This window comes from Microcoleus sp. bin38.metabat.b11b12b14.051 (genome assembly GCF_013299165.1).
In the GTDB taxonomy this organism is placed as follows: Bacteria; Cyanobacteriota; Cyanobacteriia; order Cyanobacteriales; family Microcoleaceae; genus Microcoleus.
Genome location: NZ_JAAFKD010000004.1, coordinates 57,672 through 288,357 on the forward strand (window position 1 = coordinate 57,672; position 230,686 = coordinate 288,357).

Here is a 230,686-nt window from a genome sequence, read left to right on the forward strand (position 1 = left end):
GTTTGCCAGAAATCTATATATATAGGTAAAATTTATTTGGTTGGTCACGCTCATTTAGACTTAGCTTGGTTGTGGCCGGTACCGGAAACTTGGGAAGCAGCAGAGCGAACTTTTGAGTCGGTATTGAAATTGCAATCTGAGTTTCCCGATTTGATTTTTTGTCATTCAACTCCGGCGCTTTATGCTTGGATGGAAGAGCACCGCCCGGATTTATTTGCTGCGATTCAGAAACAGGTAGCTGCGGGTTGTTGGGAAGTTGTTGGCGGGATGTGGGTTGAACCGGATTTAAACTTGATTTCGGCTGAGTCGATGGTGCGACAAGTTTTTTACGGACAGCGTTATGCGAAAGAAAAGTTTGGGGAATTGATGCGGGTGGCTTGGCTACCGGATACTTTTGGTTTTGGATGGCAATTACCCCAGATTTTGCGGCAAGGTGGAGTTGATTATTTTGTGACGCAAAAGTTGCGCTGGAATGATACGACGGAATTTCCCTACGGTGCCTTTGGCTGGGAAGGGTTGGACGGTACTACAATATTTAGCATGATGTCTGGTGCGATCGGCGAAAGTGTAGAATCTGTAAAAATGGCAAGTTACGCTTTTGATTGGCAAGTTAAAACTAATTTACTGGATGCTCTTTGGTTGCCGGGAGTTGGCGACCACGGCGGCGGCCCGACTCGCGATATGCTAGAGGTGGCGAAACGCTGGAAATTGTCGCCTTTTTTCCCGAAGTTGCATTTTGCTAAAGCAGTTGATTATCTATCTTTGATTGAAAGTCAGTTTTTGTCACCAGTGGCGGATTCCCAGTCTCAATCCTCTATTTCGCAACCGCCAACTCAGGAAAATTTACATATTACTGAAGTCGCCGAAAATTTGTCGTCAGATATCGCTAAGGAAGGTGGCGCCGAAAATTCGACAACTTTACCCGCAAGTCAAACGACATCGCCCGAATACGGGGAAAGTTTTCAACTTGGGAAGACAGCCGATAATTTGGTGGCGTCAGGCGGTAATTTTTCCGGCGAAATGTCGGAATTAAAGCCTGAATACCTTGATTTGCCAGCAGAGATTCACAACGAAAAATCTCAACTACCAAATTCTCCCCATCTCCCTCTCCCTCACGCCCCTATTCTCCCGATTTGGAAAGACGAACTTTATTTAGAGTTCCATCGAGGCTGCTACACGACTCGCGCCGACCAAAAACGCCAAAACCGCCGCTGTGAAGAATTGCTTTATCAAGCGGAATTGCTGTCTGCGATCGCCACAATTTGCACTGGTGCGGTTTATCCTCGATCCGAGCTAGAATCAGCTTGGAAACAAATTTTGTTTAACCAGTTTCACGATATTTTGCCCGGTTCTGCGATCGCCCAGGTCTACACTGATGCTAATCTAGCCTTTGCCGAGGTCGATCACGCTTGTCGCCACATCCTGCTACAATCTTTAGATGCCATCGCAGCTCGAATTTCTCTGCCTGCTCCACCGCAGCCGGACGCTCAACCGATTTTTGTTTTCAATACTCTCAATTGGTCGCGATCGCAGGTTGTCGCCGTACCGCTTCCCGATTCCTCCTCGGCTTGGCAAATTTACGATTTGTGCCCACACCGCCTGACTTCACAGATTCTCGCGGGCGATCGAGAGTCATTGCCCTTTACAATTTTATTCTCTGCCAGTGACATCCCGGCGATCGGCTACCGCGTGTTTTGGCTCTGTCGGGAAGTTCAAACTGTCGATCGTCCGCCTGTAAGCTCAGCCACGGAAAAAAACACAGAGTTATCAAAACTTACATACGGTATAGCACAAAAAAACACGCCTTGTCAAGAAACGCATTTTGTAGCCCCAGAAATCATCTTAGAAAATGAACTTATTCGGGCAATAGTAGACGCAGAAACTGGCAACTTATCCAGCATTTGGGATAAAGTAAATCAACGAGAAGTCCTGAATGCAGCCGGAGGCAATCAACTGCAAGCCTTTCAAGACAGCGGCCAATATTGGGATGCTTGGAACATCGATCCGAATTATCAACAACATCCATTACCCGCGCCGCTACTCAAAGAAATTTCTTGGGTAGAGCGGGGAGAAGTGCGACAGAGTTTGCGCGTGGTTGTGCAAATTGGTAAATCGGAGTTTCGCCAATATTATACAGTAGAGAAAGGTTCGCCGCTGCTGAAAATTAAGACAGTTGCAGATTGGCAAGAAACTCACGTATTAGTAAAAACAGCCTTCGGATTAAATGTAGAAGCAGATTTTGCAACGTGCGAAATTCCCGGCGGCGCGATCGCGCGATCGACAAAACCGCAGACACCCGCCGAAAAAGCCAAATGGGAAGTACCGATTTTGCGCTGGACAGATATCAGCAATGACGGTTTTGGAGTGAGTTTGCTTAACGATTGCAAATACGGCTGCGACATTCAACCGAATCAAATTAGGCTGACTTTGCTCCGGGGTTCGACTTGGCCCGATGAAGCGGCCGATCGAGGAGTCAGCGAATTTACTTGTGCAGTCTATCCTCACGCTGGAAATTGGCAGGATGCCGGCACAGTTCGGCGCGGGTACGAGTTGAATTTGCCACTGTTGGTAAAGGTACTGCCGAAGTTGGGGGAAAATCAAAATCCGACTCTACCCGCAGTTGGCAAGTTCCTAGATTTAGCAGCCCAAAATCTAGTGTTGATGGCATTTAAACAGTCGGAAGACAATCCGAATGTGTGGATTTTGCGCTGTGGTGAATCCGAGGGGAAAGAAGCCGTGCTAGAGTTGGATAGCGATTTGGGATTACAGATTTCCGAGTCAGTGGATTTGCTAGAAAGACCTGCAAATTTGTCTGAAAAGTTGCTTCAAGGGCGAGGTTTTAAAATAGAACCTTGGAAAATAGCCAGTTTTGCTGTTGTAATGAACCGCGAAGGCGCTAAGGACGCGAAGGAAGAGGGGAAGGGAATAACGGATAATTTCAAAATCTAAGGTAATGCCGATCGCCTTTTCGTACAGCCAAAAATAGCAAATTACCAAAGTAATGCCCGTCAGCGGCAGCCCGAACCGCAAATGTTCGTTAAAAGTTAAATTATAGCCGATTTTGCTGCAACTTCGGCGACAATTAAATTAGCCACAGAACCTAACAAAGTTAGATGACCCGCCATGGTGGAACCCGCCGCTAACATCAACCAAGCCGAGGTATCTGTTTTGACAATGAGTGATTGCAGAACTAATACTGCCGGCACGTTAGAAATCAAGTTAGACAGAATTACTGTTACTCCCAACAAACTCAGCGGTGTATTTGTAAAATTAGTTAGAGAGTCTAACAAACCCAGTTGTTGAGTTGCCTTAGTCACGACAAACAAGCCCGCAAACATTATTAGCAAATTCCCATCCACTCCTTGCAAAATGCGATCGGACTTGACGCGCCTGGTAATTAACAATATACTGGCAGCTATCCAGGCAAATTCTACTCGATGTGCTCGAACTAAAAAAGCTAGTAACAGTCCTGCTGTTACCAATAAAGTTTTTGTCAGTAAAGGCTTGAACAAGCGATACCTGACTTGGGGAACTTCTGGCAAAGATTGGTAAGAAAGCACTTCTGGATAAAGCAACCACAGCGAAGCTACTTGTACCAGCAAACAAATTAAAGCTATTGGTGCGAGAGAGCGGCAAAATTATCAATAACTAATTCCGGAAAAATGACCGACAAGAATATTTTGTGGGTTGCCGCTCACAGTTGCTACCGAACCTAAATTAGTACCTCCAGCTAAGGCCAGAAGATAAGGGATAGGATTCAGAGACAAAGAGCGAGTCAGAGTTAGGGTTAAAGGAGCGAGTAAAATGGCGGTGGTGTCGTTGAGAAAAAATGCCGAGAGAATGCCACTGCCAAAAGTAACGGCTACCAAAATCCCGAAGGGAGAACGAGTGCAGCGAGTTAAAACTTCCAAAGCCAGTTGAAAAAAAACCGGATGCTCCCAAAGCCGAATTAACTACGATCATTCCCAACAAAAAAACGATCGTACTAGGGTCGATCGCCCGCCAAGCAGTTTTCAGGTCGAGCATCCCCAAAGCCACGGCAAAAGCTGACCCAACAATTGCGATAGCAGCCCGGTTCATCCGCAGCCCCGGCAAATACCCCAAGCCGAAACCCAAGTAGCTCGTTCCCAACACTAGATATTGAAGTGTTATCATAGATAATTAAAACCCTTGGTTGCCCGTTTTTCCACGGTCGAAAATCCTCAAAGTCCAGGCGCGGTAATTGCAGCTCAACCTGCGGCCACCGCAACTAGCGAGAAATATTGCTGGCAAACAATCTACTAACTACAAACAAACAAACACAGGGGTTGCATTGGCAAGTAAAAATCAGCGCGCTGGACAAGTTATAATTTTGTTACAAGTTGTAACTTTTTTAAACAACAGTTTAATTTAGTTTGAGAACAAAGTTAAATTCCAGAAAGTAAAACTAATTATAGTCGAGTTAATCTAAACGTGTTTGCTAAAAAAAGTAATTCAAGCAACCCAGAAACGAACAATTCTCGCTTGACAGGCACGGGCGGCGAACTCGCCGCTACCAAAGTTTCCTGCAGGCCAGAAGTTGAAAAGGATTGGTATCGAAATCTGTACGAAAATTTTCCGGGCATTTACTTCGTTGTAGATGCTTTGGGAAGAGTTTTTTCGCTGAATCAATTCGGCGAGGCTCGTCTCGGCTACAGGTCCCAAGAATTAATGTGTCATTCAATTTTTAACATATTTTACTGCCAAGAGCAAGGGAAAATGCAGGCAGAATTTGCGAGATTGGGACATCCCAAAAATGGTAAGTCAACTCCACAAGTTGCGTGTTGGGAAGGCCGCTTGACTTGCAAAGATGGCCGAATTGTTTGGGTGAAAGCAACCGCGCGGGTCTGGGCGACTGCGGACTGGAAAATAGAGGAAAATAGCGATTCAGTTGGCAATTTCCAACGACCGGCTGTACTGTTGGTCTGCGAAGAAATTAAACCGACTGCGCCAGTAGCAGCCCCGCCCCAGCAAAGGCGAAAGGGAAGGAGTCCAGTTTGGGCGATCGCCAAATTAGCCAAAAGTCAAATTAAAGAACGCAACAATATAGAACAATTCATCCGCGAAGTAACAGAAACTGCTATCAGTATTGTCAACTGCGATCGAGCCAGCATTTGGCTCTACGGCGAAGACAAAACGCAGCTTCACTGCATCGACCTCTACGAACACAATACTAAGTTACATTCCGTACAAATCATCATTACAGCAGCCGACTGTCCCGCGTATTTTCAAGCCTTGAATTCTGCCACCCCGATCGCGACGGTGGCGGCCGAAAATGACCCGAGAACCCGAGAACTTGCCGGCCTTTATTTTGCAGGTCGAGGCACGACTTCCCTGTTAAACGTACCGATTGTACTGGCTGGTCAAAGGTTGGGAATAGTCAGCGCCGAACGTCACGGTGCCACCCGCGAGTGGACAGAAGAAGAACATGAATTTACCCAAATATTAGCAGAATTTGTCTCGTCAAGTTTGTCAGCTAGCGAAAGTTTAAAATTAGAAGCAATGCGGCGAGAACAGCAGCAAAACTTGCTCAGTCAATACTACGATCAACTAGAAGAAAGAGTACAAAGACGCACCGCAGAACTCAAAAAAACTAACACTAAACTGGAACAAGAAATAATCAAAAGAAAGCAAGCAGAAGCAGAAATGCGCCGCCAGCAGCAAGAACAGCAAATTATCTTTGATTCCCTGCCGGCAATGATTTGGTACAAAGATACGGACAGCCGCCTGCTGCGGATCAATCAAGCCGCCGCTGCATCGAGAGGTTTGCCGCCTGCTCAATTAGAAGGAAAATCTTTTTATGAAATCTATCCAGACGAAGCAGAGCAATATTATTTAGAAGATTTAGAAGTAATCAAGTCCGGTGTTGCCAAACTGGGAAAAGTCGAACTGCTGCCAACAGCTTCTGGTCAAAAATGCTGGGTGCGTACAGATAAAATACCTTACCGCGACGAAACAGGTAAAGTAGCTGGCGTCATCATGTTTGCGGTAGATATTACCGATCTAGTTAAAGTAGAAAAAGAATTGCGAGAATATCGCGATCGCCTGTCGGAAAAAGTCGAGAAACGCACTGCCATGTACAGACAGGCAATGGCGGCTTTGTACTCGGCAAACACGCAACTGCAACAGCTAATTAACAACAGCTATTCTGAGGAAAATGGCAGCAGCACAGCAGCAGCACGCCTGCTGGAATCTGAAGCTTATTTTGAAGCAGTTGCCGTGGCAGACCGCGACACAATTTTGAGCGTCAGCAGCGCATTTGCCGAGCTGTTCGGTTACGAACCCGGAGAAATGGCGGGAATGAGCTTGCTAGAACTACTGTCGCCGAAATCTTACAAACAGGGGCCGCAAATGATTTCTGCACCCAGCAATACAGTCTGCGAAACGATTTTTCTCAGGCGGGACGGAACTGCTTTTCCCGCTGACGTTCGCAGCAAATTTGCAGTTTGGGAAGGTCGTTTGGTGCAGGTAAAAGCAGTGCGGAATCTCACGGAACGCAAATTAATCGCCGCAGAATTAGAACGATCGCGCTCTTTGCTGGACGCTATCCTAGAAGCCACAGCCGACGGCATTCTCGCCGTGAGTACGGCGGGAGAACTGATTAGTTTTAACGAAAAGTTAGTTCAAATGTGGGGGATTCATGAAGAAGTTAGAACTTCAATGGATAGAACGGTGCGGCTGACATTTCTCACCAAGCAAGTTAAAGATCCGAGGGCATTTTTGCAGAGAGTTAAAGAAATTTATAACGATGCGGAGTCAAACGGCTGCGATATTCTCGATTTTAAAGACGGCCGGACTTTTGAGCGCTACACGCAGCCGATTCGAGTCGGACAAAATATTATTGGCAGGGTGTGGCGCTTCCGCGATATTACTTCTCGCGAAAAGGTGACGGCAATGTTGGGAGATTCTCAACGGCGCTTTCGGGCGATTTTTGATTCTTCTTTCCAATTTGTTAGCCTCCTGAAACCGGACGGCACTCTGCTGGAAGCTAACCAAACTTCTCTGGATTTCGCCGGAATTAAGCTGCGGGATGTGGCAAATCGCCCGTTTTGGCAGGGGCCTTGGTGGGGAGTTTCTCAGGAAGTTCGGGAACAGTTGCAAGAGGCGATTTCTCGATCGGCAAAAGGTGAATTAGTTCGCTATGAAGTGGAATTTAAAGGCGCGCACCGCACGGCAACTATTGATTTTTCTCTCAAGCCGGTGGCTGATGAAACTGGTAAAATTGTCTTGTTGCTGCCCGAAGGTCGAGATATTACTGAAAGCAAGCAGGTGCAAGTAGCCCTGCGCCAGCAAGTTGAGCGGGAACGCCTGATTGCCCAGATTCAATCTCGCATCCGTTCTTCTCTGGATATCAAAGATATTCTCAATACTACAGTAGCGGAAGTACGGGAGTTTTTGGCAACGGATCGCGTGATTATTTTCCGCTTCCGACCGGATTGGAACGGCGATGTTGTGGTGGAGTCGGTGGCGGAGGGGTGGATGCCGCTGATGGGTATGGCAATTGAGGATTGTTGTTTTGCTAATACTTATATCGGACAGTATTTGAAGGGTAGAATTCGATCGGTGGAAGACATTCACGCTTCTAATTTTGCCGAGTGCCACATCAATTTTTTGGCCGAGTGTCAGGTGAAAGCAAATTTGGTGGTACCCATCGTGCAGCAGGGAATCGAAAACCGCAACGGCAATCCTACTTGTCAAGTGCCGAAGCTGTGGGGTTTGCTGATTGCCCACCACTGTTCTGCACCCCGCGAGTGGCAGCAGTTTGACATGGATTTGCTCAGTCAGTTGGCTACTCAGGTGGCGATCGCGATCGAGCAATCTTTACTTTACCAGCAGCTAGCTGCTGCCAACCTGCGGTTGGACGGGTTGGCGAATTTAGACAGTCTGACTCAGCTAGCTAACCGCCGCCGATTTGACGAGGTGATCAATCGGGAATGGGAACACTCAAGCAGTACCGAACCGCTATCTTTGATCCTGTGCGACATTGACTGTTTTAAACTTTACAACGACAATTACGGCCACCAAGCCGGGGATGCTTGCTTGCAGCGAGTGGCGCGGGCGATCGGCGAAAGTTGCACGAACGTACCCTCAGAACGCCTTTATTTAGCCGCTAGGTACGGCGGTGAGGAATTTGCGGTAATTTTGCCAAATACGGATATCGCGACCGCACAGGCGATCGCCGAGGTAATCCGCCAGCGTGTCAAAGCTTTGGCAATTCCCCACCTCAAGTCTGTTGTCACCGATTGCGTGACTCTCAGCATGGGGGTAGCGATGATTTCGGAAAATCAAAATTCCCCCAAGATGTTGATTGAAGCTGCGGATAAGGCGCTGTATCGGGCTAAGTCTGGCGGGCGCGATCGGGTTGTCAGTTGACCTGGGACAGTTGACATTTGTAGGGTGTGTCGCGATCGACAATCTCTAAATGCGAGTGAAAATCTCATAGATCCGCACCTTGCACATTGAATGAACGAAACAAACCCAACAATTGTTATGTAGCAACATTTTTTCTAAACGGTATTACTAAAAAAACGATCGCCCTCACCGGCATAAGGTCAGTGCGATCGCGATACTATGAATCAGCATTTATCTATCAGACTCCCTGCGGAGTTTTTACGCATTTTTACAGAAGTTGTTACAAAACTTTACTATTGGGTAAAAATATCTCTTTTTTTTGAACCGCAGAGGCCGCAGAGGACGCAGAGGAAGAGAAGAAAGAGAGGAGTTGGCAACTGTTGAGGGATTGCTATAGCAGCAATGCCCCATGCCCCATGCCCAATGCCCAATGCCCAATGCCCAATGCCCAATGCCCAATGCCCACCTATTTAGCTAATAGTTTTTGAAACACCTCATACATATCCTGGGCTAACTGTTTAGGATTCCACAAAGGCGCGAGATGTTCGGGCTGCTTCGACTTAATCAAATGCTGTTTCACCGCATTTCTCAAACCAGCATCGCGCCCAAATTTAACTCCCCACTCTGTGTATTCCTCCCAACTCCAAGCCGCACCCATGTCCAAATTTGCACTTTTGAGAAAAGCGTAACCCATCCGCGAAAGATATTGGTCGCCGGATCTCGTTACCACTGGCAAATTCGCCCACAAAGCCTCTAAATTGTGAGTCCCGCCGTTGTAAGGATAGGAATCTAAAAGCACGTCAGCTACGTAATAAATCGCCCGGTGTTCTTCTTCGCTTCTGGTTTGTCCGATAAACTTGATTCGCTCAAAGTCTACTCCCTGAATGGCGCATTCTTCACGGTATGTGCTGTGAATTATATCTGGATCGCCTTGACCTTTACGAATCAACAAACTATCTGGTACCTGCTTTAGTATTCTAACTTGAGCTTGTACCATTTCTGGATTAGTTTTTCTTCCTGGAGCAACGCACAAATAAGTCATTTGATTCAAGCCAATTCCGAGAGCATTTCTGATTCCTTCTCGATTCACGGGAATGCTTTGCAGTTCGCCAATTGCTACCGAACAACTAGGCAATCTGACTAACTGTTCTAAGTAATTTTTTTCGACACCGGGCGGGTGAGTGTGTTCGTCGCACAGAAAGTAATGATTCTCGGAGATGTATGGCGCGTCGAAGCCCAGCCAAGAAACGCAAATTCCCGCCGGATATTGGTACAGCACTTCGACGTTTGTCGGGACTGTCATTGAGTCTAAGTCGATTAAAACATCTAAGTCGTCTTCTACTACTTCGGCGAGGATTTCGCCGCCGTCAGCAAATCCGTTGGGATATTTTTTCGGCCAGTAAAACTTGCCTGCCATTTCTTCAAACCGCTGTGTAACTTCATCTCGGTTGAGTTTACCTGTCACGTAAAGGTGAACGTGCGGAGTAATGCGGCTTAATTCGCGAATTAAAGCTTCGCTGCACCAGCCTACTGAGTGGCGGCGGAAGTGTTTGGAAAGGAAGCCGATTTTTAGAGGCTGTTGTTTGGTGAGGGAATTTGCTGATTTGATTTTGTTGGGCTTATAGCGCTGCGGGACGGCTTTTTTGTAGTATTCTTTGGCAATTAGTCGGTAAAAACTGGCATTTTTATCGCGGTTGTCTCGCAGGTGGGAAACTGCAAACAGGAAGATTTCGTAGAGCAGTTTTAGTTCGATAACGCTAAAGGTTTCAACCTTTTCGTAGCAGAGTTTTTCGATTTCTTCTAGTTTCTCAATTGCCTGTTTGCTGACGCCTGATTGCAGGTACGAAAAGACGTAGGCTGTGGCTGACATGACTGGGGCATTGTCGCCGCAGAATTCGCAGTATTTGTCGGCTACGTTGCGCGCTCCTGCTAGGTTTGTGGAGTGGCTGAGCAAGTCGCACAGTTGTTGGTGGGCTTCGCTGAATTTGGGGTTGCATTCGATCGCCTTTTCAAAATAGGCGATCGCCTCCAAGGGCTTATCTTGTTTCTGAATGTGTCCCATGCGGCAGTAAACCTCGGCCCAATCCGGTTTTAATGCCAAAGCTTGCTGATAGCTGGCTAATGCTTCTTCCAGCCGCCCCTGCATGGAAAAACAACTGCCGAGGTTAGCATGAACTTCGGGCCAATCTGGCTTAATTTTGAGAGTATTTTGGTAATTAGCAATCGCTTCTTCGTACTTGCATTGCTGTAAAAAAGAATTGCCTAAGTTGAAGTGCAGCACTTCTAATTCTGGCTTTAAGGCTACAGCTTGCTGGTAAGCAGCGATGGCTGCGTCGAGATTGCCTTGTTGCGATCGCGCGCTGCCGATGTTAGCATAAGCTTCTGCCCAATCTGGTTTAATGGCGATCGCCTTGGAGTAGCTGTCAATGGCTTCGTCGCGCTTGCCTTGACCAAACAGTCGGTTTCCTAGATTAAAGTGGAAGTCTGCGCCGACAAGTTGCGGGTTGAGTTCGGATGTTCTTTGAAAACAGGCGATCGCAGCTTCGACATTGCCGTGTTTGTGATATACTTTGCCTAAATTCCAGTGAGCGCCCGCTAAATCGGGACTGAGGGCGATGGCTTCTTGGTAATGGGCGATCGCCTCTGCCAAACGCCCCATTTTGAAATACATACTGCCGATATTGGCGCGCACTTCCGCAAAATTCGGCTGCAATTCTAAGGCTTGAGAATAAGAGCGAATTGCAGCTTCAAGTTTGCCTCCCGCTTGTAAAGCATTACCTAAAGTTACGTAAGCGTGGATGAAATCAGGTCGAATTTTTAGCGCTTGGTGGCACGCTGCGATCGCCTCTTGAATTTTACCTTTAACTAAAAAATTTTCTGCCAGTTTTTTGTACTGTTGTACTTCTTGAAAATTAGCAACTTGTGTGCTATCAGGAACATTCAGCGAGGTAACTTGTTCGGAAACTTCGGCGGGGTTGGTAAACGCAGTATTTAAATTCTCAGGGGTGCCTACTGGCGGCAAATTGAGGCTCGAAGGCTGCAAGCCATAGCCTTCATCTTTGTTGACAGATACTGGTTTTTCCTCGTCAAATTCTGTTTCTAATTCCAGAAATTTGCTATCGGTAGTTGGCTGCTGTTGTTGGGCGATTAAACTCGATAATTGCTCAGCAGCGCTAGCATCTCCCGGTTGCAGTTGCAGCACTTTTTGACAGCAAGCAATTGCTGCGTCTAACTTTCCTTGCTGCTGCAAAACGCTGGCTAGCATCAAATGAACAGAGCACAAACGGGGATTAATAGCAACAGCTTTTTGGTAATAATTTACCGCCTGTGCCAATTGCCCTAGCTTGTAATACATACTGCCGAGATTGGCGCTTGCTTCGGCAAATTGCGGGTTAATTTGTAAAGCTTGCGAATAAACTTTAATTGCCATTTCCAGCTTGTCTTGAGCGTGCAGGGCATTACCCGCTGTCAAGTAAGCGGCAGCAAAATTCGGTTGAAATTTTATCGCGAGATTGCATTGGGCGATCGCGCGATCGAATTCTCCTTGCACAACATAAACTTCCGCCAATTTTTGATTAATTTCCGCATCTTTGGGATTGAACTCTAAAGCTTTTTGATAATTCTCGATCGCGCGATCGAGATTTCCTGCATCTTTCAGACGATTTCCCTTGACAAAATATGTTTGAGCTGATTCTAAATCCACCAAAAATTCTGCAACCATTTGCTCTGCCACTCTTACAGGTTTTACACTAATACTATTCAGCCATTGTACCCACTCTCGGGAATGCACAGACTAAGTACACCCTCGATTCATATATTCTACCTGCTGTCTCAGATGATTTTCAGCAGTTGCGCCGCCCGCACCCGTACACTCTTTTAAAACTGCGACTGTCGCCTCGACAAACCGCCTTGTATATCCCTCCCAATCCGGTTTACCCGCACGCTGCCAATTAGTTATCGATGCCAAATTTTCCATTCCTGACATTGCAACTAGACGCGCAAATCCGGCAGTTGTTTCCGGCAAAGCTGCCAATTCACTCGTCACAATCCGGCAACCGCTGGCCATCGCTTCCATCACGGCAATCGATGACGTTTCCAAATAAGTATTGGGGTAAGCTAAAACCGCCACTGAACGCAGTTGCCGGACGAGTTCGGGCTGCGGTACGGAACCGATGTACTCGATGCCTGCTATTGCCTGACACTGTTCGTAAAGTTCGCCTAAAAAAAGCTGGTTATCATTATCCTCTATTTGGTGTACTTTCATGCTGGAAAATACTTTCAATCTGGTTCCCGGGACAGCTTGACGAATTTGGGGAAAAACTTTTAATAAAATATCTAGTCCGCGAAAGCGAGTGCTGGTGTAAGCGATAATTGGCGGTTGAGCTTTTTGCGATCGGATAGAAATATTATCGGGGAAGATGTTAGCAAAACCAGGTGCAATCGCATTTCTTAAAACACAACTGCGATTTAAATCAATTCCAAAACGAGCGTAAAATTGCTGGCGCTGCCAGTCGCTGACAAAAACAAAAGCATCGACAGCATTAATTTCTCGCTTATTCTTAAAATTCTCAAGAAATATAAAGCCGGGTTCGTTATGAATCCACAAAATTAACTTTGTCTGTTGGCCCAAAAGTGGCTTGACTTCCAGCACTTTACAGACCATATTCACTATAACCAAAAAATCGAGCGATCGCAGTAATTCTAAATTAGCATTATCCCCCACCCGCAGCCGACAATCAACACCGCGCCACATCCCCGGTTCGGAAGTATTGTTGAGTAGAAATACCTCATTTCCCTGGGCTACCAACGCCTCAGCTAAATAACAAATAGCCGATTGAGTGCCACCCAAAGGTTCGCGGTAAGGAGTTTCAATATTGTAATCCCAAGTATAGGTATCGAGAAATCCGATTTTCATTGTGGCAATTATCCGCCGATTTGCGAACTGTATTTTTTATTTAACCGCAGAGGGCGCAGAGGACACAGAGAAGAAAGAGAGAAGTTCCCACTTGAAATAATTTGCGAGTTCCCTCTCTTCTGGTTCTTCTTCCTCTCTGCGTTCTCTGCGTTCTCTGCGGTTAAATAAATCCATAATAAATGGTATAATCTTAAAGCTATTGAGGAATACCGAACATGACCACAGAACAAGACCCCGTAAAATTGATGAAACAGCAAGTCGGCTTTGCTGCTGCCGATCGCGTAAAATCAGGTATGATTGTCGGACTCGGCACGGGGTCAACTACAGCTTATACTATTCAAGCATTGGGCGATCGCATAAAATCAGGCGAACTCAAAGATATCAAAGGAGTCCCGACATCCTTTCAATCAGAAGTATTAGCCAAACAGTACGGAGTACCGCTGACAACCCTCGATGAAATTGACAGAATTGACGTAGCGATTGACGGCGCTGACGAAGTAGATCCGCACCTCAACTTAATTAAAGGTGGTGGCGCTGCCCACACCCGCGAAAAAGTTGTCGATTGTCTGGCTGCTCAATTTATTGTAGTAGTTGACAGTTCCAAAATGGTAGATAAGTTGGGTTCGACTTTTCGCGTCCCCATCGAAGTGATACCGATGGCAATTGCCCCCGTTACCCGCGCCATTGAAAAATTAGGTGGCAAACCAGAACTCCGCATGGGAATCAGAAAAGCAGGCCCAGTAATTACCGACCAAGGTAATATGGTAATCGACGTTCAATTTGATAACCTTGACAATCCTGCGGAATTAGAACAAACTCTGAATAACATTCCCGGCGTGTTAGAAAATGGCTTGTTTGTCAACTGTACAGATTTAGTTTTAGTCGGCGAAATTCAAGACGGCAAACCAGTAGTCCGCGAGATTTATAAATAGTCAGAACTTACTCACAGGTTGTCAAAAACTCTTTGTGGAACAGGCATCTTGCCTGTTCTTGTAAAAACGAATATAGCGTTTTTACAAGAAGTTAGCTTCGGAAAAATGTTAACTTGTATGGTGAGTCTCTCAACTGTCAACTGTCAACTGTCAACTGTCAACTGTTTATGATGCAATATCGCAGATTCGGCCGCACAGAATTATCCATGCCCGTCTTTTCCTGCGGCGGCATGAGATATCACCACAAATGGCAAGACGTGCCAGCAAATGAAATTCCACCAGGCAATCAACAAAATCTAGAAGCAACGATTCGTTACTCGATCGAATGCGGCATCAATCACATAGAAACTGCGCGCGGCTACGGCACTTCTGAGATGCAGTTGGGCTGGATTTTGCCGCAATTTCCGCGCGAAAAGTTGATAGTGCAAACAAAAGTTTGCCCTCAAGCTAACTCCGAGGCGTTTCGCGAAGAGTTTGATAAATCATTGGCTTATTTGCAACTAGAATATGTCGATTTGTTTTCCCTACACGGCATTAATACATGGGAATTGCTAGAAGATTCTATGCGCCCGGGCGGCTGCTTGGATGTGGCGAAAAAGTTGCAAGCAGAAGGCAAAGTTAGATTTATTGGTTTTTCCACTCACGGCCCTACAGATGTGATTGTTAAAACCATTAAAACCAATCAATTTGATTATCTGAACTTGCACTGGTATTACATCAATCAAATTAATTGGCCGGCCATTGAAGCTGCTAAACGTCACGACATGGGCGTTTTTGTTATCAGTCCTTCCGACAAAGGCGGTCAACTTTACAACCCGCCACAAAAATTGGTGGATTTGTGCTATCCGCTGAGTCCGATGGTGTTTAATGATTTGTTTTGTTTGTCGCACCCGCAAGTACATACTTTGAGTTTGGGTGCAGCAAAGCCTGAAGATTTTAACGAGCATCTGCAAGCTGTAGAATTGTTAGATAAAGCCGATGAATTGTTGCCGCCGATATTAGCAAGGTTAGAAAATGCAGCAATTGAAAAATTAGGAGCAGATTGGTTTAAAACTTGGGACTTCGGTTTGCCAACAATCGAAAATACTCCCGGAGAGGTTAACATTCGAGTGATTTTGTGGCTGTGGAATTTGGCGAATGCTTACGATATGATCGACTATTGCAAGATGCGCTACAACCTCTTAGGTAACGCCAGCCACTGGTTTCCGGGCAAAAAAGCCGTGAAGCGCAGCTATCCCGTAGGGAATCGCCTCGATGAATTAGACTTGCGCCGCTGTCTCGCCCACAGCCCCCATGCTGCTAAAATTCCTGGTATTCTGCAAAAAGCCGATCGACTTTTTGGAGGCGAAGCCGTGCAACGCTTGTCCCAAGAATAATGGAAAAAACCCGGTTTCGACAGAGAAACCGGGTTGATTAACCGGAACACGTGAGATTTACTCACCAGCACCTAATTAGCCTATACTTGAAAGACTGTCACAACCATCGCCCATCCGTCTCATCCATTCGGGCGATTGAACTTTTTTTCCAAACTCGCTCCCATTTTGCTTTAAGCTGAGATAAAACAGTTAATAATTTACCGTCATCACAGGGGATTTAAGCCCCCACCTTTAGGTGAATTTTTTTTAGTCTGGGGCTTAAATCCCCAGCCTAAAAAAATCACTGTCAACTGTCAACCCCTCGACTTCGCTCGGGGCAAGCTGTCAACTGTCAACTGTTAATTAGGTTCTTTTATGACTCTTAAACGTCGAGATTTCTTGTATATGCTAACGGCCAGCGTCGGAGCTATTACCGCAGGTGCTTGCCAAGCGTCAGGAAATAATGTAGTACAAGCAAGTCCATCCCCAGGAAGCCCAAAAGTAGCTCAAACTCCCGGGCCTTTTACACTGCCTCCTCTGCCTTACGAATACAACGCTTTAGAACCGCACATCGACGCGCGGACAATGCAATTTCACCACGACAAACACCACGCCGCCTACGTTAAAAACCTCAACGATGCTGTCAATAAATACCCGAATCTCAAAAACGTAACTGTTGAAAATATGCTCAAAGATTTGAGCAAAGTGCCGGAAGATATTCGCACAACTGTACGCAATAACGGTGGCGGACACCTCAATCACAGTATGTTTTGGGAAATCATGAGTCCCAAGGGCGGCGGCGAACCCACAGGGGCAATTGCCACAGCAATTAAGCAAAGTTTTGGTAGTGTTGAAGATTTTAAAGCCAAGTTTAATGAGGCTGGTACTAAGCGTTTTGGCAGTGGTTGGGTGTGGCTGGTTCGCAATAAAGCCGGCAAACTTGAGATTACAACTACTGGCAATCAAGACAGTCCTTTCAGTGATGGCAACTATCCAATTATGGGCAATGATGTTTGGGAACACGCTTATTATCTCAAATACCAAAACCTCCGCGCTGACTACTTAAAAGCTTGGTGGAATGTGGTTAATTGGCCGGAAATTAACAAACGCTACGAAAAGGCGATCGGCTAGTTTAACAAAGATAAGACAGCGGTTAAAATAACCGCCATCTTATCTGCAAACGACTCTAGCTAGCGAAGGGGACGCTCAAATTGCTGTACATTTTTCCGCAAGTAAACGCAGTGGCGCGCCCCCTGACTCGTCGGGGTAGTGAATGATTCGACTGACTCAAGCGTACCGCCCAAACGCTCGATCGCACTTTGCAACTCTGTTTCTTCCTCCACCGTCCAATTCCCTCGGTAAAGTACGGCTAAACCGTCATTTTTGAGCAAAGGTAGCGCGTATTTAGCACACATAGAAGCTGCCCCAACTGCTCTGAGAAGGGCTAAATCGTAAGCTTGTTTGTGTGGCAACTGCCGCGCAATTTCATCGGATCTGCCCAGCAAAGTCGCAGCATTTTCTATGCCCAAAGATGGTACAACCGTGTCCAGGAAAGTGATTTTCTTGCGAGTTGAATCTAGGAGAGTGACTGATAGATGCGGTAGGGCGATCGCGATCGGCAACCCCGGAAAACCCCCACCAGTCCCGATATCGATCGCCTTCAACACCGATTTAGCGGGCAATTCGACATTTTCAGCCAAATTGTGATGAGGTGGCAGCATTCTAGCAATTCCCCGCAGAGAATCCCACAAATGTTTTTCCCAAAACTCAACAGGTTCAGTAATGCGAGTTAAATTCAAGGAACGATTGCCCTCAACAACTAACTCATAAAGCCGCTGAAATTGTTGCTGCTGCGACTCATCCGGCTGCCAATTCAGCGTTTCCTGCCACAATTCATTCATCTGGGGCAACATAATAATTTCGGTCTGGTTCATATTCTAATAACTATCGAAAGAACTAATGACTAATAAATGCTGTTCGATCGCGGGGACAGCACTAATGACAAATGACCACCCTTCGGCTTCGCTCTTCGGGCCAGATGACCAATGCCCTATGCCCCATGCCCTATGCCCCATGCCCCATGCCCCATGCCCAATGACCAATGACCAATGACTACTGACTCACACAACTAGCTTCCTTAGCCTCTAACTTCGCGCGATCGACCTCCTGCAAATCCCCGTGATCCAACGTCCAAAACTTATCAGCAACGCTCAACAAATCGCTAGCATCGTGAGTAACAATCAATAAAGTCCAGTGACTTTTTAACTTACCCAGCAAGCTGACTAACTGGCGGCGCATCGACCAATCCAAACCCGCCGTCGGTTCATCCAAAAGCAACAAATGCGGCTGCCGAATTAACTGCACCGCCAGCGCTACTCGGCGCTGTTGTCCGCCACTCAAAGCGTGGGGGGAAGCGTGCAGCGGCAAATGTCCGAGTCCCACTTCTGCCATCGCTGAGTTAATTTGTTCTTGTCCTAATTCTGGATGTCCCAACCGCAATTCTTCTAAAATAGTGCCTCCGCAAAAATGCCTTTCAGGAAACTGGAACACTAAACCTCCTAACTGTTGCAAGTGTTCCGGTGTTAATTCTTGCTCTCGCCAGCGGATGTCACCGCTAGTTTTTTCTGCTAAACCTGCTAATATTTCTAAGAGCGTACTTTTACCTGAACCGCTGCGCCCGACAATCAGCCCCATTTGCTGCGATGGCAGTTCTAAGTTAATCTTTTTAAGAATGGCATTGGGACAGGCTGTTGGATGATAGACTAAGTTTTTTAGATACAGCATTAATGCAATTGGTAATTGGGAATGGGTAATTGGGAATTGGGAATTGTGTATCCCTCAGCTCCTGGTTGTGCTATTAATAGTTAAGGTTGTTTTTGGCTGGTGCCGATCGCCCACAATTATTTTACATAAATCTTTACAATGATTTCCGGTTTTTTTGAGCTTTGGTGTTTGATATTTGACCTTTTTTATGATATCATTTAATAATGGAAATGTGTTGTGTCATATATATGATGAGTCACACTCCCATTATTAAAATATACCGCAACAGCCACAAAAAATCAAGCAAATTTAACTCTTTTTTGGTCGCGGCCCGATAGTCGGAAAACGTAACTCTCTAGTTTCTAGCTTACAATATATTGCAATCAAACAATTGATTATGACGAAAAACCCTTTAGGATCGCTTGGGAAGCAAATGTTAAGTTACAAACAGACAGTACGGGCGATCGCCCTGGGAGCAAGTGCGATCGCCCTGATCACCTGCATCAACTCCGCAGTAGCGGGCGATCCCTTTCGCTCCAGTAACCAGCAGGCGATCGGGCCAAACACCGAAACAGCCTTCAAAACAATGTTTCAGCAAGGAAACTACAAACAAGCAAAAGCCCAAGTTCAACAAGCACTATCAGCCGAACCAAACGAGCCGCTAGCCTATGCAATGGCAGCCTCATTATCCTACATCGAGCAAGACTTCAACTCGATGAATACCTACGCCCAAAAAACCCGCGAAATTGGCGAAAAATTGACCAAGACTAACCCCTTGCGCGGCAACATTTACACAGCAGCAGGTCACTTTCTAGAAGGAGCAAATGCCATAGCCAAAGAAGGAACAGCCAAAGGCGCACCCCAAGCACTCAACAAACTGCGAGTCGTATTTCAATACTTAGACGCAGCAGAAAAAATAGCTCCCAACGACCCAGAACTCAACCTAATCAAAGGCTACATGGACTTAATGCTAGCCTCAAACCTACCATTTTCTAACCCCACCGATGCCATTAAACGACTCGAAGAAAAAGCCTCACCCCGCTACTTAGCCTATCGTGGCATCGCCGTAGGCTATCGAGACTTAAAAAAGTACGATCGCGCCTTAGAATTCGCCAACAAATCCCTAGCTGAAACACCCACAAACCCCGAAATATTTTATCTCAAAGCACAAGTATTATTTGCTCAAGCCAAGACTCAATCCAACAACAAAACCCTACTTGAGGAAGCCCGAAAAAACTTTGATGTGGCCTTAGCAAAACCAGACCAACTACCGCGCAGTTTAGTAGCCGAAATCTTCTTTCAGCAGTGCAAAACCCGCAACCGTCTCGACAGCAAATCTCGGGATTGTGACCCGATGCGCGATAAAATTAGAGATGCAGATGGCATCTGGGGCCCGACAGCCTTACCACAATTATAGAAATACCAAAAAACTATGCAAGTAAAGTTTCGCGAGTTTAACCCATTCGATCTCTGGATTTGGCTGAAGTTCAGCAACGTGCCTTCAAACGGTGAAAAACAGTATGTTGAAGAAGTGTTTGACTCTTGGTTTTTCTTGGGAAAACTCGGAGGATTCAATGCGGAAAATTTGCAAGTTCAAGATGAAGGCTTAGACATCAGTGACATGGATTACGATGTCAATCTAGCCGACCAAAGCATGATGGCTTTGATGCACAATATGGGAGAAATGGAGTATCAAGGTTCTTGGGCTCGCTGTTGGTTCGATTTGGGGACTAGCGACGCCATCAGTCTCGATGTTTTAATTAATGTTTTTCAGCAACTCAGCAAAGAATTTGTAACGATTGAAAAACTGATTATCGGCGGGGAGAATAAAAATTGGCCTGTGGAAAACAGTCGCAGTCGAGAGGCTTTTGTTGATAATTAGTCATTGGGCATGGGGCATGGGCCAAACAGGGCATTGGGCATTGGGCATGGGGCATGGGGCATGGGCCAAACAGGTCATTGGCCAAACAGGTCATTGGCCAAACAGGTCATTGGTCATTAGTCATTAGTCATTGGTCATTTGTCATTAGTTAGACGGAAGAATCAAGAAATAAGCAGGGGCAGCCAATTACAAATTAAAAATTACCCATTATCCATTATCCATTATCCATTACCCATTACCAGATATATACCAGTTCTCAAAAAAGTGAGGATAGCCCTATGCCCCATGCCCATAGCCCCATGCCCTATGCCCCATGCCCACCGAATGTGTCAGGTGCGGATCTATGAGATTTTCGATTAAATTTAGAAATTGTTCTTTCTTCGACGCACCCTACAAATACTGTTCGAGGATTTTGGTAAAATGGTAGAATTATGGAAAAATTACCTAAAATTCGTGTAATTGTTCTAGGATTAATTCGATCGCGCGATCGCATTTTCGTTTCCCAATTCCAAGATCCAGTAAAACAAGACACATTGTACCGATCTCTGGGCGGCGGCGTAGAATTCGGAGAACACAGTTGCGACGCTTTGCACAGAGAATTTCAAGAAGAAATTCAAGCCGAGTTAACCAATATCCAATATTTAGCTTGTTTGGAAAACATTTTTATTTTCAATGGCCAAGCCGGACACGAATTAATACAACTCTACCAGTGCGATTTTGTTGACTCCAGATTCTATGAATTGGAAAGTTTAGATTTTGTAGACGGCAACTTGAAATGTACCGCATTGTGGATGCCTGTTGACCGCTTTCGATCGGGCGAATTACGTCTAGTTCCAGAAAGCTTTCTCGACTATTACGAAGGCTGATAACTAAATCGACCCAAATCCCAACCAGCAAATACCTTAAAGGCAATTTTCACCGAAAATATTTGCAGTAGAAGCGGGTTTTACCAGGAAATACTTGCCAAAGCTAACCAGATAGATCGACCCGCCCCTTCCGCTTTCCCTAGCGAAGATTAGGTAAAATGCTGTAGAGAAAAGAGTTAATAAAACTTAGGGCTAGAGCACCCAACAAAGCACTCCAAATTCCCCAGCGCAAGCGAAACCCATCAACTAGCCAAGCCGCCAATCCAAAGATAGCAGTGTTGATAACAATCATAAACAAACCAAAAGTTATCAACAAAGCTGGGAAACTAAACATCATAAAAATCGGTCGCACCACAGCATTCAGCAATCCAAAAACCGCCGCCGAAACCATCGCCTTTTGAAACCCGTCAATGTCCACCCCGATGGGCAACTTGGAAATAATAAAAAAGCTCACAGAAGTTACCAGCCAAGCAATTGCCAGTGAAACGATATCCATCTGCTTATCTCCTTAAAAACCTAAACATTAAATCGGAACAACAACACATCCCCCTCTTGTACAACATACTCTTTTCCTTCACTGCGAAGTAAGCCTTTTTCCTTAGCCGCATTCATCGCGCCGGTAGCCACCAAATCTTCATAAGCTACAGTTTCGGCCCGGATGAAACCCCGCTCAAAATCAGAGTGAATCACCCCCGCAGCTTGCGGTGCTAACATTCCTGCGATAATCGTCCAAGCGCGAGTTTCCTTTGGCCCGCTAGTGAAATAAGTCCGCAAACCCAATAATTCGTAAGTAGCTCGAATCAAAGATTTTAAGCCACCTTCAGTCACCCCCAGAGATTCTAAGAAATCTGCTCGTTCTTCCTCTGGTAGTTCTACCAATTCTGACTCGACTTGCGCCGAAACTATGACAACCTTAGCATTTTCTTTGGCTGCTATTTCCCGGACTTGTTCGACATAGCTATTTCCGGTTCCCAAATCGTCTTCTGATACGTTCGCCGCATAGATAATCGGCTTGTTTGTTAATAATTCTAAACCTTTAACTAATTCTGCTTCTTCGTCAGTTAAACTCGATTGGCGTACTGGTTTTTCGGCATTCAAAACCACAACTAACTTTTCAAGCACGTTCACTTCTGCTTGAGCTTCCTTGTTGTTGCGGGCTTGTTTGCGAGTGCGATCGAGTCTGCGTTCAATTTGAGCCAAATCTGCTAAAATCAGTTCGAGATTGATAATGTCAATATCTCGCTGGGGATCGACAGAACCCGAAACGTGAATGATATCATCATTGTCAAAACAGCGGACAACGTGGACGATCGCATCTACAGCCCGAATGTGAGACAAAAACTGATTTCCCAGCCCTTCGCCCTGACTCGCACCCTTCACCAAACCTGCAATATCGACAAACTCCATCCGCGTCGGCACAGTTTGCACAGAATTGGAAATATTGCTCAGCACCTTCAACCGTTCGTCGGGTACTGCCACGATACCCGTATTTGGCTCGATCGTACAAAAAGGAAAATTAGCAGCAGTCGCCTTGGCATTAGCCACCAAAGCATTAAACAGAGTAGATTTGCCAACATTAGGCAGTCCGACAATTCCGGCGGTAAGCATAGCTATTTAGAAATATCACTGTTTCAAAATATCATAAGTATCCGCAATATATCGGACAAGCTGCCCAAATTTCAAGCCTGTGCTCGCCTAAATGTCTAACTTTAGGTAGATGGCTTAACGGTTCACAAGTGGCTACACAAAAAAGCGATCGCCCGAAACCTGTCCCTGTCCCTTATTTATCCACAAATTGGGGACTTGCCAGAAACTCGGTTTGGGCGATCGACCTTACAAATTCTGTTAAACTTCACTGCGGGCTACTTTCCCCACATAGTGCAACTGTAGGGAAGATCCAAACTCATATCCAGTCACTCATCCCCAATCTAAAATCCAAAATCCCAAATCTAAAATATTATTAGATTGGTTCAGGGATTGTCTGAGGAATAGGCCCCGGAACTGTTTGAGGAATCGGAGAAGGTACAGTTTCCGGCACCGGTTCAGGAATTGGCTGCGGAATTGGTGCAGGAACCGGTTCCGGTACGGGGCCAGGAATCGGTTCCGGTACCAGCCCAGGGCCCGGCACCGGTGGCGATGCAGGAATCTCCGGCAATCCCGGTTCAGTACCGGGAATTTGCGGGCCTGGAAACGGACTAGGGTTAGGAAAAATCATGTTAGTTTTGTGCTCAGCTAATAGGGATGTTTCAAAAACAATTGGCCGCCAATTCCAGCTATCTTTTAAAACAAAAACAACCGATTTGTGGTATTGGTTAATTAGAGTTGACAGACTTGAAAAACACCTTAAATTTATCTGCGTCTATCTGCGTCTATCTGCGTCTATCTGCCTTCATCTGCGGTTGAACTCTCAATCAAACATTTATGAAGCATTCTATTATATTAAAATCAAAATAGCGCCTGACACATCTATCTAAATAGCGATAATTTACTGTTACGTCTGCCTGAAATTATGCCTTAAGCATTAAGCTAAATATCACAGTGCAGGGCGCATCAATACCAAAGAAACCGGGTTTTTATCGAAATTAAAGGTGTAGATGCAGTATTTTCGCAAAAAAACCCGGTTTCTCACCACTCGCGCGTAAATCGCAGATCAAATACAGCAATCAAGATCGATCGTGTCACAAGCCAACTCTCAACAACAAACTCCTCTATTAGATGCCCTGCGCGATCGCACAAATCACCATCACGCACCATTCTACGCCCCCGGACACAAACGCGGACAAGGAATCTCTCAACAGCTAGTTGACTTATTCGGTGCCGCCGTATTTCGTTCCGATTTGCCGGAATTGCCGGAATTAGACAATCTCTTCAATCCAGAAGGTGCAATTGCTCAAGCTCAAGAGTTAGCAGCCCAAGCATTTGGAGCAGACTCAACTCGCTTTTTAGCCAACGGTTCGACTTGCGGAATTATCGCCGCCATTGTCGCGACTTGCGGCACAGGCGATAAAATTATCTTGCCTCGAAATATCCACTCATCGGCAATTTCCGGCTTAATTTTATCCGGCGCAATGCCGATTTTTGTTGATCCAGAGTACGATCGCACTTGGGATATTGCCAACAGCATCACCCCAGAAGCCACAGCAGCAGCCTTAGAACAACATCCCGACGCGAAAGCAGTAATGGTCGTCTACCCAACCTATCACGGCGTTTGTGGGGATTTGCGGGCGATCGCCAAAATTACCAATCAATACAACATACCCTTATTAGTAGACGAAGCCCACGGCGCGCACTTTAACTTCCACCCCAACTTGCCAGAACCGGCTCTATCAGCAGGGGCAGATTTAACAGTACAATCAATCCACAAAACCCTCGGTGCCATGACTCAAGCATCGATGTTGCATCTCAAGGGCGATCGTCTAGATATCCAAAAACTCGATCGAGCATTGCAGCTAGTACAATCCACCAGTCCCAGCTACTTATTATTAGCATCATTAGACGCCGCCCGCCAACAAATCGCCCTCCAAGGCAAGGAGTTAATGGCGCAAACTTTACATTTAGCAGAAAAAGCGCGATCGCACATTAGTCAAATTCCCGGCTTATCAGTTTTAGAACCATTAAATACGCCCGGTTTTGTAGCATTAGACAGAACAAGGTTAACAGTAAAAGTATCCGATTTAGGAATTACAGGATTTGCGGCTGATGAAATTTTACACTCCGAACTCGGAGTCACCGCAGAATTACCAATGCCGCAACATCTGACATTTATTATCAGTTTGGGAAATACAGAAACAGATATTGATAATCTCATTCAAGCTTGTACTCTTTTAAAAGTCACATCTGACACAATTGTCAATAAGTCTTTTATGGGCGGGCAAGATGCCCACCCCACAATCAAATTCACTCTTTGTGGAACAGGCATCTTGCCTGTTCTTGAAAATGGTGCAACATCTCACTTAGATGGAAGAAGTCAGAAAGAAGACGAGATTCTCTCCTTGCCCCGATTTTCCACTCCCCCACTCTCCCCCCGCGAGGCCTTCTTTTCCGCAGCGGAAACCGTAGCAATAGACAAAGCGGTCGATCGACTCAGCGCCGATATCATCTGTCCTTATCCCCCAGGAATACCTGTTTTGATGCCCGGTGAAATCATTACGCCACAAGCCCTTGACTACCTGCAACATATCATTGCAGCCGGGGGCAAAATCACAGGTTGCAGCGATCCCCGCCTCCAAACTCTCAGGGTTGTGCGACAGTAAATATTAAGACTTGAGGAAATACGGAGAATTTCTACTTCTGCCTGACTTCCAACTTCGATCTTGCTTCAATCTAAAATCTCAAATCTCAAATCTCAAATAAAACTATGCTTTGGCCCTACGTCACTCCTGGTATCCCAGACGATTTATTTGAACGTTTACCGGGAATTCCCATGAGTAAGCGAGAAGTCCGACTGCTGTTACTGTCCCACCTGCGGCTGCAAGCAGATTCAGTGGTGTGGGACATCGGTGCAGGTACTGGTACGATCGCCGTAGAGACAGGTTTGCTGTGTCCCAAAGGTCGGATTATCGCCGTAGAAAGGGACGAAGAAGTCGCAAGCTTGATTCGCCGAAATTGCGATCGATTCGATCTCAAAAACGTAGAAGTTATAGAAGGTAGCGCCCCAGAATGCCTCGAAAACCTCCCCGAACCCCCCCACCGAGTCTGCATCGAAGGAGGGCGCCCCATTAAAATGATTCTCAAGGAAGTCTGGCGGTACTTGCGGCCCAAAGGTAGAGTTGTCGCCACAGCATCGAATTTAGAGAATCTTTACGCGCTTTCCGAAAGCTTCGCCGAGTTGCAAGTTCGCAACATCGAGGTAGTCCAGTCCGCCGTCAACCGCTTGGAGACTCGGGGCCTGAGTCAAATCTTTGCCGCCGTCAATCCCATCTTTATTCTCAGCGGCGAAAAGCTCGATTAGTCATGGGGCATTGGGCATTGGGCATTGGGCATGGGGCATGGGGCATTGGGCATTGGGCATTGGGATTGGGCATTGGTCATTAGTCATTAGACTTAGATAGTGCCACACCCCATCAAAGATCCTCGTCTGGGCTTGAAGTATTTGGATGACTCAGAACTCAATACTAAATGTAATTCTTAACCTTTTTTACGTTCGCTTAACGTTCATACTTAGAATAAGGTCGATCGTAGCTGGAGCGATCGCCCGAGTTGAAATTTTGGAGCGCCAGTTGGGGATGCGGTTGGCTGTGCAAGCGAGAAACCCGTACCTTAACAATCCTTGCATCCGAAATCTCAAATAGACTGACCCGTACCCAAAACCACAATTTTAGACTAAGAGTTCAACCTCCCAGATTCATCTGCCCTTGTGAATCTAAAATCTAAAATCTAAAATCTAAAATCGACTGACCCGCCGTCTGCTGTGAGAATTCATTTTATGCCTTGGTCTCGTATCCTGAGTGGAATAGTTGCGATCGTCCTTGCTTTAGGAATGATTATTATGGGGGGATGGTACTTCACCCTGGGCTTTGGCGTCATCGTCTACCTAGGTCAATTGGAATATTTTCAATTAGCCCGGGCTAAAGGCATTGCACCCGCTGCCAAAACTACCTTAGTTGTCAGTCAAGGCTTGCTGATTACTGCCGCCTTAGCACCGCAACTCGTAGACGCCATGTTCCCCCTCGCCGGAACATTAATCTGTTTCTACCTGTTGTTCCAACCTAAATTATCGACGATCGCCGATATTGCCTCCTCAATTTTAGGATTGTTCTACGGCGGTTATTTGCCCAGCTATTGGGTACGGCTGCGAGTCGGCCTCGATCCAGCCAATCTGGCTACAACCCAATTTTCGCAATTAGTAGCAAGCAACGCGCCCGTTAATATTTACTCGTCCCAGTCTTGGACAAGTTCCAGCAACATATCTCTAGGATTTACTTCGCTGCTGCTGGCTTTCCTCTGCATCTGGGCTGCGGACATTGGCGCTTATTTTGTCGGCAAATTCTTCGGCCGCACTAGCCTCTCCCACATCAGCCCCAAAAAAACCGTTGAAGGTGCCGTATTTGGAGTTTGCGGCAGCATCGCCGTGGCCGTCGCCGGGTCTTGGTATTTACAATGGCCGGGTTGGCCCTATAGTGGCGCTGCTTTTGGTCTGTTGATTGGCGTTGCTAGCTTGTTGGGAGATTTAACTGAGTCGATGATGAAACGAGACGCCGGTGTTAAGGATTCGGGACAGTTGATCCCCGGTCACGGCGGCATTCTCGATCGCACGGACAGTTATGTTTTTACCGCACCCTTAGTCTACTATTTTGTGACTTTGCTATTGCCCGCGATCGAGTCTTTCTTTTGACAAGCGCGATCGAATTGGAGGAGTTCCGGCTAAGGCAAAACTCTAATTGAGCCCCGACAAACAATCTCCCCCAGACTCAAAATTAACTCCTCAATCTCGACTTCCGGCCCGAAATCAATTTGAAAATCATTGAAATCACTGCTCTTTAATTCTCGATCGATTTCGATTTCCGGTGCTTGAAACATCAATTCGCGACCGCTGGAAATCCGCAAACCAGTCCGCAATACCAAAGGAATTTGCGTACCGCCAGCGCGCAAAATACTCGCCGAAAGTGTCAACTTTCCCTGTTCAATTTTTATCTGCGAATTTTGCAACTTTAGCGACTTTTCGCTATCAGCCAGCGGCAGCATTGGCAGCAAAAATTCACTCAAAGCATCAGCCAGCAAAGGCGCTTTCAGCGACGCATTCAAATCGGCTTGACTGAGCCTCAAAACGCCTGCCACGGGAACCGATTCGAGCAGGCGCAGCGGTTTGCCTTTGAGAGCTTGACCGAGGTTAATGCGAATGCCGCAGCCCTCTATGGCAACTTCTGTTAAGTGTAATCCTTTATACACAGCACCGCGAGCGGCGGCCGTTACTTTGGGGATAGTACCGCTGAAAATTTGTCGATCGCTCCCCTCAATTTTCACCTTCAACTCGTCAACTTGCTGAACTTGCGATCGCAGCAACAACTGCACCGCCGGAGACAGCACCGAACTCGCGATCCGGCTGCCTGGGTTCGGCGGCGGTGTCCCCCCGTCCTCGTCAAGATTGGCACTCCCAGAAGAGCTGGCAGTGCTAGCTATATTGTCAAATAACACAGAGTTGCGATCGACAGTCATAAACAATTTGAAAATTACAAACCTTAATATTCAAACACAGAAATTTAACCAAGGATCTCTCCTAAGTTGGCCAGTTGTGCGATCCCGAGGTCAATTTCGCGATCGAGCGTATAAAATTAACCACCAGTACCGGTTTTATGGTAGTGTTGGTTCATGGTCGGGTCAGACCAACACATCTCAAACCAGCAACAAACCAACGGTGCAGGCAATAGCCTGCCGCGAGTATTTTCCTCGTAGTTTTTGCACAACATTCAGGGTTATGGCATAACGACAATCTTCACCAGGCGCAACGCCCTGTAACGATTGGTTAGCAAGCATTAGAATTTATTCCCAACCAGGAATTGAACATTGGCAGCATCGGTTAATCCATTAACCGTGTCGTATTTCCTCCCCCCACCGCTCTTTGTTGGCGGTTTCCACACTCCCGTCATGTCTGATGAAAGGCTGCAAAAAATCCTCGCCCAGTGGGGCATTGCTTCTCGCCGTCTAGCAGAACAGATGATTTTAGCTGGACGAGTCCGAATTAATGGCAATATTGCTCTTTTAGGGCAAAAAGCAAATCCCGATCGCGATCTCATCGAAGTCGATGGCATCCCAGTCAAACCAACGGATCGACCCGCTTGTGTCTATCTGTTGCTCAACAAACCCGCAGGTGTAGTTTCTACTTGCAGCGATCCCAGAGCTCGCTCGAAGGTTCTTGACTTCCTGCCGCCCAAATTGCGATCTGGTCAAGGCATCCACCCCGTAGGACGCTTAGATGCAGATTCCACAGGCGCACTCTTGCTCACCAATGATGGTAAGCTGACATTTTGTTTGACCCATCCGCGTCACTCGATCGCCAAAACTTATCAAGTTTGGGTGCTCGGCGATCCCCCGGAACCGGTACTGCAAGCGTGGCGTCAGGGCATTATCTTGTCCGGTAGAAAAACATTGCCCGCGAAAGTTAGAGTTCTTTCTCGTACCGGAGACCAAACTCTGTTAGAAGTAATTCTATCAGAAGGGAGAAACCGACAGATTCGGCGCACCGCCGAACAGTTGGGATATCCCGTGGTGCGCCTGCACCGCACAGCCATTGGCCCGATTGAATTGCAGCCGCCAGCGAGGCCAATATTGCCACCAGGCTGCTACCGACCCCTAGAAGATTCAGAAATTATTTTTTTATGGAATCTAGTCAACCTAACATCAATAAGCGTGCCAGTGAATCCCCAAAAGCACAGCATATGACAAAGAATTTATTGTTTTTATTCTTCAACAAAACTAAGCAGAAACTGCATTCCCAAGAGCCAGAATCACCTGAGAAAAAATTAGCTGAAATTGGCTCTAAACTCCGAGAGTACCGGGAACAGCAGTCGATTTCTTTGGACAAAGTAGCTGTGGTAACAATGATTCGGCGGAATCTGCTGCAAGCCATTGAAGACGGTAAACTCGACCAACTCCCCGAACCAGTCTACACTCAGGGTTTGATTAAACGGTACGCCGAAGCAATGGGTTTGGACGGAGCTCAGTTTGCTGACTTTTTCCCGCTCGAACCGCCAACGCGATCGTCCGCCAAGCTATCCGGGCTAAATCTGCCTCAGTTGCGGCCGATGCACCTTTATCTTTTTTACACATTTCTAATTATTTGTTCAGTCAATGCCTTATCTCAGTTAATGGGCGGTTCTGTGACTGCAAAAAACGGTGCAGGAACCAAAGAACTAGCGCTTCAGCAACAAGAACAAGCTCGTTTAATTGCTGAGGGGTCGAGCGCCTCAAAAAATCAGAAACCAGATAGCTACACCGCTGTGGAAGCAGCAAGAAGCGGTGAAAATGCAGGTAAATTTGGTAATAAACCAGTAATGGTTAACGTCACTTTTAAAGCCGAATCCTGGATGCAGATTGAAGTCGATGGTAAAACAGAGTTTGAGGGAACTTTACCTTCAGGAACTGTCCGCACCTGGCAAGCCGAAAAGCAATTGGTAGTTGTAGCTGGCAACGCGGGCGGGGTGATGGTTGCTGTTAATAACGGACAACCCGAACAGCTCGGAGCCCCGGGAGTCGCCAAAGAAGTTGTTTTTAAAGCAGACGAAATCAAGCCGACCGCCAAGCCCAAATAATGAAGGTTAATTGGTAATGGGCGATCGGTAATCGGTAATCGCTGACAGTGCACAGCTTTTAATTACAATGTCTGTCTTGACTGACTGATTACCTATTACCCATTACCCATTACCGATTTTTGTTCAATTTTTTTGAGGTGTGCGCCCGCAAATGTAAGTCATTGTTTTGAGCCGATCGCGCACATCCCAATTCAAAGCTTCCCGGCGATAGCGCCAGCCCCAATTTCCGTCTGCTTTCCCCGGAAAATTCATCCGCGCGTCGGTATCCAAACCCAACAAATCTTGATAGGGAACAATTGCCAAATTAGCAATAGAAAACCAACCCATGCGGATTAAAGACCAGTGAATGCCTTGGGGTTCGATGCAGCCCAAATAACGCAAAACCTCATCTCTTTCGTAGTTTTGCAGTTGATTGAACCAGCCAACAGTCGTGTCGTTGTCGTGAGTGCCCGTGTAAACTACGCAGTTACGAACATAATTGAAAGGCAAAAAAGGATCGCCTGGCCCAGCGCCGAAAGCAAACTGCAAAATCTTCATTCCCGGAAACTCGAACCGATCGCGCAAAGCTTCCACTTCCGGAGTAATTACCCCCAAATCTTCAGCAATAATCGGCAAGTTGCCGAACTTCTCGTTAATAACCTCAAACAAAGCCGTTCCCGGCGCATTAATCCACTCTCCATCGATCGCAGTTTCCTGCCCGCGCTTCACCGCCCAGTAAGCATCAAATCCTCTAAAGTGGTCGATCCGAGTCACGTCTACATAAGCGAAAATCGCCTCAAAACGCTGCACCCACCACTGAAAATTAGTTGCTTCCAAAGCCTCCCAATTGTATACGGGATTGCCCCACAATTGACCTGTGGAACTGAAGTAATCCGGGGGAACACCTGCCATTAAAGCTGGTTCTCCACTTGCTTCGTCCAAGCAAAATAACTCAGGATGCGACCACACATCAGCGCTGTCGTGAGCTACATAAATCGGAATGTCGCCAATAATTTTAATCTCGCGCAGATTCGCATAGCGTTTCAATTCTGTCCACTGACGGAAAAACTCGAACTGGACGTATTTGTAGTAATAAATCTCAGTATGTAGCTGCTGCCGCCATTTTTCTAGCGCCTCGGGTTGGCGTCGGGCAATTTCTGGTTCCCAAGTGTGCCAGCTACTGCCGTTGAAGCTGTCTTTTAGTGCCATAAATAAGGCATAATCTTCCAGCCAACTGGCTTTGCTGTCACAAAAAGCTGAGTATTCTCTTTGCTGCACCGGCGATGCTTTGGCTTTGAAGTTTTCGCAGGCTTTTTTAAGCAGGGGTATTTTATGAGCGATCGCGCGATCGAATTCTACTGTATCGAGGGGAAATTCCGGCGAACGATCTAAATCTTCATCGCTGAGCAATTGCTCGTCCCGCAGGATTTCCGGACTCAGCAGCAGCGGGTTTCCTGCCATTGCTGAATAGCAAGAATAAGGAGAATTGCCGTATCCTGTCGGGCCCAGCGGCAATATCTGCCAGTATTGCTGGTCGCTCTCTACTAAAAAGTCAATAAAACGATATGCTTCTATTCCCATATCCCCTACGCCAAATCGGCTGGGAAAAGATGTCGGGTGAAGTAAAATGCCGCTAGCTCGGGGAAAAAGCATAATCTATCTAAAGATATAGGAGTTAAACATTGACAATTTGACCGATGTTCCCTACAGGTTAAACTTCGCAGTTTGTAGGGCGATTGTTATGGCCAATACTTTTGCGATTGTCTCATATTTTTTGCGGAACTTGCTTGCTAAATATTTGTATCAAAATCTCATCACAAATGCCGATCGCCAAACACCGAGCTTTCCAATTAGGGACTTGCCCCACGCAGGCAATTGCCTGGATACTAAATATTTCGATCGATCGCACAATGGTTGGTGGGCAAGTTTATTTATAACTTTTCTCTAGCTGTGGCCTGATCTGCCTCCAGTCGTAAATTGCACTCTCCGGGGCAAACTCAAGGCGATCGGAGCGATCGCCCCCCGCGCACAAAGATGCCGACTGTTTTTGTATCTCCAGAAACAGTCGGCTGCGAAATTAGCGGTGAAGAGGCTGAGTTTAAGCTTGCTTGTTCAACATTTTCTGCACTTGTTTGATAGCTACAGCGCCGACGTTGTAAGCTGCCCAGCCGCCCGCTAACAAGACGGGCATCAATACTATCAGTATGCGGAAGTCAAAATCCATGAGTTATCCTCCTAAAGTTTTTTAACAAATTCTCATAATCTATTTGTATCTCATTTTGTCGCTATTCTCCTGACTCTTTAAGCAAATATTGTCGCCGCCGACCAAGTTTCTCCACAGCATCCGCCGGATACGCAGGAGGACAGCGGGCTGCTGGAATTGAGCTGATGGAAACCCGCGGGGAGGGCCAGTGGAGCCTCTGGCGACACCCATTATCCCACAATCTGTCTGGCAATCCCTTCGACGACCTGAGTTAGAGGATCGTTAGGGAAGTGGAGCGCAAACACCCCCTTGCTCGCCAGCAGCATCATCTTGTCGCTGTGGGGGAGCACCCCCGCCACTGGGATATTGTAAATACTCTCTACTTGCTGCTTCAAATCATCGAAATCCAGAGACTCTGGAGCTTTATTGATCGTCATCAAAATCTTGGGAACTTCTAATTTGCGCGCCACATCTACCGTGACAGCCGTTCCCTGAAAATCTTGCTGATCCGGACGCAGAATCAGCAGCAGGATGTCGGAAATCGTAATGCTCAGCAGAGTTTCTTCGTTGAGCCCCGGGTGGGTGTCGATAAATAGGTAGTCCAAGTCGAGAGCGTCGATCAGTTCTTGAAAGCCGTCGGTAAGCAGCCCCACGTCGTAGCCTTCGCGCAAAACTCGCGCTATCTCTCCTGCTTTAATGCTCGAAGGAATCAGGTAGAGGGTGCCGTTGGTGGCTAATTTGGGCAGCAGCGAACTCACATCGTAGGCCGTATCCGCGATCGGACACCGCCCCCACAGGTAATCGTTCAGACAGCGATCCATGTTGCTCTCGCTGAAACCGAACAGCACGTGAATCCCGGGTGATTGAATGTCTGTGTCTACAATGGCGACCCGATTTCCGCCGCGAGCAATAATAGATGCCAGGTTTGCAGTCGTGTTCGATTTGCCAGTTCCACCCCGGTAAGAGTGGACAGAAATGATTTTAGACATGATATGCGTATTGCAAAGATTGAACAATTATCTATTTAAGTCTAGTCATTGATTGACTTTGAAGTTCTGTATTAGGCCTTACTTTTATAGAGACCGATTGATGATTTATGTCCTCTCTAGGTCAAGACGCGATTGTTAACCTTTTTGTCCCAAGATAACCCGCAAGGGCTAAGCAATCTCCGCATCTATTTTTCACATCATCGTTGTACCTTCAGGAATTTCTTCACCCCAGTCTATTGCTCTATAGGTGCGAGCCTCCGGAGCAGATTCCGCAGGGTATCAATCAGACTCAATAATTGCGGAATTAATCAGAACCTAATAAAACTATATTTTACAACTAAAAGTAATTTTAACAACCTTCTTCATCTAGAGATAGATGGTACAGTAGTTTGAGCGTCCGGGCTAACAGCGTACCCAGGGAAAATACAGCCGAGTCTCAAAAAGATGAGCTATGTCTGGTAATCGGGAAAAAGGTAATGGGTAATGGGTGATTGACACGACACCATCTGCGGCACGAGCCAAGCTGTTTATTGATTGCGTTTTTCTTTTATTAGCGATTGCCTTTTTCCCCATTACCCTAAACCTCCGTGAATATGGGAGATCGAACTGCTATAAGTGATATTTTAATAGGTCGGGGTTAAGGATCGTCTCTTATCTCCTGCACCCGAGCAATAGCTTACGACACCCCAAGCCATCTCTCTATCTGTGTTACACAGTCACGAAAGAATTCATGACTGTATAATCCCCAGCCTATTGGGTCATATTTGACTGTAGTTTTTCCAACTATCAGGGCAAGAAACGGCGACAATAAATTATGATACAATGTCTGATACCGTCGAGTTTGTCTTTTATTATTCCTTGCCTCCCAAATCCTCCTTACCTGCTAAATTATCAGTCTTTTGATCTTCGATCTTTTTTTCTTGGCTCCGGCGCTGTCGCATCTGTTTTGCCTTAGCTTGCAAATCGCTGAACTCCTCATCGGGTTTAGTTTCGCTCCCGCTAGAAGTGCCGCCTGCATCGATCGCACCTGTTTTTGAGGCGTTTTCGGCAGCAGTCGCGGCGGCGCGCTGCTTCTGCTGTTTGGCTTTTTGCTGCAACTGAGCTAAGTATTCGTCTGGCTGACTTTCTGCTTGGGGAAGCTCGGGGACACTTGCAGTTATTTCTTGGGGTGGGGAAGGTGGTGGTTCAGAGGTTTCTTTTTTGCTAATTCTCAGTTTATCTTTCTTTTGCTGCAATTCCTTAAAGAAATCAGATTCGGTAATTTCTGCGACTTGCTGTTCTTTTTTGGCTTGGTCTATTTCGATTTTGAAGACTTGTTTGACTCGATCGCTAATTGCTTTCCCGTACCCAGCTTTATTAAATCTGTCTGCCGATATAATACTGCCACCAGTGAGGATTAATGCTAAGGCTGGGGCTGCCACAGGCACCCACCCTCCCAACATAAAAATCCCAAAGCCGATCGCGCAACACCCCGACAGAAGCCCTCCAAATGCCAGTACCAACTGCGCTGGGTGAGCCATCCGCGACGCCACGGCTCCTCCCACAATTGACCATCCCGAAATCCACAGAACTTCTGCCCATTCCGGCCAAAACCAAAACATCTGTCTCTGGTCTAAAACAGCACTCAAAAGTTGGCTGATTACTTGGGCGTGCGCCACAATACCCGGCATGAATTGGTTATTTTGCTGTTGCGCGCTGTAAGGAGTATAAAAGTAATCTTTAACCGTTTCTGTGGTGTAACCGATGAGAACTATTTTATCTTTAACTAAATTTGGATCTACTTTTCCTTCTAAAATATCAGTAATTGTGACTTGCTTTGCGACTTGCTGCCGCGCACGATAGTTAATTAGTATTTGATATCCCCTGACATCGGCATTGCTGTATCCTCCGTCATTATTTTCTAGTTGTTTTAATTGGGTTTTTCCCAGCCATAGAGATTGGTCTGGTGCCAGTTCAGGCAAGATTTTTTGCCCTTGCAGGTAGCGGAGTGTTAGCTGGAGGTTAAAGGAAAATAAAACCTGAGAACTGTCATTGCAAAGATGCTTGTCGGCTGAGGACGTACCCTCAATTGTCGGCGGTTTCATAAATAATAAAGCCCTGCGTAGTATGCCGCCGGGATCGACTCCAAAATCTGCAAATCCCACCCGGTTTTCTGGCATTCCTGGCGGCGGCGGAGAACCGGGATTGTTGGGGCTGCCGTCGGTGACTAAACATACCCCAATAATTCGATCGCTTTTTTGTAAAACTTTAGTTAATTCCTCGCGCCCGTCTCCTAAAGGTACGTCTCGCAGCACGTCTAAGCCAATGACTGCCGGCTGCATTTTTTCGAGTTTTTGTAAGATTTCAGCTATTTTGCGATCGGATATCGGCCACTGCTTCAGTTTCTGAATGTCTGCCTCGGTAATCCCCACAATTAGCAAGCGCGAGTCGGGCTGGGAATCGGGACGCCACCTCACCATTTGGTCGTAGGCGGTTAATTCAATTGGTTCGAGTATTCCTAGCTGTCTGCCCCCCACCAAGGATAACGTTACTGCCGTGCTAGCAATTAATACCGACCTAGCAAAGAAGAGTGATGATTTATACTTTTGACTGAATTGAGCCGCTGCCGATCGCATTTTGTTAAATATTTTAGTCATGAGCCCACCATGAAAATTTGCATCTTTTTACCAGAGAAATGGGTCTAAAGCCCCGTCCTTCCCTTGACGGCTTTTTCTTGGAGAGCGACCGTATTAACTCCCTGAGAACATCGGTTTTTGTTCTGCCTACAACTTTGCAATAAGTTTCAAGGACTTCTAGCTCCGATTCTTCTCTCCTGAAATCCAATCTTTTCTTCATGATTCTGTACAGAAAAATGCTGTATAATAGTAGCATGAAAACACTGAAGTTCAAACTTTATCAGCACAATCGAAATCGATACCTGAAGCTGCAAATCAATGCTGCTGGGGTGATCTATAACCACGCAATTGCGCTGCATAAACGGTACTATCGGATGTTCAAAAAGCATCTGAACTGCGCCAAACTTCAAGCTCATATCGCCAAGATTCGCAAGCGTAATCAGTTCTGGCAGTCTGTTGGTTCTCAGGCTGTACAGGACATTTGCCAGAGGATTGAGAAGGCGTACCAACTGTTCTTCAAGCACCACAAAAAAGGAGTTAGGCCGCCCAACTTTAAAAAAGTCAGAAAATATAAATCGTTCACGCTGAAGCAAGCAGGCTATAAATTCTTGGGTGGCAACCGTATCAAAATTGGGAGTCGAGTCTACCAGTATTGGAACAGTCGAGAGATTGAGGGAACGGTTAAGACTGTGACCATTAAACGAACTTCTTTGGGAGAGCTTTTTATGGTTGTGGTCGTTGATAGTTCTGAGTTGGTAATTGAAGTCGAGACGAGTAGAATCGCTGGCTTTGATTTTGGTTTGAAAACTTTCCTCACTTGCTCTGATGGCTCCAAGATTGAATCGCCCCAATTCCTGAAGCAGTCGATCAATGAAATCACAAAAGCCTCGCGGAAACTGTCGAGTAAAAAGAAGGGTTCTGCTAATCGAGAGCAGGCTAGAAAGCATCTCGTCCGCAAACATGAAGACGTAACTAACCGTCGCTCTGATTGGTTTTGGAAACTTGCCCATAAATTGATAGATAAGTTTGACGTGCTGTGCTTTGAAACACTGAACCTTAAGGGAATGCAGAGACTTTGGGGGCGCAAGATCAGTGATCTGGCATTCCGAGAGTTCTTGCAAATCTTGGAGTGGGTTGCTAAAAAGAAGGGCAAGCAGGTTGTCTGCATCGACCGCTGGTATCCGAGTTCTAAGACCTGTAGTTGTTGTGGTCATGTTCTTGAAAGCCTTGAGTTATCAGTTAGAGTTTGGCGCTGCCCGCGAGTGCAATTCGGTAAACGACCGAGACTCCAATGCAGCCTTAAATATTTGTGCGGTGGGGGCATCCACCGTTGAGCTAGGCGATGTAAGACAGGCTTTGCCTGCAATTGCTGTTTGAATTCAGAATCCTCGTGCGTTCACGCCGGGGAGTATGTCAAAAGCACAGCATTTGTTGCCCCTGACAGCTACCTGTGCGACACTTCCTCCATCTTAGAACACCCGGAAACTCCGATTGCTTTGTAACAAATTTTTACAGTCGGCCGCCAGCGAATGTGTATGCAATGATACTTCCAAGGTCTGCCAGGGGATTTTTGGGCCCCAGAATCACTTGCCGATCGAATTAATTAGTGTTATTGATGATATGTCAAGGTTGAAATTGTGTATCTGCGCGCTGAGACTAGCCTCTCAAAAATATTGGTCGCCAGCAGGGAGTATCTGTGTTTGCAATATTATAGTGAAAGGTACAAAAAAAATGAAACGTTTTCTACATGGAGCTACACTAGCGATCGCCATATCTGGCTTATCCGCTACCCTCGCCAGTGCACCAGGAGTGCGGGCACAATCGGAGCCGTTCTTGCTGAGTCAGAGTGTAAATTTCCGGCCTCCCAACGTCACAGCACCGGGCGGCAGACAAGGAGGGACACATCGCGGTTCCAAGCTTTGTCCGGCGGGTTTATCTGTTACTCCTTTAGTACCTCCCACTAATATCGGTTTAACTCTCACCGATTCTCCCACAATTTTTGTCTACTTACCTCAAACATCAGCAGAAATAGAGTTTACCTTGCTGACCGAAAACGAGGACAAAGTTGTCTATGAAAAAACATTTAAAGTTGAAAAAGCCGGCATTGTGGGAGTGGCAATTCCTGCTAGCAGTGACAGCAATAAATCCTTGGAAGTTGGCAAGCGATACGTGTGGTCGTTTTCCATGGTTTGCGAACCAGAAGACCGATCGGCAGATTTAGTTACTAAAGGATTCGTGCAGCGCATAGAACCCCAGGCAACTCTTAAAAGGGATTTGGTGGCACATCCTGACCCGATGACGAGGCTGGACGTTTACGCTAAAAATGGGATTTGGTACGAAACTCTCGCTACTTTAGCCCAAATGCGGCGCCAGACACCGGGAGATGCCAAGCTGAATGCGAAGTGGACGGAATTGTTGCAGTCCCAAGGACTGGAATCAGTGGCAGCTCAACCGCTGGTTGGGCCCCTTTAAAACTCGCTATTGGTTGAAGTTTTCTCTATCTTGATGTGAGGATGTGAAAACTCACAAATTTAGCCGATCGCGCCCGGAGTTAATTTAAAACTCCGGGTTAACAGTAGAGAGGCGATCGAGAACATCTCTACAAGTTGGTGAACAAACTCTTAGCTAATCAAAGTAAAAATGCCTACCGAAGATTTATTTATCTAATAAAAAAAATGAAACGTTTTATAAACCGAGTTGCACTGGCGATCGCCGTATTGGCGATCTCCGTAACTCTCCCCAGTTTGCTCCCGCCCATCCAAGCTGTACCACCACCAGTTTTGCTGAGTCAGAATGTTAATTTCAAACCTCCAGATGTCACAGCCCCCGACAACCGACAAGGGGGAACGCATCGAGGCTGTCAGTTGCAAAAAGGTTTATCGATTACTCCCTTAATACCTGAAAGCAATATTGGCTTAACGCTAACAGAGGCGCCCACATTTTTTGTCTACGTTTCTCAACCGGCGGCTCAAGTCGAGTTTGTTTTGCTAAACGAAGATGAATCTGAAGTAGTTTACGAATCTAGTTTAAAAATTGACAAAGCCGGAATTGTAGGAGTTAGCATTTCTGATAAAGACAAGACCAAAAATATTGAAGTTGGGAAGCGATATGTATGGTCGTTTGCACTAGCTTGCGATCCTCAAGAGCGCTCAGGAGATTATATTGTTAGAGGATGGATGCAGCGAATTGCACCGCAGGGAAATCTCAAAAGCGATTTAGCAAATCCCGACCCGAGAGTGAGGCTGATGGCCTATGCTAAAAATGGCATTTGGTACGAGACTCTGGCTACTCTAGCCCAAATGCGGCGAACAGCACCCGACGATGCGAGTCTCAAGGCCGAGTGGACGCAATTGTTGAAGTCCCAAAAACTAGAAGCGCTGGCAGATAAACCGCTAGTTGACTCTTTTTAATCGAGACTACAGGACTCTTGAGGTATGTGAGGTACACAGAAGAGGGACATGGCAATGTCGTGTCCCGTAAGGACTCTGGAATGTACCGAATAAATCTGCAATCTGCTGTATTCACCCAAATCTAAAATCTAAAATCTAAAATCTAAAATCGATTGATGATTAATAATTTTCCAACAATTCTCGCCCTAGATTTTGACGGTGTGATTTGTGACGGACTAATCGAATATTTCCAAACAGCTTGGCGTGCCTACTGCCAAATCTGGAAACCAGTCGAAACAGTGCCCGATCCAGATTTAGCCTTGAGTTTCTACCGAGTGCGCCCAGCCATCGAAACCGGTTGGGAAATGCCCCTGTTGATTCGCGCCCTGCTGACAGGAATTACGGAAGAACAAATTTTGCAAGATTGGCCGAATATTGTCCCGCAGTTATTGACCGAAAATAATTTGAAAGCCCAGTCTGTCGGCGCGATGTTAGACGGGCTGCGCGATAATTGGATTGCTGAGGATTTAGCTGGGTGGCTGTCTTTGCACCGCTTTTATCCCGGAGTAGCCGATCGCCTGCGGTGTTTGCAAGAAGACAGTGCGGTGAAAGTCGCGATCGTCACCACCAAGGAAGGACGTTTTGTGCGAGAACTATTGCAGCTAGCGGGCGTACAAATGCCGTCGGAGTTGATTTTTGGCAAGGAATACAATAAGCCGAAACACCAAATTTTGCGGGAGTTTTTGGCAGCATCTGGCAAAGATACGACTATTTGGTTTGTGGAAGATCGGTTAAAAACTTTGCTCTCAGTGAAGCAGCAGCCGGATTTATCTCAGGTGAAGTTGTTTTTGGCTGATTGGGGTTACAATACTTTGGCTGAACGGGAATCTGTGGCCCAAAATCCACCCGTTCAATTGCTTTCTCTGTCGCAGTTTGCCGGAGATTTTGCCGATTGGTTGCCTGACGAATGTTAATGTTAGACTTGTTTGCAGGTAGGACTTTTTTGGGTTTTCACAATAAAAAACACTCAATATTTTTCATTTTTTTGTTGACTTTTTTACTCGTTTACTCGTTACTTTCGCTGTGCCTGGTAACGCAGATCGGGAGGAAGAGCCTCCAAATTCTGTGCCCAGGCAGAGCCTCTGGGCATGGGTTCCAAGGCAGAGCCTTGAAACCAGTTAAATAGGTTCGTAGTGAGGACTTTAGTCCTTTGCTTTTTGCGGACTAAAGTCCTCACTACGAACCTCTCTAAGAAGATATTATCAATCTGCACCTTCCTCACTTGAGAATTGCTATATTGACACTTAAAACCAATGCTCGATTTAACTAAAGCAGCCAAGGCAATGCAGGGGATGAGCCAACATTTGAATGTGGAGGCTTTAGCCGCTCGCCAGCGTTTGCTAGTCGCTCAAAATTTGCTGGAAACAGCGGCGGTAGACCAGGAAAATTTGGTAGAATTGCAAGAGAGTTGGAACGATCGCACTTTATTCAATGCAGCTACGCCGATCGAGCCATTGTCCGATCGCACTTACATCACCGCACCGCCCGCCGCCCACACAGTCTTCGCCACAGACGGATCGCAAATTTCGCCCAGCCATCACGAAATCGCCTACTGTTACTTAATCAACGTCGGCATTGTCATGCTGCACTACGGGCAAAGCCGCCATCCTCTATTAGACAGCGTACCCGAAGTTTTCTACAAACCCGAAGACTTGTATGCTTCGCGGCAGTGGGGAATTAGAACCGAAGAGTGGATGGGATACAAGCGCGCCGTTTCCGAAGCCATCGCCCTCGCAGAAATGGGCTGCAATTGGGCAAAAGCTAATGACAATCAACTGCCGGCGCCAACTTTAGCAATGGTAGATGGTTCCCTGATTTATTGGTTTTTGGAACAGTTACCTAGCGAAGCGCGCGATCGAATTTTGCAGCCAATTTTAGAAGCTTGGGACAAATTGCGTGTTGCCAAAATTCCCCTATTAGGATACTTAAGCGCTTCTCGCAGCACCGAAAGCTTATCTTTTTTGCGGTTTCAAGCTTGCACCCACGAAGTACCAGACTGCATGACAAACTGTCCCAACGTCGGATTTTCCGCCACCAGTGCTTTCGATGACAAAGCACCTTGTCAAGAATTTGAACCTTTGCGAGATGCCGTCTTGTGGGCCACAATCCTGCTACCCGGACAAAGAAGCCCGTTGTGGAAATCCCACGCTCGAATTTTAGATTTATACGGTGTCAATCCCATCTATTTTTGTTACGTTCATGTGGGTACAGAAATTGCTAGAATAGAAGTGCCGGAATGGGTAGCACAAGATCGGACACAGCTAGATTTAGCATTAGGAATGATGCTGGCTCAAGTACACAAAGGCGGTGGTTATCCCGTGACGCTAGCAGAAGCCCACAACCAAGCAGTTGTCACCGGGGGCGATCGAAGTAGCTTTTTCGCTTTGTTAGAGCAGCAAATGATTAAAGCAGGTTTAAAAAATGTCGGTATTTCTAACAAGGAAACCCGGAAACGCGGCAGTATTGCTTGAATTAAAAATTAGAGTTAAAAATGTTATATGCCAATAGAGTTAATCATCTTAATTGCTTCCTTACTGGTATCTTGGTTAGTATTTAATTGGGCATTTAAAGTATTGAAAGCCAGCGTTGGTACAGCACTTTCTATAGCAGCAATTGTTCTGGCGATGCAGTTATTATTTGGTATCGGGCCAAGTCAACTTTTTCAACACATAACTCACTTGCCACAAACCCTTGGAAAAATAATTTTTGGCAAATGATTCGATTTTAGATTTTAGATTTTAGATTTTAGATTTGTTATCGCATCTAAAATCTAAAACCAAAAATCTGCCAAGTTTAGGAAAAAATATTCCCTCTGTCAACTGTCAACTGTCAACTGTCAACCCCTCGACTCCGCTCGGGGATCTTCTGTCAACTGTCAACTTCCCAGCATTTGCAGCTTGTACAAACTGGCATACAAACCTTCTTACTGCAACAATAATATTGGTTCGTAGTGAGGACTTTAGTCCGCATCAAGAAGGACTAAAGTCCTCACTACGAACCCTTTTGATTAAAGAAGGACTAAAGTCCTCACTACGAACCCTTTTGATTAAAGAAGGACTAAAGTCCTCACTACGAACCCTTTTGATTAAAGAAGGACTAAAGTCCTCACTACGAACGCTTTTCATTGCTGTCTAACTGCCGAGCATTTGCAGCTTGTACAAACTGGCATACAAACCTTCTAGTTGCAACAACTCTTCATGGCTACCAGATTCTATTAATTGCCCGCGTTTGAGCACCAAAATGCGATCGACATTTCGGATAGTCGAGAGCCTGTGAGCAATGATTATCGCCGTTCTGTCCACCATCAAACGCTCCAAAGCCTCTTGAATCAAAGCTTCCGTCCCCACATCCAAACTAGCAGTTGCCTCGTCTAGAACTAAAATACTCGGGTTGCGAATAGCCGCGCGAGCAAACGCTAACAACTGCTTTTGTCCCCCCGAAAGATTGGTTCCCCTCTCCCGCAATTGCGTGTCATAACCTTGAGGTAACTCTTCAATTAAACGAGCAACATTCGTCTTTTCTGCTGCTGCTTGAATTTCCTCCATCGAGTAACTTTCACCCAGGCTAATATTGCTCTTCACATCACCAGCAAATAGAAAGCCATCTTGAATAATCACCCCTACGTGTCTTCGCAATTCCGCTTGAGGTAAATCGCGAATATCCACATGATTAACCAAAATCCTGCCTCGCGTGGGCTCGTAAAGGCGGCACAGGAGACGGATAATCGAACTTTTGCCCGCACCCGTAGGGCCGACTAATGCGACTTTTTCGCCCGATTTGATGGTAAAATTGAGGTCTTGCAACACATATTCATTCTCTTTGTACGCAAACCACACATTGTCAAATTGGATTTCTCCGGATGCGGCTTGCTTTGATTCAGCATGAACAACTAGCGATTTTTGATTGTTAGCTGATAGGCGATATTCAGAACTTACAGGAGTTTGATTATCCTCTACCAATTCTTCCTCATCTGAAGATAAATTATAGGCAAAAGCCTCTGGATGACCTGCAATCAGCAGCGGTGAATAATATCCGCTTCTTCCTTCTTCCCTCTTCTTAACATCCGTTACATCCGCTACATCCCGCACATTGCTCGCTGCCGAACTTTCTTCCTTCTCCCCGCTAGTTGGATCTTTAATTTCGATCGGTTCGTTGAGAATATCGCTAATCCGTTCGATGGCAGTAAATCCTGCTTGAATTGCCGTAAATTTCTCCGCAAATTGCCGCAGCGGATCGAAGAGACGCTGAGCAAATAAAATAAAGGCCGACAGAGTACCAAAGTTAATCGTACCTTGCAGAACTTTTTGACCGCCCAGCCACAAAACGGCTGCAATTGCCACTAAAGCAATCCATTCTAAGGTTGCAGATACCGCTGAGTCGTAAAAGATAGTTTTATCAACGGCTTTAATGTAGCGTTTGTTGGTGACGCTAAACAATTCTGAGTTGAATCTTTCGCGGCGGAATAGCTGCACAACGCCGATACCAGTCAGGTTTTCTTGCAGTTGGGCGTTAAGATCGGAAAGTTCTTCTCTGGTAGTGTAATTTGCGAGCCGATATTGGTATTGGAAATAAATTATCAGGGCGGTAATTGGTATCATCATCGTTACCAACATTAAAGCTAATTGCCACTGCATGGTAAACATGAAAATAGCAATTACTAAAATTGAAAATAAATCGCTGACAATTCCGATCGCCCCGCCGGAAAAAACTTCCCCCAAAGCTTCTACATCGCTGGTGAGGCGCGTCATCAATTTACCGACAGGAGTGCGATCGAAAAATCTGACTGCTAGGGATGTGACGTGGGCGAACAAATCATTTCTAATATCAGTAGTAATAATTTGCCCTACTTTGGTGACTAAATATCCTTGAACTGATTGCAGTGCCAATCTAAATGTTATAGTTAGCATCAGCAAAATGGCTAAAACATTTAATGCAGTAGATAAAGGCAATCCTCGCAAGAATTCATAGGTAGGTTCCGCTCGAATTACCGAAATAGCCTGTCCGATGAGAATCGGTTGAATTGCTCCTGAGACTGCTAGGGGTACTAATAGTGCGATCGAAATCATCAGCAAGCGTTTGCTGCGCGTTGCGTAAGATGCCAACCTCAGGAATAACCGCCAGTCTGTATCGCGGCGGGGTTGGTTTTTGGTGTCTGCTACTGATGAGGAAATGGTCATTCGATTTTAGATTTTAGATTTTAGATTTTAGATTGCAGAAGCGATTTGGCTGCTAAATTTCGGGGTTTTTGCTCGGGATAGTCAGATTTTTTTGTTCCGCAGCTTGTAGGACTGGCTTTCCAAGTTCGATCGCTCTTTGAGCAAAAAAGCTGTAAAATATCTCCAAGTAATAATTGTAGCAAATGCAGTCAATTAAATTATGGAATCCTTTACTACAGCTCTAGCAAATTCTTTATCCCGACAGATAGAAACGCCCCGATTGTATCTGAGACAATTTACGCCAGAGGATTTAGATGAGCTGTACCGCATCTACAGCGATGCCGAAGTTATGAAGTATGTGAGCGAAGGCGTCAGAAATAGAGAAGAGACAGCAGCAGATTTATTTCAGATAATCGCAGATTGGGAAAAACACGCTTTCGGTTTGTGGGCTGTTGTCAATAAAGAAAATAACCAATTGATTGGCGACGGGGGGCTTCGCTTTTTAGGCAAAACACCTGATGTAGAAGTCGGTTATGTGTTAGCAAAAGCGTATTGGGGGAAAGGTTTAGCATCGGAAGTTGCAGCGGCTAGCCTCAAGTATGGATTTGAAGCATTGAAACTAGAAAAAATTGTGGCTGTGGCGGATACCGACAACATCGCGTCGCGGCGGGTAATGGAAAAAGTGGGGATGAGATACCAGCATAACCTCGATGATTGCGATCGAGTATATTATTCAATTTCGCGAAAAATCTACCAGTCAAAAGTAGCTGAGTTGAGTTGAGTAAGGAAATTCAACCAAATCTTGGGGAGCCATACTTACCCAAAATGGTATCATAATGTCGCGCTGTTAATTATATATATTAAAAATGCAAGAAATAGAAACACCCAGATTGTATCTGAGACAATTTACGCCAGACGATTTAGATGAGCTGTACCGCATCTACAGCGATGCGGAAACAATGAAATACCTCAGAGGAGTTAGAACTAGAGAAGCAACAGAGAGCGCCATTCATGCCATGCTCAAACGTTGGGAAGAAAACAACTTCGGAATGTGGGCTGTAGTACATAAGATAGATCGTAAAATGATTGGTCGCTGCGGACTGGCTTTTCTGGACAAGACACCGGAAGTTGAGCTTGGCTATGCACTGGATAAAGTTTATTGGAATCAAGGATTGGCGACTGAAGCATCTTTTGCTAGTCTAAACTATGGATTTAAAATATTAAAATTGGAGAGAATAGTTGCGATCGCCCGCCCGGAAAATATCGCCTCCCAGCGGGTGATCCAGAAAGTGGGCATGAAATATGAAAAAAATGCTCATTATTACGAAACTGATGTAGTGTATTATTCTATTTCGCAAGAATGTTACCAGTCCCGAGTATCTTCGTAGGGTGCGTTTCGATCGCACTTTACGACATTTCAACGACTGATATCATAAGTTGACAGTGTTGTCAGCAGACACCTACGAAGTCCTTTGTAATTGCTTGTTAACTTTGATAATCTTCTTGTCAAAATACTCTTGTCTGTGTCCCAATCTTTTCGCGACTTCCAATCCCTTTTGATAGGCTGCCAAAGCTTTGTCGTAAGCCTTCATTTCCTGGTAAACTTGACCTAGATTGTCGTAAGCACTCATCAATCCGTACCAATTGTAAGCCCGTTCTTCTAACAGCAACTGCATTTGATAAATCCGCACAGTCGGCTCCCACTGCTTTTGCGATCGATAAAGCAATGCTAATTTCTCCAAAGCTTCGCTGGCTTGGGCGTACTGTTGAATCGGAACTGCTAAATTGTAGGCTTCCTGGTAGTATTGAGCTGCTAAGTTGATTTGACCGATCGTTTGGTAATCGGTGGCGATCGCCATTTTGAGCGGCGGTATCGCAGCCGGATTTTGCAAATTTACATACACCGCCGCCAGTCTTTCCCGGGCTGCGATCGCCTTGAGGGGCTGTTTCGACTGCTGGTAAACGTAGGCCAACTGTCTCAAAGCATCCACCTCCGTCGGAGGAGTAACAGGCTGCGGCGGCGCGCCGTTTCCCGCCGTTACAGCAGAATTTGGTACAGCAGAATTAGCCGCAAATACAGCGCGGTTTTCCTGAATTAAAGTTGCCAATTCCTCATACACAGGAGCCGCTTTATCATAACTGAGCCAATTGATGTGAATCAGGGCGATCGCCTTTAAAGTCTGACCCTGAGCCAATATATCTTGACTTTGGCGCGCATTATCGAGAATTTGTTGGTAAACTTCTACAGTCGGGCCTTTAGCGCGCACCTGCTGAAACGCCGCAGCCAAAGCCGGGAGCAACTCAGCATTCACCGATACTTCTGATTTGACTTGTTTTTGAATTGCTTGCAACCGTTTAGTAATAAGCTGAAGTTCGAGGTTTTTATTGCTACTCCAAGCCACACTTCCCACCCGACTCAAAGCAGCAATTTCCGCCGCCGGGCCAAGATACCTCCGCAGCCGCAATTCTCGGAACCAAATATCAAAAGCACCAGCCCCGTCTCCAGCTTGCAGTTTAGCGGCTGCTTCTAAGCTTAACTGTTGCAGCGCCGCTGTCAGTTCGTCCCGCTGAGTATTGCTCAAAGATTCAGTAGCGGGCTTTAGGGGATCGGGTGTGGTAATTTCTAGAGGATTAGGAGAAAATTGATCGAGGGGTTGGGGTGGTGGATTAGTTTGGGCGCTAGCAATAGAACCAGTACACAGCCACAAAAAAAGCAAGCACCCAAATGGCACAGAATTTCTCATAAAAGAAATATAATTGCCGCGATTCGGCAGCCCTGCACGAAACATCAAGTTTTGCATATTTACAAAACGGTATAAATTATGTCACAAAGATGGCACAAAAGCCAACTGTTCAACAAGATAGACAAAATAAAAGTTACCGCACTGAGCAATTATTCACAGTTAAAGGCGTTGGGCGATTCTCTTCGTTGGCGTAGCCCCCGTAGGGGCGGGCTTCGCCAACGCCTTTTGCGCTTATTCAGTTTAGCTCTAATTTTGCTAACTGTATGCACAGCTTGCGCTGCTCCTCCCGCCATTGCTAGAGACCGCTCTTTTCCTGAAATTTCCTTAGACTTTTTAGGCGAGTACGAATTGCCAAAAATCAACTTTGAAGGAGCACCAGTCGGCGGCTTGTCAGGAATCACCTACGATCCAAAAGGTATTAGCGGCGTCACTTCCAAAGCTTATCGTTTTTACGCCCTTTCCGACGACAAAAGCGAAAACGGAGAAGCCAGATTTTACAGTCTCAGACTCGACCTCACATCTAGCGATCCAGCAAATATTCGCTTGAAAAAAGTGGCCGTTGAAGGCGTTACTTCCCTGAAAAAAGCAGACGGTGAAACCTTCCCTTGGGATTCCATCAATCCCGAAGGCATCGCATTGTCTCCACGGAATTCCGTATTTGTCGCCAGCGAAGGTAGCCCTCCTTTTGTCGGCGAATTTGACCTCACCACCGGGAAATTGCGAGGAAACTTACCAATACCCAAGCGCTACATTCCCGATATTAACGATGAACAACAGCAACAAGGAGTTCAGGACAATTTAGGTTTTGAATCCTTAAGCATTGACCCAGAAACCTTTAGTCCGGGTGGTCTCGATCCGTTTCGGTTGTTTACAGCGACAGCGGCGCCGTTAATTCAAGATTTAGACCCGGAACAGGCAAGCAAACTCCGTCTTTTACATTATATTATCGTCGATAAAACACCGCAATTAGTCTCAGAAAATCTTTACAAGCTAGACCAAGTTCCGATGAGTGTTTTGAACGGATTAACAGAATTGGTAACTGTCGGCGGCGGTCAATTTTTGAGTTTGGAGCGTTCTTTTGGGCTGTCGGGATACAGCGCTAGGATTTATCAAGTAGCGGTTGGGGCGGCGACTGATACTTCGAGAATCCAGAGTTTTAAAGGGCAAATGGCAATGGTCGAACCTGTGAGGAAAAAGTTGCTGATTGATATGAGCGAACTCGGAATTGGGCTGTACAATTTGGAGGGGATGACTCTCGGGCCTCTGTTACCGGATGGCAGTCAAAGTGTGATTTTGGTGAGTGACGATAATTTTGAGGAAGCTCAAAAAACTCAGTTTCTTTTGTTTAGCTTGAAAGGGAAAATTTAGGAGAAGGTTTGTAGTGAGGACTTTAGTCCTCTGACGGATGCGGACTAAAGTCCTCACTACAAACTTTTTGCGTATGCTTGGAATTGGTCAATAAATTGGTTGTCAAATTCTTTTGTTTAGCTTAAAAGGTAAAATTTAGGATAATGATGTTTGGTTTGTAGTGAGGACTTTAGTCCTAATTTATGGATGCGGACTAAAGTCCTCACTACAAACCTTTTGCGTATTCCTGAAATTAGTCAAAAAATCGGTTGTCAAATTCTTTTGTTTAGCTTAAAAGGTAAAATTTAGGATAATGATGTTTGGTTTGTAGTGAGGACTTTAGTCCTAATTTATGGATGCGGACTAAAGTCCTCACTACAAACCTTTTGCGTATTCCTGAAATTAGTCAAAAAATCGGTTGTCAAATTCTTTTGTTTAGCTTAAAAGGTAAAATTTAGGATAATGATGTTTGGTTTGTAGTGAGGACTTTAGTCCTAATTTATGGATGCGGACTAAAGTCCTCACTACAAACCTTTTGCGTATTCCTGGAATTGGTCAATAAATCGGTTGTCAAATTCTTTTGTTTAGCTTGAAAGGTAAAATTTAGGATAATGATGTTTGGTTTGTAGTGAGGACTTTAGTCCTAATTTATGGATGCGGACTAAAGTCCTCACTACAAACCTTTTGCGTATTCCTGGAATTAGTTTAAAAATTGGTTGCGGAACTTCTTCTATATGTTTGCACGCCACGGTTTGAAATTACCAGATATCGAACTTTCTTATCTAGAATGGAACTCACAAACAAGGATAGAAAATGTTCCGCGTTTGCTGCTGTTGCACGGTTTAGCTGATAGTGCGGTTGTCTGGACTGGTTTGGGCAATTACTTGTCCAATCGCTATCATGTTGTAGCGCCAGATATGCGCGGCCACGGAGAGAGCAGCAAACCGGAAACGGGTTATACTTTTGCTAGGTCGATCGCAGATTTGGAAGCTTTGATGGCACACCTTAACTGGCCAGATGCCCACATTGTCGGACATTCTTGGACAGGAAAACTAGCATTGATCTGGGCGCGACAGAATGTCGATCGCCTTTCGAGTATGATTTTAGTAGACCCCATCTTCATCACCAAGCTGCCCGCTGTGATGAAACTCACGCTACCAATTGTTTACCGCAAGTTAGACTGTCTCAAATGTATGGGCCCGTTTGTGGCTTTAGCCCAAGCCGAAGCAGCAGCTAAACAATCGGGAGAATACGCGGGTTGGAGCCAAATGCAGCAAATGATATTTCAAAACCACATCGAACAAAAGTCAGACGGAAGTTGGGGAAGTAAATTTACGATTCCCGCCAGAAATCAGATTTTTGCCCAAGTGATGGAAGTTGCCGGTTTAACGGAAAATATTGATATTCCGACTTTGTTCGTACAGCCGGAAACAGGCGTAAATCGCATGGATTGGCAAATGCAGCCCTACAAAACATACTTGCAAAATCTGACAATTGTCAAAGTACCGGGGAATCACTGGTGTTTTTTGACTCAACCGCAAACTTTCAATCAAACTGTGGCAGAATTTTTAGATAGCCGTTCATAGTGAGGACTTCAGTCCTCTTAAGACTTGCACAAAGGATTCGCATTCGTTACTACCCAGAATGAATTTAGAAATTATCGCACATCGAGGATTTTCGGCGATCGCCCCTGAGAACACTTTAGCAGCTTTTTCCAGGGCGATCGCCCGTGGAGCCAATTCGATCGAATTTGACATCCAACTATCCGCCGACAGCGTGCCCGTAATTTTCCACGACGCCACCCTGGAGAGAATCACCGGAGTTTCGGGTAAAGTCAGGGAAACAAGCCTGTCTCAATTGCAGACACTCAATGCTGGTAAATGGTTTGGCGATGAATTTTCAGCCGAAAAAATCCCTACCCTCACAGAAGCCTTAGCTATCCTCAAGAATGTTGACAAATTTCTCTACTTTGATGTCAAGCCGCACTGCGAATGGTCGGATGCAGAAGTTGCGGATTTTGTCAAGACTTTGCGAGGTGCAGGAATTCAAGAAAAATGCGTTATTACCTCGTTTAGCGAGAAATTTTTGGCACAAGTGCGGCGGTTAGATGGCGATTTGGCGATCGGACACATTGTTGCTAATCTAGAAGCATATAAAACTCAATTGTCTCAAGCCATTACCCATCGCGATAACTTGATTAGCAGCCTCTATCGTGTTTTATTGGAAAACCCCGCACTAATTCAAGAAACCCGCAATCAAGGAGTTGACATTGTGGCGTGGACGGTGGACGATCCAGCAGATATGCAAAAGTTGATTGATTTAGGTATTACTCGAATTGTCACTAATTGTTTGATAGGATAGTTTTAACCGCAGATTAACGCAGATTAACGCAGATAATAGATGAATTACTTTCGCCAAAACATCCATGAAATGTCTGGTTATGTGCCGGGAGAACAGCCACCGATAGGCACAAAAATTATTAAATTAAATTCTAACGAAAATCCCTATCCGCCTTCTCCGAAAGCCTTAAAGGTGCTTCAGGAAATCGACCCTGAAATGCTGCGGCGCTATCCAGATCCAACTGGCAAAAGTTTCCGCATCGCCGCTAGTAAAGCTTTGGGAGTTCCTGACGATTGGATTGCGGTAGGTAACGGCAGCGACGATTTATTAAACTTGATAGTTCGCGCTGTGGGGGAAGCTGGTAAACCGATTGTTTGTCCCGCACCTACCTATGTATTGTACCGAACTCTGGCAGAAATTCAAGATGCAGAATTTGTCGAAGTTCCCTATCCAGACGACTACAAGTTACCCGTTGATTTGCTAATAGCAGCTAGAGGTGCTGTGACATTTGTAGCTTCGCCAAACAGTCCGTCGGGAACCGCCATATCTGTTGCCGATTTGGAGCAATTAGCTCAAAATTTATCTGGTATTCTGGTCATTGATGAAGCTTATGTAGATTTCGCAGAAAATAATGCTTTGGAGTTGACACAAAAGTATAGTAATGTTATAGTTTTGAGGACGCTTTCCAAAGGCTATTCGTTAGCAGGATTGAGGTTAGGTTTTGCCATAGCAAATCCGTTCCTGCTGGCGGAATTAAATAAAATTAAAGACAGTTATAATGTGGATGCTGTAGCGTATGCGGTGGCGGCGGGGGCGATCGCAGATCCAGACCACAAAACAGCCAACGCCGAAAAAATCAAGGCTTCCAGAGCCAAACTAGCCGTTGTATTCAAGGAATTAGGCTTTGAAGTTTGGCCATCGCAAACCAACTTTTTGTTAGTTAGGCCGCCCAACGGCGATGCAGAAAGGATTTATCAAATACTGAAAGAACGGGGAATATTGATTCGATACTTCAATCAACCGCGATTAGAAGACAAATTGCGGATTAGTGTAGGTACAGAAGAACAAAATCAAATATTAGTTACAATTTTGAAAGAAATCCTCTAAATAACCCAGCAATATATACAGGTTCGTAGTGAGGACTTCAGTCCGCATCCATCCGAAGATTCAACCCCCAAAAATTAAACAGGTTCGATCGTTCGGACTTCAGTCCGCATCCATCCCATAACTCGAATTCCTCACGATAAACCATTTGATTACGGATAATTATTAGGATTGTCGATCGCCAAACCAGCCGACTGAGCAATATTCAGCAATCGATTATCCGCCGAAACAAAAATTAGTTAAGTTTCTGGCATTGATCTTAAAACAGATTGAACCCGCAAAGCAGATGCCAATTGTACAGCATCATAAGCCCGCAGTGGATATTGAACAATCAGTTCACCCGCCCTTTCAACCAGTGCCTCATCAACTTCAATAACTCTATACCGACTATTGAATTCAGAGCGAAACTTTTGAATAAGTGCAGCAACTTCCGCAGCATTTATACCGCCTTCACGCTGTCTTCGTGCAAAAGCACTAAGAACTTCCACCCAGGTGATGCGCACGAGAAGCAGCGAATTACCCGTCTGGGAATCCGTGAGAGTCTTGATCCAAGGGCTGCCAATTTCAACCACATATCTTTTGATGAGAGCGCTGCTATCCAAAAAATAAATGTTTACCACGGCCCGCGATCCTCGATAATCATTTCAGACAGAGGCTTGCCCGATTTTGCCCCTAACTTTTTAGCCAATTCATACACATCATCATCAGTTACAGCCTCGACATTCTGGGGAGTGTTAGGTAGTGGAGTCACCAATCCTCGATCGACTAAAAACTGGATTGCCAATTCTGCCTGCTTTTTTGGATCGTCAGCCCAGAGTTGAATCTGCACAGTTTCCCCATCTTGGAAAGACACAGAAGTTAAAGGACGAAAAACCCCGTTTTCGTAGATAGCAGTAATAGTTTCTGGCATAATTGGCCTCTTAATTAAATGCTTAGACTTATTGTACTTCTTTTATAGTCTTCAGTAGGGTGCGTCAGTTACGATTATTTACGATACAAACAAACAATCTCACGACTGACGCACCTCACAACAAATGGTGCGTCAGAATCATACTTTCCGCGCTGATTTGAAATTTTAAAACTGACGCACCCTACCACTTGAAGTAGGGTGCGTCAGTTACGATTATTTTTGCGACAAACAAACAATCTCACGACTGACGCACCGGGAACAAATGGTGCGTCAGAATTATACTTTCGACGCTGATGCGATAACCTCAAAACTGACGCACCCTACCACTAAAATCGTCTTACTTCGTTGCCACCACAGCCAAATTCCAAGCCAACCGCTTCATCAAAGGCAACTTCTTCAAAAACCCATCCAACCCTTCTAATCGAGAATATTCCGGTTTCAATCTCTCTTCTTCAAGAATAATCTTCTTCCAATAACGCTCATCATTCGGATGCACTTTTTCAATCAAATAAAAGCGTAAAAAAATCCACAGCGACGTTATCCAAAACGTATCGTAAGCCGTCTCCGAAAACAAAGACTCGACGAACTTGACAATATTAATATCCAAAGGAGTTTCATCCTCAGTCCGCACCTCAGTCGCCATCCGGCGGTAAACATTAATCACCGGATTGTGCTTCATCGGGTCCCAAAAACAAGCTTTGCCACCGGGTTTCAACACGCGCTGCATTTCGCGAATTGCCTTCTCTGGTTCCGGCAAATGGTGCAGCAAATTAGAAGCGTAAACAATATCGAAACTGTTGTCGGGGAAATCTAGTGCCATTGCATTGACAGTGCAACCTTCTATGGTAACGCCGTTTTTTTCTGCCAATTTCAGCGCCACATCTACCATGCCCTGAGAATAGTCTGCTGCCACGCAATGAGCGCCTTTTTTAGCAAAATAAACGCTGTTTTCTCCGGCGCCACAGCCTAAGTCTAACAGCCGTTTGCCCGTGATATCGCCCATTTGTTTGAGGATAAATCTATTTTCTGGGGCGGTGCAAGCTTCAAAGTAATCGTTAACTCGAATGCCGTCAACGTCGATTGTGGATGCCCAAGCATCATGGAATTCTCGCTCTTTTTTTAAGGTTTCTTCTTGCATTTTATTGACTATTTGTTGTGTATTCGATTGACGGGGATTAGTTGTAACTTATTCGTATCTTCTCAAGATGAATCTTTTTATCAGTCATAAAGCTCCGAATAAAATTCTGACTCTAATTTAACCAGAGGTTCTAACTCTGGTAGCTTCCACTTTCTTGTGTCAGATAACATTGATTGATTAACTCGCTGTAAACAACCTTTTAAAATTGCTACAAATTCTTCGGTTTTCAATTCTTTGTTGCCAAGATCGTAATTGCTATTTTTAGTTTCTGGCGCGCAGTCGTATTCTTTGATAGCTAACTGTAGTTGTTTGTAAATAGGATCGCTCGGTTGAATGGGTCTCCTTGGAGTGGGAGTGGGTTGATGACTGCGAGTTGACTGTATTACAGAAAGTTCAGCCGCAAATTCTTCTTGCAGTTTTTGTAAAGGTTCTAAGTCTTCCCTTTTGATAGTTTGTGTTTTTTGATCTGTCGTCCGTATAATCTTACTAAGTTCAGATAAACAATCGAATAAAGCCCTTGCAAATTTGTAGCGTGTTATCTCTATGTCATGTGTAATAAAATAAGTTGGTAAGAGACTTGTTTGAGAAAGGCAGTTGAATTTTGCCGCCACGAGTTTTAAGCTTAGGTAAGCCCAGTCAGTAGGTTTGACTATTGGATTGGGCTCAGTTATCGTCACAGTCTGTCCAGCAGGTTGAGGTTCGCTCTGAGCCTTAGCAGCATCTGGCGCTCCAACTAAACCGTAACTCAAAATTGCTGCGATCGACAACAATAAATGTACCCAAAATTTACCCATTTTCCCTCATCTCCCGGTACTTTTACAGCAGTAGGGCGAGCAAAGCCCGCCCTACAAATCAACTGAAAACTGGTAAAGAATTGGAAATTTAAGATTGAGCTACTGTTGCTACTTTCGATGTCTTACCAGCAGTATATTCTTGCTGCAATGACACATACAGCCGATTTAAGGCGCTGATGTATGCTTCTGCGGAGGCTACAATAATGTCGGTATTTGCCGAGTGCCCAGAAAATACTTTGCCTTCGTGACGCAAGCGAATTGTCACTTCGCCGATCGCATCTATGCCTCCTGTCACCGATTGTACCGAAAACTCGATCAACTCATTCGGTACATTTACCACGCGGTTAATCGCCCTGTAAATCGCATCTACAGGCCCAGTACCGATCGCAGCATCGCTCAATTCTTCCCCTGCCGGATTCCGCACGGTGACGGTGGCTGTCGGCCGCGATTTGTCGCCACAGGAAACCTGTACCAATTCTAACCGGAACAGTTCCGGTGCTTGGTGGACTTCATTATTGGCGATCGCCTCCAAATCCCAATCGGTAATCTCTTTTTTCTTGTCAGCTAAATCCTTAAACTTGACAAAAGCCTTATTTAGCTCATCATCAGCCATTTCAAAACCCAACTCTTTCAAGCGAGTTTGAAAAGCATGGCGGCCGGATAATTTACCCAAGATGATTTGATTTTCGGTTAAGCCGATCGACTCAGCGTCCATAATCTCGTATGTCCGCTTATTTTTCAGCACTCCGTCTTGATGAATTCCCGACTCGTGGGCGAAAGCATTAGCGCCGACAATCGCCTTATTTGGCTGCACCAACATCCCCGTTAAATTGGAAACCAAGCGCGATGTTTTGTAAATTTGGCGCGAGTCAATATTTGTCAGCGGTTCGTCAGAATCCGCAGATCGGCCCAAGAACGGATTATAATATTGACGCCGGACGTAAAGCGCCATTACCAACTCTTCCAAAGCGGCATTTCCCGCCCGTTCGCCAATGCCGTTAATCGTGCATTCCAACTGTCTGGCGCCATTTTTCACAGCTTCCAAAAAGTTAGCAACGGCCAATCCTAAATCATTGTGACCGTGAACCGAAATAATTGCGCGATCGATATTCGGCACATTTTCCTTAATTCCCCGAATCAAATCGCCATACTCGCTGGGAGTCGTGTAGCCCACAGTATCGGGAATATTAACAGTAGTTGCACCGGCGGCGATCGCCCGTTCCAGAACCTGATACAAAAACTCCGGTTCCGAACGACAAGCATCTTCGGGCGAAAACTCCACATCATCCACAAAAGACTTAGCGTAGGCCACCATTTCGGGCACAATTTCCAGAATCTCAGCCCGAGTCTTTTTCAGCTTATATTGCAAGTGAATGTCTGATGTCGCTAGAAACGTATGAATTCGCGCATTTACGGCTGGTTTCAGAGCTTCCGCTGCTGTTTTAATATCTTGTTGTCTCGCCCTTGCCAAACCGCAAATTGTCGGCCCATCTTCCGTGCCAACCGATCGGGCTATTTTTTGAACAGCTTCAAAATCTCCCGTGCTGGTAAAAGGGAAACCCGCTTCAATCACATCCACGCCCAATCTCGCTAACTGACGGGCGATAGTCAGTTTTTCATCCACATTCAGAGATGCACCCGGAGATTGTTCTCCGTCCCGCAAAGTCGTATCGAAAATAATAATCCGGTCTTGACTTGGTTGAGTTTTCATAGCTCTACAAAAGTATTTTCCTGATTTTTACTTGTCCGTTTTTCTGGGTACGCGAGCTCCCAGTGAGTCCATCTATTTTAGATTTTAGATTTTAGATTTTAGATTTTAGATTTAGTTCACAGATTCATCTAGGAGTTTGAACTTTGGTCTAAAATTTTTCGCTGCTCGCGACAGGAGTCGGAAACTTGTATCTGTATTTTGGGCGATCGCACCAGTCTTCTGTTTCGCGCCCATAACCCATAACCGATAACTAATGACTAATGACTAATGAAATAGGAACGCTTCCCTGTCAACTGTCAACTGTCAACTGTCAACCCCTCGACTCCGCGGGCGGGCTCTTCTGTCAACTGTCAACTCTTCGACTCCCCTCGACTTCGCGGGCGGGCAAGTCGCGAGCGCGCAAGCTGTCAACCCCTCGACTCCGCGGGCGGGCTCTTCTGTCAACTGACAACTGACAACTGACAACTGACTAATAATCCATTTTCTCGATATGTTCCCGAATTTCATTTAGGTCTATATACCTATCAGTAGCATTTCGCAATTCTCTAGCAATCATTCCTTCGGTGGATACCACAGTAATGTGAGTATTTTTCGATCGCAGTAGCTCTATAGCCCTCTCAAAATCGCCATCCCCGCTAAATAGCACAACTTGGTCGTACTGATCTACCGTATTAAACATATCAACCACAATTTCTATGTCTAAATTAGCCTTTTGAGAATATCTGCCGGAAGCATCATCGTAATATTCCTTAAGAATCTTAGTGCGAACCGTATAACCCAGGCTGATCAAAGCATCTCGAAATCCCCTTTGATCTTGGGGGTCTTTCAAACCCGTATACCAGAAAGCATTGATCAAGATGACATTTGGCTGCGAAGTTTTGAAATATTCGAGCACCCTGCGTGGATCAAAAAACCAGCCGTTCTTTTGTTGAGCGTAGAACATATTGTTCCCGTCCACAAAAATAGAAAGGCGGTTCATTAAGTTTGTCATAGAACTTAGACCTAATAATTGTAGAAAGAAGTTAATCTAAATATCACATTTTAGCAATATGGAGCTAACTGAGGCAATAGATTAAACTTCAGAAAACTCCATCCCCCCAGTATTTCATATTTTTGCCTCTACCGCCAGAGGGCTCTTTTAGGGGTGCTTGGATTCGATCGACCAACCTTCAAAAACCCGACTCTCAGTAACTCGGTAGAGGCTGTGGTTTGAACCTCCCCAGGGCTAAAGCGACGGGGATTCGGGCCCACCCAAAAGGGCGACAGTGGGACATTCAAATATCCCTCTAGACCCTCAAGCTTGTGGCTATTGGGCTTACTTTTTATTTGTTTGTTTTCCGAGTCCATCACTCTTGCCAGATAGGTACGCTCCTCAACCTGCCTTTATTTGCCCTTTAAGTATTCTGGGTTAGCGTGCCAGATATCTCGGTTGCCGGGATTTCTCCGCACTAGGTTGATTCAACACGTAGATGGTTATTCTTACTCACCTCTGGATTTTACCACTGTGGCTGAAGCCGCGCACTCGCTCCAAGGCGACTGAAGTCGCTAATCGGCTAGACCCCAGCCTTAAAAGGACGGGGCTTGCGCCTCGTTTTTCGGTCAAGCTTAATGGGGATCGAAACTACCACGCCAACCACCCTATCGCCCAGCAAGCATACCGAATCGGATTGCAGTATCTTTTTCTCCCCTAATTTCACAGCGCTAGAGCCTAAACTCAAGCCTTTTTGCTTTCCAGGGCCCAGCGAGCTAGCTCTGTCCGGTTGTGCAGACCTGTTTTGCCCAGCATATTGCTAACGTGGCTCTCTATAGTGCGCTGGCTGACATTCATCACGTCTGCGATCTGGCGGTTTGCCATACCCTGCGCTAGCAACTGTACCACCTTTAACTCAGTGGGAGTCAATTCGACATTGCGGCGCGCCTTAATTTTCGGGCCGCTCTCAATACCTGGATTTGAGTGACGAATCAAGCGGGACGCTGCTTTCAGAGAAGATTCTACTTGGGCTACCAGTTCTTCGGGTTCAAAAGGTTTAACTATATAAACATCAGCTCCAGTGCTCAACCCTTTTACTCGATCGGAACTTTGACCTTTGGCGGACAAGAAAAGAACCGGAATCCAACTCGTGCGCGGGTCTTCCCTGATGTGTTTGACTAAAGTGTACCCGTCCATTTCCGGCATCATCACATCACAGATGATCAAATCGGGGACTTCTTGTTCGAGTTTTTCTAGAGCGTGTCTGCCGTTTTCTGCTGTGATGACGTTGTAGCCCCGAAACTCTAAGTAATCCTTGACTAGCAAGATCAAGTTCGGGTCGTCGTCAACCAGCATCAGCCGTTTTTGCTCTCCTGAATTATTGTCCTTCATGTTTCTTCCCGCTAGAGTATCCCGCACAATTCCTTGTTTTTCACTCCTGTTTTTTCCGTCAGTCCAGTGTCAGCCCGGTTGGTTGGGAGTTGAGGACGGCGGTGGGGTGAAGGGATGGCGGTGAGGGGAAAGCGGGGCGGGTGTTACCGCTTCCCAACCAGTGTTCGATGCCCGTTTGTGAATGTCTTGCGACCTGGAACGGAGCCAAAACCTGTAATGGACGATCGCCTGTCACGATCGGCCTTGATTGATGGAAGACTCACGCTCCCGAGCCCAAGTTAAATATTTAATCTCGATCGGTTCAATTGCAAGTTGATGCCCCGGTTTTAAATGATACTTCTGATATAGAGAAATTTAAGCAGGCTCCCTACTTACGTATTTAACTATTTCTAGTGTAGTTTGGCAAACTGCCGGATGTCTGCTACTGAGAAACTTTTCGGTAAACTCTCGCCAGATCGCGATCGAACTGCTTCGATACACCTCCTAAAAAAAACACACAGCGACAAGCAAGACTACCAGAAACAGGCAGGAGAGTACAGTTGTTCGATCGAACCACAGGTGCGATCGCCCAACGCGCTCACGCTCTCTACTTTACCGTCTTAAACCTAACACCTTACTTATCCTGCTGTGCTTTTTCACCGCGCTATAGTTAAATATCTGCTTTCGCCTCAGCAGGCTCCGGCAAAGGATGAGTTAAAAAAGCGTATTCTTCAACCACCTCCTGGCCGATCAGATGTTCTTGAATAATTCTCTCGATGACGGGGGGCGTAACATCGCGGTACCACACTCCGTCTGGGTAGACTACCATAATAGGGCCCGACGCGCACACTCGCAGGCAGTTAGCTTTAGTCCGAAAAATGCAAGTTGGCCGATCGGCTTTTGGCTTGTCCAACCCCAATTCTTGCAAGCGTTTTTTTAAGTAATTCCAAGCCACCAGACTGCTTTCTCGATCGCAACACTTGGGCACGGTTTGGTCGGCACAGATAAAAATATGTCGCTCGATTCGATCTATTCCCAGGCTTTGAACGCAAGCGCTCAAGCCTTGGCTGCAAGATTCATCGTTGTTATTTTCAGATTTATTTTCAAACATTTTATTCATTCGTTAACAATAATTAATTAGCGATCGAAACTCATCACCCCTCTCCCCCTCTCCCCCTCTCTCCCAATCTCTCCCAATCTCTCCCAATCTCCCCCTATCTCCCCTAATCTCCTCCAATCTCCCAACTGTCAACTGTCAACTGTCAACTGTCAACTGTTGAACCCTCATCCTCGGTTCGGGAACCCGTACAGACAGATAAGTTGCGATCGCCCCTTACTAAAGCTAAATTAGCACTCAGGAGTCGAGAGTGCTAATATGTCAGTGTAAGCAGTCAGCCGTTGCTTTCATCGCGACCACTGACGGCTAACTGACTAGGATCTGTAATCTGGAGATTTATTTATGGCAGCAGTATCACTGAGTGTTTCTACCGTTAAACCGCTAGGCGAGCGCGTGTTCGTAAAAGTAAGCGCTAGCGAAGAAAAAACCGCCGGCGGCATCCTTCTACCCGACACAGCTAAGGAAAAGCCCCAAGTAGGTGAAGTCGCGGCCGTGGGCCCCGGCAAGCGCAACGACGACGGCAAGCGCGTTGAAATGGAAGTCAAAGTCGGCGACAAAGTTCTCTACTCGAAGTATGCCGGTACCGACATCAAACTCGGCACCGATGAATACGTCTTGTTAGCCGAAAAAGATATTCTGGCGATCGTCAACTAATTAATCATTAGTCATTAGTCATTAGTCATCAGTCATTAGTTCGATCGCGAGCAACGCAAAAAAACTAATGACAAAGGACAAATGACCGCCATCCCTCCCCAATCAAAAATCTCAAACCCTCTCATCCCCAAAAACTATGGCTAAGCGCATCATCTATAACGAAAATGCACGTCGCGCCCTCGAACGCGGTATGGACATTCTCGCCGAAGCAGTCGCCGTTACCCTCGGCCCCAAAGGACGCAACGTCGTTCTCGAAAAGAAATTCGGAGCTCCTCAAATCGTCAATGACGGCGTAACCATCGCCAAAGAAATCGAACTTGAAGACCACGTAGAAAATACAGGCGTTGCCTTGATCCGTCAAGCCGCCTCCAAAACCAACGACGCAGCAGGCGACGGCACCACAACAGCTACCGTTTTGGCTCACGCCATGGTCAAAGAAGGCCTGCGGAACGTAGCAGCCGGCGCCAATGCGATCGCCCTCAAGCGCGGTGTAGACAAAGCAACCGGCTTTTTGGTCGAAAAAATTGCCGAACACGCCAAACAAGTAGAAGATTCTAAATCCATCGCTCAAGTAGGCTCCATCTCTGCCGGTAACGACGATGAAGTCGGCCAAATGATTGCTAACGCAATGGACAAAGTGGGCAAGGAAGGCGTAATTTCCCTAGAAGAAGGGAAGTCTATGACCACCGAACTCGAAATCACCGAAGGGATGCGCTTCGACAAAGGCTACATTTCTCCCTACTTCGTCACTGACACCGAACGGATGGAAGCGATTCTAGAAGAACCCTTCATCTTGTTGACAGACAAGAAAATCGGCTTGGTACAAGACTTAGTACCAGTGCTCGAACAAGTAGCTCGTTCCGGCCGCCCGCTGTTGATCATTGCAGAAGACATTGAGAAAGAAGCTCTAGCTACTCTCGTTGTCAACAAACTGCGCGGTGTGTTGAACGTGACTGCTGTAAAAGCACCTGGTTTTGGCGATCGACGCAAAGCCATGTTAGAAGATATCGCCGTATTGACCGGCGGTCAACTAATCACCGAAGACGCCGGCTTGAAACTCGAAAACACCAAGCTCGACATGATCGGCAAAGCCCGCCGCATCACCATCACCAAAGACAGCACCACAATTGTTGCCGAAGGTAACGAAGTCGCCGTTAAGTCCCGCTGCGAACAAATTCGCCGTCAAATGGACGAAACCGAATCTTCCTACGACAAAGAAAAACTGCAAGAACGTTTGGCCAAATTGGCTGGCGGCGTCGCAGTCATCAAAGTCGGCGCAGCTACCGAAACCGAAATGAAGGATCGCAAACTGCGTCTTGAAGATGCCATCAACGCCACCAAAGCTGCTGTCGAAGAAGGCATTGTCCCCGGCGGCGGTACAACTTTGGCTCACCTGACTCCTCAATTGGAAGAGTGGGCGAACGCCAATCTCAAGGGCGAAGAATTGACCGGTGCTTTGATTGTGGCACGGGCTCTGGCTGCTCCTCTGAAGCGGATTGCTGAAAACGCTGGTTTGAATGGCGCTGTGATTGCTGAGCGCGTCAAAGAAAAGCCGTTCAACGTTGGTTTCAACGCAGCGACAAATGAGTTTGTCGATATGTTTGAAGCTGGTATCGTTGACCCTGCAAAGGTAACTCGTTCTGCTCTGCAAAATGCTGCATCTATTGCCGGCATGGTGCTGACAACCGAGTGTATCGTCGTTGACAAGCCTGAACCCAAAGAAGGCGCTGCTGCTGGCGGCGGCGGCATGGGCGGCGGCGACTTCGATTATTAATCGATAGTCGATCGTTCTTGTGGGGCGGGCTTTAGGGCCCGCCCTGTTATTTTGGTAACGGTTCTTAGCATAGGCATAACTTTAACAGCGAGATTAACTAAACGCTCAATCTATACCCCTCCATTCCTTTTATTCAAAACGCGGTCATACCCAAGGGCCTAATACTGCGTTGATGTTAAAACTCGCGAGGAATGTTAATATGGCTAAAACAACTGTTTCCTTTTATCGACAGGGGAATGCTAGCTCACCTAGAATGGATCATGTCAGACCCAATAAAGATATTACCGTTTATGAACAGCAAGGTGAATTATGGGTTAAGCTTAATTTAGAAGCAGAAAGCTTGCCAGGAGGAATGTCTCGATCGGAAGGAATATCAACTTTTGAGACTCCAGGCTCAGGAAAAAATTGGTGGAGATTAGACCTCGGCAGTGAGATTCCACCAGAACTGGAATTAGTGAATGACCGTGCCGGTCATTGGTTATTCCAGCCAAGCAGACCCATGCTTCTAGAGCAATACAAAAAGGCACTTCAACTTATAGGGACATTGTTCAAACTAGAATAAGTTGGTAGTAGGTTGGGTTTCGCTAGGGAAACCCAACCTACTAATATAATTAATACTACCTGGGATTATTTTTTAGATCGTGTTACCTGAATTATTAAAAAAATCGTCTGGGTTTTGGGCGTTTTTAGTTAAAGTTGGGCGAGTAAGTATTTATTTATTGGTGGCAAGGTAACTAACATGAATCTATCATTTAAAGATTTAAGGTTTATTATAGAAGCCATTGAGCATCAAATCAATGCCTATCAAGAACGTCTGCAAGTCATTGAAGATGTAGATGAGGATGAAGATGAGGCTGCCGATCTAGGCAACGATATTAAGTTTTTAGAGCTTCTATGCAGAGACATAACAAAAACTTTAGATCAGAACAGTTCAGTCAGGCATTTAAGTTCTCATGACAATCTTTCGCTAGATGCGAATGATACATCTTCCGAAAATTCAAAAGACTTATCTTTTCAAGCATTAGTGAAATTATCACTCAAATTATCAGTGAGTGAGCGATTGTTCCTGATAGATGCAATTACCGCATCTGTGCGTCAGGAATTGACAATGAGCCAATAATTATCCGAATTATTAAGAGGTCAGGCCAATGTCAACCACCATCACAATTAGCCCCAGTGAAATTCGGCAGATATTTCAGCCCCGCACGCCCAGCGCTTCACGGTTGTGGGAACTGGCTCAAAAAGCAAACACTTTAGCTGTAATAATTGAAAGTCCTTGGGAAAAAATTCCTGATGAAACGCGAGAATTACTTAAAACATTTGCCTATACTCTAATTGAACCGCCTCAAGGAATTACTGTGCTGAAATTTTTTGAGGGTTTGTTGGACGATTCACGCCCTTTTTTCGGTAGCAGCGATTTGACTTTAGCTGATTGCGTTGCTGGAACTGTTGTGCCTTCGATGTCTTGGGTTGGTGTTCACGCGAGAGGGTTATCCTAAAATTAAAGCTTGGTGCGATCGACTCCTAGCCCGTCCCTCATGGCAGCAAACCCAAGTAACCGAGGCAGAAATGGCAGCTTTCGCATCAAGGAGACAAAAATTTCTCGCACAAGCTGAAGTCTCATGAATAAATCTACTCTGGCTCGATCGCTCTTTTTTCTAGCTGTGTTCGCCTGCATCCAAATTCCGATTGTAGCACTGGCGCAGCCTGCAAGTCGATCGGGCTACGAAACAATTAACGCCAAGCAGTTCATTGCCGATCGCAAAATCAACGTTTCCAACCCCAAAGATATCGCAGCCAAACTCTTTAGCCGCGACACAGAATCTGAAGGTCGAAAAAGCGACCAAATTTCAGTCGAATATCCCACGCGAGACACCGCCGTAATTGTTCAAACGGTCATCGGTTTAGCTGACGATTCTGTGGCCGGAATGCGACATCGCATCGAGCTAAAACTCACGCAAAATAAATGGGAAATTGTCTGGATTGGCCGACAATCGCAATGTCAACCAAATCGCGGACACCAAAATTGGGCAAGCGGGCGCTGTGTGTAAAATTAGGTTTGTAGTGAGGACTTTAGTCCTTCTTAAATGCGGACTAAAGTCCTCACTACGAACCACATTTGATAGCACAACCATATCAAGGAACGCGGGAACAAGCACTAGCTTCAAATTCTGGCGTAGCCTCGGCCCCTCCACAGCCTCTTGGGCGGGGCGGGCGATCGTACTGTATTTAATTGGTTTGTAGTAAGGACTTTAGTCATAATTGACTTAAAGCCGATTGAGAGGACTGAAGTTCTCACTACAAACCGATCAAACTTCTTAGTTTACTTGCACATGATCAAGTTTCCAGCCGAGATGAATCCGGGTACAGGGGCTGAAATCTCAACCCAATTGCGGTCTTCTCCATTCTTGTCTTTCACTAACTGGAAATTCGGCACAAGCGTCACTTGACCGTTAGCCGGTACGCCACCTTTAACCGCAGCAGTCTTTGAAGGCTCCGCGCGGATGGCTAGACCCTTCGGCGCTACGCGAGGTTCTACTTGGCGGCACAGGCTTACAGGGCCTGTTGCAGGCGCTGGCGCTGGTGCTGGCGCTGGTGCTGGTGCTGGTGTCGGTGCTGGTGCTGGTGCTGGTGTCGGTGCTGGTGTCGGTGCTGGTGTCGGTGCTGGTGTCGGTGCTGGTGCCGGTGTCGGTGCTGGTGCCGGTGCTGGTGCCGGTGCTGGTGTCGGTGCTGGTGCCGGTGTCGGTGCAGGACTTGGACGCGGCGTCGGTGCCGGTGTCGGTGCAGGTGCAGGTGCTGGTGCAGGTGCTGGTGCAGGTGCTGGTGCTGGTGCTGGTGCTGGACTTGGGGAAGGAGCTTGACTAATTGTGCACGAACCTAAATTAGCCTCGTTGTTGGGGTATCCGGTAGCTACATACCCCTTTACGGGAGCGGTAATTTGAATCCAGAGGCGGCCGTCGGAGGCTTTAACAGAAGTAGCGCCTTGGAACAGCGTTACCTGAGTATTCATTGCTACACCGCCAACTCTAGGGGATTTGGGGTCTGGGTTCTGGCGAACCGTCAAACCTTCTTTGGGAGTGACTTTGCGGCAAAGGGTGTCAGCCTGGGCTATTTGAAAGGTGGCGCTATCTTCAAAGGAAATATTTTCAGCATCCTGACTGGTAGTGGATGTTGGTGGGGTGGCAACACCGATCGCAGTCGCCTGCAAACTTCCGGCTACGATCGCGATCGCGCCCAGCAATGCAGCGGGTTTGTTCCAGCTACTCAAATTTTTCATCCGTTCAACTCCTCAATCTAATCAAAACCATTATCTTTATTGCAGGTCAATATAGCAAAAAAATTGATTTGTCTTCCAGAAAATTCTGTAATTAACACAATACTGCGCGTAAGTCAATTTTTGTTTTATAAATTAATATTTTAGAGATTTAAGCGCGGAAAAATTAAGCTGCTGCGCCATTGATTCAGTTGACGGTTGACAGAAGAGCAAAGTTGAAGGGATGAGGGCTAGCTCTACCTGGAACCAAGAGGATTGGACTCATCAATAGTCTGATTTTAATTTCTCGCTTACAGGGATTCGCTTGGTTCCAATTCTTTCTAGTAAATTGTTCGTTATCCTAGAGCGGGGGAAGCCGAGAGTCGGAGAGTCTAGAGTCAAACATCAAGAGTTTCAATCTTGCCAGAGGCGATCGCACCTTAATTAAAATTACCCCAAAGAGCGCAAATTGCTAGCATTAATTGAATTCCCCTAATCGCGGCTGCGGAGTCAATTGTTGAACCGCCAATAACAAATCTAAAATAAAGTGTTGAATCCCAAAATCTCGGCTGTGGAGTCAAATCTAAAATTTAAAATCGTTCGACTGAGCTAAGTCGAACTCTAAAATATAAAATAGACTCGCTTTCCTTGCTTCAATCTATCAAAAGACGGATTTTTTATCAGAAGTCGTGACTGGATAAGCTCTATCTAGAGAATGGTTTAGCCGATCGCCCAAATCGAGTAGAAATAGGATGTAATCTCTCATATTGTATTCTATGAAACTGAATTATTTTACCAAACGGCTTTCGACTGTCGGGCGCTATCTAGCTGCAACTGTGCTTTGCGTGTCAGCGATGGCCTTTGTGTGGCAGGGTGCGTTTTTCTCGAACACCGCAGCAATAGCCTCTCCTGCTGTAAGCTCGATCGCAGCAGCAGATTTGGGAGATAAAGTTCAAGACAAAGCCAGCACAGATGCGGGACGAGCCAAGAATTTCATCCGAGATACAGAAGAGAAGGTGAAGGAAACAGCTAAGAAAAATGCTGCTAAAGTCGATCGAGCATCAGAAGATGGTAGTGTAGTAGAGCGCAAAGCCAAGAAAGATGCAGCCACGATCGAGAAAAGAGCAGAGGAAGATTCAGCTCGCACTCAGAAAGCAGTAGATAACACAAAGAATGCTGTAGAGCGCGCTGTTGACGGCATCAAGGATGCCTTTAGCAAGTAGACAAGAAATCAGATCGAGTTCCCTCGCTCCACCACCAAAAAACAGGTTCGTAGTAAGGACTTTAGTCCTTCTTAGAGGTTCGTAGTGAGGACTTTAGTCCTTCTTAGAGGTTCGTAGTAAGGACTTTAGTCCTTCTTAGAGGTTCGTAGTGAGGACTTTAGTCCTTCTTAGAGGTTCGTAGTGAAGACTTTAGTCCTTCTTAGAGGTTCGTAGTAAGGACTTTAGTCCTTCTTAAAGGTTCGTAGTAAGGACTTTAGTCCTTCTTAAAGGTTCGTAGTAAGGACTTTAGTCCTTCTTAGAGGTTCGTAGTAAGGACTTTAGTCCTTCTTAGAGGTTCGTAGTAAGGACTTTAGTCCTTCTTTCTTGCGGACTGAAGTCCTCACTACAAACCAATAAGATCGTTCAGTTGGCAGATGATACTCTGGTTTTTTCGCCTAATCTGAACGATCGCAAATGATTATACTGAGCCAAATTGACAGCAAGCCACAGACTAATCGTAAAACAGATCGCCAAGAATTACTTAAAACTGTCGCAAAAAGCGCAAATCGCTAGCATAAACCCGGCGAATATCGTCAATTTCATAAAGTACCATAGCGAACCGCTCCACCCCAAAACCCGCCGCAAACCCAGTATACTTTTCGGGATCTAAACCGACTCCTTGAAGAACATTCGGATCGACAGCGCCGCAGCCCAAAACTTCCAGCCATTTACCGTTCCACTGCAAATCAACTTCAGCAGAAGGTTCTGTAAACGGAAAGTAACTCGTGCGGAAACGAATCGGCAAATCTTGCCCGAACATTTGGCGCAAAAACTCTTTAATTGTACCTTTCAAGTCAGTAAATGTCAGATTTTCACCAATTGCCAAAAGTTCAATTTGATGGAAAACTGCCGCGTGAGTAGCATCAACAGTATCGCGGCGGTAAACGCGGCCCGGAGACACAATCCGAATCGGCGGTTTGTGCTCTTCCATGTAGCGAATTTGCACCGATGATGTCTGAGTCCGCAGCAAGTCGCCACCGGGCAGATAAAATGTATCTTGCATATCCCGCGCCGGGTGGTCGGGCGGAGTGTTGAGCGCCTCGAAGTTGTAATAATCGGTTTCCATTTCCGGGCCGTTGGCGACGGTGTAGCCGAGACCGACAAAGATATCCAGAGCGCGGTCTATGACGGCGTTTAAGGGGTGAATTCTGCCTTGGGGGCGAAAAATCCCCGGCATGGTAACATCAAGGGTTTCTGAGGCTAATTTGACTTTAATTTGAGCGGTTTGGAGGGCGGCGCGCTTGTCTTCTAAGTCGGCTTGTAGGGCTTCTTTTACAGTATTGGCGATCGCGCCTACTTTCGGCCGCTGATCTGCCGAAAGTTTGCCCATCATGCCTAAAATTTGAGAGAGTTGACCTTTTTTGCCGAGGTAGCCGACGCGCAACTGTTCGAGTTGTTCGAGGGTATTCGCAGTTGCGATCGCACTTTTGGACTCTTGGCCCAGGCTTTCTAGTTGAGTTTCAATGTCGCTTAGTTGGACAGTCATCTTGATTTTAGATTTTAGATTTTAGATTTTAGATTGATGGCAGTTTTGGGCCAAGTTGAGTTTAGCGCAATTTTGGTATGACTGAATGGTAGATTTTAGAACGAACAGGGGAGGAGCGACGCTGCGGGCGATCGTTCAACACACTTGGGTTAGGTGTGGTCATTGCGAGGAACGAAGCAATCGCAGCATCTATTTGTGACAAGGTTATACTCCCAGGAATCTCCGATCGTAATTTGTATTGGAGGCGATCGTTGCTACTGCTTGTACCGAGAGCATTTTTGCGATCGATCGGGCGATCGTCAAATTCGATAACACACGCTCATCAAGATTCCGGCTAAAATAATGAACTGCATTTATATCCCAGCTTTTCCAAATTCTGCCAATTCATCAACTCAATAGTTTCCAACTCCGCCAAACTCAACTCATCTTTCCAAGCATTAATTCCCTTAATTCCCACCGGCTCTAAAGTATTCGGATGCCACATTATTTGACTGGGCGGAACTAAACCTTCAGCAGCATTCTTGTGATAAAATTCCAGCATCGACTCCTGAAAATCTACTCCCAACCACTTGCAAATTTTAGCCAACTGTACTGACGGCTCCCTCACCAAATCTTCGTAATAAACCAAATAAAACTGCTCCCACTTTTGATGATACTTTTCAATAATTTTCACAACTTGATTCCACTGGTGCGTCAGTTCTTCTACCGTTTTTAGCCCCGGCCACACTTCGCCCCTTTCCTGTTTTTTTGCTACTAATTTTTTGACAGAATTGTAACAATCCCGAAAATCTCGCACAATCAGAATCACCTTAACTCCCGGAAAATATCTCCTGATTTTCCCTAATTGATAAATGTGAAAAGGATTCTTGTCTCCCCAAATCGAAGCTGTCGGATCGAACTGCTGGCGGTAAGTTTGATAAACTGTATAAACTGCTTGAACGTAACTCAACTGCTGGTTGTTTGTCAAGTTATTTAATAAAAGCTCTCGGTCAAAATTCCACTCCCCAAATCGGTGAAAATTGTTATTGTAAAGGTCATTTAAAAAATCTTCGATTTGAGGTCTTAAGTCGCTGACAGTGCCGTATTTCGACTCCAGGGCGACAAAGAAAAGACTTTCAGGGGGAATGCAGATATCTGAATGCGCTGTGAGCATTAAGCGCAGGAGAGTTGTCCCCGAACGTTCGGCGCCGATGATAAAAATTGGACTTGATGCGGTTGATGGGCTGCTGGGTGAATTTGAGCGATCGCCCAAAAATCTGATATTATCAATTTTGCGATCGACTTGCTTGGGACGCAAGCGAAATTGACCGACCAACTCCACTCCCAACTCCAATTTATCGTCAAGTTTGCGACGGACGAGCGCCTGTTCGACAGCCGCATGGCATAATAATATCTGCTCGACCCGATGCTGGCGAGAAATATTTTGCTGGTGGATGCGATAATAGTAAAGCGGTTTGTTGAGTTTTCTAATTTCAGTAACTTCGCTCAGCCGCAAGCACAATTCATAATCCGCAGCACTGGCAAATTCTAGGTCAATACCACCGCAACTATTGTAAACCGAACGGCGAATCAGGCGGAAGTGAAAAACCATCGGATCTACTAACAGTTGTTCTGGGGAATAGGGGATTTTGCACAGTTCACCTTCACCGCTAACGCAGTCGTTTTCGTCTATCAGTAAATAGTTGGTGTAAACAAGTCCAACTTGAGGATTTGCATCTAAAATAGAGACTGTTTCTGCGATTGCTTTCGGGGCGAGCAAATCGTCACTATCCACACAGCCGAAGTAGGGAAATGCAGTTTCTCTAATGGCAGCTTTTAGGGAATAGCTGAACCCTCGGTGTTCGGCGGCGAGGACTTTGATTCTGGAGTCGAGTTTGGCGTAGCTGCGGGCTATATTGAGAGAGCTATCTGTGGAACCATCGTCCCAAATCAAGAATTCAAAGTTGGGATAGGTTTGAGCGAGAACGCTTTCTATGGCCGCCCTGAGGTAGCGTTCTCGGTTGTAGACAATCATCACAATAGAAATGGGAGTCATGTATCAATACGCTTGGGTTAACGCTTTCTTGTCATTGCGAACGTCCGCGTGAAGCAATCGCAGTAACCGTAGGGTGCGGATAGGTTGAAAATCCCTAAATTAGACAGGCAATCTCTTTCTCGACGCACCTGAAAAACTAACAAAACAAACTTAATATTTCTAGTTTAGCAACAATTTTAATAAATGGTATTATTTCTTAGTCCGCGTCCGGCGGACATTGTATGTATAGTTGCGGTTTCAACCGCCGAATCGAATATTTAACTTATTTTTTTATTCTGGCGTTTGTACAGAAAAAATCGACTAACGATATCTACTTCTAATTCAAATCTCTCGCTCAACCCCCGTCTTTCCAGCGCTTGTGCAATAGCTGACTGAGATTCAAGAATTTGGTCTAGTTGCTGTTGAACTGTATGCTGGGAATGTTGGCGGTAGTAGTAAAGGGGTTTGTTGAGGTGATAGAATTGGGTAACTTCGGATAGTCGCAAACAGAAATCGTAATCTTCAGCGCGGTTGTATTCGGAATTAATGCCGCCTATTTGATGATATAATTCGTGGCGAAACAGGCGAAAGTGAAAGGTCATGAAGTCTACTAACAGCCTGTCTGGAGAGTAGGGTATTTGGCTGCGGTGTCCCAGTTTTTTTACTTGAGTTTTTTCATTAATCATTAGATAGTCGGTGTAGACTGCGCCAATTTCTGGCTGTGCGTCTAATACGGCTGCGGTTTCTTGGAGGGCGGTGGGTGCGAGCAAGTCGTCGCTATCCAGCCAGCCGATGTATGTTCCTTTGCAGATTGTGTGAGCGGTTTTGAGGGCGATTCCTCGGCCTTGGTGGGGGGCGGCGATTACTTGAATTCGCGTGTCTTGCTGTGCGTATTTGCGGGCGATGGTGAGGCTAGAGTCGATCGAGCCGTCGTCCCAAATTATCAGTTCAAAGTTGGGGTAGGTTTGGGCGAGAACGCTTTCTATGGCGGCGCTGAGGTATTGTTCTCGGTTGTAGGTGGTGGTAATAATGGAGATTGGGGAGGTCATTGGGGATTTCTAAGCCGTCGGGCGATCGCACTTTCGGTAAACAGCTTTGATGTTTTTGGGTTAAATCTGATGTTAGCAGAGGTTGGAAGGAATGGATTGTGCGATCGGGCGCTTTGGATGAGAAGCAATGGGCGATCGTAACTGAAAGCTTCATTCGGCTGATTACTATTAGAATTGTTAGCAGCAGTCAACTGATTGTTTTTGTCATAGGTGTAATTAGTTACCCCCATCTACATCAGTAATCCTCAGCCGTCACATTCTCTCTAATAGTCTAGTCTCCTCCTCCAACAACTTTTCAGCGACTTCAGCCCCATATACATGGGTTAACAACGTTGGCAACCATTTATTTCGAGTGATATCGGGGGGATTCACATCACAATCTACCAGAAGTAATCGCAAACGCTCAAAAAAACCATACACCTGCTTGTCTAAATCCGGGACAGATCCTCGAATCTCTTCGATAAACTCTGGAGGCCCACCCAGCAATCCAAAACGTTCATGCGATCTCATCAATCCCCACTTACCTTGGGATGAATAGATAACACTATCTAACTCATAAGGATTTATATCCAATCTCGGCCCAATTAGCTGATCTTCTTCTGTTCCAGCGTAGCCCTCAAGAAACTCTGATAATGGGATATAACAGTGAGCGGGTCCATACTCTGGGCATCCTATCGATATTAGTGAGATATAGCAGCCAGTATCACCTAAATTTACTGCTGCGTTAATGAGTGCTTGAATTATTAGAAGGTCATTTTCATCTTCACAAGGATAGATAATTGTGCGTCCTATCACCTGTGATGAGAAAGGTTCGTTAAAGGGATTGTCGTTCACAAAAATTTTCCGAAGGAAAGGCTCTGCCTCTAAATGAAATTCATCTTTAGTGAGGGTGTGCATATGAGTAGTTTTGTGTTTGAAAGTATCAAATCCCACAAAGTTTATTTTATTACTGCCTTTGTCGCAACCACCTGCCTATCCCATCGCCCACCTTTTGTATTAGCTCAGGTATAATTGGAAATTGAATCGGGCGATCGCACTTTCGGTAAACAGCTTTGATGTTTTTGGGTTAAATCTGATGTTAGCAGAGGTTGGAAGGAATGAATTGTGCGATCGGGCTTAATCATATCTCGCTCAAGGGCGATCGGTTGCAGCGCCAGCGAAAAAACAAATCCTTGACAAGTCATATTTTCACCCAATATCGCTCCACCTTACTCAATATTAATAGGCGGTGGAACTCCCCAAAGTTTGACAGTAGTGTCTTTACTTCCGCTAGCAAGTGTTTGCCCGTCTGGACTGAAAGCAACAGTATAAACACAGCCCTTATGATCGATTTGACCATAACCATCAAAATAAGTAATGCCTGATATTTTCTCTAAGTCCCACAAACTGATGAGATAATTAACATCACCACCTCCGCCTGCCAAAGTTGTCCAATCTGGACTAACTGTAGCCGATACAATTTCTACCTCGGTTGACATAGTGCGGATAAGTTTCCCAGTTTCGGGATGCCAAAATTTGACACTTTTGTCTTGCTCGTGAACGCTAGCAAGCATTTGTCCTGAAGGATGAAAACGCACGGCAAATACTAGACCACAATTAGCCTCTAAAGTGCGAATTTCTGTTCCAGATTCCAAATCCCATAACTTAATAGAAGTATCAGCACTAGCACTAGCTAAGGTTTTCCCATCGGGGCTAATAGCAACGCTTAAGACAGTGTGATTGTGACCGATAAGAGTATGTATTACCTCATAAGTATTGAGATCCCAAACTATAATAGTGCTGTCGGCAGCACCGCTAGCTAAGCGTGTACCGTCTGGACTAATTGCAAGGCAAAGTACAGAACAAGTATGACCTGTGAGGGTGTGGATAACTTGACTCGTGCTCAGATTCCAAATTTTAATGGTATTATCAGCACTACCACTAAGCAAGGTTTTTCCGTCTGGACTTGCGATCAATGAAACCACCGCATCTGTATGTTCTGTAAGAGTGCAAATTTCTTGTCCAGTATTCAAGTCCCAGATTTTGATAGTGCGATCGGCTCCGCCACTAGCTAGAGTTTGTCCATCGGGAGTAAAAGCAATAGCATAAACTGAATCTGAGTGACCTCTGAATGTTTTTATATAACGAAATAAAGCATAGGAATTGTTGTTTTGAATGGCTTTTAGTATGATTTCTCTATCTTCTTCCTCCCGTTCCCGCTCTCGATCCCTATCGAAATAATTCCAGATATACTCTGAAGGTAAATGCAAATGTCTAAAATCTTCGCTAATTCTATTTTCCCACATAGATAAGATATGATCAAAAGGTCTGGAAGTTTCTATGAATTCGTCTGAGTCAGAAGTTTCTAAAAATTCTGACGAGCCTGAAGTTTCTATGATTGTATATGAGTCGTAGGAAATATTAGCTCTTTCTTGAATATTTGCCAATGATATTATATCTATTTCTTTATCACTCTTCGAGAGACAAGTAAAGGTATGGACTAGACAGGAAGGGTCTGGACAAATGGATATAGGTAAAATTTTATAAGATTTTGTTCCCAGGCAAAAATTGCACACAAATTCCCAAAAATCGCGACCCACATGGTAAATTCCTCCATCAAATTCAGGGCAATGCACCCAGTAGATATCGCAGCTATAGTCAGACTCACTATAAGTTTTAAGATCGAAAATGGCTATGTATGTCCCGCCATCCTCCCCAAACACAAAAGCCCCTTTAAGTAAATCTGCTATTGATTCTAGATTCATATTTTTTTCAAGTTCTTCTAAGGAATACCAGAGACGATTTGTAATTTCATATTGAATAGTTTCCAGCGGAAATTGATGAAAGTAATGAGAGCGTATAGGGCTGTAAATAATAATAAATTCGCCGAACCTTCCGCTTCCAAAAACTTGAGAAAGTTTTTTATAATCTTTGGGTAATTTAATATTGTTTGTTGTTTCAAATTGCAGCATCTCTTCTTCAGTTAAGCACTCTCCTTGCTCATCAAATACTTCTAGATGTGCCAGTAACGATTGCCATTTTTGCATAATGCCCTCCAAATCTTGCTTGAAATTAATTTGTTAACTTGAACTCGATGAAAGAAGGGGCAGATAGGATGTACTGAGTTTCCTCTAACTAAGGTGAAATCTCAAATTCACCTATGGTCTAACTATCGAACCCGTGTGTTATCACTGGAAGCTTTAACCTATGACTAGGAGGAAGAAACTCGGCTGGATTTGGGATATTGGGTAGAGTAAAGCTAGCTTCCGATGGAAAAAATGTTGCCTTTGCCGTTAATGAAGTAGGTCTAATTCTTGGAGTAGTAGGTTGCTGATATTTCAGAGAGACTTGATAAAAAAGAGTCAGTTCCGTTAAGCATTTAACGCGATTCATTTTTGTGAGCGTTGTATCTACCAGTGATTCAAATTGAAACCAGGGACTATTATAATTAGAGTTTACCCATGCGTTCTGAGCAAACACATTATTCAGTGAACCCTTACCACCCAATAAACCTGATACAATATGTCCTTGATGATCGTCCGTCAAGATGCCCAATACGCTTGGGCGATTTTTGGGATTTGCATCTGTCCCTGTTCTACTTCCAGAATATTCTATAACAGCTAGGGTTTCATCACTTGTTATGGATACATTAGACGGGTTTTTGTCAACATCTTTTTTAACATCCTTGATATCGTTGGCTGTTTTACTTTCAGTGCCGACATTATACCTGATCTTTCGTACCTGATCTATTACTTTCCCCGAAAGACCAAAGGGATCTGTTGAATCAATAGGACTATTTTTCACATACCGATAAAGATTAGCATCCCCCCCATCAAACCCAACAGAATCCTCCCCAATAAACCTCCCAACACCCGCATCATAATACCGACTCCGATAATAACTCAACCCAGTCTCAGAATCCAACTCCCGCCCCGTAAACCCATACCGACTCCCAAACGCAGCATTACTCTGAGACACAACCTGACCAAACGAACCATAAACAACATGATTCGCCACACTCCCGCTATTATTCACCCAATCCTTCACCGTCCCCAACTGGTCACTCAAAGCCCACAAAACACTTCCATTTGCACTCTCCTGCGCCAAAATCTGGTCAACCCCAGTCCCATAAAAATACCGCTTATCCAAAACAGGCTGATTTGACCCCGAAGCTGTAAAATCAAACAGCACATTATCCCTATCATAAACAAACCGAGTCTCAGCATTCCCCACCTTCTTACTAATCCGACGGTTCATCGCATCATACTTAAACCCAACATTCTGAGTAACATTTCCCGCCGCACTCTGATCAACAACCCCAGCCAAACGATTGCGATAATCCCACTGATACTCAGTCACATTATTACTCGCAATCTCAGTCCTCTTAATCAAATTCCCTTCATCATCGTAAGCATAATTGTACTTACCATTCGACTGCAAACGGTTATTACTTCCCGTCTGATATCCCGAACTATTCCGATTCCCATTCGCATCGTAACTAAAACTTTCATTCGGATTGTTGGCGTTAGAATGGTTAGCAACAGTCAACTGATTGTTCTTGTCATAGGTGTAATTAGTTACCCCATCTGCATCAGTAATCTTAGTAATCCGATTCGCATTATCGTAATTGAAGCCATAAGAAACCCCGCTACCGTGACTCAGAACATCCAAACGATTCTTAGCATCATAAGTGTAAGTAGTTCCCCTCACCAACTGACTGCCACTTAAATCAGAATACCGATTCACAGACTTGATTTGACCGATATTATCATAACCAAAATTCACCCGCTTCGATGCCACACCATTACCGCTTTGAGTAACTTGGCTAACCCTGTTTAAATTGTCGTAAGTATAAGCAGTAGTTCCCTTCGCTGCACCGTTAATCGTATCGCTGACAGACAGCAGATTGTCTCCGCTATCGTAGGTGTAATTCAACAACACATTCGGTACACCAGGAGTTCCTGTATTGTCAACTCCTATTTTCCGTCCTTTTAAGTCATAACTAAACTGGTAAGTCGAATCAGGGTCTTTGACAGATGTTAGCTGATTTGCCGCATCATAAGTCGAAGTAATGCTGCGAATAGGATTGCCAGTATCGTTCAGCCAATTTTCCGCTGTTTCCCGATTTAGGGCATCGTAAGTAAAGGAACGAACGCGGTTATTGCGGTCACTAACCTTAGTGCGGTTGTTGGCTTTATCGTATTCAAAGGAACGAGTTTTATTGAGTTGATTGGTTTCTGTTTTTAACCGATTTCTGCCATCGTAAGCGAAACTTGTCTTATTTTGCAATGGGTCGGTAATTGATAAAACATTGCTAACTTTATCATAGGAGGTGGTGGTGGTTCCAGATGGAGTCAAAGCATCAGTGATTTTGGTTTGACGATTTCTGGCATTATAAACAAATTGAGTCTTGTTATTATTCCCGTCAATTTCAGCAGTAACGTTCCCAACCTTATCGTACTCAGTCTTGCTCGTACTGGCAACAGTCGATGTTGCCCCCTCAATCACAGTATTTCGTCTTCCCAACTCATCATACTTGTACTCAGTCCGATTACTATTCGCATCAACTTGAGCCTTTAATTGATTAGCAGCATCGTACTCAAACCGAGTAACTTTCTCACTAGGATCAACCTCCCGGATTAACCGACCCCGCGCATCATAAACTTTGTTAGTACGATTCCCCTTAGCATCCAAAGTCGCCGTTTGATTGTTATCCGCATCATACCGCATCTTCTCCACAGTACCATCAGGATTCACCGTCTCAACCAAGCGATTCCGAGCGTCATATCGATACTCAGTCCTCCGAAGCAACGGGTCAAGCATCCACACCTGATTCCCATTCTTATCATACCCATAACTCGTCACCGGAGAACTCAGCGGCCCGCTACCATCCGGGTCAGGTGCAATCTGTTTTACCAGATGATTCATCACATCATACTGAGACTCAGTTCGGTTGCCATTTTCATCAATCACCGCCGTCTGATTCCCATCACCATCATACTCAAAAGTTTGTGATGCCTCATCTGCTGTTCCAGGAGCAAAAATTGTCTTTTTCAAGCGATTCATCGCATCGTATTCGGACTCAGTGCGGATGTTATTTTCATCAATTACCGCCTTTTGATTACCCGCAGTATCGTATTCAAATTGTTGCACCGCTTCATCAGGAGTTCCCTTAGCAACAGTGATTTTAATTAACTGGTCTCGAGCGTTATAATCGTAATCCGTCACCCGTCCGTTGGGGTCAGTTTCAGTGTCGATGAGATGCTTGTTGGTGTAGGTATAGCTAGTAACCACATCATCACTGCCGCCAACAGCACCTACCACCTGCGTCATCTTTCGCCGACTGCCAGTAATCGGGTCTATTTCGTAAAGAGTTTGGCGGCCTAATTCGTCAGTTTCACTTGTTACTTGGTTGAACACTGAATCGTAAGTATAACTACGCTTGCCAGTACCACCTACCTGTTGGTTTCTCACAGTATTATTGAGACTGACAGAAATGCCGTTATAGCTACTCAAGACCATATCTAAGTCACCATCTGAGTCAAGGTCTTCTAATCCCACCGATGGTTGGTCTGTAGTACCAGCACCATTGCTATTATCAGTTGGACTTGCTAATATACCGCTGCCATTATTTAACATGACACTCTCAAAACCGTAACCGCTGCCGGAAACAACCACATCTAAATCGCCATCTAAATCCAAATCCCCTATCGCTACAGATTTAGGTTCGATATTAGATCTAAGTGGGTAATTAATTGCTGCATTGAAAGAACCATTGCTATTACCCAATAATACAGATGCTACCGATTGGTTTCCGCTATCTCTACCAGCCGTAACGATATCATTTATGCCATCTTTATTGATATCTTCTACAGCTACGCTTCTCACCTGAGAAACAACCGTGAAATTACTTTGAGCAGCAAAAGTGCCATTCCCATTACCCAACAATACTGACACCCTGCCAAGGGAATCATTAGTTCCATAGGGACTTGCAGTAATAATGTCTAAGTTGCCATCCTTATTTATATCCTTCAAAATTACAGCTTCTGGTCGAGAATTTAGCGGTAGATCTGTTCGGGAAAAAGAGCCGCTGCTGTTACCCAAAAGCACTGATATATTGCTGTCAGAAGAATTTGCTGTAACGATATCGTTCCTGCCATCCTTATTGATATCTCCCACAGCTACGGATGCTGCCCCATAACCTACTGCGTAATTAGTTTGAGCAGCAAAATTACCATTGCCATCGCCCAGTAATACTGATACTGTACCGCTAGAGGGATTCGTCCCCCCATAAGGACTGGCAGTAACAATATCGTTTTTACCGTCGCCATTGACATCCCCTACAGCTACAGAGTTTGAATTGTTTGCTGCGGGGGAATCTTTTTTCGGAGCCAATGTACCGTCGCCATTTCCGAGTAGCACTGATACATTATTAGCATAACCATTGGCAGTAACAATATCGGGATTTATATCACCATTTATATCTTTGATTATTGCTGCATTAGTATATGACCCAGCTTGATAGTAAGTTTTAGCACCAAATAACTGGCCGTTGTTATTTGGGGGTGTTTGAGGTGTACCGGAAAGGGAATCTGAAATGCTTTTGACATTCCCTTTAGCATCGTACTCGTAAGAAGTAGTATTGCCCCGCCCGTCGGTTCTTTTCGTCACCAACAAATTCGGATTCCGCTCAAACGAAGGCTTCAATCCCCCACCATCTTTTGCCGAAACAACTTGTCCGGTTTGGTCGAGAATCTGAGTAACTACTCCACCGCTACCGTCAGCATAACTCGCTTCTACTGCCCCTAAAGGTTTAGCTACAGGTGCATTTAAAGGATTAGTTGTATCCTGTTCCCGATAAAGTCCTTGTACCTGTACTGGTGCCACCTGCAACTGCGAACCGTCCTTGCGAATTCCCCCGATCGCCCTACCTGCAAAGTCGTATAATGTTTGTTCGGAAAATCCCCGCTTGTCTACTTCTTTTGTGATGTGCCGCTGCGCGTCATAGCTAAACGTCCGCGCTGTGGTATCGGGGTCAACTATCTTTTGCAAGTTGCCTGCTGTGTCGTATTCTAACTTGGTCAACCGTCCTGCTGGGTCTTCTATTTGACTGACTTTACCGCTGGCATAGGTCAATTTGGTAATCAACCCAGCTACGTCGATGATTTGGGACAATTCATTTGATGAATTGTAATTATATTTGGTTTCGTTGCCGTTGGTTTCTTTGACTGAAATCAGGCGTTTGCTGGTATTGAAACTGTAAACAGTCTTGTCAGTTAACGTGCGACGAAATGTGCCGTCTGCTAGTTTCTCGAATTTGGAGAAATCTCCTGGAGGAGATACGTACCCTCCCCCTGCTACTGTGGATTTGTCGAATACCAATTCGCTGCCGTCACCGTCAATCAATAATAATGAAGAGTCGGAATTTTCTACTAATTCTTGCCATCCAGCAATCCCCCAACCGCTGCCGAAGGGACTGTTGATTGTGTTGACTGAAATGAATTTGTCTTTGGTATCGGTTGATGAACCTGCAAATATACTGCCTGTAAATCGGCGGATGCCGCTGTTAATTGTATAGTCGTACTGACCGGAAGGTAAGGCACTCATATCGACTTGCAATGCTGCGTCAATTGTACCTCCTGCTTGAGGCATTGACCAGAAGTGTTCGCCTCCTGTCAAACTGTATTGAGTGCCGGAATATCCGGGTATTTGATATTTGAATTTGCCTGCATCTACGGTGAGTTTGGCAACTAATTTTTGGGCTGTATCGGCGGGGGCGTTGTTGTAGCCGAAGTGGACTATTGGTCTGGGGTCTGCCCTGAGTGAGTCGTAGGTTAGGGTTAGGCTGCGGCTTTCTCCCATTGATTGGTAGGGTATGAGGTTGTGAGTTTCTATTACTGCCCCGGAGTGCATTTCTACTTCAGAAGTTAAGCCTCCTTTTGCTTTGCATTCGTTGCATTTGTCTTTGGGGTTGCGGGGGTCTTGACTGGGGTCTTTGGGTGCTGGTGCGGGTGGGGCGAAGAAGTGCCAACTACTGTTGCGGATGCCTCCTGATATGGTTTCGATGGTGGTGCTGTCGGTGCTGACTTTGCCGACTCCTACGTTGTCGAAGAAGCCTGTGGTGGGGTTAATTGACCACAAGTCCATTGTGGTGCCTGGTGCGTATCCGGCGCGGTTGGGCAAGGAGAGGGGTGCTGGGGTGGTAAATACCATGTCTCCTGGCTGGATGGTGACTACTAAGTCGGTGTGCAGGTTGGGCGGTAGGGCGGCGGGGGTTAGTTCTGTGGGGACTTGGGTGATGCTGAGGTTTTCGGTGTAGGGGTTGCCGTCGCTGTCTTTGAGGGTACCTGCTTTGACGAATACTGATGCTTTGGGTATGGCTGCTGTGGTGACTGTGGTGTCGGCTGTTGGGTTGATGGTTTTGCTGTTGGCGGTGTCGATCGGCGGCAGGTATATCGGACGGGTGATAACATTGTTGACGTTGGTGTATGCTTCGTGTCCCAATAACAGCGGCAGTTTTTCGGCTATGTAGGGATAGTTGTCTTCTCCTGTGATGCCGTCGCCGAAAATTTGCAGGGTGTTTGGCGGTACTATTTCGGGAATTCCTAACGCTGCTAAGTAGGGAAATTCTAATCGCTTAATTTCAAATGAACCGTCGGCTGCTGTTACTACGCGGATGTCGCCGAGTCCTACTAAAACTCCTGCTAGGGGTTCAGTATTGGTGTTTTTGATGACTCCTGAAATGCGGGTGCGGCCGACTGTTGATGGGGTGACGTTGACTGTGACTGGTTTTGTGGTTTCTAATTCTCCGTCGCTGGCTACTACTGTGAAGTTGTAGGTTCCTATTTCTTCGGGGGTGGGGGCAATTTCTAGGGTGCCGTTGCCGGAAATTTTGCCCGTGGGTAGCGGAGTAGAGGATTTGATGGTAAAGCTGATGGGGTCGCTGTCGGGGTCGGTTGCGCTGAGGGGCAGTTTGAAGGTTTCTCCGACTTTGACCTCGATGGTTTGAATTGTAGCTAAGTTTGGGGCTTGATTTGCCCCGCCGGCAAGGGCGGTAGCAATGAGGGAAAATTTCTCAAAGTTGGGATTGTTGATGGTTATTTCTACGGAGTCGGAAATCGCTCCGGCATCCAATCCTCCTGCGGGAATTGCACCGCGCAAGTTGATGTAGGGTTTGCCGTTGCTGTCGGTGCCGTCGGGGTTTTGCAGGGTTACGGATGTTGGTAAGTCGGGGAAAATTACTGCTATGTTGCGCGAGACGGGGCTGCCTGTGTTTTGTACCTGTACTGATGCTTTGTAGTTGCCGGTGGCTGGGTCTAACTGTACTTGAGAGAAGTTTACTTTTAAATCGGGGGCTGCTGTCAGGTTGCTGGTATTGAGACTGCCGCTGCTGCTGGTTTTGTTTGGCGCTGCTACAAAAATCGGGCTGGCGGTACCTTCTTCATCGATGGTGTTGGTGAGGTTTTTGATTTCTACGGTGCTGCCGGTGTCGGTGTCGCTGTCGGTTAATCTGAACAGCAGATTACCGCTGCTGCTGTTTGTCAAACTGGTTAAATCGATTTCTACGGTGTCGCCGCTGTAGCGCACTCGTCCGGGTATGAATTCGGCTTTGCTGCCGGCTAGGGAAAATAGCGGTGTTCCGGGGCTTCCTCCGTCGAGTAGGGTTTGGTTGGGGTTGTTTGGGGAAACTAGGTAAATCTGAAATAAGTCTTCTATTGCTGATGTTGTGTCTGTTTTGTCGAAGTCGGCTTTGAGCTGGAACCGCAGGGTGCGACTGCCTTTGGTTTGTCCTAATTGCACGGGCACTACGGCTTGGACGAGTTTGCTGTTGCGTTCGGCCAAAAGTACGGTGTTTGTTGATGTTGCTGCCCAACCTGTGGTTTCTGGGGGGACGATGGTGAAGTTGTTGGTGACTTGGAAGTTGATGTTTTGAGATGTTTGGTTGCCGGCGATATCTGTTGCTTGGATGACGGCGGTGTGGCTGCCGGTGGTTAGCGGCGAACTCGGAGGTGGGGAGTCAAACTTGCCACTGGTTTCTGGGGTGATGGTGTTGGGGCTACTGCCATCAACTGAGGATTGCAGATTGGACAGATTTGTCGTGATGTCGGTTGTGGTACCGATAAGTCGGACTGTACTGCTGTGGTTGCCTCCGGGAATTGGGGTCAGCAGGGTGGTTTGGGGTGCGGCGGTGTCGAGGGTGAAGTCGAGGCTGAAGGTGTCGGATGTGTTGCCGTTGTCGTCGGTGGCGATGAGGCGCAGGGTATGATTGCCATCTGTCAGAGGGTTGCGGCGGATGGTTTCGAGTTGGGTGCGGCCGAGAGTGAAACAGTTGCAGCTATTGATGAGGGAGGTGATGTCGGTGAATTCGCTGGCGGGGGTGTCGTCGAATCCGGCGCGGAAGCTGGTTATGCTGCTGTTGTCAAAGGCGATCGTACCGCCGATCGCCGGATCTGATCTGATACGATCGCCATTAGATATTCCTGTATCGTTGGTTAAGTTGGCTCCAATAACAGGCGGTGTCGCATCGTTGGGAAGTTGGCTGCTGGCGCGACTCGCTGGTATTGCTAATTTTTCGCCTGTTAAGATGTCGCTGCTTGCTGCTTCTGAGGGTAATGTATTTGTGGCTGGGCTTAAGAATTGCGATCTTAAAAGTTGTGCAAAACTATTGCTAACTTCCTTGTTTTCTGGGCTAAATATATTGACGATAGATGCTTGTAAAACGGGGGGGGGGTAATGCTGTTGAAAGTGTCGGCAGTGCTTGATTTTAATAAGGTATGAGATGTTAATCGATTAATTGCCGTGAATTCCGAATTGAGCTCGAATGGGTTTGTGGGAGGCAATAAAAGGTTAGGAAAATATTTCATGTTTTCTTATTTTTGTTATTATACAAAATGGCTATCAAAAATTGAACTGACTTATAATAATCAGCAGTATGTCATTGTTAGTCGATTGTTGTGTGAACCTGCAATATCTCTTAACAAACCCAGCAGTAAGTCGATCGCCCTTACAGAATGACAATCAACTTAAAAAACTTGTTATACAGGAGTTAACGGGACTTAAATATTTTGCGATCGCCCGATCGGAATCTAGTTTAAGATTGTTATCAGGCCTCTAAAAATTTTAATGAAACTTTTAATTAGCAACGACGACGGCATCTTTGCCCAAGGCATCCGCAGCCTCGCCAACGCTCTCGCCGCTGCTGGCCACGAGGTGAGCGTAGTTTGTCCCGACAGAGAGCGCTCCGCTACCGGACACGGCCTCACCCTGCACCAACCCATCCGTGCGGAAATTGTCGAATCTATTTTTGACCCCGCAGTCAAAGCTTGGGCTTGTTCGGGGACTCCCGCCGACTGCGTAAAATTAGCTTTGTGGGCTTTAGTTGACAAACCGCCGGATTTTGTACTTGCTGGTGTCAACCACGGGCCGAATTTGGGCACGGATATCATCTGTTCGGGGACGGTTTCGGCTGCAATGGAAGGTCTCATGGAAGGCATTCCCAGCATTGCTTTCAGCCTCGCTAGCTATACTTCGCAGGAATTTGGGCCGGCGGTGGATTTCGCTGTGAGCTTGCTGTCGCAGTTGGAAAAACAGCCAACGCCCAAGCCGATGTTGTTGAATGTCAACATACCAGCAGTCTCACAAGCTGAAATTACCGGAGTGGCGATCGCCCGTCAAGGCATTCGCCGCTATTTCGACATATTTCAAAAGCGCACCGATCCGCGCGGCAAAACTTATTATTGGCTAGCTGGGGAATTGTTAGAAGATGTAGAAGAAATGCCCGATCCGTCAGTGTCGCATGATATTCCTACAGATGTACAGGCTATTGCCGACAACAAGATAACCGTTACTCCGCTGCAATACAATCTCACCTGTACTCCAGACTTGCACTCGTTGGGGGATTGGCAATTTCAAGGTTTTCCCAAACAGTGAGATCCGATCGACCCGATTAGAGCGGTAAACTAAGAATTAAGGATAAAGTGCTTCTTCAAGCATATGCCCTAGGCGTTAACGCAGGCTCACTATTGGTTGTTGGTTTTTTACTCAAGAAAAGCAGTTGTCAGTAACTCAGCCCTTTAGGGACTGAGCTTGTAAGAGAAATCGAGCAAGCTGTACTGACCAGACCCCTCGATCGCGAGGAGCCGTTATTTAGGTCACGACACTCCTTGAATGCGACGCCAGTTTTTCGCTCTGTCATCTGCAATTAAACAGTTTTAAAGTCACTGAAACAGTGTTGCAGGTCTAACAAGCCTTTATAACCAGGTCGAGGCCAACATTACCCCGCAAGGGAGAAAGGAGACCACAAGATCTCCATTGGAGGGGCAACCATACCCCTCCAACCCCGCAAGGGGGTTCACGGGGACTAAAGTCCCCCGGGTCGTTTCCCTCTCGGGACTAAAGTCGCGGAGTTTCCCACTTACCGTATTTCTTTTTATGAACGCTCCCACCTATAACACTCATTCTGTCACTTGCCCGATTTGCAACCGTTCCAGCATCGTGGGCCCAGTCGGAATGGTCAGCGGACTATTCACCTGTCCCCACTGCCATTCTCATATGGTAATTAGCTGGAGCGGTCATTTTGTCCGCGATCCTTTTACTCTCAAACAACTGACGGTGGGAAAGATGCTCAGGCGCGAGAGCAGGCCCTTAGCTCGCCTCCAGCGCGACTTTGGGCTGGGCAAGCATTTCCCGCTGCTGGCGATTTTGGGAAGTGTGGTATTTTTGGGATGCGCGATCGCCGCTACAGAACAATCGCTGCCCCGGCAGAATTCATTTCAAGGATTTTTAGAGTGGGTGAGCGCCCCTGGTAGTTCCCCAGATGCCTCGCGTTAACAATTCTCAACATAAATTGTGACAGATATTCCGTGCAAATATCTATTCCTTTAGGTAGAGATAACCATATAACACTTAGGTGCTCGAATTCCAGGAAACCTGGTTTTTAGGGATTGGGTGGCTGTAACGAATAACGAATTATGTTCTCGGAAAACCGAGTTTCTGAGTCCCCGTGCGTCAGTCCTAGCAGTCTGAGCCGAGACTAATTCTCAAAAGTAGCAAGATTTTTGAGAAGCCGTTTCGGCTTGGGATTTAATCGGCCCCAATCCAAGTCTAATTGACAAACTCAGCAATTTTGCTAACTGCGGCTGCCAAAATTTCTGGCGGCTCAACTAAGGCAAATCGCACGTAGCCTTCTCCTGATTTCCCGAAACCGGCGCCGGGGGAAGCTGCGACTCCTGTACTCTGTACTAGCTGAGTGCAAAATTTCACGGAATCCGAGGCCCAAGGTGCTGGTAGTTTCGCCCAGACGTACATGGTGGCGGGGGGTACGGGTACTTCCCAGCCGATCGCGCTAAGCGCATTTACAAAGGCATCTCGTCGTTTTCTGAAGGTTTGTACACTGCTGGTGACGGTATCTTGGGGGCCGGTTAATGCCGAGATCCCTCCGTTCAAAATCCCTAGATATTGGTTGAAGTCTACTGCTGCTTTGACTTGTCGCAGGGCTGCAATTAGTTCGGGATTGCCGATCGCATATCCGACTCGAAAACCTCCCATGCTGTAGGATTTGGATAGGGTGAAAAACTCGATCGCCACACTCTTATCTCGATCCGCCTGAAAAATCGACGGCGCCATCAATTTGCGGTTTTCCTCGATATCGGAGGAGGAGGACGGGCCAGGGGGCACCGCCCCTACGGCATCGTCAAACACCAAATCCACATAGGGGAAATCGTGCACTAAAACGAGATCGTGTTGGCGACAAAAAGTCACTGCTTTCTCAAAAAATGCCAGCGGGGCGATCGCAGTTGTAGGATTGTGAGGATAGCTCAAAACCATCATCTTCGACTGAGCCAAGATAGGCATCGGAATATCTTCAAATACTGGCAAAAACAGATTTTCTGCTAATAGTGGCATCGGGTAAATTTGACCGCCAGCCAAATAGACACCGCCCGCGTGGGAAGGATAGCCCGGATCGAGCAGCAAGGCAAAATCTCCGGGGTTTAGCACTGCTAAAGGCATATGGGCCGTGCCTTCTTGGGAACCAATTAACGGTAGGACTTCTGTGGCTGGATTGACTGCAATCCCGAATTTTTTCTCGTACCAGGAAGCTGCTGCTTCCCGGAAAGAGCGGGTGCCGTTAAACAGCAAATAGCCGTGGGTGCTGGAGTCGGATAGCGATCGGGCGATCGCATCTGTAATGTGAGCGGCAGCGGGCAAATCGGAAGAACCTAGAGACAAATCGATCACATTCTGTCCGGCGGCTCTTGCTAAACTTTTCGCCCGATCCATATCGGCAAATACGTTAAATTGCAGGGGTTCTAAACGGTTGGCAAATTTCATATTTTTTGTGGCTTTTGAGGATATTAATCAATCATTTTAAATTGATTAGAACTGATTATTTTTGATAGGTTTTTTAGAGATTTTTTTTAACCACAGAGAGCGCAGAGGGCGCAGAGTAAGAGAGAGATGTTGGGGAAATATGGGATTTATATAGTTGTGAGTTGGGAGTTAGAAACTCCCGAATCCTTTGCAAACTTTATAAGTGACTTTCTAGCAAACCGATCAATTTTTCTTTGTTAATGGCTCCTTCGTGGGAAAGGACTACTTCGCCATTTTTAAACAGTCTGAGAGCGGGGACTCCTTCTACTTTATACTGCTTGACAGTAGTAGGATTGGGGTCAATTTCCATTTTAACCACTTTGAGGTCGCTGTAGTTGGCTGCTACCCAGTCGATCGAGGGCGCGATCAGTTTGCAAGGCCCGCACCAAGATGCCCAAAAATAGGCAAGCACTGGTTGCTCTGCTTTCATGACTTCTGTTTCAAATTTTTCGTCGTTAATGACAATTACACTGTTGCTCATGGTTGTACGATGATTTTTCCTGATTATTTTTGACACTCCTCAGCTATCGAGGCGTGAGGATTCTTAATTCAGCGACTGACCTTAAAATGTTACGTTCTTTCGACAATATTCAAACTTTTTAACCGTAGAAACCTACCAATTAACGAGCTTGATTCGCAGCCACCCCAGTGGGTCTATCTCCAAAAGCGTACTAGGATATTGACCTAGAGTTTGGGTATGCCCTACCCTACTTAATAAAAAAGAAATTAATTATTTATTTTTGTTTACTGGTTTTGGAACTATTTTTTAAGTTCCTGACTGTTTTAAGAGTTTTCGTCGCTCTTTGTCCCCCAGTTTATGCCTAAAAGTGTGTCTAATGTTTCACGATGGCAAAGGAGTTTAACCTTGACTATTATATGATACTATATTAATCCGTGCGTGATTTCCGAGTTTTTGAGAAACTTTTAAGAAATTAAAGCCGTCCTAGAAAGACGGGGTTTTAGACCCATTCCTTTGATAAAGCACGGGCGGGCGTTCAACTTGCGCCAAATTAAAAGACAGGCACAAAAACTGTTACTAATTTTAAAACATTCTGTCAATTATTGACTGCAAACTCAGGAATGAGGACTAATGGCTAATTCTGTATGGCGTTTAATTCCGCTGCTGTCGGCGTCTGGTAATGTGCAGATGGCGATCGACAAATGGCTGCTAGAAAAGCATCTAGCGGGGAAAAATCCGCCAACTCTGCGATTTTACACCTGGGCACCGGCGGCGATTTCCTTGGGCTACCACCAGCAGCGCTGGCCGGAGTTTTGGCAGCAGTTGTCTTGGGAGGGAAAGCCTTTGGAGTTGGTGAGACGCCCCAGTGGCGGGCGCGCGGTGCTCCACCAAGGAGATTTAACTTATGCAGTGGTGGCGTCGGGATTTGACAGCAGCCGCTTGAAAGCTTATCACACTATTTGTGAGTTTTTGATCGAAGGTTGGCGGGCGATGGGTGTGGATTTGCACTATGGCGAAGCTAAACGGAGTTACATTCACAATCCGAATTGTTTTGGTACGGCGACGGGTGCGGATTTAGTGACTGTTGATGGCTGCAAGTTGATTGGTAGCGCGCAATTGCGGCGGGGTGATGCTATTTTGCAGCACGGTTCGATGCGTTTGCGATCGGATGTTGGTTTGTTTTCTCATGTTTTTGGTGAGCAATTAATTCCTGTCCAATTACCTCTATCTGAAAAGGGAGATGATTTGATTCCGACGGTAATTGATGCTTTGAGTGCGGCGGCTTGTCGGTGTTTTGATATTGATTTGGAGGTGCGGCCGCTTTCGGATGAGGAGTGGAAGGAGATTTGGGAATTTACCAGTAATTAAGCTGTTTTACATTGAATTTTTCGGAACAGCCAAGATGGCCGTTCCACAAGAGAATTTCTAAAATCATTCTTAGGGGCAAATCAATAAGGAATGAAAATTTAATAACTTGCACAAGTTTGTGGGGTGTCTCGCCCGCCCTCTCACAAGGGCGGGCGAGACACCCCACAATAACAATTAAAATTGTAAGTTATTTAATTTGTGATCCTAAGTATGCTGCTTTTTGGGAACAGCCAAGAGGGCCGCTCCACAAGAGATTTTTGGTATGATTATTGTGGGTGGGTGCTCTTGGCAACACGTAAAAAGTTAGATGGGAATTTGATTAAAATGCAGTAGAGTTTATGGTTGCGGCTGAATTTGGACGATCGGCTCTTTGGCAATTTCGCTCAATTTCACTGAACCGAGCAAGCTTTCCCAATCTGCCTGGATCGCTTCATTTGTCGGGAAAGTGCGGCGAGCGGCAGCTAGATTGCTCAGGGCATCTAGCCAAATCCCATTTTTAGCATAAATAAAGATTTTCTCGCGCGCATCTGCCTGCTCTAATTGACTGCGGATATCTGCACTGAGATTAACTCGCTCCACTTTACCGATCGCAAGTAGGTCTCCCGCTCTGTCTGTTGGGTTGCAAATCAGTGTAAAATTCCAAGTGTAGCTTTTGCCTGCTTCCAAGGCAGGGACATTGCTGTTAGCAGGGATACTAACCGCGATCACTCCTGATAAATTCTTCACCGCGAGAGTCTGTTGATAAATCTGCTTGCCGCTGGGATCTAGTAGGGTAAATTCGGCTGATTCGGCCTCTGTTTGAGGCAAGTAGAAAAACAATGTTGGATAGTCGGAAACAGTGCGTTCGGTTTTATTGTTACGGACTAATGCTCTGAAACTTAGCTGATCCTTGGTCAGACAGGCGCCGCGGATTGGTCTGGGGTCTGGATTGGGGACTTGGGGGGGTCGATCGATATCTTCAGCAGTCGGAGCGAAGCGCGGCCCTCCTGGTTGACTGGATGGCTTGCCGGTGCGCCCCCAGCCCGGTGGCAGATCCTGTCCCAGAGCTGCAAATTGGCAAGCGTTGAATCCTCCTATCGACAATATGGCACAAAAGGCGATCGTTTTTAGCCTAAAATTAGTCATTTTTACCCTCGGAGTTTCCTGATTTTTTAAACTTCTGTTATGTAGTTTTACGGTGGCGATATTTCTCCTCCCAAGACGCGGTACACATTAACTTTTTCCTGCCTGCCTTTTAAGGGTAAAGCTCCCCAAGATTCTACCTCAAATTTTCCTTGAAGGTGTACTAAAGTTTCTTCGGCAATCAATATCCGGCAGGTATCCTCTTGCCGATCTTTTTCACAGCTTTCGAGGCGAGCAGCGATATTGACACTATCGCCAATCACTCCATATTCTAAACGAGTTTTTCCCCCCAAACTGCCCACCATTATCGGCCCGGTAAAAATTCCGACCCGCATTTTTGCCTGCGGTAAACCGCGAGCGAGCCAATTTCGATTCATGGCTCCCAAGCCCGAACTTATAGCGAGAGCGCAAGATACGGCAAGGCGAGCATCTTCGGCTATTTCTTCGGCAGTTGTGTGGGGAATTGGTACGCCAAATACTGCCAGCATTCCATCTCCGGTAAATTTATTAATCACGCCTTGATATTTTTGTACTTCCTGGGCCATTGCTGATAAGTATTCGTTTAACCAAGGCATTACTATTTCTGGCGGCAGTTGTTCGCAAATCGTGCTAAAACCCTGCAAGTCTGTCATGAGCATTGTAGCAGTCAGTCTTTGGCCCGGCAATAGCCCCGACTCTAGGAGATGAACGCGCTCTTTCCACAAAGCATTAGCGATCGCGGGTGAAGTTTGCTGTCCTAACAGTTTCATGACAGTTTCTTGCTGCTGCTTTGACTGGTGGTACTTGTAGGTGACGATCGCTGCTGGGACGGTTACAAATTCCAGAGTCGGCGCTATTATTGGTATCCACCCTTGTTGAGCGAACAGAAAAAATGTGAATCCCCACAATATGCCGCCTAGGGCGATCGCGCTGGCCGCGAAACTGAGCGTATTTTCTAAGCGCCAAGCCAAACAGCCGCTCGCTGCTCCCCAAACAGCTATCCACAGGATTTCTTGCCATTCATCCCAAAACCAAAATAGCTTTGTGCCGTCTAAAACTGCGCTGAGAATCTGGCTAGTTGCCGTTGCGTGAATGAATACCCCTTCCATGAGACGGCGATCGCGGGGAGTAGCGCTGTAAGGAGTAGAAAAAATATCTTTGACTGTTCTGGCTGTAACCCCGATTATGACTATTTTACCCTTAACTAATGTGGGGTCTAGTTTGCCCTCCAAAACTTGAGTTAGGGTCACGGCTTTTGCGACTGTAGGAGAGCGGTAATTGAGCAATATCTGGTAGCTTCGATCGTCAATTTTCTGATAACCTCCAGAGTTGGATTGCAAAACTGGAAACAGAGTTTTTCCGATATAAATTTCTTGATTGTCTGTAAATTTTGCGTTGATATTTTGAGTCTGAAAATATTTAAAAGCTAGGCGCATGGCAAAGGAAGTATGACTTGATGTTCCATCGGACATAAACATCATTTGTCGGCGCACTGTGCCGTCTGGATCGTGGACTAAATCGTTAAATCCTATCCTGGTTGGTGGTATGTTGGGAGGTGGCTCGGCTCGATCGTCGTCAGAGTCACCGATGAACGTAATCGGGATAACTTTGGGGTTTTTCAATTGAGCGGCTAATTCTGCATTTCCCGGTTCGTAGGGGATATCGCGAATGATATCCAGACCAATAGCGACGGGTTCCAGACTGGCTATGGAGGCGATCGCGCGAGCTAAAACGCGATCGGAAAGCGGCCATCTCTTATAAGCGTGAATGTCTTTGTCTGTAATTGTGACTACCAGCAACCTCGGGTCAACACCCGGATCGGGGCGCAACTGCACCATCACGTCAAAAGCCTTTAATTCCAATGGCTGCAACCAGCCTAAATGTCGCAATCCCAAGAGAGTTCCCGTCACTACCAGCCAGGTAATAGCCAGAGGTTGCAAGTCAGCGAAGGGGAAAGAATAAGTTAAGTTTTTCCAACTCCAACGTTTGGGCCCCAATTTATGATAGTAATTCTTCAAAAAATTGGGCATAATTCTTGTTTGAATCTTCCTTTATATCTGTGGGCTGGCTTTTGTCGTGCTGTGCCCGATCGCGAGTCTGGTATAATCGAAAGCGAGCGGGTACAGCACTCGAATAAAAATAAAAACGGTTTGTAGACTGCCTAGAGATGCTCCCACCTGCTAAATCTTAGCTTCTGACTAATCCCGATTGCAAAGCGATATTTTTAATCTTCCTGTGCTGTTTTGGCGATCGCACTTAAGTGCAATCCCTGCGGATAGCTGTTTTCTTCTTTGCTGCGCTTGATGTCAGCTTCCGAAATCTTGGGTTTGAGGTATTTTGCCAGCACTTTAATCGCGTCGCCTCGATCGATCGTCCCTACGACGGCACCAATGGACGAGATGACGATGATTCGCGGGAGTTGGCGGGCTTCCATGGTGTTAATTACTTCTGCGAGGGACGCTTTTTCTGAGACTGTCGGAGTTTTGGCTAGGGGTTGCAAAATGTTGTGCAGCGTCTGAATTTGCCACTGACTGCGCTCCGTACAGCGGATATCGTCGATCGACACTAGACCCAAATCCCGCCCGTTAGACGAAGCAATGTAAAATGGAAATGGGTTGACTTCTAACAAGTAGCGATCGGCAAATTCTCGCAGACTTAAATCTGCATCGACAACTCGAAACTCGCGGCTCATCGCATCGGCTGCTTTGGTTTTGAGCAGTGCTTCTTGCAAGGAAGTAAAGCGGCTATAGGCGCTAGCATTCCGAATTGCAAACAAGCCGATCAGCGCAATCCACAAGCCACCGTACAGGCGCGCCAACAAACATATACTCAAACCGAAAGCAACGGCCAACCAACCCAAAACTTGTCCTGTTTTTGCCGCCCACCGCACCCCAGCAAATCGCGAGCCGGTGATTTTCCAAATTGCTGCTTTTAAAACTTGTCCTCCGTCCAAAGGCAGGCCGGGAATTAAGTTAAACAATCCCAAAACGAGATTGATTAGGGCTACCCTTTCGGCGATTATTGCTAGCAAACTTGCTTGGGGTAAGACTTGAGAACCCAAACCGAGGATTACAAACAGCGAGAAGCTGACGAGAGGGCCGGCAATGGCTACTTGAAAAGCTTGACCTGGAGTTTTTGATTCTGAGTCGATCGATGCAACTCCACCAAATAAGAATAGAGTAATAGAATTAACTTTAATTCCTTGGGATATCGCAGCCAAGCTGTGACCGAGTTCGTGCAAGAGCACTGAAGCAAACAGTAGCAAAGCTATGGCAAATCCCGCACTCCAAGAGAGCGTCGGCCCCCACGAGCGATAACTGCTGGCGTATTCGCGGGTTGCCAGGGCTAAAATTATAAACCACGAATAATCTATCAGTAGCGGGATGCCAAATAAAGAGCCGATTCGCCAACCTGTCTGCATGAAAGTTTCCTGGGAAAGGAGAGCAAGAAAGAGTTTCTATTATATCTTTTATAACTCTTGCCTTTCCCCGAACTCTGATTTTTACAGAACTCCGGCGTTACCCAAGCCCAAGATGACTCCAGCCCCCAGCAAGTGCCCCAAGCTGCCTGTGGCCAGCAGTTCTGGGACGCCGAAGCCTTTGAACATTCCTGGGACTGCAACGGGTAAAGCTGGGCCTTTGCCTCGGTGTTGCTTGTTGATGCCGTAGTAGCCGATCGCGATCGCCAGCAAGTTGCATATAATCATGGTCAGTCCTACCATTGGCGACCACTCAGGCGTTGACGGTGCGCCAGCTTGTACGGCTAACAGCAAAGATGAGTTAATCATGTTTTTATGATCCTAATTTCACAGATTAATTGAGTTACAAAATTATAAAAAGCATTTCGCATTAAACTAAGATTTGTTTTAATAGTTAACAATTGGTTGATATTTTGATACAAACACCGAAACGGAGGAGCCAGAGTGCGGGTTAAAATTTGCGGAATTACGAAATTAGACCAGGGAATGGCGATCGCAGCTTTGGGAGCTCAGGCTTTGGGGTTTATCTGCGTGCCGGCTTCCCCGCGCTATGTCAGCCCGCAAACCATTCGCCCGATCGCCGAACAGTTGCCACAAAATGTCGATCGCATCGGCGTATTTGCTAATACCACAATAGAAAATATCTGTCAAGTAACGACCGAATCTAATTTAAGCGGGGTGCAGTTGCACGGGGATGAAACAGCGGAATATTGCGATCGGCTGCGCGAGTTTTTGCCGGGAATTGAAATTATCAAAGCTTTGAGAGTTAAGAACTCTGAAACTTTAGCCAGCGCTGCTATTTACGGCCTTCATGTCGATACTTTGCTGTTGGATGCGTACCATCGAGAACAACTCGGCGGTACTGGCTTGACGATCGACTGGATGATGTTAGCAGAGTTTGAACCGCCGTGTCCTTGGCTGCTGGCGGGCGGTTTGACGCCGGAGAATGTTTTAAGTGCGATCGATCGCGCCCAGGGCAAAAACTTCAGCGGTGTTGACCTTTCTAGCGGTGTTGAAATAGGGCCGGGAGATAAAGATTTGACCAAAGTTGCTCAGTTGTTTGCTAACTTAACTCAACTTGCTAATCATTGGTAATTGGTAATTGGTAATATAGAACCCATTTGACATCTTTGAGTTTTTGGGTTGGGTGACGAGAAATACCGAGATTAACCCGGTTTCTGAGATTTACGCCCGGGGCAAGAAACCGGGTTTCTACGAGTTTTTGGGTTGGTCACGAGAAATACCGAGATCAACCCGGTTTCTGAGATTTACGCAGAATATATCTCAAATGGGTTCTATACATTTCGTACTTTTCATCCCATTTACTCTCTTTGTCTGCGAAGGCAGACTTCGTTTGTGTAGTTTGACCTCGAATTCGTATGACGGGCGCTTCGCCACATCCGAATTTGAGGTCAACAGGTTTCAACCGCCGATTCCGTTGAAACCGTTGCTTTTATTGTTTCTTCATTCTTCATTCTTCCTTCTTCATTCTTCCTTCCGCTAACATCAGTTTAAAAATTTTAATCATAAATTAGATTATGTTAAATTTTAGTGCGATCGCCCTGCTGGACTTACTAGCACGTCGCGTCACCCAAGCTTTCTTAACCCTTCCCGATTTCCACGATTGGGTAGTTGCAGCTATCCTGGCCCTAGCTTACACGGCGATCGCGCTTCCCATCGGTTTTTGGTCAAATTTTCTGAAATTAGACACTGTAACCTCTAGGAGTACAATTTGGGCGGTGCTGGTGGGCTGTTTGTTCAGCCCGGGACTAAGCGAAGAAATATTTTTCCGGGCGTTAATCCTGCCGCGCCCGTCGGAATATGCTTCAGAGTTAATGCTGTGGTTTTGGGGAGGCGGGAGTTTGGCGTTGTTTGTAGTTTACCACCCGCTCAACGCCCTGACTTTTTATCCAGTGGGTCGATCGACCTTTATGAATCCAGTATTTTTGCTGCTGGCTGCTGTTTTGGGAGTTGCGTGCTCCATCGCATACCTGCAAAGCGGTTCTATCTGGCCTGCGGTGGCACTTCACTGGCTGGCTGTGACCGCTTGGCTGCTGCTATTAGGCGGTTACAGGAGGCTGTATGGTTAAATTGTAAAATAGTCCAGCATCACTATATTGTCCGGAGGAGCTCAGTTGTGGAAATCATAGGAGCGATCGTAGGTTTTTTAGCAGGGATAGCAGTTGCTTACTGGTTGGTAGAAAAGCGGTTGCACAAGCAAAAGCAAGAACACTTGCAGCAAACTCGCAGAATAGCTCAGGATATAGAACTAGCTCAGATATCTCGCCAGCAACAAAGCGGCGAATATCAGCAAGGAGGACAGGAAGACAGGCTCAGACAAGCTACAGCCGAACACCAAAATTCACTCAGACAAGCTACAATCGAACACGAAAATCAGCTACAACAAGTTGCAGCTCAATACGAAAACAAGCTCCAACAAGTTCGGGCCGAGCGCGACACTCAACTCCAAGAAGTTACGGGCGCACACGAGAACCAGCTCCGACAAATCAGCCAGCAATTAGAGGTTGCTCACAATACTAGACAGCAAGAAAGCCTGCAAGCTTTGCAAGCAGAACACGAAAATCATTTAGCCACAGTTGCAGACGAGTTGCATCACAATTATCAAGGTCAGATGGAGCAACATTTGCAAAATCTGCAAAACGAACACGAAATTCGCTTGAGACAAACCGCCGAGCAATACGAGAACCGCGAAGTTGAGATGCACTTAACCATGCAGGCTTTGCAAGAGCAATACGAAAGTCAGTTGCAAGCAGCCCAAGAGCAGTTGCAAGCTCACGAAGCTCAGATGCAATCTACCATCGTGTCATTGCAACAGCAGTACGAGAGTAACGTACACCAACAAGAAGTTCCCGAGCCACAGTTAGCTCAGTTAGACGAAACAGAATTAGCACAAGATTTACCACAACCAATTTGGCAAGAAGAGTCAAGCGAGTTAAATCAAACAGAAGTTGAACAAGACTTAAATTACACAGACTTTGCCGAACCAGAATCAATTGATTTACCTCAACAAGCCGAAGTAGAACAACAGCCAGAAGTTACCAGACAAGTACCAAACTATTCGCTAGCGCAGTTGATGAGATCCGTTCAAGGTCAGGACACAGAAACTCGAAAATTTGCAGCATCTGCGTTAGGTAAATTTGCAGCAGCTAATGCTCAGAGAGCGGAAGGCCAGCGAGCAATAGAAACCCTGGGAAAATTAGCTCAAGACTCTCAGCCCGAAGTGCGGGAAGCTGCTGTTGAAGCGCTAGCAACAATCAAGTCAGAAAAAGTGATTCCGCTTTTGCAAAAAGCTTTGCGAGATCCGTATGGTGGCGTAGCAAAATTGGCAAGTGCTGCGCTGAATAATTTTAAGTTTTATCCGCGCACTCCTGCGGTTAAGCCGAAAATTATCAATGTGAAGAAACCAAATCGTTAAACAGTTTTTGCAACACGGTAGGGACACGACTATGTTGTGTCCTTAATTTTTTGTGCGGAATGTTTGAATGGGCGATCGGGCGATCGGGTTTTTGCGGCTTATCCAGATTGGGCGATCGGGCTTTCTGTTTCAATCCCTGATATGGGTTTAGGTTGTTTGCGGCTCAAATCTAAAAGCCATTTCATAAGCTCTTCCTTTCAGTTTCAATCCCTGATAGGGGTTTAGGTTGTTTGCGGCGGTCTTCCTGGTTTACATGGTATTGTTGCTCATCTTCGTTTCAATCCCTGATAGGGGTTTAGGTTGTTTGCGGCTTGGCTACTGGTATCCCTCTGGGCGCTTACGCATGTTTCAATCCCTGATAGGGGTTTAGGTTGTTTGCGGCGCGCGATCGCCACTTACGAAAAATCTATTTTTAAACTGTTTCAATCCCTGATAGGGGTTTAGGTTGTTTGCGGCAGGATCGTGGCCCCGCACCAAAGCCGCCACGCCAAAGTTTCAATCCCTGATAGGGGTTTAGGTTGTTTGCGGCCAAATTCATTCATTTGTTTTATCCAAAATTTGAGTTTCAATCCCTGATAGGGGTTTAGGTTGTTTGCGGCTCTAAACTGTTGAGGACTGCGTAGCCATGTTTGCAGTTTCAATCCCTGATAGGGGTTTAGGTTGTTTGCGGCCTTGCCGGACGATCGAACTGTTCGCGAAGCAATGGGTTTCAATCCCTGATAGGGGTTTAGGTTGTTTGCGGCTCGGCAGCTCGCAAGATTATTCGTCAGGAAAAGCTGGGCTTGTTTCAATCCCTGATAGGGGTTTAGGTTGTTTGCGGCTTCCACGTAGATAATTTTGCTAGCGATCGCTCTCGCGTTTCAATCCCTGATAGGGGTTTAGGTTGTTTGCGGCAACCATTACCGAAAGCCAACTAAAAATGTTGATTGTTTCTATCCCTGATAGGGGTTTAGGTTGTTTGCGGCTTTTCATAAATTGCAATAGGTGGTTGAATTTGCGCCGTTTCAATCCCTGATAGGGGTTTAGGTTGTTTGCGGCTTTGCCAACTTTGGCGGAACATCGCGCTTACGCATGTTTCAATCCCTGATAGGGGTTTAGGTTGTTTGCGGCAAACTTTCCCCGCCGATAGTTGGCTGTTAAATACGTTTCAATCCCTGATAGGGGTTTAGGTTGTTTGCGGCATAACAAGCCCTATGTTGAGTGCTAGTAATTGAGTTTCAATCCCTGATAGGGGTTTAGGTTGTTTGCGGCTTGGAGAATCTGCGGTGCGCGATCGGCGCATCTTGTTTCAATCCCTGATAGGGGTTTAGGTTGTTTGCGGCGTGCTTGCCGTGCCGTGCGAAGTGTTGGAACAGTCGGAGTTTCAATCCCTGATAGGGGTTTAGGTTGTTTGCGGCACTATTTCTCTTGCCGCTATACCCTTTTTATCAGAGTTTCAATCCCTGATAGGGGTTTAGGTTGTTTGCGGCTCAATCTACTCAGAAACCAATAACACGGGTTTCGTTTCAATCCCTGATAGGGGTTTAGGTTGTTTGCGGCTTCCTTGGTGAGCAGGAGTTGCGCTATTCTCTTGTTTCAATCCCTGATAGGGGTTTAGGTTGTTTGCGGCTATTGAAGTAGTGGCACAAATTAATAGTTTGAGGGTTTCAATCCCTGATAGGGGTTTAGGTTGTTTGCGGCGCATCTAGTACGTCCCTTTTATGCTGTTTGCCCGGTTTCAATCCCTGATAGGGGTTTAGGTTGTTTGCGGCCGCCTGTGTTTGAAAGGCTGACGGTATTTAGTTTTCAAGGTGCAGTTACGGGAATCGATCGCAAATCTATTATTTCAGCCACCGGCTTGTCAAGAGGCAAAAAAATAAACAGCCCTCAAAACCCTTGACAGGAAGCCTTACAGCGTTTGGGGGAATCGTTTTTTTCGGCTGAGTACCTCAAACCCATGCCGTGCAACCAATACAGCCGAAAAACTTGACCCCTCAAAAAAAAACACCTACCGGTTCCCGCAAAATCTCATAAATCAGAACCGGGCTACAAGACTCCGACTGCTGAGAGCGCCTCCGCTTCAACCTCGTTCATCTCATCGAGTTTCAGCCAAACTTGCTGCATCAACTCATCCAACCCAACTCGACTCACCGCCGAAATCATCAACACGTGAGCACCGCTGATTTCTTTCAATCGGGCGATCGCATTTCCAATTTCTTCATCTTCTCGATCGATCGCATCTACCTTATTAAAAGCCAAAATCTGCGGCCGCTCCGCCAAACCTCGCCCGTAAGCTTTCAATTCTTCCTGAATTGTGATGTAATCTGCGATCGGGTCTTCATCAGTAATATCGACTAAATGCAGCAACAACCGAGTTCGTTCGATGTGCCGCAAAAACTCGTAACCCAAACCCGCACCTTCGTGAGCCCCGGCAATTAAGCCCGGAATATCAGCAAAAACAGTACCGTCGCCGGTCGGTTTTTTGACTACGCCCAAATTCGGAATTAAAGTTGTAAACGGATAATCTGCTATTTTGGGGCGAGCCGCTGACAAAGCCGAAATTAAAGTTGATTTCCCAGCATTAGGTAAACCAATAATTCCCACTTCAGCTAACAGCTTCAATTCCAAACGCAAAAACTTATGTTCTCCTTCTTTTCCCGGCAGCGCATAATCGGGCGCGCGGTTAGAGTTAGTCAAAAAACACTTATTTCCTAAACCACCTTTGCCACCTTTAGCAACACAAAAAGTCTGTCCGGGCGTGACTAAATCTGCTAAGATTGCCTGAGTTTCTGCATCGTAAACTACTGTACCGCAGGGAACTTCGATCGTGCGATCGTCCCCAGAAGCCCCAGTCATATTTTTTGGCGCGCCCTTCTTCCCGTCTTGACCTTTAAAAATCCGGTTGTACTGAAAATCTAGCAGCGTTTGTAGGCTTTCCACCGCCACCATAAACACAGAACCGCCCCGCCCGCCGGTGCCACCGCTTGGCCCGCCCGCCGGTATATACTTTTCTCTGCGAAAAGCTACCATCCCGTCGCCACCTTTGCCGGCTGCGACTTGAACATCCGCTCGATCGATAAATTGCATAATTTAGTCAATAGTCAATAGTCAGTTGTCAATAGTCAGTTGTCATTAGTCACTTGTCATTGGTCATTAGTCAACAGTCGTTAGTTATGATACCAGAGCCAATGAGTTGTCATTGGTCATTAGTCAACAGTCAACAGTCCTTAGTTATGATACCAGATCCAAGTAAAATATTGCTCTTTTCTTTTATAACAATCGCCACAGCAGTGAGGACATAAATAACCTCATGAATAGAGCCTAGAGCCTGTAGCAGAAACGGTTTGATTTCCTTAGTCTGCAACTGTCCACTGTCCACTCTTCGACTTCGCTCAGCGCAAGCTGTCCACTGTCCACTGCTATAGAATGCTGAAGCGGGCTAAAGGCAACTTTAATCGTGAGTTACAATCGCTAAAAAAATATATTTATCGCAGCAAGTTTGCTATTAGCAGGACTTCCGCAGAAAAACTGAATAAACGGGAATCTCTCATTTTTTCTAAAAGCAGTTTTTTTGACATTTTTTGAGAGTGCGAGCTGTAGTGAACTCGCCACAGCACTACAAATGTAAAAAAGAGATGCACCCGAACAAACTGAACTTTTCTACTTTTTGCGTCTTTGACTAATTAGCAGTCATTGGTTAATAGCTGACAATCATTAATCGAAGATTTGACAATAATGACCAATCACCATCCTTCGGCTCCCTCGGGGAGAGCGGGCGGGCAAGTCGCTCGGAGGCTAAAATGACCAAGGACTCATAACCAATGACAAATGACCAATGACCAAGGACTCATAACCAATGACTAATGACAAATGACAAATGACCAATGACCAATGACCAATGACTAATGACCACTAACAATATGACGATACATCTTCGTGGCAATCATCTGCTAAATAGCACAGAGCGCGAAAGCGCATCCCCACCAATTGTTCGTACAGCGGATTAAGCTTGCACATCGGGGGAATGTGGACGATTTTGCGGCCGAATAACACGACATCTCGCTCAAACGGACACTGGGGCGGAATCATTTTACAGACAAAACGTGCAACTCTCGGATCGTGAACTTCCCACGCGTCGAGCCAGTCTTTGACAGGTTGCAGGACGTTTTTCTGGTGAGGTTGAGGTCGCCCAGATATCAGGGGTGATGCGGCATTCAAGCTTACGGCTGTTTCGGTGCTGGGGCCTTGGGGCTCGTACCTGCTGTCTTCGATGGTGTGTCGCAGAGATTCGATCGCCTCGACTTTATGACCCAAAGCCGTGCAAAACTTGTAAAGTACCTCGTCTTCGCTCAGCGAGTACGTACCGTCTGCTAAGGCTACCATGACTGCGGTTCTCAAAAAATTCTCGCCGTTGGCGGTGCCTTTTCCTAACACAGCAGCTAGTTCCTCGGCGGCAATTGGTTCAAAACCCGCCTCCAGAGATACTGGATGTAGCTCATCCTGAGTTAGGTTCGCAATCATTTTTTGCTCGTTTTCGTCGAAGTTGCCGTCTGCCCAAGCAATTGTCAGCAATCCGCGCAGCCAAGCGGTAATTTCTTCATTGGTACAGTTCGATTTCGCGTTACTCATCAGCATTTCCAGTTGGATATACCAGTCAAGTTCTAGATTGGGAGCGGGATAAATATTCCCCTCTAAATAATTTTTACTACTTTTTTGGTCGATCGATCTGTTTGTGGAAGGTTTGTGCCTGAAGATTGCTCGAAACGCTTGTAGTGGACGTGTTAAAAGCATATTTTTTTCTCAGGAGCTTCGCCAATTAGCGAGCTAATCTATGGTTTAATCCTCTCCCTCTCAAATGGCGTCTATCTGGAGGAATAGGTTCGCTTGATTGATTAATAAGTATAGTTGCACAGATTCAAGATGGCGATCGAATTTAACAGAGACGCCAGCTCATATCGACCCGATTTTTTTGCTAGAAATCACAGGTTTGCCAACGTAGGATCTAATCAGCAACTGGGTTTCTCACTGCGGGGCGATCGAACTTTGTTATGTTTACATTTTAATATATATTTTTGTAAATTTTTGTGTTACGGCGGCGTAACATTTGACCCAGAGGCGGCTTTATGGTTTTGAGATAAAAAGACTTGATGCAACTATTAGCTTTTGTAAAAGGTTCCGATTGCTGGGCTCGTCTGAAAATGAGATTATTTATAAAATAAATTACTTAAAAAGAAGTGTTCGGTTTATTGTTTGAATTATGTTGTCAGGTGCGTGACTGTGAGCCGATGTCTCGAATTGAGAGTTCCTCAACAGCGGCGCACCCACGGCCGTAGGTCTATGATTCCCTTCTTCCTTGTGTTAACTGACAACTGCTTTCCTGTCAACTGAGGGCGGGCACGGCGTTGCACCGCCCCTACCAACTGAGGGCGGGCACGGGGGCACCGCCCCTACCAACTGAGGGCGGGCACGGGGGCACCGCCCCTACCAACTGCCAACTGCCCACTGCCCACTTAGCTTCGGCGGCACAAAATCCAGCGCAGTTCCATGGGCGGGCGTCCGTTTGACATGGGGAAGACATCTCGACCGGTGGCCCAACTGGGAAACCAGGGCGTCGGCGGCCAGGCTCCTTCTGGCAAGTGATGGCGTTCGTACTCCCACACCAATTCGTCGGATATTTGGACTAAGGGTAAGCCTTCCATGGCAGCGGCGAGCTCTTGGGGTGTAAATAAGGTAGACCAGGAAAGTTGTGCGACTTGTCGCACCAGGGCATCAGGCTGGTAGTCGCCGATCGTTAAAAATGTGCTGAACAACAAGATGCCCCCGGGACAGAGGAAATCGCACATTTTGGCGAGGAACAGCCGTACTTGGTCGCTGTCTCGAAAATGCGAGATGACTTCGGCTGCAATTGCAAGCTGGTAGCGGGCGGGTTTCATCCGCATTAAGGGGTCGAGTACGTCGCCTTCTGTGACTGTTACGGGAAGGTTTTCGGCGGTGACTGCTGTTTTTAATTGTTCGGCAAAAGCTGGGGTGAGTTCGATCGCATCTACAGAATAGCCCGATCTCGCCAGCGGTAAGGTGTTGCGCCCGGTACCGGCTCCTACGTCCAATATCCGCACTCGATCGGGATTTCCCAATTTAGCAGCCGTTGCCATCACTTTTGCATCGGGATGGGGGCCGAACAGCGGAGGTTCTCTAGTGTCTACCCAGCTTTTGTACTGTTCTCCAATTGTTGATGTGCTGACAAGCACTTTGCAGGCTAAACCGGTTTGTGGCGGCTGCACTGATTCGTATTGCAGGATCAAAATCGATGCTGTTGAGGCGTGGTAGCCTTGTTCTAATTTGGTGGCTAACAGCTTGGTGAGTTCGTCTCTGCGTTCTTCTGGGAGGGGTCTGTCGAGGGTGAGAAATAGTTTTTCGATTGCTTTGATATAATGGCTGACCATTCCCGGTACGCAGGGGAAAATTAATTCTCCGCGTGCGGTGACGCGGGTATTAACTTTGTAGAGGATGGCTTGCTGGAGAATGTCGGGATTTACTACCAGCGGTAGGTATTCGGTTTTGTCGATCGTGCTTTCGGCGCCCATAGATTCCGGGAAGAAGGTTCGGCAACTGCCAATGTACGGGATTTAATGGATGAATATTGAGAATTGAGGGAAATCTGTATGATAGCTGACTGTACAATTTCCGATTGTAAAGCACCCGATTACCATGAATAAATGTGGTTTGATCGTTCGGACTTTAGTCCGCAGAAATTGATGCGGACTAAAGTCCGAACGATCAAACCTGTTTTTGGGACATGATATTTAAGCTATCGAGTGGCTGTAGCGCATTTAAATTGTGTTTTTCAAGGCGAGGTGGAAAAAGCAAATCCTCTCGCCTTCTCCCCCTCTCTCGTTTTCCTGTTAGCGATCGCAGGAGATTTATCTGGGAGCAACTTAAAGCAGGGCTTAGTTGCTGCCGGTAAAAGTAACTTCGGGAAACTTTGACTGAGCTTCAGTCATCGGGCGCCGTCTGCCTTCTTCTTGCCAGTAGTTGATAACTTCTGTAGCTTGGTTGAGGATTTCGACGCGATCGTTGTCAGCAATCCAGTGTTTGGCTTCGAGTTCGTTTTTGAGTTCTTCCCACGCATCCTTGCGCGGCCAGAAAAAGTAAGATGTCAGCGGGCTAGTTCCTTTACCGACAACTTGGTCAACGGCGAGGGCAACATTCTCTTCTAGCCAGAGAACTTTTAAGATGAACTTGGACAAGCAAACCTCCAGGGTTCCGATCGAACTTATTAAAAATTTCTACAATCGCTAAGCGTAGCACATTCTGTTCAATAATGAGTGATCGTCGATTAAAAGTTTTGTCGCGCGGCTGGGTTTGGCGCCTCGCAGAAGCTCGAAACCGATAAAATTTGCTCGATCGTCCCGGTACAAGGATAGTTAAGTTGTGAACAGAGTTATTTTAGTTTTTGACATTGACGGTGTGGTGCGGGATGTGTCCGGTTCCTACAGGCGGGCGCTGGCGGATGCGGTGGAACATTTCACGGCTGGTGCTTTTCGCCCGAATTCTGCGGATATCGACTCTCTGAAGTCTGAGGGTGTGTGGAATAATGACTGGGAAGCGTCTTTAGAGTTGGTTTGCCGTTATTTTGAGGGGATTGGGCGATCGAGAAATCAACTCGCTTTCAACTATGACGAATTAGTCGCTTTTTTCCAAAGTCGCTATCGCGGGGATAACGAGCAAAATTGGACTGGTTACATTTGTGACGAACCGTTATTGTTAAATCCAGCTTACCTAGAAAATTTAACAATTGGTGGCGTTGCTTGGGGATTTTTTAGTGGCGCGATGCGGGATGAAGCCGCCTATGTTTTGGAAGGGAAACTCGGCTTAAATTCCCCGGTATTAGTCGCGATGGAAGATGCACCGGGAAAGCCCGATCCGACGGGACTTTTTGCCACAATTGAACAGTTGGAAAAGTTGCACGGTTTACCCAAGAATTTGCCTGTGATTTATGCGGGAGATACTGTGGCGGATATTTACACGGCGGTGAAGGCGCGGGAAGTTCAACCAAATCGGGTTTGGCTGGGGGTGGGAATTTTGCCGCCTCACGTTTTGGATGATTCTGCTCGCTGCGAGGCTTATGCTGCGGCGCTGAATAAAGCAGGTGCAGCAGAGGTTTTCAGGAATGTTGAGGAGTTGACTGCTGCACGAATTGGAGAGTTAGACGGCGGTTGAAACCGCGTCTACACAAACGATGTCTGCCTCCGCAGACTCAAGAAATACGGCGGTTGAAACCACGTCTACACAAACGATGTCTGCCTCCGCAGACTCAAGAAATACGGCGGTTGAAACCGCGTCTACACAAACGATGTCTGCCTCCGCAGACTCAATAAAATAACATAATTTAAACCGTCCGATCTTCAACCTGCGGAGGCAGGTTTTGTTTTTGTAGACGCGGTTTCAACCGCCGTCTTCTTCGGATGATATTGGCATTTTTGGGGAGAATTCCTGATTGCAAAATGCCGTACAATCATCGGGATTCTGGAACTTTACCTTTTGCGATTATTTCAAGCTCAAGAATTTATCTAAAGCCCCAACTACAACTGGCGGCCAGCGACGGGTTTTTGCCACCCAGTCGAGGTCTTTGTAGCGGGAATCGAGACCGATCGCAGCTACCCAATTGCTCTCGGCTTCGCCGCGCTGTCCGGCTTCCCAAAGACAGGCGCTGAGGGCGGCTCTCATGTCGGCAAATTGAGGGTATCTGCGGACAATGTTTTTCATGTTGCGAATTGCTTCTTTGGTTTGCCCGTTTTGATAAAGTGCGAGGGCGTGGTTGGCGCGCGCAAAGGCATATTCGGGGGCTATTTCAAAGGCTTTGCTGTAGTCGGCAATTGCTGTTTTCCATTGTCCTAAACCTGCTTCGGCGTTACCTCGGTTGTTGTAAGCGGCTGGATCTTTGGGGTCTAATTCTAGCACGTGGTTGTAGTCGGCGATCGCATCTTCCCAGCGTCCTAAACCTTCTAGGGCGGTGCCACGGTTGAGGTAGGGATCGGGGGCGTTGGGAGCTAGTTCGATCGCCTTTTCGTAGTCAGCAATCGCTGGTTGTAGCTTGTTTTGGCTGACTCTCGAATTGCCTCGGTTGCTCCAAGCGGCGGCTTGTAAAGGAAATTTGTCAATAATTTCTGTCCAGAAAGTTTCGGCGGCGGGAAATTTGCCTTCGTTTGTAGCTTCAAAAGCTTTTTGAACGAGTTCTCCTAATTCTTGCTGCGGAGCGGTGATATCTGTTGGTTGTGCTTGTGCGGAGGCTGGCGCGATATTTCCCAACCAAACTAACCCGGTTACGATTAATATTGTAAAAAACGTGAAAAGTGAGCGGCTCATTTTTGTTGGCAGTTAAAACTTTACTAAGGACATTATTAACCGAAATTGCGGGCGTTGGTTGGATCTGATAAGTTAAAAGTAATTTTATGAAAAAACGTTTATTAATTTTGGGCGGAACGGGGGATGCTGTTGAACTGGCAGCCCGAGCTTCTCAACTTGCTGATGTGGAGGTGATATCTTCGCTAGCAGGGCGCACTCAACAGCCTTTGACCCCAAAAACGGGTACGGTGCGGGTTGGGGGGTTTGGTGGGGCGGCTGGGCTGGCGGAGTTTTTGCGTCGCAGCCCGATCGACTTTTTAATTGATGCGACTCATCCGTTTGCGGCGCAGATTTCAGCCAATGCTGCGGTGGCTGCGGCTGAGTGCAATGTGCCTCATTTGATGCTGGTGCGCCCACCTTGGGAGGCCGTGGAGGGCGATCGCTGGATTGAAGTCGCGGCCCACTCGGAGGCTGCAAAGGCTCTATCGGGGCAGTCTGGGCGGGTGTTTCTGACGATTGGGAGGCAGGAATTGGCTGCTTTTGCTGGTTTGGATGCTATTTGGTTTTTGATGCGGGCGATCGATCCTCCAGCACCAAATACTCCGATTCCTCAGGGTAAATTGTTATTAGCTAGGGGGCCTTTTTCATTGGAAAGCGAGCGGCAATTGTTGTTAGAATATCAGATTGATACAATTGTTAGTAAAAATAGTGGTGGCGCCGCTACCTATGCTAAAATTATCGCGGCTAGGGAACTGGGTATTCCGGTGGTGATGGTGCAGCGGCAGCCTATTCCGAATGTTGAGCGGGTTGCTGATGTAGCCGGGGCGATTTATTGGCTGATTCAGCATTTTAAGTGAAACCAGCCGCGAATATGATTTTATAACAAAAGGTTTGTAGTGAGGACTTTAGTCCTTCTTTTTTGCGGACTAAAGTCCTCACTACGAACGGATTTTTAGGTTTGTAGTGAGGACTTTAGTCCTTCTTTTTTGCGGACTAAAGTCCTCACTACGAACGGATTTTTAGGTTTGTAGTGAGGACTTTAGTCCTTCTTTTTTGCGGACTAAAGTCCTCACTACGAACGGATTTTTAGGTTTGTAGTGAGGACTTTAGTCCTTCTTTTTTGCGGACTAAAGTCCTCACTACGAACGGATTTTTAGGTTTGTAGTGAGGACTTTAGTCCTTCTTTTTTGCGGACTAAAGTCCTCACTACGAACATAATTTTAGGTTTGTAGTGAGGACTTTAGTCCTTCTTGAATGCGGACTAAAGTCCTCACTACGAACGGATTTTTAGGTTTGTAGTGAGGACTTTAGTCCTTCTTTTTTGCGGACTAAAGTCCTCACTACGAACATAATTTTAGGTTTGTAGTGAGGACTTTAGTCCTTCTTGAATGCGGACTAAAGTCCTCACTACGAACCTCTTTTAGTTATTAGTTTTGCTATTTAAGGAGTTAAGATGATTGTTCATTTCTTGTAAATATGCCTTTAAAACAGGATACTGCGAAGTTGTTAGCAGCGGATCTTTTTTCTGGCTGACAGTTGTTTCTAACGGCAAAACGCGATAATTAGTTTTATTATTCAGAGTATAGCGGTGTACCCAAGTCGGAATTGTTTTGATGCTGCTAATTTCTGTGGTTTTTTCGGGGAAGTTTTTGCGGATATTTACTTGCAAAATTACGCCTAAGTCTGTATACTCTTTGGTCTGACCGGAGATGAAGTTTCCCATGGAATAAATTGCTAGAGCTTTTCTTATTTTGCCATTCTTTCCTTTAATTTTAAATATTTTGTAGGGTTGGACGACGTGGGGATGGCTGCCGAGAATGATGTCTGCACCGGCTTTCAGGAGGTTTTCAACTAATTGTTTTTGTTGGGTGTTCGGCTGTCGCTGATATTCTTCGCCAAAATGCAGGGAAATTGCGATAATGTCTGCTCCTTTTTTTCGGGCTTGGGCGATGTCTTTGACTATTTTATTTTCGTCAATTAGCGCCACTAAATAATCTTTGCCTTTGGGTATGGGGATGCCGTTGGTGCCGTAGCTGTAGGCTAGCATGGCTAGTGATATGTTGTTTTTGGTGCTGATTAAAGTTCGATCGCCCGTAGCTTTCGATTTTGCTGTCCCTGTTGACGCAATTTGCCGATCGCCCAAATTCGCGATCGTCCTGATTACCCCTATTTCTCCCCGATCTAAAGCATGATTGTTGGCAGTTGTCAAGATATTAAATCCAGCTTTTTTCGCAGCATCCAGTAATTGAGCCGGTGCGTTAAATAGCGGATATCCCGTATATCCGCCCGCATCTTCCCCTGCTAAAGGTGTTTCCAGATTTCCGGTTACCCAATCGCCTTTTGACAGGATACTTTTGACTGGTGCGAAGAAACTGTCAAAATTGTATGTTTGCTTTTTTGCGTCGTAGCCCGAGATTGTTTGGGTACTGTGCATCATGATGTCGCCGACAGCAATTAGTTGTGCTTCTTTAATCTCAGACTTGGGTTTGGCGGGTACAGATGTTGCAATTGGCGATGGCGTCCCGCCCCGCAAGCTAGGGCTTTCTGCAAGCTTTGGGCTGGTTTTTGGGCTTTGGATGTCGCAGCTTGCGATCGCCAGCAGGACAATTACCGAGAGCCACCGACGAACATTCATGATTTATGAGAGTGATTTTTGGGCTTCTATAGTATCATAAGTAGATTAGTTACATCTAAATAAATAGAATTGTTGCCAAATTAGCAAAATATATTGAGATTATCTGCGTTTATCTGTCTTTGAATTGAGGAATTTATTGTATGACGATCGCAACTGAACGCATCACCCTTGAAGAATTTCTGAAATTGCCCGAAACCAAACCAGCCAGCGAATACATTGAGGGCGAAATTATCCAAAAACCTATGCCAAAAACCAAGCACAGCCTATTGCAATTAAGAGGCTGCAACGAAATTAATCGTGTGAGCGAAAATCCCAAGATAGCTTACGCTTTTCCCGAGTTGCGGTGTACATTTGGCGGGCGATCGATTGTTCCCGATATTGCGGTACTATTGTGGGAACAAATTCAATTTGATGAGAGCGGTGAACCGTTAGATGATGTGCTAATTGCACCCAATTGGGCGATCGAAATCCTGTCGCCACAACAAAGCTCAAATCGCGTCACTAGAAAAATTATTCACTGTCTGCAACATAATTGTCAGTTGGGGTGGCTAGTCGATCCAGAAGATCGATCGATTTTAGCATTTTTGCCCAACCAACAACCGCAATTCTGCGAAGGTAGCGATGTCGTGCGGGTACCCGAAATGATTCCCCTAAATATCACCGCCGAACAGGTGTTTAGCTGGTTGAGAATGCAATGCTGAATCAGAAGGTTCGTAGTGAGGACTTTAGTCCTCATCAAAACCGAGGACTGAAGTCCGAACGATCAAACCAATTTTCCTATTTCCGCCACCTGTCAAATTGGTCTTCCGAACAGCCATTAATAAATTGATTGTTCACCCAACCGTCAAGGATGGTAAAAGTTTCATTAGGAGCATTCCCAGAAGTTCTAGCCGCAATTTTTACCCAATTACCTTGTCTGCTGACAGCCCGAACTCCGTCTCCTCTTTTGAGTTTAGCTACAACCGGGTAGTTATTGCCGGGGCCTTTGCGAATGTTAACCTCGCCGCCTTTACCTGTGATAAACGAGCATTGAGTTTGCTTTTTTAAAGCTTCTACTTTTTCGGGTGAAAGACTTTGCTCTTTACCAAAAACTGGAAAGCTGTAAAGTGAAAAACTCAAACTTGCAAAGGCCGCTGCAATAAAAAAGGCTTTTGATTGACTAAAACTCAACATTAATTTAATCTCCTGGGGTTGGAAGGACTGAAGTCCTGATTGCGAACTAACTTTTTGGGAAGGACTGAAGTCCTTACTACGAACTGTTATTTGACGGAGGCAAACCATTCGGTAATGCCTTGGGCAATGGCAGAAGCTAACTTCTGCTGTTCTGTCGGATTCACAATCCATTCAAACTCTTCGGGATTGATCATAAATCCCAATTCCATTAAAACAGATGGAGTAACGGCAGGACGAGTCATAGCTAGGTTGTTCCAGAATACACCATAGCTCGGACGGTTCAACTTGGCAACTAAGTAATTGTGCAAAAACATTGCCAAACTGTGCGCTTGCGGGCGAAACCAGAAAGCGCCGACACCTTTAGTATTAATCGCGTCGCCGTTATCGGGCAAAGCATTGTAGTGAATTGCAATTGCGATCGCAGGTTCCTCTTTTTGAATCATTTCCACCCTCGGCGGCAAATCCAAATCGACATCTTCCACCCGCGTCATTACCACATTTGCGCCCCGATTGACCAATTCTTCTCGCACCAATTTCGACACTATTAAAGCTACTGTTTTCTCGCGGTAGCCTGTGGGGCCCACACCACCCGAATCCTGCGGCCCGCCGTGTCCGGGATCTAAAAGTATTTTAATTCCTGACAGCGGTTTTTCCTCAGAAATCGGCACCGCGCTGGTATTTGTCGGCGGATGTTTTAAAGACAGCACTAAAGTTGTGCCATCGTATCTCAATTTATATCCCCACTGCTGGGCAGATTTGAGATTGAAAGTGTATTGTACTTGCAGCGGCGATATTTGTTGCCACGCCAAACGCGAAATTACCGGATCATCATCGAGGCGAATAATGTCAGTTTGAGCGGTGGTATTGTACAGCGTTAAAGTGAATGTGCGTTCACCTTCTTGTACGGTGACTGGGACTGGTATTTCTAAGGGAAATAAGATTTCTGTCCAGCCGGAAACTTGACGGGATCTGGCGCTGCGAATAATCGATCGCGCAGGCACTGCATCCTTGACAATTCGCACTTCCGATGCTTTAATCCAAGCGCCGTAATCGAGCCGAATCCATTCTCCCTCGCGCCCGATAACTGTGGCGCGCGTTCCCTTCGGTAGCGGCGTCATCCGAGAGAAATCCGTGCTCGCCCCGGTTCTAGCAACACCCGGATCTGCGGTGACTTCTGCTACTTCTAACTCGGCTGGAGAGAGGATAGAAATTTTGCCAGTACCAGGCTGGCTGATAGTTTGATCGTTCATTGTCAGCTCAAACAATGGCACGCCTAAATCAACTTTTTTCCCCGACAATGAGTCTGATTCCGTCTCATTCCCCCCCGGGTTAGGGGGGGTTTTAGCGCAGCCTTGATATTGTTCCATGCTACTTTTGGCGATCGGGGAGTTTTCACCTAACAAGACAGATTTGTTGTCGGGGAGTTCGACTTGCGATCGCGCTTTTAGAGGAATATCCACCCCGGCCAATTTTACCGCGACTCGAGCATTCGCCGGGGCGATCGCCCCAAAGCAGATATATTCCCCGGGTAAACTGGCGACATCGACTTTCGGAGTCAGGGAATCTTTAGCAAAAGCCAAGCCTGCGGAGACTTCCGGCTGATTCGACTCGCGCGTTACCTTAATTTGAACTTGCTGATTTTCGTAACGCAAGCTAAACACATTTTCGCCGATTTGTAGGGGAAAAGTCGGGGCGAAATGGCCGGCGGCGGTGCGGGAAATTTGCTGGCCATTTACCGATACTTGTCCGGTGGGTGGGGCTGTACCGATGAGAAAAATGCGATCGGCGATTGTTTTGTGGTTGGCGGGGGGATAAGCGACAAACAAAGGTTGAGCGGCCACAGCTACAGAGGCGATCGCCATTATCATCCCAAACACAACTAATCCTAGAAATTTTCTCATTATCAATCGCAACTAATTGAGAGTCTGTTGGTTATTTATACTCGAACTTACGCTAAGAAACCCGGTTTCTGCGAAAATATTGGGTTGGGTAACGAGAAATATGGGAAGAAACCGGGTTTCTGAGGATTAGGCGTAAGTGCTATTTACTATACAAACCCCAGTTGATCAGGTTTGTAGGTGCAATTGGGCGATCGGCGACATAATTTTCCGCATCAAACGATTAACTTTTAATTAATTCCGAAGTCGTTCTCCACAATTGATCTAACCGATTCGCCGGCATAGTCAAATACAAAACATCCCCCGCACTCAAACAACAATTGAGCAAATCCCAACCGTGAATAGTTTGACAATTAGTTTCCACATAAAGAGGTACAAAATCAGCAGACTTAGCAGCATCTTGAATGCGGTGGCCGCAGAAAGGATGTTTTGGTGTAATCAAAGTTGCCAAGGAAACCCACAAACTGTCAGCAGTCATTCCGTTACCCAAAATTCTGCCTCCAATCGCCGCCGCCGCAAAAGCAGGAGCCGCTAATTCCGTCGGGTTCAAAACTCCTTCAAAGTCAAAAACTTGCTGCACCATCAAAGCAAAATGCGAGTCTTGATTGCGGACAATCACCGACAGTTTTGGTGCCAATCCTTTAGCAGTCAAGGCAATTTCCAGATTGGACATATCGCTGCTTGTTACCGCCAAAAGTGCAGCAGCTTGCTTAACATTAGCAGCTTCCAGAGAGGCGGGCAAACTGGCACTTCCCTTAATTACCGGAATTTGCATTGAGCGAGCCGTGTTCAGAAAGCGGCTGTTCGGATCTTGCTCGATTACCACAATATCGTAACCATTATTGTGCAGTTCTTTAGCAATTTGTATTCCCATGCCTCCGAGCCCGCAAATAATGTAATGATGGCGCTGCGGAACTCGCGCCACATCCCAATATTCGGTAAAGCGAGTTCCCAATACATAGTCGTTGAGCAGCGCGTAGCAGATGCCGATGATTCCCGCTCCAACTAACATCATCACAACTGTAAATAGTTTAATGCTGTCGGGAGCTTGTTCGGCAACTTTTTCATAGCCTCCGGCTCCGGTAATCATCCCGACTGAAAAATAGAGAGAATCGATAACTGAGATATTATCGTCAACACAAATATAGGTGACAGTAGCAACTGCAATCATTGCTAGCAGCGTGAGTACAACAATGACGGCTGCTTGGCTGTGCTGTTGAAATCGGCGCAGGTTAGTTAAGATTTTAAGGAATTTTTGAATTAAAGTTTTTTCGGGGCTGCGGATAGTCGGCTGAGTGGCTACAATTAGCCGATCGCCCTTTTCACACTGCCGCCCCGCCAGCACCGCCGATACTAAATCAGTTTTGTTAACAGCCGGGAGGTAATAAATCAACATTCGCGATCGATCGTTCCACAAATCGCTGAGTTGTCGATCGAGCCAAGGATGATCGGCATCGATATACTCTTCGTGAATAGGCCAAGTGCGATCGAACAAACGCAACTGTCCGATCGCCCGATTTCCGAGAGCAGCAAAAGTAAAAACCGGAGCAGCCAAAGCCGAAACGCTCATGGAAGCGTGTTCGGGCAAAGTGTGGTCAATTCTGTCGCCCAAGCTAGTATTGAACAATCGGTTAATGATCCGAATTTGAGGATTGAGAATCCTCGCCTGCATCAAAACTGCCAAATTCACAGCATCATCATTACCTGCAATGACTAAAGTGTGGGCTTTTTGAATGCCCGCCGCCAACAAAGTAGAAGCTGCTTGCAAATTACCGACAACCACATCAGAAGTTTCGCTGCGAATTGGGCGATCGCTAATACCAACCACAATCGCTCCTTGCTGTCTCAACAAACAAAAAATCTTGTGTCCCGTGTGGCCCAACCCGCAAACAATGATTCGAGGTTTCATAAAAAGTTATTTCCCAGCCGATTTCAAAGCTGTTCTTTGTAGTTTTACCTACCATTGTTGACTGCGGCGGCTTTGCAAAATGTAGCGAAAAACACTATCTAGGATGTTTGTGATGCAGTCTCGAAGTTTTGAAACAAGAGGGCGGCGCTGACAGTGGTATCAACTGAGTCTCGATCGGGTTCGTAGTGAGGACTTTAGTCCGCAAAAATTAAGAAGGACTAAAGTCCTCACTACAAACCTTAAGAACATGACTCAAAAAACTAAACAGTCACCCCTTCAATTTTCTCATCAGTCAACTCATACAACTCCCGCAACTGCCGCAACTTATCCGCATCCGGCTGCCAAAAACCACGCCCGTTAGCCTCCAACATTCGGTCAACAATATTGCGAAAAGCCTCAGGATTTGCCTCCCGCAACTTCTGCGCCATTTCTGCATCCAAAGCATAGGTATCAGCAGCTTGATCGTAAACCCAACTATCAGTAAAATCAGCAGTTCCGCCCCAACCGATTAAAAACGAACCGCATCGTAATCAAACAGCAAACTCCCAAAAAATACATCAGCATTCGAGAGGGCGGCGGCTACAGCTTCAGGCTCATCTGCAAGGGCGCGATCGCTAAAAACACTCACCGACAATCCCAGACACCCGGAAACAGCCAACCGGACGGCTTGGCGGTACAAATCAGCATTGAAAGATTCAAACCCTGCAATTAAGACAATCCGTTTCACAACCCAACCTCGAAATATTTGCTTATTTTAAATGATCCTAAATTAAAGTTAAAAATGACATATAGCCTTTCTCACATTAATTCGCGGATGAATATTGACCTGAAAAGCTTGCTGCTGTAAGGGTTCTAGCATAATTCAGCATACCTCATCTTTCTGAGAAACGCTATAGAGAAGAGTCGGCGATTAAAATCGCAACTACACAAACGAAGTCGGCCTCCGCGGCAGGAAGAATAACGATAAGACTCGGCGGTTGAAACCGCAACTACATAAACAAAGTCGGCCTCCGCCGACTGAAGAATAAAAGGGATATTAAAATTGGATTTGGTATGATAAACTAATCGCAGAGATTCACAAGCAAGATGCCTGTGCTACTGATAGACAAAAAAAGACAAACTTCTTTTCTTGCTCTTCCTTCGCGCTAAGAGCGCTTACGCGCCTTCGCGGTTCGTCAAAGATGTCTTACTGAAGTAACAACAGATTAAAATAATCAAAGCCATCCAAACACAGCTATATTTAAAACCGTGAATCGAGTTTCTCCTGCAATAATTATCTTAAGTCAAAACAGCCTAGCGATCGCCCAAACAATCTCCGCAGTCTTCCCAGGTTCCCAGATTTACGGTTTAGTCGATCGCACTTCCGACACAGACATCAACTTTACCAACTTCGGCGAAACCCTGCGAGAACTATTCGCCACAGAAACCCCAATCATCGCCATCTGCGCCGCCGGCATCATCATCCGCACCCTCGCCCCACTGCTGTCAGACAAACGCGCCGAACCCCCAGTCTTAGCCGTCGCCGAAGACGGAAGTGCCGTAGTACCGCTGCTGGGAGGTTTGCACGGCGTCAACGACTTGGCGAGAGAAATTGCAGCAGCCCTCGGCGTACAGCCCGCCATCACCACCACCGGAGATATCCGCTTTCGCACCGCCCTGCTGAGTCCTCCCCAAGGCTATTATCTGGCGAATCCAGAGGACGCGAAGACTTTTATTTCTAATTTGCTCGCCGGGGCGAAAGTGCGCCTAGAAGGCGCTGCAAGCTGGCTTTCCGAGAGCAATTTGCCGTTAGCGCAGCCCGCCCCTACGGGAGGCTCATCAACGGAGAGGATCGCCCCCGAAGCCCAATTCACCATCCGCGTCACCGAAAAAGCAATTGTACCAACCCCCGACTGTTTAGTTTATCATCCCCAAATAGTGACATTTGCACTGACACAGCTATCGGATATCGAGCCGGAAATAGCTATTTCTTTCGTGCAGCAAGTCTTGGAAAACGCCGATTTAGCCGCAGCTTCCGTCGCGGGATTTTTTGCTTTAAAATATGATATGGGAAATCCGACTTTAGAAGCAATCAGCGATTTTTTTCAAGTTCCAGTGCGTTTTCTGAATCTTCCCGAACTTGTGGAATTCGACACAGTTAAATTAATAGAATATAATGCAACTTTTGATGTCACTGCCGCCCAAATTGCCCTAACAGCAGCGGGTGCAAACAGTCAGTTAATTGGATACGATCGCACAAACGCATTCAGTTGCGCGATCGCACTTGCTACCGCACCGATCGATCCAAGTGCGATCGGCATTAGTCGCGGCAAACTGGCGATCGTCGGTACAGGCCCCGGAGGCGCTGCGTGGATGTCCCCGGAAGTTAAGGAAATTCTGCGCGAGGCTACCGATTGGGTGGGTTACAAGTTTTATCTCGATTTAGCCGGAACACGGAAAGAAGGACAAAATAGGCACGATTCCGACAACCGCGAAGAGATCGATCGCGCGCGTTTTGCTTTAGATTTAGCAGCATCCGGTAAATCTGTCGCCGTGGTTTCGTCGGGAGATCCGGGGATTTTTGCGATGGCTGCGGCGGTGTTTGAGGCGATCGACTTTGACAGCAAACCCGAATGGCAAGGCATCGACATTCGGGTAGCACCGGGGATTTCTGCCATGCAGGCGACCGCTGCTGCGATCGGAGCACCGCTGGGCCACGATTTTTGTGCGATTTCGCTTTCGGATATTCTCAAGCCTTGGGAGGTCATAGAACAGCGGATTTCGGCTGCTGCAAAAGCGGATTTAGTGATGGCATTCTACAATCCAATCTCGAAACAGCGGGTTTGGCAACTCGGAAGGGCGATCGAGATTTTGTTGGAAACTCGCGATGCGAAAACCCCGGTTGTATTGGGGCGAAACCTCGGCCGCCCAGGCCAATCCGTGCGCGTTTGTACGTTAGGTGAATTCCAGCCGGAAGATGCGGATATGAGAACTTTAGTGATTGTCGGTTCGAGTCAAACTCGGATTATTCCGCGCAAGTTTGGAGATATTTGGGTTTACACGCCGCGCAGATACGAGAAATAATAACAATTTGGAAAATTCATGCAATAGTATTTGTAGAGTGCGTCGCCATCGATCGTTCCCAAAAGCGACGCAACGAGAATATTTGAGGAAACAACCCGGACGTTCACTCCATCAAAAAATCATGTTATAGCAAGCATTTTTCATGTTTTGTATTATCTGCGTTAATCTGTGTTTATCTGCTTTTCATCTGCGGTCGATCGACATTGCCTTCTCAAGAAACTGTTTCACCTGTTGCCTATATGGCTTTGATAGATGATTGTCATGTCCTCCACCTTGAATAATGATTAACTGCTTAAATTTGACAGCAGCAGCTTCATATAAACGTTCTCCCATTTGTACTGGAATCTGTATATCTTCAGTACCTGTAATAATGATAACTGGCAGTTCGATCGACTTCATCTTCTCTAAAGACTCAAACCGTTGTTTAAGTAACAACTCGACTGGAAGTAGCCAATAAAACCCAAACCTCTTAGACATATCGCGCATACTGGTAAACGAACTTTGCACAACTAATGCTGCGGCTTCTGGATGTCTCGCTGCAAGATCAATTGCGATCGCCCCGCCAACTGAATGACCATAAATTACGATCTGGCTTGGTACAATTTGGCGTTCTTGAGTCAAGTAATTCCATGCGAATTGAGCATCCTCGTACACTTGAGACTCTGTAGGAAACATCCCTTGACTCCGACCAAATCCTCTGTAGTCAAACAAGAAAACCGAATACCCCAATTTATGAAACTGAAGTGCTTGACTGATATTTGCACCGATATTAACTGAGTTGTGATGAAAGTACAATATCACAGCAGCATTGGGTTGTTGAGCAGGAATCCACCACCCATGCAAATATTTTGGTTTTCCGCTTTGATTGGAAATGGAGATCCAAACGTCTTGATAGTTCAGTTGATACAGAGAAGGGGTATGTTGAAGTTGACGATTAGGGAAGAAAATAAGTCGCTGTTGTTGAAAGTAGAGCGCAACACAAACCAAACTATAGCCGATCGCAAATTTTAGTAGGAAGGGTCGCCATTGTTTCATAGCTAATTTTTTGCTGGATATCCATTATACCACAGTCTATTTTTTTACTTTGTGTATTCTGAATTCAATGCTTTTCTCAGGTAGATGAGTTGAAGGCGATCGCATTGTTTGTACTCAATCAGTATTGAAAACATCCTGCAAGTTACGATAACCGCTAATAACTCGCTATTACTTCTCTGGCTTTTTTCACCTTATCTCTAAGTTGAGCTAATACATCATCTGCATTGAGCAACTCACCGCATTGAGCCTGTTCTCGTGCTATATTGATTTTATTCCGAGTTTCTTCAACCCAAGCTAAATAGTTTGGCTTGTTGCTGCTATCGGATAAAGTAAGGTCATCGATTAATAACAGCAAGGCTGTATTAATTGCTTCTTCAAGAGATGAATATTGACCGTCCTTTACTAAAGCTTCAAGGACTTGGGTTTGATGTGGACTCAAGGTGATTTGCATTGTTACCTCTGATGCTGTAAGGGTTGCACAATACTTTTACTCTATCTCATTCTATTGTGGGATGGGCGTCCCGCCCGTCCATCGCCTGAAAAGACATGAAAAATCTTAATTCAAAGAAGCCATCCTCACCTTTACCAGAAAATCATTGAGATCAACCTTTGCATTAGGATTTGATGGTAAATGACTGGTAAAACTTGCCTCTTCTAATACATTAATTAGCCGATCGCGCTCTTGGTGATAAAATCCAATATCTGTATCCTCCAGCACCGACCTTTCCGCCCCAGCCAGCTTGCGAGCAATCAAATCGGGAATATACGGTAACTCGAACTTCTCATTAAGTTTAACCAAATTCGCCTCAACTTCCCCCGTTTGCATCAAATGAATCCCCGCCAGCAACACCCGGTAAACGTACAGCAGTGGCTTCACCCGACGCGGGCTTTCTTTCTCAAACAATCGCCATTGAGTTTGAGCAAAACCCAGATAGTGGTGGCTGTGATGTTTGGTAATGCAGTTCGAGGCGAGATGCTTTAACTCCTCGTGTTCCTCGCTAGTATAAACTACGAGTGGCGAGTACAGTTGCTCTAGCACATAGCCGTTGCGCTTCAACAACAACTCCAGAAACTTCTTAATATCGTGAGTGACTAAATCCAGTTCCATCTTCTCTCGAAATTCCGAAACTTCGATGGTTTCATCTCCCGAAATCAGTCCAATAACTTTCGGTAGCGGTAAGATATGAACTCCCCGCAAGTCGAAGTCAGAATCTGGGGAAGGAAAGCCGTATAAGTGCGATCCGCTGACAGTCGCAAACAATAGCGGATAAGGTCGATCGGAGATAATCTTGACTAATTCAGAGATGTATTCTACCATGATTTTCTATGCTATATTACGTCACATCGAACGCTAAGGTTCGTAGTGCGGACTTCAGTCCGCTCTAAGGCTGCGGACTGAAGTCCGCACTACGAACGGCACTACGAACGAACTATTCGATCGCACTTTGACGCGATTTAATCAAAAACAGATTAGCCTGCTCGTAATTAGGGCGTTCCGGTAACTTAGTATCAGCAAAAGCGCGATCGAACTCCGCGTGCAAGCTCAACCGCCAGCGATTCACCTCATCCCACGAGATTTCCTGATTGCGGATTGATAGCAATTGCGATCGAAAATCCTGCACCCGCACCGGCACAAACCCCTCCTTAAGTATCGTAATTCCTGACAGCAGCAACCGAATCAAGTGCATCGCGTGCTTCGATCGCACTTCTCCAGTATTGCGAAGGTCTTGCTCCATTTTTTTGAATTGAGACAAAACGTAGCTATTGTAAGTTTGATAAACCAATTGCGACAGAAAGATTTCGCGAATTTCCAGCAATTGGGCAGCTACAGGAGAAACAGTTTCTACCAAAGGAGTGTACAAACATTCGAGCACATTGGGATTAGCTTTCAGCGCCAAAACCAGAAACTTTTGCAGTTCCCAATAGCATTCTTGATTTTCCTGGTTTTCCAATTGTTCTGGAATGCCATAAAGCGACCAATGAAGAATTGCCGGCGGCTGGTAAATTCCGCGTCTGTCTGTATCGGATTGCTCATTATCCAAACCGTAGGCTCTCGAACCAACAATACAGCGATAAATTACAGAATCATAGAGATTGTATTCCGCGAGAAAATCTCCTCCAGATTGCAATCCTTCGCTTTGAAACTGTTTGCGGATGCTGAATTCATGTCGCCGCAGACTAACTTCTGTTCCGTCTGGGAGTTTGACTGAATAGGCGTGGGAATTGTCCGTAGGCGATTTGACAATCGCACCTACTGCGCCCTGTTTCCAAGATTGGTCTCCACCGGGGTTTTTGACCTCAATTTTGGTGACAATTTGGGTTCCTGCGGGGACGATTAAGTTGAAATTTTGAGGAATATTGGCATTTGTCACGAGGAAACCTCCTGCGGAGACACGAGCTACACTCTTATTGTAGCATATTTGTAGTACAAGTAAAGGGGGTTTGGGCGATCGCGGATTTGGCGTAGGTATGCGCTTGCTTTCCTAACAAATCGCTAAAACTATTATTAAATAAGGCTTCTATGCTTAATCGAAATTGAGTGATCTAAATCACATTCTCAGTGTGACAAAAATTATTGATTTCAAGGTAAAAAACGAGGTAAATTTATACAAATTTTAATTAATTAAAAATAAAATAATGAATACAAACATCCCACCGGGATACTTAACAGGGCTGTTAGATTTGGACGATATGACTGGGGGGATGGTACAAAAGGATCTAATCATTGTTGCCGCCAGGGTTTCAATGGGAAAAACCTGGTTTGCGATACATTTGGCTCTACAAATAGCCAAAAAATACAAACTGCCGGTAGTCTTTTTTAGTGCCGAAATGTCGAAAGAAGGGCTCACAAAGCGGATGCTGGCGATGGTGTCGGGGATAAATTCTCAAAGACTGATGTGGAACAAAATCTACGAGGAAGAATGGGAGAAGCTGGCATCCACAATCGGAGACCTATCGGGATTACCAATAATTATCGATGACACTTCGGGCCCTAGCCTAACACCAACACTAATGAGAAGCCTCCTTCGGCGCGTCGAACAAGATTACGGAAAAATCGGCTTAGTGATACTAGATAACCTCCAATTATTAGGAGAAAGAAGCGCAGTAAACCGCGATCAGGATGTGGCAGCGCTTGCAGGACAGTGCAAGGCGATTGCCAAGGATTTTGATGTGCCTTTTGTAGCACTAGCTCAGATACATCGTGGCGTCGAAAGTCGCAATGACAAGCGCCCATTGCTGTTGGATTTGAAGGAAGGTGGCGACATCGAACAATATGCAGACCTCGCTCTATGCCTGTATCGCGACGATTATTACAACCCAGACTCAATTGAAAAGGGCAAGATAGAATTAATAGTTAGAAAGCAAAAAAACGGTGCTTTAGGCACTGCAAAATACTGGTTCAGTCCCGAAAAAGGGTCATTCATAAGTATTCTAAAATAAGAAAGTTGTAGGGTGCGTCAGGGCAGAATGTGACAACAACAAACTAAGAATTTCCCGCCTGACGCACCCTACGGTTAGCTAGAGGAGGAAGATTAATGCGTTATGCTGTTGTAATTGAAAAAGGTGAAACTAGCTACGGTGCGTATGTTCCCGATTTACCTGGATGTGTAGCTGTGGCTGAAAGTTTAGAAGAGGTGAGGCATTTAATTAAAGAGGCGATCGCCTTTCATATTGAAGGACTACAAGAGGATGCTTTTCCGATTCCCGAACCTGTCTCTATTTGCGAATATGTTGAAGCTTAAGCTAAACACCAATTACTTTTTATTTTCAGTCATTTTCTCATTCTCCACTCCGATAAGCTGCAATTTCTTCGGCAATTTCTTCATCAGTTAAAGGATGATCCGCGTGTAAAGCCTGGGTTTCTTCACATAAGTTGCTAAAATTTTCAGCTAAAACTTGTCTGTGCGGATCTGGCTGATAACTATTCTTAAGTTCCCGGATCCTTTTAATTTTTTCTGCTAACAACTTTTCTTGTTCAGCTTTCAGAATTATTTGTATCATAGAGTTAGCTCTATCCCTGGGATCAGCTAAATGAGTCCCTATAAATTTTGAATGGGCGATACAGGAGTTGAATTATGCCCTTTCATTTAATTAACGATTTTACGTCGTTTCAGCCATTTTTAAACTCATCTCATAAGACCTGTTTTCGTATTTGAGTGGAAACAGAGTTCTTTGCTGTAAGCTGTACACAACAAGCAAGCTCAACATTGTAAGCTAGGTGAGTGGAAAATGAGTGGAAAATCTAAATCAGTCACTGTAAGCAACTCAGCCGATTACCTTATCGGCTACGAACGCGTACTGGACTACTTAAAGGATGCACAGAAAGATTGCCCCAAAGGGGTAGGCCTAAAAAGAGAAAGTCGAGCGAAAGGTTCTTACGTACAACTTCAGTTCAAACTGGGCGAGAAGCGGGTTATCAAAGCCTGCGGTTGCAAACTGACGATGCAGGGGATTTCTGATGCGCTAAGGAAAGCCCACCTAGTCGCAAGCGCCTTAGAATCGTTAAAGGGGGAGACAGAATTCCTCAGATGGTACGATGATGTAATTTTAGAAAGGAACGTCGTCAGCAATGACTTAATAACGTTCGGCGAGGCGATAGCCAAAGTAGAAACTGGATACTGGGACGGTTACTCAAAGAAGCGACAAAAGAGGGACAGAGAAAGTGCATCAGCACAGAATACTTGGTATCAGGTATACGGTATATTTTACAAACTGCTACCACAGCATGTAACGGTTAACCTCGCCTCGATCTTGTCGGTAGTCAATAGCAAGGAGAAAGGTAGCAAGTCATATCAGTCCTGCCTGTCCGTGATGAAAAAGCTAGCTGAAACCATTGGTGACAGTCGCTTACACGAGGAACTCAGTAAAATTGACGGGAAACAAACTATTTACCGAGATGACTTGCAATCTATATCTGTAGACGACTTTTTACGGCTACGTGAGGAAGTTATAAATATTCCGATAAATGACAAGCGATATCACTTGGAATCTCGGAAAGCGTGGCTCTGGGTGTTTTCAATGCAGGTGGTTTACGGATTGCGAGTGCATGAGGTGTTCGCTATTCAAAACATAGACAAACCCTTTAGAACAAAGGATGGTGTTAGTATCCCCGCATTAAGTGACGCTAAGAATAAAAAAATGATTGCTGTGGTGGGGGACAAGACGGCGATGGATACCACAACTAAGACAGGCTACAGACTCACCGTGCCTATGATTCCGCCTACGCATCTTAATCTGATAGAGGAATTGGAGATAAGGTCGGGGCGGATACCGGAAGTCAAAGTGGGACGTTGTAGCACTTGTCAAACAATGTCCGCCAAGTATTCAAAATCGGCTCGTGACTGCTTGGCAAGATGGAGTAAATTTACCCAGACTCACGCATTGCGCCACCTAGCCAACCTCAACGGAATGATGGGCGGAGTAAGTCTTGAGACTCGCGCCATGAGTCTAGGGCATAGTCCAATGATGAATGACACAGTGTACAAAAAGCGTCAAACCACGAATACCACTATTGACCTGTTAACGAGGTCAGACAACCAGGCTATCTCGCTAGCTTCCGCTATTAAGGTACTTAAGCAACTAGGGATTGATGATGGAAAAATTGCTTTACTAGCTAGCATCTATGGCATTAGTGTTGACCAGATTGTCGAGTCATTGTCCGACACTTAAATCACTGCCTCTCCCCCTGATTCCCAGCATACCCGCCCTAACCCGGCGGGTTTTTTATTATGTACCTTCATAAGATTGCTAGCAATCATTGCTAGTAATGGGAAACATGGGTAAGCAATCGCTATGTTGTGCGTAGACAGTCTTGTCACTTAAGGAAACAAATCTTAACATTACGGACAATCATGTCCGTTTTTTTTAACTACACTGAAAGATGAGATGAGTGGAAAATGAGTGGAAACCGTCAATTCAGGATTGAGTGATATTCCTAAATGACCTAGCCATAAGGCTTAGAAAACTATGGGCGATGCAGGATTTGAACCTGCGACATCTACCGTGTGAAGGTAGCGCGCTACCACTGTGCCAATCGCCCGCAGACAAAAATCATAACATACTGACTCCTGATTCGCAACTAAATTTTTCCCAAAAATTCAGCCGCTAGTTTCGGAGTTCAAACTCGACACAATGTGCGATCGCCCAAAAGTCGATCGCACTCATCCACATCAATCAACCACCCACCAACCCGCAGCAGGCCCAACAAACCGCACCACAATCCACCAACCCACCAACAGACTAATCCCCGCCCAACTTCCGCGAGATGTCCACTTCAGAAAATCTGCGCTTTGGGTTTTCGTGATTGGTAGCCACGGATAGATACGCTCTTCTTTACCGAATTCGTCGCCGATCGACTCTTTACGACGCTTAGCTTCACCCATAATCTTTGCTTGCTAAATTAGATTTCAATTGCATAACCAACCAAATTATAGGCCAACAGGTCATCTCAAGCCTGCGTCAACCAAGTCGTATCCAAATAATCAATCCTCGCAAACGGACTCAGCGCCGCTAAAACCTGCTGTCCATAACTGCGGTGAATCACCCTGCTGTCGAAAATCGCCACAACTCCCTGACGTTCTCGCACAGGCGCGATCGCCCGCTGCAACTCATTCAGCGCCGCCGGCAACAAATACAACCGAAACCAATCCCGCCGCTGCTCCTTATAAAAAGCCACACGCGCCGTCACCAAAGGATTTTCCAAACTTGGTAGCGGCAAAGTCGCGATCGCCAGCAAGTGAGGCGCCCTCAACTCCCCCTGATGTTCCCGCCAAAACTCCCATCCCGTCACCAAAATCGTATTCTCCCCCACCTCGGTTTTTTCCACCTGCACCCGAGAACCGAACTCAGAAGCCAAAATCGCCGCCATCCGTGCCTTCAGCGGTACATCACCCACAATCAGCACCGTTAAACCCGCCACCGACGCACTCATCAACAGCAAAGTCCGAATTTCTTCCATCAAAACTCCCTGAAATTCCGGCGTATTCGGCAACGGCAGCCAGTTCGGAATGTACAGTTGAATTAACTCATTTTGTCGATCGGGCGAAAACTTCACACTCGTCAACTCTGGCAAACCCATCATTTGCCGGAAGATCGGAGCCTTCTGTTCCACATCCACCGCGCCCCCAATCAACACTACAGGCACGGCAGACCAAATTTTGCTCAAAACCTCCGCCACCTGTATCGGCGCGCAGTACAGCGAAAATGACCCCGCAGAGCGGTTAATTTGCGCCCACCGCAGTCTGCCGTTAGTGTTCCACCGCTGCCAAAAATTGCTCCAAGCAGCCGGAATCACAGAGTTTTGCTCGATTCTTTCAAACAGCCCTTGCAAAATATTTTGCTCTGCGGTTTCCAGCAAATAGCACTCATCAGGTTTCGCCGGATGCTGAAACACAGCCCGCGTTAGCAGCACCCGCGCTTGGAGGATTGCATCGGTTTCCAAAGGCCCAGATTGCATTAAATCATTCCAATCAGCCGGTACCAAACCCGCCGTCAATTGCTGGCGCGTCCAAACTTCCAAATCATCCACACCGTCGATAATTGTCGGAATATTGCTGTGAAGTTCCGAATTTCCCGCCAAGCGAGCCGCCAGCCAAGACTGCGGATCTGCTAGGATCAATCCTCCTCCCGCGGGATTGTCGGAATAAATGTCGATCGACTTTTTAGTTTGCAGCCACTCTTGCAATCGCGGAATTTCCACCTCCTGCAAATGTTCCAGCAGCGGTGTCGGCGCCACCAAAATCACAGGAGAGGGCCACATCAAAATCGGCATCAAATAGCTGACTCGATACCGCTGTCGGTAAGCCCCAGCCGGAAGCCCAGTTTGGATCAGAGCGCTCCGCCCCAAGCGCAAAGCCCGCGCCACCAGCCGCGCCATCGTTAAATGGTGGGGCCAATGCGGCTCGGAGTGCGATCGCAAAAAGCTCAGCAGCGAGTTATGAACTTCTACCTCAATCAATCGATTTCACATTTATGATTGCTCAATCAAGATAATCAAAACTTGCCAGAAAATCAACTACTTTTTGACCCACAGGCAAACTAAATTTACTCTCCTGATTATTTCCACTGCGCCGACCAAAATTCTGATGAGACTGCACAATCAAACTCTCCTGCCCCGAACTAATTAAAATAGTTTGAGTAGGCGACTGAAAAAACTTTGTTTGCCGAGCTGCATTTAGTAAGTTTTCCAGCATTTTTTGCACATCATTTAAATTATCCATCGCTGCATTAAATGCTTGAGACAACTGCACTATCCGTTTTTTTTCCAAATTTTGATTTGCGATATTTTTGCCAACCGACACAAGATTTTTCTGAGTTTCTAAGGCGTCATTAAAAGGAATAATTGCTAAAAAAGCTGCTGGTAATAAATGCTCGTCGCTATCAAATCTAAAAGTCAGAGTAGTCCGGCGGTAGCCGACTTCTATATTGGGAGGGCGGCTCATGGCTCCGTAATGCCGAGCTATTTCGCTGTAAGCTGTTGCTAAAGTGCTGTTTGCTGAGTGGTCTAAAAGTGCATCAACTACAATTCGCACTAACCCGGGGGTATGATTTAAAAATTTTATCGCTTCAGACGGCGAATTAAATTGTTGAATCCGAGTTTGATCTCCTGTGGGACTCATGTCAATCCAGTGGCACGTAATATCATCTGCGACTATGCCAAATCTGGGAACTAAATATAGTTTTGCCCCGGTCAAAGTGGCTCCAGTAAAATCAGAACCTACCCAATCTGCGTTAATCAAATTAGTTTCCGTCAAATCAGCATGAACCAAACTAGCATTGACTAAATTGGTATTTCTTAAATCTGTGCCGTTGAGGTTAGCTCCGCTGAATTTAACATCGCTCAGATCTGCGCCGTTGAGGTTGGCTCCGCTCAAATCTGCCCATTTAAGGTTAGCTCCGCTCAAGTTTGCACCGCTGAGATTCGCCTGCTGCAAAGAAGCTTGTCTCAAATCGGCATTGCTGAAATTGACACCGTTAATTTCAGCTTTTGTCAAATCTGCCCCGTGCAAGTTAGCTCCTTGAAAGTTAGCTGATGGAGCGCAAGCACCTCTGAGGTTTGCACCGGAAAGATTAGCACCCATCAGGTTAGCTTCGGTGAGCTTTACCTCTCTTAAATCTGCTTCAGTCAAGTTAGCGCCACTAAAGTTAGTGTAGTTAAGTTCGCACCGGACTAATTCGCTTCTGATCAGGGACGATCCGATTAATTGAGCTCCAGTTAAATCGGCTCTCACTAAATTTGCTACGTTGATAGTAGCCCCGTTTAAGATTGACCGCGATAGATTGGTGCTGCTGAGTCTAGCTACGTTCAGGTTAGCTTCGCTCAGGTCAGTTTCGCTCAAGTTAGCGCCGCTGATGTTGGTGATAAATAAGCTAGCCTTTCTTAAAATTGATTTACTCAGGTTGATGCGGCTGAGATTAGCTTCATTCAGGTTAATTCCTGTAAAATCTCTGTCGCCTTCTGTGTATCTTTTTACGAGTTCAAATCGTTTGAGAAGTTCTTCCGCTTCCATTTTTTGTACCTGAATACAATGGCTATCTGCTAAGTTTTATGTTGCCTGAATATAAATGTTTTCAAATTATTTTATAGTATTTAATCGCCGACTTGATAAAAGCTTTTGACAAACTCAATCACCGTGTTTAGTGGCGGGGTTGTGAATCTTTGGGCTTTAATTGCCGGGGCGATCGAGGTTTTGTTTACTTCCGACAAATTGGTCAAGTTTCTGCCAAAGTCTGGGTGATAGTGAACCATCAAACTTTCGGCACTGGAGTTAGCCAGTACCGTTTGGGTAGGCGATTGGAAAAAAGTTGACGTGGATTCGCGATCGAGCCGCACCGGCTGAATTTTCATTTCTCCTATTTTTCTAATTGTTTTGGTGAGGCTCACGTTCAATTGCACTACGAGATTTGAGACTCTGACTCCCAGATTGTTGCCGTTTTGCGGTTGAATCATCTTAATCAGAGTAATGAGATTTTTTTGAGTAAATGCCGCGTCGCTAAACGGAGTAATGGCAACGAAAGCTGTGGGAAATAGTTGCTCGTCTTGGTCTATTCTAAATGAAATGATGGTGCGTCGCGAATTAACTTCAATGCTGGGAGGATGGCTCAAACCCGAGTATTGACGCGCAATTTGGCGGTAGGTAGCCGCCAGGACAAAGTTAGCGTCGGGATCGAGGGGTCGATCGACAATAATTTGCACTGTCGGCGGCGTAGCATTAAAAAACCGTTGAGATTCTTCAGGGGTAAAACGCTGAATGTGACTGCGATCGCCATTAGGGCTCAGATCGACCCAATCGCAGGTAATGTCATCTGCTTTGAGATTAAACCTGGACACCGCGTAAATTTTTGCCCCAGTCAGGGCCGCCCCCGTCAAATCTGCACCCACCCAATCAGCGTGAATCAAATTCGCTTGAGTCAAATCTGCGTGTACCAGAGTAGCGTTTAACAGGTTGACATTGCTCAAATTTGCCCCGTACAAGTTAGCCCCGCTCAATCTCGCTTCATCGAGGTCAGCGCCCGTCAGGTTCGCCCCGCTGAGGTCGGCCCACCGTAGGTTCGCGCCTCGCAAGTCAGCGCCGCTGAGGTTGGCTTGAGACAGATTAGCTTGTCTGAGTTCGGCATTGCAGAGGTTGACTCCTCGCAAGTCAGCTCTGCTGAGGTCGGCTCTGTGCAAGTTAGCCCGTTCCAAGTTGGCCGCCGTCAGAGAAGCGCCCCGCAGGTGAGCCCCGCTGAGGTCGGCTTGCTCTAGATTGGCTTCTCTCAGGGTTGCTTCTCTCAAATCTGCTTCGCTGAGGTTTGCGCCGCTAAGGTTTGCCCCGCTGAGGTCGGCTCGGATCAATTCGGCTCGGATCAGTGTAGCTTCGACGAGTTGGGCTTCGCTGAGGTCGGCTCGAATCAAATTAGCCACGTTCAGAATAGCGCCGCTGAGGTTAGCTTTGTTGAGATTGGCACCGCTGAGTCTAGCAACATTGAGTTTGGCTTTTCTCATGTTGGCGCCGGACAGATTGGTGCCGCTCATATTGGTGAGGCTCAAAATTGCCTCGCTGAAATTAGCCCCCTTGAGATCGATCCTGCTGAGATTGGCTTCGCACAGGAGGATGGCAGTAAAGTCTCTTTCTCCTGTGGCATATTTGGCAATGAGTTCTTCGGCGTCCATGCTTTTCACTTTCCCTGATGTGTTAGCTAGAACAAAGCTTTGTTTTGCCAACTTTTAATAGAATAAGCATTTTTGTAACTTGATGCAATATGCTCAAACATCGATATTGTGGAAGCCTTTTATAAAATCCAAAATGCTAGCGACGTTGGATTGACCAAATTTGGTGATTTCGGCTAACTTGCTAGAGGGAGAATTGTTGGCATCGTATTTTTTGACCAGGCGCTTGCCGAAGGCGGGATGGTGATAGACGCTAAGTCTTTGATCGCGGGAATTAATTAAGATCATCTGTGTAGGAATTTGAAAAAAATTGATGCTCTCGCCGATTTTGGGAAAAGAACTTGAAATCTTAATTTGGTCTACTTTGCTGATAGCTTGGTTGAGAGCTTTGCTGCATAATTGAACGTGTTTGGATTCTTTGACGTTAAGTTTGCTTGCATCCTGGGATTGAATCATTTTCATCAAAGCTATCACGTTTTTTTGAGTTGTAGCAGCGTCGTTAAAAGGAATGATGGCAACGTAAGCCGTGGCAAATAATTTATCATCGCTGTCCATTTTAAAGGCGAGTACGGTGCGCCTGGAGCTGACTTCGATCGTGGGCGGCTGACTTAAACTCGGGTATTGTTGGGAAATTTGGTAATAAGTTGCAGCTAGGGCAAAATGAGCGCCTTGGTCTAGGGGCGAGTCAATCACAATCCTAACTGTGGGCAAGGTTTCGTGAAAAAATTCTTGGGTTCCTCCGGAGTTCAACCAGCAAATTTGGCTGTGGTCGCCGTTGGGACTCAAATCGACCCATTTGCACGTCATGCCTTCGGTTTTGATGCCGAGCCGCGAAACTGCGTGGAGTTTGGCTCCGGTTAAGGTGGCTCCGGTTAAGTCGGCTCCAATCCAGTCGGCGCGGATCAGGTAGGCATTTGACAAATCCGCGTGCACTAAACTGGCATTGAGCAAGTTGGCGTGGCAGAGATCTGCTCGGCTGAGGTCGGCGCCGCTCAATTTGGCTTCGCTCAAGTCTGCCCAGCGCAGGTTGCAACCGCTGAGGATTGCCCAGCGCAAGTTGACGCCGCTGAGGTCGGCGCCGCTGAGTATGGCTTGAGTGAGGTTAGCTTGTCGCAGTTCCGTACCTCGCAAGTCGGCACCGCTGAGTTCGGCTCTGCTGAGGTCGGCGCCTTGCAGGTTGGCTTGTTCGAGGTTGGCTTCTGTCAAGCACGCGCCGCTCAGGTGAGCGCCTCGAAGGTTGGCTTGGGCGAGGTTGGCTCCTCTGAGGGTGGCTTCGGTGAGGGTGGCTCCGCTGAGGTTGGCTCCGCTGAGGTTGGCTCCGCTGAGTTCGGCTCTAATGAGCTCGGCTCTGATCAGTTTGGCTCCTGTGAGTGTGGCTCTTTTGAGGTCAACTCGCACTAGGTAGGCGACGTTGAGGTCGGCGTCTGTGAGGTTGGCGCCGCCGAGATGGGCGCCGCTGAGTCTGGCGATGTTGAGTTTGGCACCGGTGAGGTTGGCTTTACTGAGGTTAGCTCCGCTTAGGTTTGCTACACTCAGATTCGCACCTGTGAGGTTGGCTCCGCTCAAGTTAACGCCGCTGAGGTTGGCCTCAGTCAGGTTGATTCCGGCAAAGTTTCTTTCTCCGGCGGCATATTTTTTCAGGAGTTCCTCGACTGTCATGGGGGCGGCACCGTATCAAATATCCCCATTTTATTGCTAATGAATATCGGTATTGTAGGACTTGGTTTAATTGGTGGCTCGATCGCTCTGGATTTACGATCGCGCGGGTTTGATGTTTTTGGGGTTTCGAGTCGCCAGCAGACTTGCGATCGAGCCCAAGAACGCGGTGTGGTCTCTGAAGCCAGCATACACCTGTCTCTGATGGCAACAGCGGATTTGGTGTTTATTTGCACGCCCTTAGGAGCGATCGAGCCGACCGTCGAAAAATTAATCCCTCATCTTTCCCCCGATACTATCGTAACGGATGTGGGCTCCGTAAAAACACCCATAGTCCAGGCAGTGTCGGATCTGTGGCCGAATTTTGTCGGGGGACACCCGATGGCGGGGACTGCTGAAAGTGGGATTGAGGCGGCGGTAAGGGATTTGTTTGTGGGCCGTCCTTACGTGGTGACGCCGACAGCCGAGACTCCGGCGCAGTCGGTCCAGAAGGTGGAGGAAATCGCGCGGTTGTTGGGTGCGTTGGTTTACCGCTGCGGCCCTCAAGAGCACGATCGAGCTGTGGCTTGGATTTCTCATTTGCCGATCATGGCTAGCGCTACGCTGCTCGCTGCGTGCGATCGAGAGGGCGATCGAGATATTGTTAATTTAGCCCAACATTTGGCGAGTTCGGGTTTTCGCGACACCAGCCGGGTTGGCGGCGGCAATCCCGAGCTGGGAGTGATGGTGGCCAAGTACAATCGAGAGGAGTTGTGGCGATCGCTCTCTATATACCGCGACTGTCTCGACGAGTTGATGGGCGATATTGAGAGCGAAAATTGGCAAGCTCTCGAACACAAGCTGAAGCTGACTCAACAAGCGAGAAAAAATTACAATTTGTGAACCCAACATTACTTCAAACTGTCCCCGTGTCGATTATGATTGTGGACGCCTCTATATTGAGTTTCAATGTACACTTATTCTCGGCTCAAGCGGGTCTTACTGGGTGAATCTCTACCCACCAGCGCATCGGTTCACGAACGGCTAAATAACGCTACAGGACTAGCTGTTCTTGCTTCCGATGCACTTTCGTCTGTGGCCTACGCGACTCAAGAAACTCTGCTGGTACTGTTACTAGCTGGCAGCAGTAGTTTGAGTTTATCGTTGCCGATTTCAGCAATTATTGTTTTGCTGTTGGCGATCGTGGCACTTTCTTACCGACAGACAATTAAAGCGTACCCCAACGGCGGTGGTGCCTACATTGTAGCGCGAGAAAATTTGGGTATTTATCCCGGTTTAATCGCAGCAGCTTCGCTAATGATTGACTACATTCTCACCGTAACAGTGAGTATTTCTGCTGGTATTGCCGCCTTGACTTCAGCAGTTCCCTCGCTGCTGCCCTATACCGTTGAATTGTGCTTAGTTTGTATTGTCTTGATCATGTTTGCAAATCTCAGGGGACTGCGGGAATCTGGCAAGATATTTATGGTTCCCACCTATGCGTTTATCGTGGGCATTTTTATCTTGATTGGCTGCGGTTTATTCCAACAAGCAACAGGTCATGTTTTGCCAGCTTTAGAAAATATTCCAGCTAAAGAATCTTTGGGATTCTTTCTGATCGCGCGCGCCTTTGCGGCAGGCTGTACAGCCCTGACTGGAGTTGAAGCCATATCAGACGGAGTGTTGGCTTTTAAACCTCCTGAATGGAAGAATGCGCGCTTGACTTTAACTTATTTGGGAGTAATTCTGGGATTTATGTTTTTGGGCATTAGTTACTTAGCCAATATTTATCATGTGATTCCTAGAGAAGATGAAACGCTGCTTTCTGTGTTAGGAAAAGACATTTTTGGAGTTGGCATATTTTATTACTATTTGCAGGCTGCAACCCTGTTGATTTTGCTGTTGGCTGCGAATACGAGTTATGCGGATTTTCCGCGACTTTGTTATTTTTTGGCGCGGGACGGGTTTTTGCCGAGGCAGTTGTCGCTGTTGGGCGATCGACTGGTTTATTCTAATGGCATAACTCTGCTCAGTCTCTGCTCTGCTATTTTAATTATCATCTTCCGAGGCGATACCACCGCAGTAATTCCCCTGTATGCAGTTGGGGTTTTTACTTCTTTTACTCTCTCTCAATCGGGAATGGTAATTCACTGGTTTAAGGAGCGAGGTAAAGGTTGGCAAGCTAGTGCTGTGATGAACGGTATTGGTGCAGTGGCAACAACGGGAGTTTTGGCTGTAATTATTGCTACCAAATTCCTGTTGGGAGCTTGGGTTGTGGTGGTAACTATTCCGATCGTAGTCAGTCTGTTTTTAGCGATTCACCGACACTATCGGTATGTAGCGGCGCGCTTGAGCATTCAGGGCATAGAACCTATATCTTATCCTCCCCGACCTAAAGTTAAGATGGTGAAACATCCAGCAGTGGTGTTAGTCGGACAGTTGCACCGGGGAACTTTTGATGCGCTGGATTATGCTCGTTTAATTGCTGATGAGGTTGTTGCCGTTCATGTGGATATTGGTTTGACCGATCGCGCAAAACTGCAAGCGGCTTGGCAAGATTTGCAGTCTGACATTCCTTTGGAAATTCTCGAATCACCTTACCGTTCAGTCGGTGAGGCTCTGACTCACTTTTTGGCTTTGTTTGAAGAACAGCGGCCGGGAGTGTTCTTAACGCTAATTATTCCGGCTTTTGTGACTAAAAATTGGTGGGAGGGACTGCTGCACAATCAAACTGCTTTCTTTTTGAAGGCGGCTTTGCTGGCTAAAAAAAGTCGGGTTGTCACAACGGTTAGATATTATCTTTAAGCGCTCTCTAGTTAAAATTTTCGCATTTTTCACCTATCAAACCAAGTTATTTAGGACGGGATAAACCACCCGTTTTTTTTGTGTATGCTTGGTTGCTACATCTCAAATTTTTTGTAGAAACCGGGTTTGTTTGACCTCAAAATCCTGCGTGTAGTGCGCGGGATATCTGTTGAAACACCCGGTTTTTGAAGTTTCTGCGTGCAAATCCCGATGTATTAACTCTGCAAGTCCGCGGGCTAAGTGACAGGCTCTACTGAAACCGGCTTTTTAGCGCAATATCAAATCTGGAGCATTTCATTTTTGCAAAAAGCATTTTTCTTTGAGTGCTCTCCCCCGGGCGAGTATTATATGCTCGCTCAAGACAGCACTACAACAGCTTGCGCCCTAGATGCTCCCTATCAAATCCGGCTTTCAGATCGCTTGATTGTTTAGCCCGTCGCTGGCTGTGACAAGTTTGTTTCGCGTGCGGTGTCAAGTGCTGAGTTTTATTCAGGAGGTTTCGCAACCGTTTTTTTGCTGGATTCCTCGCTTAAACAACCGGCTTTATTGATGAGTAAGCAACGCCGATTTAGAATTTTTGGAGTAATAAATTTAACTATATTAGTATCAAATAAGTAAGTGTATTTACTGAGTAAATTTTTATTTAAATTTGACACTAACATAAAATTTTAGTAGTTTGATAATGCACAAGCAAAAGCTAAATTAGTGTTGAGCAAATAAATTATGGGCGATCAATTAAGCAAACTCAGTGAAGTGTCGATGGTGTCAGCCAATTTTGGCAATGGGTTGGCCTATAGAGAGATTCTTCTGGATTGGTTTAAGTTTTTAGGAGGCAAACCAGGGGAAGTTATTGTTGTGGACGGTGGCAGCGATAGCGAGACTCAAAAAGTTTACTGGGAACTTTACCAAGAAGGTTTAATTGATAAACTGCAAGTCATTGCACCCCATCATCAAGACAATGATAAGGATAGATGTTTTATTCAGGAGTATACGGCGGCAGCAATAGCTACCAAGCCGTATGTATTGTTCTTTAAAATTGACACGTTACCTTACAGAGAAGGTCACGACGGTTGGTTAGAGGAAGCGATCGACTATCTGGATCGAGATGACATTTTTGCAGTGGGCGGAGCTTTTAATCGAACTTTCAAACATTTCGATGCTTGGCCTGGGTGGTACTTCATTGAAGCTTGCACGCTGAATTTTTCTGTAATGAAGCGCAGTACCTTTGTTTCAGTGATGCAAGAATGTTTGGATGAATATATTGCTTCTGGATTTAGAGGAACACATCGGTTTGGCAGATTTTTGCTGGAAGAAGCATTTATCGTATATATGCAGGCGCACCAGCAATACACTTTGTGTAAGGTGGAAGATCCGAGCTGGACGATATTTCACACAAATGCTCGAGATGAATATTTGCAGGAGGTTCGGGATAAATATTTGGCTCGCGAAGATGTTAAAGTTTTCATGAATCCCTGCCTGACAAAAGACATGAGTCAATTTCTTTATTACGGACAGCCGCCTGTAAGAAGTAGCCGGCTGCAAAAAATACGCGCGGCTTTGGGAGAAACAAAACTCGGGGGTTATTGGCGGGAATTGAAGAAAATGCTGGTTTCCTGGAAAGCTGAGCCTAACTCTTAGTCATCTAATTCAAACGGGAGCATCTCATTTTTGCAAAAAGGATTTTTTTTACAGTACGAGCGTCCCCGCTCGCGTGCTATACATAGCACGAGAACTCTTGAAGTGCAATACAACTGCCAAACTGAGATACTCCCATTCAAACTTACAATACTCTTCAGGTATGTGAGGTACACCTGACGGTAGGGACTAAGGCTCAGCCGTGTCCCTACAGGACTCTCGAATGTACTGAATAAATCTGCAATCTGCTGTAACAAAAACAGACTGGAAATGAGCTGTATTTGGGCGCTAACAGTACCCAAATGCAGCACGCAAAAAGGTTCGCAAATCCTGTCAGCCCCGTCGCTTGAGGCAGATGTTTCGGTACGTTGACATGGTAAAAATAATGTACTATATTTGCAATAAGTAGAAAAGTTGCCTTCAACTTGTCTCTGAAAAGATTGCGGCTGCTGAACCAAAGTCTTTGACTAACTACAACATCTCTTCAATTTGTGGGGGTTGCACTGCAACCCGCAACAGACTCTGTATGCAGCAGCCAAAAAACTTGAACAGGCTTTTGCGAGCTTTGTCTCGCCAAGGTCTTGATGTGAGTTATGACGATCGAGTCTACTCGATTTGTCTCAATAGTTCTCTGAAAGAAAACTGGCAAGATGCCAGTTCCACAACAGAAAACAGTGAAAGTGTTAGTTTTACAATGGAAAACTGGCAAGATGCCAGTTCCACAACAGCAGAAAATAGTGAAAATGTTGGTGCTAGAAAAAACTGGCAAAATACCAGTTCCATAACAACAGAAAACAGTGAAAATCTCTCTGCTATAACAGCAGAAGTTTTGCTTCCTGAAGGTTTTCCGGTGGAAGCAAAGGCGCTGAAACAATTAGCAAATTTGGCGAAAGTTCGACACCCTCAAGGCGGTTGTGTTTGTCGCGCCTGCGCCACTCCAGATTTCCATCCGGGGGATGCGGGAGTGGCGATCGGCTCGATCGTCCAAACTGACAAAATGGTGATTCCGGCGGCTGTCGGTTCCGATATCAACTGCGGGATGCGCTTGCACGTTGCTGATTTGTCGATCGCACAATTTCTCAGCCAGCGCGATCGATTTGTAGAATTGATGAAAGGCGATTATTTCTTCGGTACTCGCGATGTCAGCATGACTGCAAAAACCGCCCGCGCCATGTTCCAACACGGCATCCCCGGATGGCTGGATGGTATGCTGGATCGGGCAATTGGTAGCGCAGCAAATGCGGATTTCGAGCAGTTGGCGCAAGAGTGCGATTCCCTACGGGATAGCTTCGCTTCACGCACTTTTTTAGGTGGTTCCATGAATGGCGATGTCAAATGGGCTCCCGAAGAATTAGTCCCAAATGACGGCACAGTCAGGGATGGCGGGTTGGCTACCATCGGCGGCGGCAATCATTTTGTAGAAATTCAAGTGGTGGAGGAAGTTGTCGATCGAGCTACGGCTTATACTTGGGGAATTCGATCGGGACAAATCGCTTTTATGATTCACTCAGGTTCGCGAAATGTCGGCAAATACATCGGCGGTATGTGGCGCGATCGAGCTTGCGACGCTTGGCCGAAAACCCTAAAATACCCTGAATCCGGGCTATTTCCGCTGTCTGTAGAGGCCAATCCCGAACTTGTAAGGGGCTACCTACAAGCGGAAGCAACGGCCGCCAATTACGGTTTTGTCAACCGCTTGCTGCTAGCAGAACTTCTGCGATTGCGTTTGCGGCAAGTTTTCGGGGATATCGAAGCTCCTTTAGTTTACGATTTGCCTCACAATATTACCTTAGCTGAAGGTGGCGGCTGGGTGACTCGCAAAGGTGCTTGTCCCGCACATTCCGGCCAGCCTGTAATTGTACCTGGTTCGATGGGTGCGCCGTCTTATTTGCTAGTTGGTTTGGGAAACGATCGATTTTTGCGATCGGCTTCTCACGGTGCGGGCCGGGCGCGATCGCGCTTCGATATGAGTCGCAAAGGTGTTGACAAAAGTAACGCAGCTTTGGGATTAACCGGCATAGATTGCATTACCTTGCGGGAAGAACGTAGAATCGAAGAAGCCCCGGCAGCTTACAAACCAATTCAACCAGTAATTGACGTTCAGGTGGAGGCACAAATGGTGGGAATAGTCGCTAAAATGAAGCCAGTGTTAACGTTTAAAGCCTAGGAACGGGGCATTTGAGAATTAAAAATTAAATCAGGGTAGGGTGCGCGCCGAGGCGCACCCTACTAATTGAGGGATTACGCATGGGGGGCTAGAAACCGGGTTTCTACGATTTTCTGCGTTTAGTAACGAAAATATACGCAGAAACCCGGTTTCTAAGATCAGCGTGCAAAGTCCTATAATTTTTAATTCTCTGCCCGATTTCCGATGCCCCATGCCCCATGCCCCATGCCCTATGACCGATTCTCAATTGTCACAAAATCCCTCTCAACCTGTCCATCCCCTCAAGCGGCTGCTAAAATATGGTCGTCGCTACCGGCTGAAAACTTGGCTGGCTAGTATCTGTTCATTTTTGAATAAATTCTTTGATTTAGCGCCGCCAGCATTAATCGGGATTGCTGTTGATGTGGTGGTGAAAAATCAAGATTCTATCCTGGCTCAATGGGGCATAAAAGATGTCTTTTGGCAACTGGCAATTATCACTCTTGTGAGCGCGATTGTTTGGGCCCTGGAATCTATTTTTGAATATGCCTATGATTATTTATGGCGCAATTTAGCTCAAGATATCGAGCATGATTTGCGTCTGGAAGCTTACAGCCATTTGCAGGAATTAGAACTAGCTTATTTTGAAGAGCGCAGCACGGGCGGATTGATTTCGATTCTCAATGATGATATCAATCAACTCGAACGTTTTTTGGACGGCGGCGCTAATGAGGTGATTCAGGTAAGTACCACGGTGATTGTGATTGGCGCGGCTTTTTTTGCTGCATCTCCTGGGGTGGCTGTGCTGTCAATGCTGCCGATTCCTTTGATTATTTGGGGTTCATTCGCCTTTCAAAACCGCCTTGCTCCCCTCTATGCTGATGTGCGGGAAAAGGTGAGTTTTCTGAACGGGCAACTGTCGAATAATTTGACTGGAATTACTACTATTAAAAGTTTTACTTCCGAAGATTATGAAACTGGGCGCATCGAAACCCAAAGCCAAGCTTACCGCCAAAGTAACCGACGGGCGATCGCACTTTCGGCAGCTTTCATTCCCTTGATTCGGGTGGTGATTTTCTTGGGATTCATTGCAACGCTATTTCTGGGCGGTTTGGAGGTGGTGGCGGGCAGGTTGTCGGTGGGGACTTACAGTGTTTTGGTATTTTTGACACAGAGGTTGCTGTGGCCCCTGACTCGGCTGGGTGATACTATGGATCGATACCAGCGGGCAATGGCTTCTACTAATCGGGTGATGAATTTGTTGGATACGCCGATCGCAATTCGCACTGGTGATATTCGGCTGCCGGTGAGTTCGATTAAAGGCGCGCTGGAATTTAAAAATGTTACTTTTTATTACAATCAAAGAAAGCCAATTTTACAGTATTTTTCGCTGACTCTGCCGGCGGGGAAGACTACGGCGATTGTGGGGGCGACTGGTTCGGGAAAAAGTACGCTCGTAAAATTAATTATGAGGCTGTACGAGGTACAATACGGTCAGATATATCTCGATGGTATAGAATTAAGTACCCTGAATTTAAAAGATTTGCGGAGAGCGATCGGATTGGTGAGTCAAGATGTATTCTTGTTTCACGGTACGGTAGCTGAAAATATTGCTTACGGCACTTTTGATGCCAGCGAGAGAGAGATACTAAATGCTGCTCAAATTGCCGAAGCTGACGAGTTTATCGTGCAATTGCCGGACGGTTACAACACTATTGTAGGGGAACGCGGTCAAAAATTGTCGGGGGGACAGCGGCAGCGGATTGCGATTGCGAGGGCTGTGTTGAAGAATCCGCCGATTTTGATTCTCGACGAAGCTACTTCAGCGGTGGATAACGAGACGGAGGCGGCAATTCAGCGATCGCTCGAACGAATCACCAAAAATCGGACTACAATTGCGATCGCCCACCGTCTTTCTACTGTCCGCAATGCCGATTGCATTTTTGTCATGGAACAAGGGCGAGTGGTAGAATCGGGGCAGCACGAACAACTGATCGAACATGATGGAATTTATGCGTCGCTCTGGCGCGTGCAATCTGGTATAAAATAGAAACGCAGTGCTGTTGGGTTGAATTTGGTAATTGTTAACTGTTAACTGTTAGCTGTTAGCTGTTAGCTGTTAGCTGTCAACTGTCAACTGTCAACTGTCAACTGTTAGCTGTTAGCTGTTAGCTGTTAGCTGTTAGCTGTTAGCTGTTAACTGTCAACTGTCAACTGTCAACTGTTAGCTGTTAGCTGTTAACTGTTAGCTGTTAGCTGTTAGCTGTTAACTGTCAACTGTCAACTGTCAACTGTTAGCTGTTAGCTGTTAGCTGTTAACTGTTAACTGTTAACTGTTAACTGTTAACTGTTAACTGTCAACTGTTAACTGTTAACTGTCAACTGACTGCAAAATATTAGACTATACAAGCAAAGAGAGAAAATGTTTTTATTTGAAAACCCTGATTCAGAACAAAAAAATCAAAGTAACTGGCGGCGCAAGTTAGATAAATTTGTGGCAGCCAACAAACAAGAATTAGCCGCTTTAGCTTGGGGGCTGTTTAAGCAAAGGGGAGAGGAAAATGACGATATTTTGGGCATTGATATTGCAGGAACGCCCCGTTTCGTGTACTGTAAAAAAGAGGCTGTTGAAGAGTTGAATCGTCAAGTTAAAAGTCATATTCAGGAAATTTTAGGAGTCCTAAACGCTCACAAACCAGAGAAAGAAGTGGCGATTTTGGCGATCGGCGAAGGTGAGATAAAGCTGATTTTGTTTGAAATTGACCCCGCACCACCTGATTGTTTTGAACTCGCCGCGGTGGATGTCGATACATTGATCGATCGCCTGGAACAACAAATGGCTGAATATATCAAAGCATAGCTCGTACCCATCCAGTAGTATTCGTAGGGTGTGTCGCCTGCGAAAAATACCTAAATTAAATCGACAATTTCATGGGCGACGCACCTGATACCATATTCGTAATTTAGTAGTATTTGTAGGGTGTGTCGCTCTGCGAAAAATACCTAAATTAAATCGACAATTTCACGGGCGACGCACCCTATACCATTTATACAAAATCTTCCTAAAACACAAATATTGGGGTTATTTGCTGATATATTGTGTAAGGTGCGTCGCTTTCAGATTGTCGCTCTTTTTTAGGGATTGTCTATGTATCCGCACCCTACAAACTAATTAAGTTCGTAGTGAGGACTTTAGTCCTTTGATTGATGCGGACTAAAGTCCTCACTACGAACCTATTTTGTTGTGTTATATCTCAAAATAACCAGCAATCAAAATAACCGGCGGGTGGCGAATCGTCTGTCAAAATTTCAGCTTTATCTAAATTAGGTATAATTTCAGCCCATTCTGAACCTATTTTGACCTCAAGAGCTCTGTCTATTAACGAAAACGAAAATTCATGTCCATCTTGCAAATATTTTGCTCTGGAAAGAATCTCATTTTTATCTAAAATAGGGCTGTTACTCCCAATCAAAATAGTATTAATATGCTTCCAAGGGCAGACGTATACCTGGGAAAACACACTTTGAAAAGTCTTCACCTTTTGGGCATAAAACTCATCTCTTTGCAGCAGATTTACTAGCACAACTCCGGCGCTTGACAAGTGTTTTTGGCAAAGTTCGTAAAATTCTTTGGTAGCCAGCCGGTGCGAAGAGTAACCGTTGCCACAAAACACGTCGGTCATAATTATATCATACTTAATATCTGGGCTTTGCTGTCCTAGATACTCTCTCCCATCCTGGATTGTGATGCTGAGTCCGCTGTCGAACTGCACTCCAAAACACTGTGTTGCTGCTGAAATTGCGATCGGATCTACATCCGCACATTCTATAATGGTTTCGGGCAAATAATGGTGCATAACTAACGGAATTCTGCCGCCACCAAACCCAGCTATGTAGACTCTTTGAGGCTGGTTTTGCCACACTAAACCCAACATCATCGCTTGGGTATATTCTGATACTAAATGCAGAGGATTGTTGATATCGAACACAGATTGCAATAAATCCGTATGCAAATTAAGCTTTTCTATCAAACACAGCTTAATTTGACCTTTGTCTTTTCTAACTGCAACATACTGAGATCCAGAATCTTTGCAAAAAATCAATCCGTCTGGCTGTTGTTGCACCCAAGCCAGCCTCTGTTGCATATTCGCTAAATTGATAGCTTGCCATTTTTTTTGTTCGTCAATCATACATAGGAAGGAAGAAGGAAGAAGGAAGAAGGAAGAAGGAAGAAGGAAGAAAGAATAATGTTAGTAGGGTGTGTCGCTATAAATAATCCTTAAATTAGACCGATAACCTGATAGCGACGCACCTTATACATAATATTGTATGTGGTCGTGAAAACATTTTGAGATAAATTAAGCAGACAGTACCCGCTTGTAAGCTACTAATTCCAAACCGGAAATCGAAAGTTCCATTTTTTCCCAATCTTGCTTATCACCTGTCAACTTTTCATACGCTGCTGCGGTGAGCAAAATCTCTCCCCGTTCCGCCAAATCTTCTCCCAGTTTAGCCGCTAGATTAAATTCCGATCCGTACATATCCTCTCCTTCCAGCATCAAAACATCGCCGCAGCCAATACCGATACAGAGGTAAATATCCATCTCTGGCGGCAGAGTCGTGTTGACAGCAGCCGTTTGTTTCAGAGAGTCGATTGCGGCTTCCACGGCAGATTTTACATTGGGAAATACTGCGAAAATATTGTCTGCTTCCTCCTTAATAACAGTACCGCCACATTCGGCAATTATTGGTTTGACAATTCCGTGCATCCGGTGAATCATTGCGAGAAAATGAATGATTCCATAGCGGACTGTCGTGCGCGAGAATCCAGACATATCCATTACCAATATCGTGTGTTGTTGGCGGAAAGTTGCATTTATTTTGGCATCTATTTCCGCCATTCTTTCGGGACGTTCGTTTCTTTCTTGCAGCAATTTTTCCAAGTAAGTGCGGTTATTTGTTTTCATTTTGGTTTAATTAAATTCCCAATCGCGACAAAAAGGTTGAGGGCGGCCTGCGGGATGCACCGCGCAATTGATGCCGTCCTTTCCGTAATAATAATTGCAGACTTTGCAGGGCTTAGTTTGCTCTATTTCTTTTTGCAAAATTGCCCTAATTTTTTGAATTCGGTTTCGATATTTGTTCGCATTCGAGTGACTCGGTTCAATTGACAAAGCTTGCTCGAAAGCTGCTAAGCTGGTATCGTACAATTTAATGATTTGGGCGCTGTATTTTGTCCAAGCATCGGCGCGGCTTTGATACAGTTCGATGGTATTTAAGTTTAAAATGCCGTATTCCGTCCAAGCGTCAGCCGAAGCCCGATCGAACTTAATATTGGCATTAGTCAACACTTTTCTGATGGTTGCTAAAAGTTCCCTGGGCTGCCAAGGTTTGCTAACATAGGCCTCGGCGCGATCGATCGCCCTAGAGAACAAAGCTAGCTGCTGTCCCTTCCCGGTTAAAAATATTACTGGTATGTTCCGAGTTTCGGGATTAGCCTTAATTAAACGGCAAACACCGTAACCGTCCATGCGGGGCATTACGATATCTAATAATACTAAATTTGGGCAATTTTTCTCAACTTTATCGAGTGCTTCTACACCATCTGATGCTTGAATTACATTTAATCCGCTGCATCTCAACTGATGTGAAATGCACTCGCGCTGGCTGCGGGAATCTTCCACTACTAAAACTGTGCTCATCACTCCCCACCTGGTTTCTGATGTAAACTTGTTCGCTGCTTTGAGTTGTCCGGGCTGACATTATTTTACCCAGATAGGAGGAATTTGTTATCACTGGCGAGCTAAATTTACTCAAATTGCAACAAATCTTAAACAGGGCAGCGCAGGCGATATCGATCGCCAAAATCTGCTTGCTAATCTGGCGGCAATTGTTGAAGGTTTGGGAGAAAAATATTCAGATTTTAAACCTTAATAACGCAAACTGTAGTGATGCAGGCGAAAAACCTTGTTGAATTGCAGCAGATAACCGGTTACTGTATACGTTGAAGTTCTCTCCTGACCACACATGAATAGATTGCTCCTCACTTTACTTATAAGTCCGACGCTGTTTGGCTTTCTGATGTCTTTGAGCGCGATCGCCCAAAACGCTCAAAGCATAGGCGAAACACCGGGCAAATCGGCTGATGCGCCTCGCTGCGTGCGATCGCCCCACACTCAGCGTCTCAGTTGTATGCGCCTTCCCGCGAAAACCGCTGCTAATCCCAAACAGACAATCGGCTGGCAGTCGCCGGATGGCCAGCCTGTGGCGATGATGGACTTTACGGAAGAAGAAAGCGATGCCGCCGTGGCGTTGTATGGCTGCGATTGCCCGGTTTGCATGAATTCCCTGCGCCAGTTGCGCGGTTTGCCACCGTTACAGGCGGGTTGAGGGCTCTGGGCCGAATGTTTTTTGGTAAGATCGCGATCGTTGCGAGACTTGAGATTTGCGGGACGATCGCACTTTTGCTCTACAATAATTTATGCAGATTGGCGATCGATCGACAAGCGGGCGATCGACTTTTTAACATCTCCAAAATTATCCCCAATCGAATTATAGAACAGCTCAACAAACGCGACTTTTAGCAAACGTTTTTCGGGGAATTTTTTAACCGCAGATGAACGCGGATGGACGCAGATGTTCCCAGGCGATCGCCCTACTGCTAAAATAGAATGTATAATATTAACGAAGTAAACCGCTACTCGAAATCATGTCCGCAAATACCGCGCTACCCGCAAGTCTAGCTAAAATAGTCCAGCGCTTCCAGCGACACTCCGATCCGAAACAGCGCTACGAACAACTGCTGTGGTATGCGAAGCGACTCCCAGCATTTCCCGAAAGCAATAAACAGCCTGAAAACAAAGTTTCTGGCTGCGTGTCACAAGTTTATATTACGGCAAGCTTAGCCGACGGAAAAGTTTCCTTTGAAGGCGATTCAGACGCTCAGTTAGTCAAAGGATTAGTGGGCTTGCTCGTCGAAGGTTTGAGCGGATTGACGCCCGCTGAAATAGTCAATGTTACCCCAGATTTTATTCAAGATACGGGATTGAACGTGAGCTTGACACCTTCCCGTGCTAACGGATTTTACAACATATTTCAAATGATGAGAAATAAAGCACTGGCTTGCGAAGTGAACGCGCAAGCAGAAGCAAATTAACAGGAGCAAAAGCCGTGACTCAGACTGCTAATTTAACTCAATCTAATTCTAGTAATTATTCTGCGACCGTTCAAGAATATCTCTGGAATTGGAAAGAAACACAAATCAAAGTTATTTACGAAACCCGAGGACAGGGAAACACCGTATTGTTGCTACCAGCTTTCAGTACAGTTTCCACGCGATCCGAAATGCGTCCTTTAGCAGAATTGTTAGCTGCAAATTTTCAAGTTGTGAGTGTAGATTGGCCTGGTTTCGGCGACTCCGATCGCCCGCGCACCGACTACGAACCGCAATTATACCATCAATTTCTTCAGGATTTTGTGGCATCAGTTTTTAACAGTCCTGTGGCTGTAGTTGCGGCCGGTCACGCTGCGGGTTATGCGATGCAATTAGCGCAGTCAAAGCCGAATGTTTGGTCAAAGATTGTGTTAGCTGCGCCGACTTGGCGCGGGCCTTTACCGACAATGAGCAAGCAGCAAAGCGGTTGGCACTCAGTTGTGAGAGAATTAGTACGATCGCCCTTACTAGGTCAATTCCTTTACAAACTGAACACTGCGCCGTCATTTCTGAGTTTGATGTACCGACGCCACGTCTACGCCGATCCAGCAAAAGTCACGCCCGATTTCATCCAAAATAAGTGGAAAGTCACGCAAAAACCAGGTGCGAGATTTGGTTCGGCGGCCTTTGTCACAGGTGGTTTAGATCCGGTAAAAACCCGTGAAGAATTTGTTGCCAACTTCCAAAATTTAGCAGTACCAGTGATGGTTGTAATTGCTGAGAAAGCGCCGCCAAAATCTAAGGCGGAAATGGAAGTCTTAGCGCAATTACCGGGAGTGGAATCGCGAATTATTCCTGGTTCTTTGGGCTTGCACGAAGAGTATGCCGCCGATTTGGCAAATGCCGTTAAATCTTTTCTTTAACGTTCGTAGTGTGGACTTTAGTCCGCAGCGGTCTGGTCGTAGGGTGCGTCGCTACGAACAATTCTCGCCTCAAACCAATATCTGACAAGCGACGCACCCTACCACTTTTATTTAACGGTTCGTAGTGTGGACTTTAGTCCGCAGCCGGAGAGCGGACTAAAGTCCACACTACAAACTAAATAGACTTTTATCAAGTTAGCTGGCGTAAAAATTAAGTGTTTTTTGTGCGAACATCGATTAAGTTAAAAATTGCAACTATTGCAGCAATTTTTTGGATTGTTTGCTGTGGGTTTTCCCCGCCTGCTCGTGCTGTCGCAGATTCGCAGATAGAAGGTGCGATCGACTTTCACGTGCATTCATCTCCCGATGTGATTCCCCGCAGGTTAGACGATTTTGAGGTAGCCGAGTCAGCCGCGCGATCGCACATGAAAGCAGTTGTCTTAAAAAATCACTATGCCAGCACAGCAGCACGCGCAGTTCTAGTCAACAAAATTGTACCGCAAATCCAGGTTTTCGGGGGAATTGTTCTCAATCATTCCGTAGGTGGCATAAATCCCGACGCTGTAGAAGCAATGCACCGCATCGGCGGCAAATACGGTAAAGTAGTATGGCTGCCAACCGTTGATTCCGAGCATCATTTAAAGCTTTTTGGCAAATCGGGAATCGGGATTAAAGTAGCAGAAAACGGCAAAATTTTACCAGAAACCGCAGCCGTACTCAAGATTGTAGCCCAGGAAAATTTAGTGCTGGAAACCGGGCATATTTCCCCAGCAGAAGTGATGGCCGTTGTCAGTGCAGCCAACCTCCTCAACATTAAAAACATCCTGATTACCCACGCCATGGCCGACGTACCTGGTTTGTCCCTAGAAAACATGAAAACAGCAGCCCAGATGGGAGCTTTTCTAGAACTCGCATTTGTCAACGATTTGATGGGAGAAAATGCCGCCGACAAGGGACACAGAAACTGGCATCACGTATCAATCGATCGGATGGTAGCAGCGATAAAACTCATCGGTGCCGAGCATTTTGTGCTCAGCACAGATTTGGGAAGAAAACCCGATCCTTTACCAACAGAAGGTTACAAGTTATTTGTCCAAAAATTGAAGGCAGAAGGAATTTCTCAGCACGAAATAGATTTAATGATGAAACAAAACCCAGCTAGTTTGTTAGGAATTTAGAAGAGGCATCTGGCATTAGTAATAAATTAGTAGCAACTAACTAACAAATGCCAACTGCCAACTGCCAACTGCCAACTGCCAACTGCCAACTGCCAACTGCCAACTGACCTCTTCTATTCTTGATTGTCTTTGCCGCGCACGTATCCATTATCTGCAATCCGCCAAGCACCCGCAGCATTGCCCGTTAAATCGCAATCATCCACCGTAGCAATGCTATTTCTATAAACTGCGATCGCCTCGCTGCCATTACCATTAATCCGACAGCGGCGCGCAATCAATTTTCCTCCTAATCCGACACCGATTCCCAGACTGCCGTTATCATAAATAGTGCAATCTTCCACCGTTGCTTTACCATCATCCGAAATAAAAATTCCGTTCCAGATGCCGTCATGAATTTCACAGCGGCGGAGCACAGAATCAGCCTTGGGCCCGCAAATTCCCACCACAGAATAGTCCGCAGAAGTAATATCGCTATCTTCGACAATTAACTCGCCTTTGCGAACATCTACAGCGTAAAATTTCCCCGTTGCAATCATTGTTAAACCGCGCACTAAAGCACTGTCTGATTCCATTTTGATGCAGTTAGAGTTGGTGCTTTCAACAGTGATGCTTCCCCCTGCTGTGCTGCCGATAATTTCTACATATTTGTCGAGAATTATACTTTCTCTATACAAACCGGGCTGTACGTAAATCCGCGTACCGGGAACAGCATTTTTTACCGCTTCGCTAATAGTAGTATAATTGCCTTTACCCTGTTGACAAACCACCAACTCTTTACTTTTTTCCACTCGGCGAGCAGAAGTAGCTTCTGTTTTTGGCGCTGATTCAGCTTCGACAAATTCTCGATCGCCCGCTGCGGCAAGTTGCGATGTTAGCAGCAACCTTTCTTGATGCGCCGTTTCTAACTGCTGTTGTAACTCGGATATTTGAGATTGCAGTTGATTTTGATTTTGCTCGGCTGTCTCGATTTGACTTTGCAATTGAGAATTCAGGTGCGATTCCAACTCGGAGCGAGTTTGATGCGCCGTTTCTAACTGCTGTTGTAACTCGGATATTTGAGATTGCAGTTGATTTTGATTTTGCTCGCCTGTCTCGATTTGACTTTGCAATTGAGACTGTTGAGAATTCAGGTGCGATTCTAAGTCGGAGCGAGTTTGATGCGCCGTTTCTAACTGCTGTTGTAACTCGGATATTTGAGATTGCAGTTGATTTTGATTTTGCTCGGCTGTCTCGATTTGACTTTGCAATTGAGACTGTTGAGAATTCAGATGCGATTCCAACTCGGAGCGAGTTTGATGCGCCGTTTCTAACTGCTGTTGTAACTCGGATACTTGAGATTGCAGTTGATTTTGATTTTGCTCGGCTGTCTCGATTTGGTTTTGCAATTGAGAATTCAGGTGCGATTCTAAGTCAGAGCGAGTTTGATGCGCCGTTTCTAACTGCTGTTGTAACTCGGATACTTGAGATTGCAGTTGATTTTGATTTTGCTCGGCTGTCTCGATTTGGTTTTGCAATTGAGAATTCAGGTGCGATTCTAACTCAGAGCGAGTTTGATGCGCCGTTTCTAACTGCTGTTGTAACTCGGATACTTGAGATTGCAGTTGATTTTGATTTTGCTCGGCTGTCTCGATTTGGTTTTGCAATTGAGACTGTTGAGAATTCAGGTGCGATCGCTCTTCGTTAGCAGTTGCTAAATCCGATTGCAGTTGCGATCGCTCTTCATAGACAGTTGCTAAATGCTGTTCTAACTCGGATACTTGAGATTGCAGTTGATTTTGGTTTCGCTCGGCTGTCTCGATTTGAGTTTGCAATTCCCCGAGTTGAGAATTCAGGTGCGATCGCTCTTCGTTAGCAGTTGCTAGCAGAGCCGGGAATTCTGACAACTGAGCCAGCAGTTGTTCTCGCTCTCGCAGCACTATTTCTGAGTGACTTTGCAGCTCTAATAATTGAGAATCCAACTCTAGTTTCTGCCGATTAGCAGCTTCTAACTGTGTTTCCAGCTCTAATAATTGTGGTTCTGCTTGATTTGGTTGTTGGCTAAGGGTTTCCAATTGAGAGTGGAGCACTTCTCGTTCTTGCTGCGCGCTGTCGAGTTGAGCTTGTAGGGCCGACAATTCCGAAGTAAATTGCGATCGCTCTGTTTCCACCGATTCCAGTTGAGCTTGTATGCCCCCAAGTTGAGAATGAAGCTGCTCCCGCTCTAGAATCGATCGATCGAACTTGATTTGAAGTTCCGACAACTGGTACTGTAGCTGCAATCTGCTTTGACTGACAGTTTCCAACTGACTGTCTAATTCCGACAGCAAAACGTGAAATTGAGAGCGTTCTGCATCTACTGTCCCCAACTCAGCTTGCATTTGCAGCAGTTGAGCGTTAAGTTGCGATCGCTCCTGCTGAGCAACTTCTAGCTGACTTTGAACTTCTCTTAATTCCGGTAAATTCGATTGAGCTTGTTGAGCATTTCCCAACTGAAGCTGCAACTCCTCTATGAGAGAATTAACTTGCGATCGCTCCTCGGCAATTCCTGCCAAAAAACCTTCTAATTCCGTCACTTGAGCATTTAAAGTATCTTGCTCGCGGGTCACGCTTTCCAATCGGTTTTGCAACTCCGACAGTTCAGAATTTAGCTGATTTTCATTCTGCACCTTTTCGCGCAATTCCGAATTTTTGGCATCCAACTGCGACGCCAACTTCGATATAGCCTCCTGCGAACCCTGCATCCGCACCAAATTGCGTGAATTTCGCTTGTTTAAAATTAGCCAGCAGACTAATCCACCGCCTACAAATCCTATTAATAATAGTAATGCTTCCATTGGGTTTATTTAATTGATATAAATTGAGTTGCCCTGATGCTTGCCCAAAAAAAAGGACATCCAGAAATTGCGTTCTTACTCAAAGTTACCACAACTTGCGCGCCTGCGTTCGCTGGCAGCCGCAATTTATATTTATTTACAAAAAGCAAACCGTTAACGGGTAAGGCGCCCGTTGTAGTGGTGCGAACTGAAGCAGAGAATACTTCAAAAATCTAGCTGAAGGCGCATTTTCGATTTGACTCGCCTCCCAAGAGCGATCGCGCCGGCCACAAGCTCTTGTATAGCCTTTCTCAAAAAGGTGAGGTATAGGTTTAGATTTTAGATTTTAGATTTTAGATTTTAGATTGGGGGATTGATAGATCGAGCCAGTCAATACATCATCTTTTTGATAAATGTTATAAATTCAAGTTGGGCTTCAAAAAAAAATAAAAATCTTGTGGAATCGGCTTTGAGCAGCTTTCCTTCCTAATATGCAATTTAAATGCCAAACAGCTAGTACAATCTACTTTCAATAATACAAATATAGGAAATCTCCCAACTCCGAGCGAGTAAATTATCCCGCAGCTCAAAATGTTATCAAGCCAGGAGCGAAAGCCTAATTGTCAAACACTATAACATCAGAAAATTTGATATATAGCCGAGTGTCAGATTTCTGGAATACACTTGAGTAATTAGTAATTGGTAATTGCTAATTAGTAATTTGCAATTGCTTGAGAGCGTGCCTCACTTGCTTGATAACTGCTATAGCAATCCTAAATCATTATCCAGTCCGTTCATCAGTGTAATTCTTGTAGGGGCAACCCCCCGTGGTTGCCCTCTTTAGTTGACGCTCTTGGTAGGCATTCTTGGCACTACCCCTACAAATATGTACAAATCATTTAGGATTGCTATATAGGCTGCACTAAAACATCAAGTCAAATTAACGAAGTAAATCCACAATATGAGGAATAATCTCGATATGTTGAGTCAGCAAATAATCCAACCGATCCGCCACCAAACTAAAAATTAAATCGTTATAACTCATCTCGTATTCCGCTAAACCTAAAGCTACCAAACTCGTCACATTTTCCCCGGGATATTTTAGATCCGGTTTCGGATTCGCTTCCAAAACATAAAGTTCTCCACCAGCATCACTTCTGACATCAATCCGTACCAAACTGTTCAAGCTAAACTCCCAATAAATTTGTCGAGCTAGCTCAATTAACTTTTGTTTTACTTCATTTTCCTCGGCACCCATCAACCGTCCTCGATCGGCAGTAATCGCCTTTTTGTCCATGGAAGTAAAGATGCGCTCATCCGATTCTAAAACTCGTTCCACCGTCGCAAATGCAAAGGGTTTAGGTTGTTTGTGAAAAGCGCCTCCAACATAAGTAACATAGCCACAAACAGCTACACAAAATTCTCGTCCCGGCAAATATTTTTCAATTAAAGCAGTATTGTGAGTTGCTCGGTGGACTTGGGCTACCGCCTGAGATAAACCCTCAATCTTGTCTACAAAATGAACGTGCAGCGAAGCGCGACCAGATACGGGTTTGACCACAAACGGGCCTTGATAATCTCCAAAAGCTATGGCAAACCGCGGCTGCAAATTAGGATCAAAAATTCCTTGAGAAGGATGCCAAGTCATAAACGCAGCGGTTTTAATTCCGATTGATTGCAGTTCTCGTTTAAAAGCGTGTTTGTTATCTAAAGTTGAACTGTTTAAAGGATTGTGACCGACATAAGGCATTCCCAGCATTTCCAACAAGGCGGGAGTATGACAAACAGGATTGTAGCCCTGGACGCCGCCAGTATTCAACCACACTAAATGAATATTTTGTTGTTTTAGTTGTTCGGGCAATTTCATGTCGTCAGGAATGACAAACACGTGCTGGAAGCCAATTTCTGTTAAGGCTCGGGCAATCTCGCGGGCGACGGTTTCGTAACTTTTCCAAGAGCGGGGATTGTGGGTTTTGTAAATCACAGAACCGTGCCGATCGCAGTCGCCGCCAAACACTACAGCAATCCGCAGTTTGGCAAACAGCACTTCTAAATATTGAGGCAGCAAATTAAAGTCGTAATTCCAGATGTTCATGGCAGTTGATGTTGCAATCATTTAAGTTTTTTTCCTGTCTTTATTTTTGCTCGGCTGAGCCACTAGATTTTGCTAAATATATTCCCGCCAAAACTATAGAGAAAGCTAACCAATTAAACAAGCTCAAATTTTCGGAAAATAGCAGCCACGCCAGAATCGCGGTAATTACGGGTTCTAGCAGCAGGAAAAGAGCGACGAAGCCCGATGACAAACGGCCGAGACTGTGGATCAGAAGTCCTTGGCCGAAAGCTTGGCAAATCACCGCCAAAGCAATTACAGCCAGCCATCCTTGCCAAGAATTAGGGAACACCCGATCGCCCTCAAGCAAAACTAGCGGCAAAATCAAGATGCTACCAATAAAACAGCGCCACATCAATATTGTTGTCGCCGGGAACTTGGCGCGCAAATGTTCTGCTATCAGCAGATTTCCTGCATAGAACATCGCCGATAACAGTGCAGCCATGTCCCCAACAAAATTGTCTCCAGCAGTTTGCAAGTCGTCCGCGCCGATCGCGATCGCACCTCCCAACGCCACCGCCAGTCCCACCAAAAACCTGCTGTCAAAGCGCCTTCCCAACAGCAGCCATCCCCCCAAAGTAGTAAATAATGGAGTTAAGTTTCGCAGTACGGTAGAATTAGCAACATTCGTCTGAGTCAGCGACCAAGCCCAGAAACCCAAGGAAGCCGAAGAAACCACGCCTACGGCTGTTAATAGCATCACATCGCCCAGACTGTAGCTCGCCGATCGCACTTCAACATCATTCCCAGACATTCGGCGCCGCACTTCCCCGGCACCGTTCCACAATCCAAATACCGCAGTTGCTATCCACAAGCGGTTAAAAACCGTAGCATTCGGGCTGATTTCCCGTTCGCTCAACCGAATAAAAATTGCCGCCATAGACACCGCCAGCAGCGCCGCTGACAAGGAGACAATAGCCCAAAATTTATCGGGATTCTCAGCTAATTCATTGTTTTTTAAATTGTCCTGGTTTTGCGAAACAATACTTGTATTTTTTTCAGATTGTAAGCCAGAATTTGACTCATTAGTCGCCAAAATATTGCGCTGTTGTTCAATATTTGGTTCCGGCAATTCCAGTTTTTTTGACATTATTAAAACTTCCTACGAATGCTGAACACAGGGGCGTCTGACGTTGGTAAAGAGCCTTTTTGTTTGAGTGCGAACTCGTATAGCTCGCTAGCAGATGTATCTAATTACACATCTCCCAAAAACTAAGTTTTGAACAGGCAGGATGCCTGTTCCACAATAATTATTGGAGATGTCTAACGTCCTCGCACAGCTTGTATATCTTGGCTGTGCGGGGAAACTGGCTGATATATCTTTGCTGTAGGGGGCGATCGCACTCTGCTTGATGCCGAAGTCACCGAATTTGAGATGATTCAAAAGTCCGGCGCCGGTGCTGGCTTTGGCTGCACTAACGATTGGCGATCGCCTTCAGCAACTTAGGAATGAAAATTTAATAACTTACACTTTTATTCTTGTGGGATGGGCGTCTCGCCCGTCCCGAAAGGGCGGGCGGGACACCCCACAAACTTGTGTAAATTATTTAATTCGCGATCCTTAGGTTGAAGGCTTAACAGAAAGCTTAGTTAAGGCTTCCTTGAGCGCCGGCGGCAATTGGCGGATAATCTTGCCCTTTTCGCGATCGACACCAACCAAAGTTACCTGCGCTGTCACGTATAATTCTTGAGCATCGGGCGATCGAATTTCGTAATCCCACAACAGCCGCACACCCTCGCTAGCAGCCATCCGCGTTCTGACTGCCACAGATTGACCCATTTGTACAGAGCGGTGGTAGCGCAGCGAAAGCTCCACCACAGGCAATTCCAAACCCTGCGCCACCCAGTCTGCATACTCGATCCCGAGAGAGCGCAAACTTTCCACCCGCGCTTCCTCCATCCAAATCAGATAAGTCCCGTGCCAAACCGCACCGCTGTAGTCAGTATGGTGGGGGTAGACTCGCACCAAATATTCAAACCAGCCCTCAGAGTCCATCCCGCGCCGCTTTTGAATAGCACCAGCCGCTGCAAGTTCTGGTTGAGTTCGATCGTTCTCTAACACGTTACAAATTGTTCCAAAACGCTACATTTCTACAAATGATAAAGCAAACTTCAGGCTTATGCTTGACAGTAAGAAACTAGAGTACCAACACCCTAGTTTGAGGACGCACAAAATAACTCAACCGTTTTCACCGCTAAAACCATGATAGAAAAAATTTTAGTAGCCGTCGCCGGTCGCGGCTTGTGCGAAGAGATGTTTAATATGTTGATGGACATCCCTTCCTTGCAACAAAGCTCTGTCACCGTCCTCCACGTCGTACCGCCGCAAGTAACATCCGACGGCATGGCCGAGAAGTTGGAAGAAGGAGGCAAGATTTTAGCACAAGCAGTGCAGTCTTTGAAAATAGATCCGAGCAAAGTCAATCCGAGGCTGAAACAAGGAGACCCAAAAACCACAGTTTGCCAAGTCGCAGAAGAAGAACAATCCGACTTAGTAATTATGGGTTCCCGGGGACTCGGACGGCTGCAATCGATTTTGGAAAACTCAGTCAGCCAGTACGTTTTCCAGCTAACATCCAGGCCGATGCTGTTAGTAAAAGACGACATCTACGTCAAAAAAATCAAGCGCGTCATGGTAGCGCTCGACAAGTCAGAATCGGCAAAACAGTCATTGCAGCTTGCGCTATCTTTGGTCAAAGATATCAGCGGTGGAGAGATAATTCTCGTACACGTCACCAAAGATTTGACTGGAAAATACAGCGAAGATTTAAGCGCAAGTGCTGAAAAAGACCCCGTATTGGCTGCCGGAGTAGCACTCGCCAAACAAATGGGAGTTAGCTACCGCTGCGCCAGCGCCGCAGGTAAGCCCGGGGAAGCAATTTGTAAGATTGCAGATGACTTGAATGCCGACTTGTTGGTAATCGGTTCTCCGGATCGGCGGCCGAATGTTGCCAAAAGCTTTGTGGATCTCGATCGACTCTTGGGAAATTCCCTGTCAGATTACGTGCGAGTCTACGCTAACTGTCCCGTCTTGCTAGCCCGCACAGTCGGCTAGACTCAAATACAGTTCCCAACATCTCAAAAATGACGCACCATTCATGAGCTGGTGCGTCATTTTTGAGATGTTGGGGAAAGCAGTTAAAATCTTCCTATAGCCTTTGTTAGGTTTCTGGATGTACATTTTGGTAATTTGTCATTTGTCATTTGTCATTTGTCATTGGTAATTTGTCATTGGTAATTAGTAGTTGGTAATTTGTCATTGGTAATTAGTAGTTGGTAAGAGCTTACCTCACTTTCTTGAAAACTCCTGTAGGGAAACGGTAATGCCTTTTCCGGCGCGGGGTGCTGCTTTTTGAAATTAGAGCGGGTGCCGTCGCTTAACATAACAAAAACGGATCGCGCGTGCGGACTTTAGTCCGCTCACTTGCTGCGGACTAAAGTCCGCACTACGAACCTTAATTATTGGTCAATCGACCAGACATGAAATTGGTATCAATAAAAAAAGCGCCCCAGCAAAAAGCTGTTGGCGCTTCTTTTTGCAAGCAGCAAAGCAGGCAAAAATAGCAGCAGTTGCTAATCTTTATTACCTTGGCGGCTAGCCGTTTGAATGTACAGAATGATTAGAAAAACACTGGGAACCAATACAAACAGAATGGTTGCCACAAACCCTAAATCGTTAACTTCCATGAAGACGCCCGCCTCTATCGGAAAATAGGAAAACACACACAACTAGAATATCACTCAAAGGCAAAAGCAAAACTCGAAGACATAACAAGTCTCGCAGCCTCCCAGAGCCGGAGCCTCCCAGAGCTGGAGAAGGCCTGCTGCTGTTTGGGTCCTTTGAGGCGATCGCCCAGCCGAAACGCCCTGTTTTTACCTGATCCGATCGCCTTTGATGCCTTCTTCCCTCTATTGAGGCGCGATCGAAGCCCCGATCGCCTTCTTCCTTGACAAACCCCAGCTACGGCTTTGTCTTCACGCTCACCGGGCCGTTGACCATAGCTTGACAGGCCAAACGATAGTTTTCGGGCTTTTTCTTGAGCTTGCGGTTCTCAAAGTCAGTGCGGGGCGAGAGATTTTCACCTCCCTCGACAATTTCCACAATGCAGGTGCCACATTGACCGTAGCCCCCGCAATTCATCATCTTTCCCGAAAACGTGTACAAGTCGATGCGGTTTTCTAGAGCTTTGAGCCTCAAATTGGCTCCGTCTGCTGCGATGACTTCCTGATTTTCCTTCACAAACTTGATATTAGCCATTGCTGATTTCCTAGGGCATTAAACGCGAGTCTTCATTAAAAAATATTAACTAATGTTTCGCTTATTAAAAATATTTAGTACCCAGAAAGTCGAAATTAGTTGCGGGGCAACAGATGCTATTTTCGATTAAATTAGGGGAATGGCTGATGAATACTGGGTTTGAAGCTGCGCTACGTCGCATTTTTTGGGGAAACCGGTCTGATTTGGGAATGGGCGATGTTGACATGACGCTGGGCGCGTCGCTTCCCAAACCCAATTTATCGGTAAATTTGCCGCGGCTCAACCAAGATTTTGCCCAGACACCGGGTTGATGACTGTGAGTTGAGAGTGGCGCGATACCCGATCGCCGAATGCCCCTAGCAGTCACAGGTCGATCGCCCCAACCCAATTTTACGGAGCATCCGAGAGGTTGTTAGTCGGCAGGTTGCTCACAGCCCGCTGGAGAGACGAAAGCCCCTGGTTGTAGGTAATAATTGCCGACAATCGGTTTCTCTCAGCCCTAGTCAAATCTGTTTCCGCCTGAATCACATCAGTCTGAGTGCCGACGCCAGCTTGAAAGCGCAGCCTCGCCAGACGCAGAGCTTCCCTAGACTGCAAAACCCCCGCCTCAGAAGTTTCGATATTGGCAAAACTCGACTCCAAACCAAAATAAGCTTGTTCCACTTCCCGCCGCACCTGATTGCGGAGTTGGTCAAATCGACTTTCGGCGATCGAGATATCCGCATCCCGCTGTTTCACCCTCGCCCTCACCGCGCCCCCGTCGAAGATATTCCAAGTCAAATTCGCCTGTAGCGCATACCCGCTCGCCCAACCGCGGGCTGAAAACGGGTCTGGGTTGTCAGAAGTTTGGCCCAAAAAGTTGTAGGAACCAGTGACATTTACTTGAGGCAGCCCCCCAGCCCGAATCGATCGCCTTTGCTGCTGGCTGATATTCCTCTGTACTAACTGCTGTTCCAACTCGGGGCGATTCTTAAAAGCCTGTATGATACTTTCTTCCAAAGACAGCCTCCAAGCACCGGCTTGCTCCACCGGATCAGCCGCCGTCAAATTCGCCGACTGGCTGATATTTAAAAGCTCAGCCAGACGCCGCTGGGCCACTCGCTGGTCGCGGCGCGCCACTGACAGTTGCTGCTGTTCGTTAGCCAAATTTGACTGAGCCTGCAACACCGCAAACCGCGTTCCCACCCCCGCCCGTTCCAAAGCCTCAGCATCCCGCAAACTTTGCTGGGCATTTCTCACCGAAGCTTGGCGGATCGCAACTTGTCCGTCGGAGTTTTGCAGGTTGTAGTAAGCCTCAGCAGTGTCGAAGCGGAGTTGCTCGGCTTGGCGCTCCAAATCGAGTTCGCGAAAGCGCAACTGTTCCCTCGCCGCGCGGATGTTGGCATTGCGGCGGCCGAAAATGTCGAGGTCGTAGCTCAACTGCAAAGTGTTATTGAGACTGATGGTGCCGAAATTTTGGGGGGTGGGAGTGTTGGGCCGTGGTTGGTTGTTTGCTGCCGCTGTGGCTGCCGCATCGTCGATCTGGCGGATGCGAGACTGCACCCCAATCTGTCCGCCGGCGCTGACGCTGCGGCTGGCGCCCATTTGAAAAGTCAGATCGGGAAATAAAGCTGCTTGCTGTTCCCGCAGGGCCGATCGAGTTTGTTCGATTTGTTTCTCGGCAATTTGCAAAACTTGGCTGTTGCGGCGCGCGAGGTCGATCGCCTGTTGCAAGGTAATTGACTCAGTTTGCTCGATCCTGACATCCTCGGGCTTGGTCGGAAATTGCAGCGGATTCGGGTTGGGATCTAGGGAAGTAGGAGGCTTGGTGTCGAGAAGGCCCTTGGGAGTGAGAGGGGGGAAACTTTCGAGGGGAGTGCCGCGGGGAACTGGTGTCGGCAAATTCGGCACCGGCACAACATTGTTGGGGTTGCGAGGCACAGGTTGCTGCTGAGCGCCTTTGGGTGCGGGCGTTCGAGACTGCGCCAATTTTTCCGGCTGCTGAGGCTTTGATGTCGGCGAGGCTGCGGTGGGGGGATTTGGTGCCATGTTGTTAGCTTCCCCGGGCTGCGGGGAGTCGGAGGTTTGCCCCATCAGGGCGATCGACTCTCCGGAATCTGCTGCTGGTTCTGACGCTGTGTTCGAGGTCGATCGAATATCCTGCGCTAATTCGATCTGATTGTTAAGGGGGGAACTGTCCTGAGATTGAGCCGGAGGCTGTGCACAAGCACTCTGTCCGGCGTTGCTGAAAGTAATTGCAGCGCCCACTCCGACCACCACGATTTGACGAAAAACACGCATAATTTTTTAATTACTTTGCAATTCTAGACACAATTTTAGAACAAGATTGAAATCTCAAGTTTCTAGTTTGTAGCTCGAACCCGAGACTTACAAGTCACAATTACCGTACTGGTGTTACTTTTGAATGTGCGATCGACATTTACAATTTAACTTCAGCACTTGCCAGACCGATCGCCCCCGAGATTAGTTCCTCTACTCCACTCACAGGCAAAATCCGGGTTTTCAGCGAGCTTTCGAGCTGTTCTACGGTCATGTCGTCGAGAAAACGCGGTTCCCCCTGTTTTAGCATCACCGACGGCAAGAGGATGCCATCTCCCAAGTCTTGTCCCTGCAAAGCTTCCAGCAAATCTTGCCCGGTGAGCAAACCCGTAACAGTGATAGTTTGTCCCCAGTAACGGCTGCACAGTGCGACCATATTGACAGACAAACCGGGAATCTGATTGAGTTGTTGTGCGATCGGCTCAAACGCCTTTTCAACAGCATTTCCCACCACCCAAACCAACCGGCGCGGCGCGATCGCCGGCAGCGGTTGCAGCTTAGCAAAAGCCGTTTCAAACTGCCCAATAAACTGACGGATCGAACCCACACCATTACCAATTTGCGGATAATCTGCATAATCAGCAGCCGACGGCAAATCCAAACCAGCAATTAAAAACCACTCATCAGCCAGCCAAATACAGCCAGATTTTGAATTACCCATTTCCGAATGCGATTTTAAATCTTCAAAATCTTCTCCCCCCCTTAGCAAGGGGGGGTTGGGGGGGGTGAATTTTAAATCTTCAAAATCTTCTCCCCCCCTTAGCAAGGGGGGGTTGCGGGGGGTGAATTTTGCATTCTTTTTCTTCGTCTTTTTTCCACCTTTCCCCTCACTCAAAACCCCTTGAATTTTCTGCACCTGCGCGATAACTTCCCGGGCTTTTTCCCTAGTTACAGCGATTAATTCATCTTCCGCAGGACGAAAGCGAGTCAAACCCACCGGCACCACAGCCACCGATGCCACAGCCGGGATATTTCCAGTATGAAACTTTGCCAAATCCAACAAAGTGCGTTCCAAATGTTCGCCATCATTAATCCCCGGACAAACCACAACTTGAGCGTGAATTTGCAAACGGCGCTCTTGAAACCATTTGATTTGTTCCAGAATCTTCCCAGCCCGAAAATTTTTCAGCAACCGAATTCGCACATCCGGTTCCGTAGCGTGCACAGAAACATAGAGAGGAGAAAGCCGCATTTGTTCGATTCTGTTCCACTCTTTTTCAGTCAAATTTGTCAGAGTGAGATAGCTGCCATAAAGAAAGCTGAGGCGGTAATCATCATCCTTGAGATAAAGAGTTTCACGCTTTCCCGGAGGCTGCTGGTCGATAAAGCAAAAAGGGCAGCGATTATTGCACTGAATTAATCCGTCGAAGAGGGCTGTTTCAAATTCCACACCCAAGTCTTCGTCATACTCTTTTTCTATTTCTAACTTGTGAGTTTTGCCTTTAGCATCTAAAACTTCAAGTTCCAAAAATTCATCGGCACACAGAAATTGATAGTCGATCAAGTCGCGAGGTTTTTCGCCGTTGATGGCGACGATGGAGTCTCCTGGTTCAAATCCCATTTCGGCGCAGATGCTGTCGGGGATAACTTTAGTGATTTTGGCTGGCCTGGTTGATAAGTCGCTCATAAGTTCGCGATAATTTTTGAGATTTAATAAATTATTTTTGACAATTTTTTGTATGTTCGGACTTACGCACGGGTTGCGAGAAACCGGGTTTTTACCCAAATACTTGCTTGAGACAGTTTATCTCGGTTAAAAACCCGGTTTCTTTGTTGGGAGTGGGTTCCTAACTATATATTTGAATATGTAAATATCATTATCACAATTAGCGTCCTTTGTCAACTTTTTATCGCAGCATCGGGCGCAATGATTTGTCAGACTTGAAAATTTTTTGATAGTCACTGTACCGCTGTCTACAATCTGAATTGTTAGCTCGTAATGGAAATTAGAGAATCTCACCTGTAGGGAAACGGCGTTAGACCTTAAGTTGAGAAATGGGCAATGTTTCTCCAGTCATTGCTTGCTGCCAAGATTGGCGAAAGCTGAGACGTGAAAAATCTGTATTTTTCTCTGTTGTCGTAGCTTTATTTTCCAGAGAATGGGTGCGTTGGATGATAGTGGATAGTGTTTTAAGTAGTTCAATTTGTTCCGTCAATGACAGTGACTGAGCAAGGTCTATCGATTGTTGAAGTTGTGTAGTCTTAGTGAATCCTCCTTTTAGATTTTGCATTTTAAGTTGTTACTCACTTCTGATTTAAGTTTAGCCGACTTTCGGAATTAGCAGCATTTAATTTTATCAAAATAAACAATTATTCCTTTTTACAGCTAATTATAACTTTGCTTTCTCGCCAACGATCGCAGCGATGGGAACCGCATAATGAATTTTATCGCCTCGCAAATGTACGCCAATCCCCAGACTGTCAACACCGATATCATCTCTAAACATTTGTCGCAGCTTATCGTCATCGCCAGGATTCGGGAAAGAAGCAGCTAACTGCTGTTCCAGCTCTAATTCTACTTTATAAAAAGCTAAGTTAACATTTTGAATATTTGCATCCGCGACTAATTTGGGCAACTCTTCCAGAGTCAAGGCGCGAGTATGAGATGGATCGCGTAGCTTCTCAATATAGTCGTAAGCATCTACTTTTTCCGGTGGCATCGCCACATCAGCAATCAGAATTTTACCGCCCTTACGACATACACGCACCATCTCCGACAGCACAACATCGGGCCGCAAAAAGTGATGGAAAGCATAACGACTCAGCACAATGGAAAAACTCTCATCAGGAAACGGTAGCGTCTCGATATCGCCTTGTAGCCAGGAGAGATTAGTCAAGTTTTTTTGCTGTGCCAAAATTTGGGCTTGTTCTAGCATTGCTGGTGTCAAATCGATGCCAGTAACGTGACTGGAAACTTCCGCGAAAGCACAAGCCACAATACCGGGGCCGCAAGCAACATCTAAAACTGTATCCTTGTCAGATACGCTTGCCATCTTCATCAGTAAATCCAGAGATTCTTGACTTGTATGGCCGTACAAGTTAGAGAATGGGACAGCCTGACGGGTGAACTGATCGATGATAGATTCGTGATATGCTGTCATGGTTGATGTTGTTGAGAGATTTACTTTTTATTTTAGTCCGAGTTAAGTTTAGCCCAATACGGTTCACTTAACGTTTTTTGTCATTGCGAGCTTAAGAGCGAAGCAATCGCAGAGACTATGACACTTATCGGTTAAGTCAGGTGCGCGCCGAGCAATTATTTTCTTAAGTGAACCGTATTGAAGTTTAGCCGATCGCCCGAAATCGACTATTTAGCGTAATTCGCCCGAAATCGACTATTTAGCGCGATCGACTTGGGGAGCCCGCTGCGTTCTACGATTAAGTAGGTAGGTCTAATGAAATGTGAAAACCTCTTGATTTTTGCTCTCTACAGTGATACAAGTTTAGTTCAGTTGTGAGGCTGCTGCACCATCTTCAAAGTTAAGCTTATTTTCAATCGATGCAAAAAATTGCGAAATCTGCTCAGTCGATGTGATGTGATAGACACTTTTGGTGCTGCGCGCCCGATCGACATATTCGCGATATCTTGGGTTCAAATATTTGTGACACAACCAAAGCACGCGGTAACTGGTAATCGAACTCTTTAATATTGGGCTGTTTTCTGGCCAGCCTTCGGGCGGATTAAAGTAACCCGAGATCATTCGTTTAGTCACCCACCAGAAATGCACGTACAGCGGTAGATCGACAAAAACCAGAGTATCCGCCTCATCAAGTCGCAGCCAGAGGGTTTCCATGCAACCAAATCCGTCAATAACCCATGTGTCAGCCTGCAAAATTTCTTGATGAGCGCGCTTATAATCTTCCTGTGGCACCTCAGCGCCGCCCGATCGATATTGAATCTTATCTAAGATGTGAAGCGGCAATCCAGTGATGTCCGATAATCTCTTGCTGAGAGTCGATTTACCGCCTCCTGTGTTGCCAAATACTGCTACTTTTTGCATAGCTAATTCTCCTTGTAGTGCGACAAAATCATCTTTGCACGGGCAGTTAATAAACACTTGTGCTGAGTTATTATTATAGAACTTACACGCGGGTAGCTAGAAACCGGGTTTTTTACGAAAATCCTTCGTTGTAATCCACAGATTAGGTAAAAAACCCGGTTTCTTTGGCTGGAGCGCGTAAGTTCTGTCAATATTGACAGTCAAATTACCTTTATACCTCTTGCAAAAGTCGTTTTAATCAAATTTTATAACAGGCAAGATGCCTGTTCCACATAAAAAAATGTGGAATAGGCATCTTGCCTGTTCCTAGTTATTTTTGCAAGAGGTATATTGTTATTTTGTGGCTATTTCTGGAGTTCGATCGAAGGTTTTGATGCTAACATTGAATGATTAATTTTTTCCGTGGATTACTGCGATGGCTAAATCTAAAACTTACATTGGCAAATTAAAACCTCGATATTCCTTCATGCTGAACCCGTATAGCGATATCCGGTTGAGCAAGTGTCCGAAGTGTCAAAAACTGACACATCTGCGGAAATTTGCTTTGTTTATCTTGATTGAGGGAGTGGGGCAAATAGTACAGGGGAAAACCTGTCGCTACTGCTCGAAATGCGAGTTAATTATGGCGCATCAAGATGAATTGGAGGGAGAATTGATGTTAGGCTTGCAGAAAATCGCACCGCAGGCGATCGGCAATGAATATTCTGTGATCGGAACCTTCGATAAAAAGGTGTGGGAGGGCAGACTCAAAAATGAAGAAACTGATGAAAAGGAAATATTCAACTATTTGGCTGATTTTAAAACAATGCTGGATTTAAAGGTTGAACCGGGAGGTTGGTATCGAAATTAGGTATCGGATTCCAGGTTTGGCGTGCTGCTGTCTAATTAGCCGATCGACTGTGCGAACAAGTATTTAGCCCGATCGACCTCTTGCCCACTTCCTTCTACAATTAGCAAAACACTACCCTGAGAAATCTGCTGCTGATAGGCTTTAGCTTGCTCTGAAGTTAGTCCCAATCCAATCAAAGCCCCCGCCAATCCGCCCGCAGCCGTACAAATTCCGCCACTCAACAGCGTAAAGCCGATCGCCCCCGATAACATTACTTGTCCCACACCAGGAAGCGCCAGGAGTCCCGCGCCCAATATCAGCCCAGTCGCACCGCCGAACAAATTGCCCAGCAACATTCCTTTTTTTAGCCCCGTTGCAGTACCTGCGATCGCTCCCAATGACTCTGGCGGCAGGTTTAAAGAATTTTCCCGTTTTTCGCAGCCCTCGCCCAGCAAGAACACCCGCGCCAGTGGAAAGCCTGAAAACACCAGATAATCAAGGGCTTTTCCTGCGGCTTCACGGCTGGGAAACGTTCCGAGGATTTGTCGCTGCTGGGTCAAAATTGTGTTAAACATTGTCAGATTAGGATAATTTATTTTTTTTCTGTATCTTTCACTACTATTTTACATAATTTTGGGGAAAAGCAAGGGTAAAACTACCTAGGTGTCAGCTTTTGATGACAAAAAAGCGATCGCCCAGAAACTCCAACAGGCGATCGCAGCAATAAAAATATTAGATTTCAATCGCATAAATCCTTGATTAATCTGTTAACCGCAGATGCTATGCAGATAGACGCAGATTAACGCAGATAATTTCAAGAATCCTATAATTCTCGATATTAGGCTACTAACGGCGAGGTGCATACATAATGACTAAAACGCCCAGCAAAGCAATCCAGCCTCCGAGTAGATCGTATTTATCAGGAGCAATGCGATCGACAATCCAGCCCCACAGAATCGACAGCACAATAAACACACCGCCGTAAGCCGCATAGGCCCGCCCAAAGGTAGCAGGTTGCAGCGTGGGAACCACCCCGTAAACCCCCAAAATAACTACCCCAATTACGGCTAACCAAGGGCTTTTTCCTTCGCGCAACCACAGCCAGAACAAATATCCGCCGCCAATTTCGCACACTCCAGCTACTAGAAACAGCAACAAAGATTGAATCATTTATTTTTCCGAGAATTGCTCAGCGTAGCAGGTTCTTCGATTGTCAAAGCGGCTTCGTTTTCTTCTCCCGTGCGAATCCGAACACTTCGGCTTACCGGAATCACAAACAATTTACCATCTCCAACCGTTCCTGTTTTTGCCGTAGCTACAATCGTATCGACAACCGCATCAACCATATCATCGTTGACGACAATTTCAATTCTGACTTTCGGAAGAAAGTCAACAGTAAAAGGTTTACCTTCCATATCTAGCAGCCCCAAAAAAGCCAGCGGTTTACCTTTTTGCCTGCCGAATCCTTTCGCACCGGTGACAGTCATTCCCTGAATTCCGAGTTTGACTAAAGCTTCCTTCACGGCATCCAATTTAGCAGGTTGGATAATTGCAAGAACTAATTGCATAAATTTCAAGTACCAAATATTAAGGGTTATTAGCCCCCGCCCGATCGAGGGCGGATTGTTTGAGCGGCGAGCGTTGAAATCCCCGTCTTAATAGTTGATAGTTAATAGTCGAGCGTCGGTCGTTGTAACTTGTTAACTGTCAACTGTTTAAAAGCCTGGCTCCAAAGCGGTCAACTGTCAAGTGTCTAAAAACCTCGCGCTTCATCTCTCAACTGTCAACTGTCAACTGTTTAACTATCGAGATTTAGAGGATGAGGCGCTATCGCGCATGGGATGGTTAATATCCGATGGCAAGAATAGTGGTTTGCCTTTGATTAAGCTGTCTCCAATCAGGTAAGCAAATCCTCCTACAAAGAAGGCGATCGCAACACCGATCGCCGTCAGAGAATTTGTTTGTGCACTGCCCGATCCAGTCAAACCGTAGTAGAAAATCCCGACAACCATTAATAAATTAAGGACTAAACCTAATAAAGGAATCACAACAGTTTTGATCGGGTTGTGTTCGTCATCTAGCAAATGCTCTAGAGTAGCAACTAACGTCACTCCGCAGGTGATTCCGTAGAGCATAAACGTGCCGATGTTAGAAACTAACGTGACGATGGTTACGTTATCTACACTCTGCACCGCATAAGCACCAATCAAAGCCGAGAGTCCACTCAGAAAGTAAATCCCCATGTGAGGTGTATTGTAGCGCCCGTGCAAAAAGCCGAATACAGCGGGCAATTCGCGGTCTTTCCCCATCGCATAACTAATCCTAACTCCCGTTGAGAGTGACGATAGCGCCGTTCCGATCAACGCCATGACAACCGTGCTGGCGATCGTAATTTGCAGCAAAAATCCATTCCCAAACAGCAACGTATCTCCCAAAATTTTCGCGATATCGCCGATCGGCGCACCAGACGATAATGCTGCGGCAAAACCAGTTACAGTTTTACCATCAACAGTTGCAGTATATTGGTCTCCGATGAAAAAATTAGCAGCAAAATATTCAAAGAAATAGCAGATACAAGCCTGAATAAATAAAGATAGAATTACACCACGAGGAATATCGCGTCGAGGATTAATTGCCTCACCCGCCATCGCTGTTGCCGATTCAAATCCAACCAATAAAAGAATTGCGATCGTCGCTTGGTAAATCAGTCCCGATAAATCGTGAGGCATCACAACGCTAAAGGCGTCTGCGTGTTCGTAATTCACATTAGGATGACCCAATCGGTAAATAATCATCAACAATCCCAGGAAGGTGAGAGAGCTAATTTGGACAATGTTGATGATGATGTTAATCAGCGTAGAACCGGTAACGCCTGCGAGAGCAATAGCGCCCACCAGCCCAGTAAAGATAAAACAAATTAAGGCTTTGCTGAACCAATCCGTTGCAAAACCAGGGTTAAACAACTGCCCGATGTAAACGACAAGCGTTCCCATAAAGCTAATCATGATGCCGGGGTATACCCAGTAATACAAATGGGCAGCCCAGCCCGTGACAAATTTTGCTAAACGTGCCAAACGAAAATGTTTGTGTTCCTGTTTTGCTAAGATTGCTGCTTCGGCATAGTAGTATGAACTGCCGGCACCAGCTTCGGGGTAAGCTTTAGAAAGCGTTGCATAACAGCTTGCTGTCAGCAGGGCTATACAAGTTGCTAGGGCGATCGCAGCCCACATATTTTTAGCCGAATCGGGCGGGGCTTGCAATTGGTATGTCGTCCACAGAAAAGCGCCCGGTGCAATCAGCGCCATCGCGTTAATCGTAATTCCTACCAGTCCCAGGGTAGGCTTCAGTTCTCCATTAGAGTTGGTCATTTCCAGCTTTTACTTTTGTCATAGTTTGTACATAGACCCTTATATAATCGTGAATAATCGATAAATCCGTATCACAGAATACAATATATTGTCAAACTCCGGTTTGACTCTGCTATAAGCTTTGCTATGTATCGACTACAGGAAATATTGAATTTTTACGCCAGCGAATTTTCGTAAGCATTTAGGTCAAAAAAATTGCAGAGATACTCCGGATATAGCAAGGTTTTCAGCGTAAAATTAAGGTTTTTGTTGCGCCAAGAGTGATGTCACTCTTGTGATGATAAATCAATACGGTTCACTTAAGTGAACCGTATTGGGCTATATATTACGTTTTGAAGTGCGAAATGTGGGCATCAAGTATCCGAGCTAAAGTCTGAAACTAGCCAGGATTTCAAATACCTGATTCCTTATGAATTTTAATACGAACTATCTTGAAATTATGCGTTAATCTGTATTATAATTCTTGCAAGAATAGCTAGAAACTGGTCGAATAGCCAGTTCCAAAATTTAATTAAAAGGAGTGAGGCAAGATATCGATCGGGCTTGCATCTGCGGTTTAAATATTAAGCAGATGCCACACCCTATCCAATTAGATTCAAGTTATTTCTATTTTAACTATTTTTCAATGCTCCACCTAAGATTGCGGTCAAAATCGCCACGCCAAAGGCTAGCCGGTACCACACAAATACCCACGTATTTTGAGTTTGCAGGAATTTCATCAGCCACGCGATCGACAAATAAGAAAATATAAAGGCTGAAATCGTTCCCACTCCCAAAGTTACAACTCCAGCGTCGCCGATTCCTTCTCCCAAAACACTCTTCAATTCCACTAATCCCGCCAGAGTAATAGCCGGAATTCCCAATAAAAAAGAAAACCGTGCGGCGGCGCCTCTTTCCAATCCCATAAACAATCCTGCTGTTAGCGTGGAACCCGATCGCGAACAGCCCGGAATCAACGCCATTGCTTGCCCTAATCCCATCAAAATACCGTCTTGAACTGTTAATTTTTCATAAGTGCGATCGCGCTTGCCAACTTTTTCTGCTATTGCTAACAGCAGCGACATCACGATCGAAGCGATCGCGATGCTGGCCAAACTCCTCAACGGCGACTTGTCAAAATCTGGAACCAATATCTTGATTAGCAGCCCCAAAAAGACTATAGGTATTGTTCCTAAAGCAATGCCCAATGCCATTTTAAACTCCTGCGATTCGTAGTCGCGGCGTACTACGGCATCTACAGCACCAAAAGTTATACTTGTCAAGTCTTTCCGAAAGTACCAAAGCACAGCCACAATGCTGCCCAACTGAATAATAGCGGTATAGGCAACGCCCGGATCGCCCCATCCCAGGGCGATCGGCACTACCTTCAAATGAGCGCTGCTGCTGATGGGTAAAAACTCTGTTAATCCCTGTACAATTCCTAAGATAATCGTCTGCACTATATTGAGTGGAGCGGGCCCGGAAACATCAGCAGCGGGCGTTTGGGCCAGGAGTGCGTCAAGCAAAGCTATCATTAGTTGTGAATTCCCAGTTGTCTGTTTCTAGTAATCAGTTGAATTTAACATCTTGCGCCCTTCTCAGAACCCAGAAGCCCGCGCCAAAACAAATAGTTTTATTGTTGGGTTGTCACTTCCAGCTTCTGAAAATGCGATCGCAAACCGTACTCTCTTTGTCAGTAGAATCACCGTGCGATCGCTACAACAAGCAAATTATCATAGTCTATCCAAAACTACCTTAACCCAGTCAGGAACATTTGCATACAGTTGCTGATACAATTAGGAAAGTTTTTGCATCTGATTTCGCCAGCCTACAGCAACTGCCAACAACCTATGATATTTCCCGAGTACAAAAATTCAATTGTTACTGCTGCTTCTGGCATCCGCTGGCTGCGGAGAATCTTGTCAGCCAGTCTGTTGACTGTGACGCTGACACTTAGCTTGATGCTGTTCATCGGCCAGCAGCCAGCCTTCGCAACACTCACGGACGATCGCTTCGACGGTACAATCTTTGCCCTCTACGCCGGCAACGGTTCCCTTGTCCCTCCCAAAGTCAAGCTGACAGATTCTTTCAAACGCAAAAAACCGGCATTGCTAGTGTTTTATACAGATGATAGCAGCGACTCCAAGCAATTTGCGATCGTCGTCTCTAACCTCCAAGAATTTTACGGCCGCGAAGCCGATTTTATGCCCATAAGCATTGACTCTTTGCCTTCAAAGCCGTCAGAGTTACTCACCGAACCCGGTCACTATTACGAAGGTTTTGTACCTCAAACTGTCATTCTCGACCAATCCGGAAAAGTAGTTTTTAACGAAAAAGGACAAATACCTTTTGAACAGGTAGACGATGCTTTTAGGAAAGTGTTTGATTTGGTACCAAGAGAAAAATCGCTTCCGCTGAAGCGCCGTGTCGTGAATGAACTAAACATCGAATTGTCGAAGTAACAGCTAATAACTAATCGCCAATTCAGGAATTACGCAATTTTATAATATAGGACGAACGGTTAGCCAGAAACCGGGTTTTTTACTAAAATATCTCGTTGCAGCCCGTAATTCTGCAAAAAACCCGGTTTCTCGACTCTGACGAACGGTTAGCCAGAAACCGGGTTTTTTACTAAAATATCTCGTTGCAGCCCGTAATTCTGCAAAAAACCCGGTTTCTCGACTCTGACGAACGGTTAGCCAGAAACCGGGTTTTTTACTAAAATATCTCGTTGCAGCCCGTAATTCTGCAAAAAACCCGGTTTCTCGACTCTGACGAACGGTTAGCCAGAAACCGGGTTTTTTACTAAAATATCTCGTTGCAGCCCGTAATTCTGCAAAAAACCCGGTTTCTCGACTCTGACGAACGGTTAGCCAGAAACCGGGTTTTTTACTAAAATATCTCGTTGCAGCCCTGAATTCTGCCAAAAACCCGGTTTCTTCAGTTGGAGTGCGTTCTGAAAAGTCCTAATTTTTTCACAAAATACCAAGATCCCCAAATGAATAAAGTTATAAAAATATTATTAATGACTATTTTGACTGTACTGTTAGTTTTGGAAACAGCAGAAGCAGGGCGATCGATAATTAGTGCTTTTGGCGATAGCAGTTCCCGCAAACCCCTAGCTTTAGAGCAACATACAGGTGTCGCTTATCTCGAACCAGTGCAGTGTACGGGTTCCCTGTTAACCGGAGGATTGCATATTCTAACGGCCGCCCACTGCCTCAATGAAGGCGGGGTGAAGGTTCCTGCTGGCACGGCAGTAACGGCAAATTTTAAATTACCCAGCGGTCAAGTTACTATCCCTATCAGCAATTATTATATTCATCCTGGATGGACTGGTTATGAATCAGAAGTCGGCAATGATCTTGCTATTTTAAAGCTGAAAAAAGCAGCCCCACCAACTGCGGAACGGTACGAAATTAACCGGAATAAAAATGAAGTCGGTCAGTTGTTTACAAAAGTTGGCTATGGATATACTGGTTTGGGTGCAAAGGGACAAAATGAAAATTCTAATTCTGAGGCGAAACGATATGCAGGTCAAAACCGCTACGATGCGCTAGGTGATATTTTAAGAAATGCTACAGAATCTGATATGTCTGAGTTAGTATTGGGCAGTCAGTTAATTTTTGATTTTGATGATGGCACTGCCGAACATGATACTTTGGGGAGGCATTTTCCGCAATTAGCCGATCGCGGTTTAGGCAAAAATGAAATCGCCACAGCTAGCGGAGACTCCGGCGGGCCCTCGTTTGTGGGCGGGAAAATTGCCGGCATTAGTTCTTGGGGTTATAGCGATCGCGGATTTTTCAAAACAAATATCGGCGATATTGATAAAATTGACAACAACGGCAGTTTTGGGGAAATTTCCGGCGACACGCGGGTATCATTTTATGCGAGTTGGATTGACAAAGTGACAGGTAGAAGATAGATAGAAGGTAGAATTTACAATATAGATGTAAATTGTTTAAACCATGAGTAGAACCTTAATTCCTGTAATTCTGGCCGGTGGTAAAGGCGAACGTTTCTGGCCGCTGAGTCGCAAACAGCGCCCCAAGCAGTTTTTGAGTCTCGACGGTAGCGGCAAGAGTTTGCTACAAGCTACTGCGGAAAGACTTTTGGAATTAGGTAATGGTTGGGAGGATTTGTGGGTGGTAACGTCGGAAATGTTGGCCGATGGAGTGCGGGAACAATTGCCGCTGTTACCTCCCCAGAATTTGCTGGCGGAACCGGAGGGCCGGGATACTGCGCCGGCGGTGGCTTGGACTGCTATAGAAACTGCGAAGCGTTACGGTGAAGATGCGGTTGTCGGTTTTTTCCCGGCGGATCACTGGATTGGGGAACCGCAGGAGTTTATCAAGACTTTGGAGGCGGCGGCGGATTTGGCGACTAAGGAAAGTGCGATCGCCACTTTGGGAGTCAAGCCGAGTTATGCTTCTACTGGTTACGGCTACATCGAACAAGGCGAAGAAATTGGCAGTTTTGGCGGTTTTCCGGCGTATCGGGTGGCGAGATTTACCGAAAAGCCCGATCGTGCTACCGCCGAAGAATTTGTAAACAGCGGTAAGTTTAGTTGGAATGGCGGAATATTCGTCTTTCGAGTTGGCACTGTCTTGACAGAATTGCGAAATCATGTACCGGAAATGATGGCAGCTTTGGAAGCCAAAGGCGCTGCTGCTTACTCCGAATTGCCGAAAATTAGCATCGATTACGCGCTGATGGAGAAGACGCAAAAGGCTTGTGTGTTACCCGTAGGCTTTAGTTGGGACGATTTGGGTGATTGGAATGCGATCGGGCGTTTGCTGCAAGGAGACAAGCCAAATGTCGAGTTAGCAAAACACATCGGAATTGACACCAAGGATAGCATTTTTTATGCAGCGGATGACAATGAAGTGATTGTCACCATCGGTTTAGAAGATGTTGTCGTTGTCAGAGATGGGAATGTGACGTTAATCGTGAAAAAAGACAGAACGCAGGAGATTAAACAGGTAATCAAAGTGTTGGGAGAAGATGATAAATTGAAAGATTTATTGTAAAGAATCGCACCACACTAAAAAAACAGGTTCGTAGTAAGGACTTCAGTCCTTTCTTACCCAAATCCAAAGCAAGGACTAAAGTCCTTACTACGAACCTAGGGAATGAACCCAATTAAAAGCCCACTTACTTATTAGAATCTACTTTCTTCTTGAAATACTGAGCAAATTCACCTAATGAGTTGTTTCGGGCGATCGTTTGATCGGTAATCTCTAGTTTATCGGCAACTTTATCTGAATCATGCTCAGAATATTGCTTTTTTTCTAAATCTCTATCTTTCAGTTTAGGATTGATTTTTTTAACAATATCTTTAGAAAAATTGACCAAATACTCCTTAGCATTTTTTCCTCCCGATTCAGCTTCTATTATCAAATCAGTTTGACCTTTTTGATATTTTTTAGCAAACTTTACCCATTTCGTATCTGTTCTAGTTTCAAGATTTTTTGTAAAATAGCAACAAATACCAAGACAGTCTACCAACAACCAAGCTTCAAGTTCTTGACGTATGAGTATTAACAAACATTTACCTTGATATTGTTCTACAACTCTATTAATTCTATTGATTAGAGAGTTAGGTTCTTGCAATCGTTGAGATTGAGATTGTACACCATCTGCATCAAGTAAAAATATCACTAATTCGCTGTTTTTCAGATAAATATCAACTGCCTTTTTTAGACCATCCCCTCCGGTCTTTTTGATGGCTTGATTGAAAGCTTCTTTAGAACTATCCGAAACAGTTATATTGGAGTCATATAATTTAACAATCTTTTTAGCTATACAGCAAACAGTTTTACTATCAAAATCTGACTCAGGAGCCCAGATAAGAATATTATTCATACTATTGTTCTAAAATTTCTTGTAATAGATGACTGTGATAAATTGCACTACCTACTCCAAAGTCTCTCATCCATTCAGATAAATCATCCCGACTCTTCCCTAACTCATCTACGGGAAAAGCTTGTGTTCCAACGTCATCTCTTTTGCTTAGCAGCAGTACAGAAACATCCGAGTTTATTTCATCCAGATTGAAACAATCAAGTAACTGGGAACTATGAGTTGTAATAATTACCTGTGTTTTTTGAGAAAGTCTTTTTACTACAGATGCAACCTCTCTTAGCAATCCTGGATGAAGATTTCGTTCAGGTTCTTCAATCCCAATCAGTGTAGGTAGCTGATCTTGATGAAGTAACACGTAATAAGCCATAATTCGGAGAGTTCCGTCTGACATATTCGACAAAGGAATCTCTAGACTATCTTTTTCCAATACTTTAATTATTTTCTCTCCTTCTTCGTCCACTAACTTTAAGCTGATACCCAGACAATCATCAAGTTCTTGACTAACTACTTGAAACTTGCCTAAATCATGTTCAGCCCAGTATTGTAAAACATCTTGAATTTCCCCACCAGTGCTACCCAGACTGGGAATGTTTTCTCTGTTTATCACAATATTGTCGCCAATTACAAACATAGAACTACCTCTCATCAACTTAGGATCTAGATCGTAGAAGTCCCAATTTATGATAAATTCTGCAAGTCTGCCAGTAAATGGTCTGTCTCCAAAATCTCCCGCAGACTTTAATGCTAAATTGCCAGCTTTGGATTGATATATCTGAGCATTCCTCCCTTTTTCATCTCGCACTTTTCCAACGCCATTTTTGGCTTCTATTACTTTATGTTTACCTATCAAAAGTTGCTCGCGCGAATAAGATAATTTCCCTTGTTCTAAAGACATAGAAACAGTATATTCGGCTGTTTTCTTAGCTTCTTTGACAGTAATAGAAAAAGTAATATCTTCATTTTCCCCAAATCTCAAGAATCTTTGCATGAACTCCGCAGGAGGAGGAGAGCCAACTTTTAGCATCAAACTGAGAATTGATAATGCCTGTAGAGAGTTAGACTTTCCGCTAGAGTTGCAGCCAACTAAAATCGTTAAATCTTTAAAGTTTAACGTAAGATCGCCTAAGCTCCTAAAGTTTTTAATGTTAGCCGATACAAGTTCAATACTCATAGTTAAACGTAATTTGTAGGAGAATAAATTAATTAAGATCCAACCAGACTAAGCCCCGATTCATACTTTTTAATAACATACTTTTGATAAAAAATCTAGACCATAAAGTCTATATTACCATCAGCAGTAATAGCAAAAGTCCGTGCAGCACGGCTATCCCGTAGAGAATCGCCCCCAGAACCCAAAGCTATCGCGCCCATTCCCGCTATTCCCTCCAAGTTATTCCTCAAGACAATGGTCAGCTTGGTTAACAGCGCTATCCTAGAGTTATAGTCCTTAAACCCGATCGACCCGGAGGCCCCTTGTTTAGCCTAGTTCAAAACACTTCTCGCAAAGGAGAAATTCTAGAGGTCGTCTTCCGCAACGGTTGGGACTACATGAAAAGCCTCCTAACCGGCCGCAAAACCGACGCCCCCAGTCTCCCAACTCCAGCAGTTCTTCGCAACATCCTCGTCGAATTAGGCCCAGTTTTTGTCAAATTGGGGCAATTGCTGAGTACCCGTCCCGACCTTTTACCCGCCGCCTACATCGAAACCCTCTCCTCCCTACAAGCGGAAGTCCCGCCCGTACCGTGGTCGGAAGTAGAAGCAATTGTGCGCCTGGAACTCAAACAGTCGATCGAAGAAACCTTCTCTAAATTTAACACTCAGGCGATCGCCGCCGGGTCGATCGCCCAAACCCACAAAGCTACCCTAAAAGACGGTCGCGAAGTCGCCCTCAAAGTTCAGCGCCCCGGTATCGATATTGTCATCGAACAAGATATCGCCGTGCTCCGAGGTTTAGCAGAACTTGTCATGCTCACAGACTTCGGTCAACAATACGATATTGTCGCCCTAGCTGAAGAATTTGCGATCGCCCTGCGCGCAGAATTAGACTTTATTCAAGAAGCCAGCTACACCGACGAATTGCGTACCAACTTATCTAAAAGTAAATGGTTTGACCCCAAACAAGTTGTGCTACCAGAAATTCACTGGAATTTGACTACAAAAAAACTCTTAGTGATGGAATGGCTGAACGGAGTACCAATTTTGTTAGGCGATTTGCAAGGAATTGGTCACAAAGGAGATATCGATGCTGAACGCGAAGAAATTACCACACTGCTTTGCCGCGTTTTCTTCCAGCAATTGTATATCGACGGCTTCTTTCACGCAGACCCGCATCCCGGCAATTTATTTTATCTCAACGACGGTCGGATAGCTTTACTCGACTGCGGCATGGTCGGCAGATTAGACCCGCGCACTCAGCAAAATCTGACAGAAATGTTGCTAGCAATTGTCGATTTAGATGCTCAACGCTGCGCTCAATTAACATTGCAAATGGCAGAATTTGCTCAGCCTACAAGTTTAGGAAATCTAGAGAACGATTTAGCTCGAATGCTGCGTAAGTATTACAATGTTAGCTTGTCGCAAATGAACTTGTCGGAAATTTTTTATGAAGTGTTGGAAATCACTCGCAAAAATAAGATTAGACTTCCCAGTAATCTCGGTTTGTATGCAAAAACCCTCGCAAATTTAGAAGGAGTAGCGCGTTCTTTTAATCCCAGGTTTAATATTGTAGAGCAGGTCAAACCGCTGATGACCGATATGTTTCGGCGTCAGTTATTAGGAGAAGACCCGGTACAAGCTCTACTGAGAACTGTCTTGGATCTAAAAAGCCTATCTTTGCAATCTCCGCGACAGGTGGAAGTGCTTTTAGACCGGGTTACTTCGGAAACTTTGAAGTGGAACTTGACTATAAAAGAACTCGATCCGCTGCGCCGAACTTTGGGAGATTCTGCGAACCGACTGTCTTTTAGTATTGTCGTGGGTTCCCTGATTGTGGGGGCGGCAATTATTTCTTCTAACGCGCAAACTGCTCAGCTATCTTTTTTGAGCAATGGTTTGTTTGGGGCGGCGAGTTTTTTGGGTTTTTGGTTGATTATTAGCATTTTGCGATCTGGGCGTTTGCGCGGTTGATTTGAAATTGAGAATTGGCAAAAATCGGAGATGTAATAGGTTCGTATTGAAAATTTGAGAAAACCGGACTAAAGTCCTTACTACGAACCTAAATGAGATATAATTAAAGTTATAAACCATTGAGAAAAGAGCGAGATTAACCAAGTGTTAGAAAAGGAGAAATTGCCGGAATTGGGGTTGGTCTGCGTCACCACATCCGATGCAGTTCGATTTCGGACAGTTACCCGCAAACGACTGTTACAGCTTGCGGAAACTGAACAAGAAAAAGTGTTGCGCGAGCTTTATGCAGACAACTTAAAACGGCTTGACAAAGCGATCGACTTTTGTGCTGCAAATGGGATTAAGCTTTACCGCATGACTTCTGCGCTCTTCCCTTTTGCAGATACCGATTTGGGGGAAGCGGTGCTACAGTCAATGGCTGAGGAATTACGCAATACGGGCGATCGGGCTTTGTCTTTAAGCATCCGCTTGGTATTCCACCCGGATCAATTCGTTGTCCTCAGTTCCGACAAGCTTTCTGTGGTGGAAAACAGCATTAAAATTCTGGCAACTCATGCTTTAATCTTAGATATGTTGCAACAACCCCGATCGCCCTACGCACTGATGAACATTCACGGCGGTAAGGGCGATCGGGCTTCGCAACTCAAATCAGTCATCCGCGACTTACCCGAATCTATTCGATCGCGCTTAACCTTTGAAAATGACGAATACGCCTACAGTTCCTCAGAAATCATAGAAGTTTGTCTCGATACCGCAGTACCGATGGTTTTTGACGCGCACCACCACGTCATTCACGAACATTTAGAAAGTTACGACGATCCAAACGTCGCCGAAATGCTCGCAGCAGCCCGCACTACTTGGTCAGATCCTGAATTTCAATTAGTCCACATATCCAACGGAAAAGAATTTTTTGCCGATCCGCGCCACAGCGATTTAATTACCGAAATGCCTGAGAGCTATTATCAAGCTCCTTGGATTGAAGTAGAAGCTAAATTCAAAGAATTAGCTATTGAAAAGTTGCGGAAAGAATGGCTGGCTGCGAAAATTCCCGAATACAGCACAATCCTGTAGTTAATCGGAGAGTCCGACAGGTTTAATATCGTATCGAAATCAAACCATCGCAATCAAAAAGGTTCGTAGTGAGGACTTTAGTCCGCATCTATGGAAGGACTAAAGTCCTCACTACAAACCTTGTGATTAAAAAAAGGTTCGTAGTGAGGACTTTAGTCCGCATCTATGGAAGGACTAAAGTCCTCACTACAAACCTTGTGATTAAAAAAAGGTTCGTAGTGAGGACTTTAGTCCGCATCTATGGAAGGACTAAAGTCCTCACTACGAACCGTTATAAATTAGGTTAAAAATTATGTGCGGACGATACACTTTAACTGCTTCAGCTCAAATTATCGCCGAATTCTTCAAACTGTCGGAAGTTCCCGATATCAAACCGCGATACAATATCGCGCCAACTCAATCAGTAGCGACAGTTACAGCTTCTCCTCAGCTTCAGCGACAGTTTCAATTTATGCGCTGGGGTTTGATTCCAAGTTGGGCAAAAGATATCAAAATAGGCAGCAAGACGATCAATGCGCGATCGGAAACTATAGCCGAAAAACCTGCTTTTCGCAGCGCCATCAAGCGCAGGCGATGTTTGATAGTTGCTGACGGTTTCTACGAGTGGCTACCGCTCTTAAAGCACAAACAGCCTTATTATTTTCAAATGGCCGAGGGCGCACCTTTTGCTTTTGCTGGTTTGTGGGAAAATTGGGAATCTCCAGAAGGAGAAAAGATTGTATCTTGCACTATAATTACGACTGCTGCTAACGAAACTGTCCAGCCTGTGCACGATCGAATGCCGGTGATTCTCCCATCTGGCGCGTGGGAAGAGTGGCTCGATCCTGCTGTTAACAGCGCTCAGCAAGTTTTGCCACTATTAAAGCCCTATGCTGCGGCAATGAAAGGAAATGCGGTAAGTGCGATCGTCAACAGTCCAACTAGAGACAGTCCTGAGTGCATTCAACCAATAGATCCCACGGCGGTTGAAACCGCGTCTACACACACGAAGTCCGCCTCCGCGGACTAAGAAGTCGAGGAGTATTACAGTTAAACTCAGTTGTGATTCCCTTAAAGACTTTTCTTCATCTTAACATCATTGAAAGGACAAAAAATATGATTGGATACGTTACAGTCGGCACCAACAATCTTGAACGTGCAGCCAAGTTTTATGATACTTTGCTTGCTGAAATTGGCGCTAAACGATTCATGGAAGTAGACCGATTTATCGCATGGAGTGTTTCTCCAGAGATGCCAGGACTTGCTGTTGCAAAACCCTTTGATGGCAATGAAGCAACTGTTGGTAATGGCGTCATGATCGCACTTCAAGTTGACAGTCCAGAAAAAGTCGATTTAGTGTACAATAAGGCGATCGAACTTGGCGCTAAGGATGAAGGAGCAGTGGGGCCAAGAGGCACGTTACCGGGGTTTTATGTGGGATATTTCCGGGATCTTGATGGAAATAAGCTGAACGTGTTTTATATGAATGAACCAAACACTTAAGATTTTTGTTTTTCGCGATGCTCGAATAAAATAAAGCTATTGCCGATTGTTAGCTATTAGTTATCACTCTATAAATAAGAGTTGATAACTAATGACTAATGACTAATAACTAATGACTAAACTAACTGTCGTAAATCCGCGCTTCAGCCGCCTCGGGATTTTCTTCGCAATACTCGTCAAAAGCCGTTTTGTCAAGCTTCATCGATCGCTGGTGAGCAGCCTCAGCCTGCATTTCCTCTACGATGTCCCAGGCTACCGCACACTCTTTAGATGTAGCGCCTTTCTGGGAACAGACTGTTCTTGCATCCACGATCGCCTTTTGAATTTCATCCTCAAAGACAACACTCTTCGGCTTCTCAACAAAATCACTTTTTGTCAAAATATCCGTTACCGAAATAATCCCCAGCAGTTTGTCCTTAATCACCGGAGCTCGGCGGATGCGGGTATTCGCGAACAACCTCGCTACATATTCGACGCCCAAGTCGGGATTCACCGTGATGCACGGTTTGGTCATAATCTCGAAGACGCGGACTTTTTGCGGGTCTACTCCGTAGGCTGTTACTTTGTAAACAATATCCGTTTCGGTGACAATGCCGTAGGCGTCTTGTTCGTGGCGGCGTTCCACGATTAGGGCGCGCAGACACAGTTCGTTCATCATCGCCACTGCTTCAGCTACCGTTGCCGAACCACGAATGGTGACAACTTCCTTTGTCATAATATCTTGGGCTTTCATCATCACTTTTTATTGCTCCCAGCTCATATGCTTTAGTCTATCCCGATTATGGGACGGCGAATTTACGATCGCGATCGAGAGTTAATGCTGAGTTGCATTTTGTAGCTGAGAGTCCGCGGGTGGGGATCGGGCGCGCCTATGTAGGACGATCGCCCAAGCAAGAGTCAAGCATTCGGGCGATCGAGCCTTCAGCTTGTCGATCCCCATTTCTGGGTGTCAGTCTCAAAGAAGTAAAAGTTAACACAAACAAAGCAACTGCTCACGCTCGCAGAGATCCCCGCCTCTGATAAACTTGATGGCTGGGAGTGCAACAGAGCACAGGCAAGCAGGACTTAGTTGGGAGGATCTAATTCGTGGACAATGTAATCGGTTTAGAGATTATCGAAGTAGTTGAGCAGGCAGCCATTGCTTCCGCTCGCTTAATGGGCAAAGGCGAAAAAGATGAAGCCGATCGCGTAGCTGTAGAAGCCATGCGCGAACGCATGAACAAAATTCATATGCGCGGCCGCATCGTGATCGGTGAAGGCGAACGCGATGACGCACCCATGCTTTACATCGGGGAACAAGTAGGTATTTGTACTCAGGAAAATGCTAAAGATGTCTGCAACATCGATGAATTGATCGAAATTGACATCGCCGTTGACCCCTGCGAAGGTACTAACCTAGTTGCTTATGGTCAAAACGGTTCGATGGCAGTTTTGGCAATCTCTGAAAAAGGTGGTTTGTTTGCTGCGCCCGATTTCTACATGAACAAATTGGCTGCTCCCGCGGCTGCGAGGAATCATGTAGATATTCGCAAAACGCCAACCGAAAACCTCAAAATTATCTCCGATTGTCTCGGCCGCAGTATTGAAGATTTGGTAGTGGTGGTGATGGATCGCCCCCGACACAAAGATTTAATTAATGAAATTCGCCAAGCGGGTTCAAGAGTTCGATTGATCAGCGACGGCGATGTTTCAGCAGCGATTTCTTGCGCGTTTTCTGGTTCCAACATCCACGCGCTGATGGGTATTGGTGCAGCACCCGAAGGTGTGATTTCCGCAGCAGCAATGCGCTGCTTGGGCGGTCACTTCCAAGGACAGTTGATTTACGATCCAGCAGTTGTCAAAACTGGTTTGATCGGTGAAAGCAAAGAGAAGAATATCGCCCGCCTTCTAGAGATGGGGATCACAGATCCAGACAAGATTTATAATGCTGAAGAGTTGGCATCTGGAGAAACTGTGCTGTTTGCAGCTTGCGGAATTACTCCCGGAACGCTGATGGAAGGAGTTCGATTCTTTGGCGGCGGTGCTCGCACTGAGAGTTTGGTAATTTCTTCTCAGTCGAAGACTGCTCGCTTTGTGGATACAATCCATATGTTTGACCAGCCAAAATCTCTGCAATTGAAATAATCATTAGTTAGCGGTTAAGAGTTAAGAGTTAAATTTTAAATGTTAATTTTTAACTATTGACCGTTTACAGTCACCAGTGATTAGCAATTAGCGATAAACTAAGAACTAATCACAGGTGACTGTTGATAACTAAGAAATAAATAGTGACAAATCACAGATATGAATATTGCAGTCGTAGGTCTCAGCCACAAAACAGCGCCGGTTGAAGTTCGCGAAAAACTCAGCATTCCAGAACAGAAGATTGAAGCGGCGATCGCCCAATTGCGCGGCTATCCCAACATTCAAGAGGTTGCCATCCTCAGCACTTGCAACCGCTTAGAAATTTATATTGTCACCACTGAGTCGGAGCCTGGGGTGCGAGAGGTAATGCAGTTCCTTTCGGAATGCAGCAAACTTCATCTGCAATCTTTGCGCCCTCACCTGTTCATTTTGCTGCACGAAGATGCGGTAATGCACTTGATGCGAGTGTCTGCGGGCCTTGACAGTTTGGTGCTGGGAGAAGGACAAATTTTGGCTCAGGTGAAGCAAACTCACAAACTCGCGCAGCAATACAAAGGTGTAGGCAGAATTTTAGAACGTTTGTTCAAACAAGCTCTCACAGCCGGGAAGCGAGTTCGCACCGAAACTAGCATCGGTACTGGTGCGGTGTCGATTAGTTCGGCGGCGGCGGAATTGGCTCACATGAAAGGGCAGCATTTAGCAACCAGCCGGATTGCGATTATCGGTGCTGGGAAGATGTCGCGCTTGTTGGTGCAGCATTTGCTGTCGAAAGGAGCGAGTCATATTGCGATCGTCAATCGATCGATGCGCGGGGCTGAGGAATTGGCGGGATTGTTTAAAGATGCTACATTACACTTGCATTTGCTCGCGGACATGATGCAGGTAATTGCCGACTCTGACTTGGTGTTCACCAGTACGGCTGCTACAGATCCGTTGTTAAATAAAGCTAAATTAGAAGCTGTTTTAAAACCCGATCGCCCTTTGATGTTGGTGGACATTTCTGTACCGCGCAACGTTGACTCGGATGCGAAGGAACTCGCTAACGTCAAGTCGTTTAATGTGGACGATTTGAAAGCTGTGGTAGCTCAAAATCACGAAAGCCGCCGCAAAATGGCAATGGAAGCTGAAGGCTTGCTGGAACAGGAAGTCGAGGCTTTTGATGTCTGGTGGCGCAGTCTGGAAACAGTGCCTACTATTAGCTGTTTGCGAGATAAGATCGAATTGATTCGAGAACAAGAGTTAGAAAAAGCTTTATCGCGTCTAGGCTCCGAATTTTCGGAGAAACATCAAGATGTGATTGAATCTTTAACAAGAGGGATTGTGAATAAGATTTTGCACGATCCAATGGTACAGTTGCGCGCGCAGCAGGATATTGAGGCGCGCCGACAAGCGATGCAGACTTTGCAAACCCTGTTTAATTTGGATGTGGATGTGAATCAGCAGTATAGTTAGTTGGCAGTTGGCAGTTGGCAGTTGGCATTGGTCATTAGTGCTGTTTTGCATCAGCTTTTAATGTAATTAGGACTTATATCATGTCCGGTCGATTGACAGCAATAAGATTGGTTCGTAGTGCGGACTTCAGTCCGCAGCCGTATAGCGGACTGAAGTCCGCACTACAAACTTTCATTGTTATGGTAATCGACAGGACATGATATTACCCATTTGCTCATTAAGTCATGGGGTTTCTTAACTAAAATTTAGGGTTTTACTTGTTACCAGGCTCCAGCCTGTTAACGCAGATCCGGAGGCTCTGCCTCCATTTTTGGATGAGGCAGAGCAAGAGTGATATCGGTTCCCAGGCTCTGCCAGGGAACCAGTTCAACAACTAATGACTAATGACTCATGACTCATGACTATTAAGCGAATTTCTCAACTAATTTTACTGCTTTTATCGCTGTGGTTAGTTTTTGAGTTTTCTACCAGGATTGCGGCAGAAATTCTTTGGTTTCAGGAAGTTAGATATCTTCAGGTTTTGCTGTTAAAACTGAAAACTCAAGGGTTGCTGGGCGCGATCGCACTTTCGGTATCTTCCGCCTTTCTCCTGGGAAATTTGACCCTAGCCCGCCGCCTGCAACATCCCACCGAAAACATCAAATTACCTGTTTTGTGGCAGTTAATCGCTTCAGGAAGTAGCCCAAACACGGGCAAAAATTATCGATCGCCTGCTGCTAAATCTCAAATTGGGTTTCTCTGGCTGCTGTTGGCGGTATTTGGATTGAGTTCGATCGCAATTATCACGGTAATTCACTGCGCGCTGTTAGCTGTCGATAGCATCGGCGATTTTAGGATAGTTGGTGGTTTGTCTGCACCGCCCGCACAGTTCGGATTTGAGTCAATCCAGCTTGGGATAGTGCGGTTATTTGCTCACTGGTGGCAGTTGGGCTTACTGCTGGGGATGATGTTGGCTGTCGCAATTAAGCCGGATTTGTCGTTGCGGACGATCGCCCTTGTGCTCAGTTTGGCGATCGGGCTAATTGCCGCTAGTCGCTGGACAAAACTTTTACAATATTTCCACCCTACCAATTTTAACATCACAGACCCGATTTTTAATCAAGATATTAGCTTTTATGTATTTATTTTGCCAACCTTGGAGTTGCTAAGCTTTGGGTTGACGGTTGTATCCTTGTACGGTTTAGTATCCTGCGCTTTAACCTATTTGCTGTCGGGAAATAGCCTGAGTGAAGGCATATTTTTAGGATTTTCGCGATCGCAACAACGGCACTTGTACGGGTTGGGAGCAGCTTTCATGGTAGCCGTCGCACTCCGTTTGTGGCTGGCGCGCTACGTCTTGCTGTACTCGCGTGGAGACGTTACCTACGGCGCGAATTATGCAGACGTGACTGTGCGGCTTCCTGTCTATGGATTCTTGAGTATTGTCGCTGGGGCGATCGCACTTTTCATGCTTTGGCCTGTTTTCCAATTAAAAATCAACAATAACAACTTAAAAAACCTAATTTTAGTATTTTTAACTTTAAGCTTATCTCTAGGCTGGCTGCTGCCAATAATTGTGCAGCAACTCATAGTCAAACCCAACGAACTAGCGCGAGAACAGCCCTATATCCAGCGCAGCATCGCCTTTACCCAAGCAGCCTTTGACCTGAAAAAAATCGAAATCAAAACTTTCGATCCAGTCGGAAAACTGACCTATCAAGACTTAGAAAAAAATCAACTCACCATCAGCAACATCCGGCTTTGGGACGAGCGACCGCTGCTGCAAACCAACCGACAATTACAGCAAATTAGACCTTATTATACATTTCCTGATGCCGATATCGATCGCTATACAGTTAAAAAAGCACCTGAACAAAAGCAAGATGTTGAAAGCCAGCAAGTAATTCTGGCGGCGCGGGAATTAGATTATACAGCAGTTGCGCCAGAAGCTCAAACTTGGGTAAACGAACATCTAGTGTACACTCACGGTTTCGGCTTTACTCTTTCTCCCGTAAACACAGTCGGCGTCGGTGGCTTACCCGACTATTTTGTCAAAGATATTGGCATTGATGCGCGTGCCGGTGAAAGTCCCTTAGAAGTAACTAGCGATCGCATTCGGGCCAGTATCCCGATCGGCTATCCGCGCATTTACTACGGCGAAGTCACCGATACAGACGCCATCGCACCGACAAAAGTCAAGGAATTAGACTATCCCAGCGGCGAAGACAATGTTTACAATACCTACAGCGGTACGGGCGGAATTGCGATCGGCTCAATCTGGCGGCGCTTCCTATTTGCGAGTTATCTGAAAAATTGGCAAATGGCACTAACCAGAAATTTTACATCAGAAACCAAGGTACTGTACCGCCGCAATATTAACAAAAGAGTCCGGGCGATCGCTCCATTTTTGCGCTACGATTCCGACCCGTATTTAGTAGTAGCAAACGCCAATCTCAGCAAAGGTGAAATCGAAAAAAAACCGGATAAAAATAGCAAAGTAATTAAATCATCACCCTCAGCCAAAGATAAATATCCCAACTATCTTTATTGGATGATCGACGCCTATACAGCCAGCGATCGCTACCCCTATTCAGATCCAGGAAGAAATGAATTCAACTACATCCGGAACCCCGTAAAAGTAGTCATAGACGCCTATAACGGGTCTGTAAACTTCTATGTTGCCAATCCCTCCGACCCGATTATCAACAGTTGGATGGCTATCTTTCCGGGAATCTTCAAACCCCTTGACAAAATGCCTCCTGCCCTCCACAAACACATTAGATATCCAGTAGATTTATTGAACATTCAATCAGAACGCTTGCTAACATATCACATGGAAGATCCGCAGGTATTTTACAATCGCGAAGATTTGTGGCGAGTTCCCAACGAGATTTACGGCGGCAAACAGCAGCCCGTAGCACCGTATTATTTGATTACCAAACTACCGACAGAAACATCCGAAGAATTTATTTTAATGCTGCCATTTACACCAGTCAGTCGCAACAATTTAATTGCTTGGATTGCAGGGCGATCGGACGACGATGATTACGGTAAGTTGCTATTGTACCAATTCCCCAAACAGCGCTCAGTTTACGGCCCGGAACAAATCGAAGCCTTAATCAATCAAGATCCGGTTATTTCAGAACAAATATCTCTCTGGAATCGGCAAGGCTCAAAAGCAATTCAAGGCAATTTATTAGTAATTCCGATCGAACAATCTTTGCTGTATGTAGAACCTCTGTATTTAGAAGCTGATCGCAATAGTTTACCAACCTTAGTCAGAGTAATTGTCGCCTACGAAAACCGCATCGTTATGGCAGAAAATCTCGATGCCGCACTTAAAGCACTTTTCCCCGCAAAATCTAACAATAAACCCGCAATTGTGAGGCCTGTAAAAGGCACAGCCCCGGGTTTCAATTAACGGAGAGTTAGTTGTATAAATATATCAACCATGTGATTGCTAGGAACGGGCAAGATGCCCGTTCCACAAAGATTTATTTGGCTGTGGAACGGGCATCTTGCCTGTTCCAAAATTTGAGCGAAAAGACTTTTGTAATTAATCTATTATCTGTCATTGCGAGGAACGAAGCAATCGCCAAGACTAAGATTGCTTCGTTCCTCGCAATGACACTTCCGAACAGTTGTACAATTAATTGAGATGCGCTATATGTATTGTCAGCCCGAAGTATTTGTAGGGTGCGTCGCCCTCGAAAATTTATATAAAAAAACGAAAAATCTCATAGCGACGCACCTTAAACATAGAGCGAATATAAAGAAATTAAAACTTACAGAAAGAAACTGGCCTCGTCGTGCGTAAATTCTGCAAGTATTAGGTTTTTTTCCACAAGCCCTTGAATAGCGCAGGTGCGTCGCTATGAGATTATCGCTCTAATTCAGAGATTTTCGAGGGCGACACACCCTACAGTAACTTCCGAACAGTTGTACAATTAATTGAGATGCCCTATATGTATTGTCAGCCCGAAGTATTTGTAGGGTGCGTCGCCCTCGAAAATTTATATAAAAAAACGAAAAATCTCATAGCGACGCACCTTAAACATAGAGCGAATATAAAGAAATTAAAACTTACAGAAAGAAACTGGCCTCGTCGTGCGTAAATTCTGCAAGTATTAGGTTTTTTTCCACAAGCCCTTGAATAGCGCTTTTAAGTGAACCGTATTGATCTAAGGATGAATTATTTGCTCATATACAAGAGTGGTTTTGTATGTAATTCATAAGTTTTTTGGTCATATACTAAAGTCGTTTTGTATGTAATTCATAACTTCTTTAGTCCTCTTCAGAGGACTTTCGCTATTAGACAGGGGTTTTAACCCCTGGCGGACTGCGGGAAAGCGCATTATCTCAAGCCCTCAAACATCCAAGACTTGCTCTATAATAAAAACATTGTCACCCCAAAACCCAGTCAATGTTTGACAAAATCTGGCAATTCCTCAAACAATTATTTCAGCGAATATTCCCAAAAAATCGCCCTTCAACCAAAATTGTGCCGCCTCAAACGCCTCACCAGCCTCCAACTCAGACGGATGCGGAATTTGAGGCGAAGTTGATGGAACTCCTGGAAGGGGTAAATGCCGGCTGGGGGAGTGGCGATGTTAAGGGATTTTTCATCGCAAAAGGCCTCAGAGATACTGAATTGGCTGACTGGTTGCGACGGTTTGGGGAAAGATTGTTAGCAATTGATCGAGAAACAACTCAAGAGGGCGGGCACGACGACACCGCCTCTACGGAATCGCTTCAGGAATTGGCGCGGCGGCTGGAGTTGTTGGGGGGAATTTGTGGCGGAGAATTGGGAGAGGTGGCGGGGAATGTTGGTAGGGAGATATTGGTTAAGTTTCCGATATCTCCGGTTGGGAAGGTTGAGGGAAAAGGGGAGGTTGATGGGGAGGCTGAGGTTTGGAAAAAGCTCGGAGATGAGCAAGATGATCTAGGAAAGTATGAAGAGGCACTTGCTTTCTATGACAAAGCTTTAGAATTCAAACCAGATTATCACCAGGCCTGGTACAATCGGGGCATTGCACTGCGTAATTTAGGAAGGTTTGAAGAGGCGATCGCATCCTTCGACAAAGCCTTAGAATTCAAACCAGATTATCACCAGGCCTGGAACAATCGGGGCATTGCACTGGGTAATTTAGGTAATTTTGAAGAGGCGATCGCATCCTACGACAAAGCTTTAGAAATCAAACCAGATTTTCACGAAGTCTGGTACAATCGGGGCATTGCACTGGGTAATTTAGGTAATTTTGAAGAGGCGATCGCATCCTACGACAAAGCTTTAGCAATCAAACCAGATAAATATAATACCTGGAACAATCGGGGCAATGTACTACGTAAGTTAGGAAAATATGAAGAGGCGATCGCATCCTGCGACAAAGCTTTACAAATTAAACCAGATTTTCACGAAGCCTGGTACAGTCGGGGCTATGCACTGGCTAATTTCGGAAAGTATGACGAGGCGATCGCATCCTACGACAAAGCTTTAGCAATCCAACCAGATAAATATAAAGCCTGGAACAGCCGGGGCATTATCCTTTGTGATAATTTAGGAAAATTTGAAGAGGCGATCGCCTCCTTCGACAAAGCTTTAGAAATCAAACCAGATGACCACGAAGCCTGGTACAATCGGGGCATTGCCGTCAGAAACGCATCTACATATAACCACTTTATTTATGAAATGTTGCAGCTAAAATTCCCTACTTCTCCACCAGTAACTAGAACCCTTTCAAATCCCAACCTCAATCAACGCGGCTATGAAGGAAAAATATTCACATTAGAAGCAGGCTTGGAGTATTGTCAACAAAAAACCCACCCCGAAGGATATGGAAAACTGCATAAAGCACTAGGAAATGCTCACTACGATCGAGGCAAACTAAATTATCCTAACACCTATTGGAATAAAGCCGCTACCAGCTACAAAGCAGCCCTCAAAACTTTAACTAAAGAAGCTTTCCTAAAATTGCATCTAGAAGTCTTACAGACTATAATTAAAACCTTAGTCAGCTTAAAGGAATTTGAAAAAGCCAATAAACTACAACGAGATGCAACAGATTTATTGCAACGCTTGCTGACAGATAAAAACTATTCCCAACTCAACGAACAACAACTCACTGACAAATTAGTGAGATTTGAGCAACTAACCGTAAATATTTTAATTCAATCTGGCAAATTAACCGAAGCCTTAGAAACAGCAGAACAAGATAAAAATATCTGCCTGTCTTGGCTGCTAAACGCCTTACCAATCCCCGATTACCAAGAAGAAACAGAAGCAACAGTCACTCACCCTCAAATTCAACAACTTCTCAATCCCACAACCAGCGCCATTTACTGGCATCTCAGCGATGCAGCATTAACAACATTCATCATCAAATCCGATGGGTTGCTGTCACCAGAAGACTGTTATAGCAAATCCCCAGATGAATTTGAAACATGGGTGAAAGATTGGAATCAACAATATACAGATTATCAAGATAAATCCAAGGAAAAAACCACTAATAAACAAAACCATCCTTGGCGCGCCGGAATGCCCAGTAAATTTGCACGCCTCAAAGATATTTTGCAGATTGCCAACATCGAACAGCAATTACAATCAAACGGCGTTACCAACTTAATTCTAATTCCTCACCGCGACTTGCACCGCTTCCCGATTCATGCTTTATTTAGCAGTGATTTTGTGATTACCTATTTGCCTAGCGCTCAATTTGGGCTGAATTTAAAATATCGTTTGAACTCTGTAACGGCGGCAAATTCAGCGGTAAATACAGAAGGGGAAGGGGAAGTCGGCGAATGGAATTCGCGGCTACACAGACAAAACCTGCCTCCGCAGGTTGAAGAATCGGAAGTAAATTTTATCCTCAGTATCGAAAATCCTGACAGTATAATCATTGATGAAAACGGGCAACGAAAAAAATTGCTTCCTTTACCTGCCGCCGAGATAGAATCTGAAATCATTTGCCGAATGTTTCCCAACCCTACCCGACTGGGAGAAGACAAAGCAACCCTCGATGAAGTCACAAAATTATTGCCACAGCCACACAAAATTTTTCACTTTACGGGACACGGTAGCTATAATTTTGACAATCCTCAACAATCAACTTTATACCTAAGCGATACTCACCGACTCACAGTCAAAGAAATCATCCAACTCAACCTCAGTAACTACAAATTAATCTGCCTTTCCGCCTGCGAAACCGCCGTCACAGACAAACAAACAATTCTCGCGGAATATGTAGGATTGATCAGTGGTTTCATGCGGGCGGGAGTTGGCTGTGTCGTCAGTACCCTGTGGACAGTCGAATCAGGGGCGAGTACGTTATTAATGATAGACTTTTACCGACGGTGGCAAGAAGACGGCGATGAGTTGCCCGTCGCTTTAGCAAATTCTCAAAAATGGCTACAATCAGCCACCCGCCAAGATTTGAAGGCTTGGTATCAGCGGGAAATTGACAAGATTTCCGAAAATAGCAGCGAACTTTCTGAAGATGAAGTTATCTTAATCGATTCTTTGGAAACCGATCGCCTAGCATTGGCTACAATAGAATTAGATCGACCTTACCAACATCCTTACTACTGGGCAGCCTTTACTGTAACTGGACTATGAAAGACACGCAAAACGATATTTTTACAGCTTTTATTGTGGCGGTACTCCAACAAACAGAACCGTTGCCCGCAGCAGTTCAATTAGAATTCAATAAATTAGATGAAAATTGCACAGTTAATGATATTCTGACACTGAATAAACTGCATTCTCCTCTGCTAGCTGCTTATGAAAATAATCGAGTCTGGTTAAAAAATCATAGCAATGAACGCAGCAAAGGATCAGATGTTTTGCCGGATAGCGAATTTGAAAAAGAAAACACTACCAACCCCGAAAGTGATAATGCCGCCAGCGATATCAGCGATTTAACAGATTTGCCAAAAATCATCAATCAAATCGATACCAAAGTTCAACCGCGAGGATTAAGAAAATTTCTCGGAAAAATCTTGCAAGCTAGGGATTCAGTGCAAGCAAGTCGCGATACAATTTTAGGGAATATTTTGTAGGGCACTAATGTATGCTTAACCCGAAATACCGCCAGGGACTCAAGTCCCTGGCTAATAGCGAAAGTCCTCTAAAGAGGACTAATGAGTTCTTCAGTCCTCTTTAGAGGACTTTCGCTTTGAGGCAGGGGTTTTAACCCCTGCCGGATTGCCGGATCAAGTTTAACTTAACACTAATAATTGCAGCGCCAATCGCCCGGTAATTGCCCAGATTATAATTAATTACAAACGGTTTCGCCCATGACTAACGAAAACTGGCTGATTTACCCTACAGTAGATTTATTTGTCTACGACTTAGCCGACGGAATCGGGCAAACTGAGGACAAAATCAGCCAAAACCGCCAGCAGTTTTGGCAAAAAATCTATGGTGAAAAACTCTCGCAGCCACAACAAGCACAAATCCAACAAGCTGAAACTGAAATCGGTGATTACATCGATTTACTCGGTGACAAAAAAGTAGCAGTATTTGCATCTCCCCTCGATGGCTATGCTTATCCTGTCAAATTCGGCGATACTTATGCGGTGCAGTTTGACTTATCCGGCAAAATAGAACCCGACACCGACAAGAAATTTGCACCAAAAGAAATCGACTGTTTGGAATGGCTGAAAGAAACTATCATTTCGCGCTTCAGTCAACCTGCGACTATCGGTCAAAGTTGGCTAGTTTGGGGTGAATTGACGGCCGGGCAAGATGCTTTAAAAACTGCCAAAAATTGCTATAACAAACTTAAGTTAGTCCCGAATGCGAAATGGGATAGGGATTTACAAGCCGAGGGGCAATTTTTAGGGGCAAATTTTTATGAATTGTGGCTACCTCCGGGAGATAGAGGCAATATCAGCCAAAATTATCATGTGTTAATTTGCTTGTTCTCTAACAGTGGCGAGGCATCGATTGCCACTAGCTGTAAAACAATGACTAAACTTTATCCGCAGTTACTCCAATTATTTAGATACCGCAATAAAGTGATTTGGGCTTATCAACAAAGCCGCCAACTTAAGTCTGACCTCAAGGATGCTTCGCGGAAGATTCAAGAGATTGTCAAACAACTCCCAGAACAAGTTAATGCTGCTAAAGTTGATTTGAAACAATTGCAGCAAAATTTGGTGAATTGCTTGACTATTTTCTCGATTTATGCTAACTATATTAGTCGATTAGAAGAACAAGAAAATACCATTAAAACTAATCTCAACAACTATAATAAACGGCTAGAAACCATAGCCGAGAGAATGAAAAAAAATCAAAACGAGTTGAAATTTTTGGCGACTTTCAGCGATTTTGCTGAGGAAAAGTATGTGATGCAGGTGAAGGCGGATAATAGAAGTTTGAGTGCGGGATTGCGGTTGTTGGAAAATGCCATAGAAACTGTGGAGGGGATTATCGAGATTGAGAGTGCTAAAGCCGATCGCACTTTAAACTTTACCATAGGTACAGTCGGCGTGGGAATTGGCACCAGCGGAGTCGCCGCCAGCATCTACGCCAGCCAAATCAACAGCCCCGAAAGCCCGAAAAATCCCCTGTCGGCGCATCAAGTTTTTGGATTGAGTGTGTTTCTGGGCATTTTAGCAGGTTTAGTCAGTGCGGGTTTATTAACATTCCTTGACAGAAAGCGGAAAGCGAAATGAACACTTCTGAGGATTTCGGTTAGTTAGCAGGCTTGACATCTTCCCACCAAAGCTGGACATAGGGCCACATTAATTTCTCGTCATCTAGTTTGACTGTCACTTCATAGCGATCGATATTAGTGAGTTCGCCAGTTTTACCATTAAACTGCAATTGTTTGGGATCGTCGGTGTGAATTTCTACCTTTTGATTCAACAGCGGTAGCATCTGCTTAGAAGAACCCTGAAACGGATTTTTGCCTCTGAGCACATAGCCACCAATGAAAGATAAGTACATTACAGCTAGGAAAAATACTGTACATAAACCCACAATTAATAGTGTTTTTTGTTGAGAAAAATTGGTGTAAACGCTCGCAATTCCTACGATTGTAGTTCCGAAGAATAACAAACTTGGTAGGTATAAACCATCTCCCAGAAACTCGCTACAAAAAAACATCAGGGGTATCTGAAAACCAAATAATGCAGCTACCCAACTCCACCCAGTTAATAATGATTCAGATAATAGCCAATTCATTCCTACCGTAAGGCCGAGCGCAATTGCTATCGCCCAAATTGGTGCTGCATAAGTGTACTGTCTGAAGGGAAGAACTACAAAAAAGAATGTAGCATAAACAAAACCTGCAATAGCTAAGGCCAATCCACTAATTATTTCGTTCCAGCTCAACTCCTCTCCCTCTCTCTTATTTAGGATCGATCGACTTAACGAATTGTTGCACTGGCTGCGGCAATGCCGGCACAAAAGTCTTTCTAAAACCCTTAACATCGAACACGCGCCACAAAATACCCACCGCTACTGTCAAGAAAAATAAAGCTCCTACAAAATTGATCGCTCCCGACACAAAACCGCCGCCCCTTTTTGGCGGTGGAGTAACGTGTTTCATGCGATAGACAGCCGGCTGATAATCTCTGGGTTCTTCCCTCTTCGACGGCGTTTTGGGGCGCGAACTCGCACGGGGGCTGCCGCTCAAACTGGTGTGATTAGTTTTAGTAAAACTGCTGGGCGACTTCAACTCAGAAGTGCCACGCGCCGCCGTTAACTTGCTAGTAGAAGTCCCTGTTTTGCCAACAGCAGCATCCTGAATTCTGCTGTTAGAGCGTTGGTTCGATTTGCGATCGGCGAGGGCACGCATCAAATTTTGCAATTGCTGAGTCGCCGCCGGCGGGCGTTCGGCTTTCCGCGCCCAATTTAACAGCATCGCCCCAGTAATCCCGCAGAGGTTCGCCGCCCCCACAGAAGCCAGCCGCTTCAGCAGAGGCTGGCTGTTCGACACAAAAATCACCAATGCTTCGGGATGTTCATGAGCCAAACCGTAAACGCATTGAGCCGTCGCCACTACGAGCATGGCTTGCTTGCTTTGATTTTTAATTGAAGGTTCCAGAGCGCGGTGCGTCTCTTGAGCGTCAGTTACAATCCAGCCGCTGTTGCCAAAAAAGCGCATAAACTCCCTAGCGACTTGCTCGATCGCTGGTTCCACGGCTTTTTCGGTGAGACGATCTATTTCGTCATACACTACTTCCGGGATATAGCAACTTCCCACTTTGGCATATTCTTGCCACACTTGGGTTCTGCCAGCAATCAAAACATCTGCATCAAAAGTTACCAATACAGGAGGAAGTTGATTAGCCATGAATTTATCCTAGATGCTTAGATACTTAATTTTCACTCGATCGCTCAAGTTTAAACAAATTTTGGGTATGAAAAAAATCGACTTTTGGTAATAGATAAATAACCAAGGGCGGGGAGTTGAATAGGAAATTAGTAGTGATGAACCCGATCGCCCTTTCATTCGCCCGCGCGATCGCCCAATTCCTTTATTTTACTCATTTAGTGCAACTCCACAGCCGATCGCATCAAGCAGCGCGCCTGCTATCTCTTTTGAGTTACCCCCAAAATCATGCGAGTGCCGGCTCGTGCTTCCAGCCCCTATTCCGTAACTCATTCCCGAGCCGCCACCGCAAAATCGCCCCTCTACAACGGTATTAATTCCCGATTCCCAGACGCCCCGCCAAAGCCGGAGTCAAAGGTAAAAGTGCAGCCACCATCAAGAACAAAGCTAGCAAACCCAAAGCAGCGCGAGCGTCGTCTGGCTCAGTCAGCTCATTGAGGCTCGGTCGCTCCAGATTCCGCTGTACAATTAAAATCACGATCGCCCAATAGAGAGCCGCCTGATTAACTAAAGAAGCGATCGCCAGCACCACAAACGTCGCCAAAGTAGCGCGGCTGGCCGTTTTCCGACCGTAAATTGCTTGTACGATTCTACCTCCATCCAACTGTCCGGCAGGCATCAAATTAATCGCCGTGATTACCAAGCCCAACCAACCGATAACTACCAGCGGGTGAACGTCAACAATCGGCTGCTGCAATGCCGAACCCAAAATTACTTTTGCCAAAGTTCCCACTAAAATCGAGCCCTTAAAAAATTCTGCCGGAATTTGAAACAAACTTCCGGGCTTCGATAGCACCAAACCGACTACCAGCATTAGCAGAGAAACTGTTCCCCCGGCGGCTGGCCCAGCAAAAGCGATATCAAACAAAACTTTACGGTTGGGGAGCAGCGATTCAAAACGATCGATCGCTCCAAAAGAACCTATCTGCCAAGTCGGTATAAAAAACGGCCAACTCAAACCAACATTGTACTTATTTGCCAGCACTCGGCGAGCAATGGCACCAGACCCTAAAACCGCCCAAATTCCTGCCACAATCGGCATAACTTCTAGATATCTAGCTGGCGAGTTAAAGAAATCGAAACCTAGCAGCAAGCCCGCTGTTTCCAAGCTGGTAGCAATTGTTGCCAGCAGCAGCACGACTGCCAGGATTTTTTGAGATAGGTTAGTTCGTTGCGGGTCGTTGGTGCTGGGCAAAATAATTACTACGGGCTTATCCTCCTGATTTTCTACTAAAAATAGGCGGTAGCGATCGTTTAATTTTTCTTGCAAACTTGCCGTCAAGCGCGAATGTACTTGTTCTGGGTCTCCCCGGAGATTGCCTTTCAAGATTACCCCATCTTGATAAGGAATCGTTTCTGTGGCAAAGAAAGTATCGATACCAAAGATCCCTTTAATTGCCTTGAGGTCTTCTACTGGAACCGGAATTATTTCTAACTCATTATTACCAGGACGCGATGTGATGATCTTAATGTTATCTTTAGCTGGTGGCTGCTGCGGGTCAGGAGCAGAAAAATCATTGGTTTGGGAATTCTTCAACTGGGCAGGATCGGGGCGCGAGTCGATCGCGGGCGCATCCGACAAGGCCTTGCGTAACTGTCTGCCCAGATAAATGTACAATCCGGTGGATGCCACCAACAGCAACAATATCGCTACTAGATTGAGGTAAATCCCGGCGGCGGACAAAGCAAAGAACAGCAGCCAGGGAATCATCAGCGCCACTGACTGCAACCAAGCCAAAATTCCTTGTTTCCCTTGACCTCTGGCGCGATAAAATCCCCAACCCAGAATTCCTAGAGCCAGCAATAGGAGTGCCGCGGTTGCCGAATTGGGCGATGCAGCTATCGGCGTTCCGGTTGCTTGCGCCAATACCAGCTTGAATCGGTCGATCGCGCTGCGGTCGAGTAATAGCATTAAATTTTGCGGATTATGAAATAGAGTTGCTGGGAACATTATCCAAACCTGTCCGAAACTAGCCCGATCACTAAGGATAACCCCTCAGGGCTACTCGGCCCACAACCTGCTGCTGCGATTTCAATTTTTGGGCAAGCTGCTATTGACACAACTGATTTTTTATGATATGGCAGTTTTGACCAACCTCAACTCAGATCGATCGTCCGGGAGCATGAAGATTGGCCGACGAAACTAATGCACAACAAATTAGGTTTCAGCCGTGGTGTCGCCAACGGTAGAAAACGGCTCAAAGCGTTGATGCTATTAGGTTTATCTAATGGGTACGGCAGGACTTGAACTTGTGGTTTGCTCTAGAATTACGAATTTTGGTCATTCTAGCCATTTTTATCCCACTCTGAAAGTCCTATTTTTGATTTGAGCGAACGCTGAGCGACTTACTATAGGCTGAGTACATCAGTTCAACTCAGTCTATTAGAGTAGGGAGCGAAAGATGAGCGAAAAATCTAATCCACTCACAGCAAGTACCACCGCAGACTACCTTATTGGCTACGAGCGGGTTCTGGACTATTTCAAACAAGCACAAAAAGAGTGCCCCAACGGCATAGGGCTAAAAAGAGACAGGAAAGCTAGCGGTGGTTACATAACGCTGCAATTCAAGTTGGGTGACAAGCGGGTTAACAAAACCTGCGGGTGTTATCTGACGATGCAAGGTATTACTGATGCTCTGCGAAAAGCTCATCTAGTTGCTAGCGCTTTACAATCATTCTCTAGCGAGAGTCGGTTTTTAGCCTGGTATGATGATGTTATTTTAGACAAAAACGTCATCAAAAATGATTTGATAACGTTTGGTGAGGCGATAACAAAAGTAGACAAAGAATACTGGGAGGGACGTACTAAACGCCGTCAACAACGTGACAGAAGTAATATTAGTCAGCAACGTACTTGGGGTGCGGTTTACGGTGACTACTATAAGCTGTTGCCACAATATACAGTCGTAAACCTAACAGATGTTCTGTCCGTAGTTAAGGGTAAAAAACAAGGGACTAAGTGCTTTAAGAATTGTTTGGGTGCAATGAAAAAGTTAGCTGAGACTATTGGCGATACTGAGTTGTTATGTAGACTCAAAGAAATTGACGGCACACAAACAGAATTTCGAGAAGACCTTCAAACCTTATCAGTCGATGATTTCTTGAAGCTTCGCAATCAGGTTCTCAGTGTTTCGAGTGACAAGCGATACCATCTGGAATCACGCAAGCGGTGGCTGTGGGTGTTTTCGATGCAGATGGTGTATGGTTTTCGGGTTCATGAAGTCTTTGCTATTCAGAACATCGATAAACCTTTCAAAACAAAGGATGGTGTTGTTATTCCGGCACTGATTGAGCCTAATAATATAAAAATGATTGCCGTAGTCGGTGATAAGACATTACTAAATACGACAACCAAGACTGGCTACCGACTGTGTGTGCCGATGCTCCCCCCTACTCATTCTGACTTGATAGAATGTTTGGAACTCAAGTCAGGTATCTTGCCCGATATTAGAACATCATCAAACAATCCAAAGACAATTAGTGGGATATATAGTGACCGCGCACAAACTATCTTAAGAAGATGGGACAAAGGTTTTACTCAAACGCACGCTTTACGTCACTTAGCGAATCTCAATGGTCAAATGGCGGGGATGTCTCAGGAGACAAGAGCTAAGAGCTTAGGGCATTCAACACAGATGAATGAAGGCATCTATAAAAAACGAGCCAATACTCAGACAACGATTGATTTATTAACTCAGTCTACGAAGGAAGCTATCCCTTTAGGTAGCGCTATTGAGGTGCTTAAACAGTTAGGGAGTGACTTTAAAAATGTCAAATTGCTAGCCGCCATTTACGGGATTGCGCCCGATGAAGTGATGGAGCTACTCACCGAATAATTTGAAACGAAACTTTACAATCCCTGTGTTGACAGATGGCTCTAAAGCTGCAATCGTGAGTAACTAAGGAAGATTTGATACGCGCGGTTAACCCGGTGCTGAAACACCAGATTAACTACGACTTCCCCAAACCGTTCTATTACAACGTTTGGAGCTAAAAAATTATGACATTTTTAGACGATTGTCTTGACGGACGATCGCAACTCTTCATTATTGAGTTTGCGAGGTTCTGTCATGACTGAACTATCAATTTTTGATTTCGAGGGGCAAGAAATCAGGGTATTCGGTTCGGCCGATACCCCTGAGTGGGTTGTCGCTGACGTGGGTGCTGTCTTAGGAATTAGCCAAAGCACGCTGTCAGAACGTGTGAGCAAGATGCCTGAAAATTGGAAGGGTATCGGTTTGACCGATACCCTTGGAGGTCAGCAACAAATGCTCACCGTGGCGGAACCAGGTTTGTACGAACTCATTTTCCGATCAGACAAGCCAGCAGCCCAACGGTTCCGAATTTGGATGTTTGAGGAAGTGCTACCCAGCATCCGCCGGACAGGAAGCTATTCTCATTCCACTGAACAGGTTTTTGACCCCCAATTATCTCAGTTCATAGAGCTTGCACAGAGCCAAGTTGATGTCATCAACGAACAGCAAAAAATGCTGGCAGAACAGCAAAAAATGCTGGCAACAGCCCTAGCTAGCCTCGGTAAGACCAAAGCAAAGGACAAGAAGCAGCCCAAGTGGACACCGCGCAGCACCAGTCATTTGATGGAATTTGTCCGTGAAGTCGGTTTGGAACCTCAGCCTGACGGTCAGGTTTACGTTTCTGACCTCTGGCAACAGTTGCGCGACTGGTACATCAAGACTGGTGTGCTGAAGGTTGAAACTGTGAAGGGCAAAGAGAAATTAACTTGGCGGGACTTACCAAACAAACGGGACAACCCTGTTAAAGCTATTAACCAGTTGTCCCGAAGGTTATGTGAGCTTTTCCCTAAACTTCAAAGACGACGACATACGGGACACGATACCGGGCATGACGGTAAGTTGCGACTTGGATGTAGCTACCTAATTGGCATTGGATACGCGCAAGATTCCGCACTGTCTGGAGACGATAGCCATGACTGAACCCATAGTGAACCGCCGTCGCATTGATAAACTCAGGGCGATCGCTTTTGAATACGGTCTCACCAACGAAGACGCCAAAGATTTTGGGAAGCTTTCTAAAACTGCCACTTGGGAAGTGCTGCTAGAAGTCAATCGCATTGTTTACATCGCTGACACTACTGTAGACACGTGTATACATACTGTCTACATACCGCTAGACAACGCCCTAGATAACAAGGCTGAACCGCTTGACACAGTGGATAGCTGGACTGCTACCAACTTTTTAGAATGGGTTGACCTTTCCCAACTGATTGCCATCATGCTCGCATCGGCGGGGGTGTTTGTGCTGGCAATGTCTATGTGGCGACAAATCAACCCACTGAATTTATTACCTTCTCCAGTCCGCATCAACATTCAAATTGGAGCATCAAAGTAATGGGATTAATGAAGCAACTATTCGGCGGCACTCAGTCCGCCGATTCGTCCACGGGTGGCGGTTTAGTCCACGATGGCAGTCACTCAATAGACAAGTCAAAAGTGCTGTCAGCCACTGACGCAAGTGTTATCTGTCCACAAAACCCCGGCAACTTTTCCAGCATCCGTAGTGCTCCAGTCGTGCCAGCCCCGCGCTACTTCACAGAGGAAGAAGCTGATGGATTGAAGGACTTAGCAAAAGAAAAAACAGACGGTGCAAGGCAAGCTAAACGCGCCTATGAAGCGCTAGGGAAGATTGAAGCAGCCGATGCCAAAGTCCACAAACATCACCGCAAGTATGAGGGTGTTGTCGCCGACAACGAACTGGTAAAAAAGCGCGCCGATGGCAGACTCGGTAAACACTTGCACTCACAACGCCCTGCTTACGCCCGTTTGGGGATGAGTCTTGACCAAGCTGCGAGTAATGCCGATACCCGTATTGGTGAAATCAGAGCGAAATTGCAGGGGGCGAAACGATGACAAAAGCGATCGCCATTATCAATGACTTTTTGGTGCTTGCGATTGCGTCCAGCTTTCTCTGCTGGATAGCGTCGCTGCATCCTCAAGCTTTAGCTTTAGTCCGAGCCGTGTACATAATTTTTGCTTTACTGTGGATGCTCAGTTGGGTGCTTGACGATTGGTTGGTGGCACGCCTAAAAATCAACGCAATCACTTTACAGGGTGTTTTGGTTCTAGGTTTGGCTGCATCTGTCGTTGGCTTGGGGGTGATGTTGTGTCGATCCTAAAAGTCTCAGCCCTGACTTGCTCAGGGTTCATTCTCTGGCTAGCACCACCGTTTATCCTCAGCCGCAAAATTCCGTTGCACAATATGACCACAGGCTTAGCCTTGATAGGTAGCTTTGCTTGCTGCTTTGAAGCCCGCAGAGTTGCCCTCAAACTTAGTCAGGCAGAAGATTTTGAGGCAATGAAGGAAGCGGTTTTAGTTGCCGATGTCGAGGACGAATTAGCTACCAGTGCCTATATTTCCGAACAACAGCGTCGCATGGAAGCTGAATCTATCCTCAATGCAGGTTCTGAAGATGTTGAACGCCTAGAACGTGCCCTAGCACTGACTCATGGTGATGATGGTGGTTGGGGTGAGGAACGTTCCGAACAACTAGCTCAGAACGATGATTCGGAACGCTTGGAACGGATTCTACAGTTGCAGGCTAAAGGCTACGGTAAGGCGAAAATCATCCTTGAGATTTGGGGAGTCAACAAAGGTGGCAGTGTGAAATACAAGGCTGCTGAGGCTGAGTATAAAAGGCTTACGGGTGAATAGCAGTTGTGTTTGAAACACTGCGGAAGGTTGCAACCTTCCGGGTTTGTAAACACAATTCAACGACAAACAAAACCGGAGGCTGTTGAGGTTGAGTATCGGCGGTTGACTAGGGAGTGACGCTGAATATGTACTACACCCTACAAGCCCAATGAGTTTGTAGGGTATACGGCCCTATAGCAATCAAGGAAATGCAGCAATCCCACATTCCCGCAAGCAATCGAAGAGCAGTCGGAATGCACCAGGAAACTCGTAGAGTTTCCGCTGTGTGCACACTCCTCAACTGATCATTGATTATCGCTATATTTTGGAGTCGTACTTTTCTTGTTACGATTCCGAACTTCGGGCAGTCTAACGCAACACTCTGACAACACTACGAGACTTGTAGAGTCTCGTATTTTTGACAACACTCCGTACTGGCTCAATGCTGTTTCAATCGCCTTCCAAACTCTAGCTTTAGGTTCTGCTAACGTATAAGGGTACGCGATTCTCCGAAGTGAAATCCACGTTTTGCGGCTAAGGGGGGGAGTAAGGGAATCGCTTATGGCAAGGGATGGAGAGGGAAGCCGCTTGATATACAGAAATCTCCCTGCCTCAAAGACAATTACGTCCTAACCTCTAACTGAATCAAGGGTAGGCGACAGAGCAAGTCGTCAATTTTTAAATTGCTCAAAATTACTATAAACAGCAAAAAACCGCTCTCTCTATTTTGACGAATCGAAGAACGGCTTTTTGCAACTCATAACCTGTCCAGGGGACAGGCAACTTGTCGTATGTATACACCATCATACCCTTCAAACTCTAATCTTGTCACCGTTTCCAAAGAAAATCCTTGCCCGCACTGTGGCAAGCCCGACTGGTGCTACTTCATTGGTGAACTGTCAGTCTGCAACCGTGAGAATCCCCCGGCAGAGGGCTGGGTAGCTACCAAGAAGACGAACAGCGAGGGCCGGCTTTATTACGCACCGATTCAAGAGCGCAAGGAAGTCCGTGCGGCGCAAACTCGTTCAGAACGCAATGGCGACAAACACATCAGCAACCGCCCGCCCGCCAAAAAAGCAGTTGGGAAACCACAGTCAGCAAAAGTTCCAGTGCCGACTGGACTAACACTTATTGAACTGCCCACTTGTCAATCCGGCCCCGAACCTCATAAACCTCAATACATCCCGAAGGGCGTACCCGCAGAAGCCCAACAAATCACCTACGTCTACAGCGATTCACAGTCCGTCTTGCGCTTTGAATGGCTAGATCCAGACAGTCCAAAGGGACGCGACAAGACCTGTCGCCAAACTCACATTGACGTACACGGTAAGCAGATATGGACTAAGGGTGACTTGCCGTGGCCCGCATACCGCATTGACGAAGTAGTTGAGATTTTGAAGAACGTACCAAACGGTGAACCTGTTGCAGTTCTGATGGTTGAGGGTGAGCCAAACGTAGAAGTCGCAAGGTCTTACGGTATCGCAGCCCTAACGCTGCAAGGGTCTAACTGGAATGATGCCGAAATAACCAGGGCCCTTGAAGCACTGCGAGCAACTGAGAAAAATGTCACGCTCGTGAAACTACGCGACAACGATGCCACGGGAATCAAGAAAGGCGCTCAGGTTCAGTCCATTTGTGACCGCCTTCAATTTCCTTGCATAGTCATTGACTCGGTTGCCATCTATCCAGATATCCCCGACAAAGGTGATATCCGAGAGATTTTGGAAAACATGGAAATTGAAGAGTTTATTCGCCGATTAGAAGCGGAAATTCACAACGCTGCAATGGAAGAAATACAAGAAAATCCTTTACTCTCACGCCCGCATACGTGTGAAGATGTAGTATATCTGTCGTTTGCTAGTAGTATCGGCGACTACATTCCAGACACAGCACCAGTTTCAGAAGAAAATTACATTCTAAAAGCTGAATCTGCACTGTACTCTGACGGTCATTGGGTGTCGATTGCAGGTCAAATCTACCGATTTACTGGCACTTATTATGAGTTGCAGTCGGAAGCTACAGAGAAACGTCGTATCTCTGGCTGGTTAAAAACCTACTCAGAGAAGGGTAAGGGAGGCGTGTACCGTCGCAACCGAGCTAGCTCAAGCAGTGTAAATGAGGTCTATAACTGGATGGTCTTAGAGCTGGCTGTAGACATTGATGTTGTGAACCCGCCGGGATTGAACTGTTCTAACGGGGTGGTGAGAATCAACTCTGACGGTTCTCATACCTTTACCCCGCACAGTTCAGAGCAGATTTACACCTATGTCGGCGGTAAGTATGACCCTGACATTGATGTCACAGATTGCGATCGCCTTTTAGAGTGTCTTGAGCCACAGCAGCGAGAGATTTTTCTCAGGACAATTGCTGCTGCACTGTGTCTGCCTCTGGCTCGCTTGAAGATGTCGCGGGTCAAAGGGCTGCTTTGTCACGGCGATGGTAGCAACGGTAAAGATACTTTGCGGACGGCGTTAGTAGCGGTGTTGGGACGCGGTGTTACGGGGAAAAGTTTAAAGGACTTTCAGGTTTATGACACTGGCCGCAAGTTTCCCCTAGCTGGTCTTGAGAATTCTTTGTGCAACTGGTCTAGCGAGAATGCTGAGGCGGTGAAACTGGACAAGCTGCAAAGTCTCAAGCAGTTCATCACCGGGGATGAGTTGACTATTGAGCACAAGGGACGTGGTGAGTATCCATACAAGCCAGAGGCCATATTTCTTGCTAACTGCAATGTTCTGCCATCTATCAGCAGTGATGCTGAGGCTATCCGCAGTCGCTACTGCATTCTGAGTTTTAAGAAAACTTACGTGGTCGGCGCTTCTATCGGCAAGGGTGAGTTAGAAGCTGATCCACGATTCAAGGAAGACCCCAACTTTGTGGTGGAACAGATTGCACCGGCGCTGTTGAACGAGATGCTGAAACGGATACCGTTGCTGCTGACTCAAGGGATTAATTACGGTTCCAGTGACGCGGCTCTACGGGAAGCTCAGGAAAAGTCTCAGCACCTTTGGCAGTTTGTCAGGGATATGGGGTATGAAGCCGGTCAAGGTGAGCGGGTTTACGCCAAGGATTTATGGGAAGAATTACGCGAGTGGTATCAGGAGGCCGGCATTCTTGAAATTGAGTATGACCTCAAAGGTAAGGAAAAACTGGTTTGGAATGAGTTGCCGGGGCGCGACAATCCTGTAAAAGCTATCAACCAGTTGTACGCTCGATTGTGTGAGATTTTTCCTAAATTGGCAAAACATCGGCATACTGAAGCGGTTTCAGATGGGCGAGAGATGGGTAATGCCTATTATTTGGGTATCCGCAGGCAAAACGTGAAAACAAGTGGAAAACCATCCGCAGAGTCCGCAGAAGCTTGTTCTACCGTCGTAACGTCCGCAGAACATCCGCAGAAAATAACTTTTTCTGCGGATGTCTCTGCGGATGCCTCTGCGGATGCCTCTGCGCCAACAATCCTTACAGAGAGAGCAACTGCGGACTCTGCGGATGAAAACTCACTCTTTTTGGAATTTTGCAATTCCTTCTCAAAACTCACTCTGTCTCAGAAGCAAAAACTGACAGAATTACTCACGGGCGTCCCTTGTTCCGATCCGCTCAAAGCATTCAAAGTCGGAGACAAGGTGACTAACGCCGACAACTGGCACGGCCGCATTGTCGAGATTCATACAAGCATCAGTTGCAAGGTTGACTGGCAAGAACGCGAGGGCATGAAGGGCGGGCGGGTAATTTCGATGTTGTTCTGCAACTTGCGGAAAATTTAGCTGTTACTTGACGACTGACGGCTGAATTCCATCCCCCTTAATTGGGGGATTTTTGTGTCTACAAGTTTTGTATACAAAATGTTGACACTGTAGACAATTCTGAGTTATTGTAGACAAAAGATGTTTACAGGTGTCTACAATGAGTCAAAGTCAAGTCATATCATTCAGAGTTTCCGGTCACTTCCTGAACTGGATAGAAGCTCAGAAGCTAGATGGTGAGTCGATAAATCAAGCTGCACAACGCATTCTCAAGGAAGTCTCAGGGGTGTCTACAGGTTGTATACAAGATGTGTATACTTCAAGCAATGATAGCGTCGTGTCTACAGGTGTATCTACAATTCCCGTTGAAACTGTAGACAAGCTGGTATCGGATCGCCTTGACCCGGTAGTTGAACAAATAGCTGCTCTAGAGGAACGGCTGGGAAAATTGAGTGCCTGAGAGAATCCACTGCCGACCGAGAACGGGAAGCAGAAACTCTCAGGCAAGAATTGAAAGCGGCCAACAAGCAACTCGCAGAATGGGACAAGGAACTGAATCAGTTACACGAGCGCAACGGCGACTTGGTTCTAAAGGTTCAGATGCTGGAGCAAGAACTCAAGGAAGCACGGCGCGATCGGGAAGAAAATAAAAACTCAGCTCCGACCGTTGCAGAATTTCCAGAGGCCGCCGATTTGCTTAACCAGTTGAAGGCCAGACGTAAAAAGTCTGGGGCTAGTTTGACCGATATGCAAACAGTGTTGGACATACTCAGCCACTCAGAAGAGTAGGACTGAGCTAAAGATGAGCGGAAAACTAGACTTTCGATAGCTTAGTCAGCCTAAAACCTTTACTGGGTAAAGTGTTTATCTAATGGGTACGGCAGGACTTGAACTTGTGGTTTGCTCTAGAATTACGAATTTTGGTCATTCTAGCCATTTTTATCCCACTCTGAAAGTCCTATTTTTGATTTGAGCGAACGCTGAGCGACTTACTATAGGCTGAGTACATCAGTTCAACTCAGTCTATTAGAGTAGGGAGCGAAAGATGAGCGAAAAATCTAATCCACTCACAGCAAGTACCACCGCAGACTACCTTATTGGCTACGAGCGGGTTCTGGACTATTTCAAACAAGCACAAAAAGAGTGCCCCAACGGCATAGGGCTAAAAAGAGACAGGAAAGCTAGCGGTGGTTACATAACGCTGCAATTCAAGTTGGGTGACAAGCGGGTTAACAAAACCTGCGGGTGTTATCTGACGATGCAAGGTATTACTGATGCTCTGCGAAAAGCTCATCTAGTTGCTAGCGCTTTACAATCATTCTCTAGCGAGAGTCGGTTTTTAGCCTGGTATGATGATGTTATTTTAGACAAAAACGTCATCAAAAATGATTTGATAACGTTTGGTGAGGCGATAACAAAAGTAGACAAAGAATACTGGGAGGGACGTACTAAACGCCGTCAACAACGTGACAGAAGTAATATTAGTCAGCAACGTACTTGGGGTGCGGTTTACGGTGACTACTATAAGCTGTTGCCACAATATACAGTCGTAAACCTAACAGATGTTCTGTCCGTAGTTAAGGGTAAAAAACAAGGGACTAAGTGCTTTAAGAATTGTTTGGGTGCAATGAAAAAGTTAGCTGAGACTATTGGCGATACTGAGTTGTTATGTAGACTCAAAGAAATTGACGGCACACAAACAGAATTTCGAGAAGACCTTCAAACCTTATCAGTCGATGATTTCTTGAAGCTTCGCAATCAGGTTCTCAGTGTTTCGAGTGACAAGCGATACCATCTGGAATCACGCAAGCGGTGGCTGTGGGTGTTTTCGATGCAGATGGTGTATGGTTTTCGGGTTCATGAAGTCTTTGCTATTCAGAACATCGATAAACCTTTCAAAACAAAGGATGGTGTTGTTATTCCGGCACTGATTGAGCCTAATAATATAAAAATGATTGCCGTAGTCGGTGATAAGACATTACTAAATACGACAACCAAGACTGGCTACCGACTGTGTGTGCCGATGCTCCCCCCTACTCATTCTGACTTGATAGAATGTTTGGAACTCAAGTCAGGTATCTTGCCCGATATTAGAACATCATCAAACAATCCAAAGACAATTAGTGGGATATATAGTGACCGCGCACAAACTATCTTAAGAAGATGGGACAAAGGTTTTACTCAAACGCACGCTTTACGTCACTTAGCGAATCTCAATGGTCAAATGGCGGGGATGTCTCAGGAGACAAGAGCTAAGAGCTTAGGGCATTCAACACAGATGAATGAAGGCATCTATAAAAAACGAGCCAATACTCAGACAACGATTGATTTATTAACTCAGTCTACGAAGGAAGCTATCCCTTTAGGTAGCGCTATTGAGGTGCTTAAACAGTTAGGGAGTGACTTTAAAAATGTCAAATTGCTAGCCGCCATTTACGGGATTGCGCCCGATGAAGTGATGGAGCTACTCACCGAATAATTTGAAACGAAACTTTACAATCCCTGTGTTGACAGATGGCTCTAAAGCTGCAATCGTGAGTAACTAAGGAAGATTTGATACGCGCGGTTAACCCGGTGCTGAAACACCAGATTAACTACGACTTCCCCAAACCGTTCTATTACAACGTTTGGAGCTAAAAAATTATGACATTTTTAGACGATTGTCTTGACGGACGATCGCAACTCTTCATTATTGAGTTTGCGAGGTTCTGTCATGACTGAACTATCAATTTTTGATTTCGAGGGGCAAGAAATCAGGGTATTCGGTTCGGCCGATACCCCTGAGTGGGTTGTCGCTGACGTGGGTGCTGTCTTAGGAATTAGCCAAAGCACGCTGTCAGAACGTGTGAGCAAGATGCCTGAAAATTGGAAGGGTATCGGTTTGACCGATACCCTTGGAGGTCAGCAACAAATGCTCACCGTGGCGGAACCAGGTTTGTACGAACTCATTTTCCGATCAGACAAGCCAGCAGCCCAACGGTTCCGAATTTGGATGTTTGAGGAAGTGCTACCCAGCATCCGCCGGACAGGAAGCTATTCTCATTCCACTGAACAGGTTTTTGACCCCCAATTATCTCAGTTCATAGAGCTTGCACAGAGCCAAGTTGATGTCATCAACGAACAGCAAAAAATGCTGGCAGAACAGCAAAAAATGCTGGCAACAGCCCTAGCTAGCCTCGGTAAGACCAAAGCAAAGGACAAGAAGCAGCCCAAGTGGACACCGCGCAGCACCAGTCATTTGATGGAATTTGTCCGTGAAGTCGGTTTGGAACCTCAGCCTGACGGTCAGGTTTACGTTTCTGACCTCTGGCAACAGTTGCGCGACTGGTACATCAAGACTGGTGTGCTGAAGGTTGAAACTGTGAAGGGCAAAGAGAAATTAACTTGGCGGGACTTACCAAACAAACGGGACAACCCTGTTAAAGCTATTAACCAGTTGTCCCGAAGGTTATGTGAGCTTTTCCCTAAACTTCAAAGACGACGACATACGGGACACGATACCGGGCATGACGGTAAGTTGCGACTTGGATGTAGCTACCTAATTGGCATTGGATACGCGCAAGATTCCGCACTGTCTGGAGACGATAGCCATGACTGAACCCATAGTGAACCGCCGTCGCATTGATAAACTCAGGGCGATCGCTTTTGAATACGGTCTCACCAACGAAGACGCCAAAGATTTTGGGAAGCTTTCTAAAACTGCCACTTGGGAAGTGCTGCTAGAAGTCAATCGCATTGTTTACATCGCTGACACTACTGTAGACACGTGTATACATACTGTCTACATACCGCTAGACAACGCCCTAGATAACAAGGCTGAACCGCTTGACACAGTGGATAGCTGGACTGCTACCAACTTTTTAGAATGGGTTGACCTTTCCCAACTGATTGCCATCATGCTCGCATCGGCGGGGGTGTTTGTGCTGGCAATGTCTATGTGGCGACAAATCAACCCACTGAATTTATTACCTTCTCCAGTCCGCATCAACATTCAAATTGGAGCATCAAAGTAATGGGATTAATGAAGCAACTATTCGGCGGCACTCAGTCCGCCGATTCGTCCACGGGTGGCGGTTTAGTCCACGATGGCAGTCACTCAATAGACAAGTCAAAAGTGCTGTCAGCCACTGACGCAAGTGTTATCTGTCCACAAAACCCCGGCAACTTTTCCAGCATCCGTAGTGCTCCAGTCGTGCCAGCCCCGCGCTACTTCACAGAGGAAGAAGCTGATGGATTGAAGGACTTAGCAAAAGAAAAAACAGACGGTGCAAGGCAAGCTAAACGCGCCTATGAAGCGCTAGGGAAGATTGAAGCAGCCGATGCCAAAGTCCACAAACATCACCGCAAGTATGAGGGTGTTGTCGCCGACAACGAACTGGTAAAAAAGCGCGCCGATGGCAGACTCGGTAAACACTTGCACTCACAACGCCCTGCTTACGCCCGTTTGGGGATGAGTCTTGACCAAGCTGCGAGTAATGCCGATACCCGTATTGGTGAAATCAGAGCGAAATTGCAGGGGGCGAAACGATGACAAAAGCGATCGCCATTATCAATGACTTTTTGGTGCTTGCGATTGCGTCCAGCTTTCTCTGCTGGATAGCGTCGCTGCATCCTCAAGCTTTAGCTTTAGTCCGAGCCGTGTACATAATTTTTGCTTTACTGTGGATGCTCAGTTGGGTGCTTGACGATTGGTTGGTGGCACGCCTAAAAATCAACGCAATCACTTTACAGGGTGTTTTGGTTCTAGGTTTGGCTGCATCTGTCGTTGGCTTGGGGGTGATGTTGTGTCGATCCTAAAAGTCTCAGCCCTGACTTGCTCAGGGTTCATTCTCTGGCTAGCACCACCGTTTATCCTCAGCCGCAAAATTCCGTTGCACAATATGACCACAGGCTTAGCCTTGATAGGTAGCTTTGCTTGCTGCTTTGAAGCCCGCAGAGTTGCCCTCAAACTTAGTCAGGCAGAAGATTTTGAGGCAATGAAGGAAGCGGTTTTAGTTGCCGATGTCGAGGACGAATTAGCTACCAGTGCCTATATTTCCGAACAACAGCGTCGCATGGAAGCTGAATCTATCCTCAATGCAGGTTCTGAAGATGTTGAACGCCTAGAACGTGCCCTAGCACTGACTCATGGTGATGATGGTGGTTGGGGTGAGGAACGTTCCGAACAACTAGCTCAGAACGATGATTCGGAACGCTTGGAACGGATTCTACAGTTGCAGGCTAAAGGCTACGGTAAGGCGAAAATCATCCTTGAGATTTGGGGAGTCAACAAAGGTGGCAGTGTGAAATACAAGGCTGCTGAGGCTGAGTATAAAAGGCTTACGGGTGAATAGCAGTTGTGTTTGAAACACTGCGGAAGGTTGCAACCTTCCGGGTTTGTAAACACAATTCAACGACAAACAAAACCGGAGGCTGTTGAGGTTGAGTATCGGCGGTTGACTAGGGAGTGACGCTGAATATGTACTACACCCTACAAGCCCAATGAGTTTGTAGGGTATACGGCCCTATAGCAATCAAGGAAATGCAGCAATCCCACATTCCCGCAAGCAATCGAAGAGCAGTCGGAATGCACCAGGAAACTCGTAGAGTTTCCGCTGTGTGCACACTCCTCAACTGATCATTGATTATCGCTATATTTTGGAGTCGTACTTTTCTTGTTACGATTCCGAACTTCGGGCAGTCTAACGCAACACTCTGACAACACTACGAGACTTGTAGAGTCTCGTATTTTTGACAACACTCCGTACTGGCTCAATGCTGTTTCAATCGCCTTCCAAACTCTAGCTTTAGGTTCTGCTAACGTATAAGGGTACGCGATTCTCCGAAGTGAAATCCACGTTTTGCGGCTAAGGGGGGGAGTAAGGGAATCGCTTATGGCAAGGGATGGAGAGGGAAGCCGCTTGATATACAGAAATCTCCCTGCCTCAAAGACAATTACGTCCTAACCTCTAACTGAATCAAGGGTAGGCGACAGAGCAAGTCGTCAATTTTTAAATTGCTCAAAATTACTATAAACAGCAAAAAACCGCTCTCTCTATTTTGACGAATCGAAGAACGGCTTTTTGCAACTCATAACCTGTCCAGGGGACAGGCAACTTGTCGTATGTATACACCATCATACCCTTCAAACTCTAATCTTGTCACCGTTTCCAAAGAAAATCCTTGCCCGCACTGTGGCAAGCCCGACTGGTGCTACTTCATTGGTGAACTGTCAGTCTGCAACCGTGAGAATCCCCCGGCAGAGGGCTGGGTAGCTACCAAGAAGACGAACAGCGAGGGCCGGCTTTATTACGCACCGATTCAAGAGCGCAAGGAAGTCCGTGCGGCGCAAACTCGTTCAGAACGCAATGGCGACAAACACATCAGCAACCGCCCGCCCGCCAAAAAAGCAGTTGGGAAACCACAGTCAGCAAAAGTTCCAGTGCCGACTGGACTAACACTTATTGAACTGCCCACTTGTCAATCCGGCCCCGAACCTCATAAACCTCAATACATCCCGAAGGGCGTACCCGCAGAAGCCCAACAAATCACCTACGTCTACAGCGATTCACAGTCCGTCTTGCGCTTTGAATGGCTAGATCCAGACAGTCCAAAGGGACGCGACAAGACCTGTCGCCAAACTCACATTGACGTACACGGTAAGCAGATATGGACTAAGGGTGACTTGCCGTGGCCCGCATACCGCATTGACGAAGTAGTTGAGATTTTGAAGAACGTACCAAACGGTGAACCTGTTGCAGTTCTGATGGTTGAGGGTGAGCCAAACGTAGAAGTCGCAAGGTCTTACGGTATCGCAGCCCTAACGCTGCAAGGGTCTAACTGGAATGATGCCGAAATAACCAGGGCCCTTGAAGCACTGCGAGCAACTGAGAAAAATGTCACGCTCGTGAAACTACGCGACAACGATGCCACGGGAATCAAGAAAGGCGCTCAGGTTCAGTCCATTTGTGACCGCCTTCAATTTCCTTGCATAGTCATTGACTCGGTTGCCATCTATCCAGATATCCCCGACAAAGGTGATATCCGAGAGATTTTGGAAAACATGGAAATTGAAGAGTTTATTCGCCGATTAGAAGCGGAAATTCACAACGCTGCAATGGAAGAAATACAAGAAAATCCTTTACTCTCACGCCCGCATACGTGTGAAGATGTAGTATATCTGTCGTTTGCTAGTAGTATCGGCGACTACATTCCAGACACAGCACCAGTTTCAGAAGAAAATTACATTCTAAAAGCTGAATCTGCACTGTACTCTGACGGTCATTGGGTGTCGATTGCAGGTCAAATCTACCGATTTACTGGCACTTATTATGAGTTGCAGTCGGAAGCTACAGAGAAACGTCGTATCTCTGGCTGGTTAAAAACCTACTCAGAGAAGGGTAAGGGAGGCGTGTACCGTCGCAACCGAGCTAGCTCAAGCAGTGTAAATGAGGTCTATAACTGGATGGTCTTAGAGCTGGCTGTAGACATTGATGTTGTGAACCCGCCGGGATTGAACTGTTCTAACGGGGTGGTGAGAATCAACTCTGACGGTTCTCATACCTTTACCCCGCACAGTTCAGAGCAGATTTACACCTATGTCGGCGGTAAGTATGACCCTGACATTGATGTCACAGATTGCGATCGCCTTTTAGAGTGTCTTGAGCCACAGCAGCGAGAGATTTTTCTCAGGACAATTGCTGCTGCACTGTGTCTGCCTCTGGCTCGCTTGAAGATGTCGCGGGTCAAAGGGCTGCTTTGTCACGGCGATGGTAGCAACGGTAAAGATACTTTGCGGACGGCGTTAGTAGCGGTGTTGGGACGCGGTGTTACGGGGAAAAGTTTAAAGGACTTTCAGGTTTATGACACTGGCCGCAAGTTTCCCCTAGCTGGTCTTGAGAATTCTTTGTGCAACTGGTCTAGCGAGAATGCTGAGGCGGTGAAACTGGACAAGCTGCAAAGTCTCAAGCAGTTCATCACCGGGGATGAGTTGACTATTGAGCACAAGGGACGTGGTGAGTATCCATACAAGCCAGAGGCCATATTTCTTGCTAACTGCAATGTTCTGCCATCTATCAGCAGTGATGCTGAGGCTATCCGCAGTCGCTACTGCATTCTGAGTTTTAAGAAAACTTACGTGGTCGGCGCTTCTATCGGCAAGGGTGAGTTAGAAGCTGATCCACGATTCAAGGAAGACCCCAACTTTGTGGTGGAACAGATTGCACCGGCGCTGTTGAACGAGATGCTGAAACGGATACCGTTGCTGCTGACTCAAGGGATTAATTACGGTTCCAGTGACGCGGCTCTACGGGAAGCTCAGGAAAAGTCTCAGCACCTTTGGCAGTTTGTCAGGGATATGGGGTATGAAGCCGGTCAAGGTGAGCGGGTTTACGCCAAGGATTTATGGGAAGAATTACGCGAGTGGTATCAGGAGGCCGGCATTCTTGAAATTGAGTATGACCTCAAAGGTAAGGAAAAACTGGTTTGGAATGAGTTGCCGGGGCGCGACAATCCTGTAAAAGCTATCAACCAGTTGTACGCTCGATTGTGTGAGATTTTTCCTAAATTGGCAAAACATCGGCATACTGAAGCGGTTTCAGATGGGCGAGAGATGGGTAATGCCTATTATTTGGGTATCCGCAGGCAAAACGTGAAAACAAGTGGAAAACCATCCGCAGAGTCCGCAGAAGCTTGTTCTACCGTCGTAACGTCCGCAGAACATCCGCAGAAAATAACTTTTTCTGCGGATGTCTCTGCGGATGCCTCTGCGGATGCCTCTGCGCCAACAATCCTTACAGAGAGAGCAACTGCGGACTCTGCGGATGAAAACTCACTCTTTTTGGAATTTTGCAATTCCTTCTCAAAACTCACTCTGTCTCAGAAGCAAAAACTGACAGAATTACTCACGGGCGTCCCTTGTTCCGATCCGCTCAAAGCATTCAAAGTCGGAGACAAGGTGACTAACGCCGACAACTGGCACGGCCGCATTGTCGAGATTCATACAAGCATCAGTTGCAAGGTTGACTGGCAAGAACGCGAGGGCATGAAGGGCGGGCGGGTAATTTCGATGTTGTTCTGCAACTTGCGGAAAATTTAGCTGTTACTTGACGACTGACGGCTGAATTCCATCCCCCTTAATTGGGGGATTTTTGTGTCTACAAGTTTTGTATACAAAATGTTGACACTGTAGACAATTCTGAGTTATTGTAGACAAAAGATGTTTACAGGTGTCTACAATGAGTCAAAGTCAAGTCATATCATTCAGAGTTTCCGGTCACTTCCTGAACTGGATAGAAGCTCAGAAGCTAGATGGTGAGTCGATAAATCAAGCTGCACAACGCATTCTCAAGGAAGTCTCAGGGGTGTCTACAGGTTGTATACAAGATGTGTATACTTCAAGCAATGATAGCGTCGTGTCTACAGGTGTATCTACAATTCCCGTTGAAACTGTAGACAAGCTGGTATCGGATCGCCTTGACCCGGTAGTTGAACAAATAGCTGCTCTAGAGGAACGGCTGGGAAAATTGAGTGCCTGAGAGAATCCACTGCCGACCGAGAACGGGAAGCAGAAACTCTCAGGCAAGAATTGAAAGCGGCCAACAAGCAACTCGCAGAATGGGACAAGGAACTGAATCAGTTACACGAGCGCAACGGCGACTTGGTTCTAAAGGTTCAGATGCTGGAGCAAGAACTCAAGGAAGCACGGCGCGATCGGGAAGAAAATAAAAACTCAGCTCCGACCGTTGCAGAATTTCCAGAGGCCGCCGATTTGCTTAACCAGTTGAAGGCCAGACGTAAAAAGTCTGGGGCTAGTTTGACCGATATGCAAACAGTGTTGGACATACTCAGCCACTCAGAAGAGTAGGACTGAGCTAAAGATGAGCGGAAAACTAGACTTTCGATAGCTTAGTCAGCCTAAAACCTTTACTGGGTAAAGTGTTTATCTAATGGGTACGGCAGGACTTGAACTACTCAGCCACTCAGAAGAGTAGGACTGAGCTAAAGATGAGCGGAAAACTAGACTTTCGATAGCTTAGTCAGCCTAAAACCTTTACTGGGTAAAGTGTTTATCTAATGGGTACGGCAGGACTTGAACCTGCGGCTCGCTGCTTAGAAGGCAGCTACTCTATCCAACTGAGTTACGCACCCAACTCAAAAATTGCTAACAAGATTATTGTATCGGTGTAGTGTGCGATCGAGCAAGTAAATATCTAATGACTTACCCAAAAATCGTTGGACGTAGACAAAATAAGGCGTGTAGGTGCCGAAGGCATCGAGGCAAAACAACCGAGGCGACGGGTGCGCCCGTCCCTGAAACCGGACGTGCGCCCGATTTCCGGCACAGACTCAAGTCTCAAAGCGGTTTTTGAGGCTAAGTTGACAGCAAAGAGCTTCAGAGTCAACCCTACTGCCGAGAACAAAGGGTTAAAATATTTATACCGAGTAAGTAGATTCGATCGCGATCGGCGTGCAAAAAGGTCGAACAAGATGCCACAATTATTTAAATTTGTTAAGAATAATCGTTAAAAAATCGCTAACAGCTTCAAAAGCAATAGTTGTAAGCTGGTGGCGCACAGAGCCTTGCTCTATCCGAATCTACGCCCTGTGCCCACAACTAGGAGGCGACTCCAGCAGCTTGAGACAAAAAGCATAGCCTCTGGAATTAGTTCTAGTTGAATGGTAAAACACAAGATAAGTTTAGCCAAGTTTTGTATAGCGCTTGAGCCACAGTGACTGCTTTGCTGATATGTAGTTAGATTTGCTAATATCCTGCTCCAGTCGATCTTTGAGAAAAATGTGGTAGAACTAGGATTGAAAGACGAAAGACTCAGGTGAAAATCCCTGATGGTACGGAGCCTCCATAATCAGCTTCCTCTACGGCATCAAAGCAAAACAGTCAATCGCCCGATCGAGACGAGCACGAAAATCAAGCGTTGCCAGTACAGCAGTCATAAGTTGTGGGCGGGGGACTTTCCTTCGTGGGTTGGTTGATACTTCAAGGTTGAGACAATTTCAACTGAGATATTTGTCAGCAAATGCTCGCAAAAAAGTATCGAAACGCTTGATGATAGAAGCATCTCTGGGTGATTGGGAGCAGTCCAGCTTTCTTTATTTAAGTGGACTCGCTGAATCAAGACTCCCCAAGCCTAAAAACTTGGGGAGTCTCAAAAGCACAGCACCTCGGCCATGACAGGAGTCAAATCGCAGTGTCATGTTTATTCTGAAACGGCAGGATGTTGAAATAACCAATTTTCAACACCCAAAACGGGACCAACAAATTCCCATTCTCAATTATCAGGGGCAGACTTTTCGCCTGATCAGCGCTTTCAACGGCAAGCAAGCAGAAGACGCCAGAGCCTTGTGGCGGGATTTAACCGACAACCGAGGCAAAGCCTGTGTTCTGCTAGAAGAGCCCGATAGATACAGCGTCTGGGGAAAAGTTCGTTTGGATCAGCTTGCAGGTGAAGAACCAGCAGGTACAGAATCGGCGAAAGCACCACTGTTCGCACAGGGTTGTCTGCTGCTCCTCCAAGCTGTTTACTTCGATGTAGAAGACCTCTTAGGCGCAAGGCAAGCGGCATCGTTTCAGAAAGATATCGCCAAGGTTTTTCAGCAGGGAAAATTCCCCCAGGCCGACTCCCCGGATGCGATCAAAAATTGGCTGACGGTTAGTCCCTTGCAAAATCATAAGGTGCCGCCTTGGCAAGAGCAGCATCTCAAGACCTTATTGCAAGAACTCTACCGTTTGGGCAAATCATATTTTGGCGATACGGGCTTCGCTGAGGGAGTGAGTGATGTGCTGCAAGATATGCCAGCACCGGATCGCACTCAGTTTCTAGATTGGCTGAAACAATCAGCCCTCAACAAATTGTGGATAGCAGCATAGAAAATCTCGCACAATTGCTAGCGACAATTGAGCCAAGATAATCGAGCTGAGATACATAATTGCACCGTAGGGGCTAGGCGATATACAGGTGAGATTGCCAACAAAAGATTGACCAACCCTTGGTCTATCAACTTGTTTAGTCGGTTTGGATGCCACCTAAAGTGTGGCAATTAAACTAAATGTCGATCGCAGTACCCACCCAAAATCTATTGAGATGACAGGGGCCCGGCGAAAGCACAAAAACAGAGACAGCACAAGTTGAGGGTAAAATTTAAGAGAGAAATTTGGTGGTCTAAAAACCTTAATGGTTGAGACATAAACCGTATTTCTATCATCAATTTCCGGCAAAAAGAGAGGCTGACGACTAATTTTTTTAAATTAGTAACAGACATATGATTTTTGTTTAGTCTTGATCGAGCGTACGAGGGCAAAAGTCCGGAGTACGCGCTGAGGGCGCCAGTTTTGCCGGAAGCGTCAGTTCAAGGTTTTGTGGCGAAAGAATCCTCATCTACAATAATAATCAAAAATTGAGATGGGGTGCGTTCAACCGCTAGTTAGGTCTCGTGAAATCCCTATGAGTAGCACTTCAGAAAAGTCATCTACATCTCCATCTTTACTGTCAGCTCAGACCCTAGTGATTGTGGGAATTGTCTGGGCTGTAATGGCGTTGCTGTTCTTTTTACTGTTCAGCGTCCCGCTTTCAGAAGACAAAGGTTTACCGCTTTGGTACCGAATCGGCACTTATATTTTTGAATGCGGAGCATACCTGGGAGCGTCTTTAGTTTGTTTCAGAAACTGGAAAAGCCCCCACATGGTCAGCGGGCGCAACGTCTGGCTGGGCATCGGTCTGGGGATGCTCTTCTATTTTATCGCCGGGGTGCTATTTGGTATTTGGGAACTGTATTTCGAGGTCAGCCCTGACGTAAGTCCAGCAGATGCGTTTTATCTGGGTAGCTATGTAGTGCTGATTGGAGGCATGGTCATAGCTGTGAGTTCTAAGCGCCTAAATCTAGAAATTTGGCAGTGGGGTTTGTTAGCGGGAATTGCAGCCTTTGGGATTGTTGTAGCTATCTGGGTTGCTGCACCTGACTCTTGGAGGGCACAGCTAGGAATGGGTGTTCCCGCCCAGGAAGTCGTGACAGGAGCTGCACCAACCGAAAAAGGAAAAGGAAAAGCCCCGGCTATAGAAAATTCGTCTCAGTCAAAAGCAAAAGCAGCCACGGCTGCTAAACCCGCAGCCGAAGAAGAAACAGAATCAAGTAAAGCTCCCGCATGGGTGATGGCACTTGACGAGCAACTGTCGCCTTACGCCTATGCAATCAATTTGTTTTACATAGTCGGGGACGTTTTTCTGCTGATTATTGCTACTGCGTTGCTGCTGGCGTTTTGGGGAGGACGTTTTTCCCAATCCTGGAGGATGATTGCGGCGGCAACTTTTTCGCTTTACATCGCTGATATGTACTTTAAATGGCGGGATACTCAGGCTGAAGGTGCTTATCAAAGTGGCAGTTTGCTGGAAGTGTTTTTTGTTTTCAGCGCCATCCTCTTTGGAATAGGAGCTATCTTGGAACATGACATCTCAACCCGTTCGCGCCAGAGCAGGCGGACTCGCCGCGCCGCTTAGCGATTGGAGATTGGGGTTGCCGAAGCAAGCAGGGACGCGAAAGCTTTTTTAGCCTTGTCGGCTTCTGTCAACTCCCAATCGAAGATGAAAATATCACTGTTCGCCGATCGCACTTGCTGCGTCTTTTCACGTCTTTTTGCTGGAAAACTTGGCATGACGCCCACAAAACTCTCGGATTCAGACAAACGCGAACTCCTCAGGCTGTACCGACAGTCCGATGAGAATACGATCGCTCTGGCCAAGCGCTACGGAGTGAGCAGTTCGACTGTCAGGCGCATCCTTCAGGGCGCTTTGTCAGAGCCGGAATACGAACTTTTACTCCATAAAAAACAAAAGCGTTTGTCCGATCTCCGCAGCGATTCTGAACCGACACAGGCCAACGCCGCGCCGGCGACAGAGTGCGAAACCGCTCCGGCGGCCGGTGCGCCCCTGTCCGAGTCAGTGGGTGTCCCGCAGTCTGTCGCCAATTCCAAGCCGACAATCCGACAGCGTGCTGTACCAGCGGCCAAACCAAGCCCAGAACTCGAAATCCCAGCAACTTTACAGTCGGATTTGCAGGTTTCAGATTTACCAGCTCCCGCGGCGCCCAATCTTGCTCGTGACAGCCGCCGAGCTGCTGTGACTGGGGAACTGGGAATGCTCGCAGATGAAAATTTTAGCGATTTCGACGAAGATCGGGAGGACGACGGCGAGGATGATGATGATTTAGATGACGACTTCGACGAAGATTTGGAGGATGAAGATTCTCTGTTTGAAGGAAGTCTGCTGGGTGCGATCCAGTCGGGGGAGTCGATCCTCTTCGAGGGCTTCGCTAACGAGCCGAGGGCTACAGGGCCGATTCAAGTTTTGCCTTTAAGTGAAGCCACCCTGCCGAAAATTTGCTATTTAGTAGTCGATCGGGCGGCGGAGTTAATCACTAGACCTCTAAAAGCTTTTGGCGAACTCGGTCAAATTCCGGCGAGCGAAATTCGCGAGAAAACTCTGCCAGTCTTTGACAATCACCGAGTAGCCCGCCGATTTTCTACCAACAATCAAAGAGTTTTCAAAATTCCCGATGGCAGGCTGCTACAAAAAGCTGCGCCTTACTTGCTAGCCAAGGGAATTACTCGGCTGTTGATTGACGGTAAGGTTTATTCGCTCTCTTCTGTACAGGAATTAACTTAATATTCTGCGGTGTCTGACTCTTCGGGATTTGCCTGAAATTGGCCACGGTTCGCTTGGGAATCTGAAAGGTTCCACAGCGGTTGCAGCAGCGCCGCGACGATCAGTCCCGCACTAATGCTCATCGCCAATACTAATCCTACGGGCAATTGTATGGATTTAAAAAAGATAAAGTTTAAGGCTACTGGGGCGGCGTTCTGCACTGAGATTATGCCGATCGCGCTGGCTAAAATTGCGACTAAAAAACTAATGGCGAGCAGAGGAATTGTTTTCATAAAAGGCTTGACAAGCTAATTATTTAACTGATATTATTACTTCATAATATCAGTATTATAATGGAAATATGTCTCAAATTAATATTTTCGCAACCATCCCATTATGAAATAAATATATAATAAAAACATAGTAAAAGTCAAGGAAATACGAAAAAAAAATCGATTTTTTCAATATTCTTCAAAATAAAAAGATTACACATCGCAATTTTTAACAAGTCCCGCTGTACTGCACGTAAATAATTGGCTGCCATCTAAACTAAATTGAATGAGGTTAACGTTACCTGGATGTTGGTAATTTAACGTCACTTCATTTTCCAAATTCGATAATATCGCACTTGGGTCAGCAGCAGCAGCAGCCAGTATTAGTTTGTGGGGATGAAATGCGATCGCCCAAATACCTCTATTACCCTGTTCCAAACAAAGATGATGCACGTTCAGAGGATCTGCAATAGGTAAGGTGCGGGCTGCGCACCCTACCATTTCAAGGCCTGGGGGAAAAACCCCGCATTGGCACAGTTTGAGAGTTAAACAGGTTGTAAGTGGGAAATTACCTTTTCCATGTATTCGGCAACTTTGGTTTCTTTGTCCGCAGAGTTGGTTTCCATGTAAACGCGCATCAAAGGTTCGGTTCCCGAAGGCCGCAGCAGTACCCAGCCGCCGTCTTCCAGATAAAGTTTAATCCCGTCTTTGCGTCCGATTTCCTTAACGCCAATACCCGCTATTTCCGTGGGTGGATTCTTGGTAAAAGAGTCCAAAACGGCTGCTTTGTGGGCGTCTTCTAGGTGCAAGTCCAAGCGTTTGTTGAACAGGGGGCCGTCGGCTTCTTTGATGGCTTCTTCGACTAACTGAGAAAGCGGTTTGCCTTCGTAGGCGATCGCCTCAGCAACTAGCATATCAGCCAAAATCCCGTCTTTTTCGGGGATGTGACCCAAAACGCTCAAACCGCCAGACTCTTCGCCACCGATGAGTACGGCTGTTTCCCGCATTTTTTCGCCGATGTATTTAAAGCCGACTGCGGTTTCATAGATGGTTAAACCGTATTTGGCTGCCATATTGTCCAGCAAGTGGGTAGTTGCGACGGTACGGACGATCGCCCCAGTCAAGCCTTTATTCTTAACCAAGTGACGCGCCAACAGCAACAACACGGTGTTTGGAGTCAACACGTTTCCCAACTCATCAACAATACCAAAGCGATCGCTGTCGCCATCGGTAGCCAAACCCAAATCGGCTGCATCCTTCTTTACAGCTTCCACCAACTCGACTAGCTGTTCGCCCTTGGGCTCGGGCATTCCGCCACCAAATAGTACGTCGCGATAGGTGTGAAAACTTTCCACATCGCAGCCGCAGTGTTCCAAAACGCCGTCGAGATAGCCGCGAGAAGTCGAATACAGAGCGTCGTACTTCACCTTCAACTTAGCAGAGCGAATCCGCTCCACATCTATCAAAGTATAAAGAAACTTCAAATATTCGGGTTTCGGGTCAAAAGTGGAGATTTTATCGTTGTGGCTGCCTTTGGCTGGGGCATCAGAAGCACCAGCAATATTTGCCACAATGGTATCAGTAATTTCCGGGGTAGCCGGGCCCGCGTAGTCGGGGATGTATTTGATGCCGCAGTAAGGTGCGGGATTGTGCGAAGCCGTGAACATCAGGGCGCCTGCGGAGTTGAGATGCTTGGCGCTGTAAGCGATGACTGGTGTGGGGCAATCTCGATCGACCACCATCACCGTCCATCCCAAATCTGCCAAAACTTCCGCGGAGGTACGGGCGAACTCGTCTGCCAGAAACCGGGTATCGTAGGATACCAGCACTGGGCGGTCTTTGGTGTAAGCAGTTTCTAGGTAACTGGCGATCGCCCGCGTAACCTTTCGCACGTTGGCAAAAGTAAAGTCATGGGCAATCAGTCCCCGCCACCCATCGGTTCCGAACTTGATTTCTGTTGAATTGCTGGCGCTCATTTTATCCACTTCCTCTCGTCCTACTAATCCTACCCGAAGCCATATCCTTAAAGACGTACTGACCGTGCTGTTTTTGAGGAGCCAGGGCCCGTGGGGCCTCCTCGACCTCATCCCGCAGCTTCCGGGGCGCCCTCATGCTTTCGGCAGAGGCATCGAACCGGGCAGACTTGGTAAAATTTCAAAGCGATCGGGCAAATCTATGGAGATTTTGGTTTGAAAGCGTTGTTGGGCGATCGAACTTTTGGGCGATCGAACTTTTGGGCGATCGGGCCTGTAAGGGATTGCTTAGCTTCCTGATGAAGCTCAGAAAACTGCTCGAAAAAAAAACTGCTCGCCGTAGCATTAACGAGACGCACATAAATTTTATTTATGCTCAGCTCAAATTTAATAATTTATTTATAAAAAGGCCAGGTGCCATGTGTTAAGGTTTCCTAACAACTGCAAGGCAGAAGATAAATTTATTGCTTCACCACCGGAAAATCAATCTAAGTCGCCGATCGATCGTGATGTAGCCTAGATTCTTTAAAAATGTAGGGCGATCCTCTTCGTTGGCTTCGCTAACGACAAAAGCGAGTTCAACTAAAAATATAAAATATCTCAAGGAGTATTTTTTTTCAAGGTATATTTGACTTTAATTCTGAGCTTTTAAGATAAATTAAATTTACTTTTAGGCATCTTTAAAGGTAAATAAAAAAAGCGCTACCGCTCGATCACAATTACGATGTGATCGATCGCACAAGCGATAACGTTATTAACGTGCAACTTATATAAAGTGCAAGCAGTGCAGCTAAATGGCTGATAGTTTTAAGCATAATGGCTGATGACTGTTAGCGTACAAATCCGGAAAATTGTATTTAGGAAAGTTAATAATCAGGGGAATCAATCGGTGCTAATTCACAAAAAACGAGGTTTCTCATGACAGGTATTTTACAAGGATATTCAAAGTCTTTAGCTGTAGCAGATGACATTCCACAGGGACAGAGTTTTGCCCCGCAGGAGATCACAGGCTCGGACAATCAACAATTGCCAGAGACTAAAGGCGTCAACGTTTCTTCTTTGGCGGTTAGCTGGGCAAAAAAATATTACAGTACAATCGCGGCACGAGAAAATCAAGCACATCGCCAAATTCCTCAAAGTCCAGAATCAAGCAATTTTGAGAGTAATCGAGCCAAGATAGTTGACAAATTAACAGAAACACTGAAAGTAGCCAGCGAGATAGCTTGGGGTAAAGTAGAAGCGGTTTTAGGGGAACAAATAGAGCGGCACGCGATCGCTCCTAGCTTAATTAATCGTGAAGAAATTGCCCGCGACACTCGCACCTTATATGGGAAAGCAATAGACGCTTACGGCGATAGAGAACCTGTTTTCCGCTTGTCTGTGCTGGTGGGGAAAGATATTGTCCGAATCAGGCGCAAATACTCAGAGACAGATCCGCTAGTGCTGGGATTTGTGACGTTGGAGTTTCAATATACTAGCAAAATCTTGTTAGGATGTCTTTCGGAGTCAGAGCGATCGGAATTTGCACCCTATTTAAAAGTTGTAGACGACTACCTGCACATTCCCCACGGAGAGATTAACGAGGCTGCGGCGGATCACGCACCCAATTCAAAAGCTTTGTTAGCGGTTCAGCATTTGTTGCAGCAGACGACTCAAATTGCTAGTGCAGTGTACGATCGCGCTAGCGCCCAGCATCAAGGATACCGCAGCAACAGCGGTTATTTGACCGATCGGGATGTCAAAATTTCAGGTATCCGGGATGTGGAAATTTTTCAAAGCTATCTGTGCTGGTGCGTTTTAACAGGAAGCATTGGCCCGGTACAACAAGAATTGTTCCCAATTTGCGTGATGCTCTACCCGAAACTTCATGTAAGTTGGGAGTTAGTCCAAGATATGCTGCTAATTTTGTTTTGGGAAATATCCGATCGCCTCCCGGCTGCGGATGTTATGGTATTTTTACCTTACTTGCGTACCCTGACAGAGATGTTTTCCAGCCATGTGTTTGAAAATTAGGGAATTGGGAATTGGGAATTGGGAATTGGTAATCGGTAATTGGCTCAAAATTTACTAATTAGTTATTTTAAAGTCAAAGCTGCAATTGCCAAGCAACCCCAACCGAAAATAAAAGCAACTCCGCCCAGCGGCGTAATTGCACCCAGCCATTTAATGTCAGTCAAACTCAGGGCGTACAAACTGCCTGAAAAGACGATCGTACCCGCAATAAAAGCCCATCCAGCGGCTGCAAAAAAGGTTTGAGACTCTTGGAGGCTGTTTAACAACAAAGCGACGAGTAATAGAGCCAGAGCATGGTACATTTGATAGCGGGCGCCGGTCTCAAAAATTGCTAAAGCTCGATCGCTCAATTGATTTTTCAAAGCGTGGGAGGCAAAAGCCCCGCCCGCAACTGATAAACCTCCGAATACGGCTGCGGCTGCTATGAAAATGCGCGTTATGATTAGGGTTGACATAATAGTTTTTTATTAGGAATTGGGAATTGGGTGGTAAGTTAACATCAATAAAGTTATTTTATAAGTCTTTGATTGGTCAACCGCAGATATCAGGCTGATAGACGCGGATAAACGCAGATATTTTCAAGAGATAAAGGTGAATGAATACAATTTGTCTATTAATTTAAATCTGCGAAGAAAGGTGCGGAGCGCGCACCTTGGGTTTATGCTAAATTAGCTTTTGCAGATATTTCTAGTTTATTTTCGCACAGCTTCTAGCAAGCGAGAATAGTAAAAGCTAGTGCTATTCATGGCTGTTCTGTTAATCACAAAACCGTTGCTTTCTAGGATTTTGATAATATCTGCTTCCCGGTGCTGGTAAGCGCGGGTAGTTTTGCTAGGGCCCGGGAAAAGTTCGCCAAATTTTTTGAGGGCGGTAAGTGCTAAAGTTTTGGGGGCAAAACTGAGAATTAGTCGCGATTGGGCGATCGAACTTAGGTGTGCGATCATTTCTGAGGCCTTACTTTGAGGATAGTGGATCAGCACGTCCAGACAAATAACCGTGTGAAATTTGCCCGTTAAAGCTTCCAAATCTTGAGCGGCGAAGGATATGTTGTACAGCTTCCCAGGAACGGCTGTCGATCGATCGTAGGCTTCTGCTACCATCTTGTCAGAGATATCGCTAGCACAAACAATTGCTCCAGCCTCAGCCAGGGGAATGCTCAGAGAGCCTACACCGCAGCCAGCATCGCAGATACTCAGCCCGGGCAAATTGCCGTCTGCTTGCAGCCAGTCGATGACTGTATCCACTGTTTTCTGGTGCCCGGTGCGGATGTCTAGCTGCACTTTGTTGACTTTGCCGTCGCCGTAAATTCGCTGCCAGCGATCGAATCCTGTCGAGTTAAAATACTGTTTAACTATAGTCTTGTCGTCTACCAAATTCATCTGTTTGCCTGCTGCTGAGTTATTGCCAACGGTTTGATATTATAGCAGTTGACAGTTGACAGTTGACAGTTGACTGTTGACTGCTGACAGAAGAGCCCGCCCGCGGAGTCGAGGGGTTGACAGTTGACAGTTGACTGTTGACTGTTGACTGTTGAACAAAGGAAGAGGGGAAGACGCGAAGAATTGCCCAATTCCGAATTCCGAATTCCGAATTCCCAATTCCCAATTCCCAATTCCCCAATCTAAAATCTAAAATCTAAAATAGTCTGTGCCAAGTCAATTCTTTGGTTGCTGTGTTTAAATTCCAGCGCAACAATTGACTTGCAGATTGACCGATAATTCCCGGAAGCCCGATCGCCTTTCTGGGAGATTCAGTAGCCAGGGCGATCGCTGTTTGGGCATCGCAAATCCCCCACTTCACCAAATTTTGAACTCCTGCCAACAGCGGTAGAGTTGTACCGGCCAAAGTAGCAGATTCCAGGGGCGAGTGGTAATCCAATCTTACCCAAGCCGTACCTTTTCTGACTTCAATTTGTCGGGAATCCCAAGGATAAACACCATCAGGCAAACCCAAAGGAGCCAAAGCATCGCTGACTAAAAAAACACCTGTTTCGTACCTGCCACCGCGCAGCAAAAAATCGATCATGGTTGGAGAAACGTGCTTGCCATCAGCAATTAAACCGCATTTTACACCCGGATAAACGATCGCTGCTCCCAACAAACCCGGTTCTCGGTGGTGCAAGCTCGGCATCGCATTAAAAGCGTGAGTTACCATAGAAGCTCCTCGATCGAATGCTTGTTGTGCTTGCTCTGCCGTCGCTTGAGAATGTCCGAGACTGACGGCAATTCCCAAACTTTGTAAATAGGGTATGACGGAGCCAGTGCTGTCTAATTCCGGTGCTAAAGTAATTATCTTGACAATATCGGCACAATCTCCTAAAACTTGCTTGACATTTTCTATAGTTAGGGGTAACAAAAACTCAATTGGGTGAGCTCCTCGCTTCTGGGGGTTGAGAAAAGGGCCTTCGAGGTGAACGCCGATAATTTCGGCTCTTTTCGATTGATTGCTGGCAGGAGCAGCGGTTTTTGCACTGCGGATATAATCAGCTATCGCCCTGAGCGATCGTCTAAACTTATCCAGAGAAGTTGTCACCAAAGTCGGCACAAAAGCATCGACTCCCTGATACCATAAAAATTGACAAATTTTCGGTAAAACTTCAATATCTTTGCTTTCTAAATCGGGGAAAGCCCAACCAAGGGCGCCGTTAATCTGCAAGTCAACACCGCCCAGAGAAATCAAATCGCCTGCTGCATCCAGCACTTGCAAATTCTCAGGAGCAATCCGTTTAAATACGGCGTCCATCGGACAAACTTTTTGAATTATGCCGGCTTCGTCAACAGCCAGCATTTGCAAATCCTTGCAGCCGGGAAGGCGAGCATTGAGAATATCTGTATTAGTAGCAGTTGGGGTTGTGGCTTCAGTCATCCGATTTTAGATTTTAGATTTTAGATTTTAGATTGGCTCGCCTCGATACATCTGCGGGCTGGTGATGAGGATGCGGAGCTTTTTGCTGTCAGTAGGGTGACGGGCGACCAAATTGCTTTCAAGGGTCAGTTTTGCTACAAAATATCTTAATTTGAGTTAACGGCATAATTTAAAATTACCATTAATCTGAAATCTCATATCTAAAAATTGCATGAATCAACCGACAGTTGGAATTATCATGGGCAGCGATTCGGATTTGCCAACCATGTCTGAAGCGATCGCAGTTTGCGAAGAATTTAACGTACCGTGCTCGGTAGCGATTGTCTCCGCCCACCGCACCCCCGAGCGCATGGTAGAATACGCCCAAACCGCCCACGATCGAGGCTTGAAAGTCATTATCGCAGGTGCAGGAGGAGCGGCGCACCTCCCGGGCATGGTAGCATCTTTAACACCGTTGCCGGTGATTGGTGTCCCCGTGCCCAGCCGTCACCTGCAAGGGGTAGATTCGTTGTACTCGATCGTCCAAATGCCAGCCGGCATACCCGTAGCAACAGTGGCGATCGGCAATGCTAAAAATGCTGGCTTGCTGGCAATTCAAATATTAGCAGTTTCCCAGCCTCAATTGCTAGAGCGAATCTTGGATTACCGCAAAACTTTGTCCGAATCTGTAATGAAAAAACAAACTCAGCTAGAAGAGCTAGGCTATCAGAAATACCTCAAGATGAACAAATAATCTCTAAACTTGTGTAGTACAATTGAAAAATTTTCGGAATCTTGGTGAGCTGATTAGTTGTAAAGAGGGTGAAAATGATTAAAATGACTGTCGGAAAGAAAAAGTCGAAACAAGTCAGGCAGGAGTCTTTAAATTTGCCAGCAGCTAAAATTTTGACGAAAGCCAACAGGTTCAAAAAATTACAAAGGACGATCGCCCGCCTGAGTCCGAGCTGGCAAGCCTGCATACCTTTAGCGGTTATCATCGTCTTCATTTGGGGATATGCGGCGGTAGCCCAAACCCCTCCCAAGCAGACTACAGAGGAACAATTGGCCAGCCTCAAGGTGGGCATGGATACCATGTGGGTGATGGTCGCTGGAATGCTAGTGTTCTTTATGAACGCCGGTTTCGGGATGTTGGAAACGGGTTTTTGCCGGCAGAAAAATGCAGTTAACGTGCTAGCAAAAAATCTGATTGTATTTGCCCTTTCGACGATCGCATTTTGGGCGATCGGCTTTGCATTAATGTTCAGCAACGGCAACGGTTTTATCGGCAGCAGCGGCGGATATTTCCTATGGAATGTAGCTGATAACAGCCCCGCCACAGGAGATGCTTATCAAGGCATTTTCAAAGCCTTAAACTGGACGGGAGTCCCCCTCAACGCTAAATTCTTTTTCCAATTAGTCTTTGCCGGAACTGCTGCCACGATCGTTTCTGGGGCCGTTGCAGAGCGGATTAGATTCCTCGACTTCTTAATTTTCAGCTTGCTGCTAGTCGGCATTGCTTACCCGATTACCGGACACTGGATTTGGGGCGGTGGCTGGCTGCAAACAGCAGGTTTCTACGATTTTGCCGGTTCGGCAGTAGTTCACTCGGTAGGCGGTTGGGCTGCTTTGATGGGAGCGGCATTTCTCGGGCCGCGGATCGGCAAGTACCGTAACGGCGATACTGTGGCGATGCCGGGACACAATATGAGCATTGCCACCCTCGGCTGTTTGATTCTATGGTTGGGTTGGTTCGGGTTCAATCCCGGTTCGACAATGGCTGTCGATCCCAATGCGATCGCCCACATTGCCATCACCACCAACACCGCCGGCGCCTTCGGAGGCGTTGCTGCGACGATTACAGCTTGGCTGTACCTCGGTAAACCTGACCTTTCGATGATTATCAACGGCATCCTCGCCGGTTTAGTCGGGGTGACAGCGAGCTGCGCTTGGGTCAACATACCCAATTCTGCCATTATCGGTGCGATCGCAGGTATCCTGGTAGTCTTCGCAGTAACATTCTTCGACAATTTGAAAATTGACGACCCTGTAGGTGCAACTTCAGTTCACTTAGTCTGCGGTATTTGGGGCACTCTGGCAGTTGGCTTGTTTGCTGACGGCCCTACAACTGGAATTTATACCGCTGGGCCGAAAGCGGGATTGTTCGTAGGCGGAGGTTTCGATCAATTACTACCACAGTTGATGGGTATTATCTCTGTAGGGGGCATGACAGTGCTGCTGAGTACGATTTTTTGGGCTGCACTCAAAGCTTTGCTGGGTATCCGCGTTTCTGCTGTTGAGGAAGCCGAAGGTTTGGATATCGGCGAACACGGGATGGAAGCTTACACCGGGTTCGTGAAGGAAACGAGCTCGGGAAACCGAACTGAGGGCGGCTACGGCGGTTATTCTGGGGGTGCTGGAGACAGGACTACCAAACTTTAGATCTAAAACTCTCAAGGGTGGGACGATCGACTTTCTTCAGTTTTCTAGCCCTAGATCGGCAATTTGTACATCTAGGGCTAGATTCTGAAAAACCACACTTTGAAATCGATCGCCCACAGATGCAGTGGCGATCGCACGACGGGAGCCTTTTAAACCCGGTTTATCCGGATGGCGCTGCTTGCTAAAATCGCGCAATGACTTTAACAAACCGAGTTGATGCGTCCAGGATAGGAAAGAAAAAAATGTAACTGTATAAAAGCTGTAAATGCTGATGTAGTAAATCATTCCCCAATTTAAAATCTAAAATCTAAAATCTAAAATCCAAAATCCCTTGATTTCTGGGCGAGAAAGTTTGGCAGGCAGATTTTTTATGGTAGAGTAGTGCGAAAAAGCAAAGTTCTGCATCGCCGCCGCGCCCAACACAGCACAGTGCTTGATTCTTACAAGAATTGAGGCTTTAATTTAGCGGTAAAATTTGATGCAGCAACGAGTGCCAATTATTCGGTGTGATGCCTGCAAATCGCTTGAGTTTATGGAGAAGTTTGGAGGAGTTAGCAGAAGTAGAGCTCATAAATCCCTCTTAGGGATGGAGGTGAGCCGATCGAAAAAAGTCCCGGTTTGGGCTTTGCTATCTCTGCTGGCGAACGGATTTCTGATCGTCACAGTCGCTCAACTAATCGCTAGGGGAAACAACTTGACGGAAACCTCCCCTGCTAGTGCAGCGATGACAGCACCCGGGAGCACAGAGGAATTAATTCGCTCCGTAATGCCCACCAACTCTGCAAAGCCAGTCCTAGACGTACCCGTTCCCGGGCCGCGACACAAATGGTCTTACCAGCAGTGGGTGACGCAGTTGGGCCGGGAAGCTGAGGCGGCAGCGACAAATCGCCCCCCAAAACTGAGTGTTTTGGCTGGGGATTCTCTGAGTATGTGGTTTCCCACGAAGCTGCTACCGATCGATCGCATTTGGCTAAATCAAGGGATTTCCGGCGAAACTTCCGTGGGTTTGCTAAAGCGATTGCAGTTGTTCGATCGCACTGAACCCGAGACGGTGTTTGTGATGATCGGGATTAACGATTTGTTGCGGGGTGCCAGCGACGAAGGAATTTTGGACAACCAGCGCCAGATTATCCGCGATTTGCGGTGGGCGCACCCAAAAGCACAAGTGGTGGTGCAGTCGATATTGCCACACAGTGGGGAACAAGCAACTTGGGAAAATCGCGATCGGCTGCTGGCAATACCCAACAGTCGAATTCGCGCCATCAATCGGCGCCTCAAAGAAATTGCTAATTCCGAAAATGTTTCTTATCTCGACTTGCAGCCACTGTTTGCGGATGCTGACGGCAATTTGCCAACCGAACTCAGCACAGACGGCTTGCACCTGAACGATCGAGGTTATCTCGTTTGGCGATCGGCCTTGCAAATGTTCGGGCAAATACAGTTAAAAAATTAGTCAGTTGTCAGTTGTCAGCTTGCCCCGAGCGAAGCCGAGGGGTTGTCAGTTGTCAGTTGTCAGCTTGCCCCGAGCGAAGCCGAGGGGTTGTCAGTTGTCATTAATGCTGTTCCCGCGATCGAACGTCCAACGTCGGGCCGTCATCAGTCAGATGTTGAAGCAAAAAGGAAGATTTTCCCTCTCTCCCCGTCTCTGCACCTCCCCGATTACTCTGCTTCTACTGCTGATGTCAAGTACCTGCGGATAGATTAAGAAAATATGATATATAAATATTTAGTATATTGTGATACAGAATTATCATAACTACAAATGGTGGAATCCAAAAGGCACATAGTATTGGATAGATACTTGACGAATTTAGATGAGTCCGGCTATAGGAAGTCGGGGAGTTGAGGATTTGGGAATTATCTATAAAAGATTTGTTCCGCTAAAACAGGGACTTAAAACCAAATAACTATTGCATCTAAAATCCTCGCATCTAAAATCGGCTCGGTCTTTCCAGAAAATTGCTGACTATTAGAAGGTAAAAATAACGTGCTCAAAAAAAGTTTAACGATCGGCATCCTCGCACTGTGGCTGTTAAGCTGGCCGCTGATGAACAATGCGTTAGCTCAAGATGCTCCTGCTGCTGCTCCTGCGGCGGCTGCGGTGGTAGCAAGTCCGATCGACACCGGCGATACAGCCTGGATGTTAATCTCGTCAGCACTGGTACTGCTAATGACACCGGGGCTAGCGTTTTTCTACGGAGGACTGGTGCGATCGCGCAACGTCCTCAACACCATGATGATGAGCTTAGTCATGATGGGACTGATCGGCGTCACGTGGACTCTGTGGGGCTACAGTTTAGCCTTTGACGTTTCCACTCCCACATCCCAAGGCTTTGGTAAAGGGATCGAAACCTTCATCGGCGGGTTCGACTGGATGTTCTTGAACAACGTCGCAGCCGACAAACCAGATCCGATCGGCTACGCACCGACAATACCGCACCAAGTATTCATGGTTTACCAGATGATGTTCGCCATCATCACCCCCGCCTTGATTTCAGGGGCGATCGTCGAACGGGTAACATTCAAAACCTATTTCTGGTTCGTACTGCTGTGGTCAACCTTCATCTACTCACCTTTAGCCCACTGGGTTTGGGGTAGAGGCTGGCTGGGAGCGATCGGAGCATTAGACTTTGCCGGCGGCACAGTCGTACACATCAGTTCCGGGGTATCTGCGGTTGTCGCAGCTTGGGTAATCGGGCCCCGCAAAGACCACTTGAACAAGCCCCACACCCCCCACAACGTACCCTACGTCTTGCTGGGAATTGGGCTGCTGTGGTTCGGCTGGTTTGGATTCAACGGCGGTAGCGCTTTGGGATCGGGTTCCTTAGCAACAGTGGCTTTTGTCACCACCATGATTTCAACCGCAGGCGGCGGCTTAACTTGGACAATACTGGAATGGGTACTCAGAGGCAAACCGACAGCAGTCGGAATTGCGAGCGGCTTCCTAGCAGGATTGGTAGGAATCACACCGGCGGCGGGATATGTCCTGCCAGTAGGGGCGCTATTGATCGGATCGATCACTGCGGTTTGTTGCTTCTTTGCCGTTAGCTTGCGAGCTAAGCTAGGATTTGACGACTCCTTGGATACCTTCCCGGTTCACGGCGTCGGCGGAACTGTAGGCGCGATTTTGACTGGCGTGTTTGCGACTAAAGCGGTTAACGCAGCCGGAAATGACGGGCTGTTTGCCGGAAATCCGGGGCTGCTTGTGACCCAGTTTATCGGCGTTCTAGCTACTTACGTGTTTGCGGCTGTCGGCACTTTTGTGATTTTGAAACTTTTGGGGCAGTTTATGGAACTGAGAGTTGCGTCATCTGCTGAAGACCAAGGTTTGGATATCGGCCAACACGGCGAAGAAGCTTACGGTGAGGATTTTGCTGGCGGTTTCAGT

At 46.1% G+C, this 230,686-nt stretch carries 197 protein-coding genes, 2 tRNA genes, 3 pseudogenes and 1 CRISPR repeat array (2 of these 203 only partly in view); of the genes and pseudogenes, 108 read left to right on the forward strand and 94 right to left on the reverse strand.

The genetic code is table 11. From position 1 onward, the window contains the following. Positions 1-2,949: the 3' portion of an alpha-mannosidase gene (locus QZW47_RS06305; protein ID WP_293125620.1), read on the forward strand. Its footprint begins 225 nt before the window's first position; the window shows 2,949 of its 3,174 coding nt (coding positions 226-3,174); its start codon lies beyond the left edge, outside the window; the stop codon is at positions 2,947-2,949. A 95-nt stretch (positions 2,950-3,044) separates the two neighbouring features. Here the strand turns inward: QZW47_RS06305 and QZW47_RS30115 are convergent. Beyond that, positions 3,045-3,911, reverse strand: a pseudogene (locus QZW47_RS30115) (SLC13 family permease). Between the two features lie 541 nt (positions 3,912-4,452). Between QZW47_RS30115 and QZW47_RS06320 the strand changes: the two are divergent. Continuing rightward, on the forward strand, positions 4,453-8,391 hold the full coding sequence (locus QZW47_RS06320; RefSeq protein WP_293125185.1) for a PAS domain S-box protein: 3,939 nt from the start codon (positions 4,453-4,455) through the stop codon (positions 8,389-8,391). Positions 8,392-8,836: 445 nt separating this feature from the next. Here QZW47_RS06320 and QZW47_RS06325 read toward each other — a convergent pair whose 3' ends face one another. Further along, positions 8,837-12,091 carry a tetratricopeptide repeat protein gene (locus tag QZW47_RS06325; protein WP_293125187.1) on the reverse strand — a complete coding sequence of 1,085 codons (3,255 nt, stop codon included), beginning with the start codon at positions 12,089-12,091 and terminating at the stop codon, positions 8,837-8,839. A gap of 72 nt (positions 12,092-12,163) precedes the next feature. Beyond that, positions 12,164-13,285: a glycosyltransferase family 4 protein gene (locus tag QZW47_RS06330; protein ID WP_293125189.1), complete on the reverse strand. Its 1,122-nt coding sequence runs from the start codon at positions 13,283-13,285 to the stop codon at positions 12,164-12,166. A gap of 215 nt (positions 13,286-13,500) precedes the next feature. Here QZW47_RS06330 and rpiA point away from each other — a divergent pair, with 215 nt between their 5' ends. The 3 genes from rpiA (at position 13,501) to QZW47_RS06345 (ending at position 16,703) form a co-directional block, all read left to right on the forward strand. After that, on the forward strand, positions 13,501-14,217 hold the full coding sequence (gene rpiA, locus QZW47_RS06335) for a ribose-5-phosphate isomerase RpiA (protein ID WP_293125191.1): 717 nt from the start codon (positions 13,501-13,503) through the stop codon (positions 14,215-14,217). A 170-nt stretch (positions 14,218-14,387) separates the two neighbouring features. Beyond that, complete coding sequence (locus QZW47_RS06340) at positions 14,388-15,593, forward strand: aldo/keto reductase (RefSeq protein ID WP_366930822.1); 1,206 nt, start codon at positions 14,388-14,390, stop codon at positions 15,591-15,593. A gap of 354 nt (positions 15,594-15,947) precedes the next feature. Then, positions 15,948-16,703 (forward strand): Fe-Mn family superoxide dismutase, encoded by a 756-nt coding sequence (locus tag QZW47_RS06345; RefSeq protein ID WP_293125194.1) that lies wholly within the window; start codon positions 15,948-15,950, stop codon positions 16,701-16,703. A 59-nt stretch (positions 16,704-16,762) separates the two neighbouring features. Here the strand turns inward: QZW47_RS06345 and rsmG are convergent, their stop codons facing one another. After that, a complete protein-coding gene (gene rsmG / locus QZW47_RS06350) occupies positions 16,763-17,506 on the reverse strand; it encodes a 16S rRNA (guanine(527)-N(7))-methyltransferase RsmG (protein WP_293125196.1) in 744 nt (247 codons plus the stop codon). A gap of 178 nt (positions 17,507-17,684) precedes the next feature. Continuing rightward, the gene (locus QZW47_RS06355; RefSeq protein WP_293125198.1) at positions 17,685-18,356 is read right to left on the reverse strand and encodes an ABC transporter ATP-binding protein; all 672 of its coding nucleotides are present in this window, start codon (positions 18,354-18,356) and stop codon (positions 17,685-17,687) included. A gap of 412 nt (positions 18,357-18,768) precedes the next feature. Between QZW47_RS06355 and QZW47_RS06360 the strand changes: the two genes are divergently transcribed. The 3 genes from QZW47_RS06360 to QZW47_RS06370 all read left to right on the forward strand — a co-directional run bounded on the left by QZW47_RS06360 (position 18,769) and on the right by QZW47_RS06370 (position 21,083). Next, positions 18,769-19,752, forward strand: coding sequence for a Sll0314/Alr1548 family TPR repeat-containing protein (locus tag QZW47_RS06360; RefSeq protein WP_293125200.1), 984 nt, complete (start codon positions 18,769-18,771; stop codon positions 19,750-19,752). A gap of 15 nt (positions 19,753-19,767) precedes the next feature. Further along, a complete protein-coding gene (locus QZW47_RS06365; protein ID WP_293125202.1) occupies positions 19,768-20,217 on the forward strand; it encodes a DUF3531 family protein in 450 nt (149 codons plus the stop codon). 431 nt (positions 20,218-20,648) lie between these two features. Continuing rightward, on the forward strand, positions 20,649-21,083 hold the full coding sequence (locus QZW47_RS06370; protein WP_293125204.1) for an NUDIX domain-containing protein: 435 nt from the start codon (positions 20,649-20,651) through the stop codon (positions 21,081-21,083). A 139-nt stretch (positions 21,084-21,222) separates the two neighbouring features. Here the strand turns inward: QZW47_RS06370 and QZW47_RS06375 are convergent, their stop codons facing one another. The 3 genes from QZW47_RS06375 to QZW47_RS06385 all read right to left on the reverse strand — a co-directional run bounded on the left by QZW47_RS06375 (position 21,223) and on the right by QZW47_RS06385 (position 23,298). Further along, positions 21,223-21,579, reverse strand: coding sequence for a phage holin family protein (locus QZW47_RS06375; RefSeq protein WP_293125206.1), 357 nt, complete (start codon positions 21,577-21,579; stop codon positions 21,223-21,225). 20 nt (positions 21,580-21,599) lie between these two features. Further along, complete coding sequence (ychF, locus tag QZW47_RS06380; protein WP_293125208.1) at positions 21,600-22,691, reverse strand: redox-regulated ATPase YchF; 1,092 nt, start codon at positions 22,689-22,691, stop codon at positions 21,600-21,602. A gap of 352 nt (positions 22,692-23,043) precedes the next feature. Continuing rightward, positions 23,044-23,298: a gamma-aminobutyric acid A receptor, epsilon-like protein gene (locus QZW47_RS06385; RefSeq protein WP_293125210.1), complete on the reverse strand. Its 255-nt coding sequence runs from the start codon at positions 23,296-23,298 to the stop codon at positions 23,044-23,046. A gap of 460 nt (positions 23,299-23,758) precedes the next feature. On the opposite strand from QZW47_RS06385, the gene QZW47_RS06390 reads away from it, so the two are divergent. From QZW47_RS06390 to QZW47_RS06405, 4 genes are all read left to right on the forward strand, one after another. Further along, positions 23,759-25,336, forward strand: a complete 1,578-nt coding sequence (locus QZW47_RS06390; RefSeq protein ID WP_293125212.1) for an aminotransferase class I/II-fold pyridoxal phosphate-dependent enzyme — start codon at positions 23,759-23,761, stop codon at positions 25,334-25,336. A 104-nt stretch (positions 25,337-25,440) separates the two neighbouring features. After that, positions 25,441-26,034, forward strand: a complete 594-nt coding sequence (cbiT, locus tag QZW47_RS06395; protein WP_293125214.1) for a precorrin-6Y C5,15-methyltransferase subunit CbiT — start codon at positions 25,441-25,443, stop codon at positions 26,032-26,034. A gap of 145 nt (positions 26,035-26,179) precedes the next feature. Further along, a complete protein-coding gene (locus QZW47_RS06400; RefSeq protein WP_293125216.1) occupies positions 26,180-26,374 on the forward strand; it encodes a hypothetical protein in 195 nt (64 codons plus the stop codon). Positions 26,375-26,508: 134 nt separating this feature from the next. Further along, the gene (locus QZW47_RS06405) at positions 26,509-27,417 is read left to right on the forward strand and encodes a phosphatidate cytidylyltransferase (RefSeq protein ID WP_293125218.1); all 909 of its coding nucleotides are present in this window, start codon (positions 26,509-26,511) and stop codon (positions 27,415-27,417) included. 29 nt (positions 27,418-27,446) lie between these two features. On the opposite strand, the gene QZW47_RS06410 is transcribed toward QZW47_RS06405, so the two are convergent. Next, the gene (locus QZW47_RS06410) at positions 27,447-28,238 is read right to left on the reverse strand and encodes a DUF2993 domain-containing protein (RefSeq protein ID WP_293125220.1); all 792 of its coding nucleotides are present in this window, start codon (positions 28,236-28,238) and stop codon (positions 27,447-27,449) included. A 429-nt stretch (positions 28,239-28,667) separates the two neighbouring features. Here QZW47_RS06410 and QZW47_RS06415 point away from each other — a divergent pair, with 429 nt between their 5' ends. Together QZW47_RS06415 and QZW47_RS06420 are read left to right on the forward strand one after the other, a co-directional pair. Then, a complete protein-coding gene (locus tag QZW47_RS06415) occupies positions 28,668-29,462 on the forward strand; it encodes a pseudouridine synthase (RefSeq protein WP_293125624.1) in 795 nt (264 codons plus the stop codon). Beyond that, positions 29,459-30,331: a RodZ domain-containing protein gene (locus QZW47_RS06420; protein WP_293125222.1), complete on the forward strand. Its 873-nt coding sequence runs from the start codon at positions 29,459-29,461 to the stop codon at positions 30,329-30,331. Before QZW47_RS06415 ends, QZW47_RS06420 begins: the two co-directional genes overlap by 4 nt. Before the next feature lie 123 nt (positions 30,332-30,454). On the opposite strand, the gene malQ is transcribed toward QZW47_RS06420, so the two are convergent. Then, positions 30,455-31,963, reverse strand: coding sequence for a 4-alpha-glucanotransferase (malQ, locus tag QZW47_RS06425; protein ID WP_293125224.1), 1,509 nt, complete (start codon positions 31,961-31,963; stop codon positions 30,455-30,457). Between the two features lie 88 nt (positions 31,964-32,051). Here malQ and QZW47_RS06430 point away from each other — a divergent pair, with 88 nt between their 5' ends. Next, complete coding sequence (locus QZW47_RS06430; RefSeq protein WP_293125226.1) at positions 32,052-32,258, forward strand: hypothetical protein; 207 nt, start codon at positions 32,052-32,054, stop codon at positions 32,256-32,258. 150 nt (positions 32,259-32,408) lie between these two features. Here the strand turns inward: QZW47_RS06430 and QZW47_RS06435 are convergent, their stop codons facing one another. The 3 genes from QZW47_RS06435 to QZW47_RS06445 all read right to left on the reverse strand — a co-directional run bounded on the left by QZW47_RS06435 (position 32,409) and on the right by QZW47_RS06445 (position 36,138). After that, positions 32,409-32,534 (reverse strand): photosystem II protein Y, encoded by a 126-nt coding sequence (locus tag QZW47_RS06435; protein WP_293125228.1) that lies wholly within the window; start codon positions 32,532-32,534, stop codon positions 32,409-32,411. Positions 32,535-32,743: 209 nt separating this feature from the next. Next, complete coding sequence (locus tag QZW47_RS06440; protein ID WP_293125230.1) at positions 32,744-33,502, reverse strand: MinD/ParA family protein; 759 nt, start codon at positions 33,500-33,502, stop codon at positions 32,744-32,746. An 851-nt stretch (positions 33,503-34,353) separates the two neighbouring features. Next, positions 34,354-36,138 (reverse strand): CHASE2 domain-containing protein, encoded by a 1,785-nt coding sequence (locus tag QZW47_RS06445; protein ID WP_293125232.1) that lies wholly within the window; start codon positions 36,136-36,138, stop codon positions 34,354-34,356. Between the two features lie 233 nt (positions 36,139-36,371). Here QZW47_RS06445 and QZW47_RS06450 point away from each other — a divergent pair, with 233 nt between their 5' ends. The 7 genes from QZW47_RS06450 (at position 36,372) to QZW47_RS06480 (ending at position 42,283) form a co-directional block, all read left to right on the forward strand. Next, positions 36,372-37,451: an RNA-guided endonuclease TnpB family protein gene (locus QZW47_RS06450; RefSeq protein WP_293125234.1), complete on the forward strand. Its 1,080-nt coding sequence runs from the start codon at positions 36,372-36,374 to the stop codon at positions 37,449-37,451. 39 nt (positions 37,452-37,490) lie between these two features. Continuing rightward, positions 37,491-37,619: a hypothetical protein gene (locus QZW47_RS06455; protein WP_293125236.1), complete on the forward strand. Its 129-nt coding sequence runs from the start codon at positions 37,491-37,493 to the stop codon at positions 37,617-37,619. A 229-nt stretch (positions 37,620-37,848) separates the two neighbouring features. Further along, positions 37,849-38,589, forward strand: coding sequence for a DUF928 domain-containing protein (locus QZW47_RS06460; protein WP_293125238.1), 741 nt, complete (start codon positions 37,849-37,851; stop codon positions 38,587-38,589). A gap of 203 nt (positions 38,590-38,792) precedes the next feature. Next, positions 38,793-39,527, forward strand: coding sequence for a DUF928 domain-containing protein (locus QZW47_RS06465; protein ID WP_293125240.1), 735 nt, complete (start codon positions 38,793-38,795; stop codon positions 39,525-39,527). A gap of 155 nt (positions 39,528-39,682) precedes the next feature. Beyond that, positions 39,683-40,480 carry an HAD family hydrolase gene (locus QZW47_RS06470; RefSeq protein ID WP_293125242.1) on the forward strand — a complete coding sequence of 266 codons (798 nt, stop codon included), beginning with the start codon at positions 39,683-39,685 and terminating at the stop codon, positions 40,478-40,480. A 339-nt stretch (positions 40,481-40,819) separates the two neighbouring features. Beyond that, positions 40,820-42,037 (forward strand): DNA double-strand break repair nuclease NurA, encoded by a 1,218-nt coding sequence (locus QZW47_RS06475; protein ID WP_293125244.1) that lies wholly within the window; start codon positions 40,820-40,822, stop codon positions 42,035-42,037. A gap of 27 nt (positions 42,038-42,064) precedes the next feature. Then, positions 42,065-42,283: a hypothetical protein gene (locus QZW47_RS06480; protein WP_293125246.1), complete on the forward strand. Its 219-nt coding sequence runs from the start codon at positions 42,065-42,067 to the stop codon at positions 42,281-42,283. A 414-nt stretch (positions 42,284-42,697) separates the two neighbouring features. Here the strand turns inward: QZW47_RS06480 and QZW47_RS06485 are convergent, their stop codons facing one another. Continuing rightward, on the reverse strand, positions 42,698-44,743 hold the full coding sequence (locus QZW47_RS06485; protein WP_293125248.1) for an ABC transporter ATP-binding protein: 2,046 nt from the start codon (positions 44,741-44,743) through the stop codon (positions 42,698-42,700). Between the two features lie 199 nt (positions 44,744-44,942). On the opposite strand from QZW47_RS06485, the gene QZW47_RS06490 reads away from it, so the two are divergent. Both QZW47_RS06490 and QZW47_RS06495 read left to right on the forward strand, forming a co-directional pair. Next, a complete protein-coding gene (locus QZW47_RS06490) occupies positions 44,943-45,503 on the forward strand; it encodes a GNAT family N-acetyltransferase (protein WP_293125250.1) in 561 nt (186 codons plus the stop codon). A gap of 85 nt (positions 45,504-45,588) precedes the next feature. After that, complete coding sequence (locus tag QZW47_RS06495) at positions 45,589-46,110, forward strand: GNAT family N-acetyltransferase (protein ID WP_293125252.1); 522 nt, start codon at positions 45,589-45,591, stop codon at positions 46,108-46,110. A gap of 72 nt (positions 46,111-46,182) precedes the next feature. Here the strand turns inward: QZW47_RS06495 and QZW47_RS06500 are convergent, their stop codons facing one another. Continuing rightward, entirely contained in the window at positions 46,183-47,511 is a 1,329-nt protein-coding gene (locus tag QZW47_RS06500; protein WP_293125254.1) for a tetratricopeptide repeat protein, read from the reverse strand. Positions 47,512-47,544: 33 nt separating this feature from the next. Between QZW47_RS06500 and QZW47_RS06505 the strand changes: the two genes are divergently transcribed. From QZW47_RS06505 to hisC, 4 genes are all read left to right on the forward strand, one after another. After that, positions 47,545-48,834: an esterase-like activity of phytase family protein gene (locus tag QZW47_RS06505; RefSeq protein WP_293125256.1), complete on the forward strand. Its 1,290-nt coding sequence runs from the start codon at positions 47,545-47,547 to the stop codon at positions 48,832-48,834. 713 nt (positions 48,835-49,547) lie between these two features. Then, a complete protein-coding gene (locus QZW47_RS06510) occupies positions 49,548-50,399 on the forward strand; it encodes an alpha/beta hydrolase (RefSeq protein ID WP_293125257.1) in 852 nt (283 codons plus the stop codon). A gap of 58 nt (positions 50,400-50,457) precedes the next feature. Continuing rightward, positions 50,458-51,174: a glycerophosphodiester phosphodiesterase family protein gene (locus QZW47_RS06515; RefSeq protein ID WP_293125259.1), complete on the forward strand. Its 717-nt coding sequence runs from the start codon at positions 50,458-50,460 to the stop codon at positions 51,172-51,174. A gap of 39 nt (positions 51,175-51,213) precedes the next feature. Then, on the forward strand, positions 51,214-52,260 hold the full coding sequence (gene hisC, locus QZW47_RS06520; protein ID WP_293125261.1) for a histidinol-phosphate transaminase: 1,047 nt from the start codon (positions 51,214-51,216) through the stop codon (positions 52,258-52,260). Positions 52,261-52,496: 236 nt separating this feature from the next. Here hisC and QZW47_RS06525 read toward each other — a convergent pair whose 3' ends face one another. The 7 genes from QZW47_RS06525 to QZW47_RS06555 all read right to left on the reverse strand — a co-directional run bounded on the left by QZW47_RS06525 (position 52,497) and on the right by QZW47_RS06555 (position 59,172). Beyond that, complete coding sequence (locus QZW47_RS06525; protein ID WP_293125263.1) at positions 52,497-52,877, reverse strand: type II toxin-antitoxin system VapC family toxin; 381 nt, start codon at positions 52,875-52,877, stop codon at positions 52,497-52,499. Then, positions 52,871-53,167 carry an antitoxin family protein gene (locus QZW47_RS06530; protein WP_293125265.1) on the reverse strand — a complete coding sequence of 99 codons (297 nt, stop codon included), beginning with the start codon at positions 53,165-53,167 and terminating at the stop codon, positions 52,871-52,873. The genes QZW47_RS06525 and QZW47_RS06530 overlap by 7 nt, the downstream gene beginning before the upstream one ends. 337 nt (positions 53,168-53,504) lie before the next feature. Beyond that, a complete protein-coding gene (locus QZW47_RS06535) occupies positions 53,505-54,305 on the reverse strand; it encodes a class I SAM-dependent methyltransferase (protein ID WP_293125267.1) in 801 nt (266 codons plus the stop codon). 80 nt (positions 54,306-54,385) lie between these two features. Next, complete coding sequence (locus QZW47_RS06540) at positions 54,386-55,099, reverse strand: hypothetical protein (RefSeq protein WP_293125269.1); 714 nt, start codon at positions 55,097-55,099, stop codon at positions 54,386-54,388. Between the two features lie 88 nt (positions 55,100-55,187). Beyond that, the gene (locus tag QZW47_RS06545) at positions 55,188-56,810 is read right to left on the reverse strand and encodes a 2-isopropylmalate synthase (RefSeq protein ID WP_293125271.1); all 1,623 of its coding nucleotides are present in this window, start codon (positions 56,808-56,810) and stop codon (positions 55,188-55,190) included. A gap of 469 nt (positions 56,811-57,279) precedes the next feature. After that, complete coding sequence (locus QZW47_RS06550; protein ID WP_006633075.1) at positions 57,280-57,801, reverse strand: NYN domain-containing protein; 522 nt, start codon at positions 57,799-57,801, stop codon at positions 57,280-57,282. Between the two features lie 723 nt (positions 57,802-58,524). Then, positions 58,525-59,172 (reverse strand): response regulator transcription factor, encoded by a 648-nt coding sequence (locus tag QZW47_RS06555; RefSeq protein ID WP_293125294.1) that lies wholly within the window; start codon positions 59,170-59,172, stop codon positions 58,525-58,527. A gap of 414 nt (positions 59,173-59,586) precedes the next feature. On the opposite strand from QZW47_RS06555, the gene QZW47_RS06560 reads away from it, so the two are divergent. Beyond that, a complete protein-coding gene (locus tag QZW47_RS06560; protein WP_293125296.1) occupies positions 59,587-59,775 on the forward strand; it encodes a hypothetical protein in 189 nt (62 codons plus the stop codon). Positions 59,776-59,821: 46 nt separating this feature from the next. Here QZW47_RS06560 and QZW47_RS06565 read toward each other — a convergent pair whose 3' ends face one another. After that, complete coding sequence (locus tag QZW47_RS06565) at positions 59,822-60,262, reverse strand: ferredoxin (RefSeq protein WP_293125298.1); 441 nt, start codon at positions 60,260-60,262, stop codon at positions 59,822-59,824. A 348-nt stretch (positions 60,263-60,610) separates the two neighbouring features. On the opposite strand from QZW47_RS06565, the gene groES reads away from it, so the two are divergent. The 6 genes from groES (at position 60,611) to QZW47_RS06595 (ending at position 64,747) form a co-directional block, all read left to right on the forward strand. After that, on the forward strand, positions 60,611-60,922 hold the full coding sequence (gene groES, locus QZW47_RS06570) for a co-chaperone GroES (RefSeq protein WP_194008182.1): 312 nt from the start codon (positions 60,611-60,613) through the stop codon (positions 60,920-60,922). Positions 60,923-61,058: 136 nt separating this feature from the next. Next, positions 61,059-62,696 carry a chaperonin GroEL gene (gene groL, locus QZW47_RS06575; RefSeq protein WP_293125301.1) on the forward strand — a complete coding sequence of 546 codons (1,638 nt, stop codon included), beginning with the start codon at positions 61,059-61,061 and terminating at the stop codon, positions 62,694-62,696. A gap of 199 nt (positions 62,697-62,895) precedes the next feature. Next, entirely contained in the window at positions 62,896-63,258 is a 363-nt protein-coding gene (locus tag QZW47_RS06580; protein ID WP_293125303.1) for a hypothetical protein, read from the forward strand. A gap of 177 nt (positions 63,259-63,435) precedes the next feature. Then, entirely contained in the window at positions 63,436-63,816 is a 381-nt protein-coding gene (locus tag QZW47_RS06585) for a hypothetical protein (RefSeq protein ID WP_293125305.1), read from the forward strand. A gap of 28 nt (positions 63,817-63,844) precedes the next feature. Then, positions 63,845-64,195, forward strand: a complete 351-nt coding sequence (locus tag QZW47_RS06590; RefSeq protein ID WP_293125307.1) for a hypothetical protein — start codon at positions 63,845-63,847, stop codon at positions 64,193-64,195. A gap of 123 nt (positions 64,196-64,318) precedes the next feature. Further along, positions 64,319-64,747 (forward strand): hypothetical protein, encoded by a 429-nt coding sequence (locus QZW47_RS06595; protein ID WP_293125309.1) that lies wholly within the window; start codon positions 64,319-64,321, stop codon positions 64,745-64,747. A gap of 272 nt (positions 64,748-65,019) precedes the next feature. On the opposite strand, the gene QZW47_RS06600 is transcribed toward QZW47_RS06595, so the two are convergent. Continuing rightward, entirely contained in the window at positions 65,020-65,973 is a 954-nt protein-coding gene (locus QZW47_RS06600) for an SH3 domain-containing protein (RefSeq protein WP_293125311.1), read from the reverse strand. A gap of 752 nt (positions 65,974-66,725) precedes the next feature. On the opposite strand from QZW47_RS06600, the gene QZW47_RS06605 reads away from it, so the two are divergent. Continuing rightward, on the forward strand, positions 66,726-67,172 hold the full coding sequence (locus tag QZW47_RS06605; protein ID WP_293125313.1) for a hypothetical protein: 447 nt from the start codon (positions 66,726-66,728) through the stop codon (positions 67,170-67,172). 520 nt (positions 67,173-67,692) lie between these two features. On the opposite strand, the gene pheS is transcribed toward QZW47_RS06605, so the two are convergent. The 8 genes from pheS to QZW47_RS06645 all read right to left on the reverse strand — a co-directional run bounded on the left by pheS (position 67,693) and on the right by QZW47_RS06645 (position 82,581). Further along, positions 67,693-68,697, reverse strand: a complete 1,005-nt coding sequence (gene pheS / locus QZW47_RS06610; protein ID WP_293125315.1) for a phenylalanine--tRNA ligase subunit alpha — start codon at positions 68,695-68,697, stop codon at positions 67,693-67,695. Positions 68,698-69,031: 334 nt separating this feature from the next. Continuing rightward, positions 69,032-70,732 (reverse strand): sulfotransferase, encoded by a 1,701-nt coding sequence (locus QZW47_RS06615; RefSeq protein WP_293125317.1) that lies wholly within the window; start codon positions 70,730-70,732, stop codon positions 69,032-69,034. 257 nt (positions 70,733-70,989) lie between these two features. Continuing rightward, positions 70,990-71,760 carry a glycosyltransferase gene (locus tag QZW47_RS06620; protein ID WP_293125319.1) on the reverse strand — a complete coding sequence of 257 codons (771 nt, stop codon included), beginning with the start codon at positions 71,758-71,760 and terminating at the stop codon, positions 70,990-70,992. After that, positions 71,757-71,990 carry a hypothetical protein gene (locus tag QZW47_RS06625; RefSeq protein ID WP_293125321.1) on the reverse strand — a complete coding sequence of 78 codons (234 nt, stop codon included), beginning with the start codon at positions 71,988-71,990 and terminating at the stop codon, positions 71,757-71,759. The genes QZW47_RS06620 and QZW47_RS06625 overlap by 4 nt, the downstream gene beginning before the upstream one ends. A 22-nt stretch (positions 71,991-72,012) precedes the next feature. Continuing rightward, complete coding sequence (locus tag QZW47_RS06630) at positions 72,013-72,693, reverse strand: hypothetical protein (protein ID WP_293125323.1); 681 nt, start codon at positions 72,691-72,693, stop codon at positions 72,013-72,015. Between the two features lie 68 nt (positions 72,694-72,761). Beyond that, complete coding sequence (locus QZW47_RS06635) at positions 72,762-72,944, reverse strand: hypothetical protein (RefSeq protein WP_293125325.1); 183 nt, start codon at positions 72,942-72,944, stop codon at positions 72,762-72,764. Between the two features lie 24 nt (positions 72,945-72,968). Beyond that, positions 72,969-74,786, reverse strand: a complete 1,818-nt coding sequence (locus QZW47_RS06640) for an SMI1/KNR4 family protein (RefSeq protein ID WP_293125327.1) — start codon at positions 74,784-74,786, stop codon at positions 72,969-72,971. Between the two features lie 118 nt (positions 74,787-74,904). Then, positions 74,905-82,581 carry an FG-GAP-like repeat-containing protein gene (locus QZW47_RS06645; protein WP_293125329.1) on the reverse strand — a complete coding sequence of 2,559 codons (7,677 nt, stop codon included), beginning with the start codon at positions 82,579-82,581 and terminating at the stop codon, positions 74,905-74,907. Positions 82,582-82,681: 100 nt separating this feature from the next. Here QZW47_RS06645 and QZW47_RS06650 point away from each other — a divergent pair, with 100 nt between their 5' ends. From QZW47_RS06650 to QZW47_RS06670, 5 genes are all read left to right on the forward strand, one after another. Beyond that, positions 82,682-83,005 carry a hypothetical protein gene (locus tag QZW47_RS06650; protein WP_293125331.1) on the forward strand — a complete coding sequence of 108 codons (324 nt, stop codon included), beginning with the start codon at positions 82,682-82,684 and terminating at the stop codon, positions 83,003-83,005. Beyond that, complete coding sequence (locus QZW47_RS06655) at positions 83,002-83,193, forward strand: hypothetical protein (protein ID WP_293125333.1); 192 nt, start codon at positions 83,002-83,004, stop codon at positions 83,191-83,193. Before QZW47_RS06650 ends, QZW47_RS06655 begins: the two co-directional genes overlap by 4 nt. Further along, positions 83,147-83,473 carry a hypothetical protein gene (locus QZW47_RS06660; protein WP_293125335.1) on the forward strand — a complete coding sequence of 109 codons (327 nt, stop codon included), beginning with the start codon at positions 83,147-83,149 and terminating at the stop codon, positions 83,471-83,473. Before QZW47_RS06655 ends, QZW47_RS06660 begins: the two co-directional genes overlap by 47 nt. 389 nt (positions 83,474-83,862) lie before the next feature. After that, positions 83,863-84,669, forward strand: a complete 807-nt coding sequence (gene surE / locus QZW47_RS06665) for a 5'/3'-nucleotidase SurE (RefSeq protein ID WP_293125337.1) — start codon at positions 83,863-83,865, stop codon at positions 84,667-84,669. A gap of 501 nt (positions 84,670-85,170) precedes the next feature. After that, positions 85,171-85,569: a hypothetical protein gene (locus QZW47_RS06670; protein WP_293125339.1), complete on the forward strand. Its 399-nt coding sequence runs from the start codon at positions 85,171-85,173 to the stop codon at positions 85,567-85,569. 273 nt (positions 85,570-85,842) lie between these two features. Here the strand turns inward: QZW47_RS06670 and QZW47_RS06675 are convergent, their stop codons facing one another. Together QZW47_RS06675 and QZW47_RS06680 are read right to left on the reverse strand one after the other, a co-directional pair. Beyond that, positions 85,843-87,069 carry an LL-diaminopimelate aminotransferase gene (locus QZW47_RS06675; RefSeq protein WP_293125341.1) on the reverse strand — a complete coding sequence of 409 codons (1,227 nt, stop codon included), beginning with the start codon at positions 87,067-87,069 and terminating at the stop codon, positions 85,843-85,845. Between the two features lie 196 nt (positions 87,070-87,265). Then, on the reverse strand, positions 87,266-87,589 hold the full coding sequence (locus QZW47_RS06680) for a co-chaperone YbbN (protein ID WP_293125343.1): 324 nt from the start codon (positions 87,587-87,589) through the stop codon (positions 87,266-87,268). Positions 87,590-88,198: 609 nt separating this feature from the next. Here QZW47_RS06680 and QZW47_RS06685 point away from each other — a divergent pair. Next, complete coding sequence (locus tag QZW47_RS06685; RefSeq protein ID WP_293125345.1) at positions 88,199-88,936, forward strand: biotin/lipoate A/B protein ligase family protein; 738 nt, start codon at positions 88,199-88,201, stop codon at positions 88,934-88,936. 336 nt (positions 88,937-89,272) lie between these two features. Here the strand turns inward: QZW47_RS06685 and QZW47_RS06690 are convergent, their stop codons facing one another. From QZW47_RS06690 to psaK, 4 genes are all read right to left on the reverse strand, one after another. Then, complete coding sequence (locus QZW47_RS06690) at positions 89,273-90,061, reverse strand: DUF928 domain-containing protein (protein WP_293125347.1); 789 nt, start codon at positions 90,059-90,061, stop codon at positions 89,273-89,275. 47 nt (positions 90,062-90,108) lie between these two features. Beyond that, a complete protein-coding gene (locus tag QZW47_RS06695; RefSeq protein WP_293125349.1) occupies positions 90,109-92,067 on the reverse strand; it encodes an adenylate/guanylate cyclase domain-containing protein in 1,959 nt (652 codons plus the stop codon). A gap of 194 nt (positions 92,068-92,261) precedes the next feature. Beyond that, complete coding sequence (locus tag QZW47_RS06700; protein ID WP_293125351.1) at positions 92,262-93,458, reverse strand: site-2 protease family protein; 1,197 nt, start codon at positions 93,456-93,458, stop codon at positions 92,262-92,264. A gap of 81 nt (positions 93,459-93,539) precedes the next feature. Then, complete coding sequence (gene psaK, locus QZW47_RS06705) at positions 93,540-93,824, reverse strand: photosystem I reaction center subunit PsaK (protein WP_293125353.1); 285 nt, start codon at positions 93,822-93,824, stop codon at positions 93,540-93,542. A 135-nt stretch (positions 93,825-93,959) separates the two neighbouring features. Between psaK and QZW47_RS06710 the strand changes: the two genes are divergently transcribed. The 3 genes from QZW47_RS06710 to QZW47_RS06720 all read left to right on the forward strand — a co-directional run bounded on the left by QZW47_RS06710 (position 93,960) and on the right by QZW47_RS06720 (position 96,951). After that, a complete protein-coding gene (locus tag QZW47_RS06710) occupies positions 93,960-94,610 on the forward strand; it encodes a phosphoribosylanthranilate isomerase (protein ID WP_293125355.1) in 651 nt (216 codons plus the stop codon). 443 nt (positions 94,611-95,053) lie between these two features. Continuing rightward, positions 95,054-95,605, forward strand: a complete 552-nt coding sequence (locus QZW47_RS06715) for a CPBP family glutamic-type intramembrane protease (protein ID WP_293125357.1) — start codon at positions 95,054-95,056, stop codon at positions 95,603-95,605. A 47-nt stretch (positions 95,606-95,652) separates the two neighbouring features. Then, positions 95,653-96,951, forward strand: a complete 1,299-nt coding sequence (locus tag QZW47_RS06720; RefSeq protein ID WP_293125359.1) for a HEAT repeat domain-containing protein — start codon at positions 95,653-95,655, stop codon at positions 96,949-96,951. A gap of 126 nt (positions 96,952-97,077) precedes the next feature. Next, positions 97,078-98,702: direct repeats of the CRISPR family, unit length 37 nt; unit sequence GTTTCAATCCCTGATAGGGGTTTAGGTTGTTTGCGGC. 274 nt (positions 98,703-98,976) lie between these two features. On the opposite strand, the gene obgE is transcribed toward QZW47_RS06720, so the two are convergent. From obgE to QZW47_RS06740, 4 genes are all read right to left on the reverse strand, one after another. Beyond that, the gene (obgE, locus tag QZW47_RS06725; protein WP_293125361.1) at positions 98,977-100,017 is read right to left on the reverse strand and encodes a GTPase ObgE; all 1,041 of its coding nucleotides are present in this window, start codon (positions 100,015-100,017) and stop codon (positions 98,977-98,979) included. Positions 100,018-100,842: 825 nt separating this feature from the next. Beyond that, positions 100,843-101,721 (reverse strand): Mo-dependent nitrogenase C-terminal domain-containing protein, encoded by an 879-nt coding sequence (locus QZW47_RS06730; RefSeq protein ID WP_293125363.1) that lies wholly within the window; start codon positions 101,719-101,721, stop codon positions 100,843-100,845. A 719-nt stretch (positions 101,722-102,440) separates the two neighbouring features. Then, entirely contained in the window at positions 102,441-103,514 is a 1,074-nt protein-coding gene (locus QZW47_RS06735) for a bifunctional 2-polyprenyl-6-hydroxyphenol methylase/3-demethylubiquinol 3-O-methyltransferase UbiG (protein ID WP_293125365.1), read from the reverse strand. 363 nt (positions 103,515-103,877) lie between these two features. After that, a complete protein-coding gene (locus tag QZW47_RS06740; RefSeq protein ID WP_293125626.1) occupies positions 103,878-104,189 on the reverse strand; it encodes a 30S ribosomal protein PSRP-3 in 312 nt (103 codons plus the stop codon). A gap of 172 nt (positions 104,190-104,361) precedes the next feature. Between QZW47_RS06740 and QZW47_RS06745 the strand changes: the two genes are divergently transcribed. Beyond that, a complete protein-coding gene (locus QZW47_RS06745; RefSeq protein WP_293125367.1) occupies positions 104,362-105,150 on the forward strand; it encodes a TIGR01548 family HAD-type hydrolase in 789 nt (262 codons plus the stop codon). Positions 105,151-105,477: 327 nt separating this feature from the next. Here QZW47_RS06745 and QZW47_RS06750 read toward each other — a convergent pair whose 3' ends face one another. Next, positions 105,478-106,296 (reverse strand): tetratricopeptide repeat protein, encoded by an 819-nt coding sequence (locus QZW47_RS06750; RefSeq protein WP_293125369.1) that lies wholly within the window; start codon positions 106,294-106,296, stop codon positions 105,478-105,480. Between the two features lie 86 nt (positions 106,297-106,382). Between QZW47_RS06750 and QZW47_RS06755 the strand changes: the two genes are divergently transcribed. After that, positions 106,383-107,132 carry a cobalt-precorrin-6A reductase gene (locus tag QZW47_RS06755; protein WP_293125371.1) on the forward strand — a complete coding sequence of 250 codons (750 nt, stop codon included), beginning with the start codon at positions 106,383-106,385 and terminating at the stop codon, positions 107,130-107,132. Positions 107,133-107,695: 563 nt separating this feature from the next. On the opposite strand, the gene QZW47_RS06760 is transcribed toward QZW47_RS06755, so the two are convergent. After that, positions 107,696-108,910 (reverse strand): CapA family protein, encoded by a 1,215-nt coding sequence (locus QZW47_RS06760; RefSeq protein WP_293125372.1) that lies wholly within the window; start codon positions 108,908-108,910, stop codon positions 107,696-107,698. A gap of 140 nt (positions 108,911-109,050) precedes the next feature. Here QZW47_RS06760 and QZW47_RS06765 point away from each other — a divergent pair, with 140 nt between their 5' ends. Next, entirely contained in the window at positions 109,051-109,611 is a 561-nt protein-coding gene (locus tag QZW47_RS06765) for a Uma2 family endonuclease (RefSeq protein WP_293125374.1), read from the forward strand. A 76-nt stretch (positions 109,612-109,687) separates the two neighbouring features. Here the strand turns inward: QZW47_RS06765 and QZW47_RS06770 are convergent, their stop codons facing one another. The 5 genes and pseudogenes from QZW47_RS06770 to QZW47_RS06790 form a co-directional block, all read right to left on the reverse strand. Then, the gene (locus tag QZW47_RS06770) at positions 109,688-110,083 is read right to left on the reverse strand and encodes an SH3 domain-containing protein (protein ID WP_293125376.1); all 396 of its coding nucleotides are present in this window, start codon (positions 110,081-110,083) and stop codon (positions 109,688-109,690) included. Between the two features lie 86 nt (positions 110,084-110,169). Next, positions 110,170-111,984 (reverse strand): N-acetylmuramoyl-L-alanine amidase, encoded by a 1,815-nt coding sequence (locus QZW47_RS06775; RefSeq protein ID WP_293125378.1) that lies wholly within the window; start codon positions 111,982-111,984, stop codon positions 110,170-110,172. Between the two features lie 220 nt (positions 111,985-112,204). Then, on the reverse strand, positions 112,205-113,890 hold the full coding sequence (locus QZW47_RS06780) for a TrkA family potassium uptake protein (protein WP_293125380.1): 1,686 nt from the start codon (positions 113,888-113,890) through the stop codon (positions 112,205-112,207). Between the two features lie 260 nt (positions 113,891-114,150). Beyond that, positions 114,151-114,402: pseudogene (locus QZW47_RS06785) on the reverse strand (cobaltochelatase subunit CobN); the annotation flags it as partial. Beyond that, positions 114,399-114,617, reverse strand: coding sequence for a DUF3479 domain-containing protein (locus QZW47_RS06790; protein ID WP_293125382.1), 219 nt, complete (start codon positions 114,615-114,617; stop codon positions 114,399-114,401). The pseudogene QZW47_RS06785 and the gene QZW47_RS06790, both read right to left, overlap by 4 nt. Before the next feature lie 521 nt (positions 114,618-115,138). Between QZW47_RS06790 and cobJ the strand changes: the two genes are divergently transcribed. Continuing rightward, the gene (cobJ, locus tag QZW47_RS06795; protein ID WP_293125384.1) at positions 115,139-116,953 is read left to right on the forward strand and encodes a precorrin-3B C(17)-methyltransferase; all 1,815 of its coding nucleotides are present in this window, start codon (positions 115,139-115,141) and stop codon (positions 116,951-116,953) included. 183 nt (positions 116,954-117,136) lie between these two features. Here cobJ and QZW47_RS06800 read toward each other — a convergent pair whose 3' ends face one another. The 4 genes from QZW47_RS06800 to QZW47_RS06815 form a co-directional block, all read right to left on the reverse strand. Further along, the gene (locus tag QZW47_RS06800) at positions 117,137-117,988 is read right to left on the reverse strand and encodes an alpha/beta fold hydrolase (protein WP_293125386.1); all 852 of its coding nucleotides are present in this window, start codon (positions 117,986-117,988) and stop codon (positions 117,137-117,139) included. 154 nt (positions 117,989-118,142) lie between these two features. Next, a complete protein-coding gene (locus QZW47_RS06805) occupies positions 118,143-118,439 on the reverse strand; it encodes a hypothetical protein (RefSeq protein ID WP_293125388.1) in 297 nt (98 codons plus the stop codon). A gap of 105 nt (positions 118,440-118,544) precedes the next feature. Continuing rightward, a complete protein-coding gene (locus tag QZW47_RS06810) occupies positions 118,545-119,306 on the reverse strand; it encodes a nucleotidyltransferase domain-containing protein (protein ID WP_293125390.1) in 762 nt (253 codons plus the stop codon). Between the two features lie 112 nt (positions 119,307-119,418). After that, positions 119,419-120,360 carry a nucleotidyltransferase domain-containing protein gene (locus QZW47_RS06815; RefSeq protein ID WP_293125392.1) on the reverse strand — a complete coding sequence of 314 codons (942 nt, stop codon included), beginning with the start codon at positions 120,358-120,360 and terminating at the stop codon, positions 119,419-119,421. A 265-nt stretch (positions 120,361-120,625) separates the two neighbouring features. Here QZW47_RS06815 and QZW47_RS06820 point away from each other — a divergent pair, with 265 nt between their 5' ends. Further along, positions 120,626-121,429, forward strand: a complete 804-nt coding sequence (locus QZW47_RS06820) for a DnaB helicase C-terminal domain-containing protein (RefSeq protein ID WP_293125394.1) — start codon at positions 120,626-120,628, stop codon at positions 121,427-121,429. A 95-nt stretch (positions 121,430-121,524) separates the two neighbouring features. Then, positions 121,525-121,731, forward strand: a complete 207-nt coding sequence (locus QZW47_RS06825) for a type II toxin-antitoxin system HicB family antitoxin (protein WP_293125396.1) — start codon at positions 121,525-121,527, stop codon at positions 121,729-121,731. Between the two features lie 37 nt (positions 121,732-121,768). Here the strand turns inward: QZW47_RS06825 and QZW47_RS06830 are convergent, their stop codons facing one another. Then, positions 121,769-121,990: a hypothetical protein gene (locus tag QZW47_RS06830; RefSeq protein WP_293125398.1), complete on the reverse strand. Its 222-nt coding sequence runs from the start codon at positions 121,988-121,990 to the stop codon at positions 121,769-121,771. A 228-nt stretch (positions 121,991-122,218) separates the two neighbouring features. Between QZW47_RS06830 and QZW47_RS06835 the strand changes: the two genes are divergently transcribed. Then, entirely contained in the window at positions 122,219-123,658 is a 1,440-nt protein-coding gene (locus QZW47_RS06835) for a hypothetical protein (protein ID WP_293125400.1), read from the forward strand. Between the two features lie 298 nt (positions 123,659-123,956). On the opposite strand, the gene QZW47_RS06840 is transcribed toward QZW47_RS06835, so the two are convergent. From QZW47_RS06840 to QZW47_RS06865, 6 genes are all read right to left on the reverse strand, one after another. Further along, positions 123,957-124,028 (reverse strand) — tRNA-Val (locus QZW47_RS06840). A gap of 130 nt (positions 124,029-124,158) precedes the next feature. Continuing rightward, entirely contained in the window at positions 124,159-124,371 is a 213-nt protein-coding gene (locus QZW47_RS06845; RefSeq protein WP_293125402.1) for a DUF2839 domain-containing protein, read from the reverse strand. Between the two features lie 65 nt (positions 124,372-124,436). Then, complete coding sequence (locus QZW47_RS06850) at positions 124,437-125,945, reverse strand: helicase C-terminal domain-containing protein (RefSeq protein WP_293125404.1); 1,509 nt, start codon at positions 125,943-125,945, stop codon at positions 124,437-124,439. A 22-nt stretch (positions 125,946-125,967) separates the two neighbouring features. Continuing rightward, positions 125,968-127,497, reverse strand: coding sequence for a pentapeptide repeat-containing protein (locus QZW47_RS06855; protein ID WP_293125406.1), 1,530 nt, complete (start codon positions 127,495-127,497; stop codon positions 125,968-125,970). An 80-nt stretch (positions 127,498-127,577) separates the two neighbouring features. Then, positions 127,578-129,140, reverse strand: a complete 1,563-nt coding sequence (locus QZW47_RS06860; RefSeq protein ID WP_293125408.1) for a pentapeptide repeat-containing protein — start codon at positions 129,138-129,140, stop codon at positions 127,578-127,580. 93 nt (positions 129,141-129,233) lie between these two features. Next, positions 129,234-130,796, reverse strand: coding sequence for a pentapeptide repeat-containing protein (locus tag QZW47_RS06865; RefSeq protein WP_293125410.1), 1,563 nt, complete (start codon positions 130,794-130,796; stop codon positions 129,234-129,236). A gap of 39 nt (positions 130,797-130,835) precedes the next feature. On the opposite strand from QZW47_RS06865, the gene QZW47_RS06870 reads away from it, so the two are divergent. The 7 genes from QZW47_RS06870 (at position 130,836) to QZW47_RS06900 (ending at position 140,218) form a co-directional block, all read left to right on the forward strand. Further along, complete coding sequence (locus tag QZW47_RS06870; protein WP_293125412.1) at positions 130,836-131,675, forward strand: prephenate/arogenate dehydrogenase; 840 nt, start codon at positions 130,836-130,838, stop codon at positions 131,673-131,675. A 66-nt stretch (positions 131,676-131,741) separates the two neighbouring features. Then, complete coding sequence (locus QZW47_RS06875; RefSeq protein ID WP_293125414.1) at positions 131,742-133,577, forward strand: APC family permease; 1,836 nt, start codon at positions 131,742-131,744, stop codon at positions 133,575-133,577. Positions 133,578-133,817: 240 nt separating this feature from the next. Further along, positions 133,818-134,009 carry a hypothetical protein gene (locus QZW47_RS06880; RefSeq protein WP_293125416.1) on the forward strand — a complete coding sequence of 64 codons (192 nt, stop codon included), beginning with the start codon at positions 133,818-133,820 and terminating at the stop codon, positions 134,007-134,009. 291 nt (positions 134,010-134,300) lie between these two features. Beyond that, complete coding sequence (locus tag QZW47_RS06885; protein ID WP_293125418.1) at positions 134,301-135,215, forward strand: glycosyltransferase family A protein; 915 nt, start codon at positions 134,301-134,303, stop codon at positions 135,213-135,215. A gap of 523 nt (positions 135,216-135,738) precedes the next feature. Further along, positions 135,739-137,379 carry an RtcB family protein gene (locus QZW47_RS06890; protein WP_293125420.1) on the forward strand — a complete coding sequence of 547 codons (1,641 nt, stop codon included), beginning with the start codon at positions 135,739-135,741 and terminating at the stop codon, positions 137,377-137,379. Positions 137,380-137,611: 232 nt separating this feature from the next. Then, positions 137,612-139,408 (forward strand): ABC transporter ATP-binding protein, encoded by a 1,797-nt coding sequence (locus tag QZW47_RS06895; protein ID WP_293125422.1) that lies wholly within the window; start codon positions 137,612-137,614, stop codon positions 139,406-139,408. 372 nt (positions 139,409-139,780) lie between these two features. Next, on the forward strand, positions 139,781-140,218 hold the full coding sequence (locus QZW47_RS06900; protein WP_293125424.1) for a hypothetical protein: 438 nt from the start codon (positions 139,781-139,783) through the stop codon (positions 140,216-140,218). Between the two features lie 394 nt (positions 140,219-140,612). Here QZW47_RS06900 and QZW47_RS06905 read toward each other — a convergent pair. The 3 genes and pseudogenes from QZW47_RS06905 to QZW47_RS06915 form a co-directional block, all read right to left on the reverse strand. Then, positions 140,613-141,551 (reverse strand): annotated as a pseudogene (locus tag QZW47_RS06905) (fused MFS/spermidine synthase); the annotation flags it as partial. A gap of 165 nt (positions 141,552-141,716) precedes the next feature. Further along, positions 141,717-142,325 carry an adenylate/guanylate cyclase domain-containing protein gene (locus QZW47_RS06910; protein WP_293125426.1) on the reverse strand — a complete coding sequence of 203 codons (609 nt, stop codon included), beginning with the start codon at positions 142,323-142,325 and terminating at the stop codon, positions 141,717-141,719. A gap of 6 nt (positions 142,326-142,331) precedes the next feature. Then, on the reverse strand, positions 142,332-143,060 hold the full coding sequence (locus tag QZW47_RS06915) for a response regulator (protein WP_293125428.1): 729 nt from the start codon (positions 143,058-143,060) through the stop codon (positions 142,332-142,334). A 325-nt stretch (positions 143,061-143,385) separates the two neighbouring features. Here QZW47_RS06915 and QZW47_RS06920 point away from each other — a divergent pair, with 325 nt between their 5' ends. The 5 genes from QZW47_RS06920 (at position 143,386) to QZW47_RS06940 (ending at position 146,612) form a co-directional block, all read left to right on the forward strand. Further along, positions 143,386-143,748, forward strand: a complete 363-nt coding sequence (locus QZW47_RS06920) for a hypothetical protein (RefSeq protein WP_293125430.1) — start codon at positions 143,386-143,388, stop codon at positions 143,746-143,748. A gap of 14 nt (positions 143,749-143,762) precedes the next feature. After that, positions 143,763-143,942 carry a hypothetical protein gene (locus tag QZW47_RS06925; RefSeq protein ID WP_293125432.1) on the forward strand — a complete coding sequence of 60 codons (180 nt, stop codon included), beginning with the start codon at positions 143,763-143,765 and terminating at the stop codon, positions 143,940-143,942. Between the two features lie 125 nt (positions 143,943-144,067). Continuing rightward, the gene (locus QZW47_RS06930; protein WP_293125434.1) at positions 144,068-144,514 is read left to right on the forward strand and encodes a SufE family protein; all 447 of its coding nucleotides are present in this window, start codon (positions 144,068-144,070) and stop codon (positions 144,512-144,514) included. Between the two features lie 14 nt (positions 144,515-144,528). Then, positions 144,529-145,434, forward strand: coding sequence for an alpha/beta hydrolase (locus QZW47_RS06935; RefSeq protein ID WP_293125436.1), 906 nt, complete (start codon positions 144,529-144,531; stop codon positions 145,432-145,434). A gap of 224 nt (positions 145,435-145,658) precedes the next feature. Further along, positions 145,659-146,612 (forward strand): DUF6282 family protein, encoded by a 954-nt coding sequence (locus tag QZW47_RS06940; RefSeq protein ID WP_293125438.1) that lies wholly within the window; start codon positions 145,659-145,661, stop codon positions 146,610-146,612. Between the two features lie 113 nt (positions 146,613-146,725). Here the strand turns inward: QZW47_RS06940 and QZW47_RS06945 are convergent, their stop codons facing one another. From QZW47_RS06945 to QZW47_RS06960, 4 genes are all read right to left on the reverse strand, one after another. Then, complete coding sequence (locus QZW47_RS06945; RefSeq protein WP_293125440.1) at positions 146,726-149,425, reverse strand: right-handed parallel beta-helix repeat-containing protein; 2,700 nt, start codon at positions 149,423-149,425, stop codon at positions 146,726-146,728. Positions 149,426-150,344: 919 nt separating this feature from the next. After that, entirely contained in the window at positions 150,345-151,520 is a 1,176-nt protein-coding gene (locus QZW47_RS06950) for an ATP-grasp domain-containing protein (RefSeq protein WP_293125442.1), read from the reverse strand. Between the two features lie 19 nt (positions 151,521-151,539). Further along, entirely contained in the window at positions 151,540-152,607 is a 1,068-nt protein-coding gene (locus QZW47_RS06955; RefSeq protein ID WP_293125444.1) for a DMT family transporter, read from the reverse strand. A 471-nt stretch (positions 152,608-153,078) separates the two neighbouring features. Beyond that, positions 153,079-153,579 carry a thioesterase family protein gene (locus QZW47_RS06960; RefSeq protein ID WP_293125446.1) on the reverse strand — a complete coding sequence of 167 codons (501 nt, stop codon included), beginning with the start codon at positions 153,577-153,579 and terminating at the stop codon, positions 153,079-153,081. A gap of 141 nt (positions 153,580-153,720) precedes the next feature. On the opposite strand from QZW47_RS06960, the gene QZW47_RS06965 reads away from it, so the two are divergent. Beyond that, on the forward strand, positions 153,721-154,572 hold the full coding sequence (locus QZW47_RS06965) for a universal stress protein (RefSeq protein ID WP_293125448.1): 852 nt from the start codon (positions 153,721-153,723) through the stop codon (positions 154,570-154,572). 518 nt (positions 154,573-155,090) lie between these two features. On the opposite strand, the gene psbM is transcribed toward QZW47_RS06965, so the two are convergent. Together psbM and QZW47_RS06975 are read right to left on the reverse strand one after the other, a co-directional pair. Further along, complete coding sequence (gene psbM, locus QZW47_RS06970; protein ID WP_293125628.1) at positions 155,091-155,204, reverse strand: photosystem II reaction center protein PsbM; 114 nt, start codon at positions 155,202-155,204, stop codon at positions 155,091-155,093. A 274-nt stretch (positions 155,205-155,478) separates the two neighbouring features. Continuing rightward, positions 155,479-155,775, reverse strand: coding sequence for a 2Fe-2S iron-sulfur cluster-binding protein (locus tag QZW47_RS06975; protein WP_293125450.1), 297 nt, complete (start codon positions 155,773-155,775; stop codon positions 155,479-155,481). 113 nt (positions 155,776-155,888) lie between these two features. Here QZW47_RS06975 and QZW47_RS06980 point away from each other — a divergent pair, with 113 nt between their 5' ends. After that, positions 155,889-156,086 (forward strand): hypothetical protein, encoded by a 198-nt coding sequence (locus QZW47_RS06980; protein ID WP_293125452.1) that lies wholly within the window; start codon positions 155,889-155,891, stop codon positions 156,084-156,086. Between the two features lie 79 nt (positions 156,087-156,165). Here the strand turns inward: QZW47_RS06980 and QZW47_RS06985 are convergent, their stop codons facing one another. The 5 genes from QZW47_RS06985 to QZW47_RS07005 form a co-directional block, all read right to left on the reverse strand. After that, complete coding sequence (locus tag QZW47_RS06985) at positions 156,166-158,055, reverse strand: TolC family protein (RefSeq protein ID WP_293125454.1); 1,890 nt, start codon at positions 158,053-158,055, stop codon at positions 156,166-156,168. A gap of 139 nt (positions 158,056-158,194) precedes the next feature. Continuing rightward, a complete protein-coding gene (locus QZW47_RS06990; RefSeq protein ID WP_293125456.1) occupies positions 158,195-159,721 on the reverse strand; it encodes a DUF512 domain-containing protein in 1,527 nt (508 codons plus the stop codon). A gap of 349 nt (positions 159,722-160,070) precedes the next feature. Further along, a complete protein-coding gene (locus QZW47_RS06995; RefSeq protein ID WP_293125458.1) occupies positions 160,071-160,325 on the reverse strand; it encodes a hypothetical protein in 255 nt (84 codons plus the stop codon). Between the two features lie 99 nt (positions 160,326-160,424). Further along, a complete protein-coding gene (locus QZW47_RS07000) occupies positions 160,425-161,195 on the reverse strand; it encodes a methyltransferase domain-containing protein (RefSeq protein WP_293125460.1) in 771 nt (256 codons plus the stop codon). Between the two features lie 342 nt (positions 161,196-161,537). Continuing rightward, positions 161,538-162,095: an adenylate kinase gene (locus tag QZW47_RS07005; protein ID WP_293125462.1), complete on the reverse strand. Its 558-nt coding sequence runs from the start codon at positions 162,093-162,095 to the stop codon at positions 161,538-161,540. Between the two features lie 415 nt (positions 162,096-162,510). On the opposite strand from QZW47_RS07005, the gene QZW47_RS07010 reads away from it, so the two are divergent. Beyond that, positions 162,511-162,945, forward strand: coding sequence for a hypothetical protein (locus QZW47_RS07010; RefSeq protein ID WP_293125464.1), 435 nt, complete (start codon positions 162,511-162,513; stop codon positions 162,943-162,945). A gap of 35 nt (positions 162,946-162,980) precedes the next feature. On the opposite strand, the gene QZW47_RS07015 is transcribed toward QZW47_RS07010, so the two are convergent. The 5 genes from QZW47_RS07015 to QZW47_RS07035 all read right to left on the reverse strand — a co-directional run bounded on the left by QZW47_RS07015 (position 162,981) and on the right by QZW47_RS07035 (position 167,806). Then, on the reverse strand, positions 162,981-163,499 hold the full coding sequence (locus QZW47_RS07015; RefSeq protein WP_293125466.1) for a hypothetical protein: 519 nt from the start codon (positions 163,497-163,499) through the stop codon (positions 162,981-162,983). 271 nt (positions 163,500-163,770) lie between these two features. After that, positions 163,771-164,094: a YnfA family protein gene (locus tag QZW47_RS07020; RefSeq protein WP_293125468.1), complete on the reverse strand. Its 324-nt coding sequence runs from the start codon at positions 164,092-164,094 to the stop codon at positions 163,771-163,773. Next, positions 164,091-164,492, reverse strand: a complete 402-nt coding sequence (locus tag QZW47_RS07025) for a P-II family nitrogen regulator (RefSeq protein WP_293125470.1) — start codon at positions 164,490-164,492, stop codon at positions 164,091-164,093. The genes QZW47_RS07020 and QZW47_RS07025 overlap by 4 nt, the downstream gene beginning before the upstream one ends. Before the next feature lie 234 nt (positions 164,493-164,726). After that, positions 164,727-166,292, reverse strand: a complete 1,566-nt coding sequence (locus tag QZW47_RS07030; protein WP_293125472.1) for an APC family permease — start codon at positions 166,290-166,292, stop codon at positions 164,727-164,729. A gap of 611 nt (positions 166,293-166,903) precedes the next feature. Beyond that, complete coding sequence (locus tag QZW47_RS07035; protein WP_293125474.1) at positions 166,904-167,806, reverse strand: undecaprenyl-diphosphate phosphatase; 903 nt, start codon at positions 167,804-167,806, stop codon at positions 166,904-166,906. A 315-nt stretch (positions 167,807-168,121) separates the two neighbouring features. Here QZW47_RS07035 and QZW47_RS07040 point away from each other — a divergent pair, with 315 nt between their 5' ends. From QZW47_RS07040 to QZW47_RS07050, 3 genes are all read left to right on the forward strand, one after another. Beyond that, positions 168,122-168,733 (forward strand): thylakoid membrane photosystem I accumulation factor, encoded by a 612-nt coding sequence (locus QZW47_RS07040; RefSeq protein WP_293125476.1) that lies wholly within the window; start codon positions 168,122-168,124, stop codon positions 168,731-168,733. Positions 168,734-169,269: 536 nt separating this feature from the next. Then, positions 169,270-170,199: a trypsin-like serine protease gene (locus tag QZW47_RS07045; RefSeq protein WP_293125478.1), complete on the forward strand. Its 930-nt coding sequence runs from the start codon at positions 169,270-169,272 to the stop codon at positions 170,197-170,199. A 43-nt stretch (positions 170,200-170,242) separates the two neighbouring features. Continuing rightward, entirely contained in the window at positions 170,243-171,304 is a 1,062-nt protein-coding gene (locus QZW47_RS07050; RefSeq protein WP_293125480.1) for a mannose-1-phosphate guanylyltransferase, read from the forward strand. Positions 171,305-171,428: 124 nt separating this feature from the next. Here QZW47_RS07050 and QZW47_RS07055 read toward each other — a convergent pair whose 3' ends face one another. Next, on the reverse strand, positions 171,429-172,139 hold the full coding sequence (locus QZW47_RS07055) for a hypothetical protein (protein WP_293125482.1): 711 nt from the start codon (positions 172,137-172,139) through the stop codon (positions 171,429-171,431). A gap of 1 nt (position 172,140) precedes the next feature. Then, positions 172,141-173,310 carry an AAA family ATPase gene (locus tag QZW47_RS07060; RefSeq protein ID WP_293125484.1) on the reverse strand — a complete coding sequence of 390 codons (1,170 nt, stop codon included), beginning with the start codon at positions 173,308-173,310 and terminating at the stop codon, positions 172,141-172,143. Between the two features lie 302 nt (positions 173,311-173,612). Here QZW47_RS07060 and QZW47_RS07065 point away from each other — a divergent pair, with 302 nt between their 5' ends. The 4 genes from QZW47_RS07065 to QZW47_RS07080 all read left to right on the forward strand — a co-directional run bounded on the left by QZW47_RS07065 (position 173,613) and on the right by QZW47_RS07080 (position 177,818). Beyond that, entirely contained in the window at positions 173,613-175,265 is a 1,653-nt protein-coding gene (locus QZW47_RS07065; RefSeq protein WP_293125486.1) for an AarF/ABC1/UbiB kinase family protein, read from the forward strand. Positions 175,266-175,409: 144 nt separating this feature from the next. Beyond that, a complete protein-coding gene (gene uvsE / locus QZW47_RS07070; RefSeq protein ID WP_293125488.1) occupies positions 175,410-176,336 on the forward strand; it encodes a UV DNA damage repair endonuclease UvsE in 927 nt (308 codons plus the stop codon). Between the two features lie 292 nt (positions 176,337-176,628). Then, a complete protein-coding gene (locus QZW47_RS07075) occupies positions 176,629-177,345 on the forward strand; it encodes an SOS response-associated peptidase (RefSeq protein WP_293125490.1) in 717 nt (238 codons plus the stop codon). Positions 177,346-177,431: 86 nt separating this feature from the next. Next, a complete protein-coding gene (locus QZW47_RS07080; RefSeq protein ID WP_293125492.1) occupies positions 177,432-177,818 on the forward strand; it encodes a VOC family protein in 387 nt (128 codons plus the stop codon). A 121-nt stretch (positions 177,819-177,939) separates the two neighbouring features. Here QZW47_RS07080 and QZW47_RS07085 read toward each other — a convergent pair whose 3' ends face one another. Beyond that, on the reverse strand, positions 177,940-178,557 hold the full coding sequence (locus QZW47_RS07085) for a CP12 domain-containing protein (protein ID WP_293125494.1): 618 nt from the start codon (positions 178,555-178,557) through the stop codon (positions 177,940-177,942). A gap of 113 nt (positions 178,558-178,670) precedes the next feature. Between QZW47_RS07085 and QZW47_RS07090 the strand changes: the two genes are divergently transcribed. The 7 genes from QZW47_RS07090 (at position 178,671) to QZW47_RS07120 (ending at position 191,048) form a co-directional block, all read left to right on the forward strand. Continuing rightward, on the forward strand, positions 178,671-178,838 hold the full coding sequence (locus QZW47_RS07090) for a hypothetical protein (protein WP_293125496.1): 168 nt from the start codon (positions 178,671-178,673) through the stop codon (positions 178,836-178,838). A 66-nt stretch (positions 178,839-178,904) separates the two neighbouring features. Beyond that, positions 178,905-179,942 (forward strand): class II fructose-bisphosphatase, encoded by a 1,038-nt coding sequence (glpX, locus tag QZW47_RS07095; protein WP_293125498.1) that lies wholly within the window; start codon positions 178,905-178,907, stop codon positions 179,940-179,942. 159 nt (positions 179,943-180,101) lie between these two features. Further along, positions 180,102-181,394, forward strand: coding sequence for a glutamyl-tRNA reductase (locus tag QZW47_RS07100; RefSeq protein ID WP_293125500.1), 1,293 nt, complete (start codon positions 180,102-180,104; stop codon positions 181,392-181,394). A 397-nt stretch (positions 181,395-181,791) separates the two neighbouring features. After that, positions 181,792-184,794, forward strand: coding sequence for a UPF0182 family protein (locus QZW47_RS07105; RefSeq protein WP_293125502.1), 3,003 nt, complete (start codon positions 181,792-181,794; stop codon positions 184,792-184,794). A 1,002-nt stretch (positions 184,795-185,796) separates the two neighbouring features. Next, on the forward strand, positions 185,797-188,985 hold the full coding sequence (locus QZW47_RS07110) for a tetratricopeptide repeat protein (protein ID WP_293125504.1): 3,189 nt from the start codon (positions 185,797-185,799) through the stop codon (positions 188,983-188,985). Next, positions 188,982-189,428 carry a hypothetical protein gene (locus QZW47_RS07115; protein WP_293125506.1) on the forward strand — a complete coding sequence of 149 codons (447 nt, stop codon included), beginning with the start codon at positions 188,982-188,984 and terminating at the stop codon, positions 189,426-189,428. The genes QZW47_RS07110 and QZW47_RS07115 overlap by 4 nt, the downstream gene beginning before the upstream one ends. 237 nt (positions 189,429-189,665) lie before the next feature. Next, positions 189,666-191,048 (forward strand): hypothetical protein, encoded by a 1,383-nt coding sequence (locus tag QZW47_RS07120; protein ID WP_293125508.1) that lies wholly within the window; start codon positions 189,666-189,668, stop codon positions 191,046-191,048. A gap of 19 nt (positions 191,049-191,067) precedes the next feature. Here QZW47_RS07120 and QZW47_RS07125 read toward each other — a convergent pair whose 3' ends face one another. Both QZW47_RS07125 and QZW47_RS07130 read right to left on the reverse strand, forming a co-directional pair. Then, positions 191,068-191,709, reverse strand: a complete 642-nt coding sequence (locus QZW47_RS07125; RefSeq protein ID WP_293125509.1) for a hypothetical protein — start codon at positions 191,707-191,709, stop codon at positions 191,068-191,070. A 16-nt stretch (positions 191,710-191,725) separates the two neighbouring features. Further along, the gene (locus QZW47_RS07130; protein WP_293125511.1) at positions 191,726-192,673 is read right to left on the reverse strand and encodes a PIN domain-containing protein; all 948 of its coding nucleotides are present in this window, start codon (positions 192,671-192,673) and stop codon (positions 191,726-191,728) included. A 116-nt stretch (positions 192,674-192,789) separates the two neighbouring features. Here QZW47_RS07130 and QZW47_RS07135 point away from each other — a divergent pair, with 116 nt between their 5' ends. After that, positions 192,790-193,029: a hypothetical protein gene (locus QZW47_RS07135; RefSeq protein WP_293125513.1), complete on the forward strand. Its 240-nt coding sequence runs from the start codon at positions 192,790-192,792 to the stop codon at positions 193,027-193,029. On the opposite strand, the gene QZW47_RS07140 is transcribed toward QZW47_RS07135, so the two are convergent. Beyond that, positions 193,026-194,663: a site-2 protease family protein gene (locus QZW47_RS07140; RefSeq protein ID WP_293125515.1), complete on the reverse strand. Its 1,638-nt coding sequence runs from the start codon at positions 194,661-194,663 to the stop codon at positions 193,026-193,028. The two genes, QZW47_RS07135 and QZW47_RS07140, sit on opposite strands and share 4 nt — an antisense overlap. Before the next feature lie 451 nt (positions 194,664-195,114). On the opposite strand from QZW47_RS07140, the gene QZW47_RS07145 reads away from it, so the two are divergent. From QZW47_RS07145 to QZW47_RS07230, 18 genes are all read left to right on the forward strand, one after another. Continuing rightward, a complete protein-coding gene (locus QZW47_RS07145; RefSeq protein ID WP_293125517.1) occupies positions 195,115-196,548 on the forward strand; it encodes a hypothetical protein in 1,434 nt (477 codons plus the stop codon). Between the two features lie 234 nt (positions 196,549-196,782). After that, on the forward strand, positions 196,783-197,667 hold the full coding sequence (locus tag QZW47_RS07150) for a BRO family protein (RefSeq protein ID WP_293125519.1): 885 nt from the start codon (positions 196,783-196,785) through the stop codon (positions 197,665-197,667). Further along, the gene (locus tag QZW47_RS07155; RefSeq protein ID WP_293125521.1) at positions 197,660-198,082 is read left to right on the forward strand and encodes a hypothetical protein; all 423 of its coding nucleotides are present in this window, start codon (positions 197,660-197,662) and stop codon (positions 198,080-198,082) included. Before QZW47_RS07150 ends, QZW47_RS07155 begins: the two co-directional genes overlap by 8 nt. 8 nt (positions 198,083-198,090) lie before the next feature. Further along, entirely contained in the window at positions 198,091-198,600 is a 510-nt protein-coding gene (locus tag QZW47_RS07160) for a hypothetical protein (RefSeq protein ID WP_293125523.1), read from the forward strand. Then, positions 198,597-198,866, forward strand: coding sequence for a hypothetical protein (locus QZW47_RS07165; protein ID WP_293125525.1), 270 nt, complete (start codon positions 198,597-198,599; stop codon positions 198,864-198,866). The genes QZW47_RS07160 and QZW47_RS07165 overlap by 4 nt, the downstream gene beginning before the upstream one ends. After that, on the forward strand, positions 198,854-199,402 hold the full coding sequence (locus QZW47_RS07170; protein WP_293125527.1) for a hypothetical protein: 549 nt from the start codon (positions 198,854-198,856) through the stop codon (positions 199,400-199,402). Before QZW47_RS07165 ends, QZW47_RS07170 begins: the two co-directional genes overlap by 13 nt. A gap of 770 nt (positions 199,403-200,172) precedes the next feature. Next, positions 200,173-203,145, forward strand: a complete 2,973-nt coding sequence (locus tag QZW47_RS07175) for a DUF5906 domain-containing protein (protein WP_293125529.1) — start codon at positions 200,173-200,175, stop codon at positions 203,143-203,145. A 139-nt stretch (positions 203,146-203,284) separates the two neighbouring features. After that, positions 203,285-203,584 carry a hypothetical protein gene (locus QZW47_RS07180; protein ID WP_293125531.1) on the forward strand — a complete coding sequence of 100 codons (300 nt, stop codon included), beginning with the start codon at positions 203,285-203,287 and terminating at the stop codon, positions 203,582-203,584. A gap of 50 nt (positions 203,585-203,634) precedes the next feature. Beyond that, the gene (locus QZW47_RS07185; RefSeq protein ID WP_293125533.1) at positions 203,635-203,913 is read left to right on the forward strand and encodes a flagellar alpha dynein; all 279 of its coding nucleotides are present in this window, start codon (positions 203,635-203,637) and stop codon (positions 203,911-203,913) included. A 256-nt stretch (positions 203,914-204,169) separates the two neighbouring features. Further along, positions 204,170-205,603: a hypothetical protein gene (locus tag QZW47_RS07190; RefSeq protein ID WP_293125517.1), complete on the forward strand. Its 1,434-nt coding sequence runs from the start codon at positions 204,170-204,172 to the stop codon at positions 205,601-205,603. Between the two features lie 234 nt (positions 205,604-205,837). Further along, positions 205,838-206,722, forward strand: a complete 885-nt coding sequence (locus QZW47_RS07195; RefSeq protein WP_293125519.1) for a BRO family protein — start codon at positions 205,838-205,840, stop codon at positions 206,720-206,722. Continuing rightward, positions 206,715-207,137 carry a hypothetical protein gene (locus QZW47_RS07200; protein ID WP_293125521.1) on the forward strand — a complete coding sequence of 141 codons (423 nt, stop codon included), beginning with the start codon at positions 206,715-206,717 and terminating at the stop codon, positions 207,135-207,137. The genes QZW47_RS07195 and QZW47_RS07200 overlap by 8 nt, the downstream gene beginning before the upstream one ends. Before the next feature lie 8 nt (positions 207,138-207,145). After that, on the forward strand, positions 207,146-207,655 hold the full coding sequence (locus tag QZW47_RS07205; RefSeq protein ID WP_293125523.1) for a hypothetical protein: 510 nt from the start codon (positions 207,146-207,148) through the stop codon (positions 207,653-207,655). Further along, complete coding sequence (locus QZW47_RS07210) at positions 207,652-207,921, forward strand: hypothetical protein (protein WP_293125525.1); 270 nt, start codon at positions 207,652-207,654, stop codon at positions 207,919-207,921. Before QZW47_RS07205 ends, QZW47_RS07210 begins: the two co-directional genes overlap by 4 nt. Then, on the forward strand, positions 207,909-208,457 hold the full coding sequence (locus QZW47_RS07215; RefSeq protein WP_293125527.1) for a hypothetical protein: 549 nt from the start codon (positions 207,909-207,911) through the stop codon (positions 208,455-208,457). Before QZW47_RS07210 ends, QZW47_RS07215 begins: the two co-directional genes overlap by 13 nt. 770 nt (positions 208,458-209,227) lie before the next feature. Then, entirely contained in the window at positions 209,228-212,200 is a 2,973-nt protein-coding gene (locus QZW47_RS07220) for a DUF5906 domain-containing protein (RefSeq protein ID WP_293125529.1), read from the forward strand. 139 nt (positions 212,201-212,339) lie between these two features. Continuing rightward, complete coding sequence (locus QZW47_RS07225) at positions 212,340-212,639, forward strand: hypothetical protein (protein ID WP_293125531.1); 300 nt, start codon at positions 212,340-212,342, stop codon at positions 212,637-212,639. A 50-nt stretch (positions 212,640-212,689) separates the two neighbouring features. Beyond that, positions 212,690-212,968 (forward strand): flagellar alpha dynein, encoded by a 279-nt coding sequence (locus QZW47_RS07230; protein ID WP_293125533.1) that lies wholly within the window; start codon positions 212,690-212,692, stop codon positions 212,966-212,968. A 210-nt stretch (positions 212,969-213,178) separates the two neighbouring features. Here QZW47_RS07230 and QZW47_RS07235 read toward each other — a convergent pair. Beyond that, a tRNA-Arg gene (locus tag QZW47_RS07235) sits at positions 213,179-213,252 on the reverse strand. Between the two features lie 1,063 nt (positions 213,253-214,315). On the opposite strand from QZW47_RS07235, the gene QZW47_RS07240 reads away from it, so the two are divergent. The 3 genes from QZW47_RS07240 to QZW47_RS07250 all read left to right on the forward strand — a co-directional run bounded on the left by QZW47_RS07240 (position 214,316) and on the right by QZW47_RS07250 (position 217,778). Next, entirely contained in the window at positions 214,316-214,990 is a 675-nt protein-coding gene (locus QZW47_RS07240; protein WP_293125535.1) for an Npun_F0813 family protein, read from the forward strand. 574 nt (positions 214,991-215,564) lie between these two features. Further along, the gene (locus tag QZW47_RS07245) at positions 215,565-216,614 is read left to right on the forward strand and encodes a hypothetical protein (protein ID WP_293125537.1); all 1,050 of its coding nucleotides are present in this window, start codon (positions 215,565-215,567) and stop codon (positions 216,612-216,614) included. Between the two features lie 84 nt (positions 216,615-216,698). Then, positions 216,699-217,778, forward strand: a complete 1,080-nt coding sequence (locus QZW47_RS07250) for a hypothetical protein (RefSeq protein ID WP_366930819.1) — start codon at positions 216,699-216,701, stop codon at positions 217,776-217,778. Here QZW47_RS07250 and QZW47_RS07255 read toward each other — a convergent pair. The 4 genes from QZW47_RS07255 to QZW47_RS07270 form a co-directional block, all read right to left on the reverse strand. After that, positions 217,775-218,050: a LapA family protein gene (locus QZW47_RS07255; protein ID WP_293125539.1), complete on the reverse strand. Its 276-nt coding sequence runs from the start codon at positions 218,048-218,050 to the stop codon at positions 217,775-217,777. The genes QZW47_RS07250 and QZW47_RS07255 overlap by 4 nt on opposite strands. 192 nt (positions 218,051-218,242) lie before the next feature. Continuing rightward, positions 218,243-218,530, reverse strand: a complete 288-nt coding sequence (locus tag QZW47_RS07260; RefSeq protein WP_293125541.1) for a hypothetical protein — start codon at positions 218,528-218,530, stop codon at positions 218,243-218,245. Between the two features lie 44 nt (positions 218,531-218,574). Further along, positions 218,575-220,005, reverse strand: coding sequence for a phosphoglucomutase/phosphomannomutase family protein (locus QZW47_RS07265; RefSeq protein ID WP_293125543.1), 1,431 nt, complete (start codon positions 220,003-220,005; stop codon positions 218,575-218,577). A gap of 197 nt (positions 220,006-220,202) precedes the next feature. After that, on the reverse strand, positions 220,203-220,361 hold the full coding sequence (locus QZW47_RS07270; RefSeq protein ID WP_293125545.1) for a hypothetical protein: 159 nt from the start codon (positions 220,359-220,361) through the stop codon (positions 220,203-220,205). A gap of 559 nt (positions 220,362-220,920) precedes the next feature. Here QZW47_RS07270 and QZW47_RS07275 point away from each other — a divergent pair. After that, the gene (locus QZW47_RS07275) at positions 220,921-222,015 is read left to right on the forward strand and encodes a hypothetical protein (protein WP_293125547.1); all 1,095 of its coding nucleotides are present in this window, start codon (positions 220,921-220,923) and stop codon (positions 222,013-222,015) included. A 62-nt stretch (positions 222,016-222,077) separates the two neighbouring features. Here QZW47_RS07275 and QZW47_RS07280 read toward each other — a convergent pair whose 3' ends face one another. From QZW47_RS07280 to nagA, 3 genes are all read right to left on the reverse strand, one after another. Beyond that, positions 222,078-222,470 carry a DUF423 domain-containing protein gene (locus QZW47_RS07280; RefSeq protein WP_293125549.1) on the reverse strand — a complete coding sequence of 131 codons (393 nt, stop codon included), beginning with the start codon at positions 222,468-222,470 and terminating at the stop codon, positions 222,078-222,080. Positions 222,471-222,707: 237 nt separating this feature from the next. After that, complete coding sequence (gene bchM, locus QZW47_RS07285; protein WP_293125551.1) at positions 222,708-223,394, reverse strand: magnesium protoporphyrin IX methyltransferase; 687 nt, start codon at positions 223,392-223,394, stop codon at positions 222,708-222,710. 256 nt (positions 223,395-223,650) lie between these two features. Then, positions 223,651-224,880, reverse strand: coding sequence for an N-acetylglucosamine-6-phosphate deacetylase (nagA, locus tag QZW47_RS07290; RefSeq protein ID WP_293125553.1), 1,230 nt, complete (start codon positions 224,878-224,880; stop codon positions 223,651-223,653). 211 nt (positions 224,881-225,091) lie between these two features. On the opposite strand from nagA, the gene purE reads away from it, so the two are divergent. Both purE and QZW47_RS07300 read left to right on the forward strand, forming a co-directional pair. After that, a complete protein-coding gene (gene purE, locus QZW47_RS07295) occupies positions 225,092-225,613 on the forward strand; it encodes a 5-(carboxyamino)imidazole ribonucleotide mutase (protein ID WP_293125555.1) in 522 nt (173 codons plus the stop codon). Positions 225,614-225,687: 74 nt separating this feature from the next. Beyond that, positions 225,688-227,298, forward strand: coding sequence for an ammonium transporter (locus QZW47_RS07300; protein ID WP_293125557.1), 1,611 nt, complete (start codon positions 225,688-225,690; stop codon positions 227,296-227,298). A gap of 36 nt (positions 227,299-227,334) precedes the next feature. Here the strand turns inward: QZW47_RS07300 and QZW47_RS07305 are convergent, their stop codons facing one another. Next, positions 227,335-227,583 carry a hypothetical protein gene (locus QZW47_RS07305; RefSeq protein ID WP_293125559.1) on the reverse strand — a complete coding sequence of 83 codons (249 nt, stop codon included), beginning with the start codon at positions 227,581-227,583 and terminating at the stop codon, positions 227,335-227,337. Positions 227,584-227,884: 301 nt separating this feature from the next. Here QZW47_RS07305 and QZW47_RS07310 point away from each other — a divergent pair, with 301 nt between their 5' ends. Beyond that, on the forward strand, positions 227,885-228,751 hold the full coding sequence (locus QZW47_RS07310) for an SGNH/GDSL hydrolase family protein (protein ID WP_293125632.1): 867 nt from the start codon (positions 227,885-227,887) through the stop codon (positions 228,749-228,751). Positions 228,752-229,285: 534 nt separating this feature from the next. Further along, positions 229,286-230,686 carry the 5' portion of an ammonium transporter gene (locus tag QZW47_RS07315; RefSeq protein ID WP_293125561.1) on the forward strand. 45 nt of this gene lie beyond the right edge of the window, so the window shows 1,401 of its 1,446 coding nt (coding positions 1-1,401); the start codon lies at positions 229,286-229,288; its stop codon lies off the right edge, out of view.

Excerpts from the sequence above, each read along its gene's own strand:
- QZW47_RS06325 (WP_293125187.1), bottom strand. The coding sequence starts at position 12,091 with ATGGTTGCAGAATTTTTGGTGGATTTAGAATCAGCTCAAACATATTTT.
- QZW47_RS06330 (WP_293125189.1), bottom strand. The coding sequence starts at position 13,285 with ATGAAAATCGGATTTCTCGATACCTATACTTGGGATTACAATATTGAA.
- rpiA (WP_293125191.1), top strand. The coding sequence starts at position 13,501 with ATGACCACAGAACAAGACCCCGTAAAATTGATGAAACAGCAAGTCGGC.
- QZW47_RS06340 (WP_366930822.1), top strand. The coding sequence starts at position 14,388 with ATGCAATATCGCAGATTCGGCCGCACAGAATTATCCATGCCCGTCTTT.
- QZW47_RS06345 (WP_293125194.1), top strand. The coding sequence starts at position 15,948 with ATGACTCTTAAACGTCGAGATTTCTTGTATATGCTAACGGCCAGCGTC.
- rsmG (WP_293125196.1), bottom strand. The coding sequence starts at position 17,506 with ATGAACCAGACCGAAATTATTATGTTGCCCCAGATGAATGAATTGTGG.
- QZW47_RS06355 (WP_293125198.1), bottom strand. The coding sequence starts at position 18,356 with ATGCTGTATCTAAAAAACTTAGTCTATCATCCAACAGCCTGTCCCAAT.
- QZW47_RS06360 (WP_293125200.1), top strand. The coding sequence starts at position 18,769 with ATGTTAAGTTACAAACAGACAGTACGGGCGATCGCCCTGGGAGCAAGT.
- QZW47_RS06365 (WP_293125202.1), top strand. The coding sequence starts at position 19,768 with ATGCAAGTAAAGTTTCGCGAGTTTAACCCATTCGATCTCTGGATTTGG.
- QZW47_RS06370 (WP_293125204.1), top strand. The coding sequence starts at position 20,649 with ATGGAAAAATTACCTAAAATTCGTGTAATTGTTCTAGGATTAATTCGA.
- QZW47_RS06375 (WP_293125206.1), bottom strand. The coding sequence starts at position 21,579 with ATGGATATCGTTTCACTGGCAATTGCTTGGCTGGTAACTTCTGTGAGC.
- ychF (WP_293125208.1), bottom strand. The coding sequence starts at position 22,691 with ATGCTTACCGCCGGAATTGTCGGACTGCCTAATGTTGGCAAATCTACT.
- QZW47_RS06385 (WP_293125210.1), bottom strand. The coding sequence starts at position 23,298 with ATGATTTTTCCTAACCCTAGTCCGTTTCCAGGCCCGCAAATTCCCGGT.
- cbiT (WP_293125214.1), top strand. The coding sequence starts at position 25,441 with ATGCTTTGGCCCTACGTCACTCCTGGTATCCCAGACGATTTATTTGAA.
- QZW47_RS06400 (WP_293125216.1), top strand. The coding sequence starts at position 26,180 with ATGACTCAGAACTCAATACTAAATGTAATTCTTAACCTTTTTTACGTT.
- QZW47_RS06405 (WP_293125218.1), top strand. The coding sequence starts at position 26,509 with ATGCCTTGGTCTCGTATCCTGAGTGGAATAGTTGCGATCGTCCTTGCT.
- QZW47_RS06410 (WP_293125220.1), bottom strand. The coding sequence starts at position 28,238 with ATGACTGTCGATCGCAACTCTGTGTTATTTGACAATATAGCTAGCACT.
- QZW47_RS06415 (WP_293125624.1), top strand. The coding sequence starts at position 28,668 with ATGTCTGATGAAAGGCTGCAAAAAATCCTCGCCCAGTGGGGCATTGCT.
- QZW47_RS06420 (WP_293125222.1), top strand. The coding sequence starts at position 29,459 with ATGACAAAGAATTTATTGTTTTTATTCTTCAACAAAACTAAGCAGAAA.
- malQ (WP_293125224.1), bottom strand. The coding sequence starts at position 31,963 with ATGCTTTTTCCCCGAGCTAGCGGCATTTTACTTCACCCGACATCTTTT.
- QZW47_RS06430 (WP_293125226.1), top strand. The coding sequence starts at position 32,052 with ATGGCCAATACTTTTGCGATTGTCTCATATTTTTTGCGGAACTTGCTT.
- QZW47_RS06435 (WP_293125228.1), bottom strand. The coding sequence starts at position 32,534 with ATGGATTTTGACTTCCGCATACTGATAGTATTGATGCCCGTCTTGTTA.
- QZW47_RS06440 (WP_293125230.1), bottom strand. The coding sequence starts at position 33,502 with ATGTCTAAAATCATTTCTGTCCACTCTTACCGGGGTGGAACTGGCAAA.
- QZW47_RS06445 (WP_293125232.1), bottom strand. The coding sequence starts at position 36,138 with ATGACTAAAATATTTAACAAAATGCGATCGGCAGCGGCTCAATTCAGT.
- QZW47_RS06450 (WP_293125234.1), top strand. The coding sequence starts at position 36,372 with ATGAAAACACTGAAGTTCAAACTTTATCAGCACAATCGAAATCGATAC.
- QZW47_RS06460 (WP_293125238.1), top strand. The coding sequence starts at position 37,849 with ATGAAACGTTTTCTACATGGAGCTACACTAGCGATCGCCATATCTGGC.
- QZW47_RS06465 (WP_293125240.1), top strand. The coding sequence starts at position 38,793 with ATGAAACGTTTTATAAACCGAGTTGCACTGGCGATCGCCGTATTGGCG.
- QZW47_RS06470 (WP_293125242.1), top strand. The coding sequence starts at position 39,683 with ATGATTAATAATTTTCCAACAATTCTCGCCCTAGATTTTGACGGTGTG.
- QZW47_RS06475 (WP_293125244.1), top strand. The coding sequence starts at position 40,820 with ATGCTCGATTTAACTAAAGCAGCCAAGGCAATGCAGGGGATGAGCCAA.
- QZW47_RS06480 (WP_293125246.1), top strand. The coding sequence starts at position 42,065 with ATGCCAATAGAGTTAATCATCTTAATTGCTTCCTTACTGGTATCTTGG.
- QZW47_RS06485 (WP_293125248.1), bottom strand. The coding sequence starts at position 44,743 with ATGACCATTTCCTCATCAGTAGCAGACACCAAAAACCAACCCCGCCGC.
- QZW47_RS06490 (WP_293125250.1), top strand. The coding sequence starts at position 44,943 with ATGGAATCCTTTACTACAGCTCTAGCAAATTCTTTATCCCGACAGATA.
- QZW47_RS06495 (WP_293125252.1), top strand. The coding sequence starts at position 45,589 with ATGCAAGAAATAGAAACACCCAGATTGTATCTGAGACAATTTACGCCA.
- QZW47_RS06500 (WP_293125254.1), bottom strand. The coding sequence starts at position 47,511 with ATGTTTCGTGCAGGGCTGCCGAATCGCGGCAATTATATTTCTTTTATG.
- QZW47_RS06505 (WP_293125256.1), top strand. The coding sequence starts at position 47,545 with ATGTCACAAAGATGGCACAAAAGCCAACTGTTCAACAAGATAGACAAA.
- QZW47_RS06510 (WP_293125257.1), top strand. The coding sequence starts at position 49,548 with ATGTTTGCACGCCACGGTTTGAAATTACCAGATATCGAACTTTCTTAT.
- QZW47_RS06515 (WP_293125259.1), top strand. The coding sequence starts at position 50,458 with ATGAATTTAGAAATTATCGCACATCGAGGATTTTCGGCGATCGCCCCT.
- hisC (WP_293125261.1), top strand. The coding sequence starts at position 51,214 with ATGAATTACTTTCGCCAAAACATCCATGAAATGTCTGGTTATGTGCCG.
- QZW47_RS06530 (WP_293125265.1), bottom strand. The coding sequence starts at position 53,167 with ATGCCAGAAACTATTACTGCTATCTACGAAAACGGGGTTTTTCGTCCT.
- QZW47_RS06535 (WP_293125267.1), bottom strand. The coding sequence starts at position 54,305 with ATGCAAGAAGAAACCTTAAAAAAAGAGCGAGAATTCCATGATGCTTGG.
- QZW47_RS06540 (WP_293125269.1), bottom strand. The coding sequence starts at position 55,099 with ATGGGTAAATTTTGGGTACATTTATTGTTGTCGATCGCAGCAATTTTG.
- QZW47_RS06545 (WP_293125271.1), bottom strand. The coding sequence starts at position 56,810 with ATGAAAACTCAACCAAGTCAAGACCGGATTATTATTTTCGATACGACT.
- QZW47_RS06550 (WP_006633075.1), bottom strand. The coding sequence starts at position 57,801 with ATGACAAACTTAATGAACCGCCTTTCTATTTTTGTGGACGGGAACAAT.
- QZW47_RS06555 (WP_293125294.1), bottom strand. The coding sequence starts at position 59,172 with ATGAAGGACAATAATTCAGGAGAGCAAAAACGGCTGATGCTGGTTGAC.
- QZW47_RS06560 (WP_293125296.1), top strand. The coding sequence starts at position 59,587 with ATGTCTGCTACTGAGAAACTTTTCGGTAAACTCTCGCCAGATCGCGAT.
- QZW47_RS06565 (WP_293125298.1), bottom strand. The coding sequence starts at position 60,262 with ATGTTTGAAAATAAATCTGAAAATAACAACGATGAATCTTGCAGCCAA.
- groES (WP_194008182.1), top strand. The coding sequence starts at position 60,611 with ATGGCAGCAGTATCACTGAGTGTTTCTACCGTTAAACCGCTAGGCGAG.
- groL (WP_293125301.1), top strand. The coding sequence starts at position 61,059 with ATGGCTAAGCGCATCATCTATAACGAAAATGCACGTCGCGCCCTCGAA.
- QZW47_RS06580 (WP_293125303.1), top strand. The coding sequence starts at position 62,896 with ATGGCTAAAACAACTGTTTCCTTTTATCGACAGGGGAATGCTAGCTCA.
- QZW47_RS06585 (WP_293125305.1), top strand. The coding sequence starts at position 63,436 with ATGAATCTATCATTTAAAGATTTAAGGTTTATTATAGAAGCCATTGAG.
- QZW47_RS06590 (WP_293125307.1), top strand. The coding sequence starts at position 63,845 with ATGTCAACCACCATCACAATTAGCCCCAGTGAAATTCGGCAGATATTT.
- QZW47_RS06595 (WP_293125309.1), top strand. The coding sequence starts at position 64,319 with ATGAATAAATCTACTCTGGCTCGATCGCTCTTTTTTCTAGCTGTGTTC.
- QZW47_RS06600 (WP_293125311.1), bottom strand. The coding sequence starts at position 65,973 with ATGAAAAATTTGAGTAGCTGGAACAAACCCGCTGCATTGCTGGGCGCG.
- QZW47_RS06605 (WP_293125313.1), top strand. The coding sequence starts at position 66,726 with ATGAAACTGAATTATTTTACCAAACGGCTTTCGACTGTCGGGCGCTAT.
- pheS (WP_293125315.1), bottom strand. The coding sequence starts at position 68,697 with ATGACTGTCCAACTAAGCGACATTGAAACTCAACTAGAAAGCCTGGGC.
- QZW47_RS06615 (WP_293125317.1), bottom strand. The coding sequence starts at position 70,732 with ATGACTCCCATTTCTATTGTGATGATTGTCTACAACCGAGAACGCTAC.
- QZW47_RS06620 (WP_293125319.1), bottom strand. The coding sequence starts at position 71,760 with ATGACCTCCCCAATCTCCATTATTACCACCACCTACAACCGAGAACAA.
- QZW47_RS06625 (WP_293125321.1), bottom strand. The coding sequence starts at position 71,990 with ATGGGGGTAACTAATTACACCTATGACAAAAACAATCAGTTGACTGCT.
- QZW47_RS06635 (WP_293125325.1), bottom strand. The coding sequence starts at position 72,944 with ATGACTTGTCAAGGATTTGTTTTTTCGCTGGCGCTGCAACCGATCGCC.
- QZW47_RS06640 (WP_293125327.1), bottom strand. The coding sequence starts at position 74,786 with ATGCAAAAATGGCAATCGTTACTGGCACATCTAGAAGTATTTGATGAG.
- QZW47_RS06655 (WP_293125333.1), top strand. The coding sequence starts at position 83,002 with ATGATTGCCATCTGTCAGAGGGTTGCGGCGGATGGTTTCGAGTTGGGT.
- QZW47_RS06660 (WP_293125335.1), top strand. The coding sequence starts at position 83,147 with ATGCTGCTGTTGTCAAAGGCGATCGTACCGCCGATCGCCGGATCTGAT.
- surE (WP_293125337.1), top strand. The coding sequence starts at position 83,863 with ATGAAACTTTTAATTAGCAACGACGACGGCATCTTTGCCCAAGGCATC.
- QZW47_RS06670 (WP_293125339.1), top strand. The coding sequence starts at position 85,171 with ATGAACGCTCCCACCTATAACACTCATTCTGTCACTTGCCCGATTTGC.
- QZW47_RS06675 (WP_293125341.1), bottom strand. The coding sequence starts at position 87,069 with ATGAAATTTGCCAACCGTTTAGAACCCCTGCAATTTAACGTATTTGCC.
- QZW47_RS06680 (WP_293125343.1), bottom strand. The coding sequence starts at position 87,589 with ATGAGCAACAGTGTAATTGTCATTAACGACGAAAAATTTGAAACAGAA.
- QZW47_RS06685 (WP_293125345.1), top strand. The coding sequence starts at position 88,199 with ATGGCTAATTCTGTATGGCGTTTAATTCCGCTGCTGTCGGCGTCTGGT.
- QZW47_RS06690 (WP_293125347.1), bottom strand. The coding sequence starts at position 90,061 with ATGACTAATTTTAGGCTAAAAACGATCGCCTTTTGTGCCATATTGTCG.
- QZW47_RS06695 (WP_293125349.1), bottom strand. The coding sequence starts at position 92,067 with ATGCCCAATTTTTTGAAGAATTACTATCATAAATTGGGGCCCAAACGT.
- QZW47_RS06700 (WP_293125351.1), bottom strand. The coding sequence starts at position 93,458 with ATGCAGACAGGTTGGCGAATCGGCTCTTTATTTGGCATCCCGCTACTG.
- psaK (WP_293125353.1), bottom strand. The coding sequence starts at position 93,824 with ATGATTAACTCATCTTTGCTGTTAGCCGTACAAGCTGGCGCACCGTCA.
- QZW47_RS06715 (WP_293125357.1), top strand. The coding sequence starts at position 95,054 with ATGTTAAATTTTAGTGCGATCGCCCTGCTGGACTTACTAGCACGTCGC.
- obgE (WP_293125361.1), bottom strand. The coding sequence starts at position 100,017 with ATGCAATTTATCGATCGAGCGGATGTTCAAGTCGCAGCCGGCAAAGGT.
- QZW47_RS06730 (WP_293125363.1), bottom strand. The coding sequence starts at position 101,721 with ATGCTTTTAACACGTCCACTACAAGCGTTTCGAGCAATCTTCAGGCAC.
- QZW47_RS06735 (WP_293125365.1), bottom strand. The coding sequence starts at position 103,514 with ATGGGCGCCGAAAGCACGATCGACAAAACCGAATACCTACCGCTGGTA.
- QZW47_RS06750 (WP_293125369.1), bottom strand. The coding sequence starts at position 106,296 with ATGAGCCGCTCACTTTTCACGTTTTTTACAATATTAATCGTAACCGGG.
- QZW47_RS06755 (WP_293125371.1), top strand. The coding sequence starts at position 106,383 with ATGAAAAAACGTTTATTAATTTTGGGCGGAACGGGGGATGCTGTTGAA.
- QZW47_RS06760 (WP_293125372.1), bottom strand. The coding sequence starts at position 108,910 with ATGAATGTTCGTCGGTGGCTCTCGGTAATTGTCCTGCTGGCGATCGCA.
- QZW47_RS06765 (WP_293125374.1), top strand. The coding sequence starts at position 109,051 with ATGACGATCGCAACTGAACGCATCACCCTTGAAGAATTTCTGAAATTG.
- QZW47_RS06770 (WP_293125376.1), bottom strand. The coding sequence starts at position 110,083 with ATGTTGAGTTTTAGTCAATCAAAAGCCTTTTTTATTGCAGCGGCCTTT.
- QZW47_RS06775 (WP_293125378.1), bottom strand. The coding sequence starts at position 111,984 with ATGAGAAAATTTCTAGGATTAGTTGTGTTTGGGATGATAATGGCGATC.
- QZW47_RS06780 (WP_293125380.1), bottom strand. The coding sequence starts at position 113,890 with ATGAAACCTCGAATCATTGTTTGCGGGTTGGGCCACACGGGACACAAG.
- QZW47_RS06800 (WP_293125386.1), bottom strand. The coding sequence starts at position 117,988 with ATGAAACAATGGCGACCCTTCCTACTAAAATTTGCGATCGGCTATAGT.
- QZW47_RS06805 (WP_293125388.1), bottom strand. The coding sequence starts at position 118,439 with ATGCAAATCACCTTGAGTCCACATCAAACCCAAGTCCTTGAAGCTTTA.
- QZW47_RS06810 (WP_293125390.1), bottom strand. The coding sequence starts at position 119,306 with ATGGTAGAATACATCTCTGAATTAGTCAAGATTATCTCCGATCGACCT.
- QZW47_RS06820 (WP_293125394.1), top strand. The coding sequence starts at position 120,626 with ATGAATACAAACATCCCACCGGGATACTTAACAGGGCTGTTAGATTTG.
- QZW47_RS06825 (WP_293125396.1), top strand. The coding sequence starts at position 121,525 with ATGCGTTATGCTGTTGTAATTGAAAAAGGTGAAACTAGCTACGGTGCG.
- QZW47_RS06830 (WP_293125398.1), bottom strand. The coding sequence starts at position 121,990 with ATGATACAAATAATTCTGAAAGCTGAACAAGAAAAGTTGTTAGCAGAA.
- QZW47_RS06835 (WP_293125400.1), top strand. The coding sequence starts at position 122,219 with ATGAGTGGAAAATCTAAATCAGTCACTGTAAGCAACTCAGCCGATTAC.
- QZW47_RS06845 (WP_293125402.1), bottom strand. The coding sequence starts at position 124,371 with ATGGGTGAAGCTAAGCGTCGTAAAGAGTCGATCGGCGACGAATTCGGT.
- QZW47_RS06855 (WP_293125406.1), bottom strand. The coding sequence starts at position 127,497 with ATGGAAGCGGAAGAACTTCTCAAACGATTTGAACTCGTAAAAAGATAC.
- QZW47_RS06860 (WP_293125408.1), bottom strand. The coding sequence starts at position 129,140 with ATGGACGCCGAAGAACTCATTGCCAAATATGCCACAGGAGAAAGAGAC.
- QZW47_RS06865 (WP_293125410.1), bottom strand. The coding sequence starts at position 130,796 with ATGACAGTCGAGGAACTCCTGAAAAAATATGCCGCCGGAGAAAGAAAC.
- QZW47_RS06870 (WP_293125412.1), top strand. The coding sequence starts at position 130,836 with ATGAATATCGGTATTGTAGGACTTGGTTTAATTGGTGGCTCGATCGCT.
- QZW47_RS06875 (WP_293125414.1), top strand. The coding sequence starts at position 131,742 with ATGTACACTTATTCTCGGCTCAAGCGGGTCTTACTGGGTGAATCTCTA.
- QZW47_RS06885 (WP_293125418.1), top strand. The coding sequence starts at position 134,301 with ATGGGCGATCAATTAAGCAAACTCAGTGAAGTGTCGATGGTGTCAGCC.
- QZW47_RS06890 (WP_293125420.1), top strand. The coding sequence starts at position 135,739 with ATGCAGCAGCCAAAAAACTTGAACAGGCTTTTGCGAGCTTTGTCTCGC.
- QZW47_RS06895 (WP_293125422.1), top strand. The coding sequence starts at position 137,612 with ATGACCGATTCTCAATTGTCACAAAATCCCTCTCAACCTGTCCATCCC.
- QZW47_RS06900 (WP_293125424.1), top strand. The coding sequence starts at position 139,781 with ATGTTTTTATTTGAAAACCCTGATTCAGAACAAAAAAATCAAAGTAAC.
- QZW47_RS06910 (WP_293125426.1), bottom strand. The coding sequence starts at position 142,325 with ATGAAAACAAATAACCGCACTTACTTGGAAAAATTGCTGCAAGAAAGA.
- QZW47_RS06915 (WP_293125428.1), bottom strand. The coding sequence starts at position 143,060 with ATGAGCACAGTTTTAGTAGTGGAAGATTCCCGCAGCCAGCGCGAGTGC.
- QZW47_RS06920 (WP_293125430.1), top strand. The coding sequence starts at position 143,386 with ATGAATAGATTGCTCCTCACTTTACTTATAAGTCCGACGCTGTTTGGC.
- QZW47_RS06925 (WP_293125432.1), top strand. The coding sequence starts at position 143,763 with ATGTTTTTTGGTAAGATCGCGATCGTTGCGAGACTTGAGATTTGCGGG.
- QZW47_RS06930 (WP_293125434.1), top strand. The coding sequence starts at position 144,068 with ATGTCCGCAAATACCGCGCTACCCGCAAGTCTAGCTAAAATAGTCCAG.
- QZW47_RS06945 (WP_293125440.1), bottom strand. The coding sequence starts at position 149,425 with ATGGAAGCATTACTATTATTAATAGGATTTGTAGGCGGTGGATTAGTC.
- QZW47_RS06950 (WP_293125442.1), bottom strand. The coding sequence starts at position 151,520 with ATGATTGCAACATCAACTGCCATGAACATCTGGAATTACGACTTTAAT.
- QZW47_RS06955 (WP_293125444.1), bottom strand. The coding sequence starts at position 152,607 with ATGTCAAAAAAACTGGAATTGCCGGAACCAAATATTGAACAACAGCGC.
- QZW47_RS06965 (WP_293125448.1), top strand. The coding sequence starts at position 153,721 with ATGATAGAAAAAATTTTAGTAGCCGTCGCCGGTCGCGGCTTGTGCGAA.
- psbM (WP_293125628.1), bottom strand. The coding sequence starts at position 155,204 with ATGGAAGTTAACGATTTAGGGTTTGTGGCAACCATTCTGTTTGTATTG.
- QZW47_RS06975 (WP_293125450.1), bottom strand. The coding sequence starts at position 155,775 with ATGGCTAATATCAAGTTTGTGAAGGAAAATCAGGAAGTCATCGCAGCA.
- QZW47_RS06980 (WP_293125452.1), top strand. The coding sequence starts at position 155,889 with ATGCTATTTTCGATTAAATTAGGGGAATGGCTGATGAATACTGGGTTT.
- QZW47_RS06985 (WP_293125454.1), bottom strand. The coding sequence starts at position 158,055 with ATGCGTGTTTTTCGTCAAATCGTGGTGGTCGGAGTGGGCGCTGCAATT.
- QZW47_RS06990 (WP_293125456.1), bottom strand. The coding sequence starts at position 159,721 with ATGAGCGACTTATCAACCAGGCCAGCCAAAATCACTAAAGTTATCCCC.
- QZW47_RS06995 (WP_293125458.1), bottom strand. The coding sequence starts at position 160,325 with ATGCAAAATCTAAAAGGAGGATTCACTAAGACTACACAACTTCAACAA.
- QZW47_RS07000 (WP_293125460.1), bottom strand. The coding sequence starts at position 161,195 with ATGACAGCATATCACGAATCTATCATCGATCAGTTCACCCGTCAGGCT.
- QZW47_RS07005 (WP_293125462.1), bottom strand. The coding sequence starts at position 162,095 with ATGCAAAAAGTAGCAGTATTTGGCAACACAGGAGGCGGTAAATCGACT.
- QZW47_RS07010 (WP_293125464.1), top strand. The coding sequence starts at position 162,511 with ATGGCTAAATCTAAAACTTACATTGGCAAATTAAAACCTCGATATTCC.
- QZW47_RS07015 (WP_293125466.1), bottom strand. The coding sequence starts at position 163,499 with ATGTTTAACACAATTTTGACCCAGCAGCGACAAATCCTCGGAACGTTT.
- QZW47_RS07020 (WP_293125468.1), bottom strand. The coding sequence starts at position 164,094 with ATGATTCAATCTTTGTTGCTGTTTCTAGTAGCTGGAGTGTGCGAAATT.
- QZW47_RS07025 (WP_293125470.1), bottom strand. The coding sequence starts at position 164,492 with ATGCAATTAGTTCTTGCAATTATCCAACCTGCTAAATTGGATGCCGTG.
- QZW47_RS07030 (WP_293125472.1), bottom strand. The coding sequence starts at position 166,292 with ATGACCAACTCTAATGGAGAACTGAAGCCTACCCTGGGACTGGTAGGA.
- QZW47_RS07035 (WP_293125474.1), bottom strand. The coding sequence starts at position 167,806 with ATGATAGCTTTGCTTGACGCACTCCTGGCCCAAACGCCCGCTGCTGAT.
- QZW47_RS07040 (WP_293125476.1), top strand. The coding sequence starts at position 168,122 with ATGATATTTCCCGAGTACAAAAATTCAATTGTTACTGCTGCTTCTGGC.
- QZW47_RS07045 (WP_293125478.1), top strand. The coding sequence starts at position 169,270 with ATGAATAAAGTTATAAAAATATTATTAATGACTATTTTGACTGTACTG.
- QZW47_RS07050 (WP_293125480.1), top strand. The coding sequence starts at position 170,243 with ATGAGTAGAACCTTAATTCCTGTAATTCTGGCCGGTGGTAAAGGCGAA.
- QZW47_RS07055 (WP_293125482.1), bottom strand. The coding sequence starts at position 172,139 with ATGAATAATATTCTTATCTGGGCTCCTGAGTCAGATTTTGATAGTAAA.
- QZW47_RS07060 (WP_293125484.1), bottom strand. The coding sequence starts at position 173,310 with ATGAGTATTGAACTTGTATCGGCTAACATTAAAAACTTTAGGAGCTTA.
- QZW47_RS07075 (WP_293125490.1), top strand. The coding sequence starts at position 176,629 with ATGTGCGGACGATACACTTTAACTGCTTCAGCTCAAATTATCGCCGAA.
- QZW47_RS07080 (WP_293125492.1), top strand. The coding sequence starts at position 177,432 with ATGATTGGATACGTTACAGTCGGCACCAACAATCTTGAACGTGCAGCC.
- QZW47_RS07100 (WP_293125500.1), top strand. The coding sequence starts at position 180,102 with ATGAATATTGCAGTCGTAGGTCTCAGCCACAAAACAGCGCCGGTTGAA.
- QZW47_RS07105 (WP_293125502.1), top strand. The coding sequence starts at position 181,792 with ATGACTATTAAGCGAATTTCTCAACTAATTTTACTGCTTTTATCGCTG.
- QZW47_RS07110 (WP_293125504.1), top strand. The coding sequence starts at position 185,797 with ATGTTTGACAAAATCTGGCAATTCCTCAAACAATTATTTCAGCGAATA.
- QZW47_RS07115 (WP_293125506.1), top strand. The coding sequence starts at position 188,982 with ATGAAAGACACGCAAAACGATATTTTTACAGCTTTTATTGTGGCGGTA.
- QZW47_RS07120 (WP_293125508.1), top strand. The coding sequence starts at position 189,666 with ATGACTAACGAAAACTGGCTGATTTACCCTACAGTAGATTTATTTGTC.
- QZW47_RS07130 (WP_293125511.1), bottom strand. The coding sequence starts at position 192,673 with ATGGCTAATCAACTTCCTCCTGTATTGGTAACTTTTGATGCAGATGTT.
- QZW47_RS07140 (WP_293125515.1), bottom strand. The coding sequence starts at position 194,663 with ATGTTCCCAGCAACTCTATTTCATAATCCGCAAAATTTAATGCTATTA.
- QZW47_RS07145 (WP_293125517.1), top strand. The coding sequence starts at position 195,115 with ATGAGCGAAAAATCTAATCCACTCACAGCAAGTACCACCGCAGACTAC.
- QZW47_RS07150 (WP_293125519.1), top strand. The coding sequence starts at position 196,783 with ATGACTGAACTATCAATTTTTGATTTCGAGGGGCAAGAAATCAGGGTA.
- QZW47_RS07155 (WP_293125521.1), top strand. The coding sequence starts at position 197,660 with ATGACTGAACCCATAGTGAACCGCCGTCGCATTGATAAACTCAGGGCG.
- QZW47_RS07160 (WP_293125523.1), top strand. The coding sequence starts at position 198,091 with ATGAAGCAACTATTCGGCGGCACTCAGTCCGCCGATTCGTCCACGGGT.
- QZW47_RS07165 (WP_293125525.1), top strand. The coding sequence starts at position 198,597 with ATGACAAAAGCGATCGCCATTATCAATGACTTTTTGGTGCTTGCGATT.
- QZW47_RS07175 (WP_293125529.1), top strand. The coding sequence starts at position 200,173 with ATGTATACACCATCATACCCTTCAAACTCTAATCTTGTCACCGTTTCC.
- QZW47_RS07180 (WP_293125531.1), top strand. The coding sequence starts at position 203,285 with ATGAGTCAAAGTCAAGTCATATCATTCAGAGTTTCCGGTCACTTCCTG.
- QZW47_RS07190 (WP_293125517.1), top strand. The coding sequence starts at position 204,170 with ATGAGCGAAAAATCTAATCCACTCACAGCAAGTACCACCGCAGACTAC.
- QZW47_RS07195 (WP_293125519.1), top strand. The coding sequence starts at position 205,838 with ATGACTGAACTATCAATTTTTGATTTCGAGGGGCAAGAAATCAGGGTA.
- QZW47_RS07200 (WP_293125521.1), top strand. The coding sequence starts at position 206,715 with ATGACTGAACCCATAGTGAACCGCCGTCGCATTGATAAACTCAGGGCG.
- QZW47_RS07205 (WP_293125523.1), top strand. The coding sequence starts at position 207,146 with ATGAAGCAACTATTCGGCGGCACTCAGTCCGCCGATTCGTCCACGGGT.
- QZW47_RS07210 (WP_293125525.1), top strand. The coding sequence starts at position 207,652 with ATGACAAAAGCGATCGCCATTATCAATGACTTTTTGGTGCTTGCGATT.
- QZW47_RS07220 (WP_293125529.1), top strand. The coding sequence starts at position 209,228 with ATGTATACACCATCATACCCTTCAAACTCTAATCTTGTCACCGTTTCC.
- QZW47_RS07225 (WP_293125531.1), top strand. The coding sequence starts at position 212,340 with ATGAGTCAAAGTCAAGTCATATCATTCAGAGTTTCCGGTCACTTCCTG.
- QZW47_RS07240 (WP_293125535.1), top strand. The coding sequence starts at position 214,316 with ATGTTTATTCTGAAACGGCAGGATGTTGAAATAACCAATTTTCAACAC.
- QZW47_RS07245 (WP_293125537.1), top strand. The coding sequence starts at position 215,565 with ATGAGTAGCACTTCAGAAAAGTCATCTACATCTCCATCTTTACTGTCA.
- QZW47_RS07250 (WP_366930819.1), top strand. The coding sequence starts at position 216,699 with ATGAAAATATCACTGTTCGCCGATCGCACTTGCTGCGTCTTTTCACGT.
- QZW47_RS07255 (WP_293125539.1), bottom strand. The coding sequence starts at position 218,050 with ATGAAAACAATTCCTCTGCTCGCCATTAGTTTTTTAGTCGCAATTTTA.
- QZW47_RS07260 (WP_293125541.1), bottom strand. The coding sequence starts at position 218,530 with ATGGTAGGGTGCGCAGCCCGCACCTTACCTATTGCAGATCCTCTGAAC.
- QZW47_RS07265 (WP_293125543.1), bottom strand. The coding sequence starts at position 220,005 with ATGAGCGCCAGCAATTCAACAGAAATCAAGTTCGGAACCGATGGGTGG.
- QZW47_RS07275 (WP_293125547.1), top strand. The coding sequence starts at position 220,921 with ATGACAGGTATTTTACAAGGATATTCAAAGTCTTTAGCTGTAGCAGAT.
- QZW47_RS07280 (WP_293125549.1), bottom strand. The coding sequence starts at position 222,470 with ATGTCAACCCTAATCATAACGCGCATTTTCATAGCAGCCGCAGCCGTA.
- bchM (WP_293125551.1), bottom strand. The coding sequence starts at position 223,394 with ATGAATTTGGTAGACGACAAGACTATAGTTAAACAGTATTTTAACTCG.
- nagA (WP_293125553.1), bottom strand. The coding sequence starts at position 224,880 with ATGACTGAAGCCACAACCCCAACTGCTACTAATACAGATATTCTCAAT.
- purE (WP_293125555.1), top strand. The coding sequence starts at position 225,092 with ATGAATCAACCGACAGTTGGAATTATCATGGGCAGCGATTCGGATTTG.
- QZW47_RS07300 (WP_293125557.1), top strand. The coding sequence starts at position 225,688 with ATGATTAAAATGACTGTCGGAAAGAAAAAGTCGAAACAAGTCAGGCAG.
- QZW47_RS07305 (WP_293125559.1), bottom strand. The coding sequence starts at position 227,583 with ATGATTTACTACATCAGCATTTACAGCTTTTATACAGTTACATTTTTT.
- QZW47_RS07310 (WP_293125632.1), top strand. The coding sequence starts at position 227,885 with ATGGAGGTGAGCCGATCGAAAAAAGTCCCGGTTTGGGCTTTGCTATCT.